Origin of the sequence: Streptomyces sp. NPDC006314 (assembly GCF_040613075.1) — a bacterium.
Taxonomy (GTDB): domain Bacteria; phylum Actinomycetota; class Actinomycetes; order Streptomycetales; family Streptomycetaceae; genus Streptomyces.
Genome location: NZ_JBEXRL010000012.1, coordinates 1 through 227,317, shown reverse-complemented (window position 1 = coordinate 227,317; position 227,317 = coordinate 1). Strand labels below are relative to the sequence as shown.

The 227,317-nt window shown below is 71.5% G+C and carries 195 protein-coding genes, 2 tRNA genes, 1 rRNA gene, 1 other RNA gene, 6 pseudogenes and 1 riboswitch (1 of these 206 cut by a window edge); of the genes and pseudogenes, 90 read left to right on the top strand and 115 right to left on the bottom strand.

Features of this window, described 5'->3' with window-relative positions; translation table 11 throughout:
* From ABZ079_RS23315 to ABZ079_RS23255, 13 genes are all read right to left on the bottom strand, one after another.
* On the bottom strand, positions 1-70 hold the 5' end (the start) of the coding sequence (locus ABZ079_RS23315; protein ID WP_356941359.1) for a hypothetical protein. 476 nt of this gene lie to the left of the window's left edge; 70 of the gene's 546 nt are visible here — the first part of the coding sequence; it begins with the start codon at positions 68-70; the stop codon falls past the left edge of the window.
* 64 nt (positions 71-134) lie between these two features.
* Positions 135-725, bottom strand: coding sequence for a pilus assembly protein TadG-related protein (locus tag ABZ079_RS23310; protein WP_356941358.1), 591 nt, complete (start codon positions 723-725; stop codon positions 135-137).
* A complete protein-coding gene (locus ABZ079_RS23305; RefSeq protein WP_356941357.1) occupies positions 725-910 on the bottom strand; it encodes a hypothetical protein in 186 nt (61 codons plus the stop codon). Before ABZ079_RS23305 ends, ABZ079_RS23310 begins: the two co-directional genes overlap by 1 nt.
* A 125-nt stretch (positions 911-1,035) precedes the next feature.
* The gene (locus ABZ079_RS23300) at positions 1,036-1,794 is read right to left on the bottom strand and encodes a response regulator transcription factor (RefSeq protein WP_356941356.1); all 759 of its coding nucleotides are present in this window, start codon (positions 1,792-1,794) and stop codon (positions 1,036-1,038) included.
* Between the two features lie 12 nt (positions 1,795-1,806).
* Positions 1,807-3,192: a histidine kinase gene (locus ABZ079_RS23295; protein ID WP_356941377.1), complete on the bottom strand. Its 1,386-nt coding sequence runs from the start codon at positions 3,190-3,192 to the stop codon at positions 1,807-1,809.
* A 187-nt stretch (positions 3,193-3,379) separates the two neighbouring features.
* A complete protein-coding gene (locus tag ABZ079_RS23290; protein ID WP_356941355.1) occupies positions 3,380-4,267 on the bottom strand; it encodes a DUF5936 domain-containing protein in 888 nt (295 codons plus the stop codon).
* 16 nt (positions 4,268-4,283) lie between these two features.
* Positions 4,284-5,228, bottom strand: coding sequence for a type II secretion system F family protein (locus ABZ079_RS23285; protein ID WP_356941354.1), 945 nt, complete (start codon positions 5,226-5,228; stop codon positions 4,284-4,286).
* 12 nt (positions 5,229-5,240) lie between these two features.
* A complete protein-coding gene (locus ABZ079_RS23280) occupies positions 5,241-6,578 on the bottom strand; it encodes a CpaF family protein (RefSeq protein WP_356941353.1) in 1,338 nt (445 codons plus the stop codon).
* Positions 6,579-6,601: 23 nt separating this feature from the next.
* Complete coding sequence (locus ABZ079_RS23275) at positions 6,602-6,943, bottom strand: TadE/TadG family type IV pilus assembly protein (RefSeq protein WP_356941352.1); 342 nt, start codon at positions 6,941-6,943, stop codon at positions 6,602-6,604.
* 1 nt (position 6,944) lies between these two features.
* The gene (locus tag ABZ079_RS23270) at positions 6,945-7,328 is read right to left on the bottom strand and encodes a TadE family protein (RefSeq protein ID WP_356941351.1); all 384 of its coding nucleotides are present in this window, start codon (positions 7,326-7,328) and stop codon (positions 6,945-6,947) included.
* 7 nt (positions 7,329-7,335) lie between these two features.
* Positions 7,336-8,586, bottom strand: coding sequence for an AAA family ATPase (locus ABZ079_RS23265; protein ID WP_356941350.1), 1,251 nt, complete (start codon positions 8,584-8,586; stop codon positions 7,336-7,338).
* 12 nt (positions 8,587-8,598) lie between these two features.
* Positions 8,599-9,306: a Flp pilus assembly protein CpaB gene (cpaB, locus tag ABZ079_RS23260; RefSeq protein ID WP_356941349.1), complete on the bottom strand. Its 708-nt coding sequence runs from the start codon at positions 9,304-9,306 to the stop codon at positions 8,599-8,601.
* A gap of 122 nt (positions 9,307-9,428) precedes the next feature.
* Positions 9,429-10,271: a hypothetical protein gene (locus ABZ079_RS23255; RefSeq protein ID WP_356941376.1), complete on the bottom strand. Its 843-nt coding sequence runs from the start codon at positions 10,269-10,271 to the stop codon at positions 9,429-9,431.
* Positions 10,272-10,612: 341 nt separating this feature from the next.
* Between ABZ079_RS23255 and ABZ079_RS23250 the strand changes: the two genes are divergently transcribed.
* From ABZ079_RS23250 to ABZ079_RS23240, 3 genes are all read left to right on the top strand, one after another.
* Positions 10,613-12,319 (top strand): glycoside hydrolase family 18 protein, encoded by a 1,707-nt coding sequence (locus ABZ079_RS23250; RefSeq protein WP_356941348.1) that lies wholly within the window; start codon positions 10,613-10,615, stop codon positions 12,317-12,319.
* Positions 12,320-12,805: 486 nt separating this feature from the next.
* Positions 12,806-13,387 (top strand): DUF2165 family protein, encoded by a 582-nt coding sequence (locus ABZ079_RS23245; RefSeq protein ID WP_356941347.1) that lies wholly within the window; start codon positions 12,806-12,808, stop codon positions 13,385-13,387.
* 124 nt (positions 13,388-13,511) lie between these two features.
* The gene (locus ABZ079_RS23240) at positions 13,512-14,558 is read left to right on the top strand and encodes a UbiA family prenyltransferase (protein WP_356941346.1); all 1,047 of its coding nucleotides are present in this window, start codon (positions 13,512-13,514) and stop codon (positions 14,556-14,558) included.
* Positions 14,559-14,668: 110 nt separating this feature from the next.
* On the opposite strand, the gene ABZ079_RS23235 is transcribed toward ABZ079_RS23240, so the two are convergent.
* From ABZ079_RS23235 to ABZ079_RS23225, 3 genes are all read right to left on the bottom strand, one after another.
* Complete coding sequence (locus ABZ079_RS23235; RefSeq protein WP_356941345.1) at positions 14,669-15,397, bottom strand: response regulator transcription factor; 729 nt, start codon at positions 15,395-15,397, stop codon at positions 14,669-14,671.
* Positions 15,394-16,515: an ATP-binding protein gene (locus tag ABZ079_RS23230; protein WP_356941344.1), complete on the bottom strand. Its 1,122-nt coding sequence runs from the start codon at positions 16,513-16,515 to the stop codon at positions 15,394-15,396. Before ABZ079_RS23230 ends, ABZ079_RS23235 begins: the two co-directional genes overlap by 4 nt.
* Before the next feature lie 317 nt (positions 16,516-16,832).
* A complete protein-coding gene (locus ABZ079_RS23225) occupies positions 16,833-17,144 on the bottom strand; it encodes a hypothetical protein (RefSeq protein ID WP_356941343.1) in 312 nt (103 codons plus the stop codon).
* Between the two features lie 232 nt (positions 17,145-17,376).
* Between ABZ079_RS23225 and ABZ079_RS23220 the strand changes: the two genes are divergently transcribed.
* The 3 genes from ABZ079_RS23220 (at position 17,377) to ABZ079_RS23210 (ending at position 20,035) form a co-directional block, all read left to right on the top strand.
* A complete protein-coding gene (locus ABZ079_RS23220; protein ID WP_356941342.1) occupies positions 17,377-17,982 on the top strand; it encodes a TetR family transcriptional regulator in 606 nt (201 codons plus the stop codon).
* Between the two features lie 536 nt (positions 17,983-18,518).
* Entirely contained in the window at positions 18,519-19,286 is a 768-nt protein-coding gene (locus ABZ079_RS23215) for a response regulator transcription factor (RefSeq protein WP_356941341.1), read from the top strand.
* Positions 19,287-19,291: 5 nt separating this feature from the next.
* Positions 19,292-20,035 carry an HAD-IB family hydrolase gene (locus ABZ079_RS23210; protein ID WP_356941340.1) on the top strand — a complete coding sequence of 248 codons (744 nt, stop codon included), beginning with the start codon at positions 19,292-19,294 and terminating at the stop codon, positions 20,033-20,035.
* Between the two features lie 28 nt (positions 20,036-20,063).
* On the opposite strand, the gene ABZ079_RS23205 is transcribed toward ABZ079_RS23210, so the two are convergent.
* A complete protein-coding gene (locus ABZ079_RS23205; RefSeq protein WP_356941339.1) occupies positions 20,064-20,726 on the bottom strand; it encodes a 4'-phosphopantetheinyl transferase superfamily protein in 663 nt (220 codons plus the stop codon).
* Positions 20,727-21,060: 334 nt separating this feature from the next.
* Between ABZ079_RS23205 and ABZ079_RS23200 the strand changes: the two genes are divergently transcribed.
* From ABZ079_RS23200 to ABZ079_RS23160, 9 genes and pseudogenes are all read left to right on the top strand, one after another.
* Entirely contained in the window at positions 21,061-22,407 is a 1,347-nt protein-coding gene (locus ABZ079_RS23200; protein WP_356941338.1) for a fatty acid--CoA ligase family protein, read from the top strand.
* Positions 22,404-23,165 carry an SDR family oxidoreductase gene (locus tag ABZ079_RS23195; RefSeq protein WP_356941337.1) on the top strand — a complete coding sequence of 254 codons (762 nt, stop codon included), beginning with the start codon at positions 22,404-22,406 and terminating at the stop codon, positions 23,163-23,165. The genes ABZ079_RS23200 and ABZ079_RS23195 overlap by 4 nt, the downstream gene beginning before the upstream one ends.
* The gene (locus tag ABZ079_RS23190; protein ID WP_356941336.1) at positions 23,159-23,437 is read left to right on the top strand and encodes a phosphopantetheine-binding protein; all 279 of its coding nucleotides are present in this window, start codon (positions 23,159-23,161) and stop codon (positions 23,435-23,437) included. The genes ABZ079_RS23195 and ABZ079_RS23190 overlap by 7 nt, the downstream gene beginning before the upstream one ends.
* A gap of 74 nt (positions 23,438-23,511) precedes the next feature.
* Positions 23,512-24,258, top strand: a complete 747-nt coding sequence (locus ABZ079_RS23185; protein WP_356941335.1) for an AfsA-related hotdog domain-containing protein — start codon at positions 23,512-23,514, stop codon at positions 24,256-24,258.
* An 11-nt stretch (positions 24,259-24,269) separates the two neighbouring features.
* Positions 24,270-24,608, top strand: a complete 339-nt coding sequence (locus tag ABZ079_RS23180; RefSeq protein ID WP_356941334.1) for a YciI family protein — start codon at positions 24,270-24,272, stop codon at positions 24,606-24,608.
* A complete protein-coding gene (locus ABZ079_RS23175; protein ID WP_356941333.1) occupies positions 24,605-26,158 on the top strand; it encodes an FAD-binding oxidoreductase in 1,554 nt (517 codons plus the stop codon). Before ABZ079_RS23180 ends, ABZ079_RS23175 begins: the two co-directional genes overlap by 4 nt.
* A 72-nt stretch (positions 26,159-26,230) precedes the next feature.
* Positions 26,231-27,847 (top strand): acyl-CoA carboxylase subunit beta, encoded by a 1,617-nt coding sequence (locus ABZ079_RS23170; RefSeq protein WP_356941332.1) that lies wholly within the window; start codon positions 26,231-26,233, stop codon positions 27,845-27,847.
* On the top strand, positions 27,844-28,029 hold the full coding sequence (locus tag ABZ079_RS23165; RefSeq protein ID WP_356941331.1) for an acyl-CoA carboxylase subunit epsilon: 186 nt from the start codon (positions 27,844-27,846) through the stop codon (positions 28,027-28,029). Before ABZ079_RS23170 ends, ABZ079_RS23165 begins: the two co-directional genes overlap by 4 nt.
* A 114-nt stretch (positions 28,030-28,143) precedes the next feature.
* Positions 28,144-28,272: pseudogene (locus tag ABZ079_RS23160) on the top strand (Tat pathway signal sequence domain protein); the annotation flags it as partial.
* Here the strand turns inward: ABZ079_RS23160 and ABZ079_RS23155 are convergent.
* Complete coding sequence (locus ABZ079_RS23155) at positions 28,262-28,522, bottom strand: hypothetical protein (protein WP_356941378.1); 261 nt, start codon at positions 28,520-28,522, stop codon at positions 28,262-28,264. The pseudogene ABZ079_RS23160 and the gene ABZ079_RS23155 sit on opposite strands and share 11 nt — an antisense overlap.
* Between ABZ079_RS23155 and ABZ079_RS23150 the strand changes: the two are divergent.
* Positions 28,502-28,729, top strand: a pseudogene (locus ABZ079_RS23150) (transposase family protein); the annotation flags it as partial. The gene ABZ079_RS23155 and the pseudogene ABZ079_RS23150 sit on opposite strands and share 21 nt — an antisense overlap.
* Before the next feature lie 277 nt (positions 28,730-29,006).
* Positions 29,007-30,263: a DUF1266 domain-containing protein gene (locus ABZ079_RS23145; RefSeq protein WP_356941330.1), complete on the top strand. Its 1,257-nt coding sequence runs from the start codon at positions 29,007-29,009 to the stop codon at positions 30,261-30,263.
* 197 nt (positions 30,264-30,460) lie between these two features.
* Here the strand turns inward: ABZ079_RS23145 and ABZ079_RS23140 are convergent, their stop codons facing one another.
* Complete coding sequence (locus ABZ079_RS23140) at positions 30,461-30,871, bottom strand: ATP-binding protein (protein WP_356941329.1); 411 nt, start codon at positions 30,869-30,871, stop codon at positions 30,461-30,463.
* Between the two features lie 205 nt (positions 30,872-31,076).
* On the opposite strand from ABZ079_RS23140, the gene ABZ079_RS23135 reads away from it, so the two are divergent.
* Positions 31,077-31,928, top strand: coding sequence for a helix-turn-helix transcriptional regulator (locus ABZ079_RS23135; protein WP_356941328.1), 852 nt, complete (start codon positions 31,077-31,079; stop codon positions 31,926-31,928).
* A gap of 8 nt (positions 31,929-31,936) precedes the next feature.
* Positions 31,937-32,158, top strand: coding sequence for a DUF397 domain-containing protein (locus ABZ079_RS23130; RefSeq protein WP_356941327.1), 222 nt, complete (start codon positions 31,937-31,939; stop codon positions 32,156-32,158).
* A 141-nt stretch (positions 32,159-32,299) separates the two neighbouring features.
* On the opposite strand, the gene ABZ079_RS23125 is transcribed toward ABZ079_RS23130, so the two are convergent.
* Positions 32,300-32,710 (bottom strand): DUF5959 family protein, encoded by a 411-nt coding sequence (locus ABZ079_RS23125; protein ID WP_356941326.1) that lies wholly within the window; start codon positions 32,708-32,710, stop codon positions 32,300-32,302.
* A 279-nt stretch (positions 32,711-32,989) separates the two neighbouring features.
* Between ABZ079_RS23125 and ABZ079_RS23120 the strand changes: the two genes are divergently transcribed.
* Positions 32,990-34,333: a M14 family metallopeptidase gene (locus ABZ079_RS23120; RefSeq protein ID WP_356941325.1), complete on the top strand. Its 1,344-nt coding sequence runs from the start codon at positions 32,990-32,992 to the stop codon at positions 34,331-34,333.
* Between the two features lie 3 nt (positions 34,334-34,336).
* Here the strand turns inward: ABZ079_RS23120 and ABZ079_RS23115 are convergent, their stop codons facing one another.
* The 5 genes from ABZ079_RS23115 to ABZ079_RS23095 all read right to left on the bottom strand — a co-directional run bounded on the left by ABZ079_RS23115 (position 34,337) and on the right by ABZ079_RS23095 (position 38,773).
* Complete coding sequence (locus ABZ079_RS23115) at positions 34,337-34,891, bottom strand: hypothetical protein (protein WP_356941324.1); 555 nt, start codon at positions 34,889-34,891, stop codon at positions 34,337-34,339.
* Between the two features lie 58 nt (positions 34,892-34,949).
* Positions 34,950-36,449, bottom strand: coding sequence for a gluconate:H+ symporter (locus ABZ079_RS23110; protein ID WP_356941323.1), 1,500 nt, complete (start codon positions 36,447-36,449; stop codon positions 34,950-34,952).
* Positions 36,450-36,573: 124 nt separating this feature from the next.
* Positions 36,574-36,984 (bottom strand): RidA family protein, encoded by a 411-nt coding sequence (locus ABZ079_RS23105; protein ID WP_356941322.1) that lies wholly within the window; start codon positions 36,982-36,984, stop codon positions 36,574-36,576.
* A complete protein-coding gene (locus ABZ079_RS23100; protein ID WP_356941321.1) occupies positions 36,981-37,745 on the bottom strand; it encodes an IclR family transcriptional regulator in 765 nt (254 codons plus the stop codon). Before ABZ079_RS23100 ends, ABZ079_RS23105 begins: the two co-directional genes overlap by 4 nt.
* Positions 37,742-38,773 (bottom strand): sugar kinase, encoded by a 1,032-nt coding sequence (locus ABZ079_RS23095; protein ID WP_356941320.1) that lies wholly within the window; start codon positions 38,771-38,773, stop codon positions 37,742-37,744. Before ABZ079_RS23095 ends, ABZ079_RS23100 begins: the two co-directional genes overlap by 4 nt.
* A 172-nt stretch (positions 38,774-38,945) precedes the next feature.
* On the opposite strand from ABZ079_RS23095, the gene ABZ079_RS23090 reads away from it, so the two are divergent.
* Positions 38,946-40,217 (top strand): alanine racemase, encoded by a 1,272-nt coding sequence (locus ABZ079_RS23090; RefSeq protein ID WP_356941319.1) that lies wholly within the window; start codon positions 38,946-38,948, stop codon positions 40,215-40,217.
* Positions 40,218-40,226: 9 nt separating this feature from the next.
* A complete protein-coding gene (locus tag ABZ079_RS23085) occupies positions 40,227-41,837 on the top strand; it encodes a D-aminoacylase (protein ID WP_356941318.1) in 1,611 nt (536 codons plus the stop codon).
* Between the two features lie 17 nt (positions 41,838-41,854).
* On the opposite strand, the gene ABZ079_RS23080 is transcribed toward ABZ079_RS23085, so the two are convergent.
* Both ABZ079_RS23080 and ABZ079_RS23075 read right to left on the bottom strand, forming a co-directional pair.
* The gene (locus ABZ079_RS23080) at positions 41,855-42,688 is read right to left on the bottom strand and encodes a serine protease (RefSeq protein WP_356941317.1); all 834 of its coding nucleotides are present in this window, start codon (positions 42,686-42,688) and stop codon (positions 41,855-41,857) included.
* A 967-nt stretch (positions 42,689-43,655) separates the two neighbouring features.
* The gene (locus ABZ079_RS23075) at positions 43,656-44,351 is read right to left on the bottom strand and encodes a hypothetical protein (RefSeq protein WP_356941316.1); all 696 of its coding nucleotides are present in this window, start codon (positions 44,349-44,351) and stop codon (positions 43,656-43,658) included.
* A gap of 126 nt (positions 44,352-44,477) precedes the next feature.
* On the opposite strand from ABZ079_RS23075, the gene ABZ079_RS23070 reads away from it, so the two are divergent.
* Positions 44,478-45,689, top strand: a complete 1,212-nt coding sequence (locus ABZ079_RS23070; RefSeq protein ID WP_356941315.1) for a pyridoxal phosphate-dependent aminotransferase — start codon at positions 44,478-44,480, stop codon at positions 45,687-45,689.
* A 121-nt stretch (positions 45,690-45,810) separates the two neighbouring features.
* Positions 45,811-46,230 (top strand): hypothetical protein, encoded by a 420-nt coding sequence (locus tag ABZ079_RS23065; RefSeq protein WP_356941314.1) that lies wholly within the window; start codon positions 45,811-45,813, stop codon positions 46,228-46,230.
* Between the two features lie 541 nt (positions 46,231-46,771).
* Here ABZ079_RS23065 and ABZ079_RS23060 read toward each other — a convergent pair.
* Positions 46,772-48,595 (bottom strand): phosphoenolpyruvate carboxykinase (GTP), encoded by a 1,824-nt coding sequence (locus ABZ079_RS23060; protein WP_356941313.1) that lies wholly within the window; start codon positions 48,593-48,595, stop codon positions 46,772-46,774.
* Between the two features lie 280 nt (positions 48,596-48,875).
* Here ABZ079_RS23060 and ABZ079_RS23055 point away from each other — a divergent pair, with 280 nt between their 5' ends.
* From ABZ079_RS23055 to ABZ079_RS23040, 4 genes are all read left to right on the top strand, one after another.
* The gene (locus ABZ079_RS23055) at positions 48,876-49,589 is read left to right on the top strand and encodes a hemolysin III family protein (RefSeq protein ID WP_356941312.1); all 714 of its coding nucleotides are present in this window, start codon (positions 48,876-48,878) and stop codon (positions 49,587-49,589) included.
* Between the two features lie 109 nt (positions 49,590-49,698).
* Positions 49,699-51,264 (top strand): MFS transporter, encoded by a 1,566-nt coding sequence (locus ABZ079_RS23050; RefSeq protein ID WP_356941311.1) that lies wholly within the window; start codon positions 49,699-49,701, stop codon positions 51,262-51,264.
* Positions 51,261-51,902 carry a TetR family transcriptional regulator gene (locus ABZ079_RS23045; RefSeq protein ID WP_356941310.1) on the top strand — a complete coding sequence of 214 codons (642 nt, stop codon included), beginning with the start codon at positions 51,261-51,263 and terminating at the stop codon, positions 51,900-51,902. The genes ABZ079_RS23050 and ABZ079_RS23045 overlap by 4 nt, the downstream gene beginning before the upstream one ends.
* Positions 51,903-51,935: 33 nt before the next feature.
* Positions 51,936-52,691, top strand: a complete 756-nt coding sequence (locus tag ABZ079_RS23040; protein ID WP_356941309.1) for a Mut7-C RNAse domain-containing protein — start codon at positions 51,936-51,938, stop codon at positions 52,689-52,691.
* Between the two features lie 132 nt (positions 52,692-52,823).
* Here ABZ079_RS23040 and ABZ079_RS23035 read toward each other — a convergent pair.
* The 3 genes and pseudogenes from ABZ079_RS23035 to ABZ079_RS23025 form a co-directional block, all read right to left on the bottom strand.
* A pseudogene (locus ABZ079_RS23035) lies at positions 52,824-52,928 on the bottom strand (galactose oxidase-like domain-containing protein); the annotation flags it as partial.
* 445 nt (positions 52,929-53,373) lie between these two features.
* Entirely contained in the window at positions 53,374-55,407 is a 2,034-nt protein-coding gene (locus ABZ079_RS23030; RefSeq protein ID WP_356941308.1) for a thioredoxin domain-containing protein, read from the bottom strand.
* The gene (locus ABZ079_RS23025; RefSeq protein ID WP_356941307.1) at positions 55,388-55,978 is read right to left on the bottom strand and encodes a helix-turn-helix domain-containing protein; all 591 of its coding nucleotides are present in this window, start codon (positions 55,976-55,978) and stop codon (positions 55,388-55,390) included. The genes ABZ079_RS23030 and ABZ079_RS23025 overlap by 20 nt, the downstream gene beginning before the upstream one ends.
* Positions 55,979-56,093: 115 nt before the next feature.
* Between ABZ079_RS23025 and ABZ079_RS23020 the strand changes: the two genes are divergently transcribed.
* A complete protein-coding gene (locus ABZ079_RS23020; protein WP_356941306.1) occupies positions 56,094-56,465 on the top strand; it encodes a hypothetical protein in 372 nt (123 codons plus the stop codon).
* A gap of 125 nt (positions 56,466-56,590) precedes the next feature.
* Positions 56,591-59,794: a tetratricopeptide repeat protein gene (locus ABZ079_RS23015; protein ID WP_356941305.1), complete on the top strand. Its 3,204-nt coding sequence runs from the start codon at positions 56,591-56,593 to the stop codon at positions 59,792-59,794.
* A gap of 157 nt (positions 59,795-59,951) precedes the next feature.
* Here ABZ079_RS23015 and ABZ079_RS23010 read toward each other — a convergent pair whose 3' ends face one another.
* Positions 59,952-60,215, bottom strand: a complete 264-nt coding sequence (locus ABZ079_RS23010; RefSeq protein WP_356941304.1) for a hypothetical protein — start codon at positions 60,213-60,215, stop codon at positions 59,952-59,954.
* Entirely contained in the window at positions 60,208-61,089 is an 882-nt protein-coding gene (gene mca, locus ABZ079_RS23005) for a mycothiol conjugate amidase Mca (RefSeq protein ID WP_356941303.1), read from the bottom strand. The genes ABZ079_RS23010 and mca overlap by 8 nt, the downstream gene beginning before the upstream one ends.
* A 101-nt stretch (positions 61,090-61,190) precedes the next feature.
* On the opposite strand from mca, the gene ABZ079_RS23000 reads away from it, so the two are divergent.
* Both ABZ079_RS23000 and greA read left to right on the top strand, forming a co-directional pair.
* Positions 61,191-61,589: a DUF4307 domain-containing protein gene (locus ABZ079_RS23000; RefSeq protein WP_356941302.1), complete on the top strand. Its 399-nt coding sequence runs from the start codon at positions 61,191-61,193 to the stop codon at positions 61,587-61,589.
* Between the two features lie 203 nt (positions 61,590-61,792).
* Entirely contained in the window at positions 61,793-62,293 is a 501-nt protein-coding gene (gene greA, locus ABZ079_RS22995) for a transcription elongation factor GreA (protein WP_356941301.1), read from the top strand.
* 62 nt (positions 62,294-62,355) lie between these two features.
* On the opposite strand, the gene ABZ079_RS22990 is transcribed toward greA, so the two are convergent.
* The 3 genes from ABZ079_RS22990 to ilvA form a co-directional block, all read right to left on the bottom strand.
* Positions 62,356-63,213, bottom strand: coding sequence for an ABC transporter permease (locus ABZ079_RS22990; RefSeq protein WP_356941300.1), 858 nt, complete (start codon positions 63,211-63,213; stop codon positions 62,356-62,358).
* Entirely contained in the window at positions 63,210-64,211 is a 1,002-nt protein-coding gene (locus ABZ079_RS22985) for an ATP-binding cassette domain-containing protein (protein ID WP_356941299.1), read from the bottom strand. The genes ABZ079_RS22990 and ABZ079_RS22985 overlap by 4 nt, the downstream gene beginning before the upstream one ends.
* A 194-nt stretch (positions 64,212-64,405) precedes the next feature.
* Positions 64,406-65,635 carry a threonine ammonia-lyase gene (gene ilvA, locus ABZ079_RS22980; protein ID WP_356941298.1) on the bottom strand — a complete coding sequence of 410 codons (1,230 nt, stop codon included), beginning with the start codon at positions 65,633-65,635 and terminating at the stop codon, positions 64,406-64,408.
* 162 nt (positions 65,636-65,797) lie between these two features.
* Between ilvA and ABZ079_RS22975 the strand changes: the two genes are divergently transcribed.
* From ABZ079_RS22975 to ABZ079_RS22965, 3 genes are all read left to right on the top strand, one after another.
* Positions 65,798-66,304, top strand: coding sequence for a MarR family transcriptional regulator (locus ABZ079_RS22975; protein WP_356941375.1), 507 nt, complete (start codon positions 65,798-65,800; stop codon positions 66,302-66,304).
* Between the two features lie 142 nt (positions 66,305-66,446).
* Positions 66,447-66,953, top strand: a complete 507-nt coding sequence (locus ABZ079_RS22970; RefSeq protein WP_356941297.1) for a sigma factor-like helix-turn-helix DNA-binding protein — start codon at positions 66,447-66,449, stop codon at positions 66,951-66,953.
* A gap of 157 nt (positions 66,954-67,110) precedes the next feature.
* Entirely contained in the window at positions 67,111-67,359 is a 249-nt protein-coding gene (locus tag ABZ079_RS22965; RefSeq protein WP_356941296.1) for a hypothetical protein, read from the top strand.
* Between the two features lie 13 nt (positions 67,360-67,372).
* Here the strand turns inward: ABZ079_RS22965 and ABZ079_RS22960 are convergent, their stop codons facing one another.
* Entirely contained in the window at positions 67,373-68,527 is a 1,155-nt protein-coding gene (locus ABZ079_RS22960) for a cystathionine gamma-synthase (RefSeq protein WP_356941295.1), read from the bottom strand.
* 362 nt (positions 68,528-68,889) lie between these two features.
* On the opposite strand from ABZ079_RS22960, the gene ABZ079_RS22955 reads away from it, so the two are divergent.
* Both ABZ079_RS22955 and ABZ079_RS22950 read left to right on the top strand, forming a co-directional pair.
* Entirely contained in the window at positions 68,890-70,008 is a 1,119-nt protein-coding gene (locus ABZ079_RS22955) for a hypothetical protein (protein ID WP_356941294.1), read from the top strand.
* A gap of 175 nt (positions 70,009-70,183) precedes the next feature.
* Positions 70,184-71,818, top strand: coding sequence for a M48 family metallopeptidase (locus ABZ079_RS22950; RefSeq protein WP_356941374.1), 1,635 nt, complete (start codon positions 70,184-70,186; stop codon positions 71,816-71,818).
* Between the two features lie 262 nt (positions 71,819-72,080).
* On the opposite strand, the gene ABZ079_RS22945 is transcribed toward ABZ079_RS22950, so the two are convergent.
* On the bottom strand, positions 72,081-72,869 hold the full coding sequence (locus ABZ079_RS22945; protein WP_356941293.1) for a class E sortase: 789 nt from the start codon (positions 72,867-72,869) through the stop codon (positions 72,081-72,083).
* Between the two features lie 443 nt (positions 72,870-73,312).
* Here ABZ079_RS22945 and ABZ079_RS22940 point away from each other — a divergent pair, with 443 nt between their 5' ends.
* Together ABZ079_RS22940 and ABZ079_RS22935 are read left to right on the top strand one after the other, a co-directional pair.
* Positions 73,313-74,344: an SEC-C domain-containing protein gene (locus tag ABZ079_RS22940; protein ID WP_356941292.1), complete on the top strand. Its 1,032-nt coding sequence runs from the start codon at positions 73,313-73,315 to the stop codon at positions 74,342-74,344.
* A gap of 357 nt (positions 74,345-74,701) precedes the next feature.
* Positions 74,702-75,244 carry an MOSC domain-containing protein gene (locus ABZ079_RS22935; RefSeq protein WP_356941291.1) on the top strand — a complete coding sequence of 181 codons (543 nt, stop codon included), beginning with the start codon at positions 74,702-74,704 and terminating at the stop codon, positions 75,242-75,244.
* Positions 75,245-75,495: 251 nt separating this feature from the next.
* Here ABZ079_RS22935 and ABZ079_RS22930 read toward each other — a convergent pair whose 3' ends face one another.
* Both ABZ079_RS22930 and ABZ079_RS22925 read right to left on the bottom strand, forming a co-directional pair.
* Positions 75,496-75,981, bottom strand: a complete 486-nt coding sequence (locus ABZ079_RS22930) for a DUF2267 domain-containing protein (protein WP_356941290.1) — start codon at positions 75,979-75,981, stop codon at positions 75,496-75,498.
* 216 nt (positions 75,982-76,197) lie between these two features.
* On the bottom strand, positions 76,198-76,623 hold the full coding sequence (locus tag ABZ079_RS22925; protein ID WP_356941289.1) for an Hsp20/alpha crystallin family protein: 426 nt from the start codon (positions 76,621-76,623) through the stop codon (positions 76,198-76,200).
* Positions 76,624-76,792: 169 nt separating this feature from the next.
* Between ABZ079_RS22925 and ABZ079_RS22920 the strand changes: the two genes are divergently transcribed.
* Positions 76,793-77,095 carry a hypothetical protein gene (locus ABZ079_RS22920; protein ID WP_356941288.1) on the top strand — a complete coding sequence of 101 codons (303 nt, stop codon included), beginning with the start codon at positions 76,793-76,795 and terminating at the stop codon, positions 77,093-77,095.
* A gap of 108 nt (positions 77,096-77,203) precedes the next feature.
* On the opposite strand, the gene ABZ079_RS22915 is transcribed toward ABZ079_RS22920, so the two are convergent.
* Positions 77,204-78,169 carry a helix-turn-helix domain-containing protein gene (locus ABZ079_RS22915; protein WP_356941287.1) on the bottom strand — a complete coding sequence of 322 codons (966 nt, stop codon included), beginning with the start codon at positions 78,167-78,169 and terminating at the stop codon, positions 77,204-77,206.
* 152 nt (positions 78,170-78,321) lie between these two features.
* Between ABZ079_RS22915 and ABZ079_RS22910 the strand changes: the two genes are divergently transcribed.
* The gene (locus ABZ079_RS22910; protein WP_356941286.1) at positions 78,322-78,771 is read left to right on the top strand and encodes a hypothetical protein; all 450 of its coding nucleotides are present in this window, start codon (positions 78,322-78,324) and stop codon (positions 78,769-78,771) included.
* 33 nt (positions 78,772-78,804) lie between these two features.
* On the opposite strand, the gene ABZ079_RS22905 is transcribed toward ABZ079_RS22910, so the two are convergent.
* Both ABZ079_RS22905 and ABZ079_RS22900 read right to left on the bottom strand, forming a co-directional pair.
* The gene (locus ABZ079_RS22905; protein ID WP_356941285.1) at positions 78,805-80,433 is read right to left on the bottom strand and encodes an MFS transporter; all 1,629 of its coding nucleotides are present in this window, start codon (positions 80,431-80,433) and stop codon (positions 78,805-78,807) included.
* A 228-nt stretch (positions 80,434-80,661) separates the two neighbouring features.
* Positions 80,662-81,924 (bottom strand): DUF445 domain-containing protein, encoded by a 1,263-nt coding sequence (locus ABZ079_RS22900; protein ID WP_356941373.1) that lies wholly within the window; start codon positions 81,922-81,924, stop codon positions 80,662-80,664.
* Positions 81,925-82,232: 308 nt separating this feature from the next.
* On the opposite strand from ABZ079_RS22900, the gene ABZ079_RS22895 reads away from it, so the two are divergent.
* Positions 82,233-83,567: an SGNH/GDSL hydrolase family protein gene (locus ABZ079_RS22895; RefSeq protein WP_356941284.1), complete on the top strand. Its 1,335-nt coding sequence runs from the start codon at positions 82,233-82,235 to the stop codon at positions 83,565-83,567.
* 85 nt (positions 83,568-83,652) lie between these two features.
* Positions 83,653-84,255 carry an RdgB/HAM1 family non-canonical purine NTP pyrophosphatase gene (gene rdgB / locus ABZ079_RS22890; protein WP_356941283.1) on the top strand — a complete coding sequence of 201 codons (603 nt, stop codon included), beginning with the start codon at positions 83,653-83,655 and terminating at the stop codon, positions 84,253-84,255.
* A gap of 55 nt (positions 84,256-84,310) precedes the next feature.
* Here the strand turns inward: rdgB and ABZ079_RS22885 are convergent.
* Both ABZ079_RS22885 and bcp read right to left on the bottom strand, forming a co-directional pair.
* Positions 84,311-84,385: transfer RNA gene (locus tag ABZ079_RS22885), tRNA-Leu, on the bottom strand.
* A 203-nt stretch (positions 84,386-84,588) separates the two neighbouring features.
* Positions 84,589-85,056: a thioredoxin-dependent thiol peroxidase gene (gene bcp / locus ABZ079_RS22880; protein WP_356941282.1), complete on the bottom strand. Its 468-nt coding sequence runs from the start codon at positions 85,054-85,056 to the stop codon at positions 84,589-84,591.
* A gap of 93 nt (positions 85,057-85,149) precedes the next feature.
* Here bcp and ABZ079_RS22875 point away from each other — a divergent pair, with 93 nt between their 5' ends.
* The 3 genes from ABZ079_RS22875 to ABZ079_RS22865 all read left to right on the top strand — a co-directional run bounded on the left by ABZ079_RS22875 (position 85,150) and on the right by ABZ079_RS22865 (position 86,419).
* The gene (locus ABZ079_RS22875; RefSeq protein WP_356941281.1) at positions 85,150-85,479 is read left to right on the top strand and encodes a DUF3618 domain-containing protein; all 330 of its coding nucleotides are present in this window, start codon (positions 85,150-85,152) and stop codon (positions 85,477-85,479) included.
* Positions 85,480-85,535: 56 nt separating this feature from the next.
* Positions 85,536-85,895 (top strand): co-chaperone GroES, encoded by a 360-nt coding sequence (locus ABZ079_RS22870; protein ID WP_356941280.1) that lies wholly within the window; start codon positions 85,536-85,538, stop codon positions 85,893-85,895.
* A 97-nt stretch (positions 85,896-85,992) separates the two neighbouring features.
* Positions 85,993-86,062, top strand: a riboswitch (guanidine-III (ykkC-III) riboswitch).
* A gap of 36 nt (positions 86,063-86,098) precedes the next feature.
* The gene (locus ABZ079_RS22865; protein ID WP_356941279.1) at positions 86,099-86,419 is read left to right on the top strand and encodes a multidrug efflux SMR transporter; all 321 of its coding nucleotides are present in this window, start codon (positions 86,099-86,101) and stop codon (positions 86,417-86,419) included.
* Between the two features lie 24 nt (positions 86,420-86,443).
* Here ABZ079_RS22865 and ABZ079_RS22860 read toward each other — a convergent pair whose 3' ends face one another.
* Complete coding sequence (locus tag ABZ079_RS22860) at positions 86,444-89,485, bottom strand: transglycosylase domain-containing protein (protein WP_356941278.1); 3,042 nt, start codon at positions 89,483-89,485, stop codon at positions 86,444-86,446.
* Positions 89,486-90,300: 815 nt separating this feature from the next.
* Between ABZ079_RS22860 and ABZ079_RS22855 the strand changes: the two genes are divergently transcribed.
* From ABZ079_RS22855 to ABZ079_RS22840, 4 genes are read left to right on the top strand one after another with little or no spacing between them, the layout of a single operon-like run.
* Complete coding sequence (locus ABZ079_RS22855; RefSeq protein ID WP_356941277.1) at positions 90,301-91,101, top strand: ABC-2 family transporter protein; 801 nt, start codon at positions 90,301-90,303, stop codon at positions 91,099-91,101.
* A complete protein-coding gene (locus ABZ079_RS22850; RefSeq protein ID WP_356941276.1) occupies positions 91,094-91,915 on the top strand; it encodes an ABC transporter permease in 822 nt (273 codons plus the stop codon). Before ABZ079_RS22855 ends, ABZ079_RS22850 begins: the two co-directional genes overlap by 8 nt.
* 3 nt (positions 91,916-91,918) lie before the next feature.
* Positions 91,919-92,908: an ABC transporter ATP-binding protein gene (locus ABZ079_RS22845; protein WP_356941275.1), complete on the top strand. Its 990-nt coding sequence runs from the start codon at positions 91,919-91,921 to the stop codon at positions 92,906-92,908.
* 9 nt (positions 92,909-92,917) lie between these two features.
* Positions 92,918-93,658: a DUF1707 domain-containing protein gene (locus ABZ079_RS22840; protein WP_356941274.1), complete on the top strand. Its 741-nt coding sequence runs from the start codon at positions 92,918-92,920 to the stop codon at positions 93,656-93,658.
* A gap of 133 nt (positions 93,659-93,791) precedes the next feature.
* Here ABZ079_RS22840 and ABZ079_RS22835 read toward each other — a convergent pair whose 3' ends face one another.
* The 3 genes from ABZ079_RS22835 to ABZ079_RS22825 all read right to left on the bottom strand — a co-directional run bounded on the left by ABZ079_RS22835 (position 93,792) and on the right by ABZ079_RS22825 (position 95,395).
* The gene (locus ABZ079_RS22835) at positions 93,792-94,196 is read right to left on the bottom strand and encodes a hypothetical protein (RefSeq protein ID WP_356941273.1); all 405 of its coding nucleotides are present in this window, start codon (positions 94,194-94,196) and stop codon (positions 93,792-93,794) included.
* A 125-nt stretch (positions 94,197-94,321) separates the two neighbouring features.
* A complete protein-coding gene (rph, locus tag ABZ079_RS22830) occupies positions 94,322-95,059 on the bottom strand; it encodes a ribonuclease PH (RefSeq protein WP_356941272.1) in 738 nt (245 codons plus the stop codon).
* Between the two features lie 102 nt (positions 95,060-95,161).
* Entirely contained in the window at positions 95,162-95,395 is a 234-nt protein-coding gene (locus tag ABZ079_RS22825; protein ID WP_328427381.1) for a PTS glucose/sucrose transporter subunit IIB, read from the bottom strand.
* 184 nt (positions 95,396-95,579) lie between these two features.
* Between ABZ079_RS22825 and ABZ079_RS22820 the strand changes: the two genes are divergently transcribed.
* Positions 95,580-96,899: a PTS transporter subunit EIIC gene (locus ABZ079_RS22820; protein ID WP_356941271.1), complete on the top strand. Its 1,320-nt coding sequence runs from the start codon at positions 95,580-95,582 to the stop codon at positions 96,897-96,899.
* A gap of 250 nt (positions 96,900-97,149) precedes the next feature.
* A complete protein-coding gene (locus ABZ079_RS22815; RefSeq protein WP_356941270.1) occupies positions 97,150-98,415 on the top strand; it encodes a PTS transporter subunit EIIC in 1,266 nt (421 codons plus the stop codon).
* A 98-nt stretch (positions 98,416-98,513) separates the two neighbouring features.
* Here the strand turns inward: ABZ079_RS22815 and ABZ079_RS22810 are convergent, their stop codons facing one another.
* Entirely contained in the window at positions 98,514-99,266 is a 753-nt protein-coding gene (locus tag ABZ079_RS22810) for an MBL fold metallo-hydrolase (RefSeq protein ID WP_356941269.1), read from the bottom strand.
* A 236-nt stretch (positions 99,267-99,502) separates the two neighbouring features.
* Between ABZ079_RS22810 and ABZ079_RS22805 the strand changes: the two genes are divergently transcribed.
* Positions 99,503-99,961 carry a type II toxin-antitoxin system PemK/MazF family toxin gene (locus ABZ079_RS22805; protein ID WP_356941268.1) on the top strand — a complete coding sequence of 153 codons (459 nt, stop codon included), beginning with the start codon at positions 99,503-99,505 and terminating at the stop codon, positions 99,959-99,961.
* Here the strand turns inward: ABZ079_RS22805 and ABZ079_RS22800 are convergent.
* The 6 genes from ABZ079_RS22800 to ABZ079_RS22775 all read right to left on the bottom strand — a co-directional run bounded on the left by ABZ079_RS22800 (position 99,958) and on the right by ABZ079_RS22775 (position 104,127).
* Positions 99,958-100,419, bottom strand: coding sequence for a hypothetical protein (locus ABZ079_RS22800; protein WP_356941267.1), 462 nt, complete (start codon positions 100,417-100,419; stop codon positions 99,958-99,960). The genes ABZ079_RS22805 and ABZ079_RS22800 overlap by 4 nt on opposite strands.
* Positions 100,420-100,588: 169 nt before the next feature.
* The gene (locus ABZ079_RS22795) at positions 100,589-101,539 is read right to left on the bottom strand and encodes a cysteine synthase (RefSeq protein WP_356941266.1); all 951 of its coding nucleotides are present in this window, start codon (positions 101,537-101,539) and stop codon (positions 100,589-100,591) included.
* A 21-nt stretch (positions 101,540-101,560) separates the two neighbouring features.
* The gene (locus ABZ079_RS22790; protein ID WP_356941265.1) at positions 101,561-101,839 is read right to left on the bottom strand and encodes a MoaD/ThiS family protein; all 279 of its coding nucleotides are present in this window, start codon (positions 101,837-101,839) and stop codon (positions 101,561-101,563) included.
* Between the two features lie 119 nt (positions 101,840-101,958).
* Positions 101,959-102,054 carry a putative leader peptide gene (locus tag ABZ079_RS22785; RefSeq protein WP_356021866.1) on the bottom strand — a complete coding sequence of 32 codons (96 nt, stop codon included), beginning with the start codon at positions 102,052-102,054 and terminating at the stop codon, positions 101,959-101,961.
* A gap of 79 nt (positions 102,055-102,133) precedes the next feature.
* Positions 102,134-102,556: a M67 family metallopeptidase gene (locus ABZ079_RS22780; protein WP_356941264.1), complete on the bottom strand. Its 423-nt coding sequence runs from the start codon at positions 102,554-102,556 to the stop codon at positions 102,134-102,136.
* Between the two features lie 134 nt (positions 102,557-102,690).
* On the bottom strand, positions 102,691-104,127 hold the full coding sequence (locus ABZ079_RS22775) for an amino acid permease (RefSeq protein WP_356941263.1): 1,437 nt from the start codon (positions 104,125-104,127) through the stop codon (positions 102,691-102,693).
* Between the two features lie 174 nt (positions 104,128-104,301).
* On the opposite strand from ABZ079_RS22775, the gene ABZ079_RS22770 reads away from it, so the two are divergent.
* The gene (locus ABZ079_RS22770) at positions 104,302-104,478 is read left to right on the top strand and encodes a hypothetical protein (RefSeq protein ID WP_356941262.1); all 177 of its coding nucleotides are present in this window, start codon (positions 104,302-104,304) and stop codon (positions 104,476-104,478) included.
* Here the strand turns inward: ABZ079_RS22770 and ABZ079_RS22765 are convergent.
* Together ABZ079_RS22765 and clpS are read right to left on the bottom strand one after the other, a co-directional pair.
* The gene (locus ABZ079_RS22765; RefSeq protein WP_356941261.1) at positions 104,468-105,073 is read right to left on the bottom strand and encodes a DUF2017 domain-containing protein; all 606 of its coding nucleotides are present in this window, start codon (positions 105,071-105,073) and stop codon (positions 104,468-104,470) included. The genes ABZ079_RS22770 and ABZ079_RS22765 overlap by 11 nt on opposite strands.
* Positions 105,074-105,086: 13 nt before the next feature.
* Positions 105,087-105,404 (bottom strand): ATP-dependent Clp protease adapter ClpS, encoded by a 318-nt coding sequence (gene clpS, locus ABZ079_RS22760; RefSeq protein ID WP_356941260.1) that lies wholly within the window; start codon positions 105,402-105,404, stop codon positions 105,087-105,089.
* Positions 105,405-105,541: 137 nt separating this feature from the next.
* Here clpS and ABZ079_RS22755 point away from each other — a divergent pair, with 137 nt between their 5' ends.
* Positions 105,542-106,888, top strand: a complete 1,347-nt coding sequence (locus ABZ079_RS22755) for a nicotinate phosphoribosyltransferase (RefSeq protein WP_356941372.1) — start codon at positions 105,542-105,544, stop codon at positions 106,886-106,888.
* Positions 106,889-106,983: 95 nt separating this feature from the next.
* Complete coding sequence (locus tag ABZ079_RS22750; RefSeq protein WP_356941259.1) at positions 106,984-107,577, top strand: isochorismatase family protein; 594 nt, start codon at positions 106,984-106,986, stop codon at positions 107,575-107,577.
* Between the two features lie 120 nt (positions 107,578-107,697).
* On the opposite strand, the gene ABZ079_RS22745 is transcribed toward ABZ079_RS22750, so the two are convergent.
* Positions 107,698-108,030 (bottom strand): hypothetical protein, encoded by a 333-nt coding sequence (locus ABZ079_RS22745; RefSeq protein ID WP_356941258.1) that lies wholly within the window; start codon positions 108,028-108,030, stop codon positions 107,698-107,700.
* A gap of 121 nt (positions 108,031-108,151) precedes the next feature.
* Complete coding sequence (locus ABZ079_RS22740; RefSeq protein ID WP_356941257.1) at positions 108,152-110,506, bottom strand: immune inhibitor A domain-containing protein; 2,355 nt, start codon at positions 110,504-110,506, stop codon at positions 108,152-108,154.
* Positions 110,507-110,891: 385 nt separating this feature from the next.
* Between ABZ079_RS22740 and ABZ079_RS22735 the strand changes: the two genes are divergently transcribed.
* Entirely contained in the window at positions 110,892-111,122 is a 231-nt protein-coding gene (locus ABZ079_RS22735) for a hypothetical protein (protein WP_356941256.1), read from the top strand.
* Between the two features lie 76 nt (positions 111,123-111,198).
* On the opposite strand, the gene ABZ079_RS22730 is transcribed toward ABZ079_RS22735, so the two are convergent.
* Together ABZ079_RS22730 and ABZ079_RS22725 are read right to left on the bottom strand one after the other, a co-directional pair.
* A complete protein-coding gene (locus ABZ079_RS22730) occupies positions 111,199-111,918 on the bottom strand; it encodes an RDD family protein (protein WP_356941255.1) in 720 nt (239 codons plus the stop codon).
* A gap of 72 nt (positions 111,919-111,990) precedes the next feature.
* A complete protein-coding gene (locus ABZ079_RS22725) occupies positions 111,991-113,538 on the bottom strand; it encodes an RDD family protein (RefSeq protein ID WP_356941254.1) in 1,548 nt (515 codons plus the stop codon).
* Between the two features lie 244 nt (positions 113,539-113,782).
* Here ABZ079_RS22725 and ABZ079_RS22720 point away from each other — a divergent pair.
* A pseudogene (locus ABZ079_RS22720) lies at positions 113,783-114,113 on the top strand (SsgA family sporulation/cell division regulator).
* 54 nt (positions 114,114-114,167) lie between these two features.
* Here ABZ079_RS22720 and ABZ079_RS22715 read toward each other — a convergent pair.
* Positions 114,168-115,583: an FAD-linked oxidase C-terminal domain-containing protein gene (locus ABZ079_RS22715; protein ID WP_356941371.1), complete on the bottom strand. Its 1,416-nt coding sequence runs from the start codon at positions 115,581-115,583 to the stop codon at positions 114,168-114,170.
* A 92-nt stretch (positions 115,584-115,675) separates the two neighbouring features.
* Between ABZ079_RS22715 and ABZ079_RS22710 the strand changes: the two genes are divergently transcribed.
* The gene (locus ABZ079_RS22710) at positions 115,676-117,139 is read left to right on the top strand and encodes a tetratricopeptide repeat protein (protein ID WP_356941253.1); all 1,464 of its coding nucleotides are present in this window, start codon (positions 115,676-115,678) and stop codon (positions 117,137-117,139) included.
* Between the two features lie 25 nt (positions 117,140-117,164).
* On the opposite strand, the gene hppD is transcribed toward ABZ079_RS22710, so the two are convergent.
* On the bottom strand, positions 117,165-118,310 hold the full coding sequence (gene hppD, locus ABZ079_RS22705) for a 4-hydroxyphenylpyruvate dioxygenase (protein WP_356941252.1): 1,146 nt from the start codon (positions 118,308-118,310) through the stop codon (positions 117,165-117,167).
* 124 nt (positions 118,311-118,434) lie between these two features.
* Between hppD and ABZ079_RS22700 the strand changes: the two genes are divergently transcribed.
* A complete protein-coding gene (locus ABZ079_RS22700) occupies positions 118,435-118,914 on the top strand; it encodes an Lrp/AsnC family transcriptional regulator (protein WP_356941251.1) in 480 nt (159 codons plus the stop codon).
* Positions 118,915-119,071: 157 nt separating this feature from the next.
* Here the strand turns inward: ABZ079_RS22700 and ABZ079_RS22695 are convergent, their stop codons facing one another.
* The 4 genes from ABZ079_RS22695 to ABZ079_RS22680 form a co-directional block, all read right to left on the bottom strand.
* The gene (locus ABZ079_RS22695; RefSeq protein ID WP_356941250.1) at positions 119,072-119,863 is read right to left on the bottom strand and encodes a S16 family serine protease; all 792 of its coding nucleotides are present in this window, start codon (positions 119,861-119,863) and stop codon (positions 119,072-119,074) included.
* Between the two features lie 123 nt (positions 119,864-119,986).
* The gene (locus ABZ079_RS22690; protein ID WP_356941249.1) at positions 119,987-120,628 is read right to left on the bottom strand and encodes a helix-turn-helix domain-containing protein; all 642 of its coding nucleotides are present in this window, start codon (positions 120,626-120,628) and stop codon (positions 119,987-119,989) included.
* A gap of 635 nt (positions 120,629-121,263) precedes the next feature.
* The gene (locus ABZ079_RS22685) at positions 121,264-123,063 is read right to left on the bottom strand and encodes a DEAD/DEAH box helicase (RefSeq protein ID WP_356941248.1); all 1,800 of its coding nucleotides are present in this window, start codon (positions 123,061-123,063) and stop codon (positions 121,264-121,266) included.
* A gap of 247 nt (positions 123,064-123,310) precedes the next feature.
* Positions 123,311-124,756 carry an MFS transporter gene (locus ABZ079_RS22680; protein ID WP_356941247.1) on the bottom strand — a complete coding sequence of 482 codons (1,446 nt, stop codon included), beginning with the start codon at positions 124,754-124,756 and terminating at the stop codon, positions 123,311-123,313.
* 178 nt (positions 124,757-124,934) lie between these two features.
* Between ABZ079_RS22680 and ABZ079_RS22675 the strand changes: the two genes are divergently transcribed.
* Both ABZ079_RS22675 and ABZ079_RS22670 read left to right on the top strand, forming a co-directional pair.
* Positions 124,935-125,006: transfer RNA gene (locus ABZ079_RS22675), tRNA-Cys, on the top strand.
* Between the two features lie 1,051 nt (positions 125,007-126,057).
* Positions 126,058-126,393: a hypothetical protein gene (locus ABZ079_RS22670; RefSeq protein WP_356941246.1), complete on the top strand. Its 336-nt coding sequence runs from the start codon at positions 126,058-126,060 to the stop codon at positions 126,391-126,393.
* Positions 126,394-126,662: 269 nt separating this feature from the next.
* On the opposite strand, the gene ABZ079_RS22665 is transcribed toward ABZ079_RS22670, so the two are convergent.
* The 9 genes and pseudogenes from ABZ079_RS22665 to ABZ079_RS22625 all read right to left on the bottom strand — a co-directional run bounded on the left by ABZ079_RS22665 (position 126,663) and on the right by ABZ079_RS22625 (position 137,915).
* Positions 126,663-127,823, bottom strand: a complete 1,161-nt coding sequence (locus tag ABZ079_RS22665) for an SUKH-4 family immunity protein (protein ID WP_356941245.1) — start codon at positions 127,821-127,823, stop codon at positions 126,663-126,665.
* 679 nt (positions 127,824-128,502) lie between these two features.
* Positions 128,503-130,812: a molybdopterin cofactor-binding domain-containing protein gene (locus ABZ079_RS22660; protein WP_356941244.1), complete on the bottom strand. Its 2,310-nt coding sequence runs from the start codon at positions 130,810-130,812 to the stop codon at positions 128,503-128,505.
* Positions 130,809-132,929 carry a 2Fe-2S iron-sulfur cluster-binding protein gene (locus ABZ079_RS22655; RefSeq protein ID WP_356941243.1) on the bottom strand — a complete coding sequence of 707 codons (2,121 nt, stop codon included), beginning with the start codon at positions 132,927-132,929 and terminating at the stop codon, positions 130,809-130,811. Before ABZ079_RS22655 ends, ABZ079_RS22660 begins: the two co-directional genes overlap by 4 nt.
* Positions 132,926-133,819 (bottom strand): FAD binding domain-containing protein, encoded by an 894-nt coding sequence (locus tag ABZ079_RS22650; RefSeq protein WP_356941242.1) that lies wholly within the window; start codon positions 133,817-133,819, stop codon positions 132,926-132,928. The genes ABZ079_RS22655 and ABZ079_RS22650 overlap by 4 nt, the downstream gene beginning before the upstream one ends.
* A 224-nt stretch (positions 133,820-134,043) precedes the next feature.
* The gene (locus ABZ079_RS22645) at positions 134,044-135,723 is read right to left on the bottom strand and encodes a beta-N-acetylhexosaminidase (RefSeq protein WP_356941241.1); all 1,680 of its coding nucleotides are present in this window, start codon (positions 135,721-135,723) and stop codon (positions 134,044-134,046) included.
* 2 nt (positions 135,724-135,725) lie between these two features.
* A pseudogene (locus ABZ079_RS22640) lies at positions 135,726-136,418 on the bottom strand (carbohydrate ABC transporter permease); the annotation flags it as partial.
* Positions 136,419-136,420: 2 nt separating this feature from the next.
* Positions 136,421-136,831, bottom strand: a pseudogene (locus tag ABZ079_RS22635) (ABC transporter substrate-binding protein); the annotation flags it as partial.
* A gap of 203 nt (positions 136,832-137,034) precedes the next feature.
* A complete protein-coding gene (locus ABZ079_RS22630; RefSeq protein ID WP_069780555.1) occupies positions 137,035-137,313 on the bottom strand; it encodes a DUF3039 domain-containing protein in 279 nt (92 codons plus the stop codon).
* Between the two features lie 29 nt (positions 137,314-137,342).
* Complete coding sequence (locus ABZ079_RS22625) at positions 137,343-137,915, bottom strand: YqgE/AlgH family protein (RefSeq protein WP_356941240.1); 573 nt, start codon at positions 137,913-137,915, stop codon at positions 137,343-137,345.
* 333 nt (positions 137,916-138,248) lie between these two features.
* Here ABZ079_RS22625 and murA point away from each other — a divergent pair, with 333 nt between their 5' ends.
* On the top strand, positions 138,249-139,589 hold the full coding sequence (gene murA / locus ABZ079_RS22620) for a UDP-N-acetylglucosamine 1-carboxyvinyltransferase (RefSeq protein WP_356941239.1): 1,341 nt from the start codon (positions 138,249-138,251) through the stop codon (positions 139,587-139,589).
* Positions 139,590-139,718: 129 nt separating this feature from the next.
* Here the strand turns inward: murA and ABZ079_RS22615 are convergent, their stop codons facing one another.
* The 6 genes from ABZ079_RS22615 to ABZ079_RS22590 all read right to left on the bottom strand — a co-directional run bounded on the left by ABZ079_RS22615 (position 139,719) and on the right by ABZ079_RS22590 (position 146,865).
* Complete coding sequence (locus tag ABZ079_RS22615) at positions 139,719-140,000, bottom strand: HU family DNA-binding protein (RefSeq protein ID WP_014673024.1); 282 nt, start codon at positions 139,998-140,000, stop codon at positions 139,719-139,721.
* A 319-nt stretch (positions 140,001-140,319) separates the two neighbouring features.
* Positions 140,320-141,735, bottom strand: a complete 1,416-nt coding sequence (locus ABZ079_RS22610) for an NAD-dependent malic enzyme (RefSeq protein ID WP_356941238.1) — start codon at positions 141,733-141,735, stop codon at positions 140,320-140,322.
* A gap of 386 nt (positions 141,736-142,121) precedes the next feature.
* Complete coding sequence (locus ABZ079_RS22605; RefSeq protein WP_356941237.1) at positions 142,122-144,521, bottom strand: UvrD-helicase domain-containing protein; 2,400 nt, start codon at positions 144,519-144,521, stop codon at positions 142,122-142,124.
* Positions 144,522-144,590: 69 nt separating this feature from the next.
* A complete protein-coding gene (locus tag ABZ079_RS22600) occupies positions 144,591-145,358 on the bottom strand; it encodes a zf-HC2 domain-containing protein (protein WP_356941236.1) in 768 nt (255 codons plus the stop codon).
* Positions 145,359-145,417: 59 nt separating this feature from the next.
* A complete protein-coding gene (locus ABZ079_RS22595) occupies positions 145,418-146,002 on the bottom strand; it encodes a sigma-70 family RNA polymerase sigma factor (protein ID WP_356941235.1) in 585 nt (194 codons plus the stop codon).
* A gap of 269 nt (positions 146,003-146,271) precedes the next feature.
* Positions 146,272-146,865: a CGNR zinc finger domain-containing protein gene (locus ABZ079_RS22590; protein ID WP_356941234.1), complete on the bottom strand. Its 594-nt coding sequence runs from the start codon at positions 146,863-146,865 to the stop codon at positions 146,272-146,274.
* A 210-nt stretch (positions 146,866-147,075) separates the two neighbouring features.
* Here ABZ079_RS22590 and ABZ079_RS22585 point away from each other — a divergent pair, with 210 nt between their 5' ends.
* Positions 147,076-147,588 carry an anthrone oxygenase family protein gene (locus ABZ079_RS22585; protein ID WP_356941233.1) on the top strand — a complete coding sequence of 171 codons (513 nt, stop codon included), beginning with the start codon at positions 147,076-147,078 and terminating at the stop codon, positions 147,586-147,588.
* Between the two features lie 74 nt (positions 147,589-147,662).
* Here the strand turns inward: ABZ079_RS22585 and ABZ079_RS22580 are convergent, their stop codons facing one another.
* The 6 genes from ABZ079_RS22580 to ABZ079_RS22555 all read right to left on the bottom strand — a co-directional run bounded on the left by ABZ079_RS22580 (position 147,663) and on the right by ABZ079_RS22555 (position 156,165).
* Positions 147,663-148,814 carry a uroporphyrinogen-III synthase gene (locus tag ABZ079_RS22580; RefSeq protein ID WP_356941232.1) on the bottom strand — a complete coding sequence of 384 codons (1,152 nt, stop codon included), beginning with the start codon at positions 148,812-148,814 and terminating at the stop codon, positions 147,663-147,665.
* Positions 148,815-148,899: 85 nt separating this feature from the next.
* On the bottom strand, positions 148,900-150,270 hold the full coding sequence (locus ABZ079_RS22575; protein ID WP_356941231.1) for a nitrate/nitrite transporter: 1,371 nt from the start codon (positions 150,268-150,270) through the stop codon (positions 148,900-148,902).
* Between the two features lie 162 nt (positions 150,271-150,432).
* Positions 150,433-151,683 carry an acyltransferase gene (locus ABZ079_RS22570; protein WP_356941230.1) on the bottom strand — a complete coding sequence of 417 codons (1,251 nt, stop codon included), beginning with the start codon at positions 151,681-151,683 and terminating at the stop codon, positions 150,433-150,435.
* Positions 151,680-153,881, bottom strand: coding sequence for a glycosyltransferase (locus ABZ079_RS22565; RefSeq protein WP_356941229.1), 2,202 nt, complete (start codon positions 153,879-153,881; stop codon positions 151,680-151,682). The genes ABZ079_RS22570 and ABZ079_RS22565 overlap by 4 nt, the downstream gene beginning before the upstream one ends.
* Complete coding sequence (locus ABZ079_RS22560; protein ID WP_356941228.1) at positions 153,881-154,975, bottom strand: hypothetical protein; 1,095 nt, start codon at positions 154,973-154,975, stop codon at positions 153,881-153,883. Before ABZ079_RS22560 ends, ABZ079_RS22565 begins: the two co-directional genes overlap by 1 nt.
* 170 nt (positions 154,976-155,145) lie before the next feature.
* Entirely contained in the window at positions 155,146-156,165 is a 1,020-nt protein-coding gene (locus ABZ079_RS22555) for a LysR family transcriptional regulator (protein ID WP_356941227.1), read from the bottom strand.
* Between the two features lie 84 nt (positions 156,166-156,249).
* Here ABZ079_RS22555 and ABZ079_RS22550 point away from each other — a divergent pair, with 84 nt between their 5' ends.
* Complete coding sequence (locus ABZ079_RS22550) at positions 156,250-157,485, top strand: MFS transporter (RefSeq protein ID WP_356941226.1); 1,236 nt, start codon at positions 156,250-156,252, stop codon at positions 157,483-157,485.
* A 349-nt stretch (positions 157,486-157,834) separates the two neighbouring features.
* On the opposite strand, the gene ssrA is transcribed toward ABZ079_RS22550, so the two are convergent.
* The 5 genes from ssrA to ftsE form a co-directional block, all read right to left on the bottom strand.
* Positions 157,835-158,203: a transfer-messenger RNA gene (gene ssrA, locus ABZ079_RS22545) on the bottom strand.
* Positions 158,204-158,293: 90 nt separating this feature from the next.
* Positions 158,294-158,773, bottom strand: a complete 480-nt coding sequence (smpB, locus tag ABZ079_RS22540) for an SsrA-binding protein SmpB (protein ID WP_356941225.1) — start codon at positions 158,771-158,773, stop codon at positions 158,294-158,296.
* A 55-nt stretch (positions 158,774-158,828) separates the two neighbouring features.
* Entirely contained in the window at positions 158,829-159,998 is a 1,170-nt protein-coding gene (locus tag ABZ079_RS22535) for a S41 family peptidase (RefSeq protein WP_356941224.1), read from the bottom strand.
* 68 nt (positions 159,999-160,066) lie between these two features.
* Positions 160,067-160,984, bottom strand: coding sequence for a permease-like cell division protein FtsX (gene ftsX / locus ABZ079_RS22530; RefSeq protein ID WP_356941223.1), 918 nt, complete (start codon positions 160,982-160,984; stop codon positions 160,067-160,069).
* A 35-nt stretch (positions 160,985-161,019) separates the two neighbouring features.
* Positions 161,020-161,709, bottom strand: coding sequence for a cell division ATP-binding protein FtsE (gene ftsE / locus ABZ079_RS22525; RefSeq protein ID WP_031159396.1), 690 nt, complete (start codon positions 161,707-161,709; stop codon positions 161,020-161,022).
* Positions 161,710-161,947: 238 nt separating this feature from the next.
* On the opposite strand from ftsE, the gene ABZ079_RS22520 reads away from it, so the two are divergent.
* On the top strand, positions 161,948-162,139 hold the full coding sequence (locus ABZ079_RS22520) for a hypothetical protein (protein ID WP_356941222.1): 192 nt from the start codon (positions 161,948-161,950) through the stop codon (positions 162,137-162,139).
* A gap of 97 nt (positions 162,140-162,236) precedes the next feature.
* On the opposite strand, the gene ABZ079_RS22515 is transcribed toward ABZ079_RS22520, so the two are convergent.
* The 4 genes from ABZ079_RS22515 to ABZ079_RS22500 all read right to left on the bottom strand — a co-directional run bounded on the left by ABZ079_RS22515 (position 162,237) and on the right by ABZ079_RS22500 (position 167,723).
* Entirely contained in the window at positions 162,237-163,154 is a 918-nt protein-coding gene (locus ABZ079_RS22515; RefSeq protein WP_356941221.1) for a hypothetical protein, read from the bottom strand.
* A 297-nt stretch (positions 163,155-163,451) separates the two neighbouring features.
* Positions 163,452-164,558: a peptide chain release factor 2 gene (prfB, locus tag ABZ079_RS22510; protein WP_356941220.1), complete on the bottom strand. Its 1,107-nt coding sequence runs from the start codon at positions 164,556-164,558 to the stop codon at positions 163,452-163,454.
* 120 nt (positions 164,559-164,678) lie between these two features.
* Positions 164,679-165,905: a serine/threonine-protein kinase gene (locus ABZ079_RS22505; RefSeq protein ID WP_356941219.1), complete on the bottom strand. Its 1,227-nt coding sequence runs from the start codon at positions 165,903-165,905 to the stop codon at positions 164,679-164,681.
* Between the two features lie 135 nt (positions 165,906-166,040).
* Positions 166,041-167,723 (bottom strand): serine/threonine-protein kinase, encoded by a 1,683-nt coding sequence (locus ABZ079_RS22500; protein WP_356941218.1) that lies wholly within the window; start codon positions 167,721-167,723, stop codon positions 166,041-166,043.
* A gap of 363 nt (positions 167,724-168,086) precedes the next feature.
* Between ABZ079_RS22500 and ABZ079_RS22495 the strand changes: the two genes are divergently transcribed.
* From ABZ079_RS22495 to ABZ079_RS22465, 7 genes are all read left to right on the top strand, one after another.
* Positions 168,087-171,851 (top strand): FHA domain-containing protein, encoded by a 3,765-nt coding sequence (locus ABZ079_RS22495; protein ID WP_356941217.1) that lies wholly within the window; start codon positions 168,087-168,089, stop codon positions 171,849-171,851.
* A gap of 221 nt (positions 171,852-172,072) precedes the next feature.
* The gene (locus ABZ079_RS22490) at positions 172,073-173,452 is read left to right on the top strand and encodes an ABC transporter substrate-binding protein (protein WP_356941216.1); all 1,380 of its coding nucleotides are present in this window, start codon (positions 172,073-172,075) and stop codon (positions 173,450-173,452) included.
* Between the two features lie 70 nt (positions 173,453-173,522).
* Positions 173,523-174,803 carry a sugar ABC transporter permease gene (locus ABZ079_RS22485; protein WP_356941215.1) on the top strand — a complete coding sequence of 427 codons (1,281 nt, stop codon included), beginning with the start codon at positions 173,523-173,525 and terminating at the stop codon, positions 174,801-174,803.
* Positions 174,800-175,711, top strand: coding sequence for a carbohydrate ABC transporter permease (locus ABZ079_RS22480; protein WP_356941214.1), 912 nt, complete (start codon positions 174,800-174,802; stop codon positions 175,709-175,711). Before ABZ079_RS22485 ends, ABZ079_RS22480 begins: the two co-directional genes overlap by 4 nt.
* Before the next feature lie 178 nt (positions 175,712-175,889).
* Positions 175,890-178,130, top strand: coding sequence for a bifunctional glycosyltransferase family 2 protein/CDP-glycerol:glycerophosphate glycerophosphotransferase (locus tag ABZ079_RS22475; protein WP_356941213.1), 2,241 nt, complete (start codon positions 175,890-175,892; stop codon positions 178,128-178,130).
* Positions 178,131-178,255: 125 nt separating this feature from the next.
* Positions 178,256-180,496, top strand: a complete 2,241-nt coding sequence (locus ABZ079_RS22470; RefSeq protein ID WP_356941212.1) for a CDP-glycerol:glycerophosphate glycerophosphotransferase — start codon at positions 178,256-178,258, stop codon at positions 180,494-180,496.
* A 6-nt stretch (positions 180,497-180,502) separates the two neighbouring features.
* Complete coding sequence (locus tag ABZ079_RS22465) at positions 180,503-182,707, top strand: CDP-glycerol glycerophosphotransferase family protein (RefSeq protein ID WP_356941211.1); 2,205 nt, start codon at positions 180,503-180,505, stop codon at positions 182,705-182,707.
* 114 nt (positions 182,708-182,821) lie between these two features.
* Here the strand turns inward: ABZ079_RS22465 and ABZ079_RS22460 are convergent, their stop codons facing one another.
* Positions 182,822-183,235 (bottom strand): organic hydroperoxide resistance protein, encoded by a 414-nt coding sequence (locus tag ABZ079_RS22460; protein ID WP_356941210.1) that lies wholly within the window; start codon positions 183,233-183,235, stop codon positions 182,822-182,824.
* 123 nt (positions 183,236-183,358) lie between these two features.
* On the opposite strand from ABZ079_RS22460, the gene ABZ079_RS22455 reads away from it, so the two are divergent.
* Entirely contained in the window at positions 183,359-183,856 is a 498-nt protein-coding gene (locus ABZ079_RS22455) for a MarR family transcriptional regulator (RefSeq protein ID WP_356941209.1), read from the top strand.
* On the opposite strand, the gene ABZ079_RS22450 is transcribed toward ABZ079_RS22455, so the two are convergent.
* Entirely contained in the window at positions 183,804-185,348 is a 1,545-nt protein-coding gene (locus ABZ079_RS22450; protein ID WP_356941370.1) for a glycosyltransferase family 39 protein, read from the bottom strand. The genes ABZ079_RS22455 and ABZ079_RS22450 overlap by 53 nt on opposite strands.
* A 328-nt stretch (positions 185,349-185,676) precedes the next feature.
* Between ABZ079_RS22450 and ABZ079_RS22445 the strand changes: the two genes are divergently transcribed.
* The 3 genes from ABZ079_RS22445 to galE are packed head-to-tail and all read left to right on the top strand — an operon-like array spanning position 185,677 to position 189,683.
* Positions 185,677-186,972 carry a glycosyltransferase family 87 protein gene (locus ABZ079_RS22445; protein WP_356941208.1) on the top strand — a complete coding sequence of 432 codons (1,296 nt, stop codon included), beginning with the start codon at positions 185,677-185,679 and terminating at the stop codon, positions 186,970-186,972.
* A 44-nt stretch (positions 186,973-187,016) separates the two neighbouring features.
* Positions 187,017-188,645 (top strand): glycosyltransferase family A protein, encoded by a 1,629-nt coding sequence (locus ABZ079_RS22440; RefSeq protein ID WP_356941207.1) that lies wholly within the window; start codon positions 187,017-187,019, stop codon positions 188,643-188,645.
* A 57-nt stretch (positions 188,646-188,702) separates the two neighbouring features.
* The gene (gene galE, locus ABZ079_RS22435; RefSeq protein WP_356941206.1) at positions 188,703-189,683 is read left to right on the top strand and encodes a UDP-glucose 4-epimerase GalE; all 981 of its coding nucleotides are present in this window, start codon (positions 188,703-188,705) and stop codon (positions 189,681-189,683) included.
* Positions 189,684-189,807: 124 nt separating this feature from the next.
* Here the strand turns inward: galE and ABZ079_RS22430 are convergent, their stop codons facing one another.
* On the bottom strand, positions 189,808-190,446 hold the full coding sequence (locus ABZ079_RS22430; RefSeq protein WP_356941205.1) for a TetR/AcrR family transcriptional regulator: 639 nt from the start codon (positions 190,444-190,446) through the stop codon (positions 189,808-189,810).
* A 200-nt stretch (positions 190,447-190,646) separates the two neighbouring features.
* Between ABZ079_RS22430 and ABZ079_RS22425 the strand changes: the two genes are divergently transcribed.
* The 4 genes from ABZ079_RS22425 (at position 190,647) to ABZ079_RS22410 (ending at position 196,426) form a co-directional block, all read left to right on the top strand.
* Complete coding sequence (locus ABZ079_RS22425; RefSeq protein WP_356941204.1) at positions 190,647-191,561, top strand: ABC transporter permease; 915 nt, start codon at positions 190,647-190,649, stop codon at positions 191,559-191,561.
* Complete coding sequence (locus ABZ079_RS22420) at positions 191,554-192,372, top strand: ABC transporter ATP-binding protein (RefSeq protein WP_356941203.1); 819 nt, start codon at positions 191,554-191,556, stop codon at positions 192,370-192,372. The genes ABZ079_RS22425 and ABZ079_RS22420 overlap by 8 nt, the downstream gene beginning before the upstream one ends.
* Before the next feature lie 188 nt (positions 192,373-192,560).
* Positions 192,561-194,765 (top strand): CDP-glycerol glycerophosphotransferase family protein, encoded by a 2,205-nt coding sequence (locus ABZ079_RS22415; protein ID WP_356941202.1) that lies wholly within the window; start codon positions 192,561-192,563, stop codon positions 194,763-194,765.
* Complete coding sequence (locus ABZ079_RS22410) at positions 194,762-196,426, top strand: glycosyltransferase family 2 protein (protein ID WP_356941201.1); 1,665 nt, start codon at positions 194,762-194,764, stop codon at positions 196,424-196,426. Before ABZ079_RS22415 ends, ABZ079_RS22410 begins: the two co-directional genes overlap by 4 nt.
* Before the next feature lie 96 nt (positions 196,427-196,522).
* On the opposite strand, the gene ABZ079_RS22405 is transcribed toward ABZ079_RS22410, so the two are convergent.
* The 3 genes from ABZ079_RS22405 to ABZ079_RS22395 all read right to left on the bottom strand — a co-directional run bounded on the left by ABZ079_RS22405 (position 196,523) and on the right by ABZ079_RS22395 (position 203,571).
* The gene (locus tag ABZ079_RS22405; RefSeq protein WP_356941200.1) at positions 196,523-198,007 is read right to left on the bottom strand and encodes a hypothetical protein; all 1,485 of its coding nucleotides are present in this window, start codon (positions 198,005-198,007) and stop codon (positions 196,523-196,525) included.
* Positions 198,008-198,017: 10 nt separating this feature from the next.
* Positions 198,018-198,491, bottom strand: a complete 474-nt coding sequence (locus ABZ079_RS22400) for a GtrA family protein (RefSeq protein WP_356941199.1) — start codon at positions 198,489-198,491, stop codon at positions 198,018-198,020.
* A gap of 136 nt (positions 198,492-198,627) precedes the next feature.
* Positions 198,628-203,571: an NAD-glutamate dehydrogenase gene (locus ABZ079_RS22395; protein ID WP_356941198.1), complete on the bottom strand. Its 4,944-nt coding sequence runs from the start codon at positions 203,569-203,571 to the stop codon at positions 198,628-198,630.
* Between the two features lie 543 nt (positions 203,572-204,114).
* On the opposite strand from ABZ079_RS22395, the gene ABZ079_RS22390 reads away from it, so the two are divergent.
* Positions 204,115-204,681, top strand: coding sequence for a DJ-1/PfpI family protein (locus tag ABZ079_RS22390; protein ID WP_356941197.1), 567 nt, complete (start codon positions 204,115-204,117; stop codon positions 204,679-204,681).
* A 186-nt stretch (positions 204,682-204,867) separates the two neighbouring features.
* On the opposite strand, the gene ABZ079_RS22385 is transcribed toward ABZ079_RS22390, so the two are convergent.
* Both ABZ079_RS22385 and ABZ079_RS22380 read right to left on the bottom strand, forming a co-directional pair.
* Entirely contained in the window at positions 204,868-205,536 is a 669-nt protein-coding gene (locus tag ABZ079_RS22385) for an HAD family hydrolase (RefSeq protein ID WP_356941196.1), read from the bottom strand.
* Between the two features lie 48 nt (positions 205,537-205,584).
* Complete coding sequence (locus ABZ079_RS22380) at positions 205,585-206,097, bottom strand: hypothetical protein (RefSeq protein WP_356941195.1); 513 nt, start codon at positions 206,095-206,097, stop codon at positions 205,585-205,587.
* A gap of 329 nt (positions 206,098-206,426) precedes the next feature.
* On the opposite strand from ABZ079_RS22380, the gene ABZ079_RS22375 reads away from it, so the two are divergent.
* On the top strand, positions 206,427-206,999 hold the full coding sequence (locus tag ABZ079_RS22375) for an Rv3235 family protein (protein ID WP_356941194.1): 573 nt from the start codon (positions 206,427-206,429) through the stop codon (positions 206,997-206,999).
* A gap of 168 nt (positions 207,000-207,167) precedes the next feature.
* On the opposite strand, the gene secA is transcribed toward ABZ079_RS22375, so the two are convergent.
* Positions 207,168-209,978: a preprotein translocase subunit SecA gene (secA, locus tag ABZ079_RS22370; protein ID WP_356941193.1), complete on the bottom strand. Its 2,811-nt coding sequence runs from the start codon at positions 209,976-209,978 to the stop codon at positions 207,168-207,170.
* Between the two features lie 252 nt (positions 209,979-210,230).
* Between secA and ABZ079_RS22365 the strand changes: the two genes are divergently transcribed.
* Together ABZ079_RS22365 and ABZ079_RS22360 are read left to right on the top strand one after the other, a co-directional pair.
* Positions 210,231-210,800, top strand: a complete 570-nt coding sequence (locus ABZ079_RS22365) for a GNAT family N-acetyltransferase (RefSeq protein ID WP_356941192.1) — start codon at positions 210,231-210,233, stop codon at positions 210,798-210,800.
* Positions 210,801-210,858: 58 nt separating this feature from the next.
* On the top strand, positions 210,859-212,034 hold the full coding sequence (locus ABZ079_RS22360) for a crosslink repair DNA glycosylase YcaQ family protein (RefSeq protein ID WP_356941191.1): 1,176 nt from the start codon (positions 210,859-210,861) through the stop codon (positions 212,032-212,034).
* Positions 212,035-212,048: 14 nt separating this feature from the next.
* On the opposite strand, the gene ABZ079_RS22355 is transcribed toward ABZ079_RS22360, so the two are convergent.
* The 7 genes from ABZ079_RS22355 to mtnA form a co-directional block, all read right to left on the bottom strand.
* A complete protein-coding gene (locus ABZ079_RS22355) occupies positions 212,049-212,795 on the bottom strand; it encodes a response regulator transcription factor (RefSeq protein WP_356941190.1) in 747 nt (248 codons plus the stop codon).
* Between the two features lie 204 nt (positions 212,796-212,999).
* A complete protein-coding gene (raiA, locus tag ABZ079_RS22350) occupies positions 213,000-213,692 on the bottom strand; it encodes a ribosome-associated translation inhibitor RaiA (protein ID WP_356941189.1) in 693 nt (230 codons plus the stop codon).
* A gap of 311 nt (positions 213,693-214,003) precedes the next feature.
* The gene (locus tag ABZ079_RS22345; RefSeq protein ID WP_356941188.1) at positions 214,004-214,963 is read right to left on the bottom strand and encodes a ComF family protein; all 960 of its coding nucleotides are present in this window, start codon (positions 214,961-214,963) and stop codon (positions 214,004-214,006) included.
* A gap of 191 nt (positions 214,964-215,154) precedes the next feature.
* A complete protein-coding gene (locus ABZ079_RS22340) occupies positions 215,155-216,987 on the bottom strand; it encodes an LpqB family beta-propeller domain-containing protein (protein WP_356941187.1) in 1,833 nt (610 codons plus the stop codon).
* Positions 216,977-219,064 (bottom strand): MtrAB system histidine kinase MtrB, encoded by a 2,088-nt coding sequence (gene mtrB, locus ABZ079_RS22335; protein WP_356941186.1) that lies wholly within the window; start codon positions 219,062-219,064, stop codon positions 216,977-216,979. Before mtrB ends, ABZ079_RS22340 begins: the two co-directional genes overlap by 11 nt.
* Position 219,065: 1 nt before the next feature.
* A complete protein-coding gene (mtrA, locus tag ABZ079_RS22330; protein ID WP_005316841.1) occupies positions 219,066-219,755 on the bottom strand; it encodes a two-component system response regulator MtrA in 690 nt (229 codons plus the stop codon).
* A gap of 461 nt (positions 219,756-220,216) precedes the next feature.
* The gene (mtnA, locus tag ABZ079_RS22325; protein ID WP_356941185.1) at positions 220,217-221,359 is read right to left on the bottom strand and encodes an S-methyl-5-thioribose-1-phosphate isomerase; all 1,143 of its coding nucleotides are present in this window, start codon (positions 221,357-221,359) and stop codon (positions 220,217-220,219) included.
* 140 nt (positions 221,360-221,499) lie between these two features.
* Here mtnA and ABZ079_RS22320 point away from each other — a divergent pair, with 140 nt between their 5' ends.
* The 5 genes from ABZ079_RS22320 to ABZ079_RS22300 all read left to right on the top strand — a co-directional run bounded on the left by ABZ079_RS22320 (position 221,500) and on the right by ABZ079_RS22300 (position 227,131).
* The gene (locus tag ABZ079_RS22320; protein WP_356941184.1) at positions 221,500-222,864 is read left to right on the top strand and encodes a glycerophosphoryl diester phosphodiesterase membrane domain-containing protein; all 1,365 of its coding nucleotides are present in this window, start codon (positions 221,500-221,502) and stop codon (positions 222,862-222,864) included.
* 61 nt (positions 222,865-222,925) lie between these two features.
* Positions 222,926-223,636 carry a DUF4129 domain-containing protein gene (locus tag ABZ079_RS22315; RefSeq protein WP_356941369.1) on the top strand — a complete coding sequence of 237 codons (711 nt, stop codon included), beginning with the start codon at positions 222,926-222,928 and terminating at the stop codon, positions 223,634-223,636.
* Positions 223,633-224,829, top strand: coding sequence for a DUF4350 domain-containing protein (locus tag ABZ079_RS22310; RefSeq protein ID WP_356941183.1), 1,197 nt, complete (start codon positions 223,633-223,635; stop codon positions 224,827-224,829). The genes ABZ079_RS22315 and ABZ079_RS22310 overlap by 4 nt, the downstream gene beginning before the upstream one ends.
* Positions 224,829-225,821, top strand: a complete 993-nt coding sequence (locus ABZ079_RS22305; RefSeq protein WP_356941368.1) for a MoxR family ATPase — start codon at positions 224,829-224,831, stop codon at positions 225,819-225,821. Before ABZ079_RS22310 ends, ABZ079_RS22305 begins: the two co-directional genes overlap by 1 nt.
* Entirely contained in the window at positions 225,821-227,131 is a 1,311-nt protein-coding gene (locus ABZ079_RS22300; protein ID WP_356941182.1) for a DUF58 domain-containing protein, read from the top strand. Before ABZ079_RS22305 ends, ABZ079_RS22300 begins: the two co-directional genes overlap by 1 nt.
* Positions 227,132-227,222: 91 nt before the next feature.
* Here the strand turns inward: ABZ079_RS22300 and rrf are convergent.
* A 5S ribosomal RNA gene (rrf, locus tag ABZ079_RS22295) occupies positions 227,223-227,317 on the bottom strand; the annotation flags it as partial.

Here is a 227,317-nt window from a genome sequence, read left to right as displayed (position 1 = left end):
CGTCGCTGCCCCCACCGCCGCAACCGGCCACGCCGAGAGTCAGGCCACCAGCAATGGCCATCGCGACCATCCCAGTGCGGACTTTCGCAGTGAACCTCATTGCTCCGCTTTCCTTTTCGCTCGTGGTTCGGTTATCAGTCGACCAGGTGGACGTCGAAGAGGTCCTCGGGCTTGGGTAGCTCTGCCCGGTCAGCCGGATCCAGCTTCCAGACCTTGCCGTCACAGTCGAGTGGGGGCAGTGTGTCGTCGTCGGCACCGTCCGTGAGTTGGAAAGTACAGAGCGGCTCGATTTCGGCGATGGCAGAAGCCGTCGACTTGATGTTTTCCGTGTTGGGTACGACCGAGTCGCCGACTGGCTTCTTGGTCGTCACTTTCGCCTTGTACTTGCGAGGTGGGAGCGGACGGCAGTCGTCTAGGTGACCATCGTTCTGTGCGGCAAGCTGGCCGGCGCGCCAGCAGGGATCGGCTATGTCCGGTTTCCCGTCGAAGATGTCTTGCCACGTCGCGGGATCCAGTAGGTCGTCCACCCACATGCTCGCCAATTGCTCCCGGGCATTCTGGGCTGCCGCCAGCGCTGCCGCGTCGGCCGCGGTCTGTGCGCCGCTCCGATTGACCGACGCTTGACCGACCGCCAGGTAGGCGAACGCAAGAAAGAGCAGGCCCGCCACCACCGTGATGTAGATGGGGAAGGCCTGCCCTGCGTCACCGAGGTGGCGCCGACACATCAAGTGACCTCTTGGATCTTCGCCTGAATCTTGTCGAGAATCGACTGGCCGATGTCCGTACCCGTGATCGCCAGCACGATCGCCACAACCACCGCGATGATCCCGAGGTACTCGACGGCGGTCTGCCCCTTGTCGTCGCTGCGACGCTGCATGGCCACCATCAACTTCAGCATCCAGTCGCTCATGGTGCTCCCCTCCGGCTTCGCTTCGGATCCCGTAAACGTAGGACCCCGCCCAGCACCCGCCCAAGGGCCCCAGGGCCCAACTTCGGGCCCATTCCCGGCCGTCAGCGCTCCCCCGGTCTGCCATCTCAGGCCACCCCCAGCCACTTCGCGGCCGCCTGGGATCGAGTCGTGGTGTGGAGCTTGGCGAAGATGCGGTTGATGTGGTTCTTGACCGTTTTCTCGCTGATGAAGCAGGTCGCGGCGATCTGCTGGTTGGTCATGCCGGACGCGATGAGGTCCATGATCTCCGCCTCCCTCGTACTCAGCCGGAACCGCGACCGGAACGACTGTCCCACAGGTCGTTGCAATTGCGAAAGAGGTGGGGGAGGAATTTCACCCAAGGCAACGGGGAGTTGACTGTCCCCGTGTGCAGGTGCACTTCCTCGCAGCTCGGTCAGTAAAGCCTCCGCCGCCCCCGGTGTCACATGCGTCCGTCCCTCCCGTACGTCCCGTACCGCCCGTAGCAACTGCTCCGTCGTGAACTCGCCGTGCACCAGGTATCCCCCCGCCCCCAGCCGCAGCGCCTCGCGCACGGTCTCCGTCTCGTGGCTGTAGGTGAGCATCATGACGGAGGCCAGGCGCACCAGATGCGGCAATGCCGAGATTCCGTCGACCCCGGGCATCCGGACGTCGAGGAGGATGACGTCGGGCCGGTGCCGGAGCGCCGCCTCGTAGGCCTCGCGGCCGTCCGTCGCCTCCGCCACCACCGTGGTGTCCGCGCGGCCCGAGAGCAAAGCGGTCAGGCCCGCGCGCACCACGGGATTGTCGTCGGCGACCAGCAGCCGCAGGGGCGGGCCGGCGGGCGTGGGCGGCGGGAAGTCCGGCCGCGGGTGGGTGTGCTGCATCGCTGCCTCCTCTCATGCTTCCCGGGGGGATGGGCCGGCAGGGCTGACGGAGGGGGTCGGGGGGACGGGGGGCACCGGGGCGGTCCGGTTCGGCGCGGTCGCGGGACCCAGAGGGAGTTCCATCCGCACCTCCGTCCCTCGCGCGTGGCCGCCCCGGCCGATGCGGATGCGGGCGCCCGCCTGTGCGGCTCGTTCGACCATGCCGAGGAGGCCGAAGTGGCCTGAGGCGCGGAGACGTTCGAGCGTGGTGCCGGGCGGGAGGCCGGTGCCGTCGTCATGGATCGTGAGGCGCAGCAGATCGCCGTGGACCGCGGCGCGTACGTCCACGTGGGTCGCGGACGCGTGGCGGTGGGCGTTCTCCAGTGCCTCCGCGGCGATGGCCAGGAGGTGGCGGGTCAGGGGTGCGGGCAGCGCGGGGAGGTCGGCGCGGTCCGGCCAGTGGCAGGTGACCGGAAGGCCGGTCCGGGCAGTGAAGTCGCGTGCGCTGTCGATCAGTTCGTGCCACGGCGTCGTCTTCTCCGCCCTGGCCGGCCGCTGCCGTCGTAGGTCCGTCAGCAGCTCCCGTGACTCCGCCGCCGCTCTGCGTGCCGAACGGGACACCAGTTCCGCCTGTTGTCTGATGCGCGCGGGATCGGGGGCGTCGGCCGAGGCGGTTGCCGCCAGGCCGTCCGCCGCCAGGGCGACGCCGTACAGGGTCTTGGCCACGGAGTCGTGCATCTCGCGGGCCAGCCGGGCGCGTTCCGTGCTCACCGCCTCCGCCGCCGCGAGGCGCGCCTGGACCGTCGTCAGGGCCTGGGTCGCGGCGCCGAAGCGGAGCATCAGGTTGCGCAGGGTCGAGCCCATGGCGCCGGCGACGACGCAGAGGCCGGGCAGGAGCAGGGCCTCGGCGACAGGCGCGTGCCGGTCGGCCTTCAGGGTCGTGTGGACGAGGAGCAGGATCAGGGACTGCAGGGAGGCGAAACAGGCCGCGCCGCGCCAGCTGTAGACCAGGCCGGCCAGGAGCGGGGTGCAGACGCTGACGTAGGCGAGGGTGGTGTCAGGACCCGCCGAGATCAGGAGGAGGGAGCCGAACAGGGTGTCGGCCGCCAGGAGGCTGGGGTGGCGGAGGAGCAGGGGGCCGAAGCGTTCCCAGTCGCGGAAGAGGGCGTAGGACACCATGAAGGTGGCGACCACGGCCGCGCCGACCAGGCGGGCGCCCAGACCGGGGGCGGCGTTGAGCAGGGCGGCGGGGGCGGCCAGGGCGATCATGGCGAGCCGGAAACCGAAGACCTGCCGGCACAACGCCTGCAGCGCACGGACCTGGATCTTCTCGGACGGCTCGGTCGGGGACACCGTACGGTCCCCGTCGGACTCGGCCGGGGCCACCGACCGGCTCGCCCCGGTCTCGGCCGGGGGCATCGCCTGCTGCCCCCCGAACTCGGTCCCGGCCGCCTCGTCCCGCTCGGCCCCCGCCACCCCCTGCGCCGCCTTCTCCACTTTCTCGGTGCGCGCCGACCAGCCGGTGACCCCCCTCAGCCACCCGCCGAAGGACACACCTCCGACGTGCCCCCCGCGCCCCGTCAGCCCTGTCACCGTCACGGCCGCCTCACTCCCCCGTGAGTGAACCGAAGTCCACCCCGGAGCCCAGCAGCAGGCCCGCACCGAGGAGGAGCATCGTCGCCGGGACCATGAACGTGGTGATCATCAGCGTGGCCTTGGGCACCGCGCGGGCGGCCTTGCGGCGGGCGTTCTGGGCGTCGGTGCGGCGCATGTCCTTGGCCAGGGAGACCAGGGTGTCCACGATCGGGGCGCCCAGTTCCTCACCCTGCTGCAGTGCCGTGACGAACATGGCCACCTGCTCGGAGTCGTTGCGCCGGCGCAGTTCCGCGAAGGCCTGGCGGCGGCTCATGCCGAGGTCCATCTGGCGGAGGGTGATGCGGAGTTCGTCGGACCACGGGCCCTCGTACCGGGAGGCGACCCGGTCCAGGGCCTGGCGGAAACCGAGGCCCGCGCTGACCACGACCGCCAGCACGTCCAGGAAGTCGGGCAGCGTGCGCTCGATGACGTCCTTGCGGACGCGGATGGCCGACCAGATGCCCACCTCCGTCCAGAACACGCCGAAGAGCAGCAGGAGCAGGGCCACGAACCACTGACCGCGGAGCAGGAAGACCAGGAAGCCCACGCCGCCCAGTGCGCCGTAGACCGCGCGGCGGGCCGCGTAGCGGTCGATGGTCAGGCCGCCGGGGTTGCCCGCGAGGTCGATCTTGCGGCGGTACTTGGCGACCAGCCGAGGGCCCATGAGGCGCAGTACCGCGGGGGCGTAGCGCATGCCCATCCGGTCGATGACCGAGCCCACCGCACCGGTGCGGGTGGCACCGACCTCCAGGGCCACGGCGAGGTCGCCGGGGAGCTTGGCGTCGGCGCGGTACATGCGGATGCCGGCGAAGACGCCCCAGACGCCCAGGCCCATCAGCAGTGCGAGCAGGAATCCCATGGAGTCCGAGTCCTCCTCACACGTCGATCCGGCTCAGGCGCCGGATGAGGACGAATCCGACGGCGTACATGGCGAACGCGATGATCACGCAGGCCTGGCCGACCGGTGAGCCGGTCATGCGTTCCAGCGCGCCGTCCTTGACGCCGTTCATCAGGAACAGGGCGCCGATGCCGAGGACGGGGACGGCGTACGACGTCATGGTGACCTGGGAGAGCTGGGTGCGGACCTCGCGCCGGGTCTCCTTGCGTTCCTCCAGGGTCTCGGTCAGGTTGCGCAGGGCGGACACCACCTGGCCGCCCGCCCTGTTGGACAGCACCAGGGTGGTGACCAGGACGACCAGTTCGCGGGAGGGAAGGCGGTCGGCGAGTTCGCCGAGCGCGTCGTCCAGGGAGTGACCGATGGCCAGCTGGTCGGCGACCTTGGCCAGTTCCTCGCCGGCCGGGGCCTCCAGCTCCTCCGCCGCCATGCCGATCGCGGTGCGCAGGGCGAGGCCGGCCTGGGTGGCGTTGGCCAGGATGCGGGCCAGTTCGGGGAGTTGGTTGATGAAGCGTTCGATGCGTTTCTGGCGCTGCCAGTTGAGGAACTGCACGGCCGCCCCGATACCGAGGAGTCCCGCGAGGGGGCCGAAGAAGGGCGCGAGCGTGGCCTGGCCGATCAGCCAGAGGGCGGCGACCACGGCGAGCATGTAGACGAAGAACTCGCCCGGTGTGACGTCCAGGCCGGTCGTAGCCAGGCGGAGTTCGAGCCAGCGGCCGAAGCGGGTACGGCGCAGCCGCCGGTCGAGGTCGCGGAAGCGGCGCCCGCGGCCGGTCTCCGGGGGCCGGCCGGTGTGCACGAGACGGTCGACGAGGGCCGCGCGCTGAGCCCGGCCCGATGCGTAGGCGTGCACGCCGGCCACTGCCAGGACGCAGGTCAGCAGCGTCACGCCGGTGGTGAGCTGGACGAGGGTGTGCAGTTCCATGGGGTGGCCTACCTACCTGGCTTCTCGGGTGGCGAGCTGGTCCTCGGAGCGGGCGACGCCGAAGGCCTGCGGGAGGGGCTGGCTCGCCATGTAGAGGCGGTCGGCGGTACGGCGGGGCAGCGGGAAGTACTGGAAGGTGCCGTACACACGGCCGTCCGGGGTCATGGGCCGGGCGTCGAAGCGGGCCGCGGTCGCCAGCCGGTACGGTTCCCCGCCGTGGCTGTCGAGCAGGGCGATCTCGGTGATGCGGCGGGCGCCGTCGGCGAACCGGGTCAGCTGGACGATGACGTCGACCGCGCTGTTGATCTGGTCGTGCAACGCCACGAAGGGAACCTCGACGTCGGACATGGAGGCGAGGGTCTGCAGCCGGGTGAGGGCGTCCTCGGCGCTGTTGGCGTGCACGGTGGCGAGGGAGCCGTCGTGGCCGGTGGACATGGCCTGGAGCATGTCGAGGGACTCGCCGCCGCGGACCTCACCGACCACGATCCGGTCGGGGCGCATCCGCAGGGAGTTGCGGACCAGGTCGCGGATGGTGACCTGCCCCTTGCCCTCCACGTTCGGCGGGCGTGACTCCAGGCGTACCACGTGCGTCTGCTGGAGCTGGAGTTCGGCGGAGTCCTCGATGGTGATGATGCGTTCGTGCGGCGGGATCAGCCCGGAGAGGGCGTTCAGCAGGGTCGTCTTCCCGGTGCCGGTCGCGCCGGAGACGATGATGTTGAACTTGGCCTGCACCAGGCCCGCCAGCAGATAGACCATGTGCTCGTCGAGCGAGCCGAAACCGATCAGCTCCTGGAGCGTGAAGGAGCGCGGGAAGCGGCGGATGGTCAGGATGGGGCCGGTCAGGGACAGCGGCGGGATGATGACGTTGACGCGCTCCCCGGAGGGGAGGCGGGCGTCCACCATGGGATTCGACTCGTCGACTCTGCGGTTCACCGTGGAGACGATCCGCTCGATGGTCTGCATCAGCTGGTCGGCGGAGACGAAACGCAGCGGCAGCTGCTCGACGCGGCCGCCGCGTTCGACGAAGATCGCGTCGGGGCCGTTCACCATGATCTCCGTGATCGACGCGTCTTCCAGGAGCGGTTCCAGGATGCCGAGGCCCAGCGCCTCGTCCACGACCCGGCGGATCAGCTGGGAGCGCTCCACCGTCGACAGCACCGGGCCCTCGCGGCTGATGATGTGCCCGAGCACCCGCTCCAGCCGGGCCCGGCGCTCGGCGGCGGCCAGCGAACTCATCTCCGCGAGGTCGATCTCCTCCAGCAGCTTGGCCCGGTAGGAGGCGACCAGGTGCCCGTCCTCGCCCCGGCTGCCGTGCTCCTCCGGAGTGGTGATACGTGCCCGCAGGCTCATGGTCCGCAGCTCCTCGGTCCTGGTCAGTGGTCGAGCGGCATGGTGGCGGTCTTGGTGGCGTTGCCGAGGTCCCAGACGATCTTCGGGATGTGGACGGTGGCGGTGACCTTGACGGAGTCCCCCTGTTCGACGAGGTCGCAGCCCACCGTGATCCCGGCACTGACGGCCTCCGCGCAGGCCTGCTGCGCGTCCTGTCGTAGCGACGCCGCCCGTGCCCCGGCCCGGGCCGCGGTACCGGCCTGCTCGGCGGCGTAGGCGACCGCCCCGATCTGGAACCCGGCCAGCCCGACGATCAGCAGGATGGGGATGAACCCCAGGTACTCGATGGCGACTTGGCCCTTGTCACCTCTGCCGTGGAACGACATCTCAGCGCTTCACCTCCTCCACGGCGCCGGCGTGACCGTGCACCGTGACCGGGAAGTCGATCGAACCGGGAAAGAGCACCGGGACCTCGAGGTCGACGTCTGCCGTGACATAACCGGTCCCGTCGCAGTGCCGCACGCTGGCACCCCCTCGCCACGCTCCTGACAGATGCCGCAGTGCCGCCTGCTGGCACACGCCGAACCGCTCCCCCCGGGCCGCCGCCGTCCCCGCCCGCACCCCCTCGTCCGCAGCATTCCCCGCGAGGGTGTAGGCGTACCCCACGAGCACGGCCTGCCACATGAGCACCAGTGTCAGGATGATCAGCGGAGCCATGCCCAGGAACTCGATCGTGACCTGCCCCCGGTCCCCATCCGGTCGTCGCCTCACAGCGCCCTCACTCCTTCCGCCGGCGGAAGCTCACCGATCCCCGGTCACCGCGCGCCCGTCCGCTCCCGCGATGCGAGCCCCCCTCCGCCGGCTTCACGAGTCCCAGCTCTCCCGCGAGCGCCCACAGGGCCTGCTTCACCGTGCTCCTGCCGTCGAGTTCATGGACCCGTCCGGCGTCCACGACCCCTTGCAGCTCCTTGAAGTTGGCGGGGACGGCGGTGCGGGCGAGGGCCGTGCCGGTGATGCGCTGCACCAGGGGCGGCTGGATCTCCGTGTGCCGCGTATGCCGGTTGACGACCACCGTCGTCTCCTCGGCCTTGCGGATCTGGAGCCGGTCCCACATCCGTACCGTCCGCTTGGCGGCACGTACGGCGATGACGTCCGGGGTGGTCACCAGCAGGGCCGTGTCGGCCATTTCGACGGCCGCGGCTCCCGCCCCGCCGAGCTGGGAGCCGCAGTCGATGAGGACGACCTCGTAGCGGGAGCGCAGGGCTCTGACGATCTGGCGGGCGGCGCGGTCGGTGACCTCCTCGCCGCGTTCCCCCTCGCCGGGCGCGAGGAGCAGGGCGAGGCCGGTGTCGTGGCGGAAGACGGCGTCGGCGAGCACGCGGGGCGAGATGTCGGTGATGGCGGCCAGGTCGACCACGGACCGGCGGAACTGGATGTCCAGGTAGGAGGCGACGTCGCCGGTCTGGAGGTCGAGGTCGACGAGGGCGGTGGCGCGGCCGGAGGCCTGGGCGGCGAGGGCCAGCTGGATGGCGGCCAGGGTGGCGCCGGTGCCGCCCTTGGCGCCGCTGACGGTGACGACCGTTCCGCCGGCCCCGGCGAACGCTTCGGCGCCGTGGCCCAGGTGCCGTCGTACGCCGGTGGACCACTGGGCGACGGCCTGGACGCGGTTGGCGAGTTCCTCGTAAGACAGCGGGAGGGCGACCAGGCCGCGGGCGCCGGAGTCCATGGCGGCGGCGAACAGGCCGGGGCTCGCGTCGGTGGTCACGAGGATGACGCCGACGGCCGGGAAGCGCAGGGCGACCTCGCGGATCAGCTCCAGGGCCGGGACCGGGCCGATGCGTTCATGGACGACGACCACTTCCGGGAGTTCGTCGACCGACTCGGCGGCGAGCCGGGCGAGGGTGTCGACCAGCTGGGTGGAGTCGGTCGCCGGTGGCTGCGGTTCGGCGTCGGGGAGCTGGCTGAGCAGGGTGGTGAGGGAGCGGACGGCGTCCGGGTCCGCGCCGGCCGGGAGGATCCTGGTGGGCATGCGGGCCGCCTCTCACTTGTCCGTCGCGAGTTCGTAGGTGCGGTCCTTGTCGGGGACGCCGGTCTCGCCGCCGGGGGCCACCAGCGCGAGCCGGACGCGCTGGGCGAAGGACTCGGCATAGGTGATGCGTTGCGCGTCGAGGGTGGAGAGCGCGAAGGTGATGGGAACGGCCTCGGTGGGCTGCTGCCGGCTCTTGCTGTCGTCGGGGTCGAGGGCGGTGATGTGGCCGACGTCGAGGACGCGTGCGTGGGTCACGATGATCTTCGACTGGTCGGGATCGCCTTCCTTCTCTCCCTCGAAGGTGGCATAGACGTTGACGCGCGAGCCGGGCGTGATCTTGCCCGCGACGCCCGTCGCCGCGTCGATCATGATGGCGACCTCCTGCTGTCCGGGCTGGAGGGCGGGCTGGTCGACGATCATGTCGGTCTGGAGGAGGGAGCCGGACCGCAGGGTGGTCACGGCGATCTTGCCCTGAATCTGGCGGAGATCGGTGACGGCGTTGCCGGACAGCCACCGCTCGGGCATCTTGATCTTCTCGAACTGGCCGGTACTCAGCGCGGTGTACGGCTTGACCTCGGACTTGACCCGGTAGGCGGTGACCTCGGGACCGACCTTGGAATTCACGTCGCGGACGACGGAGAGCACACCGGCGAACGCGCCGAGAGCGCACAGGGCCGACAGGATCAGGATTATCACGCCGCGGCGCTGACGGGAGTTCATGAACCGTGCAACCTCATTGGGGGAATCGGTCGAGCGGGATGTGAGTGTCTGTGCCGGGCCGGTCCAGCGGGATCTGCGTGTCTGCGCCGGGCCGGTCGTGTGACGCATGGGTATCGGGCCGGTCAGGCGGGCGTGCGTTGTTGCAGGGCGCGTGGCGCGGGCGGTTCGTGGGCGGCCGGGGTGGCCGAGCAGAAGACGCAGCGGTCGCCGATGACGTCGAGGCCGCACCAGTGGCAGCTGGTCTGCCGTACGGAGGTGACCAGCTGGTAGAGGACCGGCAGGTCGGCGAGGTAGCTGCAGAACTCGATCATCCGGCCGGTGCCCCACCACACGGGGGACTCGGCGGGCAGCGGGGTCTCGCGCAGGCCGTGCGCCTTCCACGCCGCGCCGAGGCCTGCGGCCCAGTCGCTCTGCAACTGTCCCTTGGCGAGGAGCATCCAGGTGTGGAACTCGGGCCCCTTGAGGGTGGCCCCGGGTCCGATCCGCACGAGCTGCGGCTCGGGGTGGGCGAGGACCGCGAACTGGCTGCCCGGTACCCAGGACTTGGCGTGCGCCTTCAGCCCCACCGGGACGCGGTCCAGCTTGGTGACGGAACCGAGGACGGCGCCGGCGTGGATGTAGTGGGTGAGCAGGCGTCCGGCGGAGGCCAGGACGCCCGGGCTCAGGTCGCAGGAGGCGAGTTGCCGCAGCTGCCTGGCCAGAACGGCGATGCCGAGGGGCGGCAGCTCGGGCCGGAAGAAGGCGATGCGGTCGCTCTCCAGCAGCGAGCGCAGGGTGTGCAGCCGACGTAACACGGGCTCCGGGACGGCCGGTGAGCACACGACGACCAGGTACCCGTACTGCTCGGTCAGGGTGTGCAGCTCGGTGAGGGCCTGGTCCAGCGGCCGCTGGTGAAGGTCCTGCAACACGACGGCGGGCATGGTCCGTTCGTCCTGCGCCGGCAGCGCCATGTCGGCACTGGTCACGGCAATGGCAGTTGGCACGCGCAGCTCCCCGCTCTTCACACCCGTCGGCCCACCGGTGTAACTCCAATGCGCCAGAACGACTTCATTGCGTGACTACGTGAGCACTGTATCCACGGCCGTGTGACCGGAGAACAGCGTTTGTGAAGCTCGTGGGGAACTCTCTTGACGCAAGTCCCGCCAAAACAGGACAGGTTGCGTGGACGGGCGGAGACGGTTTCGGTCTGGACCTCTTGACACCGGGATTGGTCTGGACCAACTTGTAGGCCAGCGGTGGCCACCGTTCCTCACCCTCTCCCCGCCGAACTCCCCCACCGGAGGCTCCAGTGGACCGCGCACCAGGCATGCCCAGACCCCGCAGACGGCGGTTCGCGACGTGGTCCGCCGCCACCGCCCTCGCCCTGTCCGTCGCGGGCCTCGCCGCCGCCTCCCCCGCGTCCGCGGCGGACGTCGAGAACGTCAGGAACGCGGGCTTCGAGTCGGGCCTCGCCAACTGGACCTGTACGGCCGGCAGCGGCACGACGGTCTCCTCCCCGGTCCACGGGGGCACGTCGGCCCTGAGGGCGACTCCGGCCGGGCAGGACAACGCCCGGTGCACCCAGTCGGTGGCGGTCAAGCCCAACGCGACGTACACACTGAGCGCGTGGGTCCAGGGCGGCTACTCCTACCTGGGCGTGACGGGCACGGGGACGACGGACGTCTCGACGTGGACCCCGGACACGACGACCTGGAAGCAGCTGTCGACGACGTTCACCACGGGGGCGTCCACGACCTCCGTCACGGTCTACACCCACGGCTGGTACGGCCAGGCCGCCTACTACGCCGACGACGTCTCGGTCCACGGCCCCGACGGCGGCGGAGGCGGCGACCCGGCCCCGACCGTCCCCGCCGCGCCCACCGGTCTGACGGTCTCGGGCACGAGCTCCTCGTCGGTCTCCCTGTCCTGGTCCACGGTGTCGGGCGCGACGGGCTACAACGTGTACCGGAACGGCGCGAAGGTGACGGCGGTGACCGCCACCTCCGCGACGCTGACCGGCCTCGCGGCCTCCACGTCGTACTCCTTCCAGGTGACGGCGACCAACGCGGCGGGCGAGTCGGCGAAGTCGGCGACGGTGACGGGCACGACTTCCGCGAGCGGCGACGGAGGCGGAGGCGGAGGCGGCACGCTCCCCAAGCACGCCGTGACGGGCTACTGGCAGAACTTCGACAACGGCGCGAAGGTCCAGAAACTGTCGGACGTCCCCTCCGCCTACGACATCATCGCCGTCGCCTTCGCGGACGCGACCTCGACGCCGGGCGCGGTGGCCTTCCACCTGGACTCGGCCGGCCTCGGCGGCTACACGGCCGACCAGTTCAAGGCGGACATCAAGGCCAAGCAGGCGGCCGGCAAGAAGGTCATCGTCTCGATCGGCGGCCAGAACGGCACGGTGTCGATCAACGACGCGACGTCGGCGACGAACTTCGCGAACTCCGTGTACGCGTTGATGCAGACGTACGGCTTCGACGGCGTCGACATCGACCTGGAGAACGGTCTCAACGCGACGTACATGACGCAGGCGCTGCGTGCGTTGTCGGCCAAGGCGGGCGCGTCCCTGATCATCACCATGGCCCCGCAGACGATCGACATGCAGTCGACGTCGAACTCCTATTTCCAGACGGCCCTGAACATCAAGGACATCCTCACGGTCGTCAACATGCAGTACTACAACAGCGGTTCCATGCTGGGCTGCGACGGCAAGGTCTACAGCCAGGGCACGGTCGACTTCCTGACCGCCCTCGCCTGCATCCAGCTGGAAGGCGGCCTCTCCCCGTCCCAGGTGGGCCTCGGCCTCCCGGCCTCCACGAGCGCGGCCGGCGGCGGCTACGTCTCCCCCGCGGTGGTGAACAACGCCCTGGACTGCCTGGCCAAGGGCACGGGCTGCGGCACCTTCAAGCCGTCCAAGACCTACCCCGGCCTGCGCGGCGCGATGACCTGGTCCACGAACTGGGACGCGTCCTCGGGCAACGCGTGGTCGAACTCGGTGGGGGCGCATGTGCACGCGCTGCCGTGACCTCACCGCTCCCTGACGCACAGTGCCCGGTGCCTTCGCGGCTCCGGGCACTGTCGTGGCCGGTGGACTCTGCGATCCTCCAGAAGCAGGTCGATCCCACCTACACCATGGGGGATCCCTGCGGACCGGAACAGGTACTCGGGCAGCTTCGAACTGGCCGCCAACACTTCGATCCCGCCCCTCCTCGGCCTCCTCGGCGGGTGGCCCATTTCGGGAACGTCAGGGGAGGTGTCGGCCACGCCGATGCGAACGCCCGATGCAACAGCTGGGCGCTCCAGGCGAGTTGGAGCGGTAGCCGACCGGGCAGGCCGTACGGCGCCACGGACGGGCAGGCCGTCGGGGCTTTCCGTCGGGCAGGCCGAAGAGGGAGCTGTCGGCGCGGTGCGGGGGGCGGCAGGCTGAGGGCGTCGAGAGCGGTTCTCCCCACGAGCCGCTCGATCCCTTACCTCCGCCCCGCACCATCGCCCAACAGTCAAGGAGACTCCCATGGCGCTCACTGCCGACCGGCCGGCCCAGAGCGGTACGGCCGCCGTCCCCGTGGGCCGCGGCGACCTCGCGGTGCGCTCGCGCCTCGCGGCGTTCAACGCCTTCTTGCTCAGCGGGCTCACCCTCTGGCTCGGCCTGGTGACGCTGAACAACCTCAACGACTTCGGCACCAACAAAACGCTGATCACCCGCATGCTGACCATGGTCGACCTGGTCCACGACCCGGTGCGCGGCAACGGCCTGGAGTGGCGGGCGATGCCGGCGTCGATGGCGACCCCCGCCCTGATCGGGGTCATCATCTACGAGATCGTCGCCGTCGCCCTGCTTGCCCGGGCCGCGGTGCTGCAGTGGCGCCGTGCGCGCGGCCTGCACAGCGGCATCGCCACGACCCAGCAGACCAACCTCGCGCTGGGCATCTTCATCGGCCTCTTCCTGATCTTCCTGTGCGGTGGCATGTGGTTCGGCTACTGGATCTACATCGGCGCCGCCCAGCAGGTGCACTTCACCGGCCTGATCATCGGCCTGCTCGCCACGCTCCTGGTGAACCTCCCCTCGGTGACCGGGGCGCAGAAGGAGCAGTGAACCGGCCGGTGCGCCACGCCCCGTCGGCGGCCCATCCGATACTCCCCCTTCCCCAAAAGGGGTATCGGAAGGACCGCCGATGGGGCATGTGTGGGCGGTCCGGGCTTCATTACTGTCCCTGGGCATGGGGGAATACACCGTACAGATCAGCGCTCCGCGAGTACTCACCGCTCCGCACCGACTCACCGCACCGCACAAGGACACCCGTGGCCACGCCGCCCGGAAGAGCCGCGGAAACCTTTCCGCCCCGGCCCGCCCCGCTGTGCCCTCCCTCTCCTTCCGCTCGCTCCTCCGCGCCTTCCCGCTCTTCTTCGAAGAGACGCGGCCGAGTGTGCAGTTCGTCTTCTTCATGCGGCTCCTGGCCGGCGCGGTGATCTCCGCGGGCGGACTCTCCGCGTTCGGCCCGCCGACGGCCGGGGCGGCGGCCGCCTGGGTCCTCGCGACCCTGTTCACCTACGGCATCAACGGCGTCTGCGACGTGCGGGAGGACCAGGTCAACAAGACTGGACGCCCCATCGCCCGGGGCGCGCTGCCGGCCCGTACGGCGGCGGTGTGGACCTGGCTGTGCGCGGCCGCCTCGGTGGCGTTGACGCTGCTCACCGGAAGCACCCTGCTCACCGCGTACGACCTGCTGTTCCTGTTCCTCGGATACGCCTACTCCGCGGCGCCGTTCCAGCTGAAGCGGTCCTCCGCCGGGACGTCCGGCTCGGTGCTGCTGATGGGTCTGCTGACCTACGCGGCGGGCTGGACGGCCGCCGGCCGGACGCTGCCCTCCGCGCCGGGGCTGGCCGTGGCCGTCGCGATGTCGTTGTGGATGGCCGCGGTGGGCGCGATCACCAAGGATTTCTCGCACGTCACCGGAGACGCGGCGGCCGGCCGGCGCACCTCGGTCACCGCCTGGGGCGACGGAGCCGCACGGCTCACCGGCGCGGCCGGTGCCCTGCTGGTGGCGGCGGGCTTCGCGGCGGTGGCTCTTCACTGGCGGGCGCTGCTCGGCCCGGCGGCTGCCGTGCTGGCCGGCGGGGCGGTCACCGTGGCGGTCCTGTGCGCGACGACAAGCGGCGACGCGGCACGCGGGCGCACGCCCTACCGCGCCTTCATGGTGACGCAGTACCTGGTCCACCTGGCCCTGTTCGCCACACTGGCCTGGACCGCCTGGACGGCACGCTGATCCGACCCGACGCCACGCGGCCCGGTGCGGCTGTGTCCCACGAGGACGCGGCCGGACCGGGACGCCGGGTTGGGCAGGGGCCGGGGAGGGCTGGGGGGGGTCTTCCTCGTTCAGAACCCCCGGTGCGGAGCCCGGCCGAAGGGGGTGTCGGGGCGGCGAACCGGGGCGGGGATCAGGCGGCGTTCGACCGCCTTGTTGACGGCGTCGATCCGGGAGACCGCGTCGAGCTTGGCGAAAACGTTGCGCAGATGGCGCTTGATGGTGCCCTCGGCGATGCCCAGCCTGGCGGCGATCTGGCGGTTGCTCATGGCCTGCGCGACCAGTTCCAGGACTTCGGTCTCCCGCTCCGACAGCACCTCGGCGCCGGCGCCCGGGGCGGGCTCGGGGCGCAGACTCGCTGGCGAGACGGACACCGTGACGGTCCGTCCGCCACCGCCGTCGCCGTCGCGCACGGCGGAGACCAGCGTCTCGCGGCCGGTGCTCTTGTGCAGGTAGCCGCTGACGCCGAGGCGCAGCAGCTCCTGCACCAGCTGCTGGCCGTCGTACATGCTGAGCACGATGATGCGCAGCCCCGGGTCGCGTTCCAGCAGGCGGCGGACGGTCATGGGCGGGTCGTTGCGAGGCATTTCGACGTCGAGCAGGACGACGTCGGGGCGGTGCTCGGCGGCCAGCCGTACCGCGTCCTCGCCGTTGCCCGCCTGGGCCACCACCTCGAAGTCCGGCTCGGAGCGCAGTAGGTCGCACAGGGCCTCGCGCAGCAGGGTGTGGTCGTCCGCGACGAGGATGCGGACGGCGTCCCCGCGCCTCGCGCCGGGCGCGGTGGTCAGGTGCTCGCTCACCGGCTCGCCTGGCCTTCCGTGATCGGTATCCAGATGGTGACGTGGGTGCCGCGGCCGCGTGCGGAGGAGATGTGGAGGGTGCCGCCGACCAGTTCGGCGCGTTCCTGGAGTCCGGCCAGGCCGTTGGCGTGGTCGCCGGCGCGGACCTTGTCGACGTCGAAGCCGAGGCCGTCGTCGATGATCTCGGTCTGGATCTCGTGCGGCGCGATGTCGATGTGGACGACGATGTTGCCCGCGTCGGCGTGGCGGAAGGCGTTGCGCAGGCACTCGCGCACCATCAGGAAGAGTTCCTCGGACACGGGCTGCGGAATCCACTCGTCGAGGCCGCGCACCCACACCCGGACGGGCGCCACCGAGTCGCCCATCGAGGCGACGAACTGGTTGATGGCCGCTTCCAGGCAGCCGGAGACCGAGGGCCGGCGCAGCTCGGTGACGAGTTCCCGGGTGCGCGCGAGGGTCTCCAGGATGGCGGCCTGGGCGGACACCACCGCCTTGGGCACCTCGGCCCCGCTCCTCGCCAACTCCACCTCGTGGAGCTCTAGTTGGCGCATGGCGAGGCTGAGCGAGTTGCCGATCTGGTCGTGGATCTCGCGGGCGAGTTTGCGGTGCCCCTGCTCGTGCACCTCGCGGACCCTGCCGAGCATGAACGAGTCGTACGCGATCGAGCCGACCTCCAGCCGGCGGCCGATGCCCTGCTGCAGGGCCCGGACGGCCGGGGCGTAGCCGGCGACCCGCTCGGGCACGCCCTCCCCCGCCTCCTCGACACTTCTGAGCAGATATTCCAGCACCATGTCGAAGAGGATCACCCCGGCGCGCACCGAGTGCGTGAGGTGGATGCTCTGCTGGACCCGGATCCCGCCCAGGTCGACCACCTCGGCGATCTGGCTGTCGGTGACCTGGGTCCGGCCGAGCGCGAGACTCTCGGCACAATCGGCGAAAATCCGCCGGGCCTGCAGCTCGCACTGCTGCCACGCCTCGGCCGAGCCGACGAGCGGGCTGCTGATGAGGCGCAGCCGTTCGGCATAGGCGGCGATGGCCGCATCCTCGTACGACCGGAAGCGCTGCGCCCAGAGACGGTCGGCACCGACACCGGCCGGGCTTCTTGTGGATCCACCCAAGACGCTCTCCTCCCCCCGCGACCCAGGAGCCGCGCCCCCGGTAACCGCCGGGGGCAGGGTAAGCCGATTCGACGGCCAATCGACAAGCAGTGGCCAAAAAACGCGCATGGGGCAGCACGGAAAGCGGCTATTGATTGAAAGCGAAATATTCTGTGTAGCGTGCACGAGGCGTGAACGGGGAGCGCGGGAAGAACGGAAAAAGGGGGACGGAAACAGGCCTGGCGAACGGGGCCGCCAGGCCTGTTCCGGTTACCGCGGGACGGGGGAAGGACCGCGGAACACCTGGGGGGAGCGGGCGGGAGACCCGGATTACCGGTTCACCGGTGCCGCGGGGTGGCGCGGCGGCGGAGCACCCCGCCGCGGACCTTCAGCAGGGCGGGGACGAGGCCGTAGACGACGATCGGCACGACCAGCCCGGTGACGATCAGGTTGCGCAGCGCCAGCGGCAGGTGGACGACGGAGGGGCCGATCACGAGCTGCACGGCGGTGAGGGCCGAGAAGACGGACAGCCAGGTGAACAGGAACCGGGTGTGGATGGACGGCATCCCGGCGGGCACGGCCGGCTGGGCGGTGGCGGCGGTGATGGTGGAGGAGGCGGTCTCGACGGGGCGGTGAGCAACGGTGGTCATGGCGGATTCCATTCCTGTCGGCACGGATGCATCTGGCTTGCCTGCCGGTTTCGCCGGCGGCCGGAGCGGGGGCCCTTCGCCGGGCCGGCCGGCACTCCGGGGTGGTGCTGAGTCCTGGGACCGGGGCGGTGATGTTCCGCCCTCGGCGACATCACCAGTGAACCAACCAACCAGTTGGATGTCAACCACCTAGTTGGTTGGCAAGCGGGGGTCTGGGTCCTACGCTGGAGTCATGACCAGGGATCCGAGCACCACCAAAGAGCGGCTCCTCACCGCCGCGACCGAGGAATTCGCAGCTCACGGCATTGCCGGCGCGCGAGTCGACCGCATCGCGGCGACCGCCGGCGTCAACAAGGAGCGCATCTACGGCTACTTCGGCAACAAGCAGAAGCTCTTCGACGCGGTCGTCGCCCGCGCCCTCGACGAGCTGGCCGAGGCGGTGCCGCTGAAGGGCGGGGACGATCCCGCCGAGTACGTGGGCCGGGTCTACGACTTCCACCGCGACAACCCCGTCCTCGTACGGCTCCTGCTGTGGGAGGGCCTGCACTACCGGGACGAGGTCCTGCCGGGCGAGGAGCGCAGGCGGGCGCACTACGAGGAGAAGATCGCCGCGCTCGGCGAGAGCCTCGGCCTGCGCGACGCCCTGGGCGACGAGGAGACCGCCGGAATCGTCGCCCGCACCCTCCTGAGCCTGATCGGGCTCGCGGTATGGCCGGCCGCGGTCCCCCAGATGTCCCGCCTCATCCTCGGTACGACCACCCCGCAGCCGGACCTCCGTTCCCACGTGGTCGACTTCGCCCGCAGAGCCCTGGAGTCCCGGACACCGGCGACGGTCTGAGACACGGCTGCGCGGGGCTTCTGGGCGGGTGGGGTGCGGCGGTCTCGGGCGGGGTGGCTGCGGTCGCCCAAGGCCGGGTGAGCTGCCGTGGTCCGGCCCGCCCGCGCCAGGGACCAGCCCCGGCCCTCCCCCCGAACCATGCCCAGCGGGAGGAGGACTCCTCGGTCAGGACACGCTTGCGCCGCGCCCATTGATCACTGTCTTGCCCCAGCCCCGCCGCGCACCGCGCCTTCAGATCCCGCGAGGCCAGCGAACCCCGCGAGCGGACCCGCCGCTGACCGGAGCACACGCTCATACGCGCCAGACATGCTCAACTACCCTGGTTCGTCACCCGTTCCCCCTCCCGCCACCGAGGTATCCGCTACCACTTTCGGTCCGTGGGCACCCCGTCTTGGAGGCAGTGGCGGCCCCTTGGTGTCTCTGCGGCTCTAGCGTGCTCGGTGTGGAAGTCCCCGCGGTCAAACCACAGGACACCTGGAGGTACGGGCACCATGTCACCGCGCCGTGCTGCGCTCGCCGCAGTCATATCTGAGCCCTTGAACGTCATCCTGTCCGTCCGCGACGACCTGCAGCGCTACGGCCTGGAGGGCATGTTGCGCCCGCTCCGCGGCGTCGCCACCTGCCGGGCCTTCGCCGACCTCACGTCCGCCGTGGACGCCGTCTCCTACCCGGCGACCGATCTGCTCATCGTGGCTCCGCAGGGCACGGACCTGGACCCCGACTCCGTCCTGCACCGCGTCGTCGCCTACGGCGTACGCGTGCTGCTGCTCCTGCCCGACCTGGACTCGGTGGACCTCGCCCGGGTGGCCGCGCTGCCCGGCGCGTCCCTGCTGTGCTCCGACGGCCTCCAGATCGAGGACCTGCACGAGGTGCTGACCGCGATGAGCGACGGCGGGGTGCACATCCCGGCCTCGCTCACCCGCGACCTGCTCGAGCTCGCCGGCCGCGGGTCGCGTCCGGGCCCGGTGCCGCCCCGGCTGACGCCGCGCGAGCGCGAGGCGCTGACCCATCTCGTGGAGGGCCTGAGCAACAAGCAGATCGCCCGCCGGCTGCACATCTCGGAGCACGGCGTGAAGCGCCTCGTCGCGAACATCCTCGCCAAGCTGAACTGCCCCAACCGCACCCTGGCGACCGTCCGCGCGATCCGCGACGGACTGTGCGCCCCGCCGGCCCCGCAGCACACGCAGCACACCGAGCGGCCGGTTCCGCGCCACGCAGGGCTCCCTGCCCGCGGCGGCGGCCTCCGGCATCTTCCGGCCGCCACCGACCGGGTGGCCTCCCCGACCCTCACGAACGGCTGGTGACCACCATGAAGACGAACGACGGGCACAGCGGTCGCGCCGCGTTCTTGGACGTCGACGAGACGCTGGTCAACGTCAAGAGCATGTTCGACTTCCTGCGGTTCTGGATGGCCCGGCAGGGCGACGACGGCAGCGCTCACGAGGCGGTCATGGCCTGGGTGCGCGAGGCCGCGGCCTCCGGGGTGCCCCGCACGGAGATCAACCGCGCCTACTACCGCCGTTTCGCCGGTGTGCGCCACGACGACCTGATGGCGGCCGGACGCGCGTGGTGGGACGAGTACCGGCGCGGGCCCGCGGCCGTGGTCGTGGCCGCCTGGGCCGCGGCCACCCGGCACCGCACGGCAGGCGACCTGGTGGTGCTGGTCTCGGGTTCGTTCCGGGGCGTGCTGGAGCCGCTGGCCGAGGATCTCGGCGCCCACCGGATCCTGTGCTCCGAGCCGGTGGTCGGCGCGGACGGGCTGCTGACCGGCGAGGTCGTACGGCCGATGATCGGCGCGAACAAGGCCGCAGCGGTACGGGAGAGCGTCGCGGAACTCGGGCTCGACGCCGCCGCATGCTCCTGCTACGGCGACCACTCCAGCGACCTGGACATGCTGCGCGCCGTCGGGAATCCGGTGGTGGTCGGCGCCGACCGGGTGCTGCTCGAACGCGCCCAGGCCCTCGACTGGCCCGTCCTGCCGGCGACCCCCGGCCGCCTGCCGAGCCCGGCCGCCTCGCCCGCCCTGCTGCTCACGGCCGCGGAGGGTCGCTGAGCACGGCCGGATCGCGAACCAACCGGCCTCACCGGCCGCGCCGTACCGCGATCGCCGTCAGGACGATGCCGTCGCGCACCGACCAGTGGCCGGTGAACCAGCCGATCCGTACGCCGTCCACGACCAGCCCCGACACCAGCAGCCGGGCCGTGTACGTGCCGGCGTCCGGGTCGAAGGTCAGCCGGGCGTCCCGGAAGCCGAGCCAGCGCCGCGCCAGCGGATACCAGGCCTTGTAGACGGTCTCCTTGGCGCTGAACAGCACCGTCGCCCAGTGGACAGCGGGGTGTGTGCGGGCCAGTTCGCGCAGATGCGCGCGCTCCTCGGGGACCGTGACGTACTCCACGACCTCCGCGGGCAGCGGCTCGTGGCGCTCGGCGTCGATGCCGACGGAGTGGTAGTCGCGGCTGTGTGAGACGGCCGCGGCCCGGTAGCCGTCGCAGTGGGTCATGCTGCCGGTCACCCCGGCGGGCCACTGCGGTTCGCCCTTGGCCCCGGAACCGACCGGGGCCGGCGGCAGACCCAGCGCGGTCATCGCGCTGCGGGCGCAGCCGCGGGTGGTGACGAACTCTCGCCGGCGGTGTTCCACCGCCTGTTCCAGATACGCCTCCTCCTCCGGGAAAACCGGGGAGTCGAGCAGGTCGGCGGTGGTGTCGGCACTGGCGACGACGGGCGGCAGAATCTGCTGGATCACGACTTCTCCTGGGATGAAAGGCGCCGCGAAAAAGGCGCACCACAGCCCGCCGTGTGCGGCGGGCGGCTGCCATCCCAGGACAAGGTCACGGCAGTGCTTCGCTGCCCCGATGGTGCCTCGTCCGATCCTCTTCCGCTACATGGCCGTACGGCTACCCCCACCCCTGCCCACTCGCACACACCCCTTCGGGCATACCCGGCAGAACACTCCGGACGAGACCCCGAAAAAGGCAGATTGAATCCCAGAACACCCTGGGCCTAGCGTTTTCTCCATCGACATCGCAGACGAATTCAAAAACACGCGAAAAGCACGTGGACACCAACGGGAGACACCAATGCCCCATCCTTTTCTGGAACGGCTGGAATCCTTCGGGAATGCCGAGGCCATCGTGTTCGAGGGCCGTTCCCACGGCTACGACGAGCTGCTGGGCCTGGTCGACGAGTGGCGCGGCTTCCTGAACCGCCACCAGGTCGCGGCCGGCGAGGTCGTCACCCTGGAGGGTGCCTACTCCCCGCAGTCCTGCGCCGGCCTGCTCGCGCTGATCGAGCGCGGCGCGGTGGTCGTACCGCTCAGCGCGATCCCGGCCGCCAAGCGCGCCGAGTTCCTGGAGGTCGCCCAGGTCGAGGTGGTGATCCGGGCCGGCGCGAGCGGCGGCGGTCACCAGGCCGAGCGCACCGGGCGGCGCGCCGAGCACGAGCTGTACGGGCAGCTGCGCGGCACGGGGCACCCGGGGCTGGTGCTGTTCAGCTCCGGCACCACCGGCCGCAGCAAGGCCTCGGTGCTGGACTTCGAGAAGGTGCTCGGGCGGTACGGCGAGGCGAACAAGCCGAGCCGCATCCTGTCCTTCCTCAGCCTGGACCACATCGGCGGCGTCAACACCCTGCTGCACACGCTGAGTCAGGGCGGCACCGTCATCACGGTCGCCGAGCGCACCCCGGACGCGGTGTTCCGGGCGGTTCAGGACCACCGCGTGGAGATCCTGCCGACCACGCCCACGTTCCTGAACATGGTGCTGATCTCCGGTGCCCACGAGCGGTTCGCCACCGACTCCCTGCGCCTGGTGACGTACGGCACCGAGCCGATGCCGCTGCAGACGCTGCACCGGCTGGGCAAGGCGCTGCCGGGGGTCCGGCTGAAGCAGACGTACGGCCTGTCGGAGCTGGGCATCCTGCCGACGCGCTCCCGGGGCGACGACACGCTGTGGGTGAAGCTCGGCAACTCCGGCTTCGACCACAAGATCATTGACAACGTCCTGTGGATCCGCTCCGAGATGGCGATGCTGGGCTACCTCAACGCCCCCGCGCCCTTCGACGAGGACGGCTACTTCAACACCCAGGACGTGGTCGAGGTGGACGGCGACTGGGTGCGGATCCTGGGCCGGAACTCGGAGATCATCAACGTGGGCGGGGAGAAGGTCTACCCGAGCGAGGTGGAGTCCGTCCTGCTCCAGCTGGACAACATCGCCGAGGCCACCGTCAGCGGCAAGCCCAGCCCGGTGACCGGCATGGTCGTCAAGGCGACCGTGCAGCTGGTCGAGGACGAGGACCGGCGCGAAGTCGCCCGCCGGGTGAGGGAGTTCTGCTCCGCACGGCTGGAGCCCTACAAGGTGCCGGCGCTGGTGGAGATCGCGCAGGCGCCGATGCACTCCGACCGCTACAAGAAACTCCGGAGCGCGGCATGACCGAGCCCGCACGCGACTACGGGTCCGCGCACCCCGACCGGGTCGCCCTGATCAGCGGCGGCAGCAAGGGACTTGGCCGGTTGCTGGTGGAGCGGCTGCTGATGGACGGCTGGCGTGTGGCCACGTTCAGCAGGTCGGCCAACGAGTTCGTCAAGGAGCTCCAGGTCACCGCCGAGGACCGGTTCCTGTGGGAGGCCGCGGACCTGACGGACCCGGACTCGCTACGCGAGGTGGTGCGCACGGTGCGGCGCCGCTTCGGCCGGATCGACCTGCTCGTCAACAACGCGGGCGTGCTGCACCAGGAGCTGTTCCTGACCACGTCCGCGAAACAGACCTCGACCCTGATCACCGCCAATCTGCTGGCCCCGATCACGCTGGCGCACGCCTGCGCCCGGGCGATGACCAAGCAGGGCGGCGGCCAGATCCTCAACGTCTCGTCCATCAACGCCATCCGCGGCTACCGCGGGGTGGCCGTGTACTCGGCCGCCAAGGCGGGGCTGGACGGGTTCAGCCGGAGTCTCGCCCGGGAGCTCGGCGCCTTCAACATCCGGGTCAACTCGATCGTCCCCGGCTTCTTCGACAGCGACATGACGGCCGACGTCACGGAGCAGAACAAGGACCGCATCCAGCGGCGTACGCCGCTCGGCCGGCTCGGCACCGTCCACGAGATCGCCGACGCCGTCCTCTACCTCATCTCACCCGGCGCCTCGTTCATCACGGGGCAGACCATCGTCGTCGACGGAGGAATCACATGCTGACCACGACCGACATCACCGCGACCGTCCACGAGAACATCAACGCCCTGCTCAAGGAGGCCGGCCGCCCGGTCACGCTGCTGACCGGGGAGGAGCCGCTGGCCCGGATCGGGCTCAACTCCCTGCTGCTGGCCCGGCTGATCATCCAGCTGGAGATGGAGTTCGGCGCCGACCCGTTCGAGGAGGAGTACGTCATCTCCGACGTGCGCACGGTGCGCGAGCTGACCGACGCCTACGTGGAGACGCTGGCGAACCTCGCCGCGGCCTCCGTCTGAGCCGTCCCGGTCCCGGATCACACGGATCACCGGGACAACCCGCCTCACCCACCTCACGACCGAAGGACCGAGCCATGTCACAGGAAGCAGTCATCGTCGTCGGGGACCGTTTCGAGGAGTTCCTGGCCAACCGCGGAACCGTGCCGGTCTCCGCCCTGCTGGAGCGGCTGCGCTCCGGCGACCTGCCGGAGAGCCTCACCGTCAGCGTCGGCCAGGGGCTGAGCACCGAGCAGCTGGAGGAGCTGCGCGGGCTGGTCGACCGGCACGCACCGACCGTGACGGTCGCCAAACCCGGCATACCCGAGCGGGCCCAGCAGCGGCTGACCCACAAGCACGACCCGGTCAACGTGCTGATCGGGCCGGTCGGCCAGGTCGGCGAGCACGTCTTCGCCGCCGACCTGGTGCTCGACGATCGCGTGGAGGTGCTCGCGGACCACCTCACCGGCCAGCACATCCCGGCCATCACGCTGCTGGAGGCCGCCCGCCAGTTCTGGACGGTGGTGACCGAGCAGTTCTACGTCACCGGGCCCGAGCGCACCCGGTTCGTCATCGGGTCGGTGTCGTCCTCCTTCCACAGCTTCGTCTTCCCGCTGGCGGCCACCCTGCGGTACGAGCTGCTGGAGCTGGCCCGCACCCCGGTCGGCACGGTCTTCCGGTGCCGTATCTCGATCCAGCACGGCGACACCCTCGCCAGCGTGGTGGAGGCCGAGTACCGGGTGATCCCGGAGCCGGTCAGCGTCAAGCAGGAGAAGATCGCGGCCCGCCAGGCCGTGGCGAACGAACTGGCCCAGCTGCGCGAGCCGGCGCTCGCGGGCGTGTGAGGAGTGAACCGATGCTGTGGGTCATCCACTGCCTCGACGCGCCGGACACCGCCGCGCTGCGGGCGGACCAGCGGCCCGCGCACTCGGCCCGGCTGCGCACCGCCCGGGTGGTGCCGGTGCTGTACGGGCCGCTGGTCGCGGCCGACGGCGTCACCGCGGTGGGCAGCCTGATCGTGGTCGGGGCCGAGACCCGCGAGCAGGTCGAGGAGTTCGCGTTCCACGACCCGTTCGCCGTCTCGGGGGTCTGGGAGCGCATCGACATCCAGGCGTTCGCCCCCTCGCAGAACTCCCCGGTGCGGCTCACCGGCACCATGAGCCGCACCGGGGGCGGCCCGGACGGCCGGCCGTGACCCCCGTGGACGGCCGTACCCGGCTCCCGCACGGCGTCGGCGCCCGGGAGTTCGCCGAGGCACTCGCCGCGTTCCGCGCGGTGCTCAGCGACTCCCGGGTGCTGACCTCCGAGGCGGTGGCCCTCACCGGGTACGACGATGCCCAGGCGGTGCTCGGCCCGGGGCACTTCGCCCCGAGCGCCGCCCTGCTCCCCGGCACGGTCGAGGAGGTACGGCAGCTGCTGCGCCTCGCCGGCCGCCACCGGATCCCGCTCGCCCCCGCCCTGCCCGGCCGCAACACCGGGCTGGGCGGGGCGGCACCCCGGCTGCCCGGCGCGGTCGTCCTGGACCTCTCCGGGCTGAACCGGATCGTGGCCGTCGACGCCACCTTCGGGCACGCGGTCGTCGAACCCGGCGTCACCTTCGTCGACCTCGCCGCCCATCTCGCCGCCCACCGGCTGCCCTACCGGCTGGACCCGGTGGACCTCGGCTGGGGCAGCGTCCTCGGCCACGCCCTGCACGCCGGCGGCCTCGCCCCGTACGAGGACGAACCGCCGGTGTGGTGCGGCCTGGAGGTCGTCCTGCCCGACGGCGAGCTGGTGCGCACCGGCACCGGTGCCGTGCCGGGCTCCCGCACCGGCCATCTGTGGCCGTACGGCCACGGCCCGTCCTTCGACACCATGTTCGCCCCCCTCAACCTGGGGGTCGTCACCAAGCTCGGCGTGCGGCTGCGCCCGGCACCGGCCGACCGCCGCCCCTACGTCGTCACCGTGCCCCGCGCGGACGACCTCGGCCCGCTCGTGGACGCCCTGCGGGCGCTGCGCGCCGACGGCACGCTCGGCGAGCCGCCCGTCGTGCGCAGCCCGCTGCTGGACGTGGCGGCGGCCGGGCGGCGGCGCGAGGACTTCCCCGGCGCCCCGGGCCCGGTGCCCGAGGACGCCGTCGCCGCCGTCGTGGCCGAGCTGGGGCTGGGCCACTGGACGGCGTACGGCACGCTGGCCGGTCACCCGGGGGTGGTGGACGCCCAATGGGCCGTCCTGCGGGAGGCGTTGGCGTCGATCCCGGGCACCCGGTGCACGCTCGGCGAGCCCGGGGAGGACCGGACGGCGGCCGGGCTGTGGGGCGACGCGGCCGACGGCTGGCCGAGACACGGCGGGCATCTCGCCGTCACCCCCCTGCTGCCGGCCACCGGCGCGGACGCGCTCGCCCAGTACCGCCGGACCCGGCGGCTGCTGCACGCGGCCGGCCGCGACTACCTGGGCTCCTTCGTGGTGGGCCGACGGGTGCTGCACCACCATGTGCCGGTCGTGTTCGACGTCCACGACCCCGACGACCGGGCCGCCGCCCTCGCCGTGGCGCGTCGCCTGGTGGCCCGGGCGGCGGCCGACGGACTCGGCGTACGGCAGGCGCACCCCGCCCTGACCGACGACGTCGCGGCGGCCTACGGCGCCTGCGACCACGCCCTGCGGCGGCTCGGGGAGCGAGTGAAGGACGCGCTCGACCCGGCGGGCGTCCTGGCCCCCGGCAGCCACGGCCTGTGGCCCCGCCGCTACCGCGGCCTGGGCCTGTAGGGGGCCTGGCGCCTCGGCAAGGACGACCTCGGCAAGGACCACCGGAACACGTCAACGGAAAGGAGACCGACCATGTCCGTGCAGACTGTGAGCAGCCAACTGGCCGAACTGGAAGAGGAGTTCGCCGCCCCGGCCGCCCAGCCGTCGCTGCGGGCCCGCACCGCGGAACTGGAAGGGCTGCGCGCGGGCGTGGTCGCGGGCGACGCGGCCGCCACCGCGCGGCAGCGCGCCAAGGGCAAGCTGACGGCCCGGGAGCGCATCGGCCTCCTCCTGGACCCGGGCACGTTCCAGGAGGTCGAGCCGCTGCGCCGGCACCGGGCGACCGGCTTCGGCATGGAGGACAGGCGCCCGCACACGGACGGGGTGATCGGCGGCTGGGGCACGGTCCACGGCCGTACCGTGTTCGTGTACGCGCACGACTTCCGCATCTTCGGCGGGGCGCTCGGCGAGGCGCACGCCCAGAAGATCCACAAGATCATGGACCTGGCCCTGGCGGCCGGAGCGCCGCTGGTGTCGCTCAACGACGGCGCGGGCGCCCGTATCCAGGAGGGCGTCACCGCGCTCGCCGGGTACGGCGGCATTTTCCAGCGCAACACCAAGGCGTCCGGGGTCATCCCGCAGATCAGCGTGATGCTCGGCCCGTGCGCCGGCGGCGCCGCCTACTCCCCCGCCCTCACCGACTTCGTGTTCATGGTCCGCGAGACCTCACAGATGTTCATCACCGGCCCGGACGTCATCCAGGCGGTGACCGGTGAGAAGGTCACGCAGAACGGGCTCGGAGGCGCCGACGTGCACGCCGAGACCTCCGGCGTCGCGCACTTCGCCCACGACGACGAGGAGACCTGTCTGGAGGAGGTCCGCTATCTGCTGTCGCTGCTCCCGCAGAACAGCACCGAGACCCCGCCCGAGGCGCCCTGCGCGGACCCGCCGGACCGGCTCTGCACCGGCCTGCTGGACCTCGTACCGGCGGATCCGGCGCAGCCGTACGACATGCGCCGGGTGATCGAGGAGGTGCTGGACGACGGCGAGTTCCTGGAGGTGCACGAGCGCTGGGCGGGCAATGTGATCTGCGCGCTGGGCCGGATCGAGGGCGCCTCGGTCGGTGTGGTCGCCAACCAGCCGCTGGTGCTCGCCGGGGTGCTCGACATCCACGCCTCGGAGAAGGCCGCCCGGTTCGTGCAGCTGTGCGACGCGTTCAACATCCCGGTGGTGTCGCTGGTCGACGTGCCCGGCTTCCTGCCCGGTGTCGACCAGGAGCACGGCGGCATCATCCGGCACGGCGCCAAGCTGCTGTACGCGTACTGCAACGCGACCGTGCCGCGGATCCAGGTGATCGTGCGGAAGGCCTACGGCGGCGCCTACATCGTCATGGACTCCCGCTCCATCGGCGCCGACCTGTCGTACGCCTGGCCCGCCAACGAGATCGCGGTGATGGGCGCGGAGGGCGCCGCGAACGTCATCTTCCGGCGCGAGATCGCCGCCGCCGACGACCCGGAGGAGGTCCGGGCCCGGCGCGTGGCCGAGTACCGGGCGGAGCTGACGCATCCGTACTACGCCGCCGAACGCGGCCTCGTCGACGACGTGATCGCCCCGCAGTCCACGCGGGCCGTGCTCGCCGCGGGCCTGACGATGCTGCGCACCAAGAGCGCGCCGCTGCCGCACCGCAAGCACGGGAACCAGCCGGCATGAACGGCATCCGCATCGAGTCGGGCGAGCCGACCCCCGAGGAGCTCGCCGCCCTCCTGGCCGTCCTGCACACCCTGGCCAACCAGCGCGTGGGAAACCTGCCCGCCGACACCATCCGCCCCGCCCCCTGGGCCCACCAGGGCCACACCCACCGCCCGGCCAGGGTGTGGGGACGCACGGCGTGAGCACGGCCGCCGGGGAACGACCGACCCGGAAACGCGCGGGATCAGCCGGCGAAACAGGCGGGGCCGGCGAGCCGGACGCGCCCGGGCGTGCCCCGGCTCCCCCGGCAGCTCACGTCCTCCTCCGTCGAGGACGACCACGACGCCCTGCTGCGGCGGCTGCGGGAGCTAGGTGAGCTGCACCGCGACGGGGTGCCGGCCGACGAGGAGTTCACGATGGCCAAACAGGCGATCCTCAAGAGGATGGGAGGACCGCCTGCGCCGGCCCGCGGCCGGAGGCCGCCGACGGACGCCTGTCCGGACTCGGTCCCTTGGCCTTGCGGGCCACCGTGAAGTGCTCGCTCCCGTCACCGGTCTCGGCGATGCCCGAGACCTTCGGCTTGGCGTAGTGGCCCTTCGGCGCGGGCTCGACGTCCACGCGCAGGAACGAGTAGTCGAGGTAGCGCACCGGGGACCAGGCCGGTCCACTTCGAGCCTGGGGTATCTGACCCGTCACCTGTACACTCACCGCCCGCGCATCGGCACCCGCTGGCGTCGCCTCACCGCCGGGCACCAGGCCCTGCTCGCCCTTGCGCACCTACGCTGCGGGAACACCCACGCCCCACTCGCGACAGGGTTCGGCATCGGCATAGCCGTGTACCGCTACGTCCGCGAGGCCATCGAGGCCTTGGCCGCGCTGGCACCCACGCTCGCCGACGCCGTGGACGCCTGAGGCCTTTCTTCGCCAAGGGCCTGGAAGTCGGCCCCTCCCCCGTCCTTCTTCGCCCACCTGCTCGGCCAGCGGGTGTCGCCAGAAGTGCTGGATCGCGGCCGACCGGGCAGGAGGCGACGAACCGTACGGGGACAGCGGCATTGGGGAGTCGGTGGTCCGCAGGGCGGCGGCCAGGGATTCCCGTATGGCAGGAGCGTGGGGCCAGGCCCGGCACCATTGCTTCAGTGAGTTCCGAGCACAGCTGAAAGCGAAGAGGATAGGAAGTGTCATGTCGTTCGGTCCCCCGCCTGCCGGTTTCCCGCCTCCCGCGCCGGCTTCCTGGACACCGCCGTCGGAGATCGAGCAGGCGCTGTTCGAGGCCAAGGGGCGTGGAGACTGGGCGGCGTACTTCGGGGCGCTCGCGCGGGGCAGGCTGTTCTTCGAGATACAGAAGGACCAGGCGGATGCCACGCCCAGCGCCACGTACGCCGTCTTCGGACACGATCCGCGTATCCCCGGCGGACGGGTCTGGGTCGTGTACACCGAGGGCATGCTGCCCGCGCCGGAGCCCCATCGGGTGTTCGACTGGAACCACCTTGAGTGGTTCGCCAAGGTCTGGGAGCGAACCGATCCGCCGGTGATCGTCGTCAATCCCGGAAGTCCGTGCGAGGCGTTTCTCCCGTCGGCACCGCCGCACTCGGCGGCTTGGGCGCAGTACGGGGAGCAGGCTCCTGCCCGGAAAAGGTCGCTGCGGCTGCACACTCTCCGCATCGGTGGCCCGCTGCACGGCACCGTCGCCCACGGCCTCGCCTGCGGCGCCCTCCTGTGCGTGAACAACGGCTCCTTCTGGAACGGCATGGCCTGGCACGGCATCGGATATCCGGGTGAGCGGAAACGGCTTCGGGAGTGGTGGGGCATCACCACCCGCGAGCAGTGGCAGGACTACCTCCGCGACCTCCTTGCCTGTGAGCAGCACAGCTCGGTCTGGGACTTCGCCCTGGGTCTGCGCCGGACCATCGCCCGGGACTTCGGCGGGCACGTCGACACGGGGTACTGGCGGCAGGCCGCCGCCAACGTCATCCGCGCGAACTCCGAGGGTTCGGTCGTGGTCAGCGAAGAGGGTGTCACCAGGACCGAGCCCCGACCCGAGTACGAGGTCGAGGCCCGCATCGAGGGTGTGCAGCGGCTCATCGGGCGTATCACCCGCTATGAGGCCCGGATGCGTGCCGACGGTGTGCTCGATGAGAACGGGTACGTCTCGTCCGTCGACGCCTGGGATCTCGGGCGCGCGTCGAAGATGGCCCGCTGGGGTCTCGGGGCCCGGTTCGGCACACTCGCGGAGGCCGAGTCCGCCGTCATCCAGGCGGGGCGGGCCGCCGCCCTGTCCCACAAGTCGTGGCAGGACTTTTCCGCCGGCTACATCCTCGGGCGCTGCCTTCACTTCGACGACGAGGAGTTCGGGGCCTGGTACCAGGACATGGTCGAGGCCCATCGCATCCTGATGACCGAGCCCGGCAGCCCCTGGCTCAACATCCCGTTCCGATGAGCGCCCCGCCGGACGGCGGTCCCCGCAATACCCTCACTCGTCGGCGGACAGCTCCGCCGCGTCCGTGGCGTACGGCTCGCTGGGCCCACAGCTCCAGCTGATGCGGGTCCATGCAGGCCTCGGCGCGCTCGCGCGCAGCGTCGGGCACCGGGATGCCGCGCCATTCCGGTGCAACGCCTCATGCGACGAGCCGGCCATCACGCCGCCGCAAGTTCGCACCACACGTACTTGCCCCGGTCCCCGAACCGCGCCGACGGCTGCCAGCCCCAGTAGTCCGCGCAGGCCCTCACCAGCCCCAGTCCCCGTCCGTCCTCCAGCTCGGCGGCCTGGTCCAGCGGTCGGGGCGGAGGGGGCGGCTCGGGATCCGTGTCCCACGCCCCGATCCACACCACCCCCTGCGGGGTGCGGCGAACCCTCAGCGCGGCCGGCCCCTTGGTGTGCCGTACGGCGTTGGAGACCAGCTCCGCCGCGAGCAGTTCCGCCGTGTCGACCAGACCGATCAGCCCGTGCAGGGTCAGGATCAGACGCAGGGTGCGGCGGCAGACGGTGACGGCTCTGAGGTCGTTCGGGATGTAGAGGGTGTAGTCCCAGGACTCGGTCTCGGGCATGGGTCATCAACTCCGTGAGAGTGAGGGGGCTTTCGCGTGCGGTGGCATTGCCGCAGCCGTCGTGGCAGGACGAAGCGGTGCGCTTCCGCTGCGTGAGCGTCGCATCACTGACGGTAGGTCATAAATTTCATTCACTTCAAGCGGGTCACGTAATCTGACCACGAACGAGGTGCCTCACCATGGCCGTTGAGGAAAGAAGGACGCCGTGCCAGCACGACGGGCCCCCACCGCACGCCAGGTGCGCCTGGGGACGGAACTCCGCAGACTGCGCGAAGCCGCCGGACTCAAGGCAACCGAGGCAGCGAGCCTGCTCGGGGCGAACTCGGTGCAGATGAGTCAGATCGAGTCCGGGATCGCAGGGGTGAGCGAGCAGCGCGTCCGACGGCTTGCCGCCAACTATGCCTGCGCGGATGATGAGTTGATCGATGCCCTAGCCGCTATGGCGATCGACCGTACGCGAGGCTGGTGGGAGGAGTACCGCGGCATCCTCCCCGCCGCCTACCAGGACCTCGCCGAGCTGGACCATCACGCGAGGTTCCGCCATGACGTGGCGGTCATCCACGTGCCCGGGCTCTTCCAGACGGAGGCCTACGCCAGAGCCCTTTTCGCCTACATGAATCCCGAGTTCCCGGAGAGCGAGCTGGCCCTCCGTGTGGAGCACCGGATGAAGCGGAGGGTCGTCATCGACGGCCCTGATCCCATCCCCTACGAGACCGTGATCCACGAAGCGGCGCTCCGTATCAAGGTGGGCGGCCGGGCAGCCTCCCGGGATCAGCTGAACCGCATTCTGGAGATGTCCGACGCGGATCACATCACCGTTCAGGTCATCCCCTTCGCGGTGGACGACTTCGCGGGAGCCGGTAGCACCATGGTGCACCTGGGTGGAGCGGTCCCCCGGCTGGACACCGTCGTGCGCGACGCACCGCACGGCACGGCATTCGTCGACTCCGAAGCTCAACTGGAGCACTTTCGAAAGCTCTTCCGTAGGGTGAAGGACGGAGCGCTGCCCCCGCAGCAGTCGCGAGATCTCATCCACCAGTTGCTCAAGGAGCTGTGAGGACCAGCATGATCACCCACACCGCGTGGAAGAAGTCGTCCTTCTCCGGCGGAGGCGAGGGCAACGACTGCGTCGAGATCGCGGACCTCCGCACCCACATGGCCATCCGCGACTCAAAAGCCCCCGCCAGAGCCACCCTCACCTTCCCGGTCGGCGCCTTCACCCCCTTCATCGAAGCCCTGAAGAAGAGCGCCTCCACGACGGGCCCGTATGTGAATCCCGACCGCTGACCGACACGGTCGTGGGGCGGCACTACGGACGGCAGGCGGCCCTGCCCGACGGGGACTTCGGCATCAGTCACCGCGTCGCGCTCGCCGGCCACCTCGACCGCATCGAGCGGCGCCGGCCGAGCCCCGTTCGGCAGACGCCGTTCAGCAGGCGTCGGGCCAGGTGCGGCGGACCTGTTCGGCGCGCTGATGGTGATCGTCGATCCAGTCCTCCTCCGGCCGCATCCCCAGCGCCGTGGTGAGGCGGTCGGGGTCGTGGACGGTCACGGCCAGGGAGTGGTCCTCGAGCATGTGGAGGATGAGCTCCAGGCCGCGGTCGCGGCCGATCCTCACATCCTTGCCGGGCGCGAGTTCGATCAGACCGCCCTGCCAGGCGTCCAGGTCGCCGGGGAAGAGGTACACGTCCAGGCGGGCGTCGACGAAGCTCGCCGACAGGAGCACATCGGCCCGGAGGATGTCACCGCCGGGTCTCGCGGGGCCCGTCACCCGTACGACGCAGCGGTTGCCGCACTCGTCCTCCAGATGGACGAGGTCCACCTCGTCTGCTTTCGTCACCGTGCCTTACTCTCTCTCGCTGGGCTGACGCCCATGTTGCCGTACGACCGTTCGAGGAGACCACGCGCGGCGATTTTCAGTCGGACCCCCTTGCCGCTTCTTGACCCGACCATGACACCGCTGGACCATGGAGCGCCGACCGGCACAGCGGAATCACAGCAGACCCCGCTCCCCGGTCCGCACCCCCACCCGCACGTCGCACTGAGGCACACCCCCCGACTCCCAGCTCCACTCCCCACATCCGGCGACCCCGGATTCCTGGAGACCCAAGGAGAGTTCATGCGACTTCGCACCCGCGGCTCCGGCGCGCGCGGCAGCAGACGTATCGCCGGGCTCGGCGCACTGCTGGCCCTCGCCCTCGCCGCCCCCGTCTCGGCGACCGTCACGGACGCCAGCGCCCACAGCGTCCGGACGGTCGCGCCCTCCGGCGACGACATCCGGCAGTACGAGATCCATCAGCGCACCACCCCCGTGACCCGTACGGCCATTCAGGCGACCGGCGTCACCGTCGACGAGGCCGATGAGGAGACCGTGGTCGTCTCCGGACGCGCGGACCAGATCCGCAGGCTGCGGCAACTGGGATACACCGTGAGCCCGTTGGGCGCCGCACCCGAGCGGTCCGGGCCGCGGCTGCGCGACTTCCCGAACGCCGACTCCAAATACCACAACTACGCCGAGACGAACGCCGAGATCGACCAGCGGCTCGCCGCCTACCCGGGCATCATGAGCAAGCGGGTGATCGGGAAGTCGTACCAGGGGCGGGACATCGTCGCCGTCAAGGTCAGCGACAACGTGGGGACGGACGAGGGCGAGCCCGAGGTGCTGTTCACCTTCCATCAGCACGCCCGTGAGCATCTGACCGTGGAGATGGCGCTGTATCTGCTGCGCGAGCTGGGCGCGGGGTACGGGACCGACTCCCGGATCACGAACATCGTCAACAGCCGGGAGATCTGGATCGTCCCGGATCTGAATCCGGATGGGGGCGAGTACGACATCGCCACCGGGTCGTACCGGTCCTGGCGGAAGAACCGGCAGCCCAACTCCGGTTCCTCGTACGTCGGTACGGACCTCAACCGGAACTGGAACTACAAGTGGGGCTGCTGTGGCGGTTCGTCCGGGTCGACGTCGTCCGAGACCTACCGTGGCTCCGCCGCGGAGTCCGCGCCCGAGGTGAAGGTCGTCGCCGACTTCGTGCGGAGCCGGGTCGTCGGGGGCAAGCAGCAGATCAAGGCCGGGATCGACTTCCACACCTACAGCGAGCTGGTGCTGTGGCCGTTCGGGTACACCTACTCGGACACCGCCACCGGGATGACCGCGGACGACGCCGCCACTTTCAAGGCCGTGGGGCAGAAGATGGCCGCCAGCAACGGGTACACCGCCGAGCAGGCGAGTGATCTGTACATCACGGACGGGTCGATCGACGACTATCTGTGGGGCACGCAGAAGATCTTCGACTACACCTTCGAGATGTATCCGGCGTCAGGTTTCGGGGGTGGGTTCTACCCGCCCGACGAGGTGATCGAGCGGGAGACCTCCCGGAACAAGGACGCGGTGTTGCAGCTGCTGGAGAACGCCGACTGCATGTACCGGGCGATCGGGAAGGCCGCCCAGTACTGCGGCTAGCGGCTAGGCGTCCTCGAAGTAGGCGTCCAGCACAGCGTCCAGCTGTGACTCCCATTCCGCGAAACGCGCCCTGGCCGCCGCCTCGATCTCGATCGGGTACCAGCGGCGGTCCGGGGTGTGCACGGTGATGGTGAAACGCTTGCCGAAGCGGGGCGACTCCGTCTCGACCGCGGCGATCTCGTCCCAGCGGAACTCGCAGGACTCCTCGTCGAGGCTGAGGCGGACGCCCGTGCGGTCGGCCACTATCCTCGCGCGGCGGTCGGCGGCCTCGAAGACGGGGCCGCCGGCCGCCTTCTCGTCGTCCGCCGGTTCCTCCGGCTGTGCCGAGTCCTCGGGCTCCGGTTCCCCGGCACGCGCCGGCTCCTCCGGCCCCGCCACCGCTTCCGGCTCCGCGTCCCGCGGCTCGGCCTCGGCGTCGGCCTGAGCCGGAACCGGGGCCGCGGCCGGAGCCGTGAGGCCGGGGATGAAGGCCGGGTCGAACCCGGCGCCTGTCACGGGCTCGGCCTTCAACGGCGCGGCCTTCGACGGCTTGCTGTTCGATCCTATGCGCTGCTCCACGGCGGCAGTATGGACGACTTCCCTGTGCCGGAACCAGTCAGCCCGCCCATCCCCTGGTTCACACCGGCCACTCGGACGACGCCTGGACGAACACGCTCACCGCCCCCGCCACCGCGAACCCCGCCACGGACAGCACCGATTCCAGGACCGTCCACGTCTTCAGCGTGTCCCGTTCGCTGATGCCGAAGTACTTCGCCACCATCCAGAAGCCGCCGTCGTTGACGTGCGAGGCGAAGATGGATCCGGCCGAAATTGCCACGATGACGAGGGCGGTGAACGCCTGGGAGTGGTGACCCTCCGTCAACAGGGGCGCCGCGATGCCCGCCGTGGTGACGATCGCCACGGTGGCCGAGCCCTGGGCGATCCGCAGCACCAGTGAGATCAGGTACGACAGCACGATCACCGGCAGGCCGGCGCCGTCGAAGGTGTCGGAGAGCGCCTGGGCGACCCCGCTCGCCTTCAGTACGGCGCCGAAGACCCCGCCCGCGCCGACAACCAGCAGGATGTTGCCGACCGGCTTCAGGGACGAGGTCGACACCGTCTCCAGGGACTTGCGCGACCAGCCCCGCCGGATACCGAGCAGGTGGTAGGCGAGCAGCAGGGCGAGGGTGAGGGCGACGAAGGGGTGGCCGAGGAACTCGAGCACCGAGCGGCCGGTGGAGGGGGCCAGGGCGATCGAGGAGAAGGTCGCGGCCAGGATCAGCAGCAGCGGCGTACCGATGATGGCGAGGACCGTGCCGAGCGGCACCGGCTTCTCCCGCGGTTCCACGCCCTGGGCGCGCTGCTCGGCGGCGACGGCCCGCTTGGCCTCCTGCGCGGCCTCGACCATGTCCTGCGGTACGGAGACGAAGATCCGCCCGCCGATCCAGGCCGAGAACGCCCAGGCGGCGAGGACGGCGGGGATGCCGCAGACGATGCCCATGAGGATGACCCAGCCGAGCTGGACGTGCAGCAGTCCGGCGGCGGCGACCGGGCCGGGGTGCGGCGGCAGGAAGGCGTGGGTCATGGAGAGACCCGCCAGGAGGGGCAGGCAGTAGAGCAGGAGCGACTTGCCACTCCGCCTGGCGGCCGCGTACACGAGCGGCGCGAGGACGAAGATGCCGACGTCGAAGAAGACCGGGATGCCGAAGATCAGGCCGGTCAGGCCCATGGCGAGAGGGGCGCGCCGTTCGCCGAACAGACCCAGCAGCCGGGAGGCCAGCGCCTCCGCGCCACCGCTGACTTCGAGGATCGCGCCGAGCATGGTGCCGAGCCCGATGATGATCGCGACGTGGCCGAGGATGCCGCCCATGCCCGACTCGATGGTGGAGACGGCGTCGGAGCGCTGGACGGTACCGAAGAGTTCGGTCACCGACAGTCCGGCCAGCAGGCCGACGGCTATGGAGGCGGCGAGGAGGGCGACGAAGGGCTGGAGCCTGACCTTGATGATCAGGAAGAGGAGGAGGGCTATGCCGAGGGCGGCGACGGTGAGCAGGCCCGGGGTGCCGTCGAGCAGGAGGAGCAAACCGCCGGTGTGGGGTGGTGCGGCGGGGGTGGTCGCGGCGAGCGGAACGGACATTCGGGGGTCCTCTGCGTAAGTTCATGAAGCTTTCGGGCAGGGGGGATCGCGGCACGGCGCCCCGGAGGGTGCCGTGCCGTGCGGGACGTGCGGGGCGTGCGGGAGGTGGGGGATCGTCAGGGGCTCAGCCGAGTACGGCGAGCGCGTCGATCTCGATGAGGAGGCCGGCCGGCAGACCGACGTAGACCGTCGTGCGGGCGGCGGGCGGCTGGGTGAGGCCCTGCTCCTCGAAGTAGGTGTTGTAGATCTCGTTCATCTCGGCGAAGTGGTCCACGTCGGTGAGATAGACGCGGATCATCATCACGTCGTCCCAGCCGGCGCCGCCCTCTTCCAGGATCGCCTTGACGTTGGCGAGGGCCTGCGGGGTCTGCTCGCGCAGGGTGGGACCGGCCGGTGTCGGGGGCTTGCCCTCCTCGGCGGGCAGGAAGCCGACCTGGCCGGCGACCTGGAGGATGCTGCCCTTCTTCACGCCGTGGGAGAACTTCGCGGGCGGGGTGGTGTGGGTCTTCGGGGTGAGCGCGGTCTTCTCGGTCATACGGTGGTGCCCTTCGCTGGCGTTCTTCCGGAGTACTCGCCGCTGATCGCGTCCGCGGTACGGCGCACCTGCGGCAGCAGGGTGAGGAGTTCGTCGGCGGTGACGACGACGTTGGGCGCCGAGACCGACATCGCCGCGACGACGCGTCCGTCGGCGCCGCGGATCGGTGCGGCCACGCAGTTGATGGACTCCTCGTGACCACCGAGGTCGGTGGCCCAGCCCTGTTCGCGCACCTGCTCCAACTCGCGCAGGAAAGCGGCGGCGTTGGGGGTGGAACGGGCCGTGTAGAGGGGGTAGTCGAGCTTGTCCGCGAGGCTGCGGCGCTCGGGTTCGGGCAGGTCGGCGAGGAGCAGCTTGGCGACCGCGGCGACCGTGATGGCGACGGGCTTGCCGATCCGCGAGTACATCCGCACCGGGTAGCGGCTGTCGACCTTGTCGATGTAGAGCACCTCGTTCTCCTCGTGGACGGCCAGGTGCACGGTGTGGCCGCAGGCCTCGTTGAGGCGGACCAGGTGGGGATGGGCGATCTCGCGGATGTCGAGGTTCTCCATCGCTTCCTGGGCGAGGGCGAAGAGGCGGGCGCCGAGGCGGTAGCGCTGGTCGGACTGGCGGTAGACCAGGCCGTGCTCGTGCAGGGTGCGCAGGAGTCGTAGCGCCGTGGACTTGTGGACGCCGAGGCGGTCGGCGACCTGGCCGAGGTCGGCGGGGCCCTCGGCGAGCAGCGGCAGGATGCTCAGGGCGCGGTCGACGGTCTGACTCATGGGGTGTTCGCCTCCTCCAAGGCCTTGTCGGCTTGCGTCCAGCCGGGGCCGAGTCGAAGTCTCCCCCATGCGTCGTCGTCGAGGGCGGCCAGGCGGTCGGCGTGGTCGCGGGTGGGGGGCGCAGCCAGGTCGCCGGGGGTGGTGAGGGTGGCGGCGGCGAACAGGTGACCGTGGCGGAGGCGGTCGCGTACGGGAAGTCCGCGGAGGGTGGCGGAGAGGAATCCGGCGGCGAAGGCGTCTCCGGCGCCGACATGGGCGACGACGTCGACGTGCGGGGGCCGGACGAGGGTCGCGGTGCCGTCGGCGTCCTCCAGCCCTGCGGTGTTCCTGTCGAACGCCGACGCTCCGCCCTTGCCGTGCTTGACGACCACGGTCTGCGGTTCGGGCAGCGCCTCCAGGATGGCCCGGCCGCCGTGCAGCCCCCACGCCTGGCGGGCTTCGTCGTCGCCCACGAACACGATGTCGGCGCGCCGCGCCAGCTCCAGCAGCACCCGCGGCCCGTCGGAACCCGGCCACAGCGCGAGCCGGTGGTTGACGTCGAAGGAGACCAGCGGGCGGCCCGGCCGGGGTGCCGTCAGTTCGCGCATCAGCTCCAGGCAGTCGCCCGACAGCGCCGCCGTGATCCCCGACAGGTGCAGTACCCGCCCCGCTCGCACCGCCGCCAGGTCCACGTTCCCGGTGCTCATCGCCGAGGCCGCCGACCCCGACCGGTAGTACGCCACCTCGTGCGCGCCGGTTCCGCGGTCGTCGGCGGTGCGGAAGTACACCCCCGTGGGTCGGGCGGGGTCCCGGCACACGGCGGAGACGTCGACCCCGTACCCGGCGACCCGCTCCACCAGATGATCGCCGAAGCCGTCCGCGCCGACCCTGCCGACCCAGCGGGCCGTATGCCCGAACGCGGCCAGGGCGCAGGCCACGTTGGACTCGGCGCCACCGATGGCCCGGTCGAAGGAGGGCACGTCGGCGAGGCGGCCGGGGCGGCTGGGCAGGAAGGCGACCATGGACTCGCCGAGCGTCACCGCGTCCACGACATTCCGCGGGTGCGCAACGGCCGAGTCGTAAGCAGCGTCGTTGATGATGACTCCTGTCGATAACCGGGTGACGGCTCCGTTGACCCGGCGTTCGGCGAGATGCTAGACACCAGTAAGCGCAACATGCAATGGCCGTTGCATATAGCGCAACGACCGAGAGAGGGGCTCCGTGATCAGGGAAGCGCTCGCCCGCCTGGCCGAGGACCATGTCGACCACCGCTTCAAGGGCCTCCCGCCGGACGCCGACGGCCTCACCGTCGGCGAGCTGGCCGCCCAGCGCCGCAACCTCTTCCGTGAGGCCGACGGTTTCACCACCCCGATTCTGGCGCTGTCCGCCGAGCGCCTGGAGCACAACCTGGCACTCATGGAGACGTACACCGCCCGGCACGGTCTCGCCTTCGCCCCGCACGGCAAGACCTCCATGGCCCCGCAGCTCTTCCACCGCCAGATCGAGCACGGCGCCTGGGGCATCACGCTGGCCATGCCCCATCAGGTGCGCGTCGCCCGGGCGTTCGGCATCCAGCGGATCTTCCTCGCGAACGAGCTGGTGGACGCCCCCGCCCTGCGCTGGATCGCCGCCGAACTGGCCGCCGACCCGGACTTCCGCTTCATCTGCTACGTCGACTCCGAGCGCGGGGTCGAGCTGATGGACGCGGCCCTGCGGGGCGCCGCCCGACCGGTGGACGTGGTCGTGGAGCTGGGCGCGGGCGAGGGGGCCCGGACCGGTGTGCGCACGGCGGCCGCGGCCCTGGCCGTCGCCGACGCGGTGGCCGGCGTCGAGACGCTGCGGCTCGTCGGCGTGGCCGGGTACGAGGCACAGGTGCCCGGTGCCACGCCGGAGCGAGTGCGGGAGTGGTTGGAGCGGCTGGTCGCGCTCGCGGTCGAGTTGGACGAGGCCGGGCGGTTCGCCGGCGCCGGGGAGATCGTGGTGAGTGCCGGCGGCAGCGAGTGGTTCGACGCGGTCGCCGATGTCCTCGCCGCCGTCCCCGAGCTGTCCCTCCCCGCTCTGAGGCTGCTGCGCTCGGGCGCCTACGTCTCGCACGACGACGTGCATTACAGCCGGCTGACACCGTTCAACCGGGTGCCCGAGGAGGGCGCGCTGGAGCCCGCGTTCCGGCTGTGGGCCCAGGTGGTGTCCCGGCCTTCCCCGGCGGAGGCCTTCGTCAACGGGGGCAAGCGGGACGCCGCCTACGACCTCGACCTTCCCGTGGCCCACGTGGTACGCCGGAACGGCACGGAGCACCCCGCGGCCGGCATCGAGGTGAGCGCCCTGTCCGACCAGCACCTGTGGCTGCGCACCGGCCCGGACGCGGACGTCGAGGTCGGCGACTGGATCGGCCTCGGCCTGTCCCACCCGTGCACGTCCTTCGACAAGTGGCAGCTGATCCCGGTCGTCGAGACGGACGGCACGGTCGTCGACTTCATCCGTACGTTCTTCTAGGAGGCCCGTGTGGAGGAGCTGGTCATCCGTGACGCCGACGTCGTCGACGGCAGCGGTGCGGATTCCTACCGCGCCGATGTCGTGATCGACCGCGGCCGGATCGTCTCGATCGTCAAGGAGGCCGCCGCGGCGGGCTGCCAGCGTCCGCGCGCCATGCGCGAGGTGGACGCGGAGGGCCTGGTCCTCTCCCCGGGCTTCATCGACATGCACGCCCACTCCGACCTCGCCCTGCTGCGCGACCCCGACCACAGCGCGAAGGCCGCGCAGGGGGTCACGCTGGAGGTGCTCGGCCAGGACGGGTTGTCGTACGCCCCGGCCGACGACCGCACGCTGGAGGAGGTGCGGCGGGCGATCACCGGCTGGAACGGGTACGGCGACGACATCGACATCGACTGGCGCACGGTCGGCGAGTACCTGGACCGGCTCGACCGCGGGATCGCCGTGAACGCCGCCTACCTCGTCCCGCAGGGCACGGTCCGCGCGCTCGCCGTCGGCTGGGAGGACCGCGCGGCCACCCCCGCAGAGCTGGACCGGATGCGGCGGCTGGTGGCGGAGGGACTGGAGCAGGGCGCGGTCGGCCTGTCCTCCGGGCTCACCTACGCGCCCGGCATGTACGCCGCGGACGCCGAACTGACCGGACTGTGCCGGGTGGTGGCGGAGTACGGCGGCTACTACTGCCCGCACCACCGCTCCTACGGTGCCGGCGCCCTGGAGGCCTACGCCGAGATGGTCGCCCTGGCCCGGGAGGCGGGCTGCCCGCTGCACCTGGCCCACGCGACGATGAACTTCGGCGTGAACGAGGGCCGGGCGCCGGAGCTGCTCGCCCTGCTCGACCGGGCCCTGGAGGCGGGCGCGGACATCACGCTGGACACCTATCCCTACACCCCCGGCTCCACCACCCTGGCCGCGCTGCTGCCGAGCTGGGCGAGCGAGGGCGGCCCGGAGGAGATCCTGGCCCGGCTCACCGATCCGGCGACGGCCGAGCGCATCCGGCACGACCTGGAGGTGACCGGCTCCGACGGCTGCCACGGCGTGCCCGTGGAGTGGGAGACGATCGAGATCGCCGGGGTGACCGATGCGGCGCTCGGCGGCTTCGTGGGCCGAACGGTCCGCGAGTCGGCGGACCTGCGCGGCGAGCCCCCCTGGCGCACGGCCCACCGCCTGCTGGTCGAGGACCGGCTCGGTACGACGATCCTGCAGCACGTCGGCCACGAGGAGAACGTCCGCACGATCATGCGGCACCGGACGCACACCGGCGGCTCCGACGGCATCCTCCAGGGCGCCAAGCCGCACCCGCGCGCGTACGGCACCTTTCCGCGCTACCTGGGCCGCTACGTAAGGGAGTTGGGTGTGCTGACACTGGAGGAGTGCGTCGCCCACCTCACCGGCCGGCCCGCGGCCCGGCTGCGACTGCCGGACCGCGGGCTGGTGCGCGAGGGGTACCGGGCCGACCTGGTGCTCTTCGACCCGGAGACGGTCGCGCCCGGCGCCACCTTCGCGGAGCCCCGTCGCCTGCCGGCCGGCATCCCGCACGTCCTGGTCGACGGCCGGTTCGTCATCGAGGACGGGAAGCGGACGGACGTACTGGCGGGGCGGGCGGTCCGTCGTACCCCGGTGTGACCGCCCGGCCCCGGCGGCTACGGCTTGGGCAGGGTGCAGCCGGCGGCGCTCAGGTTGAGCTTGTTGCCGGTGGTGAAGCAGGCCGGGATGTTGTAGGTCTCCTGGGCGTAGTTGATGCCCTGGCGGACCGTCACGTTGCCGCTGGCGTCGACCTCGCACGGGTTGTTGTCGGTGCAGCGCTCGCCGTCCTCGTTGCCCGTGTTGTTGACGGCGACGACCTTGCCGGTGGCGGTGTCGATCACGGGCGAGCCCGAGGTGCCGCCGATGGTGTTGCAGGAGGAGGTGTAGCGGACCGAGTCCTTCCAGGTCCAGTTGCCCTCCTTCAGCCGGTACACGAAGCCGTCGATGTTGCAGCTGTAGATCCGCTTCCAGTAGCCGGAGACCACCTTGATGGCGGTGCCGGCGGTCGGGTGCGTGTCCTGCATGGTGAGCGGGCTGATGCCGTACGAGTTCCTGATCGCCGCGTACGTGGTGGTGGTGCGGTAGATCGTGACGTCCGTGTCCGTCATGGTCGAGTAGACGACCTGGTTGGCGCGGAGCGTGGCGACTCTGGCGCCGGAGGAGTTCAGCAGGCCGAAGCTGCGGCTGGAGGACCGGCCGGTGATGACCTCGCCCGGGCTGGGGAAGCCCGTCTCCAGGCAGTGGCCGTTGGTCATCACGAGCGCCGGGTCGGTGTCCGCGGAGTTGGGGAAGCGGATGACCGAGCCGGAGCAGTTGCTGAGCGAGACGGTCCCGGCGAAGTTCACGGTCACCGCGGCGGCCTTGGCGGTGTGCGGCGCGGCGACCGCGGGGGCCGCGCCCACCCCGGCTATGGCCAGGGAGGAGAGCGCGGCAAGGAGAGGCTTGTTCATGTGGGGGTCCCCTCTTATGACGTGGGCGACCGGAGATATCTCCGGTCGCCCTTACGTTTGTCATGCGCATTCTTAACGCAGAGAGGGGCGCGAACAAGAAGGCGGGTCAGGTCATAGGGGTTTCCCTGTACTGCCGGCCGAGTCGACCAGCTCCGTCACGGCTTCACTTCCCGTCCGCCGCCGGCCGGGTGACGACCGCGCAGAACAGGGCGGGACCCTTGGTGCGCAGCACGGAAGCCCTGACCTCGACGCCGCCAGGCGGTGATCCGCGGTGGGACGACCCAGGGACGCTCACCCGCGAAGCCGCCGAACAGACCCGCGCGCGGCCGGAGGTGGGCGCGCGATCCGCGACGGGTTCGTCCCGGGGCCCCGGTTCGGGCGGCACCCGGTTCGCGGCGGCCGGCTCGCCCAGCTTCCGGACGTGGTGGACCCGGTGAGCCGGCCCTCCGACTCGGCCGGCCCAGGCGGCCGTCGGCCACCGCCACCCGTACCCGTTCGGCGACGCGATCACGACCCCCGTCGGAGGCGAGCACATCGTGGCCGGGGGCGACGGAGGGGGTCGTCTGCCGCCCGGGAGGAGCGGCTCGGGACCGTTCCGCCATGCGGCGGCTCTCGCACGCCCCGCACCCGCGCGACACGCCTCGGACGGCAACTGGTCCGTCCCGCAACGCCGTTACGGCGAAGGCCGGGCGACATCGACGGCGGGGCGGTGGCGCGTGCGCGGTGGTCGACGGCGGTGGCGCGGTGGCGCGTACGCGAAACATCGACCGCGGGACCGTGGCGCGTGCGCAACGGTCGACGCGGCGTGGCGTCGACCGCAGGACCGTGACGGTTGTCTGACGGCATCGGGCCTCAGGGCCGTGGCGCGTGCGCCACGTGGACGCGGCCTGGCGTCGGCCTCAGGACCGTGGCGAGTACGCGGCGGTGGCGTCGGTCGCAGGGTGGTGTGCGCGCCGCCGGCCGGCGGTCAGCGGGGCTGCTTCGTGGTGCCGTGGCCGTGCCCCCGGCCGGGGATGCCGGCACCGGACGGCGTCGGGCTGGTCGACGTGGCCGTGGGGGTGGGGAGGGCGGACGCCGTGGTGGCCGGGGCCGAGCTGGTGGCTGCCGGGGTGGCGCTCGCCCCGCCGGTCGGGTCGCCCTGGGAGGCGCGGGCGGCCGGGGAGACCGCCGTACGGGACGGCGAGGCCGCGACGGACCGGACGACGGCGGCCGGGGCCCCGGTGGCCGGGACGGCGGTGTCGGCGCGGGTGCCGGAGGTGGCGGATTCCCGGGCGACGCCGCGCCCGCCGTCCGCGGGAGGGGAGCCGTCAGGGGAATCCGGGCCGCCCGACAGGCCGGTGATCACCGCGACGGTCCCGGCCACCCCGAGGGCCCCGGCGACGACCGCCACCCTGCGCCGGCCGCCCCTGCGCCGCTCCTCGCGCCGACGCTCGGCCCGCCCCTCGCCCGGCTGCCGCGGCGCGCGTGGCTCGGACTGCGCGGGCAGCTCGCACGTGGCGTCGTAGGCGTTCTGCCAGCCGTGGGCGGTGGCGGGGTCGGTGTAGGCGTCGTAGGCGGGGGCCTGGGCCGCCTGCGGAAGGTACACGTTCGGCGGGCCCTGGGGCTCGCCGACCGGCCCGTGCACGCCGTACGCCCCCGCCTCGTGGTCGCGTTCGGTGGACATGACAGCGGATTCTAGGGACGCAAGTGACTCCTGAGACAGCCCACGGCGATATCCGGGCAAACCTCCGTGTCTCACGTGTCGGAAAACACGACCCGGGAGGCGTTGGCGGGTCGTAAGCTCACGGACATGCAGGTGATCCAGTCGACCAAGCTCGCCAACGTCTGTTACGAGATCCGGGGCCCGGTTCTCGAGGAGGCCATGCGGCTTGAGGCGGCGGGCCACCGCATCCTCAAGCTGAACACCGGCAACCCGGCCGCCTTCGGCTTCGAGTGCCCCCCGGAGATCCTCGAGGACATCCTCCGCAACGTCTCCACCGCGCACGGCTACGGTGACGCCAAGGGCCTGCTGGCCGCCCGCCGCGCGGTCGTCATGCACAACCAGACCATCGGCATCGAGACGGACGTCGAGCACGTCTTCATCGGCAACGGCGTCTCCGAGCTGATCGTGATGGCCATGCAGGGCCTGCTGGACGACGGCGACGAGGTCCTCGTCCCCGCGCCGGACTACCCGCTGTGGACGGCGGCCGTCTCCCTCTCCGGCGGTACGGCGGTGCACTACCGCTGCGACGAGCAGTCCGACTGGATGCCCGACCTCGCCGACGTCGAGCGCAAGGTCACCGACCGCACCAAGGCCATCGTCATCATCAACCCGAACAACCCCACGGGCGCGGTCTACGACGAGGCCATGCTCAAGGGGCTGACGGACATCGCCCGCCGCCACAACCTGCTGGTCTGCTCCGACGAGATCTACGACAAGATCCTCTACGACGGCGCCACGCACACCCCGACCGCGAAGATCGCCCCGGACCTGCTCACCCTCACCTTCAACGGCATGTCGAAGGCGTACCGGGTGGCCGGGTACCGCGTCGGCTGGATGTCGGTCTCCGGCCCGCGCGCGCACGCCGACTCCTACCTCGAGGGCCTGACGATCCTGGCGAACATGCGGCTGTGCGCCAACATGCCGGGCCAGCACGGAGTGGTCGCCGCACTCAGCGGACGCCAGACGATCAACGACCTGGTACTGCCGGGCGGCCGGCTGAAGGAGCAGGTGGACACGGCCTACGAGCTGCTGACGCGGATTCCCGGCGTGAGCTGCGTACGACCCAAGGGCGCGCTGTATCTCTTCCCGCGCCTGGACCCGCAGGTGTTCAAGATCAAGGACGACCGGCAGATGGTCCTGGACCTGCTGCGCAAGGAGAAGATCATGGTCGTCCAGGGCACGGGCTTCAACTGGCCCGAGCCGGACCACTTCCGCGTGGTGACCCTGCCGTCGGTCGGGGACCTCAGGGACGCGGTGACCCGCATCGGAAACTTCCTGGACGGATACAGCCAGCCCTAGCGGACGAGACAGGCGGTCGTAGCGGACGGAGACCGCCGGACCGCAATCCGTGACCCGACTCAACTTTAGACGAAATCCAAGCTAGGATGGCTTCCTGTACGCGCACAGGAGGCCATCAGCCATGTACGAACCGATCCGCACCAAGTCGGTCCACCGCACGATGGCCGGCACCCCCTCCGACTACCCCCACCGCTCCCGCGAGGAGGAGCTGGACATCCAGCTCGCCGGGCACCTCGCCGCGCTGCTCGCGGTCACCGACGAGCTGCGCGCCCTGACGCCGTCCGCCGGACTGGACACGGCCGCGGATCGGCTGGCCGGCGAGGTGAGCCGGCTCCAGGCGGGACGTGCGCCGGCGCGTGCGGTTCCGGCCGCCGCCGGTGAGCCGGCGCCACTGCACCGGCGGGCCCACGCCCTCGCGGGCCGCGCCCTTGTCGTCGCCGCGTCCCGGGCGGACACCTCCGCGGCGATCCTCGCCGCGGAACGCATGGACGCCCACGCCGCCGCCCTGGCCGACCCGAAAGAGCTCAGCGCGGCCCCGTGACCCCGTTCCGGGGTCCCCCGATCGGCCCCGGTCCGCGTGCACCCACAGCGACGCGCGGACCGGGCGCCACACACCAGTGGGCCACCGGCAGCCGCCTGCCTCGACGCCGTCCGGCGACCAGACCCGGCAGCAGCGCAAGGAAGCGGCGGCCGTCCGGTCCCGCCGCATCCCCGGGCCTTGTCGTCGCCGGCCACACCGTCGGTGGGGGGTGAGCCGGCCGTTGCCGTACGAGCCGGTCACGGTGTCGTTTCCGGGGCCGTCGTTGTGGGTGTCGCTGCTGGTGCCGCCGTCGGCGTCGTCGCCGTGGTCGCCGTGCCGCGGAACGGCGCCGGCCCCGCCGCCCGCACATCGCGGGATCGATGAGGCTCCCGTGGGCGAGCGGAGAGGGCCTGCTCCGCGGTTCCGGCTCTGGCGGACCCCCGCGCGCAGGACGAAGGCCCCGCACGCCGTTGTGCGGGGCCTTCGATGACGTCACCACGGCCGGTCGTGACGATCGCTGGTCAGGGCATCCGGACCGGCCGTGGAGTCTTTGCCGCGGGCCTCAGCCCAGCCGCTCGACCAGGGCGCGGTACTGGTCCCACAGCTCCTTCGGGGTGTGGTCGCCGAAGGTGTTGAGGTGCTCGGGGACGAGGGCCGCCTCCTCGCGCCAGACCTCCTTGTCGACCGTGAGGAGGAAGTCCAGGTCGGACTCGGTCAGTTCGAGACCGTCGGTGTCCAGCGCACCCTTGGCCGGCAGCACGCCGATCGGGGTCTCGACGCCCTCGGCCTTGCCCTCCAGGCGCTCCACGATCCACTTCAGGACGCGGGAGTTCTCACCGAAGCCCGGCCAGACGAACTTGCCCTCGTCGTTCTTGCGGAACCAGTTGACGTAGTAGATCTTCGGCAGCTTGGACTGGTCCTTGTCCTTGGCCACGTCGACCCAGTGGGCCATGTAGTCGCCCATGTTGTAGCCGCAGAACGGCAGCATCGCGAACGGGTCGCGGCGCAGCTCGCCGACCTTGCCCTCGGCGGCGGCGGTCTTCTCGGAGGCCACGTTGGCGCCCAGGAAGACCCCGTGGTTCCAGTCGAAGGACTCGGTCACCAGCGGCACCGCGGTGGCGCGGCGGCCGCCGAAGAGGATCGCCGAGATCGGCACGCCCTTGGGGTCCTCCCACTCCGGCGCGATGATCGGGCACTGCGAGGCCGGCACGGTGAAGCGGGCGTTGGGGTGGGCGGCCGGGGTCTCGGACGCCGGCGTCCAGTCGTTGCCCTTCCAGTCGGTCAGGTGGGCCGGGGGCTCCTCGGTCATGCCCTCCCACCACACGTCACCGTCGTCGGTGAGCGCCACGTTCGTGAAGACGGCGTTGCCCCACAGGGTCTTCATGGCGTTGGCGTTGGTGTGCTCACCGGTGCCGGGCGCGACGCCGAAGAAGCCGGCCTCGGGGTTGATCGCGTACAGGCGGCCGTCCTCGCCGAAGCGCATCCAGGCGATGTCGTCGCCGATGGTCTCCACGGTCCAGCCGGAGATCGTGGGCTCCAGCATGGCGAGGTTGGTCTTGCCGCAGGCGCTCGGGAAAGCGGCGGCGACGTACTTCGACTCGCCCTGCGGCGGGGTGAGCTTGAGGATCAGCATGTGCTCGGCCAGCCAGCCCTCGTCCCGCGCCATGACGGAGGCGATGCGCAGGGCGTAGCACTTCTTGCCGAGCAGGGCGTTGCCGCCGTAACCGGAGCCGTAGGACCAGATCTCGCGGCTCTCCGGGAAGTGCGAGATGTACTTGGTCGAGTTGCAGGGCCACGGCACGTCCTCCTGGCCCGGCTCCAGCGGGGCGCCGAGGGTGTGGACGGCCTTGACGAAGAAGCCGTCGTCGCCCAGCTCGTCCAGGACGGCCTGGCCCATGCGCGTCATCGTGCGCATGGACACGGCGACGTAGGCGGAGTCGGTGATCTCCACGCCGAGCGCGGACAGCGGGGAGCCGAGCGGGCCCATGCAGAAGGGCACGACGTACATGGTGCGGCCACGCATGGAGCCGCGGAACAGGCCCTGCTCACCGGAGAAGATCTCCCGCATCTCGGCGGGGGCCTTCCAGTGGTTGGTGGGGCCCGCGTCCTCCTCCTTCTCGGAGCAGATGAAGGTCCGGTCCTCGACGCGCGCGACGTCGGTCGGGTCGGAGGCCGCGTAGTACGAGTGTGGGCGCTTGATCGGGTCGAGCCTCTTGAAGGTGCCCTTGGCTACCAGTTCCTCGCAGAGCCGCTCGTACTCGGCCTCGGAGCCGTCACACCAGACCACGCTGTCCGGCTGCGTCAGTTCGGCGATCTCGTTGACCCACGAGATCAGTTCCTGATGGTGGGTGGGGACGCCGGTGGGAGCCGCGATGTCGCGCGCCACGGTTGCTCCTAAGGGAGGGATTTTTGTCTTGTTCGCCCCGTGGGGGCCGCGGCCCGGATGCTTCGTAGCCGCTCATCCGGTGCCGACCGCACTCATTTGATCATCCGATTCTAGTGCCCATCTGTCCAGAGGGCATCACAGGTGAGCAGCGTGAGGAATCACACGGTTTCCGGGATTTTTTGCGTTCATGTTGGGTTCAGCTGAAGAAACTTTTGCCGGGCGGCTTTCGATGGCCGTGCGCTGACGGCTGACCTACGGCGGCGTAGGTACCATTCCGCCCATGACTGCGTCCGCCTCCGACGCGCCCACGGACACGCCGGCCGCCGGCCGCGGTCCTGTCGCGCTCTCTTTGCCGCATCCGGTCAAACCCAGGCTCCGGGGCTGGCTGCACCTCGGCATGTTCCCGGCCGTACTCATCGCGGGCCTCGTGCTCACCGCCCTCGCCGACTCCAGCAGAGGCCGTCTCGCCTGCGGTATCTACGCCCTGACCGCCTGCCTGCTCTTCGGCGTCAGCGCGCTGTACCACCGGGGCGACTGGAGCCCTCGCATGGACGGCGTCCTGCGCCGCCTCGATCACGCCAACATCTTCCTGATCATCGCGGGCACCTACACCCCGCTGTCCCTGCTGCTCCTGCCCGCCCCCAAGGGCCGGTGGCTGCTGTGGGGGATCTGGGGCGCCGCGGTGGCCGGCATCGCCTTCCGGGTGTTCTGGGTCGGCGCCCCGCGCTGGCTCTACACCCCGTGCTACATCGCGATGGGCTGGGCCGCGGTCTTCTTCCTGCCGGACTTCATGCGCACCGGTGGCATCGCCGTGCTGGTCCTGGTGATCGTCGGCGGTCTCCTCTACAGCGCGGGCGGCATCATCTACGGCATCAAGCGCCCGAACCCCTCACCGCGCTGGTTCGGCTTCCACGAGGTCTTCCACTCCCTCACGCTCGCCGCGTTCATCGTCCACTACGTCGGGATCTCGCTGGTGGCGTACCAGCACGCGTAACCCTCGCCCTCGTCGAGATGGCCACGGCTCTCCAGCCGTGGCCATTTTTCATGCCCGCCCACCCCTCGTTTATTGACAGTCACTACCTTCTGAGAGTTACTTTCATTTCATGGTTACTGTCACACACAGGGATGACGTGGGCCTCGACCCACGGCGCTGGTGGGCCCTCGGTGCCCTCGTCACGAGCATGCTGGTGCTCGGCTTCGACATGACGATCCTCAACGTCGCGCTGCCGACCATGGCCGAGCAGCTCCATGCCGGCACGGGCGAGCAGCAGTGGATGGCGGACGCGTACGTCGTCGTCTTCGCCGCACTGATGCTCCCGGCCGGGCTGCTCGGCGACCGGTTCGGGCGGCGCCTGATGCTGATCACCGGGCTGGGGATCTTCCTCGCCGGTTCACTGGTCGGCGCGCTGGCCGGGGGTGTGAACGCGGTCGTCGCCGCCCGGGCGGTGATGGGCGTCGGCGGTGCGCTCGTCACCCCGCTCTCCCTGTCCGTGCTGCCCTCGCTCTTCGGCCCGGCCGAGCGCACCAAGGCCGTCGGGGTCATCGCCGCCGCCTCGGCCCTCGGCATGCCGCTCGGCCCGATCCTCGGCGGCTGGCTGCTCAACCACTTCTGGTGGGGCTCGGTCTTCCTCGTCAACGTCCCGATGGCCGCGATCGGCATCGCCGCGTGCGTCTTCCTGCTGCCCGAGACGCGGGACCCGGCCTCGCCGAAGGTGGACGCCGTCTCCAGCGCGCTCACCGCGGCCGGGCTCGGCGCCCTCATCTACGCGATCATCGACGCGCCGGAGCGCGGCTGGGGCGATCCGCTGGTCCTGGGCATGATCGGCGGGGCCGTGGCGCTGATCGCCGCGCTCGCGGTGCGTGAGCGGCGGATGGCGCGGCCCATGCTCGACATGGCGCTGCTCGCCCACCGCGGGTTCCTGTTCAACGCACTCGCGGCGACCCTGGTGATGTTCGTGCTGTCCGGCCTGCTGTTCGTGCTGCCGCCGTATCTCCAGGCCGTCCTGGGTCACGACGCCCTCGGCACCGGCCTGCGTCTCATGCCGATGATGGGGGGACTGGTGGTCGCCGCGCGGGCGGCCCAGCCCCTCGTGGCCCGCTTCGGGGCCCGCGGCGTGGTCGGCGCCGGCCTGGTGGCCCTCGCCTTCGCCGCCCTGCTCGGCAGCCGTACGACGGTCGGCTCCGGCTACGGCTTCACCGCCGTGTGGCTCTCGGTCGTCGGCTTCGGCTTCGGCTTCGCGGTCGTACCGGCGATGGACGGCGCACTCGCCACACTGCCCGCCGACCGGGCCGGCAGCGGCTCCGGACTGCTGATGACACTGCGGCAGGTCGGCGGCGCGATCGGTATCGCCCTGCTCGGCAGTCTCCTCTCGAGCGCCTACCGCGACCGGCTCGACGTCACCGGACTGCCCGCGCGGGCCGCCGACTCCGCAGGGGACTCCGTGGTCGCGGCGCACGTCGTCGCCGACCAGGCGGGCTCGGCCCACCTCGCGGCCTCGGCGAACAGCGCGTACGTCCACGGCATGGGCCTGACCCTGCTCATCTCCGGCGGCGCGGCACTGGTCGCCGCCCTGCTGGCCGGCGCGTTCCTGCCGGGAGCAGCCGCGACCCGGCGCACCGAGAGCGCCGGCCCGGACCTGGTCACCCCGAAGGCCGATGCTCGACAATGATCCCCATGACGGCCGCACACTCCCCCCGCACCCCCGCCGACCGCCCCCAGCCGAGCCTGCGCGAGCGAAAGAAGATCAAGACCCGGGAGACGATCCGCCAGGCCACGTACGACCTGGTGGCGGAGCAGGGGTACGACGCGACGACGATCGAGCAGATCGCCGACCGCGCCGAGGTGTCGCCGTCGACCGTCTTCCGCTACTTCCCGACCAAGGAGGACATCGTCCTCACGGACGAGTACGACCCGATCCTGCTGGAGGAGCTGCGGGCCCGGCCCGCCGACGAGCCCTGGCCCGACTCCATCCGGTACGTGATGCGGGAGGCCATCCGCACGGGCGTCGAGGAGGACGCGGAGGTGGCGCGGCTGCGCACCCGGCTGATGGTCGAGGTGCCGGCGGTGCGGTCCCGGATGATGGAGAGCATGTCGGTCAGCGGCCGCATGCTCTGCACCGCCATCGGCGAGCGCACCGGCCGGGACCCGAACGGCCTGGAGGTACGGGTCTACGCGATGTCCCTCATCGGCGGCTTGATGGAGACCTCGCTGTACTGGGCCGAGAACGGCCACCGGGACGACTTCACCGCCCTGGTCGACCGCGCCCTGGAGGTCATGCAGAACGGCCTCTTCCACGAAAACCCCTGAGGCCACCCCGCCGGCCCGTGCGATCCTGACCGGGTGACCGCACCCGAGATCCACGTCGAAGTCGCCCCCGAACTGCATCTGTTCGTCCCGCCGGCCCGCCGCGCCCGCGCCACCGCCCTGGCCACGGACGGCGTCTCGACCCTCGGCCATGTCGTCGAGTCCCTCGGGGTTCCGCTGACCGAGGTCGGCACGCTGCTCGTGGACGGCCGCGAGGTACCTCCCTCCCATGTCCCGGAGGCGGGCGAGCGGGTCGCGGTCCGGCCGGTGGAACGCCCCCAGCGGGTTCCCGGCGCCCCGCTCCGCTTCCTCCTCGACGTCCACCTCGGCACCCTGGCCCGCCGGCTGCGCCTGCTCGGCGTCGACACGGCGTACGAGTCGACCGACATCGGCGACCCGGCTCTCGCCGCCCGCTCGGCGGCCGAGAAGCGGGTCATGCTCAGCCGCGACCGGGGCCTGCTGCGTCGCCGCGAGCTGTGGGCGGGCGCGTTCGTCTACAGCACCCGCCCCGATGACCAGCTCCACGACATCCTCGACCGCTTCGCCCCCGACCTGCACCCGTGGAGCCGCTGCACCGCCTGCAACGGCCTGCTGACGGAGGCCACCAAGGAGGAGGTCGCCGACCAGCTCAAGGGCGGCACGCAACGCTCGTACGACGTCTTCGCCCAGTGCACCGCGTGTGGCCGCGCCTACTGGAAGGGCGCGCACCACGAACAGCTCGAAGCCATCGTGGAGCGCGCCCTGAAGGGTCGCGGGCCAGCGCCCGCATGCGGCTCCGCCGGCACTGGTTGATCCGGCCGTGGGCGTCGTCGCAGCCGTCGTAGCCCTCGCGGCGCCGGCCTGCATGCCGTCATGCGTGCCGTGGGTGCCCGCCTTCGGTTCGTCGGCGAAGGACTGCACGCGGGCCGCGGCGATCTGGCCCTCCGGGCCGATGCGCACCCACTCGGAGACCGACGGCACACCCTGGGCGTCGACCACCGACAGCAGGTACCAGCCGGGTAGTGCCAGGTTGGGGTTGCCGGTGAGGTGAAACGGGTGCTCGCGAGCGAGGTGATCTGCGGCCGGTCGCCCGTGAACAGGTACGGCGGCTGGTAGTTCGCCGTGGGGCCGGGTCGGTGGCCAGGCCCGCCTGGAAGGTGTTGGTCGCCGGGTCGTGCAGCGAGGCCGTGGCGTGGCATCCGCCGGCGTCGGCTGGCAGTCGGGCAGCACGCTCGGCCCGGCATCCGCCGGCTCGGCGCGAGGCCTGTCCCCGCCGGACCGGCCCCTCAAGTCCGCCACCGGGTGTGACCCACCGGTCTGCCCCGCCGTGCTCCCTCGGTCTGCCCCGTGGCCTGACCCGGTCGCTCTGTCCCCGCCGGTCTCACCGCCACCCCGTCCCCGCCGTTCCGGCCCCGCTGCCGTTTCGGCCCCGTCCCCGTTCGCAGCGGTGGCGAGGGCGGCGGGGGCGGGGGTCAGGGGGTGGTCGGCTTCGTCTTCAGGGCCCGGTCAGCTTCGTCTTCAGGGTCGCCGGGTCCGTCACCGGCAGGTCGCAGACGAAGCCGCGGCAGACGTACGCGGTGGGGTCACCGCCGGTGAGGGCGCGGTCGGCGAGGAGCGGGAACTCGTCGCTGCCCGGGGTGCCGTAGGCGACGACGGCTCCGGGGGCCGTGCCCCGAAGGGCCGTGCGATGCAGGTCGGCTGCCCTCTCGTCGTCCAGGGACGGACCGACGATCGCGACCTCCCTGGGCCCGTCGAGCAGCGCCTCCGCGACGGCCAGCCCCCAGCCGATGAACCGGGGCACGCGCGGTCCGAGCGTCTTGGCGACACCCAGCGCCCGTTCGGCGGCGGTGCGGTGGGGCCCGGAGCCGGTGTGGGCGGCGTAGCCGAGCAGTGCGCCGGCCGCGGCGGTCCAGCCGGAGGGGGTGGCGTTGTCGGTGGGGTCCTGGGGCCGGCGGATGAGCCGTTCGGCGTCGGAGGCGGTGTCGTACAGGGCGCCGGTCTCCGGGTCGGTGAAGCGGGCCAGCACATGGTCGAGGAGCAGTCCGGCGAAGTCCAGCCAGACGCCCTCCCCGGTCACGGAGGCGAGCGCGAGGAAGCCTTCGGCGACGTCGGCGTAGTCCTCCAGGACACCCGCGTTGGGTCCGACTCGGCCGTCCTTGCTGGTCCGGGCGAGGTGGGCGTGTTCGTCCAGATGGACACGGACAAGGAGGTCGGCGGCGGCGAGGGCCGCCTCGATCAGGTCGGGCCGGTCGAAGTAGGCGCCGGTCTCGGCGAGCGCGGCGACCGCGAGGCCGTTCCAGGCGGCGACGACCTTGTCGTCCCGGCCGGGCGCGGGACGTTCGGCCCGCTTCCGCAGCAGCCGGTCCTTGACGGACGCGACCTTCTCGGCGTCGAACACGCCCTCGGTCCGCGGGAGTTGCAGGACGGATTGGCCGTGCTCGAAGGTGCCCTCCGCGGTCACCCCGAAGTACTGGGCGGCGAGCCGGCCGTCGTCCTCGCCGAGGACGCCGATCAGTTGCTCGGGCGTCCAGACGTAGTACGCCCCCTCGACGTGCCGGCCCGAACCGTCGTCGCTGTCGGCGTCGAGCGCCGAGGCGAAGCCGCCCTCGTTCGTTCCCAGTTCGCGCACCAGGAAGTCGGCGGTGTCCAGGGCGACCCGCCGGGCGAGGCCGGAGCCGGTCGCCCGCCACAGGTGCGCGTAGACGCGGCACAACAGGGCGTTGTCGTAGAGCATCTTCTCGAAATGGGGCACGACCCAGTCCCGGTCGACGGAGTAGCGGGCGAAACCGCCGCCGAGCTGGTCGTAGATGCCGCCTCGGGCCATGCGCTCGCAGGTGTCCTGGGCCATCTGCAGGGCGCCCTCGGCGCCGGTGCGGGCATGGTGGCGCAGCAGGAACTCCAGCACCATGGACGGCGGGAACTTGGGCGCGCCGCCGAACCCGCCGCGCTGCGGGTCGTACTCGCGGGTGAGCCCGAGCAGGGCCTGCGCGAGTTCCTGTTCGCCGGGCGGCTGGGCGCCCTGGTGGCTGATCTCGCGCTGGGCGAGGTCGCGCACGATCTTCCCGGCGACCTCGCTGACCTCGTCGTGCCGGGTGCTCCAGGCCTGCTGGACGCCCTCCAGCACCTGCCGGAAGGAGGGCATGCCGTGCCGGGGGGCGGGCGGGAAGTAGGTGCCGAAGTAGAACGGCTCGGCGTCCGGGGTGAGGAACACGGTCATCGGCCAGCCGCCCTGCCCGGTGGCCGCCTGGACGGCCTCCATGTACACGGCGTCGACGTCGGGGCGCTCCTCCCGGTCGACCTTGACGCTGATGAAGTGCGCGTTGAGGTAGTCGGCGGTGGCCTGGTCCTCGAAGGACTCGTGGGCCATGACGTGACACCAGTGGCAACTGCTGTACCCGACGCTCAGCAGCACGGGTTTGTTGGTCCTGCGGGCCTCGTCGAAGGCCTCGGCCGACCAGGGCCACCAGTCGACGGGGTTGTCGGCGTGCTGGAGCAGATACGGGGACGTCTCATGGGCCAGTCGGTTCACCGTTCCACTCTCCCACGGGCTCCGGCACCGCGTAGAAACGCATCAGCACCGGGCGCGCCTCCTGCGGTGCCTCCTCGCGCGGGTGGCCGTAGCGCTCCAGGAGGGCGTGGTAGTCCCGCATGAAGGCGAGCAGTTCCTCCCTGGTCATCCAGGCGCCGTGCCGCTGGACCTGGGCCCAGCCCTCGGGGCCGCGGTACTCCTGGTGGGCGCGGCGGTACAGCGCGGTGTCGAACTCGATCTTGAGATGGGCGAGCCGGGCCGCGGCCGCGTACTCCTCGGGGGCCATCGCGGCCGGGTCGGGTGTGGTGTGCCGGAAGGGCAGCGCCCGCCACCATCGCTCGCGGCCGCCGGACTTCTCCGGGATCTCCTCGATGAGCCGCTGCTCGGCGAGTTTGCGCAGGTGGTAGCTGGTGGTGCCGGAGCTTTCGCCGAGTTCGCGGGCGAGGACGGTGGAGTTCGCCTCGCCGTGCCGGCCGAGGTAGTCGAGGATCCGGCGGCGCAGCGGGTTGCCGAGGGACTTGTAGAGAGCGGTGCGCTCAAGGCTGGTCATCTCGGGCAGGCCGTCGGTCATGCGGCCACGGTAACCCTGAGAACCCTGAGCCGTCCCCGACGTCTGCCGAGATTTCTTTGCAGAATTATCTCTGCGGTCTACTGTGGAGACACGGAGCCAGGGAGAGGGGGCAGGGATGAGGAAGTGGATCCTGCGCGCGCTGGGGGCGGCGGCGGTCCTGTTGGTGCCGTGGATGGTGGTCCTGGCCGTGACGCTGCCGGGCAGCACCCAGGTGGGCAACTGGCGGCTGGCCTGGATCGGCCTGGACGCCCTCATGGCGGCGGGCTGCGCCACCACGGCCCTGCTCGGCCTGCGAGGCGACCCCCGGGCCCGTCTCACGGCCTCCGCGACGGCGTCCGTCGCCGTACTGGACGCCTGGTTCGATATAACGACCGCCCAGGCGGGCGGCGCTCTGGTCCAGGCCCTGGTGTGCGCGGTGGCGGAGGGGGCGCTGGCGGGGGCGTGTGTGGCCCTGGCACTGGCCAAGGGGTGGGCGGCTCGGGGGTAGCCACGCGCGGGCGAAGGAGTCGCCGCCCCACCCTGTTCACCCCTCTCGATCACCACCCCTCGCGCTCCCGGCCTGCCCGAAGGACACTCGTAGGCAGTGGAGTTGGCGCCGGAGGGGGACGGGACATGCGGGACAACCATCGGGCGGAGGCCGAGCGGCTGGTGGCGCGGGCCGTGGAGGAGGAGGTACGGCGCTCGGGCGGGCGGATCGACGGCCAGCTGCTGCTGTCGCGGGCGTGCGCGGCGCTGGACGCGATGGCACGCTCGGCCGACGAGGAGTACGAGGCCTACACACACGCGCTGGACGAGACCGAGGGGGGCCGGCTGACCTTCGGCCAGCGCTACGCCCGCGAGGGCGCCGGAACGGCCATGCTGACGGCGGTTGTTGCCGCGCTCGCCGCCGCCGTGGCCGACCTGTCCCTCGGGACCGGCACCGGCACGGCCGTCGGCGCCGGTGCCGTAGCGGGCGTGGTGGGCGCCGCGGCCACGGTGGTGAAGGTGGCCGGGTCTCATCTGCCGGCCGCTCATCGCCGCGCAGGCCAGGCCGGCCAGCCCGGCGGGCCGGAGCAGCTGCGACTGCAATGGCTGACCGCGCTGGAGGTGCGGGGCATCCGGCCGTTCCTCGACCAGCAGCGAATGCTCAGCGCCTCCACCGGCCCGAAGAAGACGGGCGGCCCGGCACTGCGCGGCGCGGACAAGAGCGCGGCGGCCCGCAGGCGCACGGTGCTGGAACAGTCGTTCGGCCAACTGCCCGAGCCCGCCGGTCCGTTCGCCGGGCGGCGGCAGGAGCTGTTGCGGATCACGCAGTGGGCGCAGGCCGCCCGGGCCGCCACCGAGACCCGGCCGACGGTCGTCGTCCTGCACGGTGAGCCCGGCTCGGGCCGCACGACGCTCGCGGTGCGAGCGGCGCACGATCTGCGGGACCACTTCCGGGGCGCGGTGGTCGTGGATCTGCGCGGCAACAGCCGGGACGAGGCTCCTCTGACCACCCGGGACGCCCTGCTGCACCTGCTCAACCGCCTGGGCGCGCCCCGCGAGCAGCTGCTGTTCCGGGAGCGTTCCTCCCCCGACCAGCAGGTCAAGCGGCTCGGCGAGCTGTATCACCGGCATCTGACGGGTCTGCCGGTGACGATCGTGCTGGACGACGCCTCGGACCCGGAGCAGGTGCGGGCGCTGGTGCCGGAGCGTTCCGACAGCCTGGTCCTGGTCACCGCCCGTGCGGCCCTGGAACTGCCGGCGGACGTCCCGGCCTGGGTGCACCACCTGCCGGTGGAACCGCTGGACGGGGCGGGCGCCGAGGAACTGCTGGCCGCGGCCGCCGATGACGCGTCGGGCCCCTACGACGCCGAATCCGCCGACCAGGTCCGCGCGTTGTGCGGGGGTCTGCCGCTGGCGCTGCGGATCGCGGGCTCCGCGCTCGGCCCGCGCTCACCACGGCAGCTGGCCACCGACCTGGGCGTGTACGGCCCGGTGGAGCCGGTGGAGCGTGCGCTGTGGCTGCGCTACACCGATCAGCCGGAGGCCGCCCGCCGGCTGCTGAGAAGGCTCGCCCTCGCGGGCCGCGCCTCGCTCGGCGCGGCGGCGGCCGCCTCCCTGCTCGCCACGGACGAGGCCGAGGCCACCCGGCACCTGGTGGCGCTCGCCCGGGCCGGACTGATCGACCATGTACGCGGCAACCGGTACCGGTTGCACGACCTGGTGCGGGCCTTCGCCCAGGCCCGGCTGGCGGACGAGGAGGACCCGGCCGAGCGCGCGGCGGCGCAGGAACGGCTGATCGTGAACTACGCGGAGCTGGCCGACTCGGTGCTGCGCCTGGTGGACGGCAACATGTCGACCCGCTCGAACCGGTTCGGCTCGCACGGCTTCACCTCCCTCGACGAGGCACTGCGCTGGCTGGACGACGAGTCCAGCTTCATCACGGCGGCACTGCGCCACGCCGAGGGCGTGAACCAGGCGGCCGTGCTGAACCTGCTCGGCGCGCTGTGCGACTACTGCCTGCTGCGCGGCGACCTGTACCGGCTCGGTGAGATCAGCGACCTGGCGCAGGCCGTGGACGAGGGGCTGCTGGTGCGCTCGGTGCAGTGGCGCACCGGTATCGCGGCCCGGCACCTGGGCGAGCTGGACAAGGCGCGCACCACGCTGGCCTCGGTCGTGGACCTGTACCGGGAGGCACACCATGACGCGGGTGCCGCCCGCGCCCTCACCTCCCTCGGGATCACCCTGCACCACCAGGGCAACCTCACCGAGGCGGCGGCCAGGCTCCAGGAGGCGCTGGATATGCAGGCGGCGCCGGAGCTGGCGACGGACCGTGCGTGGACGATGCACGCGCTGGCCGCGGTCCAGCGCGACCGCGCCCGACTGCCGGAGGCCCTGGATCTGCTCAGCCGCTCCCTGGTACTCCACGACGAGGGCGGCTCGGTGCACGGCGAGGCCTGGGCTCACTTCCAGCTCGGTCAGCTGGCCCTGCGCATGGGTGACGTGCCGCGCGCGGAGACGGAGCTGCGAGCCGCCCTGGAGCGGTACGGCCGTACGCACGACGCCCGCGGGGAGGCCTGGGCGCTGACCCAGCTGGCCCGGGCCCGTCTGGTGGACGGCGACGCCTCAGCCGCCGTGGAGGGCCTCGGGCAGGCCGCCGCCCGGCACCGGGAGAACGAGGACGCGCGCGGCGAGGCGTGGACGCTGTACTACCTGGGGCAGGCGCTGGAGGAGACCGGGGATCTGGATCAGGCGGTGCGCGACCTGGAGCGGTCCCGCACGATGTTCTCCCGGATGCGGGACGTCTACGGCCTGGCCTGCGCCCGTCACCATTCGGCCCGGGTCACCCGGGACCAGCGGGCCGCGCAGACCGGCTCGCTGCGCAACTCCGGTTTCGCCCGTCAGCTGCTCGTGGACGCCCGCGCCGACTTCCAGCGCATCGGCGTCGCCCACGGCGAGGCGTGGACCTGCCTGGAGCTGGCGGTGGTCGACGCGGGCAACGCCCGTACGCAGCAGGCACTGGCCCTGTGCGACGAGGCGCTCGCCCTGTTCACGTCCTACGGCGACCGGCGCGGTGAGGACTGGGCCCGTTTTCTGCGCTGCACCCTGCTGCCGTATGCGGCGCCGGGCGGGGTGGAGGTGGGCACGGCGGTCGCCCAGGAGGATTTGGCCGAGCTGGCCCGCGCCACGCATCCGCTGCGCGACGAGAAACTGGCCGACTACGCCTCCGCGTACGCCCTGCTGCTGGAGCGGGGCGTCCAGCTGGAGGCGGGCTGGCAGGCGTGGCGGCTGCGCATGACTCCGGACCGCCACGCCCGCGAGGTGATGGGAGTGGCGGTGCCGGCGGCGCGGTGAGCGGGAGCGGCGGCACGGCGCGCTCGGCGGCTCAGTGGACGGGAGGGGCGGCGTCCGCTGGGCAGGCCCGCGGGCGCCGCTGATGGCGAACCCGCCGCAACAGCGGGCCACCACGACGTGCCGGCCCGGCGGTGCCGAGCCGGCCGCTCGTGACGCCTCAGCCCTGCCGTGGCTTCGCCCCGCCGACGGCCTCGGTCTTGCCGCCCTTCGCGGCTTCCTCGCCGGAGGCGTCCGCCTCCTTGAAGTCGACCTTCTGCATGTGCTTGCTCATCGACTTCATCAGGCCCCACACCGCCAGGGCCATCACCGCGAACACGATGAAGCCGAGGACGCCGGGGGTGACCTTGTTCTCGTCGACCTCCTTGGCGAGGGGGACGAGGTGCGTCACTGCCAGGCTCACGCTTGCGCTCATGTCAGGCATTGTCCCGGATGCCCGCGAAGAGGTCGTCCTCGGGGAGGGAGGTGTCGACGAGGGACTTCGCCAGCTCGTACTCCTCCGTCGGCCAGACCTCCTTCTGGAGCTCCAGCGGGACCTTGAACCAGCCGCCGTCGGGGTCGATCTGCGTGGCGTGGGCGATCAGCGCCTTGTCGCGGATCTCGAAGAAGTCCGCGCACGGAACGTGCGTGGTCAGGGTCCGCTCCTTGCGCTCGAACTCGCTCCAGCGCTTGAGCCACTCCCCGTACGGCGACTCGAGGCCGCGGTCGAGCATCGCGTGGTGCAGGGCCTCGGTGCGAGGGCGGTTGAAGCCCTGGTTGTAGTAGAGCTTCAGCGGCTGGTAGGCGGGCCCGTACTCGGCCTCGGGGTACTTCTCGGTGTCCGCCGCGCCCTCGAACGCCACCATGGAGATCTTGTGGGTCATGATGTGGTCGGGGTGCGGGTAGCCGCCGTTCTCGTCGTAGGTCGTGATCACCTGCGGGCGGAAGGAGCGGATGCTCCGCACCAGCTCGCCGGCCGCCTTGTCGACGTCCTCGAGGGCGAAGCAGCCCTCGGGCAGCGGCGGCAGCGGGTCGCCCTCGGGCAGACCGGAGTCGACGAAGCCGAGCCACTCCTGCTTGACGCCGAGGATCTCCCGGGCCTCGTCCATCTCCTTCTTGCGCACCTCGTGGATGTGCTCCTCGACGTACTTGTCGCCCTGCAGCTTGGGATTGAGGATGGACCCGCGCTCTCCGCCGGTGCAGGTCACCACCAGCACGTCCACCCCCTCGGACACGTACTTCGCCATGGTGGCCGCGCCCTTGCTCGACTCGTCGTCGGGGTGCGCGTGAACGGCCATCAGTCGCAGCTGGTCAGTCAAGACTCAATCCTCGGTCAGTCGGCGCCCCGTGTCTTCGGCGCGATCGGCGGCTTCTATAGTGACGGAATCGGGGGGCGAATAATTCCGCGGAGAGGACGATCATGAGCACGGCGAGCACGCGGCTGCCCGAGGGCCGCTACGGCCGCTCGTCGGACGAGCGCGCCGACCGCAAGCTCAGGATCGCCGGCGTGGTGCTCGGTGCGGTCCTGGTCGCCCTGATCGGCTACTTCGCCTACCACTACGTCGCACAGAACGAGATCAGCGCTCAGGTGATCACCTTCCGGGCCTCGGAGGACGCGGTCGAGGTGCATCTCGAGGTCCACAAGGACTCCGGCACCGAGGGCTACTGCACCCTGCGTTCGCAGGCGGCGGACGGCGCCGAGGTGGGCCGGGCCGACTTCACCTTCACCGGGTCGGCCACGCGTATCGACAAGGTCGTCACGCTCCGTACGACGGCCAAGGGGACGACGGCCCAGCTGCTCGGCTGTCACGCGGACTGACGTTTTCCCGCCCGTCCCGACGGACACTCCCCGGCTTCACCCGGAATGCGTACGCGCTGACCTGCATTGATGTGATTCTGATGGCTTATGTCCTCCCCCTTGCGCCGTTGAATTGTTAGGCTCGTGGTTTCGCCCATCCATGAGGGAACATTCTTCTGGGTAGGGCGATGCTTTTGTATTCCAGTACCGACGAGGAGCACCCTGTGACCCAGACCAGCGAGAACGTCACCTGGCTGACCCAGGAGGCGTACAACAAGCTCAAGGACGAGCTTGAGTACCTTACTGGTCCTGCGCGCACGGAGATCGCCGCCAAGATCGCCGCCGCGCGCGAGGAGGGCGACCTGCGCGAGAACGGCGGGTACCACGCGGCCAAGGAGGAGCAGGGCAAGCAGGAGCTGCGCGTGCGCCAGCTGACCCAGCTCCTCGAGAACGCCAAGGTCGGCGAGGCCCCGGCTTCCGCGGACGGCGCGGTCGCGCCCGGCATGGTCGTCACGATCGCCTTCGACGGTGACGAGGACGACACCCTGACGTTCCTGCTCGCCTCCCGCGAGTACGCGAGCGCCGACATCGAGACGTACTCCCCGCAGTCCCCGCTCGGCTCGGGCGTGATCGGCCACAAGGTCGGCGAGGACGCGGAGTACGAGCTGCCGAACGGCAAGAAGGCCTCGGTGAGGATCCTGAAGGCCGAGCCGTACTCCGGCTGATCCGGCCCTGGTTGGCATCGAGCCCCTGGCGTCCGCCTGACGCCAGGGGCTCCGTCATGCCGTCACGCGGTGGCCGAGCGGTACTTGCGGACCGCGAGCGTACGGAATATCACGATGATCAGGACGGAGTAGATCAGCGAGGCCCAGACCGGATGCTGCATCGGCCAGGCCTGCGAGGTGGACTGCCCCGGGTTGGCGAAGAGCACGCGGCACGCCTGCGCGGTGGCACTGAACGGGTTCCACTCGGCGATGTGGCGCAGCCACGGGGTCATATGACTGGGGTCCACGAAGGCGTTGGAGATGAAGGTGACCGGGAACAGCCAGATCAGTCCGCTGGACGTGGCCGCCTCGGGGGTGCGGACGGACATGCCGATCAGGGCGCCGATCCAGGTGAACGCGTAGCCGAGCAGGAGCAGCAGCCCGAAGGCCGCGAGGACCATGCCGGCGTTCGTTGCGCCGTCGGACCCGACACGCCAGCCGACCAGCAGAGCGACCACGGCGAGCACGACCAGGGTCACCGTCGTCTGCACGAGGTCGGCGAGCGTGCGCCCGGTCAGCACCGCGCCGCGCGCCATCGGCAGGGAGCGGAAGCGGTCGATGAGCCCCTTGTGCATGTCGTCGGCGATGCCGGCGCCTGAGCTGGCGGTCGCGAACGTGACGGTCTGCGCGAAGATGCCCGCCATGAGGAAGTTCTTGTAGTCGAGGGCGCTGGTGCTGCCGCCGATCTGCATGGAGCCGCCGAAGACGTAGGTGAACAGCACCACGAACATGATCGGCTGGATCAGCCCGTAGACGATCATCTCCGGGATCCTGGACATACGGATCAGGTTGCGCTTCGCGACGACCATCGAGTCGCGGACGGACCGGCTGACGGGATTGCCCGGGGGCGCCACCCGCACGGCGTCGGTGACGGCGCTCACTTCACCACCTCCTGGCGGGTGTCCTTGCGGACCTGCTCGCCGTTCCCCGCGTCCTCGACCTCGGCCACGTGCCCCGTCAGGGACAGGAAGACATCGTCGAGGGTGGGGCGGCGCAGGCCGATGTCGTCTATCTCGATCCCGCGGGTGTCCAGCTCCCGGATGACCTCGGCGAGCAGCTTGGCGCCGCCGGTGACGGGGACCGTGAGCTTGCGGGTGTGCTCCTCGACCGTGGTGTCGGCCTTGCCGAAGCCGCGCAGCACCTCGGCGGCGGTCGCGATGTGGTCCCTCTCGTGCACCACGACCTCGACGCGCTCGCCGCCGGTGCGGGCCTTGAGCTGGTCGGAGGTGCCCTTGGCGATGACCCGGCCCTGGTCGACCACCGCGATGTCGTGTGCGAGGTGGTCGGCCTCTTCCAGATACTGCGTGGTCAGCAGCAGGGTCGTACCGCCGGAGACGAGCTGCTTGATGACCTCCCACAGCTGCTGGCGGTTGCGTGGGTCGAGACCGGTCGTCGGCTCGTCCATGAACATCACCGGCGGTGAGACGACGAGGGCCGCGGCGAGGTCGAGACGGCGGCGCATACCGCCGGAGTAGGTCTTGGCGGGACGGTCGGCGGCGTCGGCGAGGTGGAACTGCTCCAGCAGCTCCGCCGCGCGCGCCTTCGCCGCCTTCGCCCTCATCTGGTACAGCTGCCCGACCATCTGCAGGTTCTCCCGGCCGGTCAGGTATTCGTCGACCGCCGCGAACTGGCCGGACAGGCCGATGGAGCGGCGTACCGCGTCGGGATGCTTCAGCACGTCCACACCCGCGACGACGGCCCTGCCACTGTCGGGGCGCAGCAGTGTCGTCAGGCAGCGGACGGCGGTCGTCTTGCCGGCGCCGTTCGGCCCGAGCAGGCCGAGGACCGTGCTCTCGGGCACGTCGAGGTCGACGCCGTCCAGTGCCCTTACGTCGCCGAAGGTCTTCACCAGGCCTTCGGCATAGATGGCGCCTGGCATGTGTGTCTCCACGTCTTCGGGGATTCTCCGGAAAAGGCTAGATTTGCGCGCGCGATTCCGCCTGCGCTGCTCGGATGCGGGCGATCCGGCGGCCACAGGAGAGACCGTAACGCGTTATATCGCGTCCGGGAAGAGGGTCCGGCCCGGATGGACCCGAACGGGTGATGCCCCAGCGCGCCGGACCGGGACCGGCCTCAGTCGATGACCGTGTAACCGGCGTGCCGCAGGGCCTGGCCGACCTCGACGCAGTGGGCCGGGCCCTTCGTCTCGAGGTGCAGCTCCACCTCCGCCTCGGTCAGCCCGAGCCGGGGGTCGGTTCGTACGTGGCTCACGTCGAGCACGTTGGCGTCCACCCCTGACAACACGCCGAGGAGCGTGGCGAGGGCACCCGGCCGGTCCGTCAACCGCAGCCGAACCGCCAGATAGCGGCCCTGAGCGGCCATGCCGTGCCGCAGCACGCGCTGCATCAGCACCGGGTCGACGTTGCCGCCGGAAAGCACCGCGACGACCGGGCCCTCGAATGCGTCCGGCGCCGACAGCAGCGCCGCGACGGGGCTCGCCCCGGCCGGCTCCACGACCAGCTTGGCCCGCTCCAGGCACAGCAGCAGCGCGGCCGACAGCTGGTCCTCGCTGACCGTGCGCACCTCGTCGACCAGCTCGTCGATGATCCCGAACGGCACCACGCCCGGCCGCCCCACCTTGATGCCGTCGGCCATCGTCGCCGGGTTCTCCAGCGACACCGGGCGGCCGGCGGCGAGCGAGGGCGGGTAACAGGCGGCCCCCTCCGCCTGGACCCCGACGATCCTGACGTCCGGCCGGAGCGCCCTCACGGCCACCGCGATGCCGGCCGCGAGCCCGCCGCCGCCGATGCCGACGACGATCGTGCGCACCTGCGGGCACTGCTCCAGGATCTCCAGGCCGACCGTGCCCTGCCCGGAGATGACGTCCGGGTGGTCGAAGGGGTGGATGAACACCGCGCCCGTCTGGGCCGCGTACTCCTCGGCGGCCGCCAGCGTCTCGTCGACCACCTGGCCGTGCAGGCGCACCTCGGCGCCGTAGTCGTGGGTCGCGCTGATCTTCGGGAGCGGGGCGCCCTTCGGCATGAACACCGTGGAGTGCACACCCAGCAGCGAGGAGGCCAGCGCCACGCCCTGCGCGTGGTTCCCGGCGCTCGCCGCCACCACACCGGCCGCCCGCTCCTCGGGCAGCAGCCCGGCGATGCGCACATAGGCGCCGCGCAGCTTGAACGAGCCGGTCCGCTGGAGGTTCTCGCACTTGAGGTGGACCGGCGCGCCGGCCAGCTGGGACAGGTGCCGGCTGCTTTCCATCGCGGTCACCCGTGCAACGCCCGAGAGCATCTTCTGCGCTCCGCGCACATCGTCGAGGGTGACGCAACGCAAGGAGTCAGCCGTGCCATAGCTCATGACTCCAGCATCGCAGTTCACAGTCGCGCACGACGGGTGTGACCAAGCTCCGAGACCGGTTCGGGCAGCGCCGGTACGGCCCGGCGCCGGGCCGCGTACCCTGTCCCCCAACCCAGCAGCCCTTCATGAAGCGAGCCTCCGGCCATGCCCACAACACCTGAAATGTCGATGGACATGACGACCGTCGGTGACACCGGTCTCCTCGACACCCTCCAGCACGAGGTGGCGGTGTTCGCCCGCCGTGCCGAACAGACCCGGCTCGGCGGCGTCGGGCAGGTGCGCAACTCCATGGACCGTGCCGCGTATCTGCTGCTCAACCGCCTCGACAGGGAAGGGCCGATGGGCGTCAAGGCGCTCGCCGCGAGCATGGGCATCGACTCCTCCACGGTCACCCGGCAGGTGGCTCCCCTGGTCGACACCGGGCTCGTCAAGCGCACCTCGCACCCGGAGGACGGGCGTGCGGTGGTGCTCCAGCTGTCCCCGCGCGGGGCCGCCCGGCTGGAGGAGGTGCGCTCGTCCAGGCGCCAGCTCATGGCCGAGCTGACGCACGACTGGGCGCCGGAGGAACGCGAGGAGTTCTGCACGCTCCTGACGCGCTTCAACCACGCGCTGTCCGCGCGGATGGCGGTGCAGGGAGTCCCGTCGGCGGAGCAGCCGCCGGTCTCCTGAGGCCGCCCGCCGCCCCGGCCGGTACCGGCGCGGTCCGGACTCTTGACCCCGGGCCGCCGCTGGCCTCATATGAGACCGGGTCCTGCGTCGTACGCGGTTCGCCTGTCCCGTACCGGACAGGGCCCCTTCACGGGGAGGCGCGGTGCGTGATCGGCAGGTGTCCCGCGGTGCGCGCCGTGCCCGCGAGTTCGAGGCGTTCGTCGCGGGCGCGGCAGGGCGCCTGCTGCACACCGCCACGCTGCTCACCGCAGAGGCGCCGGCTGCCAACCCGCGCGCGCGGCGCCTGCTGACACTGACACTCGCCCACACCTACGCCGGCTGGGACCGGCTACTCGGCGAGGACCCGTACGACTGCGCCCGCCAGTACCTCGCCACGCGCTTCGCGCGCGCGACGTGGCATCCGTACGGCGCCCTCGGCCACGCCCGGCGGCCGGATCCGCAGAACCCGCTCGCCGCCCTCGCGCCGCGGGAGCGGCTGATCCTGGTGCTGCGGCTCTACGAGGGTGTCGCCGAGGAACAGGCGGCGGCCCTGCTCGGCCTGCCCACGGAACGCGTGCGGGCCATCTGCGACCGCGCGACGGCCACCCTGCTGCATCCGGCACGTCCGCCCGCGCCGCGCGCGATGGGCAGGAAGGCGGTGTCGCCATGAGGCAGTGGGCCGCCATCTGGCCGCTGGTCGTCCTCAGGGGGCGGCTCTCCCTCAGGGGGCTGGTCTCCCTCAGGGAGCGGGTCGCCTCCCGGCAGCAGCACGCTGCCGGCGGTCCGCGGCACACGGAGAGGCGGCCCCGGCGGGCGGGTGGGCCGCGGTGAACCGGGCCGAGCGGGAGGCCGCCGCGCGGCGGATCATGGAGCGGGTTCCGGCGCCGGTGCCGCCGGACGTGCACACCGAGGCGGTGCGCCGCGGTGAGCGCCTGCTGCGGCGCAGGCGGCTCGCCCGCCGTGTGCTGTGGCTGCTGGCGTGCGCCGCGGCCGTCGCGTTCGCCGTGTGGGCGGCGCACGCGCGCCCGTGGGTGGAGCCGCCCTCGCAGACGACTCCACCGATCACCGGCTGGTGACGCGGGCCGTCTGCTAGCCGAGGGCCTGCTGCAGGTCCTCGAGCAGGTCGTCGACGTTCTCGATGCCCACGGACAGGCGCACCAGATCGGCGGGGACCTCGAGGAGGGAACCGGCCGCGGAGGCGTGCGTCATCCGGCCGGGGTGCTCGATCAGGGACTCCACACCACCGAGCGACTCGCCGAGGGTGAAGACCTTGGCGCGGTTGCACACCTCCACGGCGGCCTCCTCGCCGCCCTCGACCCGGAAGGACACCATGCCGCCGAACGCCTTCATCTGCTTGGCGGCGACCTCGTGGCCCGGGTGCTCGGGCAGGCCCGGGTACAGCACGCTCGTCACGCGCGCGTGGCGGGTCAGCATGTCGGCGATCTTCGTGGCGTTCTCGCTGTGCCGGTCCATGCGCACGGCGAGAGTCTTGGTGCCGCGCAGCACCAGCCAGGAGTCGAAGGGGCCGGCGACCGCTCCCATCGCGTTCTGGTGGTAGGCCAGCTCCTCGCCCAGCGACTGGTCGGAGACGATCAGCGCACCGCCGACCACGTCGGAGTGGCCGCCCATGTACTTGGTCAGGGAGTGCACGACGACGTCCGCCCCGAGCGACAGCGGCTGCTGGAGGTAGGGGGTGGCGAAGGTGTTGTCGACGACGAGCTTCGCGCCCGCGGCGTGGGCGACCTGAGCGACGGCGGCGATGTCGGTGATGCCGAGCAGCGGGTTGGAGGGGGTCTCCACCCAGACGGCCTTGGTCTTCGGGGTGATCGCGGACCGGACGGCGGCCGGGTCGCTGGTGTCGGCGACCGACCACTCCACGCCCCAGCGGGTGGCGACCTTGGCGAAGAGGCGGAAGGTGCCGCCGTAGGCGTCGTTCGGGATCACCACGTGGTCGCCGGGGGTGAGCAGCGTGCGCAGCAGGGTGTCCTCGGCCGCCAGGCCGGAGGCGAAGGCGAGGCCGCGGCGGCCGCCTTCCAGCGCGGCGAGGTTCTCCTCCAGGGCGGTCCGGGTCGGGTTGGCGCTGCGGCTGTACTCGTAGCCGCCCCGCAGCCCGCCTACGCCGTCCTGCTTGTAGGTCGAGACCTGGTAGATCGGCGGGACGACCGCGCCGGTGAGGGGATCCGCGGTGTTGCCCGCGTGGATCGCGAGGGTCTCGAAGTGCTGACTGATGTGCCTGTCGCTCATGTGCACCGAGCGTAGTGCGCTCGGCCGGATGGTGAGGCCCGCCGAGCGCGGGGAGCACCGGTCGAAGGGTTTTCCCTCGGCGTGCGCCGGCGGCCGGCCGCACCGCTGCACTCATCCGGCACCAAGCGCAGCACCGGCACCAGCACCAGCGCGCCACCGGCACCGGCATCGGCACCGGCACCAGCACCGGCACCGGCACCGGCACCGGCACCGGCACCGACACACGATCGCCCACGGCGACGGCAGCGGGTGTCCGACGGCGACGGCCTCCGGCCGCGCGCCTGTCATCACCCAGCCCGGAGTTTTCCACAGGTCCGTGACGTGGTTGGCCAATTGTCGGCGGCGTCTGGTTCGCTTGGGGCATGGCGACTCTCTGGCTGCTGATGGCACTGCTGCTGATGAGCTTCGCCCTGCTCGCGGTCATGCGGCGCAGGCGCGGGCTGATCGAGCGGGTTCCCCCGGGTCACCCGGACGCCGCCGACCCGGCGGACTACGGCTTCGTGCGTCAGGAGGAGCTGGACGTGCGCATGCCCGGCTCTGACCAGGACCTGCTGGACGTCCTGGAGCTGGTGCAGCGCACCCAGGACTACCGGGCCGCCGCCCAGCTGCTGGCCGGCACCGAGGCCGGGGGTGAGCGGCGCTGGCAACGGGTGCAGGCCTTCGCGGGCGCCGCCGCGCTGGAGCTGCGGCAGCGGCCCGGCGGTGTGCACGAGACGCCGGGCGGTCAGTGGCTCCGGGTGTGGCGGGCCGAACAGCCCAAGGACGCGGGCGGCGCAGCCGTCCACGCGGAGTTCCTGGTGCAGCAGGCCTGGCGTACGGCGACTCCGGGCACGGACGACTTCCGGATCATCATGGAGGAGGCGCGGGACGCCTGCGCACAGGCGGCCCTGCTGGCCCCCGGCGACCCGGTGCCGTACATCATCGAGCTGTCCATCGCCCGTGGACTCGCCTATTCGCAGGCCGAGTTCGAGCAGCTGTGGCTGAAGATCCTCGACCGCGCCCCGCACCACATGGGCGCGCATCTGGCCGCGCTGCACTACTGGTGCGAGAAGTGGCACGGCTCGCGCGAGCAGGCGTACTCCTTCGCCGAGGCCGCGGCGGCCCGCGCCCCGCAGGGCTCGCTGCTCGCCGCGCTGCCGCTCTTCGCGGTCTTCGAGCATCTCCCGGAGGTGAACCTGGTCTCGGGCTTCTACCGGAGCGAGGTGGTCACCAGGGCGATGCACGGCGCGCTGCACGCGGTGCACGCGGCCCGGCCCGACGACCCGACACTCGCGCACGTCCGCCACCTGCTGATCTTCTTCCTGGTCCGCGCGGAGCGCTGGGCGGAGGCCATGCACCAGCTGATACACGTCGACGGTCACGTAGGCGCGCTGCCCTGGACGCTGTCCGCCGACCCGGCCGCCGAGTTCGCCGTCTACCGCGCACTGGCCGTGGCCGGCTACGAGGCCAACGGCGGCAACCCGGCAAGCCTCCCCGGCTGACCGGGCCGCCCCGATTGCCCGGCTGACCTGGGGTAGGGCATACTCCCCAAGCTCTGACCGTGCTCGCGCCTTGCGCTGCGTCTGCTCCGAGTCCCCCCACACTCACCGGCAGCACCGCCCAGCGGTGTCCGTCGTCATGTTCTCGTTTCTCCGGGTCCTGTGGGGGGATCTGCCGATGGGCACAACTCTGCGCGCGCTGCGCGCCCTCGTCCTGCTGAGCGGCTTCTATCTGCTGAGCCTGCTGCTGCTCGCCGCCCTCGCCGGTATCGACGTGGCCGTGTTCACCTGGGTGCACGGCGCCGCCGTCATCAAGATCGTTATCGTCACGGTGTTGCTCGCCATCCCCGTCGTACGCGGCTTGTTCATGCTGCGCACGCCGAAGGGCGAGGACCCGCCCGGCCTCGCGATCACGGAGGCCGACGAGCCCCGGCTGTGGGCCCTGGTCCGGGAACTCGCGACGGCGACCGGCACCTACGCCCCCGACCGGATCCTGCTCACCGCCGATGTCAACGCGGCCGGCAGCGAGGAGCCGCGCCTGCTCGGCCTGCTTCCCGGACCGCGCCGCCTCCACCTCGGCGTACCGCTGCTGATCGGCCTGACCGAGGCGCAGCTGCGCGCTGTGCTCGCCCACGAGTACGGCCACTTCACAGGTGGCGGTACCCGGCTGTCCCCGCTCGTGGTGCGCGGCCGGACCCAGATCGCCCGGGTCATCGGGCAGTTCCGCACCAGTGCCGACGACAGCGTGGCCGCCGAGCGCGCCCGCCAGGAGAAGGCCGTCGCCAAGCGGGTCGCCAAGGGCAAGAAGGCCAAGAAGGTCGACACCGGCGGGGCCGGGGCCCTGTACCGGATGATGGCGGCGATCTACAGCGCGTACGGCAAGTTCTACATGCGCGCCTCCCTCTCCACGGCCCGCGCCGGGGAGTACGCCGCCGACCTGGCCGCCGCCCGGATCGCCGGACGGGACGCGACCGCGTCAGCACTGCGCGAGATCCCGGCACTGGCCGCTTCCCACGACCTCTACCTCGACTGCTACGCCACCCTGGGCCTGTCCGCCCGGCTGCTGCCGCCCCGCGGCGAGTTCTTCGGTGGCTTCGGCAGACTGCTGACGGCCCGTGAACCCGAGCTGATGAAGCTCCGCTCGGAGCTGCCGGAGGAGCCGGCCTCGCCGTACGACTCCCACCCGCCGATGGCCGAGCGCGTGCGCCGGATCGAGGCGCTGCCCGCCGACGGCCGCGCCGAGGAGGCCAGGGGCGCGGCGCTGGCCCTGCTCACCGACCCGGAGCGGACGCTGGCCGCGCTGGAGGACGCCGTCCTCGCCGACGAGGTACTCGCCTTTCCTCGCGCTGCCGGGTGGGCGGAGCTGTTGGACGCCTCGATGGCCAGGGGCCTGTCCGCCGCACACACCCCGCTGCACCGCGCGCTGGCCGCCTACACCGGGCAGCCGCCGACGCTGCCCGCGCTGCTGGAGGTCATCGACGACGGCCGGTTGTGGCGGCTGGCGGAGCAGCTGCCCCTGTCGGAGGAGGCGGCGGCCGCGAAGGGCCGGGCCTTCCGCGAGTTCGTACGGCCCGTGCTGCGCGGGTCACTGCGGACCATGGTGCTGGCCGAGTTCAGCGCCCATTCGCTGCTGGGATGGGAGCTCTCCTGGTCCCGCCCGGCCGCCGTGCGGCTGCCCGGCTGGGGCTCGGAGACCACGCGGGACGAGGGCCCCGAGGCCGCACTGGACGCGGCGATGGACGCGGCGCTCGCCGACCACCCCGACACCGCACCCCTACGGGCCCAGTTGCCTCCGGCGCTCCAGAACACCTGACCGGCGCCCCTCCCCGCGTCCGACGATCGCCCACGCACCCGCCCTGATCCCGCTCACCTCGCCGACTCCCCACCCCGCCCTGGCCGTCCCTGACCCCGCTCATCCCCTCCCCCTCCCTTCTCATGCCCAGGCCTCCTCCCCAGGCCTCCTCCCCAGGCCCCTTCGCCGGCCCTCTCCCCCAACGAACGGACCGACCTCCATGACCGTCCTCCTAACCACGCCCCCTACGGACCGCCCGCACCCCACCCGACCCGCACGCACGTCACCTCGGCCGCACGGAAACGAGCTTCCCCCACACCACCATCCGGTACCGCGAGGAGAATTCAGGGGTGCAGGTGGTCAGGGTGATGTAGTGGCCCGGCTCGTCGTACCCGTAACGGGGCCGGACGAGGGAGCGCGGCACGGGCCGGACGACGCCCGAGTCCGTCGCCGAGGTCTGTGGCAGCACCTTGTCGACGTCGTACGTGTACGTCGCCGACCGCGTCTCCACTTCGATGTCGTCCCCCGGCCGCAGCCGGGGCAGGTACCGGAAGGGCTCGCCGTGCGTGTTCCGGTGCCCCGCGAGCGCGAAGTTACCGGCCTCCCACGGTTGTCGGGTGCCGGGGTAATGCCCCACATACCCCTTGTCGAGGACGTTCGCCTTGCTCACGCCCTCGGCGACGGGAACGCGGAGGTGTAACCGGGGGATGGTGAGCACGGCGTACGCCTGGGACCGCCGGGGCAGCACCACAGGGGTGTACGACCGCTGCCGCCCGGATGCCTGGGAATCGGCGGCAGGAGCAGGGGCCGTACCGGAGGCGGAGCCGCGACCGGTGTCCGTACCGCGACCGTCCCCTGCCCTCCCCCACTCCCGTTCCAGCGCCTCCACCTTCCGCTCGGCCCCGCGCCGCGCCTCCCGGTTGGTCCACCACAGCTGGTGCACGACCAGCAGCATCAGCAGCACCCCCACGGTGACGAGCACCTCGCCCCCGTTCCACAGCGCCCGCCGTCGCCGTGCGCGCCTGCGCCGATCGCTGTGCCCCACGACCCGCACACCCGACGAAGCCCGCATCCGCACCCACCTCCACCGGAGCGGAACGCAAGATAGGCGCACAGCCCCCAACTGGCCAGAGCCGCAAGGCAACAGAGGTCTCACCCCTGCCTCCTCACAATAGGTTTGAGCAAGGGCTGTCGCGCTCCTCGACAACCCCACCCGCCGCCCCCGATGCTTCCTGCTCTCCCGCTTCGCTTCCGTGACCGGCGGCCCGGGTGGCCTGCGTCCTCCGCTGGACCACGGTCACGTCAGGCGGCTCCAACCGCTACACCCCCCACACGGACACGTACCTCTCCGGGGCATCCCTGTCGGTCCCCTTCACGGCGAAGTCGGTTCAGACGCAGCGGGTGGACGGCGTGACGCTGTAAGTGGACGGCGTGACCGGGTAGGTGATCTCGGCCGAGGGCGTTCGACCAGCCCTTACTCCCCCTCTGTCAGCACTCGGCAGTACGGTGTCCCCCATGCGCCCCGACACGCCTGCCGAGAACGTCGACCACACCGCCGAGGCGGCACGCCTGGAGCGGATCGCCGGACTGTATCCCGAGGACGCCGAGGCCCTGCTCCTGCGCGCAGCGGCCCACCTGGAACTGTCCGGCGACCGCCCCGCGGCCACCGCGCTCTACGACCGCCTGCTGTCGTCCGCCGAGGGACTGGAGAACCCTCCCCTGATCCGCGCCCTGAAGGCGTCGAACCTGTGGGAGTACGGCCACGAGGCGGAAGCAAGGGCGATCATCGACGGCATCCGCGCGGCCGCCCCCCGCGACCCGGCACCCTGGGTGATCGTGGCCGAGGCCCTGGAGTCCCACGACGAGCTGGAGGCGGCGGCGGAGACGTTCACGCAGGGAGCGCGTCTGCTGCTGACGGACGAGTCGGAGCCCCCTTCCGCCACCCACCCCCTCCTCTACGGCCGCCACCGTGTCCGCCGCATGCAGGGCATGCCGCACGACGACTGGGACACCCTGGCGGACACCCTCCACGCGACCGCGACCGCGTCCGTGTCCCCGGTCTCCCTGGACGAACTCCACGACCCGAATCGCGTGTGGTCCCTGGGCTCGGAGAACCCCGCAGAACTCAAAGCCGAGATCACCCGCCTCCGCGCCGAACTCGGCGCCCACCGAGAGGCCCTCTCCCGCCCGTTCCCCGTGGCAGTCCTGCACTGGCCGGCACCCGAACTGACAGAACTCCTGTCGGCCTACCCCGCCCTGTCCTCGGAGTACCCGACCCACGAGGAACACCTGACGACCATAGAGTCCTCGTTGCGCGAACTGGCCTCTTCGGGCACCCCGAACCTGGGCATCGTCACGGGAACGGTCCCGTCCTACGAGGCGTTCGCGGCCTCGGAGGGTTCGTCCCCTGCGGACGCGACCCTGCTGCCCCAGTACGCGACGACATTGGCGGCCCGCGGGCGGGCCGTGGCTTGGCCTCCGCAGCGGGGGGCGGGGTGCTGGTGTGGTGCTGGGCGGGTTTATGCAGAGTGCCATGGGGCCGAGTAAACAACTCGACCCCGCCACCGGTTCAACAATCTGAGGTCCTGGCCTTACGACTGGCCGGGACCTCCCCTTTGCCACCACCAGTTCCGGTGATACCGCACGTGGCGCAGGATGATCACTCGTGTCACACCGTTTGCGTGTGTTGCGCGAGCGGCGATCAGAACTTGCGAGCCGGGACGGGAAGCTGATGACGCCCTCACCTGCTCGGAGATCCCTGTCGTGCTTCCGCGAGAGGGAGAAGCGTGCGCACGGCTGGAAGGAAGCAGGGGCCGGGGCCAGGTCAGCGGGCCTTACGTCGACTGTGTGGTGCGCGTAGGGTCGGGGGTGATCTCAGGTGGGATGAGTGGAGTGGGGGCACGCATGGGTGCGGCGGTCACGGCGGTCAGTAGTAACGGGGAGTACTCCTTCACCAAGCCCAACCGGGAGAGCATCACCTTGCTCGCCGGGCTTGGAGTGGAGGGGGATGCGCATGCCGGGGTGACCGTCAAGCATCAGGTTCGGGTCAAGCAGGATCCGACTCAGCCGAATCTCCGGCAGGTGCACCTCATTCATGAGGAGTTGTTCGAAGAGCTCGCGGGCGCCGGGTTCCGGGTGGGGCCCGGGGAGCTTGGCGAGAACATCACCACCCGCGGGATCGATCTGCACGGGCTGCCCACGGGGGCGCGGCTGCGGATCGGGGACGAGGCCGTCGTCGAGGTGACCGGACGGCGGAATCCCTGCGCGCAGATCGACGACTTTCAGCAGGGGCTGCTGAAGCAGGTTGTCGGGCGCGCGGAGGACGGGCAGGTCACCTACAAGAGCGGGATCATGAGTGTGGTTCTGGTGGGAGGTGTCGTGCGGCCCGGTGATGCGATCCAGGTCGAGCTTCCCGAGGGGCCTCATCGGGCGCTTGAGCGGGTTTGACCTCGAGGGTGCGTGGGGGTGGCCGCGCTTGTCTGCTTCGAGAAGGAGTCCGGACTGCTGGGAGGCGTTCGCTGCTCCTTCGGTTCGGCAGCCGGCCCGAGCGGGGAATGAGCGCCGGCTGACCGCGTGCCGGGATGCGGTGTCGCTGGAGCAGGTGGAGTGGTGTCCGGCGCGTTGACGCGCAGTCACGGTCCGTCAGCATGGGCGGGCGCCGCGAAGGGTTGGGCGGCGCCCGGTGCCATGGATTCGGGCTAGGCCGTCGCCGCCAGGTCCGCCCGCCCGAACAGGAGGGCATAGCCCGGGGGGAGTTGGGCCAGGACGCGGGTCGTCAGGGGCTCGCCCAGCTGTTCCGACAGCACGCTCAGGACCGAGCTGACGTCCCAGCGGGCCGTCGCGGGGGTCGAGCCCTCGATGCGGGTCGCCACCGACTCGACGAACTCGCGAGCCGTCAGGGGGTGGGGTGCCGGGATCTGGGACGCGATGGCCCGGCCCGCCTCCCGGGGGAGGGCCTGAACGAGGGCGACCCGTTCGTCGCCGGTCACATGACCACCCAGGGCCGAGAGGACGATGCGCGTGACGCGCTCCGCCTCCGCCCTCGTCGTGTACTGGCCCGCCTCGCGCACCGCATCCGTCAGCTCCAGCCAGCCGGCGTCCTCGGCCATGTCTGGGGCAGCGGGGCGCAGAGACGGGGACGGGGCAGGGATGGTCATTCTCGGCTGCGGGGTCGTCACGGTCATCGTGCTGGCTCCTCCTCCGGACACGTCGGGACACCGAAAGCCCGGTACCCCGTAATGCAGCGGGCATGAGCGGGAGTTCGGCCAATGTGCGGCATGTGGTGCCATGCGGCCTGAGTGGCGGAGCCCGTCGCAGTGCGGCGGGCAGGCGGCCGCGTCCCGGGCCCCGCTCGGGCCACGGGACGCATGGCTGGAATCAGCGGTCGGCGGGGCGTCCGGTCAGCCGCTGATCTGCTTGCGGTCGCCGCTCCCGCCGCTGATCTGGATACGGCGGGGCTTGGCCTGTTCGGCCACCGGGATGCGCAGGGTCAGGACGCCGGCCTCGTACGAGGCGTCGATGCGGTCCGTGTCGAGGGTGTCGCCGAGGAAGAGCTGGCGGGTGAAGGTGCCCGTGGTCCGCTCGGCGACGAGCATCTCCGCGTCCTCCGGTGCGGGACTGCGGCGTTCGGCGCGGACGCTGAGGACATTGCGCTCGACGTCCAGCTCGATCGTCTCCGGGTCGATGCCCGGAAGGTCGAAGTGGACGAGGAAATCGTCCCCGGATCGGTAGGCGTCCATCGGCATGGCGGACGGACGGGCGTTGGCGCCGAGGACCTGCTGCGCGAGTCGGTCGAATTCGCGGAACGGGTCGGTACGCATGAGCATCACGGGTCACTCCTCTCGTCAGGGGCTTGGGTGCGATGCCCTACGGCTTCTTATATAACTCTCCGCCGAAAAGTTGACAAGCGTCGACTCAGGGTGAGTTGGCGTGCTCACCTGCGCGTTAGCCTCGGGGCAGACCTCGGGGCCGGTACGGGACACACAGGAGGCACTCATGGCCAGGGTTCCCAGCGCGGTCGTCGCCGCGAGCGGACTCGTCGGCGGTTACGGCGTCGCCCGCTGGACGAAGAAGCGGCAGCTCGGCGGGGCCGTTCTGGCCGTCGCGGGCGCCGCCGCGGCCCAGCAGTGGCGCGAGCAGGCGGGCGGGAAGGCCGCGGGCGCGCTGACCGCCGCATACGTCGCCGCGTTCGCCGGATCGCACCCGCTGGCGAAGAAGGTCGGCGCCTGGCCGTCCGTCCTCGGCGTCGCCGGCGCCGTCGCCCTGGCCTCCTGGGCCGTCGCCGACCGGCAGGGCTAACCACACGGCGGACAGGGCACACACCGAGGGCGCCCAGCCCACCGCCGCCGGCCCACGGGGCTGAGCCAGCCGGCGGACGGGACTCACACGCTCAACGGCCGCCGGTACTCAGCCGGCCGCCGCCGGCTCCCCCGTCGCCCGGAACGACCGCCGGTACGCCTGCGGACTCGTTCCGACCACCCGGCGGAAGCGTTCCCGGAACGCCGTCGGGGAGCCGAAGCCCGCCTGTGCGGCGATCCGCTCCACGGGGTACGGCGTCGTTTCCAGCAGGTACTGGGCCCGCCGTACCCGCGCCCGGTGCAGCCACTGCAGCGGTGTCGTGCCGGTCTGCTCGCGGAAGCGGCGGTTGAGGGTGCGGGTGCTCATACCCGCCTGCGCCGCGATCCCGTCCAGCGTCAGATCGCGGTCGCAGTGGTCCTCCAGCCAGATCAGCAGGGGCTCCAGGGTCGCGCCGGCCGGGGCCGGGGGCAAGTCGTGGACGATGAACTGGGCCTGCCCGCCCTCCCGTTCCAGCGGCATCACCGACATCCGGGCCGCGTGCGCGGCGACCGCCGAGCCGAAGTCCTTGCGGATCATGTGCAGGCACATGTCCATCGCCGCGGCCGCGCCCGCCGAGGTGAGGAACTGGCCGTTGTCGACGTACAGGACGTTGGGGTCGACGGTCACCTCCGGGTGGCGCTCGGCCAGGTCCGGGGCCGCGATCCAGTGGGTCGTCGCGCGCAGGCCGTCCAGCAGGCCCGTCGCGGCGAAGAGGAACGCGCCGACGCAGATCGAGGCGATGCGCGTGCCGTTCGCCGCCGCCGCACAGAGGGCTTCCGCGACGCCGGGCGGCAGCACCTCCGGCGGTTCCGCGACTCCCGGCAGGATGATCGTGTCGGCCTCGGCGAGCGCGTCGAGGCCGTAGGGCGCCCGCACCGTGAAGGCGCCCGCGCTCACCTCCTCCCGCACCGAACACACCCGCACCCGGTACGGCACCCGGCCGTCGGGCAACCGCGCCCAGCCGAAGGTGTCGATGGGGGCGGACAGATCGAACGGGATGACCCCGTCCAGCGCCAGTACGGCCACGGTGTGCATGGCGGGATCGTAGGCCCACGACGGGTCGCCGCCATCGGCGCTCTCAGGGAAGCAGCAGCTCGCACCGCCCGAGGGGCACCTGGCGAGAATCCGTTGGCCCCTGGCAGTCACGCCACTTCTGCGCGATCCCGCCGGCCCCTAGCGTCACCGCCGTGACCATGTTGCTCCTCGCCGTCCATGTCCTCGCCGCGATCGTCACCGTCGGGCCCGTCACCGTCGCCGCGAGCATGTTCCCGCCCGCCGCGCGCCGTACCCTCGCCGCACCCGGCGATCCCGGCGCCACCGGGACACTCCAGCTGCTGCACCGGATCTGCCGGGTGTACGCCGTCGTCGGCGTCGTCGTCCCGGTCTTCGGCTTCGCCACCGCGAGCCGGATGGACGTGCTCGGCAGTGCCTGGCTGACCGTGTCCATCGCGCTGACGGCCCTCGCCGCGCTCGTCCTCACCGCGCTGGTGCTGCCGGCCCAGACCGCCTTCGTCGAGGGCGGCGGTACGGTCCGGCAGACCGCGCGGCTCGCGATGTTCACCGGGCTGTTCAACCTGCTGTGGGCCACGGTGACGGTCCTGATGATCGTCCGGCCGGGCTCCACGACAGGCCTGTGACGGTCAGGCGCCTGACGGTCAGGCGTGTGACGGTCACGGCGTGCTGGCCGCCGGCGGTACCGGCGGCCCCTGCGTGCCCGTGGCCGCTCCTGTGCCCGTTCCTGCGCCCGTGCCCGTGGCCGCTCCTGTGCCCGTTCCTGCGCCCGTGCCCGGGGTCCGGCTGGACGGCCGGGCGCCCTTCGCCGACGCCTTGGCTAGGCTCGCCGCCGCCGTCAGCGGGCGGGCGATGTCCTCCAGGGAACGGCGCTCGGCCGGTACCGCCAGGGCCGCCGCGACCAGGCCCGCCGCACACATCAGAGCGGCGCCGATCGAGAAGGCGAGGACCGTGTCACCGACCTTGCCCGTACCCGTGAGGTCGGCGAACAGCAGCGGGCCGCTGATGCCGCCGGCCGCGGTGCCGAGGGCGTAGAAGAAGGCGATGGACATCGCCCGCGTCTCCATCGGGAAGATCTCCGACACCGTCAGATAGGCGCTGGAGGCACCCGCCGACGCGAAGAACAGCACCGCGCACCAGCAGGCGGTCAGTGTGCCCGCGCTCAGCGAACCACGGTCGAACAGCCAGGCCGTGCCGAACAGCAACAGGCCGGAGAGCAGGTACGTCGAGGAGATCATCACCCGGCGGCCGACCGTGTCGAACAGCTTGCCCAGCAGCAGCGGACCGCAGAAGTTACCGACGGCGATCACCGCGAAGTAGTAGCCGGTGTGGTCGGCCGGCACGTCGAAGAACTTGGTCAGGATCGCGCCGAAGCCGAAGGTGATCGCGTTGTACAGGAACGCCTGGCCGATGAAGAGGGAGAAGCCGAGCACCGCGCGCTTGCGGTACTGGCCGAAGATTGTGCCGGCGATCTCGATGAAGGTCACGTTCTCGCGTTGGTGGATCTCCAGCTCGCCCTGCGGATCGGGAAGCGGCTCGCCCTTCTCCGCCTCGATCCGGCGCTCGATGCCGGAGACGATCTCCTCCGCCTCCCGGTCCCGGCCGTGGATCAGCAGCCAGCGCGGGCTCTCCGGGACGTGCCGTCGTACGAGCAGGATGACCAGGGCCAGGACGGTGCCCAGGGCGAAGGTCAGCCGCCAGCCGACGTTCGCGGCCAGCAGGTCGGTGTCGAGTGCGACGATCGACAGCAGCGACCCGCCGACCGCGCCCAGCCAGAAGCTGCCGTTGATGATCAGGTCCACCCGGCCGCGGTAGTCCGCGGGGATCAGCTCGTCGATCGCGGAGTTGATCGCCGCGTACTCACCGCCGATGCCGAAACCGGTCAGAAAGCGGAACAGGAAGAACCACCAGGCTTCCCAGGACACGGCCGTCAGGGCGGTCGCCGCCAGATACACCGCCAGGGTGATCATGAAGAGGTTCTTACGGCCGAAACGGTCCGTGAGGCGGCCCCAGAACAGGGCGCCCACGCACGCACCCGCCACATACAGCGCGGCCGCGATACCGGTGATCTGCCCGGAGGTGATCGACAGACCGCTGCCCGGCTCGGCGAGCCGGCTCGCGATGTTGCCGACGACCGTGACCTCCAGGCCGTCGAGGATCCACACGGTGCCCAGGCCGATCACGATCGTCCAGTGCCAGCGGGACCAGGGCAGGCGGTCGAGCCGGGCGGGGATACTCGTGGTGATGGTCCGGCCGGTCTCCGGAGCTGGTGCCTCGGCTGCGGTCATGGGCTCCCTCCTCGTCGAAGGACGTCCCCTCATGGGCGAGGGACGGCAAGACGGGTGCCCCTGTCCTGCGGATTCAGGCCCACCGGGCAACGCATCCGGAGCCGCCCCGGCGCCGCGACCGGGCTCAGCGGCCCAACTGGAGCACACCGCGGCCTGCACGGCACCGGCGGCACACATGGCACGGGCTGCACACCCGGCACAGGCGGGGCACGCGGTACCGCCCGGCGCTCACGCTCCCACCATCCGCGACACCGCGTAGATCAGCAGCCCCGCCAGGGATCCCACCACCGTGCCGTTGATCCGGATGAACTGCAGGTCACGGCCAATGTGCGCCTCGATCTTGCGTGTCGTGTGCTCGGCGTCCCAGCCCGCCACCGTGTCGGTGATCAGGGAGGTGATCTCGTTGCGGTAGGTCGTCACGACGTGCACCGCCGCGCCCTCCACCCAGCTGTCGACCTTCTCCTGCACCTTCGGCTCGGTCGCCATCCGCGCGCCCAAGGACAGCAGCGCGGCCCGCACCCGCTGGCGCAGCTCGCTGTGCTCGTCCTCCGCAGCCGTCACGATCATGGACCGTACGGCCGTCCACGCGGACGCGATCAGGTCCTGCACCTCCCCCCGGCCCAGCACCTCGCCCTTGAGCCGCTCCACCCGCGCCCGCGTGTCCGTGTCCGACTGCAGGTCGGAGGCGAAGTCCGTGAGGAACCGGTCCAGTGCCCCGCGCGCCGGATGGGAGGGCATGTCCCGCATCTCGGTGACGAACCGCAGCAGTTCCTTGTAGACCCGCTCGCCGACCTTCTTGTCGACGAACCGCGGAGTCCAGCCGGGCGCGCCACCCTCCACGGCGACCATCACGTCACCCCGGTGCAGCACCAGCCAGTCGTGCGCGCGGGCCACCACCAGGTCCACCACCCGCTTGTGCCCGCCGTCGGCGACGACCTTCTCCAGCATCTTGCCGATGCCCGGTGCGATCTCCTGCGCGTCCGCACGCCGTGTGATCGCCTCGCCGACGACCGCCTGGACATCGGAGTCCCGCAGCACCGTCAGCGCGCCCCGCAGCGCGGTCGCCAGCTCCGCCGTCACCCGGTCCGCGTGCTCCGGCTCCGCCAGCCAGGCGCCGAGCCGGCTGCCGATGCCGACCGCGCGCAGCCGCTGCCGCACGACGTCCTGGGACAGGAAGTTCTCCCCGACGAACTCGCCCAGCGAGACACCCAGCTGGTCCTTCTTGGTGGGGATGATCGCGGTGTGCGGGATGGGCAGTCCCAGCGGGTGCCGGAAGAGCGCCGTGACCGCGAACCAGTCCGCCAGCGCGCCCACCATGCCCGCCTCGGCGGCCGCGGCCACATAGCCCGCCCACGCCCCGGCGCCCTCGTGGGCGGCCAGCTGGGCCAGGACGTAGACCACCGCCACGAACAGCAGCATCCCGGTCGCCGTGAGCTTCATGCGCCGCACGCCGGCCTGGCGCTCCTCGTCCGCCGGGGTGAACGCCGTCATGGTCCGGTACGACGTCACCCGCGCCGGTGCTCCCCTCCCCGGTGCTGCCGTCCCCGGTACTCCCGTCTCCGGTGTTCCCGTCCCCGGTGTTCCCGTCTCGGTAGGTTCCATCAGCTCCACCCGTTCGGTGATCCCGCACACAATTGTCCCTTCCTGACCGACTCCTGGAACAGAACGCGAGTTCCCGGCGTCTGTCTGGAAGGGGGTTTTTGGGCAGGGCCCTGTCAGGCCCCCCAAGCCCATGACGCATCATGGGCTCATCGGATCGGAGCCTCGGGCTCCCATCTCCCGAGGAGAACACAACCAGCGTGACCAAGCGTCATGGTTATGCGGTGCTGGGCACGCTCGCCGCACTCGTCATCGCACTGTCCGTCGCCCTCTACGCCACCGTGGCGGCCGACGACGGCACCCCCCGCGGCAACCTCGCCGACAACCGCCCCCACCGCGAGTCCTCCGCCGCACCCGCCTCCACCGGCACCTGGGTCGGCTCCTGGTCCACCGCCCCCGTCGGCGGCGAGCCCGGCACCGAGGCCGACGGCATGGCGGGCCGCTCGGTCCGCAACGTCGTCCACGCCGGCACCGGCGGTACGAGTGCCCGCATCACACTGTCCAATCTCTACGGCCAGTCACCGCTGACCATCACACACGCCTCCCTCGCCCTCTCGGCGGGCGACGGCACCGCCGCCGCCGACGCGAGAACGATGCGGCGCCTCACCTTCGACGGCAGCACCGGCGTCGTCATCCCCGCCGGCGGACAGGCCGTCAGTGACGCCGTACGCGTGGCCGTTCCGCGCGACAGCGACGTACTGGTCACCACCTACTCCCCCACCCCGTCCGGCCCGGTCACCTACCACCCGCGCGCACGGCAGGTCTCCTACGTCGCCGCCGGTGACCGCACCGAGGACTCCACCGGCGCCCCGTACACCCAACACACCCTGTACTGGCGCTATCTGACGGCCCTGGACGTCCTCAGCAACGAGGCCGACGGCACCGTCGTCGCCTTCGGCGACTCCCTCACCGACGGCGTCACCTCCACCATCGGTGCCAACCGCCGCTGGCCGGACATCCTCACCGGCCGGCTGCGCGGCGCCCTCGAAAGCGGGCAGCGGCTGCCGCGCTACAGCGTCGTGAACGAGGGCATCAGCGGCAACCAGGTCCTCGCCGACGGCCTCGGCCGGCCCGCCGAGAACCAGAGCGGCCTCGGCCGCTTCGGCCGCGACGCGCTCTCCCGCACCAACGCCAAGGTCGTCATCATCGACCTCGGCATCAACGACATCCTGCGCAACCCCAGGCTCGCCGACCCGAATCGCATCACCGGCGGCCTGCGCACCCTCGTCCGCCAGGCCCACGCCCGCGGCCTGAGGGCCGTCGGCGCCACCCTGATGCCCTTCGAGGGCCACCGCGGCTGGACCCCGGCCCGCGAGGCGGTACGGCAGCAGGTCAACGCGCAGATCCGGGCCGGCCGCGTGTACGACGCGGTCGCCGACTTCGACAAGGCGCTCCGCGACCCCCACGACCCTCGCCGTCTGCGCCCCGAGTACGACTCCGGCGACCATCTGCACCCCAGCGACCTGGGCTACGCCAAGATGGCCGCGATCTTCGACCTGAGCACGCTCGAGGGCGCGGGTCAGGCTCGGCTGTAGCCCACGCGGGCTCCGGGCCCGCCAGGAACCGCCGGGACGGGCGGCCGGAAACCCCCGGCCCCCGGCGGCCAGGAATACTGGCCGCATGACCCGCTTGATCCTCGCCACCCGCAACGCCGGAAAGATCACCGAACTGAGGGCGATCCTCGCCGAGGCAGGCCTGCCGCACGAGCTGATCGGTGCCGACGCCTACCCCGACGTCCCCGACGTCAGGGAGACCGGCGTCACCTTCGCCGAGAACGCCCTCCTGAAGGCCCACGCACTCGCCCGGGCGACGGGCCTCCCGGCGGTCGCCGACGACTCCGGTCTCTGCGTCGACGTCCTGAACGGCGCCCCCGGCATCTTCTCCGCCCGCTGGGCCGGCCGGCACGGCGACGACAAGGCCAATCTCGACCTGCTCCTCGCCCAGCTCTCCGACATCGCGGAGGAACACCGCGGCGCCCACTTCGCGTGCGCGGCCGCCCTGGCCCTGCCTGACGGCACGGAACGGGTGGTGGAGGGCCGGCTCCAAGGGGTCCTGCGCCACGAGCCCGCCGGCACGAACGGCTTCGGCTACGACCCGATCCTCCAGCCGGAGGGCGGGACCCGCACGTGCGCCGAACTGACCCCGGAGGAGAAGAACGCGATCAGCCACCGGGGGAAGGCGTTCCGGGCGCTGGTACCGGTGGTGCGGGAACTGCTCGGCTGAGCGTTACGGGACGGCCCCGCACCCTTGGATCCGAGATGCGGGGCCACTTTCCGGGTGGGCCCGGTGGGACTCGAACCCACGACACACCGGACCTAAACCGGCGCCCTCTTGCCAGCTGGGGTACGGGCCCTCAGCCGTGCATACTCTACTGGTCCATACGCGGCGCTCGTCGACCTCCTCTGCACCATGTACTGATGAGCGCGGGGCAGTTCGGGCACAGCGATCGCCCCCTTGAGCCATCGAGCCCCCGCACGGAATTCCGGAACGGGGAACGGCCCGCATCGGGGTCGTCCCGGTGCGGGCCGCCAGGCGGCGGAGAGTCCCCTCGGGGACTCAGATGCCCAGATCCTTGATGATCTTGGCCACATGGCCGGTGGCCTTGACGTTGTAGAGGGCGCGTTCGACCTTGCCGTCCTCGTCCACGATCACCGTCGAGCGGATGACGCCGACGACCGTCTTGCCGTAGAGCTTCTTCTCACCGAAGGCGCCGTACGCCTCCAGGACCTTCTTGTCGGGGTCGGCGAGCAGGGTGACCTTCAGGGACTCCTTCTCGCGGAACTTCGCGAGCTTCTCCGGCTTGTCCGGGGAGATGCCGATGACCTCGTAGCCGGCGCCGGCCAGCAGGGAGAGGCTGTCCGTGAAGTCGCAGGCCTGCTTGGTGCAGCCTGGAGTGAGGGCGGCGGGGTAGAAGTAGACGATGACCTTGCGGCCCTTGTGGTCCGACAGGGAGACCTCGTTGCCGTCGGCGTCGGGGAGGGTGAAGGCGGGGGCCATATCCCCCGGCTGGAGTCGCTCGCTCATCGGGCCAGCGTAACCGGGGGGCCTTGCGGTGCGGTGCGGCCATGAGCTGACAGACTGTCCGGAACAGCATCAGGAGACTTCGGAGGCCGTACGGTGGCGGACACGTCGGACACCAGAACCCCGGCGCAGATCGAGGCGGACATCAGGCGCCGCCGTGAAGTGCTGGCCGAGACGCTCGACGAGATCGGGGTGCGGGTGCACCCCAAGACGATCGTCGGGGACACGAAGGCCAAGGTGGTCGCGAACATCGATCACACCGTGGGGCGAGCGTATGTGCAGGTCAATCGAGCCGTGACCGAGGTGCGGGCGCGGTTCGTGGACGAGGAGGGCGCGCCCCGGCTGGAGCGGGTCGTTCCGGTCGCGCTGGTCGTCGTGGGGGTCGTGGGGCTGCTCGCCCTGGGGTCCCGGCGGCGCAAGGACTGAGCCGGGCGGCGACCCGGGCACGTACAGGCGGGACGAAGGCAGGTAGGTTCAAGGGTGTGAGCGCCAACAGAAACGAGAACAGCACCTCCCATCACGACAAGCTGCCCATCCGGATGCTGCACGACCGCGTTCTGGTCAAGCAGGAGACCGGTGAGGGTGAGCGGCGGTCGGGTGGGGGCATCCTGATTCCCGCCACCGCGGCGGTCGGGCGGCGGCTGGCGTGGGCCGAGGTCGTCGCGGTCGGCCAGAACGTCCGGACCGTGGAGCCGGGCGATCGCGTCCTGTTCGACCCGGAGGACCGGGCCGAGGTCGAGGTGCGGGGCGTGGCGTACGTGCTCATGCGTGAGCGTGATCTGCACGCGGTCGCCGCGGACCGTTTCGAGGGGTCGCAGGACTCCACGGGGCTGTATCTCTGATTTCTGTCCGAGGGCCTCTCGTTCCCCGGCCTCTCTCCGATCCACCTCTGATTCGATGCCGAAGAGGGCCGGTGACCACCGTCACCGGTCCTCTTCGGCGTTCTTTTGCTATGTTCGAAAGCCCGACGAGACGCGCCGTACCGGGTCGAAGGCAAAGACGACGCACCGAGAAGAGTCGCCGTTCCGTCCCGGAGGTGCCTGTCATGGCCTGGGTTCTGCTCGTCGTCGCCGGTCTGCTGGAAGTCGGCTGGTCGATCGGGATGAAGTACAGCGAGGGTTTCACCCGGCTGGTCCCGAGTCTGTTCACCGGTGCCGGCATCGTCGCGAGCATGGTGCTGCTGTCCTCCGCCGCGAAGTCTCTGCCCATCGGTACCGCCTACGGCGTCTGGGTGGGCATCGGGGCGGCCGGTGCGGCGGTGCTCGGCATGGTCGCGCTGGGTGAGCCGGTCACCGCCGCCCGGGTGTTCTTCGTGTGTCTGCTGCTGGTCGCCGTGGTGGGGCTGAAGGCGACCAGCGGTCACTGACGTCTCACTGCCGTCTGCTGCCGGCTACTGCGGGCCGCCGGTGCCTTCGACGGTGCCGGTACTGGTGCCGCCGTCGTCGGTGCCTCCGCCTGGCGTGCCGCCACCGGTCGTCGTGCCCCCGCCGGTCGTGCCGCCCTCGGTGGTATCGCCTCCGGTGTCCGTGTCTCCGCCGGTCGTGGTTCCGCCGTCGGTCGTCGGGCCGCCGTCGGTGGTGGTACCGCCGTCGGTGGTGGTCCCACCGTCGGAGGTGGTTCCGCCGTCGGTCGTCGGGCCGCCGTCGGTCGTGGTACCGCCGTCCGTCGTGGTACCGCCGGCGGTGGGGGTGGCGGTCGCCCCGCCGTCGTCCTGACCGCCGGAGGTGGTGCCGCCGTTGTCCTGACCGCCCGTGCCGGGCTGGGCCGTGCCGGTGGAGGGGGGCTCCTGGATCCGGTCGGCGCCCTGCTGGAGCTGGAGGTCGAAGGCGGCGGCCGGCTTGCCCTCCAGCGCCGCGCGCGTGTACTGGGCCCAGATCTGGGTGGGCGGGCCACCGCCGTTCATGCGGGGCTGGCCGAGGGTGTAGTACAGCGGCTTCTGTGCCGCGGTGACCGGGTCCTGGCCCATGACGGCGACCACCGTGGCCAGGTCGGGGGTGTAGCCCGCGAACCAGGCGGCCTTGTCGCTCTCGGCGGTACCGGTCTTGCCGGCCGCCGGGCGCCCCGCGGCCTGCGCGGCCGTGGCGGTGCCGTTGTCGACGACGCTCCGCAGCACGGAGGTGGTGGTGTCGGCGGCCTCACGGCTGACGGCCTGCTTGACCGGCTCGTGGGGGAGCTTGATTCCCTCCGTGCCGCCCTTGGTGATCTTCTCGATCATCGTGTAGGTGCCGTGCCTGCCGTGGTTGGCGAGCGTCGCGTACGCCTCGGTCATGTCGAGGACGCTGGCGTTGGCGGTGCCGAGCGCGATCGACGGGGACGGGTAGAGGTCCCGGGTGCCGGAGGGGATGCCCAGGTCGACCGCGGTCTGCTTGACCTTGGAGGGACCGACGTCGACGGCCATCTGCGCGTAGACGGAGTTCACCGACAGGTCGGTGGCCTTGCGGACGGTGATCGGCCCGTACGACTTCTGGTCCTCGTTCTCCGGGGCGTAGGCGCCGCCGGTCCAGCCCTGGACGGGCCGCTGGTTGGTGCCGTCGTAGACGGTGTTCGGCGTGATGGTCCGGCCGTCCTGGGTGGCCGAGCCGTTCTGCACCGCGGAGGTGAACACGAACGGCTTGAACGTGGAGCCGACCTGGTAGTCACCGCGGGTCGCGCCGTTGGTGTACTGCTTCACGTAGTCGATGCCGCCGTACATCGCGACGACCTCGCCGGTCTTGGGGTCGATGGAGGCGCCGCCGGCCCGGACGTAGTTGTCGGCCTTGCGGTTCTTCTTGTCCAGCTTGGAGATCAGCTGGTCGTTCACCGCCTTGACGAAGGCGTCCTGCTTGTCCTTCTGGATGGTGGTGGTGATGCGGTAGCCGCCGGCTTCGAGCTGGTCGGAGTCGAGGATGTGGTTCGCGACCAGGTAGTGCTTGACGGCGTCCACGAGGTAACCGCGCTGGCCGGACATGCCGGTGGAGAGCGTCTGCTCCTTTGGCATCGGGAACTTCATGCCGGCGCGCCTGGACTCGCTGAGCCAGCCCTTCTTCACCATGCCGTCCAGGACGTAGTTCCAGCGGGCGACGGCCACGGCCTTGTTCTCGGGGTGGGCGACGACGTCGTACTCGCTGGGCGCGTTGACGAGCGCGGCGAGGTAGGCGGCGCGGGCCGGGTCGAGGTCCTGGGCGTCCCTGCTGTAGTAGGCCTGGGCAGCGGCCTGGATGCCGTAGGCGTTGCGGCCGAAGTAGCTGGTGTTGAGGTAGCCCTCAAAGATCTCGTCCTTGGACTTCTGGCGGTCCAGCTTGATCGAGATGAAGAACTCCCTGGCCTTGCGGGTGACCGTCTGTTCCTGGGCGAGGTAATAGTTCTTCACGTACTGCTGGGTGATCGTGGAGCCGGACTGCTTGCCCTTGCCGGTAACCGTGTTCCAGGCGGCGCGTAGCATGGCCTTCGGGTCGACGGCGGATTCGGTGTAGAAGTCGCGGTCTTCGGCGGCCAGGATGGCGTGCTGAGCGTCCTTGGAGACATCGGCGAGGCTGACGTTCTCCCGGTTGATCTGGCTGTCGCGGGTGTCGCGGGCGAGCTGGGAGCCGTCGGCGTAGAGGTAGACGTTGCTCTGCTTGGTCGCGAGGGCGTTGGCCGGCGGGATCTTGACCATCGAGTAGCCGATGAAGAACAGGCCGATGATCAGGAGTATCCCGATCACGAAGGTGCCGAGCACCATGCGCCAGGTGGGGATGATCCGCCGCCAGCCGGTGCGCTTGGGCCGCTTGGCCTTCTTGCCCTTCCCTCCTCCTCCGGGGTTCGAGCCGTCCGAGGCGGAGGCGAGTGCGGTGGTGTCCTGCCGGGTGGCCGGCTCGGAGCTCCGCTGGGCCGCCTTGGCCCCGGACCCGGTACGGCCGCTCGCGCCGACCGCGCCTACGGCCCCGGCAGAGGCGGCCTGAGCAGCGGCGGAACCAACACCGGCCGCCCCGCCGGCAGCAGTGGCTCCTGCGGCGCCCGCCACACGGGCAGCACCGGCGGCTCCGGCGGCCTTCGCGGCACGGTTCGGGCCGCCCGGCCGGGGAACGGTCGTCCGGGGCTTGCGGCCGGTGGTGCCCGACCCCGCCGCCGGGGAGGCCGCGGCCGCCTCGCCGGGACCGCCCGGCTCGCCCGCGCGCGGCGCGCTGACGCGCCGGAGGACCTGCGTGCTCTCGGGCGCGCCCGTCTCACCGGCGCCCTGGGCCGGCCCGCCCGCCTTGCCCGGCTGGGCCTGACGACCGGGCGCGCCGGGCCGCGCGGACGCCTGGCTGTCCCCGCCTCCCCGCGGCGGCGTGACGCGCCGAAGCACCTGGGTGCTCTCGGCCGACTGAGGCTTCTCGGAGTCGACCGACGCCCCCGGGACCTGCGGTTTGTCCGCGCCGGGACGCTTGGCGGCACCGTCGGCGCCCTGGGCGCCCGTGGCCCCGCCGGACACCGAGGCTCCACGAGAAGCCGAAGCACCATCGGAGCCCGCGCCGGACGCCGGACGCCCGCCGGCCACGGAAGCCCTACCGGAAGCCGAAGCACCTCGGGAAGCCGCACCTCCGCCGGCCGTCGAAGACCCGCCGGCCTTGGAACCCCTACCGGAAGCCGAAGCCCTGCCCGAAGCACCACCGGGGACCGCGCCCGTACCCGAGACCTTGCCCGAAGCCCCGCCGGGAGCCGTGCCCCCGCCCGAGGTCTTGCCCGGAGCCGTCGCCCCGTCGGAAGCCGCGCCCCCGTCCCGGGCCGGCCCGGAGGCCATCGTTCCGTTGCGGTCCGTGCGGGCGTCGCGGGCTGCCTGGCGTGCTCGGGCGATGGCAGTCGTCCGGTCCCGGGCCGGGCGGCCATCCGGTCGGGTGGCCCGGGTGTCACCCCCGCGGGCGTCCGCGCCGTCGGCGCTCTGGGCCCCTGCCCGCGGCTCGGCCCCCTCGGCTCTCCTCGCCCCCTCGCCCCTCTCGGCGGCCGTCTCCTCGCGGCGCCCAGGGTTCCCGGGCCCTTCAGCCGGCAGCGGCTTTTCCGGCGCCACGCCCTCGTTCGGCTGCTGCGGCTGCGGCTCGTCGCTCATGTCGTGCACGGACTCCTGATTCGCGTCGTACGTTCCCGTACGCCTCGTACGCCTTCTGCGCCCCCTGATTGAAGACTCTCGCACCTGGCGTTCCGTTCCCGGATTCCGGCACGCTTCCGGCACGGAAAACACGTGGCCGGCCGCCGGACCTCCGGACTAGGCTCCTGCGCTTCGGTGTCGAGCGTCCGAGGAGGTCGACTGGCGTGGGCGCGGGACGGTTGTACGCGGCCGTCGCGGTAGGGGGCTTCAGACGGTACGCGACGTATCGGGCCGCCACTGCGGCAGGGGTGTTCACGAACACGGTCTTCGGGCTGATCCTCGTCTACACGTATCGCGCGCTGTGGGACGAGAAGCCGCACCTGGGCGGGTGGGACCAGGCGCAGGTCGTGACCTATGTGTGGCTGGGGCAGGCGTTTTTGTCGACACTCGCGATCGGCGGTGGGGGCGTCGAGGGCGAGTTGATGGAACGCATCCGTACGGGGGACGTGGCGATCGACCTGTACCGGCCCGCCGACCTGCAGTTGTGGTGGCTGGCGGCGGACCTGGGGCGGGCGTTCTTCCAGCTGCTGGGGCGGGGACTGGTGCCGTTCGTGTTCGGCGCCCTGTGCTTTCCGGTGTACCTGCCCACCGACGTCGGTACCTGGGCCGCCTTCTTCGTCGCCGTGCTGCTGGCGATGCTCGTCGGGTTCGGGATCCGGTTCCTGCTGGCGCTCAGCGCGTTCTGGTTGCTGGACGGTACGGGCGTGACGCAGATCTCGTGGCTCGCCGGGTACTTCTGCTCGGGCATGCTGCTGCCCCTGAACGTCTTCCCGGGGGCGCTCGGCGAGGTCGTGCGGGCCCTGCCGTGGTCCTCGCTGCTCCAGGCGCCGGCGGAGATCCTGCTGGGGCACGCCGATCCGCTCGGTACGTATCTCTTCCAGGCGATGTGGGCGGTCGTGCTGCTGGGCGCCGGGCGGCTGCTGCAGTCGGCGGCGACGCGGCGGGTGGTGGTCCAGGGTGGGTGAGCCCGGCCGGCTGGCGGAGGGCGTGCGCGCGTACCGGATGATCGCCGGGATGTGGATCCGGTCCACGATGGCCTACCGCGCCTCGTTCGTGATGACCACGTTCGGGAACTTCGCGGCGACCTTCTTCGACTTCGTCGCGATCATCCTGATGTTCTCCCGGGTGGACGCCCTCGGCGGCTGGTCGCTGCCCGAGGTGGCCTTCCTGTACGGCCTGTCCGGTACCGCGTTCGGGCTGGCGGACCTGGTGATCGGGTCGATGGAGCGGCTGGGGCGCCGGGTGCGGGACGGGACGCTGGACACGCTGCTGGTGCGTCCGGCGCCGGTGCTGGCGCAGGTGGCGGCCGACCGGTTCGCGCTCCGGCGGCTGGGCCGGGTGACGCAGGGCGCGCTGGTGCTCGGCTGGGCGGTGGCCCGGCTCGACGTCGACTGGACGCCGCTGAAACTGCTGCTGATGCCGGTGATGGTGGTGAGCGGCTGCGGGATCTTCTGCGCGGTCTTCGTGGCGGGGGCGGCCTTCCAGTTCCTGGCGCAGGACGCCTCGGAGGTGCAGAACGCCTTCACCTACGGCGGTACGACGCTGCTGCAGTATCCGCCGTCGGTGTTCGCGGAGGAACTGGTGCGCGGGGTGACGTTCGTGCTGCCGCTGGCCTTCGTCAGCTGGCTGCCCGCGACCTATGTGCTGGAGCGGCCGTATCCGCTGGGGCTGCCGCAGTGGGTGGCGTTCGCGCCCCCGTTGGTGGCGGTGGGGTGCTGTGCGCTGGCGGGGCTGGCCTGGCGGGCGGGACTTCGTTCGTATCGGAGCACAGGGAGCTAGCAGGTGACGGACGGTGAACTCATCGGGTCCGGCAGCGACTTCATCGCGCTGGAGAACGTCGAGAAGGTCTTCGAGGTACGCAGGAAGACCGGGTTCCTCAAGCGGGAGCGGCGCGAGGTCCGGGCGGTGGACTCGCTCTCGTTCACCGTGGCGCGTGGGGAGATGGTCGGCTACATCGGGCCGAACGGTGCCGGGAAGTCGACGACGATCAAGATGCTCACCGGCATCCTGACGCCGAGTGCCGGCCGGTTGCGGGTGGCGGGGATCGATCCCTCGCGGGAGCGGAGGCGGCTGGCGCACCGGATCGGGGTGGTGTTCGGGCAGCGGACCACGCTGTGGTGGGATCTGCCGCTGATCGACTCGTACCGGCTGGCGCACCGCATGTACCGCATCCCGGACGCCCGTTACCGGGAGAACCTGGACCGGCTGGTGGAACTGCTCGAACTGAGCGCTCTGTTGGATGTGCCGGTGCGGCAGCTGTCGCTGGGGCAGCGGATGCGCGGGGACATCGCGGCGGCGCTGCTGCACGATCCGGAGGTGCTGTACCTGGACGAGCCGACGATCGGTCTGGACGTCGTGTCGAAGGCCAAGGTGCGGGGCTTTCTGCGGGAGGTGAACGCCGAGCGTGCCACGACCGTGCTGCTGACCACGCACGATCTGCAGGACATCGAGCAGGTGTGCTCACGGGTGATGGTCATCGACCACGGGCGGCTGATGTACGACGGTCCGCTCGTGGGGCTGCACGAGGCCGGGGAGAGCGAACGGACGCTGGTGGTGGACCTGGAGCGGGAGCTGCCACCGGTGGAGGTGCCGTCGGCGCGGGTGGTGAGGGTGGAAGGGCCGCGGCAGTGGGTGGCGTTCCCGGCGGGGCAGTCGGCGGCGCCGCTGGTCGCCCATCTGGCGGCCCGCTACCCGCTGGTGGACCTGTCGGTGCGGGAGCCGGACATCGAGGCCGTCATCGCCAAGATGTACGCGGAGAAGGCCGTCTCGTAGGCTGCTGTCATGACCGACGACGCAGTCCCGGACCTCCGGGCGTCCGACGCCGACCGTGAACGGGTGGCCGAGGTCCTGCGGGACGCCCTGGCCGAGGGCCGGCTGGACATGGAGGAGTTCGAGGAGCGGCTGGAGGCGGCGTACAAGGCGCGTACGTACGGCGAGCTGGCGCCGCTCACCCGCGATCTGCCGACGGCCGGTGCCGCGGCCCCGGCCCCTCCCGTCTCCTTCGCCAAGAACCCGGCGACGCGCGGTGGTTGGGCGGGCCGGATCGTCTGGGGTGAGGGGTCCTCGACCGGTGGGATCGCGATCCTGTCGGGGTTCGAGCGCAAGGGCCGCTGGACGATGCCGAAGCGGTTCAACTGCTTCGCCTTCATGGGCGGCGGCGAGATCGACCTGCGGGAGGCGGACTTCGCGGACCGCGAGGTCGAGATCAACTGTGTCGCGATCATGGGCGGGGTGCAGGTCATCGTGCCGCCGGGAGTCGAGGTCGTCGTACGCGGCATCGGTGTGATGGGCGCCTTCGAGCACCCCGGGGACGACGGCCCGCCCGAGCCGGGCGCCCCGCGGGTGGTCATCGGCGGGTTCGCGTTCTGGGGCGGGGTCGGGGTGGAGCGCAGGGTCACCCGGGCCGAGCGGCAGCGGCTGAAGGAGCAGCGCCGCCAGGAGAGGCTGGAGCGCGGGGAGTCCCGGCACGGGCTGCACCGGGCGCGCCGGGATGAGCGGGAGCGGCGGAGCGGGGAGTACTGAGCGCTCCGCCGAGCGCCGTGGGCGACTGCGGGCCGACCGGGGCTGGTCGCGCCCGCGCGGCGGGGCCGCACAGGGATACGGCCCGCGCCCCTTTCGGGGCGCTTCCGCCGCCGGCGCGGATGACGGGGTGCCCCTACGCCGTGCAGACCTTGGTGAGTTCGCCGGCCGCGTCGGTGACGGGGCCGACGTCCGGGGTCTCGTCGCCGTTCCTGATCGCCGTACGGACGTTGTCGACGGCCTGGCCCAGGTCGTCGACGGCCTTGTTGACGTCGGTGTCGTCGGTCTTGTCGGCGATCTTCCTGAGGTTCTTCTCGATGGCGTCGAGGGAGGCGTCGGTCTGCGTCGGGTCGTTCGCGGCGTTCTCCACGGCCTGCTGGAGGTCGGTGACGCTGTCGGCGATGGAGTCGGCGGTCTGGACGCAGTCCAGGGCCTTGTTCACGGCGTCGCAGCCGGTGGTGAGGCCGGCGGTGAGTGCCACGGCGGCCACTGCGGCGGCGATGGTGGTGACGCCGCGGCGTCGGCGTCGGCTGGCGGCCATGATGGTGGGTCCCTCCCCTGGTACGGCTGGCAGGGCGCACGGTGACAAGCCGTGCGCCCGTATCCCTAGGACGTCGGGGAGGGTTCGCGGGTTGCCCGCGCGTACGGGGTGTCTTGGCCGCCCCTTTACTTCCCGAGGGTGACTTCCAGGGCCGCGCGCTGGAAGGCGGCCAGCTCGGTGCAGCCGGTGACGGCGAGGTCGAGCAGGGCGTCGAGTTCCTCGCGGGCGAAGGGCTCGGCCTCGGCGGTGCCCTGGACCTCGACGAAGCGGCCGTCGCCGGTGCAGACGACGTTCATGTCGGTCTCGGCGCGCACGTCCTCCTCGTAGCACAGGTCGAGCAGGGGCACTCCGCCGACGATGCCGACCGAGACGGCGCTCACGGTCCCGGTCAGCGGCTGCCGGCCGGCCTTGATCAGCTTCCTGCCCTGAGCCCAGGCGACGGCGTCGGCGAGGGCGACGTAGGCGCCGGTGATCGCCGCGGTGCGGGTGCCGCCGTCGGCCTGGAGGACGTCGCAGTCGAGGACGATGGTGTTCTCGCCGAGCGCCTTGTAGTCGATGACGGCGCGCAGGGAGCGGCCGATGAGCCGGGAGATCTCGTGGGTACGGCCGCCGATCTTGCCCTTGACGGACTCGCGGTCGCCACGGGTGTTGGTGGCGCGGGGCAGCATGGCGTACTCGGCGGTGACCCAGCCCTCGCCGCTGCCCTTGCGCCAGCGCGGGACGCCTTCGGTGACGGAGGCGGTGCAGAAGACCTTGGTGTCGCCGAAGGAGACGAGGACGGAGCCCTCGGCGTGCTTGCTCCATCCGCGTTCGATGGTGACCGGGCGGAGCTGTTCGGGGGTACGGCCGTCGATGCGAGACATGACGACGAGCCTATCCGGAGTGGCGGAAGGGGCTCCTCCCGCGGCGGGAGGAACCCCTTACAGGTGAACCACGGCGGCCACGGGGGCGGTGGCTCGGTGGGTTCACATCATGTCTTCGATCTCCGCGGCGATCGGGTCCGCGTCGGTGCCGATGACCACCTGGATGGCGGTTCCCATCTTGACGACGCCGTGGGCGCCGGCGGCCTTCAGGGCGGTCTCGTTGACCAGCGAGGGGTCGGAAACCTCGGTGCGCAGCCGGGTGATGCAGCCCTCGATCTCCTCGATGTTGTCGATGCCGCCGAGCCCGGCGACGATCTTCTCAGCCTTGCTGGCCATGTTGCTTCTCCCTGATCCGAACCGCTTTGTCGCAGTAACCCACAGTTGGCCCATCTTCGCGAGCGGTCATGCCGTCCGAGCCGGATGATGGCGATCACGACAGCGGAACCGTCCGCCGACTGGTCTACACCACCCTGCCGACGGTCGCCAAACCGCGTCCGAGTCGAGTGGCCGGAGGACGCCCATGAGCGCCGAGAGGGCAGGCAGCGCCGAGCACGCGGCCGGGCCGGCCCGGGAACGCTGGAACCGGTTGTTCCAAAGCCTGCAGAAGATGGGCCGCAGCCTCCAGCTGCCGATCGCGGTGCTGCCGGCCGCGGGCATCCTGAACCGGCTCGGGCAGCCGGACGTGTTCGGCGCCGAGGGCCTGGGCTGGACCGACGTCTCGAAGGTGATGAAGGGCGCGGGCGGCGCGCTGCTCGACGGCTCGCTCGGCCTGCCCCTGCTGTTCTGCGTGGGCGTCGCGATCGGGATGGCGAGGAAGGCGGACGGCTCGACGGCACTCGCCGCGGTGGTCGGCTTCCTCGTCTACTACAACGTCCTGCACCAGTTCCCCGAGCGGTGCCCGGGCGGCTCGAAGGCGGTCCCGGACATCGGCTGCCAGGTCGGCGTCGGCACGGGCGTCGGCGCGGTGACACCGTTCACCTTCCAGAACCCCGGGGTCTTCGGCGGCATCGTCATGGGTCTGCTGTCGGCCTTCTTCTGGGCCCGCTTCCACCGCACGAGACTGGTGGACTGGCTGGGCTTCTTCAACGGCCGCCGCCTCGTCCCCATCATCATGGCGTTCGTCGCCATCGCCGTGGCGGCCGTGTGTCTGTGGATCTGGCCGCCGATCGGCGACGCCCTGGAGAGCTTCAGCCACTGGCTGCGGGACGCGGACTCCTGGGGTGCCGGCATCTTCGGCGTCGCCAACCGGGCGCTGCTCGTCATCGGCCTGCACCAGTTCCTGAACGTGCCCATCTGGTTCCAGTTCGGCACCTACACTCCACCGGGCGGCAAGCCAGTGCACGGTGACATCAACATGTTCCTCGCGGGCGACCCGAACGCCGGTCAGTTCACCTCGGGTTTCTTCCCGATCATGATGTTCGCGCTGCCGGCGGCCGCGCTGGCGATCACGCACTGCGCGCGGCCGGAGCGCCGCAAGGAGGTCGGCGGCCTGATGCTCTCGGTCGCGCTGACCTCGTTCGTGACCGGCATCACCGAGCCGATCGAGTACTCGTTCCTGTTCATCGCGCCGGCGCTGTACGCCGTCCACGCGGTGCTCACCGGTGTGTCGATGGCGGTGACCTGGGCGCTCGGCGTGCACGACAGCTTCAGCTTCTCGGCCGGCCTGATCGACTACGTCATCAACTGGAACCTGGCGACGAGACCATGGGCGATCATCCCCATCGGCCTGTGCTTCGCGGCCGTGTATTACGTTGTCTTCCGGTTCGCGATCACGAGGTTCGACCTGACGACACCCGGCCGGGAGCCGGTGGGCGAGGTCGAGGACGTCACCAAGGTCTGACACGCCGAGAACCTGAGGCTTCAGGACAGTCGGGGCCCCTTGGACCACCCGGTCCGAGGGGCCCTCGTCATGCGCCCGCAGGGGGCCCTTCGGGCAGGTACCGCGCGTAGCGCCGCGGTAGCGGATTTCGTGGTTCCTTGTACGCCGTCATCGTGCTACAACAGGTCTACACCACTGAGTGGTGTAGACCAGAGACGCTGCCGTCCCCTGCCATGGTTCCCGGGCGGCGCCTTGCCCACTGGAGGAACTTGTGACCACGGCCAGCGCCGCTCCTGCGGCCGAGAAGAAGAAGGGCGCCGGTGCGATGGCGGTGCTGCAGCGCATCGGCCGCAGCCTGATGCTGCCGGTGGCGGTGCTGCCGGCCGCTGCCCTCCTGGTGCGCCTCGGCAACACCGACATGCTGGGACGTCCCTCGTTCCCGACGTTCCTCACGAAGATCGCGTCGTTCATGGCGGCCGGCGGCAACGCGATCCTGGACAACATGGCCCTGCTGTTCGCCGTGGGTATCGCCATCGGCTTCGCCAAGAAGGCGGACGGCTCCACCGCGCTGGCCGCGGTCGTCGGTTACCTGGTCTTCAAGAACGTACTCGCCACGTTCACCGACAAGAACCTGCCCAAGGTGGCGACGGTCGTCGACGGCAAGATCGTGATGGTGAACGCCCCGGTGGACGCCAAGGTCCTCGGCGGTGTGGTGATGGGCATAGTCGTGGCCCTGCTGTACCAGCGCTTCTACCGCACCAAGCTGCCCGACTGGGCGGGCTTCTTCGGCGGCCGCCGCCTCGTACCGATCCTGTCCGCCTTCGCCGGGCTGGTCATCGGCATCGTCTTCGGCTACATCTGGCCGGTACTCGGCACCGGCCTGCACACCTTCGGCGAGTGGCTGGTCGGGTCGGGCGCGGTGGGCGCGGGCATCTTCGGCGTCGCCAACCGTGCGCTGATCCCGATCGGGATGCACCACCTGCTGAACTCGTTCCCGTGGTTGCAGGCGGGCGAGTACCACGGCAAGAGCGGTGACATCGCGCGCTTCCTGGCCGGCGACCCGCACGCGGGCCAGTTCATGACCGGCTTCTTCCCGATCATGATGTTCGCCCTGCCGGCCGCGTGCCTGGCCATCGTCCACTGCGCCCGGCCCGAGCGCCGCAAGGTCGTCGGCGGCATGATGTTCTCCCTGGCTCTGACGTCCTTCGTCACCGGCGTCACCGAGCCCATCGAGTTCACCTTCATGTTCATCGCACCGGTGCTGTACGCCATCCACGCCGTCCTCACGGGCGTGTCGATGGCACTGACCTGGGCGCTGGGCATGAAGGACGGCTTCGGGTTCTCGGCGGGTGCGGTCGACTTCGGGCTGAACCTGGGCATCGCCACCAACCCCTGGGGCCTGGTCCTGGTGGGCCTTTGCTTCGCGGTCGCCTACTACGTGATCTTCCGCTTCGCGATCGTCAGGTTCAATCTGCCCACGCCGGGCCGCGAGTCCGACGAGGAGCTCGCGGAACTACGGAAGGCCGAGGCGAAGTAGTCCGGCCCCGGACACGTCGAAGGGCCCCGGAACCGAGGAGGACGAGGGGGTTCCGGGGCCCTTCGCGTGCGCAGGCCCTCAGGTCGTGTGTCAGGGCATCAGATCTCGTACGTCAGTCCCGGCGCCGCCAGTTCCACCGGCCCGGTGAACACCTCGCGGGCGTCGCGGAGGTTGGCCTGCGGGTCGGTCCACGGCGGGATGTGGGTGAGGACCAGGCGGCGGGCGCCCGCGCGGGCCGCCGTCTCGCCCGCCTCACGACCGTTGAGGTGCAGGTCGGGGATGCTCTCCTTGCCGTGCGTGAACGCGGCCTCGCACAGGAACAGATCGGCGTCCCGGGCCAGCTCGTCCAGGGCCTGGGTGACGCCCGTGTCGCCGGAGTAGGTGAGGGACTTCCCGCCGTGCTCGATCCGGATGCCGTACGCCTCCACGGGGTGGCGGACCCGCTCGGTGTGCACCGCGAACGGGCCGATCTCGAACGTGGACGGCTTGACCGTGTGGAAGTCGAAGACCTCGCTCATGGAGGAGGCCGAGGGGGTGTCCGCGTAGGCGGTGGTCAGCCGGTGTTCCGTGCCCTCGGGGCCGTAGACGGGGATCGGATCGCAGCGGCCGCCGTCGTGGCGGTAGTAGCGCGCGACGAAGTACGCGCACATGTCGATGCAGTGATCGGCGTGCAGATGGCTGAGGAAGATCGCGTCGAGGTCGTAGAGACCGCAGTGGCGCTGCAGCTCGCCGAGGGCGCCGTTGCCCATGTCGAGAAGCAGCCGAAAGCCGTCGGCCTCGACGAGGTAGCTCGAGCAGGCCGATTCCGCGGAGGGGAACGACCCCGAGCAGCCGACGACGGTGAGCTTCATGAAGCAGAAACCTCCGTTGGCGGGAAGCCGGTGGGCGGGACGAGGAGCCTGGAGAATGGGGGCTGACGGGGGTCGTGCGGTGCGTCGAGCGTAAGGCGCGAAAGCACGGGTCGCTCCTCCGCCAGGGGCCGTTGTGGGCGAACTCACCTGTGCTGTCACCGGTTCGGCTGGACCCGGGGCGCATAGAGAGTGGCAGAGGGCGCGCGGTGTGCGGCGCGCGCCGGTAACGTCGTCGTATGGACACGTCCTGGTGGCTCGCGCTCGCGGCGGTGGTACTGCTCGCGCTGGTCGCCACGCTCGTCGACGGCTGGGGACGCGGCCGCCGGCCCGGCGGGCGGCGCCTGCGGCCACCGGGCCGCGCGGGCGCGCGGGCCGCGCACGCGGCGCGGCCGGCCCCGGGGGACATCTGGTGGGCGACCGTCCCTTACGAGGACCGGCCCGACGTGAAGGACCGGCCCTGTCTGGTGCTGGCGGTACGCGGCGACCGGGCCACGGTCGCGAAGATCACCGGCAAGTACCACGACGAACGCGCCGGGGTCATCCCGCTGCCGCCCGGCGCGGTCGGCGACGCCGGCGGCCGCCCCAGCTTCCTGCAGACGGACGAGCTGCGCCAGGTCCCGGTGGGCGACTTCCGGCGCCGGGTGGGCGTGGTCGACCCGGTCCTGTGGGACCAGGTGCGGCACCTTGCCGGTTAGCGCACCCGCACGGTGACCGTCCACTCCTGGATGCCCTTGCAGGAGACCTGGCCGGGGGCGGTGGGCTCGGCGCACAGGGGGCGGGAGGACGAGAGCTTCACGGTTCCGGCGGCCGCCGCCTGATAGGCGGCCGTGGCGTCGCCCGGCTGGATGACGAAGCCCGCGTTGATGCCCTTCAGCCCGGTGCCGCTCGCGGTGACCGGCTTCCACGGGCGGGCCCTGGTGCCGTCCAGGGTGAGCCGGACCTCCCCGCCCCTGGTCACGCAGACGGTACGGCCGTTGTCGGTGGCCTTCAGCTCCACCTGGGGGCCGCATGCCCCGGCGGTCGGGCTCGGGGAGCGCGTGGAGGGGGCCGGTGACACCTTGCCGTCGCTGCCGGTGTCCCCGCCGCCTTCCGAGCCGCAGCCCGCGAGGAGCAGTGTCGTGGCCGCGAGGGCGGTGAGGGTCGTACGGCGCATGGGGGTCCGCCTTTCTGCCGTCCTTCTGGCGTGGCCGGCCGGCCGGCCGCCTGGTGCAGATGTGACGTACCACCGGCGCGAACGGATCCACCCCCACGCCCGGGTCCACGGCCCGCACCCACTGGATCGGCCCCCTCACAGGAGGGGGCCGGCGCGTGCTCGACCCGGGCTACGCCCAGAGCTGGCCCTGCAGCGTCTGGATGGCCTCCTCGGTGGTGGCCGCCGTGTAGACGCCGATGGACAGGTACTTCCAGCCGCCGTCGGCCACGATGAAGACGATGTCGGCGCTCTCGCCCGCCTTGACCGCCTTCTTGCCGACGCCGATCGCCGCGTGCAGGGCGGCGCCGGTGGAGACGCCCGCGAAGATGCCCTCCAGCTGGAGGAGTTCACGGGTGCGGGTGACCGCGTCGGCGGAGCCGACCGAGAAGCGGGTGGTGAGGACGGAGGCGTCGTACAGCTCGGGGACGAAGCCCTCGTCCAGGTTGCGCAGGCCGTAGACCAGGTCGTCGTAGCGCGGTTCGGCGGCGACGATCTTGACGTCCGGCTTGTGCTCGCGCAGGAAGCGCCCGACGCCCATGAGCGTGCCGGTGGTGCCGAGGCCCGCGACGAAGTGGGTGATGGAGGGCAGGTCGGCGAGGATCTCCGGGCCGGTGGTGGCGTAGTGGGCGCCCGCGTTGTCCGGGTTGCCGTACTGGTAGAGCATCACCCAGTCGGGGTGCTCGGCGGCCAGCTCCTTGGCCACGCGTACGGCGGTGTTGGAGCCGCCCGCGGCCGGGGAGGAGATGATCTCGGCGCCCCACATGCCGAGCAGGTCCCGGCGCTCCTGCGAGGTGTTCTCCGGCATCACGCACACCATGCGGTAGCCCTTGAGCTTGGCCGCCATGGCGAGGGAGATGCCGGTGTTGCCGGAGGTGGGCTCCAGGATCGTGCAGCCAGGGGTCAGCCGGCCGTCCTTCTCCGCCTGCTCGATCATGTGCAGGGCGGGACGGTCCTTGACCGAGCCGGTCGGGTTGCGGTCCTCCAGCTTCGCCCAGATACGGACGTCGGCGGAGGGCGACAGCCGCGGCAGGCGCACCAGAGGGGTGTTGCCCACCGCGGCCAGCGGGGAGTCGTAGCGCATCGGTGATCAGCGACCGTCGGCTCAGGCCATGCCGCCGGCCACCGCCGGCAGGATCGTCACGTTGTCGCCGTCGGACAGCTTGGTGTTGATGCCGTCCAGGAAGCGGACGTCCTCGTCGTTCAGGTAGACGTTGACGAAGCGGCGCAGCTGGTCGCCGTCCACGATGCGGGCCTGGATGCCCGCGTGCCGGGTCTCGAGGTCGGCGAACAGCTCGGCGAGGGTGTCCCCGGCGCCTTCGACCGCCTTCTGACCGTCGGTGTACTGGCGGAGGATGGTGGGGATGCGGACCTCGATGGCCATGGTTGCGGGCTCCTGTCGGAAGGGTTCGTCGATTCGGTGTGCGTGCCTGCGGTTCCCCCTGGCTCTCGGCACGGGGGAGCGCCGCGGCAGCGGCCGTACGGCGGCGGCGGCGGGGAACGTCAACAGATGGCGCTGTTCAGCCTGCACAGGTCGACGTGCAGCCGCGCCACGAGCAGGATGCCGGGCGCCTTCTCGCTCACGTCGTTGAGAACCATGGGCTCATCGTATCGATTCCCGGTCCGGGTCCTGGAATGTGATCCCACATGACGGACGAATTTCAACCAAGGCTTGAGATCAGTACGTCTCCACGAGCTTGACCTCCTCCTCCGTGACCTCGCCGTCCAGGATCCGGAAGGAGCGGAACTGGAACTCGCCGAGGCCGTCGGCGTCCGCGGTGGAGACCAGGACGTAGTGGGCGCCGGGCTCGTTGGCGTAGCCGATGTCGGTCCGGGAGGGGTATGCCTCGGTCGCGGTGTGGGAGTGGTAGATGATCACCGGCTCCTCGTCGCGGTCGTCCATCTCGCGGTAGAGCTTGAGCAGATCCTGCGAGTCGAACTCGTAGAAGGTGGGCGAGCGGGCCGCGTTGAGCATCGGGATGAAGCGCTCGGGCCGGCCGGCGCCCACCGGGCCGGCGACCACGCCGCACGCCTCGTCGGGGTGGTCCTCGCGCGCGTGGGCGACGATCTGGTCGTACAGGGCCTGGGTGATGGTCAGCATGGGGGTCAGGATAAGCAGAGGGGCCGTCCCGTACCGAGGTGTGGTACGGGACGGCCCACATGATGGACGCCCTGAGCGGCGGCCGACGGGAGAACCACGAGTGCTCCCGGCGGCCGGACGTCCTTTTCCGGGGGTCAGCGCTTGCGGAAGGCCGCGGCCTCCGGGTTGCGGCGCTTGAGCGCCCAGTAGGCGACGCCGAGGATCACGCCCCACAGCGGCGCGCAGTACAGCGAGACACGGGCGTCCTTGTCGATGCCCATCATCACGATCACCATGAGGATGAACAGGAGCGCGAACACGCTGGTGTACGGGGCGCCCGGCGCGGGGAACTCGCTGCGCGGCAGCTCGCCCCGGTCGGCCTTCATCCGGTAGCGGATCTGGCAGATCAGGATGACGATCCAGGCCCACATGCCGGAGATGGTCGCGAAGGACACCACGTAGTCGAACGCCTTGCCCGGCCACTGGTAGTTGATCCAGACGCCCACCAGCATCAGCGCGGCGGAGAACGTCGTGCCGACGAGCGGGGTACCGCTGCGCGTCAGCTTGGTGAAGAACTTCGGTCCCTGGCTGTTGAGCGCGAGGTCGCGCAGCATGCGGCCGGTGGAGTACATGCCGGAGTTGCAGGAGGACAGCGCGGCCGTGAGGACGACGAAGTTGACGATGCCGGCGCCCGCGGCCAGGCCCATCTTCTGGAACGCGGCCACGAAGGGGCTCACGCCCGGGTGGAAGTTCGTCCACGGCACGACCGAGAGGATCATGATCAGCGCGCCGACGTAGAAGACGGCGATGCGCCACGGCACGGTGTTGATCGCCTTGGGCAGCACGGTCTTGGGGTCCTTGGACTCGCCCGCGGTCACACCGACCAGCTCGACGGCGAGGAAGGCGAACATGACCATCTGCAGGGTCATCAGCGTGTTGCCGACGCCGTGCGGGAAGAAGCCGCCGTCGCTCCACAGGTGGCTGACGGAGGCGGTGTCACCGGCGTCGGAGAAGCCGATCGTGAGGATGCCGGCGCAGATCAGGATCATGCCGATGATGGCGGTGACCTTGACCATGGAGAACCAGAACTCCAGCTCACCGAAGAGCTTCACGGAGATCAGGTTGGCGCCGTACAGGATGATCGTGAAGATCAGGGCCGACACCCACTGCGGAATGTCGAACCAGTACGTCATGTAGGCGGCCGCGGCGGTGACCTCGGTGATGCCCGTGACCACCCAGAACAGCCAGTACGTCCATCCGGTCACGAAGCCCGCGAACGGGCCGATGAACTCGCGCGCGTACTCCGAGAACGAACCCGACACCGGGCGGTACATCAGCAGCTCGCCGAGCGCCCGCATGATGAAGAAGATGACGATGCCCGCGATGGCGTACGCCAGGATCAGACTGGGGCCGGCCTTGGAAATGCCCTTGCCCGCGCCGAGGAAGAGGCCGGTGCCGATGGCCCCGCCGATGGCGATCATCTGGATCTGCCGGGCTCCGAGCCCGCGCTGATACCCCTCGCCGCCCTCGCCGTCCTCGGCCCGCACGGCCTCATTGCCGTCGCGATGCTGGTCGACCTGCGCTGAGGTCATGTGTGGTGCGCCTTTCTCCATGCCGACCCGGGCCTTTCGTCGGCCTCGGATCGGGTTTCGATCCCCCCGGATTGATGGAGCTGGGCGGCTTCCGCAAGCCCGCCCGTGCCTGGCCGGCGGTCGCCGGCTCGGTGGCGCACCCGGCCGAACATGGGTGGTGTTGGCCGGGCGGTCGTGAAGATTTATCACGGCCGCAATATTGATCACAGAGGCGCGCTGTGGCGCATCACACAGGTAAAAGCGGACAAAGAGCGCCCGAATGCGGCAAACCCGGCCGCAACGGTGACGGGATCGTTATCCGGATTTGAGCGTCCGCTGAGCGAACACGAAATCATCACCTTCAGGACATAAGTGTGGTGACGAGGGTTTCCTGGAGACCACCGAGCCACAGATACGCCATCACCATGGGCTTGCGCGGATCCTCGTCCGGGAGCCGGTAGAGCAGATCGGTGTCGTCCTCGTCGGCGATCTCCAGCCGGGCCCCTATCGCCAGCCGCAGGTCGTTGAGGGCGCCGAGCCACTTCCGCGACTCCTCCGGGGACAGTTCGAGCACGGCCCCGCCCTCGCCCGCCGGCACGAGCGCGTCCAGGGTGCGGATCACCGTGAGCGCGTTCTCCCGCTTGCCCGCCCTGAGATCGTTCTCGGTGTAGCGGCGGAACTCGGCGGAGTGCGCCCGCCGCTCCTCGGCCTCGGCCGGCGAGTCCGGTGCCTTCTCCGGATCGCTGTAGGCGTCCGGGAAGAGCCGGCGCAGGACGGGATCGGCGGGCGGCTCGCTCGGGCCGTCGGCGAACAGCTCGGCGAGCGGGTCGGCGGAGGTGTCGGCGCCGGGGCCGGGACCGATGAGCTCCATGAGCTGCACGGCCAGCGACCGGATGATCGAGATCTCGACGTCGTCGAGCGCGACGGCCGCGCCGCCGCCGGGGAGCGGTTCGAAATGTCCGGGCATCTGAGTGGGTTCGCTACTTCCGGTCCTGCTGGAGGGTGGCCCACAGACCGTAGCCGTGCATGGCCTGCACGTCGCGCTCCATCTCCTCGCGCGTGCCGCTGGAGACGACCGCCCGGCCCTTGTGGTGGACGTCGAGCATGAGCTTGGTGGCCTTGTCCTTGGTGTAGCCGAAGTACGACTGGAAGACGTACGTCACATAGCTCATGAGGTTGACCGGGTCGTTGTGGACGATGGTGACCCAGGGGACGTCGGGCTCGGGTACGGCGAAGACCTCCTCCGCCGACTCGGTGCGTTCGATCTCTACGGGCGCGGGTGACGTCACACAGCCCATGCTGCCATGGCGCCCACAAATCGTCACACTGACGAAATGGGGGTACGATGCACTGCCATGCTGCATACACCGGGGGACAACCCCCGGACCCCCGGCCGCGCCTGGGGGACCGGACGATGATGGGTCAGGTGGGTTTTGTGGGCGTGGCGGACCTTGGGCTGCCGGTGGACGTTCCCTCGACGGCGCTCTTCACGGACCAGTACGAGCTGACGATGCTGCAGGCCGCTCTGAAGGCCGGTACGGCCGAACGGCGGAGCGTGTTCGAGGTCTTCACCCGGCGGCTGCCGGACGGGCGCCGCTACGGCGTGGTGGCCGGCACCGGACGCGTCCTGGACGCGGTGGAGAACTTCCGCTTCGACGCGGGCGTCCTCGGCTTCCTGGGCGAACGGAAGATCGTCGACGAGGAGACACTGAAGTGGCTCGCCGACTACCGCTTCGGCGGGGACGTCTGGGGCTACCCCGAGGGCGAGGTGTACTTCCCCGGCTCGCCGATCATGCGCGTCGAGGGCACCTTCGCCGAGTGCGTGCTGCTGGAGACCGTGGTCCTGTCCATCCTCAACCACGACTCCGCGATCGCGGCCGCCGCCTCCCGCATGGCCTCCGCCGCCGGTGACCGCCCGCTGATCGAGATGGGCGCCCGCCGCACCCACGAGCTGGCCGCCGTGGCCGCCGCCCGTGCCGCCTACGTCGGCGGCTTCACCACCACCTCCGACCTCGCGGCCGGCTTCCGTTACGGCATCCCGACCGTCGGCACCTCCGCCCACGCCTTCACCCTGCTCCACGACCGCGAGCGGGACGCCTTCCAGGCCCAGGTGGACACCCTCGGCCGGGGCACGACCCTCCTCGTCGACACCTATGACGTCACCGAGGCCGTCCGTACGGCGGTGGAGGTGGCCGGCCCCGAGCTGGGCGCGGTCCGCATCGACTCCGGCGACCTGCTGCTGGTGGCCCACCGCGTCCGCCAGCAGCTGGACGAGCTGGGCGCGACGAACACGAAGATCGTCGTGACCTCGGACCTGGACGAGTACGCCATCGCCTCCCTGGCCGCCGCGCCCGTGGACGCGTACGGCGTCGGCACCCAGCTGGTGACCGGCTCCGGGCACCCCACCGCCTCCATGGTCTACAAGCTGGTCGCCCGCGCCGAGACCGCCGACCCCAGGGCGCCGCTGGTGCCGGTCGCGAAGAAGTCCAGCGGCGGCAAGACGTCCATCGGGGGCCGCAAGTGGGCGGCTCGCCGGCTGGACGAGGAGGGGATCGCGGAGGCCGAGGTCGTCGGCACCGGGCCGGTCCCGGCCGAGCTGGCCGACCGGCAGCTGCTGGTGCAGCTGGTCAAGGGCGGCGAGGTGGTCGCCCGCGAGCCGCTGGACGTGCCACGGGACCGCCACATCGCCGCCCGCGGGAACCTGCCCCTGTCCGCGACCCAGCTGTCCCGAGGGGAACCCGTCATTCCGACGGAGTACGTCCACGGGCGCTCGGGTAGCTAAAACGGGACCGCCGTCCGCCCCCGAGCTCCCCCTCCCGCACGGGCCCGGAAGTCTCTAGGCTCGGTTACGCAACTCTCAGCCGAAGGACACCCGCCATGCGCCGCGCCTTGATCGTCGTAGACGTGCAGAACGACTTCTGCGAGGGGGGCAGCCTCGCGGTGGCCGGTGGTGCGGACGTGGCCGCCGCCATCACCGAGCTGATCGGCCAGGCGGCGGGCACCGGATACCGCCATGTGGTGGCCACCCGCGACCACCACATCGCGCCCGGCGGCCACTTCGCGGACAACCCCGACTACGTCCGCTCCTGGCCCGCGCACTGTGTCGCGGGCACGGAGGGCGTGGGCTTCCACCCGAACTTCGCCCCGGCCGTCGCCTCCGGCGCGGTGGACGCGGTGTTCGACAAGGGGGCCTACTCGGCCGCCTACAGCGGCTTCGAGGGCACGGACGAGAACGGTGTCCCGCTGGCCGACTGGCTCCGGGACCGCCACATCGACGAGGTCGACGTGGTGGGCGTCGCCACGGACCACTGCGTGCGCGCCACGGCGCTGGACGCGGCGAGGGAGGGCTTCCGTACGCAGGTGTTGCTGGACCTGACGGCGGGGGTCGCTCCCGAGACCACGGAGCGCGCCCTGGAGGAGCTACGGCAGGCGGGCGTGGAACTCGCCGGCAAGCCGGTCGTCAGCGGCTAGGAACCGGATGACGCCGGGCAGGGCGGCCGGCCCAGGGTCCCGGGGACCGCGCGACCGGCCGACGGCGCACTCGCGGCCGACGACGCACCGCCACCCCTGCCGCACCGCCGCCGCACGCCCCTACCGCACCACCGCCGAGCGCCGCAGCAGCGCCCGGATGGGATGCCACAGCTCCATGGCGGTGACACCGTTGTCGGGCGCCGTGCGCCATATCAGGCCGTCGGGGTGGTGCAGTACCGCCGTGATCTCGTCCGGGCTCGGCGGGGCCGCGTTGCCGCGGAGGTAGATCGCGCGCAGGCCCAGGTTGCGCAGCCTGGTCAGGGCTCGGGCGCGGTTCTGGGCGTGCACCAGAACCCGCACCCCGCCGGGGCCCCCGGCCGGCCCGGGGCTGGGCAGGTTGAGCGCCACCACCACCCTGCCGTTCGGTAGTTTGCAGAAACCTCCTGCGGCCATGCGGTCACATCCCCGTTTCGGTCGGTGTCAATAAGCGGTCCACAGGACGCACCTAAACACGATCGGCGGCAACCCGCCAGGGGGTCACCGCCGATACGCTTCTGACCTGCGGAAATATCCGCTACTTCACCGCAGGGCCGACTTCCAGCTCGATCGTCGAGCCACCGTTGGCCTGCTTGATGATCTTGATCTTGGTGTTGGTGTCAGTGATCTTGACACCACCGCTCGGGTTGGCCGGGTCCCAGTAGGTGCTGGCGTGGTCGTTGAAGACCGGCACACCCTTCTGCGACTTGATCTTGGTGGCCTTGTCCGCCTTGTGCAGCGTGAAGCCGTCCGTGCGGTCCAGGCTGAACGGCGAGTCGTAGGCCTGGATGCGGTTGCGCAGCAGCGTGCCGTCGGAGTACTTCAGCGCCTTCCAGTGGGCGTCGACCGGAAGGATCAGACCGGTGCCCGGGTGGTCCTTGGCGTTGGTGTTGTCGTCCGCCTGGGAGGTGTCCCACTTCCAGATGAGCAGACCGTTCTGGTACGGGTAGTGCTCGACCCAGTCGGGGCGCTTGGCCGAACCGAAGTTGTACGGGCCGACCTTGAGGGTCTTGTCGTACGAAACGTACTGGCGGTTCTCGGCGATGTAGTACTGCTTGTAGTCCTTGGTGAAGGACGCGCCGATCCGGGAGAAGCCCGAGGCGGTCCAACCGGCGTCCGCCGTCTCGGCGTTGTCGGAGAACAGCGCCGTACCGTCAGCGGTCAGCGTGATCTCGTCGGCCGCGAAGCCCTTCTGCGCCACACCGCCGTCGGTCTGGTAGCGGAAGCGGACGTCGACCTTCTTGCCCGCGTAGGCGTCCAGCGAGTACGACAGCTTCTTGTAGCCGTCGACCGTACCGGTCAGGGCGGGCTTGCCGGAGCCGTCGCGCGGGATGGCCTGGCCGTCCACCGTGCCGTCGAGGGCGGTCCAGTTGGCACCGCCGTCGGCCGACACCTCGGTGTAGAGGTAGTCGTAGCCGTTCTCGATGTCGTACCAGCCGTCGAGCGTGAGAGCGGCCGACGTCTTCCCGGTCAGGTCCACCGAACGGGTCAGCGTGTTCTTGAGGTTGTCACCGCTGCCGCTCCACCACTGGGTCGAGCCCTGCGCCGGGGTGACGATCTCGGTCTTGACCGCCTTGTTCGGCAGCGAGACGACCAGGGCCTGGCGGTACTTGGTGTTGTACTCGGCGAGACCCAGCTTGTGCCAGGAGGAGACGCCCGCCTTGGCGGCGTCGTAGTTCAGCCAGCCCAGCTGCAGCTTGTCCCAGGCGTTCATGTCGCCGGGCAGGTCGCCGATGGAGTCCTTGCCGGTGCCGAGCCAGGAACCGGAGGACATCAGCGTCCAGAAGCCCGTGGAGTTGTCGCCACCGTTGGTGTCGTACTCGTCCGGCAGGCCCAGGTCGTGGCCGTACTCGTGGGCGAAGACGCCGAGGCCGCCGTTCTCCGGCTGGATGGTGTAGTCGCCGACCCAGACACCGGTGTTGCCGACCTGCGCACCACCGAGCTTGTTGCTGTCGGGGCCGGTGGCACCGGCATCGGTCCCGAAGGCGTACCAGCGGTGCGCCCAGATCGCGTCCTTGCCCTGCGCACCGCCGCCGGCGGACTCGTCCTCACCGGCGTGCACGATCTGGAAGTGGTCGACGTAGCCGTCGGGCTCGTTGAAGTTGCCGTCGCCGTCGAAGTCGTAGCGGTCCCACTGGTCGTACTTGGCCAGGTCCGCCTTGATGGCGGCGTCGGACTTGCCGGCCGCCTTCTGCTGGGCGACCCAGGCGTTCAGACCGTCACTGACGACGTTCCACACGCTCGTGCAGTTGGTCTGACCGCAGGCGTTGTTGCCGTAACGGGCCTCGTTGTAGGGGACCTTGACCCAGTCCGAGACCTCGCCCGCGACCGAGTAGCGGCCCGAGGACTGCTTCTCGTAGTACTTCTTCAGCGACTCGGTCTTCTTGCCGGTGCCGAAGTAGAGGTTCTGGTAGTGCTTCTGGTTGTAGTCCTTCTGCCAGGCCGTCGAGTTGTCCTTCTTGCGGTCCGGCGCGGCGATCTTGTTGTGCAGCGGACCGGCGGTACCGCCGTACTTGGGGTCCGTCTGGTCGCCGAACTCCACCAGGATGGTGAAGATCTTGTCGGTCTTCTCCCGGCTCAGCTCGACGTACTTGCTGTCGCCCTTCTTGCTCTTGAGCTGGACGACCTTCGAGCCGTTGCGCTCCTTGGCCTTGACCTTGCCCGCTATGAGCTGGTTCAGGGCCTCCTGCCGCTGGGCTTCCTGCGTCTTGCTCAGTGGACCGTCGAGGTCGTGCTTCCGCTGCCCCACCGGGGCCGGGTCATGCCGGTTGGCGGCAGCCGACCGGTCGGTGGTGCTCGCCTCCGCGACGGCGAAGGTGGCGAACGTGGCGGAGGCCGCCGCGAGCGTCACACCGATCGCGGCCGCTCTGAACGTCCAGGATCTGCTGGTCACTTGAGTTCCTCCCCCGCGCCGCGCACACGGACAGGGGGTCCCGGGTCATGGAGGAATCCGTGCGCGCACGATCAACGCGTGTAATCAAGTGACGACATTTGACTAGAGGTTTAGAAGAAAAGACAGACCTTGACTTGAGCAGGACAAGTGCACTATGCGGAGTGGAGGTTCGCTTTGCGAACACCCCGTGGCCCGTCCATGAACGGTGCACGTCTGCTCAACGGGCGCGGGAGCCCGCCCGCTTGGCGAGCCCATGACTCCGTGCGCCCCCCATGCACCAGTACCGTGGGTTAGGCCACGCTTACCGGGCGTTCGACTCGGGCATGCACGCGAAGAGAGTCGAATGGCCCCCAGACCCCCGCAGACCTCCGAGGACACGATTGCCATGCCTCGTCCGACCGCCGCACAGCTCGCCTACGGTTCCTGCACCGTGATCCTCTCGACGCTCGCCATGCTGCTGCTGTCGCAGACGAGTTCGGGCCTCGGAATCACCGTCATCGCCCTGGCGGCGCTCGCGCTGGGGCTCCTGGTCGCCAGGACGGCTCCCGCACCCCGCACCGTCGAGGCATCCACCGAGGCCGCAGCGGCCGAGGAGCGCGTTCCCACGACCCTGTGAGGGGTGCATACGGCTGCGGTGGGCCCGTGCAGCCACGGACCCACCGCTGTCGTATGCCTACCCATAACTCTTCGGCTCAACGGGTACTGACCACCACCGTCTTGGCCGCTTTGTCATGCAGGCCCTGTTTGTACGGCTTGTCGAAGAAGCTCCAACCGCCGCAGATCGCCGTCCAGATACAGGCGCAGCAGAAGGCGAACGGCACCCACAGCACCAGGGCACGGATCAGCGAGGTCTGCATGGAGGGGGTGGCGCCGTCGTCCAGCTGGGCCACCCGCAGGTTGAGCCACTTCTTACCGAGGGTCTGCCCGGACTTCCTGATCATGAAGGTGTCGTAGGCGACATAGAGGACGGCCGCGATGAAGGACTGCGCGACCGACCTGCCGACCTCGATGCGGTCGCCGTCGACGTTGTACTCGCGCACGCCGAACGCCCAGGTGAGCAGCCAGACGACGATACCGACGAGGATCATGTCGATGATCCTCGCGAGCGTCCGCTTGCCGCTGTCGGCGAGCGGGGGCATACCGGCCAGGGGATCGGCCGGGTAACCGCCGGCACCGGCTCCGTGGGGGCCGCCGCCGTAGGGGCCGCCGCCGTAAGGGCCGCCGCCGTAGGGAGGCGGTTGCTGACCGCCGTACGGGGGTGGCTGGCCACCGCCGGGCGGCGGGGGCTGCTGGGCGCCGCCGTACGGGGTGTCGTACGGCGAGCCCGGCCCCTGGTCCGACGGGGGCCGCTTCCTGAACGGGTCGTCCTCGGGGGGGTGCTCTCCGGAGCCGGGGGGCGGTTCGCTGCTCATGGCCCGAGTGGAACCCGAACACCCCGGCTCCGCATCCGGCAGGCGGCCGTACGGAGTAGGCGGGCGCCGCCGTCAGCCCGCGACGAACGTGTGGGCCGCCTTGTCGTGCCAGCACTGGCGCCAGGGCCGGTCGAACAGGCACCACAGCACGCCCACGATCCCGATCCCGAGCAGCCCGGGCACGCTGTAGACCAGCCAGCGGCGCAGTGCCGGGCCGAACGTCGGGGGCTCGTGGGCCTCGATGTCCCGCACCTCGATCCCGCACAGTTTCTTGCCGAGGGTGCGGCCCCACTTGGCGGTGGGCAGCGCCTCGTAGAGCACGCCGAAGACGAGCAGGACGGCGAGGACAACGCCGAGGCTGGTGCCGGTCGTGCCGTCGAGCAGCCAGACGGTGACGGTACGGCCGGACAGCCGGGCCTCGTCGATCTTCTGCTGGATGTGGTCGGCGGCCTGGACACCGAGGGGGACTGCGGCGGCGGCCGTCACCGCGCCCACGACCAGGCTGTCGATCAACCGGGCGGTGAGCCGCCTGCCGAGTCCGGCGGGCCGGGCCGCGGCCTGGCGGCGCGCGGCCGCCTGGAACGGGTCCTCCACCGGCGGCTTCCACGGCGCCAGGGGCTGCTCGTCCGCGCCCCCGGCCAGCTGGTGCACCTGCTGCGCCCACGAGGCCTGCCCGCCACCGGGACCGGCGGTCAGGGGGGTGGCGGCACCCGCCTGCTGCGGCACCGGGGGTGCCACGGCGGCGGGGGCGGCCGGCGACCGCTGGGCACCCCCGGGTGCCAAAAAGCCCTGGGGCGGCTGTGCGTACTGGGCGTGGGATGACGGTGGTGCCTGCCCGGGCTGGGACGCCTGCGGTGCTTGCGCGGCGGCGCGGGCCGCGGCGGCCTTTCCGGCGCCGAAACCGGGGCCGGCGGCCGGGTCGGACGGCGCTCCGGGGGAAGAGCCGGCGGAAGCGGGCGGTGCCGGTGTGGGCGCGCCGACCGGCCCCTGCGTACCGAAGCCGGGCATACCGATCGCACCGGCACCGGAACCACCGGTCGCGCCCGCGCCGGACCCTCCGGGCGCCCCTCCCTGCGCGGGTACCGGGCGGAAGGTCATCGTGCCGTCGTCCGGGACGGCCGCGGGCCCCGGCACCGGGCGGCGGAAGATGAAGGTACCGCCGGGATCGGGGGCGTGGTCGTCCGCCGGCGGGAGTGGGGCCGTGCCGTCGGTGCCGGCGTGACCGGCCGGCCGGGCCGGGGCGTCCGCCGGGATCCTCGGGTCGGCACGCCGGCCGGCGTCACCCGGCCCGGGGTGTCCCGCGTGCCGGTCGCCGTCGGCGCCCCAGGCGGTGGGGCCGGGGGCGGAGTGCCCCGCGCCGGAGGGTTCCGCACCGGTGGCGGCCGAGTGCGGCTGCGGATCCTCGTCGAAGAAGTGGGGGCCCGTCTCCTCCACGGCCGGGTCGGCCGGGCGGACGCCGGGCGGCGGGGTGAGCGGCTCGCCGTCCTTCGGCGCCGGCCGGCTGGTGCCGGGCACCCAGGAGGCGCCGTTCCAGTACCGGACGTAGCCGGGGATGGACGGGTCCGGGTAGTAGCCCTCGCGGGGCCTGTCGTCACCTGGGGCCGGGGTTGGGGCGCTCATGTCCGTCGTCCCGTATCTGCTCGGGGGTGGTATGGGAGCCTCCACATCTATCAGACGCGGGCATCCCCCACCGCCAGTCCCGCCGGACCCACTCCTTTCCGGGCAACGCCGTCCCCGGCTCTCACCGGCCCGCGCAAGAACTTCTCCGAACCCGCGTGATGGGCCGCCCGTGCCCCCTCTCCCCCTGGTGCCGGGCCCCAGCGGGCGGCCCCGGCACCACCCGACGAGGAAAGGAGCGCAGGTCATGCAGCACACCGTGGTGGAGCGGGAGCTGGAGCTCAGGCCCATGATGTCGCCCGAGCGCGGCCTCCCGGTCCCGGCCCGGCTACCGCTCCGATCACGGTGGGGGTGTTCCGGCCGTAGTGTGCACGGAGACGTGCGGGTGTGGCCGGCGAAGGTCGACGGGGCGGTGTCATGCTGACGGCGCTCAGCCCGCCCGGCGGGGACGCCCTGCTGGAGGCACCGGACCCGCGGGTGCCGGCCTTGCTGGAGCGGACGCCGCGACTGATGCCCCGGGGACCGGGGGCGGCCAGCCGGGCATCGATGACGCGCCCGGCCGGCTGCTCGCCCGGTGAGCGGCCCCGGGCCCGGGCCGCGCCTGCCGCGCCCGGAGCGAGCCCTCGACCGGGTCAGAACAGCTTGCCCGGGTTGAGGATGCCCAGCGGGTCGAAGACGTGTTTCACGGCCCGCTGCATCTCCACCCCGACCGGGCCGATCTCCCGGGCCAGCCACTCCTTCTTCAGGACGCCGACACCGTGTTCGCCGGTGATCGTGCCGCCCAGCTCCAGGCCGAGGGCCATGATCTCGTCGAAGGACTCCCGGGCCCGCCGGGACTCGTCGGGGTCCTGCGCGTCGAAGCAGACGGTGGGGTGTGTGTTGCCGTCCCCGGCGTGGGCGCAGACACCGATGGTCAGGTCGTACTTGCCGGCGATCCGCTCGATCCCGTCGAGCATCGCGCCGAGCCGGGAACGGGGTACGCACACGTCGTCGATCATCGTCGTGCCCTTGACCGCCTCCAGCGCGGTCAGCGAGAGCCGCCGTGCCTGCAGCAGCATCTCGGACTCGGTGGCGTCCTCGGCGGGCACGACCTGGGTGGCGCCGGCCGCCTCGCACAGGGCGCCGACGGCGGCGAGGTCGGCGGCCGGGTCCGGGGTGTCGAAAGCGGCCAGCAGCAGCGCCTCGGTGGTCTCCGGGAGCCCCATGTGGGCGAGGTCGTTGACGGCCTTGACGGTCGTACGGTCCATCAGTTCGAGGAGGGACGGGACGTGACCGCCTTCCATGATCCGGCACACGGCGTCGCAGGCAGCGGTGGCTGAGCCGAACTCGGCGGCCAGCACCAGCCGCCGGGGCGGCTTGGGCTTCAGGGCCAGCACCGCCCGGACGACGATGCCGAGCGAGCCCTCGGAGCCGACGAACAGACGCGTGAGGTCGTAGCCCGCGACGCCCTTCGCCGTACGGCGGCCGGTGGACATCAGACGGCCGTCGGCGAGGACGACGTCCAGGCCGAGGACGTACTCGGCGGTCACGCCGTACTTGACGCAGCACAGGCCCCCCGAGGCCGTGCCGATGTTGCCGCCGATCGTGCACATCTCCCAGCTGGAGGGGTCCGGCGGGTAGTACAGGCCGTGTTCCTCGACCGCGCGGGAGAGGGCCGCGTTGATCACGCCCGGTTCGACCACGGCGATCCGGTCGACGGGGCTGATCTCCAGGATGCGGTCCATCTTGGTGAGGGACAGCGCGATGCAGCCCTCGGTGGCGTTGGCACCGCCGGACAGGCCGGTGCGCGCGCCCTGCGGGACGACCGGCACACCCAGCTCGGTGGCGGTGCGCATGACGTGCTGCACCTCTTCCACCGTGCGCGGCAGCACGACCACGGCCGGGGCGGCGGCGGGGCAGAAGCTCGCCATGTCGTTGGCGTAGGAGGCGGTGACGTCGGGGTCCGTCAGGACGGCCTCGGGCGGCAGGCCGACCAGGAGCCGGTCGGTGAGGTTGCCGGTTGCCGCGCTGTCTTCATCACGACGCGCTTCGATACGGCTCATGATCACAGGGTCGCACTCGCGGCCATCGGTGTGAACCCCGACCGCGCCGTCCTTGGTCCACCCGGATGTGTTCGTCATATTGACGCACAGTGAGCGCCATGGACAACCGACTGAGCGTGCCGGGTACGTCCCTGATCGCGGAGCCGCCGACGCCGCGCCGCCGCCTGAGGTGGCTGCGCCGGGTACTGGTCGCCGCGCTGGTGGGCGGTGCCGTCGCGGGGGCGGTGCTGCTGCCGCTGCCGCAGGAGCGGCAGCACAGGGCGGCCGGACCGCCCGCCGCGGGACCGCAGGCCCAGGCGCTGACGGCGGTGACCTTCGGGGTGCCGGCCGCGCTGCCCCAGCTGACGGCGCTCATCGGGCAGCAGGAGCAGCGGGTGCGGGCACAGCCCCGCGACGCCCGGGCGTGGGCGGTGCTGGGGTCCGCGTACGTCGAGCGGGGTCTCAGGACGGCCGACCCGGCGAACTACCCGAAGGCGGAACAGGCGCTGCAGACCTCGCTGCAGGTGCGCGGCGCGCGGAACACCGAGGCGCTGGACGGGCTGGCGGCGCTGGCGCTCGCGCGGCGGGACTTCCCGGCGGCGAAACGGTACGCCGAGCAGGCGCTGAAGCCGGCGCCCAAACGGTGGACGGCGTATCCGCCGCTGATCGACGCCTACAACGGGCTCGGCGACTACAAGGCGGCCCGGGAGACCCTGGACAAGCTGCTGGGGCTGCGCACCGGCTCGGCCGAGCGGCCCGCCGTGATGGCGCGGGCCTCGGCGGTGTACCGGGACCGGGGATGGCGCGAGGACGCGGTGGCACAGCTGACCGACGCGGCGGCCGCCGCCCGCACACCCGCCGAACAGGCCGCCTATCTGACCGGGCTCGGGCAGCTGGCCTGGGAGCGCGGCGACCTTCCGGACGCGCTGCGGCACTTCGAGGCGGCCGCACGCCTTGAACCCGGCCAGCGGGCGGCACTGGCCGGACGGGGCCGGACACTGGCCGCGCTGGGCCGCCCGGCGGAGGCGGTGGCCGCGTACCAGGCGGCCCTGGCCCGGCAGCCGAGCCCGCAGGACACCCTGGAGCTGGGCGAGCTGTACGAGTCGCTGGGGCAGAGCGAGTCCGCCGCCGCGCAGTACGAGCAGTTGAAGGAGCGGGTGCGGCAGGCGGTGGCGGGCGGGGTCGACGAGGGACTGCTGATCGGGCAGTACGAGGCGGACCACGGGGACCCGTGGGACGCCGTGGAGCGGTTGGAGGCCGAGTGGCAGCGCCAGCCGGGGATCGAGGTGGCCGACGCGCTCGGCTGGGCGCTGCACCGGGCCGGTGACGACGAGGAGGCGCTGACCTATGCCTCCATCGCCACGGACAAGGCGAAGGGGGGCGGGGTGCGCAGTGCCCTCTACGCCTTCCACCGGGGCATGATCGAGCGGGAGCTGGAGCTGTACGCTCCTGCGCGGCGGCATCTCCAGGAGGCGCTGCGGATCAATCCGCACTTCTCTCCGCTCGGGGTTCCCGAAGCGCGCCGGGCCCTGGCCGAGCTGGGGGACGTACCGGATGAGCCGCTCCCCGCCGAGACCCCTTAGCGGGGCCCGGCGGGGGATGCGTCGGCTACAGGTTGCCCCGCTTGGCCTGCTCGCGTTCGATCGCCTCGAACAGCGCCTTGAAGTTGCCCTTGCCGAAGCCCATCGAACCGTGCCGCTCGATGAGTTCGAAGAACACGGTCGGCCGGTCCTGGACGGGCTTGGTGAAGATCTGCAGCAGGTAGCCGTCCTCGTCGCGGTCGGCGAGGATCTTCAGCTCGCGCAGGGTCTCCACGGGGACACGGGTGTCGCCCACCCACTCGCCGAGGGTGTCGTAGTACGAGTCGGGGGTGTCGAGGAACTCGACGCCGGCCGCGCGCATGGTGCGGACGGTCCGCACGATGTCGTTCGTGTTCAGCGCGATGTGCTGGACGCCTGCGCCGCCGTAGAACTCCAGGTACTCGTCGATCTGGGACTTCTTCTTGGCGATCGCCGGCTCGTTGATCGGGAACTTGACCTTGAGAGTGCCGTCCGCGACGACCTTCGACATCAGCGCGCTGTACTCGGTGGCGATGTCGTCGCCCACGAACTCCTTCATGTTCGTGAAGCCCATGACCTTGTTGTAGAACCCGACCCACTCGTTCATCCGGCCGAGTTCCACGTTGCCGACGCAGTGGTCGACGGCCTGGAAGGTGCGGTGGGCGGGCGGTTCGACGATCGGCTTCGCCGCCGCGTAACCGGGCAGGTAGGGACCGTCGTAGCCGGTGCGCTCGACCAGGGTGTGGCGGGTCTCGCCGTAGGTGGCGATCGCGGCGAGGACGACGGTGCCGTGCTCGTCCTTCACCTCGTACGGCTCGGCGACCGAGCGGGCGCCGTGCTCGATGGCGTACGCGTACGCGGCACGGGCGTCCGGGACCTCGATGGCCAGGTCGATGACGCCGTCGCCGTGCTCGGCCACGTGCTGGGCGAGGAAGTGGCCCCAGGTGCTGCTCGGCTTGACCACCGAGGTGAGGACGAAACGGGCGGAACCGTTCTCCAGTACGTAACTGGCGGTCTCGCGGCTGCCGTTCTCCGGACCGGAGTAGGCGACCAGCTTCATGCCGAAGGCGGTGGAGTAGTAGTGCGCCGCCTGCTTGGCGTTGCCCACGGCGAAGACGACCGCGTCCATTCCCTTGACCGGGAAGGGGTCGGCCTGCCGGGCGGTGTCGGGAGTGTGGTGTGTGGTCTGCGTCATAGCGGAAGGGTGACCCCGCACTGCAAGCTGCGCAATAGTTGGCGCATCTGCTGGGCAATCTGATCAGCGATATGGCCGCCTCGGCGGCCTTTCTGTACAGGATGACCACCCTGGGAGGGCTGCGATGGCGATCGATCGGCTGGACGGGCGGATCATCGTGCTGCTGGCCCAGGAGCCGCGCATCGGCGTGCTGGAGATGTCCCGGCGGCTCGGGGTGGCGCGCGGGACCGTGCAGGCGCGCCTGGACCGGCTTCAGTCGAATGGAGTCATCCGCGGATTCGGCCCCCAGGTGGATCCGGCCGCCCTCGGCTATCCGGTCACCGCGTTCGCCACGCTCCAGATCCGGCAGGGCCAAGGGGCCGACGTCCGGGCCTACTTGGCGACCGTGCCCGAAGTGCTGGAGCTGTTGACCACGACCGGCAGCGGGGACATGCTGTGCCGTCTGGTGGCCCGTTCGAACGCCGATCTCCAGCGGGTGATCGACCGGGTCGTCGGTTTCGATGGCATCGTGCGGGCCTCCACGACGATCGTCATGGAGAACCCCGTTCCGCTGCGGATCATCCCGCTGGTGGAACAGGCGTCCGCGGACAGTGAGGGGACGTAACCGGCCTGGGGACGAGCGCGGGTGACCTTCCGGGCGTATCCGGACGGCCGCCATGGGCAGCCGCTGACGGACGAGAGCCGGTCCTCGGCGCGATCACGCTGCCGGCCCCCACGGCTGAGCAACACCTGCGCCCTCGCGACAAGGGCCCGGAGGGCGGCTAGCAGCTCGGGACCGGTCCCTTGCCCTTCTCCAGCGCCACCAGGGAGTCGACCGCGCCTTCGAGTGTGGTCACCGGGACCAGCCGCAGTCCCTTCGGCAGCTCCGCGCGGGCCTCGGCGCACTCCGCCTTCGGCACCAGGAAGACACTGGCGCCGTCCCGCCGGGCGGCCTGCGTCTTCAGGGCCACCCCGCCGACCGCGCCGACCTTGCCGTCGGCGTCGATCGTGCCCGTACCGGCGATGGTGCGGCCTCCCGTGAGGTCGCCACCGCCGCCGTCGCCGTCCAGCTTGTCGATGATCCCCAGGGTGAACAGCAGCCCCGCGCTGGGCCCGCCCACGTCGGCGAGCTTGAGCGTGACCTTGACCTTGCCCGCGCTGAGACCGAGGTACTTCAGCGCCGCCTGGGTCGCCGCGTCCTGGGACTGCTGCATCTGCGCCGCGTTGTGCTTCTCGATCTCCTTGACGTTGTCGCCGCTCGGGTAGACCGAGTCGCGCGGCATGACGGCCCGGTCGGTGCGGAACCAGTTGCCGAACACGTCACCGAGGGACACCCGGGTGTCCGGCGCGGTCGCCACGATCGTGGTCATCCGCAGCTGACCGCTGGTCTTCCGGGTCGTCGCGCCGGAGACGGTGATCACCGGGGTGCCCTTGTTCTCCCCGAGCACGTTGGCCGTCATGCCGGGCTGCGCCACCGAGAACGGCAGCGGCGCGAACGCCGCCGTGGCGATCAGGGCCACGGCGGGCAGGGCGCAGACGGCTACGGCCTGGGGGCGTGTGAGACGTGAGAGCACGGGGTCAATCTAACCCGGCGCCTCTCTCGGCCACCGGCCCGGTCGCAGCGCCGCCGGCGCCAGGTCCGGCGCCGAGCAGCAGAGCGGGCACTCGAGGCGGCCGAGCGACCCCCTGCGACCGCGTCAGCGCAACGCTTCCGCGACCTCCCGCGCCGCCTCCACCACCCGTGGACCCACCCGCTCCGGCACGGCGTCCGCCAGCATCACCACACCCACGCTGCCCTCGACCCCCGTCACACCGATCAACGGCGCCGCGGCCCCGCTCGCCCCCGCCTCCAGCTCCCCATGCGTGAGCGTGCACCCGGGATCGACGGACGGCGACTGCCGCGCGGCGAGAATCGCCTTGCCGGCCGCCCCCCGGTCCAGGGGATGGCGGAACCCGGCCCGGTACGCCACGTGATAGTCCGTCCACGTCGGCTCGACCACGGCGACGGCCAGCGCCTCGGCCCCGTCCACCAGCGTCAGATGCGCCGTCGCTCCTATGTCCTCGGCCAGCGACCGCAGCGCGGGCAACGCGGCCTCCCGTACCAGGGGATGCACCTGGCGGCCGAGCCGCAGCACCCCGAGCCCGACCCGGGCCCGCCCGCCCAGATCACGCCGTACGAGCGCGTGCTGCTCCAGCGTGGCGAGCAACCGGTACACCACGGTACGGTTCACGCCCAGTTTGGTGGACAGCTCCGTGACGGTCAGCCCGTGGTCCGTGTCGGCCAGCAACTTGAGGACGCGCAGTCCCCGGTCGAGCGTCTGAGATGTCTCCGCGGTCACGACGCCCACTCCTTTGGTGGTGAGGTCGGCAACCCCTGAGCGGCGAATGCGTCACCGAGTCCCGTCGGCGACGCGCTTCAGAGGCCGCCGATCGGCAGAAGGTCCCGGCGGCTCCGGGCCGAGTCGCTTTCACGGCTGCGCTCCGCGGCGGCGCTGCCACGGGGCGTGTGCGTAGCGGGACAGTAGCGAAGCCGGTTCGCTGAGCGGAAGCCTTAGTCCAGAATCCGGGCAAGACCAGATCCGGCCTGCCTGCATTCGTCCGGATTCGCCCACTCCGAGCGCCCCCGCGCCGCCCCACCCCGCCGGCGGAGACACCGCTCACTCACCGGGATCCCGGGCAAGCCCCACCACGTACGACCTCCCACCCGGCCGAGACACCCCATCCCCGGGTTCCGGGACGGAGCCCCGTGGCGGCAACCTCCCACCCGACAAAACACCCGCCGCCCCAGAGGCCCGGAACGAAACCCCACGGCGGCAACCTCCCACCCCGGCCGGAACAGCCGCCCACCCCCGGCATCCCAGGGCGGAGCCCCGTAGCGGCAACCCGGGGTCCGGGGCGGAGCCCCGTAGCGGCAACCTTTCGGCCGACCGGGTCTGGTGGGCGGGGTGGGCAAACCCCCCCAACCAGCGGAGCGTCACCGCATGCGCGTAGCCCACTCCTGCACCTTGGCGATCCGCTGCCGCAGCTGCCCCGCCGTAGCCTCCGCACTCGGCGGCCCCCCGCACACCCGCCGCAGCTCGGTGTGGATGACCCCGTGCGGTTTGCCGCTCTGATGCACATACGCACTGACCATGGTGTTGAGCTGCTTCCGCAGCTCCATCAGCTCCTTGTGCGAGACCACCGGCCGCCGCTCGGCCGGCAGCTCCAGCAGATCCGCCTCGGTGTCCGGCTTCTTCCGGCTGTGCGCGATCTGCCGGGCCTGCCGCTTCTGCAGCAGCAGCTGCACCTGCTCCGGCTCCAGCAGGCCCGGAATCCCCAGGTAGTCCTGCTCCTCTTCGCTCCCCGGGTGAGCCTGCATGCCGAACTCGGCCCCGTCGTACAGCACCCGGTCGAAGACGGCGTCGGACTCCAGCGCCTCGAAGGGCAGCATGTCCTGTTCGCCGGTGTCCTCGTCCTCCTGCTTGTTCGCCTCCTCCATCTCCTTCTCGGATTCGGCGTACGGGTCCTCCTCGCCCTCCTTCTTCGGCTTGTCGAGGGCGTGGTCCCGCTCCTTCTCCATCTCGTTGGCGAAGGTCAGCAGGTCGGGCACGGTCGGCAGGAACACGGACGCGGTCTCGCCGCGCCGCCGGGACCGTACGAAACGCCCGACGGCCTGAGCGAAGAACAGCGGAGTCGAAATGGTCGTCGCGTACACCCCCACCGCGAGCCGCGGCACGTCGACACCCTCGGACACCATCCGCACGGCGACCATCCACCGGTCGCGGCTGTCGCTGAACTCGTCGATCTTCTTCGAGGCACCGGCGTCGTCGGACAGCACGAGGGTGGCCTTCGTGCCCGTGATCTCGCGGATCAGCTTGGCGTAGGCACGGGCGGAGTCCTGGTCGGAGGCGATGACGAGGGCACCGGCGTCCGGGATGGCCTTCCTGACCTCGGTGAGCCGCTGGTCGGCGGCGCGCAGCACGCTCGGCATCCAGTCGCCGCGCGGGTCGAGCGCGGTACGCCAGGCCTGGCTGACCGCGTCCTTGGTCATCGGCTCGCCGAGCCGGGCGGCGACCTCGTCACCGGCCTTCGTACGCCAGCGCATGTTGCCGCTGTAGGAGAGGAAGATGACGGGCCGCACGACGCCGTCCGACAGGGCGGACCCGTAGCCGTACGTGTAGTCGGCGGCGGACCGCCGGATCCCGTCCGTCCCCTCCTCGTAGGCCACGAAGGGGATGGGATTGGTGTCGGACCGGAACGGCGTACCGGTGAGCGCGAGCCGTCGCGTGGCGGGCTCGAACGCCTCCAGGCACGCCTCGCCCCAGGACTTGGAGTCACCGGCGTGATGGATCTCGTCCAGGATCACGAGGGTCTTGCGCTGCTCGACCCGGTTCCGGTGCAGCATCGGGCGCACTCCGACACCGGCGTACGTGACCGCGACGCCGTCGTACTCCTTGCTGAGCGGCCCCGCGCTGTACTCGGGGTCGAGCTTGATCCCTATCCGCGCGGCCGCCTCCGCCCACTGCTTCTTCAGGTGCTCGGTCGGCGCGACCACCGTCACCTGTTGCACGACGTGGTGGTGCAGCAGCCAGGAGGCGAGTGTCAGCGCGAAGGTCGTCTTACCGGCGCCGGGGGTGGCGACGGCGAGGAAGTCACGTGGCTGCTCCTGGATGTACTTCTCCATCGCCCCCTGCTGCCAGGCACGCAGCTTGCTGGCGGTACCCCAGGGGGCCCGGCCCGGAAAGGCGGGCGAGAGGTGGTGGGAGGGAGCGGAGGAAGCGGCGGTGGTAGTCACGGTCTCCGTGGTCAGGGTCGGGCGGCTACGTATGACAACCGGGCCACCCTACCGGCGCCGCTCTGCCGTCAACGCCCGGACGAGGCCGGGCCGCCCGTGGGTGGGACCCACGTCACAACCACCGCGGGCCCTCCCCCGCAGCCCGTGAGCCTCACCGCGCCGGCAGGCCCGACACCGCGCCGCGCCCGCGACCTGCGCGGTTCACCGCTCCGGCGCTCCTCACCCCTCTTACGCCTCTTGGCCCTCGTCACGCCTCCCGCTCCCGCAGCCGCCGCGTCACCCACGCGCCCACCAGTGCCACCCCCGCCATCGGCAGGAAGACGGCCGCGAAGGCGGCGGGGTGGGTGCCGTCGGCTGTCGTGGCCGTGGTGGTGGTCGTCGTGCTGCCGCCGCCCAGGGCCGCGAAGGCCGCCCCGGTCACCGCCAGGAGGACGACGTTGGAGAGGGCGTCGGAGATCTGGAGCGCGGCGGAGTTGGTGCCGGCGTCCTCCGGGGCGGACAGCCGCAGCAGGAGCACGCTGGTGGAGGAGATCACCAGGCCCATGCCGAAGCAGCCGAAGCCCCAGGCGACGGCGACGATCCAGACGGGCACGGAGTGCAGCAGCACGCTCGGCGCGGCCACGATCGCGGCGGCGACCAGCACCATCCCGACGGTCATCAGCCGCTCCCGGTACGGCGTCACGCCCGGCCGGGACTGCACCCAGGAGCCCAGCGCCCAGGTGCCGCCGCCCGCCGCCAGCGAGAACCCGGCGAGCGTCGGCGACAGACCGCGCTGGGTGACCAGCATCAGCGGGACGAAGGACTCGGCGGCGAGGAAGGACCCGGCGGACAGCCCGCGCAGCAGCACGACGGAGGGCAGTCCGCGGGCCGCGCGGTAGGTGCCGCGTGGGAGGAGCCCGAGGACGGCGGGCACCAGCAGGGCGGTGCCGGCCAGACCGGGGAGCAGGGAGAGGGGCCGCAGGTCCTGGGCGGCGTACTGGAGGAGTCCGGCGCCCAGGGAGATGCCGAGGGCGAGCCGGATGCGCCGGTGGTCGAAGGAGGCGGCGCCCGCGTCCGCGTCGACCGGTCCGGACGCCCGCCGGCGTATCTGCGGCAGGGCGAGGGCGAGCGGGAACACGACGAGGACCGGGATGCCGAGGAAGACCCAGCGCCAGCCGAGGTGTTCGGTGACGGCGCCGGAGGCCAGGGGGCCGACGATGGAGGGCACGACCCAGCCGGCCGCGAAGGCCGCCATGATCGCGGGCCGCAGCCGTTCGGGGTAGGCGCGGCCGACGACGACGTACAGGGCGACGATGACCAGTCCGCCGCCGAGGCCCTGCACGGCCCGACCGAGGATGAACACCCACATCGTCCGCGCGGTCCCGGCGACGACCAGTCCCGCGGCGAAGGCGCCGATCCCCGTGGTCAGCGCACCGAGGGCGCCGCGCCGGTCGGACCACTGTCCGGCGAGGACCATCCCGAAGAGGCTGGTCGTGAAATATCCGGAGAACGCGAAGGCGTACAGGGCGACGCCGTCCAGTTCCCGGGCCGCGACCGGCATGGCGGTTCCGACGGCGGTCGCCTCGAAGGCGATCAGCACCACGACGGACACGAGCCCGACGCTGAGCGCCCGGTACGACCGGCTCAGCACACCGTCGTCCTGCTCGACGGTGTGGTCCACGGCAGCGGCGTCACGGGATTCGAGGGCACTCATGGCCGCCAGCGTAAGGTCCGCAACCGACTTTGACCCCTGTTCGGAGGCCCGATGCCCCTGCGACCTCGGTCGTACTCCCCCGCCTCTTTCATGAACGCCGTATGGCAGTCGCATTGCAGCCCCGAAGGCTCTCTTGAACGCCCCGTTCCCCGGCCCCTACGGTCGTTTCCAGGGACACGGCCGTGTGCCCGAGTGGTTCAGGGACTCGCCTGCAAAGCGAGTTACGCGGGTTCGATTCCCGCCACGGCCTCTAGCACTCTGACCAGGCGAAAGGAACAGGCGGCACACCTCCCGGAGTGCCGCCTGTCTGATCGTCCGTCTCAGCACCCGTCTCAGTTGACGCCCGGGTGCCCACCGTGACCGCTCGTGCGCCGGGGCATCGGGGGCGCCTGGAAGAAGTCCCTGCCACCACCCTCAGCTGGCCCTGCGGGCTCCGGACCCACGTCGCAGCCCGCGGAAGCAGACGCTAAGCAGAGCGATGTCAGCGCGCAGATGACCGTCTGAAGCGAGCACGGGGGAAAGTACTCGACTCTCTCAACGGTGATTTGACACCCAGTCAGAGCAAAGACGAAACGGGTTCATCGTGCTCTGGCGGGACATGTCGAGGCTGTCGCAATGCACCAGGGCATGTCTGGAAGCGACGGGCGCTGAATGCCATTGCTCGTGTCTCGGCGCGCACCATGGGCAGCGACGCGGACGCCATGGTGTACGACGGCAAAGCGCTACCGCGTGGTTCGCGCCGGCCGACGGAACCGGCCGGCCGCTGCCCAGTCCATGTGCGCGAGCTGCATGCGCCGATGGTTAGGTAGCGCAGGGATGCCATGGCACGTGGAGCGGTGCCGGTGCCCACGCGGGAGGCGGACCAGGGAAAGGTGACGTCCCTGATCAGCGACAGACCCCCTTCATTCGTACCCGGGTGGGGGCGGACGAACGCTGAGATCTACGCAGACGACGCCAGTTGCGTAGCTTGGGAACCGGGCATCTACTGGTTGTAGGAGCATTCGGGTGGGGTTGTGAGCAGCCCCGCTTGTAGGCGAGTTTCGACACCGGTTGTCCGCGTTACCGGCTCGGAATGCCCGTGAGCGCCAGACCCCACCGGCCGTCGCTGCGCAGCCGGATGCCACCGAATTTGCAGTTCAGGGTGCATTCGACGCTGCGCCGTGTCGTTGCCGACAGATGGTGCCAGGACTCGTGTCGCAGACGGCATGGTGCCGTCCGTCATCGGCATCTGCTGTTGAGTCCCACGCGCAAAGCCATTGTGGGCTCACTGCAGGAGACCTGAGTGGAGAAAGGTGAGAACAATGACCTCTGTGTTGAGGATCGAAAGGCTGCGCTGCGAAGACCCGCAAGACTCACTGACGGACGAAGTGATGATCCAGGCCAACGGCAGGCAGGTCTGGCCGCCCAGCGGATCCTTCTCCCTGAGCACGGGAACGGAGGTTCCAATGCGCGTCGACGTCCCCTTCGATGGCGAGGTCAACGTGCAACTCTTCGACGAGGAAGACCTGGGCTCGGATGACCGACTCAATGGGGTCGTCATCTCTGAAGGTGACACGAACGGTCCGGAGTCGTTTGACATCACTGGACCCGGCTGGCACTACATCCTCACGTACCGTGTGAGGAGTCTCGACTTCTGACATCCGGCCATCGGGGGCGGTCAGTGCGGCGTCGGTGAGTTGAGCCTAGGTTCGGCAGGACAAACCTGCGAAGCGAGTTACACGGGTTCGATTCCCGCCACGGCCTCCAGGGCCTTGAACAGGTCGACAGGGCGGCATCCCAGAGGGGGTGCCGCCCTCCCGCCTGCCCGCAGGTACCGGCGGACGAGGGTCTGCGCGACCGGCGGCAGTACCTGTGACGACTTCCCGGCGCCCGAGTACGTCGAGGACGCCGCCGTGCCCGGTCGGGCCTAGAGCACCCCGCCCGCCTCGTCCTGGAAGAGTTCCGTCCAGTAGTGGGAGGTCGTGCCGGGCAGGGTGGCCGTCGGGTCGAGGGTGGTCAGGGTGTGGAGCATGGCCGCGGCCAGCTGGTCATAGGCGGCCGTCGTGAGTTCGTGGCCCAGGTGCTCGTCGATGGTGCGCTCGTGGTGCAGGAGCCAGAGCGTGAAGGCGAGGGTGGAGACGTCGGTGTTGAGGGGGTAGAGCGTTGCCTCGGGCTCACTGAAGGTCAGGATCGCGCCCGTTCTGCCGTCGACCACCAGGCTGTTGTCCTCGACCATGCCGCCGAGACGGATCAAGTGGTCGCAGTGGGCCGGGAGTTCGTCCAGAAGGTAGTCACCGCCGCGTTCGTCGGTGAAGTACTCGCGCAGGGTCGGCAGGGGCACGTCCGTGTCGGCGTGGAAGAGGACCGCCTCCTCCGGCAGCCCCGTCTCGCGCAGGAAGCGGCGGGTCGGCTCGTGGGTGAGCGTGGCGGGGAAGTCGACCTCCTCGAAGCGGGCCACCCGGCCGTGACCGAACTCCTGGTCCAGGACGCGCGCGGGAACGTCCAGAGTGAGGCCGGACGCCGGGCCGGGACCCGCGACGAGGGCGAGCGGGCGGATCAGCGCGGCCGCCTTCCAGTACGGCGGGACCCTGCCGTCCGTGCCCTCCTCGAAGAGCCCGAGGAGGAGGCGCGAGGCCTCGGCCACCGTCTTGGGTCCGTACTGGCCGGCCAGGGAGGCGAAGAGGCCGCGCAGGCCCGCGAGTTCCTCGGTGACCGCGGCGAACCGCAGCAGCGTGTCCAGGGAGGGCGCGAAGGGGCGCGGGTCGGACGGCTCGAAGAGGTAGGCCGTGGTGACCTCACCCGTGGCGCCGTCCAGCAGGATCGACTCGGGTGCCATACCCGCCGGGTTGAGGAGTTCGCCTATCACCAGGCGGCTGCGCAGTTCCTCCGCCATGTGGAAGGGGCCGCCCGCGGCGTCGGCGAGCGTGCGCAGCCCGTGCGTGCGCAGCGGAGAGAAGGTGAGCACGTCGGTGCGGGCGGGCAGTCCGGGGCCGGTGAGCAGGCCGCGCGTCGGCGCGTGCGTGACATAGCGGTCCAGTTCCGCCTCGGTCAGCGTGATCGCCGGGATCCCGGCGTCGGTCGTGCTCATCGCTCCCCCGCGATCTTCCCCGTCGGTGCCTGTGTGAGGTCGGTGCCTGTGTGAGGTCGGTGCCTTGTGAGGTCGGTGCCTGTGTGAGGTCGGTGCCTTGTGAGGTCGGTGCCTGTGTGAGTACGTCGTCGTGCGCAGTCCCCGGGTGGCTGCCCCCACTGCTCCGCAGGCTACGCCGCCCCACTGACAACGGCCCTCCCCAGGAAGGACGACAGGAGACCCGGGCCCGTTGCCCGCCCGCGAACACCGCCTCCACCGTCTCCTCCGGGATATGACCGGAGGTCTCCGGCCAGAGGCGCCACGCGGGGTGCGCCGGCGGAGTCCTTCGAACAGGGCGGCCTCGGGCCGTCCCGCGCCGTGTCCCGTCTTCGTGCGGCCGGCTTCCCGGGCCGCGACCTCCTCCGCGGCGGGCGCCAGGACCACGACGTACAGGGGGCGGGCGCGGATCAGGCCGACGTACGTGCGCAGGTGCCGGCCCAGATGCCTGCCCGACACGATCATCCGGCGGAACGCGTCACCCGGACGTGCGCCGCGCGGGGCGGTGGCCGTCCGGGCACTGGGCCACCGTCGACCTGCCGGAGGCGTCGCCCTTCGGTGATGACGACGCGGTTCCACCCCCTGCGTCAGGCGAAGCAGATGCCGCCCGAGCCGGCGTAGCGAGGTTCCTCGGGCGGAGTGCTCACTGGGGTGTCACCACCGCCGCCTGCGGTCGGATCGGGAGGCGGTTGACCGGGCGGCCGGTGGCCGCGCGGACGGCGGAGGCGATCGCCGCCGGTGCCGTGACCACCGGGACCGCGCTGACCGACTTGGCGCCGAAGGGGGCCACCACGTCCTGTTCCTCGACCAGTTTGACGATCCGGATGTCCGGCGCGTCCAGGGCGGTCGGGAGGGCGTATCCGGTCAGGTCGGGGTGGCGGATCAGGCCGCGCGGGGCGCGCAGGTTCTCGGTGAGGGCGATGCCGACGCCTTGCGTCACGCCCGCCTCGATCCGGGCCGTCAGCTGTGCCGGGTTGAGGATCCGGCCCACGTCCTGGGCGACCGCCAGTTCCACCACCCGGACCGCGCCCAGTTCGATGTCGACGTCCACCACCGCGCGGATCGCGCAGAAGGCGAGGCCCACGAAGGCGTCGCCCTGGCCGGCGGCGTCCAGGGGCTCGGTGGGGTGCGGGCGGCACTGGGCCGTGGCCCACAACTCCTTGCCGTCCAACGCCTCGCTGACGGTCGTCGACAGCACACCGTCATAGGAGGTGATCTTGCCGTCGGTGATCTGGAGGAGTTCGGTGGACATGCCGAACTTGTGGGCGAGGGGCTGCAGGAGCTGCGTGCGGACCATCTTCGCCGCCCGCTCCACCGCGCCTCCCGAGACCCAGGTGTGGCGGCCGCGGCAGCCGCCGCCGGCCGGGGGCTGGTCGGTGTCGACCGGGGCCACGTGGACTTCCTCGACGCCGAGGGTCTCCTGGACGATCTGCCGGGCCAGGGTGGTGAAGCCCTGGCCGGTCTCCACGGCCGCGCACAGCACGGTCGCGACGCCGTCGTGGACCTTGACGGTCGCCGTGGACACCTCGTCGGCGCCCTCCGCGCCGAGCATGTGCACCATGCCCAGGCCGTAGCCGACACCCCGGCGCACCGCGCCCGGTTCGCCCGCGCCCTCGGGGCCGCCGGGCAGCAGCCACTCCTCCTCGGGCGTGTCCTTGGGCAACGCGGGCAGCGGGAAGTCCCGGACCGCCTGGAGGAGTTCGGCGACCGGCGCCGGGCAGGTCACGGTCTGGCCGATCGGCAGGACGTCACCGGTCGCGAGGACGTTGCGCTGGCGCAGCTCGGCCGGCTCCAGGCCGACCTTCTTCGCCAGCTTGTCCATCTGGGCCTCGTAGGCGGCGCACACCTGCATGGCGCCCTCGCCCCGTACATGGCCGGAGGGCGGGTTGTTGGTACGGACGGCCCAGCCCTCGATGAAGGCGTTCGGGACGACGTACGGGCCGCACGCGAAGGAGACGGCGGCGGCCAGGGCGTCGGCGGAGGTGTCGGCGTACGCGCCCGCGTCGAGCAGGATCTGCGCCTCGACCTTGACCAGCTTGCCCTCGGCGTCGGCGTGATGGCGGTACCTGAGCAGCGTCGGGTGGCGGTGGGCGTGACCGAGGAAGGACTCCTCGCGGGTGGCCGTCAGCTTCACCGGGCAGCCGGTCTTGAGGGCGAGCAGGCCGAGCGGGAGCTGGAAACCCTGGTCTTCGCGGTCGGCCGTGGCGCCCGGCACCCCGGTGACGACGATCTTCACCCGATCGGGGGGCAGGCCGTAGCAGGCGGCGGCCGTGTTGCGGTCGGTGTGCGGGTCGGTGGAGGCCAGGTACAGCTCCACGCCGCCGTCGGGGCGGGGCACGGCGAGACCGGCCTCGGCGCCGATGGGAGCCGGGTCCTGGCGGCCGATGCGGTACAGGCCCTCGACGACGACCTCGCCGACCGCGTCCGGGTCGCCGTGGCGCAGCGGGATGTGCCGGATCAGGTTGCCGTCGGGGTGCAGCGGCTCGGCCTCGAAGGCCTGTTCGGGATCGGTGACCGGGTCGAGTACCTCGTACTCGACGATGACGGCCGCGGCGGCCATCCGCGCGGTGTCCGGGTGGTCGGCGGCGACGGCCGCGATGGGCTCGCCGTGGTGGCGTACGACCTCGGAGGCGAACACCGGGCGGTCGGGGACGCCCCGGCCGTGGCGGGGCGTGCCGGGGACGTCCTCGTGGGTGACGACGGCCCGTACGCCGGGCATCTCGCGCGCGTGGCTGGTGTCGATGGACACGATGCGCGCGTGCGCGTGCGGGGAGCGCAGCACGGCCGCCCACAGCAGGCCCTCGGCCCACAGGTCGGCCGCGTACGGGAAGGTGCCCTCGGTCTTGGCGCGGGCGTCGGCGTGCGGCAGGGAGGCGCCGATGCCGTGCGGCAACGGCTCGGCCTCGGGGGCGGGTTCCGCGGCGGTGGTCGCGGTGCCGGCTTCGTTGCTCACGCCTGGCCTCCGTCCTGGCCGTAGTGGTGATCGTGCGGTCCCGGGGTGCCGTACGGGTCCGGAGTGTCACCGTAGGCGCCCGGAGCGTCACCGTAGGTGCCCGGGGCGTCGCCGTACGGGTCCTGCGGCTCGCCGTAGGCGGTCCTCGGGTTCCCGTAGCCACCTGGGGCGGCCGGGGGGGAACCGAACACGCCCGGGGCCTCGAACGCCGACGGGTTGACGCCGCCGGAGCCGGGGCCCGCCTGGTGCGGGACGCGTGTCCCGTCCGCGTCCGTCTCGGGGCCGGCGTGCGAGGCCTCGCGTTCCGCGACGACCTCCTGGACGGCCTCCAGGACGCCCCGGTAGCCGGAGCAACGGCAGAGGTTGCCGCACAGGGCCTGGCGGGTCTCCAGCTCGCTCGGCGCCGGGTTGCCCTCCAGCAGGTCGTGCACGGTCATCGCCATGCCCGGCACGCAGAAACCGCACTGCACGGCACCGCACCGTGCGAGCGCGCGCTGGACGTCGGAAGGCTGCCCGTCGACGGCCAGGCCCTCCACCGTCCGCACCTCACTGCCGGCCGCGGTGACCGCCGGGACCAGGCAGGAGGCCACCAGACGCCCGTCGACCTGCACGTTGCAGGCGCCGCACTCGCCCTGCGAGCAGCCGTCCTTGGCGCCCGCGAGGCCGAGCCGTTCACGCAGGACGTAGAGCAGGGACTCGCCGATCCAGGCCTCGGTGACGGGGCGGTCGGCACCGTTCACGCGCAGGACATAGGAGGCGAGGGGGTGGTCGTCGTGCTGCGGAGGCGGCACGGCGGCCGGGTCCTCGGCGGCATGCTCGGGCCCGCCCCCGGCGGCACCCTCGGGCGCGTCGCCCGCCGCGCTCGGCGTGGCGGCGTCGGCGGTGTCTTCCGGTACGGCGGCCTCGTGGGCGTGTTCGGGTGCGGCGCCCTCGTGGGCGTCCGCCGGAGCGGCCGGGTCGGCAGTGGTCACCGTGTCGTCGGCGGGTGCCGGCGTGGCCGCCGCGTCGGCGGGTGCCGGCGTGGCCGCCGCGTCGGCGGGTGAGGCCGTGTCCGCCGCTGTGGCGGCTTGCGACGCCTCCGCCCAGCCCAACGCCGCGTCGCGGTCTGCCGGGCCGTCAGCGGGGCGCTCAAGGGGCTCCGTGGGGCCATGGGCGTCCGTTTCCGGGGCCGCGCCGGACCCGGTCCGCTGCGGAGCCGGCGTGCCGTGCCCACCGGGCGCCGCCTGGGCGGCGGTTGCGTCGGCCGTGTCGCCGTGGCCGGCCTCGACGTGACCGGTGTCCGGGTGGTGGCCGGTGTCGGTGTGGTCGGCGTCCGGATGGCCGGTGTCCCCGTGGCCGGTCCCGGGGTGACCGATCCCCGGATGCCCGGCGTCCACGTCATCGCGCTCGACGTGACCGTGCTCCGCTTGACCGTGCTCCGCGTGACCGGCCGGGCCGTGTCCGTACCGCTCCTCCGGGACATGAGCCTCGTCCGGCGCGGAGGTCGGTGCCGGGCCGGCCGGGTGGGCGCCGGTGTGGTCGGACAGGGGTGCACCCGGCCGGGCCGGGGCCTGCGGGTCCTCGGGCTGCCCCCAGGAGCGGTCCGTGCCGTCCGTCGCCCAGGGCGCGGGCGCGCCACCGGGCAGGGTGGCAGGCGGGGTGCCGCCCCACTGCTCGACCAGGGAGGACGTGGTGAACTCGCCCGATTCGTCCGGAAGATCGCCGCCGGCGACGGGGATCGACCACTGCCCGGTGACGTCGTGCCCGGGGGCCGTCGGGGCCGCGGGTTCCTCGAAGGTCCAGTGCTGCGTGGCGCCCGGCTGGTAGGTGAACCGGTCGTCGGCGTCCGCGCCCTGCGCCGGGCCCGTGGCGTTCGGGTCGGGCCACTGCGCGCCGCCGGCGGGCGTCGTCCAGGCGCCGGCGGCGGGATCACCGGTCCCGGGGGTGACCGTTATCTGCGGCGGCACATAGCCGTGACCTGGTGCGGCGAGCGGGCTGTCGCCGGACAGCAGGGCGTCGATACCGCCCTCAGGGAGCTTGACGAAGGCGGTGGCGCCGTCGTCGTAGTCGCCCTGGGGCAGCGGGTTCCAGCGTCCGCCGCCCTGGGGCGTGCCCTCTCCGTGCTGGTCGTCGGTCACGACAGCGCCCTCCCCAGTGCTCGTCGGGCCAGCGCGGCGACGGTGCGCCGCAGGTGCAGTACGGCGGGCGGAAGCGGGACCGTGGAGCCGTCGGGCTCGGGGGCCGGATCGGGGATGCAGGCCGCGGCGACGTACTCGCCGAAGGCGTTCAGGGCCTCCGGGACGAGCGCGCGGTCGTTGTCCCAGTCGATGAGCTGCGCGACCCACTGCTCGGCCTCCAGCGGCCGGAGCGGCATCGGCGCTATGGCCCCGACGGCGCAGCGCACGCCGCGCCGGGCCGGGTCGAGGACGAGGGCCACGGAGGCCAGCGCGCGGCCCGGACCGGTGCGTCCGGTCGCCTTCAGGAAGACCTGCGGGGCGTGCAGCAGCGGCACGCGCACGTAGCCGATGAGTTCGCCGCCGTGCAGCATCTCCACGCCGGCCAGCAGATGCGACACCGGGATCTCCCGGCGGGCTCCGCCCGGGCCCGCGATGATCAGTGTCGCCTCCAGGGCGGCCAGCACCGGCAGCGCGTCCCCGGTGGGGGCGGCCGAGGCGATGTTGCCGCCCAGGGTGCCGGCGTTGCGGATGTGCGGCGGGCCCGCCGCACGCGCGGCGGCGGCGAGCGCCGGAATGAGGGCCGCGAAGTCGGGGCGTCCCATACGCGCGTGCGTGAGGCCCGCGCCGAGCAGCGCGTGGCCGTCCTGGTACTGCCAGCCGCGGATCTCGCTGATCCGCCCGAGGCCCACCAGTGCGGCGGGCCTGAGCTGGCCGGAGTTGACGGCGGCCATCAGGTCGGTGCCGCCCGCGACCGGGACGGCGGCGGGCATGGCGGTGAGGGCCGCCACCGCCTCGTCCAGCGTCGTGGGCAGCGTGACGGCCTGCGCCGCCTGCGGTGCGTGCGTGGTCAAACCGGCTGCCCCTTCCCGCTGCCCCACCTGGTCCCACCTGTGTGGCCGTACGGTACGTGCTCACAGGGCGGACGTGGCAACTCTGGCACATTCTCGCGAGGGGCGGACGCGGGGGTCCGCTAGGAGGCATTCGCCCACCTCATCGGGGAGATGGTCCGTTTTCGCACCGCATCGCCGATGCATGGCGATTGCCACTCTTCGGTGACCCTTGAGGTCTTTTTCCATTACTTGTTCGGAGGCGGTCCCTCGATCGGGCGGCCGAGCACGCCGGGGCGCCTCTGCCACGGGCGGGGCCCGGTGGGCGGCCGGTAGGCGACGCCGAGGGCGTCGAGTCGCGCGTAGTGGGCGGCCATACGGCGCTCGAAGTCCGCGAAGTCCCGTTCCGCCGGGGCGGGCAGCGGGCTCCAGGCCACCTCGGCGAAGGCCGCGAGCCGGGGGAAGGCCTGGTAGTCCACGCGCGCGCTGTCCTCCAGCACCTCGGTCCAGACGTTCGCCTGGGTGCCCAGGACGTGCCCGGCCTCCTCCTCGGTGAGGCCGGGTGGTACGGGTTCGAACCGGTAGACGTCCTCCAGGGTGCGCACGAACCCGATCGGCACCGGTTCGTCCTCGCCCGGGGCCTGCCGGTGGTCCAGGTACACGTACTGCTCGGGGCACATGACCACGTCGTGACCGGCCCGCGCGGCGGCGACACCGCCTCCGTAACCGCGCCACGAGGACACCGCCGCGTTCTTCGCTAGGCCGCCCTCGAGGATCTCGTCCCAGCCGATGAGGCGGCGCCCGCGCGCGGAGAGCCACGCGTCGAAGTGCCCGATGAACCAGGACTGGAGTTCCTCCTCGTCGGCCAGCCCGAGTTCCGTGATGCGGGTCTTGGCGGCCACCGACTCGCTCCACTGCTCCTTGCGGCACTCATCGCCGCCGACATGGATGAACTGCGAGGGGAACAGCTCCAGGACCTCCTCGAACACCCCCTCGTAGAAGCGCAGGGTGGTGTCGGTGGGGGCCAGTACGTTGGAGGAGATCCCCCAGGTGTCCCAGACGGAGAGGGCGGTGGTGCCGATGACGTCGGTGTTGCCGAGTTCCGGGTATGCGGCGATGGCCGCCTGCGAGTGGCCCGGCACGTCGATTTCCGGGACGACGGTGATATGCCGCTCCGCGGCGTAGGCGACGATCTCCCGGATGTCGTCCTGGGTGTAGTAACCCCCGTGCGGCTTCTCCTCCCACAGCGGTGAGGCCCGGTGACCGAATTTCGTCCGCGCCCGCCAGGCACCGATCTCGGTCAGCTTCGGGTAGCGCTTGATCTCGATCCGCCAGCCCTGGTCGTCCGTCAGGTGGAAGTGGAAGACGTTGAGTTTGTGCGCGGCCATCAGGTCCAGGTAACGCAGCACGCCTTCCTTGGGCATGAAGTGCCGGGCGACGTCGAGGAGGAGGCCGCGCCAGCGGAATCGGGGGGCGTCGTGGATGGTGACCGCGGGGAACCCCCACTCCTCCTTGACGGCGACCGGTGCCCGGCGGAAGGCGTCGGGGCCCAGCAGTTGCCTGAAGGTCTGGGCGCCCCAGAACAGCCCCGTCTCGCTCGCCCCGTCGATGGCGATCACATGGCCGTCGGCGGACAGGCGGTACGCCTCGGGGCTGCCGAGTTCCGCGGCCAGACCGGGGATGATCCGCAGCAGGATCCGGTTCCAGTTGTCGGTGTGCGGCGGCAACGGGTATCCGGTCGCCGCGCCGACGGTCGTCCGCAGCCACCGCGCGACCCGTTCGGTGCCGGCGGCCGCCTCGATCTCGGTCTCGGCGTCGATGAAGTATCCCTGACCTCCGCCGGGCAGTGCGGCCGCGAAGCCGCTGGGCGCCGGGACCAGTCCCACGTCGAACCCGCTGAACAGCTCGTACGGAATCACATCCACCATGTTCAGTCCTTAACCGCTCCACCCAGTCCGGAGACCAGGCGCCGCTGTACGAGTAGGAAGAAGACCAGCACCGGAATCGTCATCACCGTGGACGCGGCCATGACCCCGCCCCAGTCCGGCTCGTCCGGCGTGTAGAACACCAGCAGGGCCATCGGCAGGGTCGGCTGTGAGGTGTCGCTGATGATGAAGGACTTGGCGAACAGGAAGTCGTTCCAGGCCGAGATGAAGGAAAACACGCTCGTGGCCACCAGGCCGGGCAGAACGAGCGGGAAAAGGATCCGCCAGAGGAATCGCCCGCGGCTCGCCCCGTCGAGGTACGCGGCCTCCTCCAGGGCCTCCGGGACCGCCTTCACGAACCCCCGCAGCATCCAGATCGCGAAGGGCGGCGAGAAGGCGATGTGAGGCAGGATCAGCGAGCCGAGAGTGTTCAGCCGGCCGAAGTCCCGCATGAGGAAGAACAGCGGGATCGTGAGGGCCTCCACGGGCACCATCTGGGCCACCAGGAACATGATCAACAGGGTGGTCCGGAAGCGGAATCGCGTGACGGCGGTCGCCGCGAGAAAGGCGATCAGTGCCGAGGCGATCACCGCACTCCCCGCCACCACCAGGCTGTTGACGAAGTACCGGCCGAAATCCTGCTGCCCGAAGACCCGCCGGAAGGCGTCCAGGGACGGCGACAGCGTCCATGGCCGGGGCCCCGCCGGGCGGTCGGGTCGGTGTCCTTGACCTCGCGCCAGGTGCGGAACTCCCCGGTCATGTCGAGGAGTCCGCCCTCGCGGACGTAGCCGGCGGTGTCGGTGTCGCCGTACTCGATGAGGTCCGGCGCGGACTTCGGGTCGTCGTAGGCGGCCCTGACGCGCTGGGCGCGGGTCTCGACGGGGAGGTACTCGACATCGACCTCGGTGTCCTTGTGGGCCTTCTCGAAGGCGGTGACGACCGTGTCGACGACCTTCTTCTTCGGCTCGTTGCCGACTCCCCGGAAGAGCCACACCCGCAGGGTGCCGCTCCTGAAGTCCTGGTCGGAGGCGGAGTTGGAGGAGGACCGGGGGGCGCAGACGGTGACGACGGCGAGGGTGAGCACTGCCGCGAGCGGGGCGGACAGCTTCATGGAGCGTTCCTCCAGAGACAATGCGTTGCAACATGTGCAATGACTGTTTCGCTCTGCACAACAGGAGGAGGCTAAGGACTACATGAACATGCCGACAAGAGGTCTCCACCACTCTGTGACCGGAAAACACGAAGGCCCCCGGACACGCGTGTCACGCACGCTGGCCGGGGGCCTCTCGAAAACTCAGGCCGACGGAAAGACCGCTACTTGTCGCCGCCCTTGTCCTCGCCGCCGCTGCCCATGGACTCGTAGATCTCCTTGCACATGGGGCACACGGGGTACTTCTTCGGGTCGCGTCCCGGCACCCAGACCTTGCCGCACAGCGCCACGACGGGGGTGCCGTCGAGGGCGCTCGCCATGATCTTGTCCTTCTGGACGTAGTGGGCGAAGCGCTCGTGGTCGCCGTCGCCGTGGGACACCTGCGGCGTCGGCTCTACGAGGGTCCCCGTACCAGTCCCGCGCTCGGGCTCAAGAGTGCTCATACCGCCCAGGGTACTGAAGCGCACACGCATCAGTTGAGCGAAGGGTCGTCCGGGTACGTCGCCACCATCGCCAGCTCATTGCGCTGGCGCCGCAGCACCTCGCGCCAGAGTCTCTCCGGGGTCGGTGAGGAGACGTCGCCCGGTTCGGACTCGACCACGTACCAGGCGCCTTCGACCAGCTCGTCCTCCAGCTGGCCGGGGCCCCAGCCGGCGTAACCGGCGAAGATCCGCAGGCTGCCCAGGGCCGAGGCGAGCAGTTCCGGCGGGGTCTCCAGGTCGACGAGGCCGATCGCGCCGTGCACCCGCCGCCAGCCGAGGGGGGCGTGGTCACCGTCCGCGCCGCCCGGGATGACCGCCACGCCGAGCGCGGAGTCCAGCGAGACGGGGCCGCCCTGGAAGACCACACCCGGCTCGCCGGCGAGATCGGCCCAGCCCTCCAGGATGTCGCCCACGTCCACCGGGGTGGGGCGGTTGAGGACGACACCGAGGGAGCCCTCCTCGTCGTGGTCGAGAAGGAGCACCACCGCACGGTCGAAGTTCGGGTCCGCCAGGGCGGGCGTGGCCACGAGCAGCCGCCCTGTGAGCGAGGACACCTCGGTCATGCCAGACATGATCCCGCATCTTCCCCCGGTGTGGGGAGCCAATCGGGGGCGTGGGGGAGAACGCAGCCGGATCGAAGGGTGTGGCCTGCGGGGGCCTCGCTCGCGGGCGGTGGCCGGAGACGGGCGGGCGCACGGACGCGCGGTGGGGCGCGTGCCGACGCGCCGGTGACCCCATGTGCCCGATAGGGAACGGTTCGTGTTGTGACACAGCTATGACGCGGCTGGGCGGTACTCGGGCTTACGGGCGGGGGGTGATGGACGATTACCCTGTCTTTCCGGCCCTGCGCACAGTGATCGGCCGGCCCCTGCCCAACTCATCGGAACGCGAGATTCATGACCGTCAACGACGATGTCCTGCTTGTCCACGGCGGAACCCCGCTGGAGGGCGAGATCCGTGTCCGCGGTGCGAAGAACCTCGTACCGAAGGCCATGGTCGCCGCCCTGCTGGGCAGCGCGCCGAGCCGGCTGCGCAACGTTCCCGACATCCGTGACGTGCGGGTCGTGCGCGGCCTGCTCCAGCTGCACGGTGTGACGGTCCGTCCGGGCGAGGAGCCCGGCGAGCTGGTGCTCGACCCGACGCACGTCGAGAGCGCCAACGTGGCTGACATCGACGCCCACGCGGGTTCCAGCCGTATCCCGATCCTCTTCTGCGGTCCGCTGCTGCACCGTCTCGGCCACGCGTTCATCCCGGGCCTCGGCGGCTGTGACATCGGCGGCCGGCCCATCGACTTCCACTTCGACGTGCTGCGGCAGTTCGGCGCGACCATCGAGAAGCGCGCGGACGGGCAGTACCTGGAGGCTCCGCAGCGGCTGCGCGGTACGAAGATCCGCCTGCCGTACCCGTCCGTCGGCACGACCGAGCAGGTGCTGCTGACGGCCGTACTCGCCGAGGGCGTCACGGAGTTGTCCAACGCGGCCGTCGAGCCGGAGATCGAGGACCTCATCTGCGTGCTGCAGAAGATGGGCGCGATCATCGCGATGGACACCGACCGCACGATCCGCATCACCGGTGTGGACCAGCTCGGCGGCTACACCCACGCGGCCCTGCCGGACCGCCTGGAGGCCGCGTCCTGGGCGTCGGCGGCGCTGGCGACCAGCGGCAACATCTACGTCCGCGGCGCCCAGCAGCGCTCGATGATGACGTTCCTGAACACCTACCGGAAGGTGGGCGGTGCCTTCGAGATCGACGACGAGGGCATCCGCTTCTGGCACCCCGGCGGCCAGCTGAAGTCCATCGCGCTGGAGACGGACGTGCACCCCGGCTTCCAGACCGACTGGCAGCAGCCGCTGGTGGTGGCCCTGACCCAGGCCACGGGCCTGTCCATCATCCACGAGACGGTGTACGAGTCCCGCCTGGGCTTCACCTCGGCCCTGAACCAGATGGGCGCCCACATCCAGCTCTACCGCGAGTGCCTGGGCGGCTCCGACTGCCGCTTCGGCCAGCGCAACTTCCTGCACTCCGCGGTCGTCTCGGGCCCGACCAAACTCCAGGGCTCCGACCTGGTCATCCCCGACCTGCGCGGCGGCTTCTCGTACCTCATCGCGGCCCTGGCCGCCGAGGGCACCTCGCGTGTCCACGGCATCGACCTCATCAACCGCGGCTACGAGAACTTCATGGAGAAGCTCGTGGAGCTGGGCGCGAAGGTCGAGCTGCCGGGCAAGGCGCTCGGTTAGCGGTCCGCGTAGGCCGTACGACGGCCGTACGACGAAGGGGCGGCCCTCCGGTGATGGAGGGTCGCCCCTTTGGCGTCATCGTGCGTCAGAACGCCTCGTACGCCGTCACGTGGCGTACGAACGGCAAGGTCACTTGCCCTTGGCGGCTTCCTTGAGCTTGCTGCCCGCGGTGACCTTCACGCTGAAGCCGGCGGGGATGTTGATGGGCTCGCCGGTCTGCGGGTTGCGCGCGGTACGAGCGGCACGGTGGGTGCGCTCGAAGGTCAGGAAGCCGGGGATGGTGACCTTCTCGTCGCCCTTGGCGACGATCTCGCCGACGGTCTCGGCGAACGCGGCCAGCACGGCGTCGGCGTCCTTGCGGGTCACCTCGGCGCGGTCGGCCAGCGCGGCCACCAGCTCACTGCGGTTCATGTTGTTACTCCCGTGTCTTTCTTGCCGTTGGGGTGTGCCACGCGGCGGAGCCGCCCGAGGCACTGCGATGCCGATGCGCTCGCGCCCCTGGGGGTGCCCCCTGGACGAAGTCCCTGGGGGAGCATCCTGCCCCTACCTGCGGCGGGAAAGCCAATCCAGCACCCGTAGGAGTCGTGGGAACACCCTGGGGAGTCGCACGAGAAGCGCCTGCTCGGCCGTCACCCTAGAGCGCACCCGGCATCAGGTGGTTCCACGACGCGCCGGGGCCGGGGCCGCCGTGGTGATCCTCACAGCCCCGGCACAGTACGGCACGCCGTCGTCAGGCCGTCGCCCCGGCCGCCTTCGCGGCCTCGCGGACCGCGCCGGCCACCGCGCCCGCGACCTTGTCGTTGAAGACGCTCGGGACGATGTAGTTCGGGTTCAGCTCGTCCTCGGTCACCACGTCGGCGAGGGCCTTCGCGGCGGCGAGCATCATCTCGGTGTTGACGGTGCGGGACTGGGCGTCCAGCAGGCCGCGGAAGACACCCGGGAAGACCAGCACGTTGTTGATCTGGTTCGGGAAGTCGGAGCGGCCGGTGGCCACAACGGCCGCCGTCTGGCGGGCGATTGCGGGGTCGACCTCGGGATCGGGGTTCGCGAGCGCGAACACGATGGCGCCGTCGGCCATGGCGGCCACGTCGTCACCGTCGAGGACGTTCGGCGCGGAGACCCCGATGAAGACGTCGGCGCCGTGCACGGCCTCCTTCAGGGTGCCGGTCAGGCCCTCGGGGTTGGTGTTGTCGGCGATCCAGCGCAGCGGCGAGTCGGCCGGGGCGTCCACCAGGTCCTCGCGGCCCGCGTGGACGACACCGTGGATGTCGGCGACGACGGCGTTCTTCACGCCGGCGGCGAGCAGCAGCTTGAGGATGGCCGTACCGGCCGCGCCGGCGCCTGACATGACGACCCGGATGTTCTCGATGGCCTTGTCCGCGACGCGCAGGGCGTTGGTCAGGGCGGCGAGGACGACGATCGCGGTGCCGTGCTGGTCGTCGTGGAACACGGGGATGTCGAGGGCCTCGCGCAGCCGGGCCTCGATCTCGAAGCAGCGGGGCGCGGAGATGTCCTCGAGGTTGATGCCGGCGAAGCCGGGGGCGATCGCCTTGACGATCTCGACGATCGCGTCGGTGTCCTGGGTGTCCAGGCAGATCGGCCAGGCGTCGATCCCGGCGAAGCGCTTGAAGAGGGCCGCCTTGCCTTCCATGACGGGCAGCGCGGCCTTGGGGCCGATGTTGCCGAGGCCGAGCACCGCGGAGCCGTCCGTCACGACCGCAACGGAGTTGCGCTTGATGGTGAGGCGGCGCGCGTCCTCGGGGTTCTCGGCGATGGCCATGCAGACGCGGGCCACACCCGGCGTGTAGACCATGGACAGGTCGTCACGGTTGCGGATGGGGTGCTTCGACGCCATCTCGATCTTGCCGCCGAGGTGCATGAGGAACGTACGGTCGGAGACCTTGCCCAGCGTGACGCCCTCGATGCCGCGCAGCTTCTCGACGATCTCCTCGGCGTGGGCGGTCGAGGTGGCCGCGATGGTGACGTCGATACGGAGCTTCTCGTGGCCGGACGCGGTGACGTCGAGGCCGGTCACCGAGCCTCCGGAGGACTCCACGGCGGTGGTGAGCTGCGAGACGGCGGTTCCGCTCGCGGGCACCTCCAGCCGGATGGTCATCGAGTAGGAGACGCTGGGCGCCGTTGCCATGGCCGACTTCCTCTGCTTTCACCGTGTCGCGTGTTGTGCCGTCCGATCGTCGCACCTACCGGTCAGTACGTGGTAGTCGCCCTGGGTTACGGACGTTTTGTTCACAGGGGCCGTGCAGCAGGTGCGCGATTTCGGAAAACCACTTCCACCATACGAGATGATCGGGCAGAGAAAGAGGGATCGGGCAGAGAAAGAGGCCCACGCCACCAGGTGACGTGGGCCTCCCACATGTTTCATGACACCGACCCGCCATGCTCGCCTCGCGGCAAGTGGTCCCTCGCAGGGACGAAGGTTGGGCCCGGGGGCTTGGATCGGGCCGGTGCCACGTCCAGGCTAACAAACGGATGCGGTACAGCCATTCCCCCTCCCGGAAGGTTCCCGGGAGGTCAGTCCCTGAGCAGGTCCGGGACCCCGGCCGCGTCCGGTGCGTCCCGCTCACCGGAGACCACCGTCAGCTGCTGGGTGGCCCGGGTCAGCGCCACGTACAGCACGCGCAGGCCGGCCGGGGACTCGTCCGCGATCTCCGCGGGTGAGACGACGACCGTGGCGTCGTACTCCAGGCCCTTGGCCTCCAGGCTGCCGAGCGCGACGGCCCGGTCGCCGAGCCCGGCCAGCCAGCGGCGGGCCTCCTCGCGCCGGTTCATCGCGACGACCACGCCGACCGTGCCGTCCACCGTCCCGAGGAGCCGCTCGGCCTCGGCCCGCACGGTCGTGCCCAGCGAGTCCCCCGGAGCAGTGCTGTGGTCCCTGTTCGTGCGCACGAAACGCGGCTCGACCCCGGTGGACCGTACGGCGGACGGCGCCTCGGAACCGGGCATGGCGAGCGCGAGGACCTTGGCGGCCAGTTCGGCGATCTCGGCCGGGTTGCGGTAGTTCACGGTGAGCTGGAAGCGGCGCCGGGGGCGGGTGCCGAGGGCCTCGTCGCGGGCCTCGGCCGCCTCGTCCGGGTCGGACCAGGAGGACTGCGCCGGGTCGCCGACGACCGTCCAGGTGGCGTGCCGGCCGCGGCGGCCGACCATGCGCCACTGCATCGGGGTGAGGTCCTGGGCCTCGTCCACGATGACGTGCGCGTACTCGGTGCGCTCCTGCGCGAGGCGCTCGGCCCGCTCCCGCTGGGTCTCCTCACGCACCGGCATCAGCTCCTCCAGGCCGGTGAGCTGGTCCAGCGGGTCGAGTTCGCGTCTCTTCCTGGGGCGGGCCGGGGCGCCGAGGATCGCCTGCAGCTCGTCGAGCATGGCGATGTCGTGCACGGAGTGGCCGTCCCGCCTGAGGGAGCGGGCGACCTTTCGGACCTCGCCGGGGTTGAGGATCCGGCGGGCCCAGCGGCCGAGCCGTTTCTCGTCGGCCATGGCTGCGAGCACCGCCTTCGGGGTCAGCTCGGGCCACCAGGCGTCGAGGAACGCGATGAAGGCGTCCTCGCCGGCGATGTCCTCGTCGAAGGAGGAGCGCAGTTCGGCGGCCAGTTCCGGGTCGGTGTGCCGGGCGCCGGCGCCGGACTTGGCCCAGAGGGCGTCCAGGAGCAGCCTGCGGGCGCGCGGGCGGAGCAGGTTGACCGGCGCGGTGCCGCCGAGGGCGGTATGGCGGATCCGTTCCAGCTCGTGGGCCTCCAGTTCGAGGCGGCGCCCCAAGGCGACCACGCGGAGCCGGGCGGGCGGGCCGGAGAAGGCCTGCGGCCGGGCGTCGGTGTCGTCGTCCAGCGCGAGCCGACCGCCCGGTGCACCGCCGCCCGGCCCCAGCTCCAGGGCGCCCCGGGCCGCCTTGCGCAGCACTTTGAGCATCCGGTACGAGCCCTTGGCGCGGGCCACGGACGGGGAGTCGTACAGGGTGGCCTCGGCGCCGTCGACGAGCGAGCCGATCGCGCGGATCGCGACCTGGCCCTCCTCGCCGAGCGACGGCAGCACGCCCTCGGTGTAGGCGACCAGCAGCGGGGTCGGGGAGACGATCAGGATGCCGCCCGCGTACCGTCTGCGGTCCTGGTAGAGCAGGTAGGCCGCGCGGTGCAGGGCGACCGCGGTCTTGCCCGTGCCCGGACCGCCCTCCACGTACGTGACGGAGGCGGCGGGAGCGCGGATGACCAGGTCCTGCTCGGCCTGGATGGAGGAGACGATGTCCCGCATGGTGTGGCTGCGGGCCTGGCCGAGGGCGGCCATGAGGGCGCCGTCGCCGATCACGGCCAGCTCGCGGCCGTCGAGGCGGGCGGTCAGCTCCGGGCGCATCAGGTCGTCCTCGACGCCGAGGACCCGGCGGCCCTTGGAGCGGATGACCCGGCGCCGTACGACCCGCCCGGGGTCGACGGGCGTGGCCCGGTAGAAGGGCGCGGCGGCGGGCGCGCGCCAGTCGATGACCAGCGGGGAGTAGTCCTGGTCGAGGACGCCGATGCGGCCGATGTGCAGGGTCTCGGCGATGTCGGCGGTGTTGTCCTCCCGTACCGCTCCCTCGGCCGGCTCCACCGCTGTGTACGCGCCGTCGGGGCCCTTCTTGCCGTCCCTGCCGAGCAGCAGGTCGACGCGGCCGAAGAGGAAGTCCTCGAACTCGTTGTTGAGCCGGTTCAGGTGGATACCGGCCCGGAATACCTGCGCGTCGCGTTCGGCCAGCGCGCCCGGGGTGCCCACCTGGCCGCGCTTGGCCGCGTCGTGCATCAGGAACTCGGCCTCGTGGATCTTCTCCTCCAGCCGCCGGTACACCCGGTCCAGGTGTTCCTGTTCGACACTGATCTCTCGGTCACGGACGGAATCGTGTGCGTCGTGTACCGAGCCGACCGCGGACTGCTGAACCTGAGCGGCCACCGGGCCCCCTTCTGACGTGCTGGGCAGCCGTCAACCGTACGCGAAGGGGACCCGGCAAAGCTACGGCGACTACGCGTCCACCTGGACCAGCTTCTTTCCCTCGAAGGTCACGACCTCGAAGTGGTCGATCTCGTTCGGCTGGAAGGCCGCGGCCCCGCCGATGTACAGCGGCTGCTTGGACTCCGGTGTCTTCCCGTCCGGGAGGCCGTAGCCCCAGTTCGGGACGGACCACGACGACATCGTCACGCGCTGGCCGTTCTTGGCGACCAGGACCAGGGAGCACTTGAGCGGGCCCTTGACGTTCTTCAGCTCCAGAACGGCCTGGGTGCCCCAGGCCTTCTGCGCCATGCCGACGGTCGCGCTGACGTGGGTCGACGGGTCCGTGGCCGACGCCTTGTCGGACATGGTCCGGAAGGTGCTCTGGGCCGGGGATGCGGTGACCTGCTTGCCGTCGTCCGAGCCGCTGTTCACCGCCACAGCGGCCAGCGGGCCGGCGATGATCAGCGCGGCCGCCGCCGCGATCATGTAGAAGCTGCGCCGGCGCTTCTGGGCGCGGTGCTCGGCGACCTCGTCGACCAGCTTCTCCACCAGCCGCGGGCTGGGCCTGGCCGAGAGCGACTCACCGATCGCTGGGGTGCTTCCGGAGCCCGGCAGGTCCGCGAGCGCGGCGAGCATCGGCTCCATCCCGGCCAGTTCGTCGAGTTGCTGGGCGCACCACTCGCAGCCGGCGAGGTGGGCCTCGAAAGCGGTTGCCTCGGCGTCGTCGAGAATCCCGAGGGCGTAGGCGCCGACGGTCTCGTGCTCGCTCGGCACCGAAGATCCCTGACTTGGGCTCATGGGTCCAGACATACCCGGACCACCCGTGCCGAACCCTTGCATTCCCCCGTACCCGCTCATCACGCCGTCACCCCCCGCTCCTCCAGTGCCAGCTTCATCGATCGCAGGGCGTAGAACACCCGGGAGCGGACGGTGCCGCTGGGAATGCCCAGCGTCTCGGCCGCCTCGTTGACCGTACGCCCCTTGAAGTACGTCTCGACGAGCACCTCCCGGTGGGCCGGGGTCAGGTCGTCGAGCGCGTCCGACAGCGTCATCAGCCACAGCGCCTTGTCGATCTCGTCCTCCGCGGGGATGACCTCCAGCGGCGACGGATCGACCTCCTGCGGCCGGGCCTGCCGGCTGCGGTGGCCGTCGATGACGATGCGGCGCGCGACCGTCACCAGCCAGGGGCGTACCGATCCGGTCGCCCGGTTGAGCTGACCGGCGTTCTTCCAGGCACGGATAAGCGTTTCCTGCACGACGTCCTCGGCGCGCTGCCGATCACCGGCGACCAGTCGCAGGACATACGCAAGCAGAGGCCCGGCGTGCTCGCGGTACAGGGCACGCATCAGCTCCTCATCAGGTTCCGAGGGCTGTGTAGACATGCGATGTCGGGCCCTCGATCCACGTTCATTGGCCACGGCCGCATCCTTGCGCACGCCCACCTCCGGTGTCCGGGGGTTCCCCCAGTCGGTCGCTCGCCCACCCGTACGGAAGGAAGGCGCGTGGTGTTCAAACGGAGGTGACAGTTTTCTTGTGGGTGACGTGACGAGCGGGACATGCACGCACATTCCCACCAGGTGATCTTTACATTTCCGGCACACCGCCGGGAGCGGCCGGGTTGCCCGGACGGTGACACCGGCAAACCCGGTGTTGCGGAAATCACTCCGCCCGCCACATGGGCGCAATCCGGCAGAACGTCCGTACCGGACACTCAGGCCCGCGCGAGCGCCGCCCGGCGCCGGTGCCGGGCGACCCGCTCGCGGTTGCCGCAGACCTCGCTGGAGCACCAGCGCCGGCGCCGGCCCCGGGACGTGTCCAGGTACACCAGCGGGCAGTTGTCCCCCTCGCACTCCCGCACGGCCGCCCGTGCCACGGGGTCGGTGAGCAGTTCCACGGCGTCCCGGGCGAGGACGGCGAGCAGCGCCGCGCACTCCGGCGGCCCGGCCAACTCCCGCACCAGCGTGCCGCCCTCGCCGCGCACGGCGCGCGGGGCGGGCGGCGCGGCACGGGCGGTCTCGTTGACCCGGGCGAGCGCGCGCTCGTACGGCCGCACGTCGGCGGGCAGCGGGGAGCGCACCAACTGACCGATGTGTCCCCTCAGTTCCCGGAAATCCGCGAGCCAGGAGGCGTCTGCCTGGGCCAGCGGCGTGCCGGGCGGCACGAGTCCCGCGCCGACGATCCAGGCGCGCAACGGCTCGACGGCGTCCAGCCGTTCGGCCGGGTGTGTGGTGGCGAGGAGATCCAGACAGATCCGCCCGGCGTCGAACCGCGGCTCGTACGGGGGCGTGGCCGTACCCAGTGCCATGTGCCTGTCACCGCCTAGGCAGGAGACGTGCGGGAGACGTGCGGGAGACCGTGGAGGGGAACCGTCGCGTCGCTCCTCCTCACAGTGCCTGCCCGCGGCGGCGGCCGGAACCCCCCGTACACACGTGCCGTTCCGCGCCCTGGACGCACGCGTATGCGGGGGCGCGTCTCGGCCATGTCCGGGACGGGGCGGTACCGCTTCGCTGGAGGCATGACGGAAACACGGAACAGCGGTCTCGTGCTGTGCGCGGCCACGATCACCATGGGCCTGAGCGCCGGGGTCTTCTACATCTTCGCGTGTGCCGTGATGCCCGCCCTGGCGCGCAGCGACGACCGGACGTACGTCGAGGTCATGCGGAACATCAACACGGTCATCCAGAACCCGGTGTTCTTCCTGGGCTTCCTGGGTGCGCCGGCGCTGACGGGGCTGGCGGCGTGGCAGTCGCGGCGAACGCCGTCCCGCCGATGGGTCTGGGCGGCCCTGGCCGCGTACGTCCTCGTCCTCTTCGTCACGGTGGCGTTCAGCATCCCCCTGAACAACGCCCTTGCGGCGAAGGGCGACCCGTCGGCTCTGCGGGAGCGCTTCGAGGGGCCCTGGGTGGCGTGGAACGCCGTACGGGCGGTGGCCGCGACGGTGGGCGTGGGGTGCCTGACGCGGGCGCTGACCCGGGTACGGGCGACGGCCCGGCCACGGACGGATCCCGGCCCGGCCGGCCGAGGGTGATCCGCCGCTCCCCTGCACGGGCTCGCGTCATGCGGCCACCCGCCGTTCCCGCCCGGAGGATCCGGCCACCCGGATCACACCTCCGAGTACTTCGCGTCCGCCGCCGGGTCCAACGCCAGCCGGTACCCCCGCTTCACCACCGTCTGGATCAGCTTCGGCGCCCCGAGAGCCGTACGCAGGCGGGCCATCGCCGTCTCCACCGCGTGTTCGTCGCGGCCGGCCCCCGGCAGGGCCCGCAGCAGTTCGGCCCGGGCCACCACCCACCCCGGCCGCCGTGCCAGCGCCCGCAGCAGCGACATCCCCGCCGGGGGCACCGGCTTCAGCTCGCCGTCCACCAGCACGGCGTGCCCCCGGATCTCCACTCGGTACCCGGCGACCGGCAACGCCCTGGCCCGGCCCGGCAGTTCCCGGCAGAGCAGTTGCACGAGCGGTCCGAGCCGATACCGCTCCGGCTGTACGGTGTCCACCCCGCGTACCTGCAGCGGCAGCGCGGTGGCGGGTCCGACGCACGCGGGCAGCACGTCATGGCCGAGGGCCGTCAGCAGCTCGCCGAGCAGCCCCCGCTCCTCCGCCCGGCTGAGCAGGGAGGCCGCGGCGGGCGCGCTGGTGAAGGTGATGGCGTCGAGACCCCGCGAGACGGCCGCGTCCAGCAGCCGGTCGAGCGGGTTGATGTCCTCCGGCGGCATCCACCGGTACACCGGCACCGGCACGACCTCCGCTCCCCCGGCCCGGAGCGCCTCCACGAAGCCCGGCAGCGGCTCCCCGTGCAGCTGTACGGCGATCCGGCGCCCGTCGACACCCTCCGCCAGCAGCCGGTCGAGCACCTCGGCCATGGACTCGCTGGACGGCGACCACTCCTCGGTCAGCCCGGCGGCCCGGACCGCCCCCTTGACCTTGGGTCCGCGCGCCAGCAACTCGACGTCCCCCAGCCGCCCGAGCAGCTGCTCACCGAGCCCCCACCCCTCCGCGGCCTCCACCCAGCCCCGGAAGCCGATGGCGGTGGTGGCCACGACGACATCCGGCGCCTGATCGATGATCTCCTTGGTCGCGGCGAGCAGTTCGCCGTCGTCGGCGAGCGGCACGATCCGCAGGGCGGGCGCGTGCAGCACGACGGCACCGCGCCGCTGGAGCAGCGCGCCCAGCTCGTCGGCGCGGCGGGCGGCGGTGACGCCCACGGTGAACCCGGCAAGGGGTCCGCTTTCGGTGTGCTGCAGTTCGTCGTACATGGCTCTCCTAGCTGGCCCGCATACCGACGGAGCCTGTCAACGTCGCGTGACAGGCTCGGTTCGGCTTCGTGTCGCCAGTGTTACGTCACACTTCGGCGTAGCTGAGCTGCGACTTCGTGTCGGCCGCGGTTTCGGCCTGGGCCTGCCGGGCCGGGCGGCGAAGGTATACGGCCCAGGTCACGGCGAAACAGGCGCCGTAGAAGGCGAGGAAGGCGACGAACGCGCCGGTGCCGGAACCGTAGGACAGGAAGGACTGCCGGAAGGCGAGGTTGATGCCGACGCCGCCGAGCGCGCCGACGGCTCCGATGAGGCCCATGGAGGCGCCGGACAGCCGCCGGCCGTAGCGGACGGCCTCTTCGCCCTCCAACCCCCTGGCCAAGGCCTTCGCCTGGAAGATGCCGGGGATCATCTTGTACGTCGAGCCGTTGCCGAGCCCGCTCAGGACGAACAGCACCACGAAGACGGGCACGAACAGCGGCAGCGACTTCTGCATGCTGGCGACGACGAGGACGGCGGTGGCGGCGGCCATGCCGACGTAGTTCCACAGGGTGATGCGGGCACCGCCGTACCGGTCGGCGAGCCATCCGCCCACGGGCCGGATGAGGGAGCCGAGCAGCGGCCCGACGAAGGTGAGGTACGCGGCCTGCAGCGGGGTCCGCCCGAACTGGTTCGTCAGCACCTGCCCGAAGGCGAAGCTGTAGCCGATGAACGACCCGAACGTGCCGATGTAGAGGAAGGCCATGATCCAGGTGTGGGCGTCCTTCGCGGCGTCCTTCGCCGCCCCGGTGTCGTTCTTCACGGCGGCCAGGTTGTCCATGAACAGCGCGGCGAGCGCGGCGGCGACGACGATCAGCGGGATGTAGATGCCGAGCAGTACGCGCGGCCCGCCGCCCGCCCCGATGATCGCGAGGGCGATCAGCTGGATGACCGGCACGCCGATGTTCCCGCCGCCGGCGTTGAGCCCGAGCGCCCACCCCTTCCTCCGCAGCGGGAAGAAGGCGTTGATGTTGGTCATGGAGGAGGCGAAGTTGCCGCCGCCGATGCCGGCCAGCAGGCCGATGAGCAGGAAGGTGGAGTAGGACGTGCCCGGCTTCATCACGAGGAACGCCGCGGTGGTGGGGATGAGGAGGAGGCCGGCCGAGATGACGGTCCAGTTCCGGCCACCGAAGATCGCCACGGCGAACGTGTACGGGACCCGGACGACGGCGCCGACCAGCGTGACGACCGACGTCAGCAGGAACTTGTCGGCCGGAGTCAGGCCGTACTCCGGGCCCATGAAGAGCACCAGCACGGACCACATGGTCCAGATCGAGAACCCGATGTGCTCGGAGAGGACGGAGAAGAACAGGTTCCGCCGGGCGATCTTCTCCCCCGTAGCCTTCCAGAATCCCTCGTCCTCCGGATCCCAGTGCTCGATCCAGCGGCCGCTACGACGGGTTGGGACTGGGGCTGTCATGACGCGCCTCCACGGTGCTCCGGGTGCTCGGTCTTCTCAAAGAGGGACTGAACCCGAAGGTAGGGAAGGCGCGTTTCCTGCCTGTGGCTGGGAGTGACCGGAAGGGAACGTTGCTCTCACTCACGGCCCGGGCGGCCGGTGAGGGAAGCGCGGAAGGCGCTCCTACGCCGTCCTGCGCCGGCCCCCCTCCCGCTTCGCCCCGTTCGGCCACAGCCTCGGGCTCCGCTTGGCCGCGATGTCCTCGATCCAGCCGAAGCCCAGGATGGTCACCCCGATCAGGGGCCAGACCAGGAAGAACATCCACAGCATGTAGCTGGAGTCGAGCGCGGCGACCGCGCGGTCGCTCTGCATGAAGGGAAGGTTGTACGCCTGGTCGATCAGCGGGACCGTGGCCATGATCAGCATGTTGTGCCACAGGTAGATCGTGACGGCACGGTTGTTGGAGAGCGTGACCAGCCTGTCCCAGCGGGCCAGCCGCCCGGGCAGTTCCCGCCAGGACGGGGAGTACTGGAGCAGGATGACGACGAAGCCGAACGACCAGCAGGCCTGGGCGAGCGGGATGTCGTTGAGGTCCCAGCCGTCGGGGCCCAGGTGGCCCGAGGCCCACCACAGGCCGAAGGCCATCAGCAGGGTCGAGACGGAGACCGCGACATAACGGGGGATCTTCGCCAGCAGGCCCTCGTGGTGGGCGAAACCCAGGACCCAGCAGCCGCCGTAGACCGCGAAGTCCGTGACCGCGTTGCCCGTCTCGCCGGGGATCGTGACGATGCCCGTGCCGACGACCGCGGTGAGGCCGAGGGGGGCCAGCAGCGTCGGCCAGGGGAAGCGGCGGAAGGCCCACAGCAGCAACGGGGAGGCGACCACGAACCACAGGTACGCGCGCAGGTACCACAGCGGGCCCACCGCCTGAACGGCCCAGGTGTCCTCCAGCAGGCCCGACTGGGAGCCGATGTGCCAGGGGAAGGGCGGGGCGCCGACCGGGATGACGTAGTCGATCAGCTTGATCAGGCCCCAGGTGCCGCCGTTGTCCGGGTCTTCCACCGGGTTCCAGCCACCCGCCAGCATCAGCGTCAGCGCCACCGCGCTGAATGCCCAGAGAGGGGGCAGCAGCCTACGCACCCTGCTCTTGATGACGCTGAGCGAGGGGCGGTTCAGGGAGCGTGCCATCAACGAGCCCGCCAGCGCGAACATCACGCCCATGGACGGGAACAGCACCGTCAGCCAGGCCCAGCCGAACAGGTGGTACACCACCACGCGGACCAGGGCGATCGAGCGCAGGAGGTCCAGGTAGCGGTCGCGGCCCGGCTTCTTCGGGGCCGGTGCGGGCGCCGGGGCCGGCTCCGCGACCCGCTGCTGCGGGATGCCGTACGACGGCGTCGACTCCGGGGTCCCGGTCGTGTATCCGTGGGTCATGCCACGGGCCTCCGATCACTGCTGGTCCGGCGACTGCGCTGGGTCGGCACCGGGCCTCCGGGTGCCTCCACGACACCCGTGCGCCGGAGCTTCTGCCAGCGCAGTCGGCCGCCGGTGAGTGCCGTGATCCAGGACTGGAGCAGCACGACGTACATGAGTTGGCGGTAGAGGATCTGCTGCAGGGGCAGCGAGACGAGATGGGTCATGCGCTCCTTGTCCAGGCGGAAGGCGTAGGCCGCGCAGACCGCCTGGACGGCGAGGACGCCGAGCCAGGCGACGATCGTCTTCTGCGTCGGGCCGAACACGACGCCGTAGAGCAGGAACACGTCGATCAGCGGGGCCAGCAGCGGGGCCAGCACCATGAACAGGGAGACGAGCGGCAGGCCCACGCGGCCGAAGCGGCCCGAGGGGCCCCGCTCCACCACGGCACGCCGGTGCTTCCAGATCGCCTGCATGGTGCCGTACGACCACCGGTAGCGCTGGGACCACAGCTGCTGGACCGACTCGGGCGCCTCGGTCCAGGCCCGTGCCTTCTCGGCGTACACCACACGCCAGCCGTCCCGGTGCATCGCCATCGTGATGTCGGTGTCCTCGGCGAGGGTGTCCTCGCTCATACCGCCGACCCGTTCGAGGGCGGACCTCCTAAACGCCCCGACCGCACCCGGGATCGTGGGCATGCAGCGCAGGATGTCGTACATCCGGCGGTCGAGGTTGAAGCCCATCACGTACTCGATGTGCTGCCAGGCACCGATGAGGGAATCCCGGTTGCCGACCTTCGCGTTGCCGGCGACGGCTCCGACGCGCGGGTCACCGAAGGGTTGGACGAGTTCACGGACGGTGGCCGGTTCGAAGACCGTGTCACCGTCCATCATCACGATGATGTCGTAACGGGCGTTCGCCATACCTCGGTTGAGCGCGGCCGGCTTGCCCGCGTTCAGCTGCCGCACGACCCGGACGTTGGGCAGGCCCATCGCCTCCACGATCCGCGCCGTGCCGTCACTCGAGCCGTCGTCGATGACGATCACCTCGATGGGGTGCTCGCTCGCCATCAACGAGCGGACCGTGTTCTCGATGCACTTGCCCTCGTTGTACGCCGGGACCAGCACCGACACCGGTTCGGTCACCGGAGGGCCCCAGCTGAAGCCCTTGCGGCGCACCCGGCGGGCATGGGCGCCGGAGAGCAGGAGCATGAGGACGAAACGGGAGATGACGAGTGCGCCGATCACCGCGAGGCCGACGACCATCACGCTCGTGATGCCGTCCGAGGCCGAGACCAGGAAGATCCAGACCTTGCCCTTCCACAGATTCAGCCCGGTCACCTCGGTGTGCGCGCTGGGCGCGTCCAGGGCCTCGGTGAGGTTGTCGAAGGTGTAGCCCTGCTGCTGGAGCGTCGGCAGGAACTCGTCGAGGGCCTGCACGGTCTGGTGCCGGTCGCCGCCCGAGTCGTGCATCAGGACGATGGCGCCCTTGCCGCCGTGCGGGGTGGCACGGCGGATGATCTCGTCGACGCCCGGCTTCTTCCAGTCCTCGCTGTCGGTGTTGTTGACGACCGTGAGGTAGCCCCGGGTGCCCATGTACTCGGTCACCGGCCAGGACTTGTCGTCCATGGCGTCGGCGAAGGAGGAGTACGGCGGCCGGAAGAGAGAGGTGCGGATGCCGGCGGCGCCGGTGATGGCGAGCTGGTTGGTGGACAGCTCCCAGTCGATGCGCTTCTTGCTCTGGTAGGAGAGGTCGGGGTGGTTGAAGGTGTGCAGGCCGACCTCATGGCCCTCGTCCACCATGCGCTTGACCAGCTCCGGGTAGCGGGAGGACATCGTGCCGGTGACGAAGAAGACGGCGTGCGCGTGGTGCTTCTTCAGCACGTCGAGCACCTTCGGGGTCCAGGTGGGGTCGGGACCGTCGTCGAAGGTGAGGACCAGGCGGTGGTCCGGGATGCGCATGCTGGTGGTGCGGCCGCTGCGGGTGTCGATGACCGGGCCGCCGTCCAGGATCTTCTCCGGCACCTTGTCGGAGGAGGCTTCCGGCTGGATGCGGTGGTCGGCGAGGATCTCGCTGTGGACATAGCCGCGCAGCATCAGCATCGCCACGAGGGCGACGAGGACGAGCAGCGGCAGCAGCAGGCGCATGGGCAGGCGTCGGCGCCGGGAGCCGCCACGGGCTCGGGGTTCGGCAGCGTGACGGCGGGTGCGGGATGCCATCAGAGGTTGTGCTCCGGGGACGGGATGCGGGAGGAGGTGCGGGGGGCCGGCTCCTCGGCGACGGGCGGCGGGGTCTGTTGGCCGTCGGCCACGGGGCGGTTGCTGATACCGGCTTCGCCCGGGGCAGGGGGCCCGGACGGGGCGGTGGGGCCGTCGTCCGGCTTGTCCGGGGTGGTCTCGGCGGTGCTCGCCGGGGCGGAGGGACTGGTGTCCGGGAACGAGCTGCCGCTGCCGCCCTCGCCGGACGTGGGCGCGGCGGCCGTCGGCCGCGCCTCGGCCGGGCCGACCGGGTCGGTGTCGGTGGCGGAGCCTGAGCCGGTGCCCGGCGCCTGAGCGGTGGCGCCGGGCACCGGGGCCGTACCGCCGCTCGCGGACGGCGAGGCGCCCGGCGAGACGCTGCCGGTGGCGGACGGCTCGGCGGAGACCGCGGGCACCGGCGAGGTGTCCACCTGGCTGGCCGGCTTCTCCTCGTTCTGCGGTACGGGAAGCCAGGGTGCGTCCGAGCTGCCGGAGAGCAGGGTGGCGACGATGACCACGGCGTAGACGGCGCAGGCCAGGCCGACGAGCATGCCGAGGCGGCGGAAGGTGCGGCTGCGACGGCCGGACTCGTCGACGAAGACCGGCCCGTCGTCGCGGCCGGTGCCGCGAGGGGCGCCTGCGGCCGGGCTCAGCTGGACGTCGCCGAGCTGGACGGCGTCGAGCTGGATGGTGACCTCGTGCGGGTCGTGGGTGGGGTCACCGGTGACGGCGTCGACGGAGGCCGTCACGGAGGGGGAGGCCGGGGCGGGCTGGTCCCAGGGGTCGCCCAGGGCACCGATGGAGCCCGGGAAGGCCATGGTGGCGGGCGGGGTAAGCCCGCCGGCCGCCGTGGCGGGCAGTACGGCGGTCTGCTCACCGTACGGCGCGGACACCTGGCGGGCGTCCGGTGCCCGGCGGAAGTCCGCGGGCCTGGACCGCGGGAGTACGGCCGTCTCGTCGGCCTCGGGCAGGGCGGCGCGGCCGCCCCGGAGTATCCCGGCCTCCGGGAAGGCCCGGGTGTCCGGATGGGCTCCGGTCTCCGGAAACACCTGGGTGTCGCCTCCGGTAACCCACATGTTCCGAGCCGCGGATGCGATGTCGGTCCATTCCGGTTGGGCGTCTTCTCGCCACTCTTTCACGCGCGCATCCCCCCACGGGACAGTTCTGGGTGCGCATACGACTCCGAGCACCCGTCGATCGAACCAAGCCCCCACCCAGCCCGAGCGCCCCCTTTACCACACCGTGCTCAGGCCATGAATGTAGCGCATGCGGAGGTTCCGTGTTCGCCACGCACCGGCGAGGCGACGCTCATCACATCATCATCGATGGCTGGAATCCATCGGTCGGCCGGCCGGCGTAGCCACTCTTCGGCCCTCGCGATCTCGGCCGCCGCCCTTCGCAGCGCGTCCAACCCGGAGTGGACCAGCCCCTTCCGCCAGACGAGCGACACGGGCGACAGCGGAACGGGATCGACGAGAGGCCGCCTCACCGTCCGGGGCATGGCCGGAAAGTCCACCACGGCCAGCACCGGAGTGCGGGACTTGGCCATGATCCGCTCGAACTCCTCGTCTCCGACCGCCAGCGGAAAGGGCGGGGCGAGCCGGATGCCGTGTCCCTCGAAGAGGTGATGTGCCAGGTCGGTCCACTCCCGGGTGCGCGGATTACCGGCACCGGCGTACACCTCCTCCCCGGCCAGCGCGGCCAGCGGCACCTCCGGCAGGGCGGCCAGGGGGTGGTCCTGGGGCAGGATGACGGCCATCGGCTCGAGGCGCACCGGTTGCTGCTCCAGGCCGGACCGCAGCGCCGGGTCCAGACCGGCGAAACGGCCGAAGGAGACGTCCAGCCGGCCGGCCAGCAGTTCGGCGGCGGCTCCGGTCAGACCGCTCTCGTAACGGGCCATCAGCTCGCAGTCGGGGGCGAGTTCCCGGGCCCGGTGCAGCACCCGGCGACCGGTGACCAGGCCCGGCGTGTTGAGGTCCACGAGCAGCGGGCGGGCCTGCCCGAACGCGGCGAGCAGATCGTCCTGGGCGGCCAGGACCCGCCGGGCGTGCGGCAGCAGGCGCTCGCCGTCGGCGGTCGGCGTCACCTGCCGGGTGGTCCGCACGAACAGCTCCACGCCCAGCTCCCGTTCCAGCCGCCGTACGTCCCGGCTGAGCGACTGCTGGGCGACGTACAGGCGGGCGGCGGCCCGGGTGAAGTGGAGTTCCTCGGCGACGGCGACGAAGGCGCGCAGCAGGCGCGGGTCTATGTGGCTGGGCGCGGACATGACGGCGAACTTACAACACAGGTGCGTCAATCGGCCCCGAGAAGGTGTTGGACCCCGTGATCCACTCCGCGCGACCGTGGAGCCATGCCGCACCAGACCACCGAAGAGCGACGCATACCGGCCTCAGCACCGCGAGGGGCCGGGTACCGCCGCCTGTTCCGCCTCCCCGGCGCCCGTGCCTTCACCACCGGCAACCTCCTCGCCCGTCTCCCCATGGGCATGTTCAGCGTGAGCGCCGTGGTGATGATCGCCGGTTCCCGGGGCTCGTACGCCCTGGCCGGTGCCGTCACCGCGGTCGGTCTCGCCGCGACCGCGCTGGCCGGGCCGTGGATCGCCCGGCTCGTCGACCGGCACGGACAGGCCCGGGTCGCCGTACCGGCCACGCTCGCCTCCGTGCTCGGCAGCCTCGCCCTGCTGCTGTGCGTTCGCTGTGACGCCCCCGACTGGACCCTGTTCGCCGCCTACGCGGCCACCGCGACGACCCCCAACATCGGCGGTCTCTCCCGCGCCCGCTGGGCCCATCTGCTGCGCGAGGACCCGGCCGCGCTGCATGCCGCGAACTCCTTCGAGCAGGCCGCCGACGAGCTGTGCTTCATGCTCGGGCCGGTGCTCGCGTCCTTCCTGACCGGCACCTTCTTCCCGGAGGCGGGCACCCTTGTGGGTGCGGTGCTGCTGCTGTCGGGCATGCTGCTGTTCACCGCGCAGCGGGCGACCGAGCCGCCGGCCCAGGCCCGATCGAAAGCGCCGTCGCCCCTGCGCAGCTCCGGCATCCCGCCGCTGCTGGCCTGCTTCACCGCCACCGGCGCGGTGTTCGGCTCGATGGAGGTCGTCACGATCGCCTACGCCGACGCGCAGGGGCATCGGGCAGCGGCCGGTGTGGTGCTCGCGCTCCAGGCGGCGGGCTCGTGCGCGGCGGGGCTGGTGTACGGGGCGCTGAAGCCGGCCGGCCTCGGCCTGACCCGGTGCCTGGCGGCGATGGCCGCGCTGACGACCCTGCCCTGGCTGTCCGCGCTGCTCACCGGTTCCCTTCCGGCGCTGGCGGGGGCGCTGCTGGTGGCGGGCATGGCGACCGCGCCGACCATGGTGACGGCGATGACCCTGGTGCAGCGGCGCACCCCGGCCGACCGGCTCAACGAGGGCATGAGTCTGGTGGTGACCGGGCTGCTCACCGGCATCGCCTGCGGCTCGGCGGCGGGCGGCTGGGCGGCCGAACACCTCTCCCCCACCGCCGCGTTCACGGTCCCGGCCGCCGCGGCCTGCCTCGCCCTGCTCATCGACGTGACGGCGAGCGGGGTACGCCGGCGCCGGCCGGCCGGCTGACCCCGCCCCGGGCCACCGCCACCGCCGTCACGAGCCGTCGTACGAGAAGAGAAGAGGGTGGGATCGGACCGGCACCGCGGCGGTCCGTGCGACGGCCCTGCGCGAAGTCGGCAGGCGACGGATGCTGCGGATCCGCCAGGAGGGCGTTGCGGGCGGCCGGGCCGTCGACGCGGGCGGCCACGGTGGCGTTGGCGGGTCGTCGAAGACGCCGTCGATCGCGACGCTGCGGATGCACCGGGAGAAGGACCGAGCTTCTTCATGCACGTCTGGGCGCATGGCGAAGGCCCCGCCGCCCGGAAGCGACGGGGCCTTCGCCCACATGGGTTGAGGAGGCTCTGGAGCCTCCCGATCGTGGAGATGGCGGGAATCGAACCCGCGTCCAACGGTGTGGAATCAGGGCTTCTCCGTGTGCAGTTCGCTGTGCTTTTCTCGGCCCCGGCGATCACGCGAACAAGTCGCCGACGGGCTCAGTCACTGTTTGGTTTCCCTCTTCACCCCGTGACCGGGATCGAGGTTTAGTTCCCTAGCTGATGCCAGGATCCGGGTCGGGAACAGCCCCGGGCTGACACTTCGCAAGTCGCTACTTAGGCAGCGAGGGCGAAGGAATCGCGCTTGGTGTTGGCGATTATTTTTTTCGGCCTGTGGTTTACGAGATCATGGCCGCTTCCTCGACACGCTTCCCCTGCTTCGACAGCCGCTGTCGAAACCGATCATCCCCATGTTGATTTCTCAAGGTGCGCACCCGCTGTGAGGTGCAGGTGCCATCGTACGTGACCAACGCAGGTCGGTGCCAGCGTATTCCCCTGAGCTAGGCACGCTGCTTGCGGCGCACCGCGGAGATCGCGCGCTCCGCCTCCCGGCGGTCCTGCTTCTCGCGCAGGGTCTGGCGCTTGTCATACTCCTTCTTGCCCTTGGCGAGCGCGATCTCGATCTTGGCGCGGCCGTCCTTGAAGTACAGGGCGAGGGGCACGATCGTGTGCCCCGTCTCCTGGGACTTGGACTCCAGCTTGTCGATCTCCTCGCGGTGCAGGAGCAGCTTCCGCTTGCGGCGGGCGCTGTGGTTGGTCCAGGTGCCCTGGCTGTACTCGGGGACGTGCACGTTGTGCAGCCACGCCTCGTGACCGTCCAGCTGCACGAAGCCGTCGACCAGCGACGCCCGCCCCTGGCGCAACGACTTCACCTCGGTCCCCATGAGCACCAGACCGGCCTCGTAGGTGTCGATGATGAGGTAGTCGTGCCGCGCCTTCTTGTTCTGCGCGATCAGCTTGCGCCCTTTTTCCTTAGCCATAGTGCCGACCATTTTCGCACCATGGAGGGGGTGCGAGGGAAGCGTATTAAGCGGGCTACGACGGGTCACCGAGGCCGGCGAGCACCGTCTCGGCCCGTCGCGGGGCCCCCGCCCCCGCCTCCAGGTCGGGGGTGATGCCCCGGCCGTCGACCGCGTGTCCGGAAGGCGTGCGGTAGTGGCCGACGGTCAGCTCGGCCACCGAGCCGTCGGGCAGTTCCGTCGGCATCTGGATGGAGCCCTTGCCGAAGGTGCGGGAGCCGATCACCACCGCGCGGCCCCGGTCCTGCAGGGCGCCGGTGAGCAGCTCGGCCGCGCTCATCGTGCCGCCGTCGACCAGGATGACCAGGGGCCGGGTGGTGTCACCGCCGGAGTCGGCGTGCAGGGCGCGCTGGGCGCCCTCGACGTCGTAGGTGGCGACGAGGCCGCCGTCGAGGAAGGTGGAGGCGGCGTCCACGGCCTCGGTGACCAGGCCGCCGGAGTTGCCCCGGAGGTCGAGGACGATCCCGGTATCGGCCGGCGTCTCGCGCAGGACCGCGCGGACGGCGTCGGCGGAGCCCTTGGTGAACGCGGCGACCCTGATGACGGTGGCCCCGCCGGGCAGCCTGCGGACGGTCACGGAGTCGGTGGACAGCCGGGCGCGGTGCAGCTTCTCGGTCCACGCGCGCGTGCCGCGCTCCAGGCCGAGGGTGACCGTCGTACCGGCCGGGGCGGACTTGGCGTCGCCGCGCAGTAAGGAGACCACCTCGGTGACCGGCCGGCCGTCGACCCTGCTGCCGTCGACACTGCGCAGCCGGTCGCCCCTGCGGATCCCGGCGGTGGCCGCGGGCGAGCCGGACTGCACCTTCGTCACCTCGATCCGGCCGTCCCGCTCGCGCCGCGCCCACAGGCCGACGCCGGTGTAACGGCCGTCGAGGGCCTCCTGGAACTCCTCGTACTCGCCCTGGGAGTAGACGGCGCCCCACCGGTCCCCGCTGCGGCTGACCGCACGCTCGGCGGCCTTCACCGGGGACTTGCCGTCGGCCATCGCCTCGGCGGCGGCCCGCTGCACGGTCTCGGGCCGGGTCGCCATGCCCACCGGGCCGGACGCGGTCCTCCGCGCGGGGCGCTCGGACTCGGGGAAGGACCCGGTGGCGGCGCCGGCGACCAGGACGCCGGCGAAGACCAATGTCAGGGTGGCCCCGCGGCGGATGCGACGGGGCTGACAGAACAGGTCACGACCTGACATGGCGGTGAGTCTAGGACAACGCGAAGGGCCGTACGGCCGGTTGCCCGTACGGCCCTCCTTGGTATGCGTCACACCTTCAGGTACTTGCGCAGCGCGAAGAACGCCGCCAGAGAAGGCATCAGCACGCTGGTCGCAAGGATCAGCGGCAGCTTGGTCAACACCGCGTCCCAGCCGACGAAGTTGATCAGCGTGAGCTTGTGGGACAGGGCCATGCCGTGGTCGATCGTGAAGTACCGGCCGATCACGAGGAACACGCAGGCGAGGCTGCCGCCGATGAGACCGGCGACGGCCGCCTCGGCGATGAACGGCGCCTGGATGTAGAAGCCCGAAGCGCCGACCAGGCGCATGATCCCGGTCTCACGCCGACGGCTGAACGCCGAGACGCGCACGGTGTTGACGATCAGCAGCAGTGCGACGAGCAGCATCAGCGCCATCACGCCGAGCGCCGCCCGGTTCATCAGACCGAGCAACTGGAAAAGGTTGTCCAGGATGCCCTTCTGGTCCTGCACCGACTGCACGCCGTCCCGCCCGTTGACCGCGGACGCGATCACCTGGTACTTCTGCGGGTCCTTGAGCTTGATCCGGTACGACTCCTGCATCTGGTCCGGCGTCAGCGAACCGGCCAGCGGGGAGTTGCCGAACTGCTCCTTGTAGTGCTTGTACGCCTGGTCCTGGGACTCGTAGCTGACCTTGTCGACGACCGGCATCTTCCTCAGGTCGGCGAGGATCTGCTTCTTCTGGTCCTCGGTGACCGCGCCCTTGGCGCAGTTGACGTCCGACTCGGCATCGTGCTTGTTGCACAGGAAGATCGAGACGTTGACCTTGTCGTACCAGTAACCCTTCATGGTGCTGACCTGATCGCTCATCAGCAGTGAACCGCCGAAGAGCGCCAGCGACAGGGCTACGGAGACGATGACGGCGAAGGTCATCGTCAGGTTGCGGCGGAGACCGACACCGATCTCCGACAGGACGAACTGGGCGCGCATGGCGTCTGGTCAAGCCTTTCCGTCGTGAACTTGCTTCAGTGCTGGTAGCCGTAGACGCCGCGGGCCTGGTCGCGGACGAGACGGCCCTTCTCCAGCTCGATGACGCGCTTGCGCATCTGGTCCACGATGTTCTGGTCGTGTGTCGCCATGATGACCGTGGTGCCCGTCCGGTTGATGCGGTCGAGCAGCTTCATGATGCCGACGGAGGTCTGCGGGTCGAGGTTGCCGGTGGGTTCGTCGGCGATCAGCAGCTTGGGCCGGTTGACGAAGGCCCGCGCGATGGCCACGCGCTGCTGCTCACCACCGGACAGCTCGCCCGGCATCCGGTCCTCCTTGCCGCCGAGCCCGACGAGATCGAGCACCTGCGGCACGGACTTGCGGATCTCGCCCCGGGACTTGCCGATGACCTCCTGTGCGAAGGCCACGTTCTCCGCGACCGTCTTGTTCGGCAGGAGCCGGAAGTCCTGGAAGACCGTCCCCAGCTGGCGGCGCATCTGCGGCACCTTCCAGTTGGAGAGGCGCGCGAGGTCCTTGCCCAGCACGTGCACCTGGCCGTGGCTGCACCGCTCCTCGCGGAGGACGAGCCGCAGGAAGGTGGACTTCCCGGAGCCGGAGGACCCCACGAGGAAGACGAACTCGCCCTTTTCCACCTCCAAGGAGACATCCCTCAGAGCTGGGCGGGTCTGCTTGGGGTAGACCTTGGAGACGTTGTCGAATCGGATCACGGATGCACCACGGGTCGCCGGGGGTAGATGAGCGTGACCATACGCGAACCGGGTGTGCAAGTGCAGTCGCAGGCTGAGGTTCGACAAGAGTTGTACGTTTTTGTACCGGACTCTGTTCCCGCCCCGCTCTTCCGGGGCCCCGCGCACGGTCCGCGGGAACCTGGCACAGTGGAGGGGGGAACGTTCCCGTTCCCGTGCGCGTTGTATGTGTGATGGCCGGTGCAAGGAGGGCGAGCGCATGACGTACGACCGGTTGGTGTGCGCGAACTGCGCGGCGCCCGTGAGCGAGGGCCGGTGCCCGGTGTGCCGTGCCAACCGCGAGCGGCTGCAGCAGGAGGGCTTCTTCGGGGGCCTGAACCCGATGGCGCTGATCGCGCTGCTGGCTGTGCTGATCGCCGCGGTGGCGCTGCTGGCGCACCAGACCGCATAGACGGACTGCGAGCCCGGAAACGGCGAAAGGGCCCGGAGCCAAGCTCCGGGCCCTTTCGTCTATGGCGTGCGCGCGGCGCGTGACCGTACGGCTACGTTCAGGCGGCCGCGCCGCCCCGGCCGCCGGCCAGACGCGGCAGGACGCGGAAGCCGATACCGCCGGCGATCATCGTCGCGGCACCGATGAGCAGGAACGCGGTCTGACCGGCACCGGTCTCGGCGAGCTCCTTGTCACCGCCCTGGACCGTGGTGTCGGAACCGGTGTCGGTGAGGGCCGAGGTGCCCTCCTCCTGGGAAGAGTTGTTGTTGCCACCGTCGGGCGTGGTGTGGTTGCCACCGGTGCTGCTGGAGCCACCGTCGCTGGAGCCACCGTCGCTGGAGCCACCCGAGGTGCTGGAACCGCCGGCGTTGCCGCCGTTACCGGAGCCGCCGCCCGTGTTGCCACCGTTGCCGGAGCCGCCGTTGCCGGAGCCGCCGCCCGTGTTGCCACCGTTGCCGGAGCCGCCGTTGCCGGAGCCCCCGTTGCCGGAGCCCCCGTTACCGCCCTCGGTGCTGCCCTGGGTCGAGCCCTGGGTGCTGCCCTGGGTGGTGCCCTCGGTCGAGCCCTGGGTGGTGCCCTCGGTCGAGCCCTCGGTGCTGCCCTGGACCGAACCCTCGGTGCCGCCCTCGGTCGAACCCTGGGTGGAACCCTCGGTCGAGCCCTCGGTGCCGCCCTCGGTCGAGCCCTCGGTGCTGCCCTGGACCGAACCCTCGGTGCCGCCCTCGGTCGAACCCTGGGTGGAACCCTCCGTGGTCCCCAGAGAGGTGCCCTCGGTCACACCGACGGTGGCACCCTCGGTGCCACCGGTGGTGCCCTCGGTGTCGCCACCGTCCGTGGTCACGCCGATGCTGATCGGACCCGCCTGGACATCGAGGTCCAGGGCAGAGGCCGCACCAGCGGCGGTCAGCGACGCACCGGCCGCGATCACGGCGCCGGCGGCTATCCGCGCGACCCGGATCCGCGTCTTCTTCGTCATATGGTTGCTACCCCCAGTAGCTGTTCGTCAATGAGGCGGCGCTCGGGGCTTGCCGTGATCGACGGAGGCAGCTGGGTGACGAAATCCGCGTCAACTCGATCCCCCGGTTCACATGCGCCCCTTGAGTACGCATGCCGCGCCTCACCTTTCCGATTTTTCAAAGCAACGTCAAGGCCATTGCGGGCGCAATGTCCACTGAGAGGGCGTTTGCGACGAGTTGAAGCCTGTGAGTGTGATGTAAAACCCAGACAAACGACAACTGCCGCCTCTCGGGCGGCAGTTGTCATGTCGACAAAGTTACTTCTCCTGCTGCTTGCGCCAGCGAATACCGGCCTCGAGGAACCCGTCGATCTCACCGTTGAACACGGCCTCCGGGTTGCCCACCTCGTGCTCGGTGCGCAGGTCCTTGACCATCTGGTACGGATGCAGCACGTACGAACGCATCTGGTTGCCCCAGGAGTTGCCGCCGTCGCCCTTCAGGGCGTCCATCTTGGCCTGCTCCTCCTGCCGGCGCCGCTCCAGCAGCTTGGCCTGCAGCACGTTCATCGCGGTGGCCTTGTTCTGGATCTGCGACCGCTCGTTCTGGCAGGAGACCACGATGCCGGTGGGGAGGTGGGTGATGCGGACCGCGGAGTCGGTCGTGTTGACGCCCTGGCCACCCGGACCGGAGGACCGGTAGACGTCGATGCGCAGCTCGCTCTCGTCGATCTCGACGTGGTCGGACTGCTCGACGACGGGCAGCACCTCGACACCGGCGAAGGAGGTCTGGCGGCGCCCCTGGTTGTCGTAGGGGGAGATGCGCACGAGGCGGTGGGTGCCCTGCTCGACGGAGAGGGTGCCGTAGGCGTACGGCGCCTGGACGGCGAAGGTGGTCGACTTGATGCCGGCCTCTTCCGCGTACGACGTCTCGTAGACCTCGGTCTTGTAGCCGCGCTGCTCGGCCCAGCGCAGGTACATGCGCTGGAGCTTCTCGGCGAAGTCGGCGGCGTCGACACCACCGGCCTCGGCACGGATGTTGACGAGCGCCTCACGGGCGTCGTACTCACCGCTGAGCAGCGTCCGGACCTCCATCTCGTCCAGCGCCTTGCGCACCGCGGTCAGCTCGGACTCGGCCTCGGCACGGGTGTCCGGGTCGTTCTCCTCCTCGGCCATCTCGAAGAGGACCGCGAGATCGTCGATCCGGCCGCGCAGCGCCTCCGCCTTCCTGACCTCGGCCTGGAGGTGGGAGAGCTTGCTGGTGATCTTCTGCGCCTCGTCCGGGTTGTCCCACAGGGACGGCGCGGCCGCCTGCTCCTCGAGCACGGCGACGTCTGCCCTCATCTTGTCGAGGTCCAGGACGGCCTCGATCGACTCCATGGTCGAGGAGAGGGACTTCAGCTCTTCGGATACATCGACGACTGCCACGCATCCAGCGTAACGGCTCCGCCGGGCGGGCAGGGCAGGGTGCGGGGATGCGGGCCGCGGCGGTACCGGGCGGCCGCCGTCCGGCGGACCGGGACGGGTGGGTCGGTGGGTAACCCCGGCTCAGGGGGCGGACGTGCTGTGGGTGTCCTGCGGCGCCTCCGCGTCCCCGTCGGTGGAGGCCAGCCACGCGCCGACGCCCACGACCGCCGCGACGACCACCCCGGCCACGCCCAGCGTGATCCGGCGCCGCCGCACTGCCATCCGGTGCCGGGCCGAGCCCGGCCGGGGCGCACCGGCCGCCCGCGGCACGCGCGCCGTCCCGTGGGCGCCACCCGCCAGCTCGTCCGGCCCCGGCACCCGCATGGAGGTGTGCGTGTCCCGGTTGGAGTCCGGTTTGGCCCCCGGGACCAGGGAGACCGCCCCCCGCCGTCGTACCGGCTCCCCACCGGGCGGAGCCGGCGGCACCGGCTCGTCCGCGGCCTCCTCGGGGAGGTCCGGCTCGTCCACGTCCAGCGGCGGCATCCCGGCCAGCGTCGGCAGCTGCTCGCGCAGCCGCGCCGCCAGCTCCGAGGCACGCAGCCGGGAGGCGGGTGCCTTGGCCAGGCACTGCACGAGCAGCTGCCACAGCTCCTCGGGGATGCCGGGCAGCGGTACGACGGTCTCGGTGACGTGCCGGCGCAGGACCGCACCCGGGTGTCCGCCACCGAAGGGGGTGAAGCCGGCCAGCAGCTCGTACAGGACCGTCGCCAGCGCGTAGATGTCCACGGCGGCCCGCGGGGGCAGGCCCTCGACGATCTCCGGGGCCAGGTAGTCCGGCGTACCGATGATCTTCGTGGCCCGCGTCCGCTTCGGCGAGTCGATCAGCTTGGCGACGCCGAAGTCGGTGAGCAGGGCCGGGTGTGCTCCGCCGGGGCCGAGCGGGCCCTGCATGTCCAGCAGGACGTTCTCGGGCTTGACGTCCCGGTGGACGATCCCGGCGGCGTGGGCCGCCGCCAGCGCGTCGGCGACGTCGGCGACGATCGCCACGGCCGCCTCGGGGGCGAGCCGCCGCTCACGCTCCAGGCGGGTGCGCAGGTCGGTGCCCCGGACCAGGTCCATGACCAGGGCCAGGTCGTTGCCGTCGACGACCAGGTCGCGTACGGAGACGATGCGCGGGTGCTCCAGGCCGAGCAGCGCGGTGCGCTCCTGGACGAAGCGTCCGACGAGCTCCTGGTCGGAGGCGAGGTCCTCGCGCAGCAGCTTGATGGCGATCGGGCCCTCCGGCCCCTCGCCCAGCCACACCGTGCCGGCGCTGCCCCGCCCCAGGATCTGGTTCGCGGTGTACCGGCTGCCGATCTTCCGTGCCAAGACTGCTCCTACAGACGCGTGTTGTCGTTAAAACTACGCGTCCGAGGAGCCAACCTTCACCGCGGAGACGGAAATCACCCGTCAGATGTCGACAAATCCCTAAACCAGCGATCGGGTTTCCGCCGCTTCGCCCGCTCAGTTCCCGTTGCCGGAGGAGCCGCCCAGGTCCTTGACCCAGTGGCCCACCGTGCCGACCCAGTCGGTCAGCTGGTGCCAGTAGCCCTTGCCCTGGCCGACCCAGGTGTGCAGCGGCGTCAGCTCCCAGATCAGCCAGCCGGCCACGACGAGGATGACGATCGTGAACAGGCAGCCCTTGAGGCAGCCGAGCCCGGGGATCTTCATCGGGTTGGCGCTGCGCTGCCGGGGCGCCCGCGGCTCGCGTGCGGGCCGCTGCGGCTGCGGGGCCGGCGGCGCGTACCGCTGCGGCTGCGGGGGCGGGTTGTACTGCTGGGGCTGCTGCTGCGGGTAGCCGTACCCGGCCGGCGGCTGCTGCCGGCCGCGCGGCTGCGGCTGCTGCGGGCGGCCCTGCGGGGCCTGGCGCGGCTGCTGCTGGGGCCGGGCCACCTGCCGCTGGGGCCGGCGGCGCAGCGGGTCCTCGTCCGGGTCGAGGTACTGGATCTGCGTCTGCTCGTTGCGGTCGCGGGCGGCGCGCAGCTGGGTCTGCCAGGGGTGCGGCTGCTCGGGCTGCTGCCCCTGCTGGCCCTGGGGCACCGGCGGCAGGACGGCCGTCGGGTCCGCCGCGCCGGTGTTCGGCAGTACGGCGGTGGGGTCGGCGGCGCCGGCCGGGCCGCCGGTGTGCGGCAGGACGCTGGTCGCGGCGTTCGGGTCGTACGCCCCCGGCGGCGCGTTCGTCGGCAGCACCTGGGTGGGGTCGGCGGCACCGGGCACGCCCGGGACGGCGGTCGGGGCCGGGTCGGGGGCGAGCAGGGCGCCGACGCCCTCGGCGGCGGCGATCTGGGCGGCGTTCGCGTGCACGCCGATGCCCTCGGCGACGACCCGCAGGCCGCGCGCGAGGTTCTCGGCGCTCGGGCGCTCGTCCGGGTTCTTGCGCAGGCAGCGCTCTATGACCGTCCACAGCGGGTCCGGGACGGTGGAGGGGCGGCGCGGCTCGGCGCTCAGGTGCTGGTGCAGGACCTCCAGGGCGGTGCCGCCGGCGAACGGGGGGCGGCCGGTGACCAGCTCGTACAGCAGGATGCCGGCGCCGTAGATGTCGACCGCGGAGGTCTGCGGCCGGCCCTCGGCGGACTCCGGCGCGACGTACGCGGGCGTGCCGACGAACTCGTGGGTACGGGTCAGGCCCGGGGAGTCGGCGAGGCGGGCGATGCCGAAGTCGGTCAGCATCGGGTGCATCTGGCCGTCGTACTGCTGGAGCAGCACGTTGGCCGGCTTCAGGTCGCGGTGGACCACGCCGTCGGCGTGGCTGGCGGCGAGCGCGTCGGCGATCTGGGCCGTCATCAGCGCGGCCGCGACCGGGGTGAAGGGGCCGTTCTCACGCAGGTAGCGGTGCAGGTCGGGGCCGTCGACGAGGTCCATGACCAGTGCCAGCAGATCGCCCTCGACGACCAGGTCACGGACTCGGACGACGTTCGGGTGGGTGAGGCGGAGCAGGACGGAGCGCTCGCGCAGGAAGCGCATCACGATGTCCGGGTCGCTCGCCAGCTCTTCCTTGAGGACCTTGATCGCGACCGTCTCCCCGGGCTGGCCGGGCACGGCCGCCTCGGCGCCCGCGGTCTCGCGCTGGCGGGCACGCCAGACGGTGCCTGTGGCGCCGCGTCCGAGCGGCTCCTCAAGCAGGTACTTGCTGCCGACTGGCCGCACGTCACGCGCTCCCTGCTGCTTGCTGAGGCTTTCTTGCCTGCATTCCGGTGTTCCGACCCACTGTAGTGCCGCGCTTCAGGGCGCTACGCAGGCGTTACCGAGCATGTTCGAAGGAAAGACGCTCCGTCCGGTCTTCTGGTTGCCGGGGGCCGGACGTGACCGATCTCAACTGATCACGGGTACGCCACTGGTCAGGCATTTTTGGGGGCAGAGCCGACCAATCAAGATCACTTGTCACCGGGTGCCGGGCGCATTGTCGGTGGCAGGTGCGAGGATGCCTCCCAGTACTGGCCGACGTGCTCGTGTGGGGTGGGGGGAAGTCCGCGCCCGCGCAGACCCGCGCAGAAGGGACCGCTGACGCCGATGCAGATCCGGCTGACCGTCGTAGACCCGCTGGGCCCGTCCCCGCAGCGGGGCCGCGCCGCGAGCCGCGACGTACTGGTCACGGCGCCCACGGGCACGGATCTGGCCGCGGTCGCGTCGGCACTGGCCGGTGCGGTCACCGGTGAGGCCGGCACCGGCCGCGATGCCGGCAGCTCCTCCCCCGTGGTCCTGTACGCCGGCACCGAGCGCCTGGACCCCCGCCGCTGCACCCTCGGCGAGCCCCCGCTGACCGACGGCGCCGTACTGTCGCTCGGCGGCCCCGCGGCCCCCGAGCCGCACCCCGAGCTGGACGACGCGCCGACCCAGCTGCACGTGGTCGCGGGTCCGGACGCGGGCGGGGTCCATCTGCTGCACGGCGGCCGCATCACCGTGGGCCGCTCCGCCGAGGCCGACGTCCCGCTGGACGACCCCGACGTCTCCCGGCTGCACTGCTCGGTCACGGTCGCCGCCGACGGCCGTGTCTCGGTGGCCGACCTGAACTCCACGAACGGAACGGCCCTCGACGGCACGCGCGTGACCGACCGGCCGGTGCGGTTCCCTGCGGGGGCGCTGCTGAGGATCGGGGAGTCCGCGCTGCGGGTGACTCCGTCCGGAGGGCCGGGGGCGCGGGTCCGGACGGTGGCCGACGGGGAGGGGTGCGTACGGGTTGCCGTCGAGGGCGGGGGTGGGCCTGGTGGTGCGGGTCCGAGTGCGGCTGCCGGTGCGTCGGGGGGCGCGTCGGGGGGCGCCCGGCCTTCGGCCGGGTCCGTGTTCCCACCCGCGCCACCCCTGCGGGAAGCGTCGTCCGCCGGAGCTGCGGCCGGGGGGCCTGGCGTGCCTCGTGCCGGTTCCGGCGCGGGGGCCGGGGCGGCCGGAGACGCACGCGTGGAGTCCGGGCCGGCCGTAGGCGCCGCGGGTTCCTCCAGCTCGTCACCTCCTGCCCACGACCCCGCCGGCTGGGACGCCTACGGCCGCGGCACGGGCGCTCAGTCGCACCGGCCCGGCGAGCCGCCGGCGATACCGGGGCAGGCCGCGGCACCGGGCATCGGGCACCACGGCGGGGACCGGGGGGCGAGCGGTCCGGCCGCCGGCAACCGGAGCAGGGACCGGGAGGCGACCGGTGCGGCCCCCGACGACTGGACCAGGCAGCCAGGGGTGACCGATGCGGCTTCCGGGAACCGCGGCGGGCGGCAGGAGGTGAGCGGTCCGGACTCCGGGAACCGGAGCAGGGAGCCGGGGCCGACCAGTGCGGCCTTCGGCGACTGGAGCTTCGGTGGGGAGACGCATGCGGGGCGTTTCGGGGTCGGTGGGGCGGGCGGGGCGTCCGGAGACCCGTACGCCGGTGAGGCGGACGGCGGCACGCACCGCGGCGAGGACGCTCGCGCGGGCGGCCGTGAAGGCATCCCCCTCAGGCGCACCGACATCCCGCAGAGCGCGCGGCGGCGCGGGCTCGGCGCGTGGGCGCGACGGCTGGCAGGCGGGCGCGCGGAGCAGCCGGCCGGCCGGGGGACGTACGACGGTACGGCGGCGCCCGCCGCCGAGGTACCGGCGCCCGGTTCCCCGCAGCAGCCGGAGACCTGGCCGGACCCGGCCGCGCTGCTGCTGACCGCCCTGGGTCCAGGGCCCCGGCTGTGGGAGCGGGGCCCCGGCCACCCGGAGGCGCTGACCGTACGGCTCGGCACGGCCGACCGGAGCGCGCCGGACGGCTCGGGCCTGCTGCCCGCCGTACCGGTGACGGCGGCGCTGCGCGAGGCGGGGGCCCTCGGCCTGGCCGGTCCGCGTCCCCGGCTGTCCGGGCTGGCCCGCGCGGTGCTGGCCCAGCTCGCCGCGCTGCACTCCCCTGATCTGCTGGAGATCGTGCTGATCAGCGCGGACCACTCCCGTCCGGTGGAAGAGCGCACGGCGGAGTGGTCCTGGCTGGGCTGGCTCCCGCATGTCCGGCCGGGGCACGGCCAGAACTGCCGCCTGCTGCTCGCCTACGACCGCGAACAGGCGGCGGCCCGTACGGAGGAGCTGCTGCGCCGGGTCGATGACCACGCGGCGACGGGCAGAAGCGCGGCCCATCCCGCCTCGGACCGCATAGCGACGCCGTCACCGGTAACCGAGACCACCGGCGCCCCCGCACCGGATCTGCTCCCGGGTGCGGTCACCGCCCCGCAGCCCGCCGCGGCCGGCCGCCGGCCCTCCTGGGCCAGAGACGATGCGGAGATCGGCGTCGGCGGTGGCGGGTTCCCGGGGCCGTACTCCGTCGTCGTCGTGGACGGGGATCCCGGTGGGACCGCTCTGCGGGACGCCGTCGCGCGGCTGGCCGTGGCCGGGCCGCGGGCCGGGATCCATGTGGTGTGTCTCGCCGAGACCGAGCCGGCCTCGCCCGCGTTCCCCGTGGCGCGGGCGTACGAGGCCGCGTGCGCGGTGACGCCGACCTTCCGGCACTGCGGCGCCGTGGCGCTGCTCAGCGGGGATGTCGCCACCGCACTGCATCTGATGCGCGTGGCCCCGAGCGGGCCCGTCGGCGCCGGCACGGTGGCCGCCGTGGACGCCGTCTCCGCCGCCTGGGCGGAGCGGTTCGGGCGGGCGCTGGCGCCCCTGCGTCCGGACGGCCCCGTCGGCGAGCGGCACGCGCGCGTGGCGACGCCGCTGCCGCGGTCGGCGCGGCTGCTGGACGAGTTGGGGCTGGCCCGGGCCACCCCGGCGTCGCTGATGGCACGCTGGGCGGACGCCGCGGACGACACCGAGGCGCTGGGCGGCCGGGCCCGGGCGGTGCTCGGTGCCGGTCCGCGCGGACCGCTCACCGCCGATCTCGTGGCCGACGGTCCGCATCTGCTGATCGAGGGCCCGGCCGGCAGCGGTCGTACCGAGCTGCTGCGGGCCGTGGTCGCCTCGCTGGCCGCCGCCGAGCGGCCGGACCGGCTGGGCGTGGTGCTGATCGACGGCCGGGACGGGGCCGGCACGGGCGCCGGACGCGATGAGGGCCTGCGGGTCTGTACCGACATACCGCATGTCACCACTCACCTCGCCGCCAACGACCCGGTGCGGATGCGGGAGTTCGCGCAGTCGCTGAGCGCCGAGCTGAAGCGGCGGGCCGAGCTGCTGGGCCGGACGGACTTCAACGAGTGGCATACGGGGCGCGCGGTGTCGGGCCGGATCGTCGCCCAGCGCACGCCTCCCACCGGTGACATAGACACGCCGCCCAGCTCCACCCTGCGGCTGCGCCCGGGCGCGGCGGCGCGGCAGCGCACCGAGGCCGCACCGCCGCTGCCCCGGCTCGTGGTCGTCGTCGACGATCTGGACACGCTGGTCTCTCCGCCGCTCGGCTCGCCGGGCCGGCCCGCCGCCGGGTCGGTGATGCGTGCGCTGGAGGCGGTCGCCCGGGACGGCGAGCGGCTCGGTGTGCACCTGGTGGCGGCGGCCGGCACCGGCGGCCGTACGGCGGAGACGGAACCGGCGCGCCGGGCCACCTTGCGGGTCACCCTGGACGCCCCCGAGCCGGGGCCGGACGAGCCGGCGCCGGGGCGTGGACGGCTGGCGTGCGCGGACGGGAGGATCACCGACTTCCAGGGCGGCCGGGTGACGGGCCGCATCCCGCGTACCGCGACCCAGCGGCCCACGGTCGTCCCGCTGGAGTGGCAGCGCATGGGTGACCCGCCGGCCCGCCGGCCCGTGCGGGAACTGGGCAACGGCCCCACCGACCTGGCCCTGCTGGCGAGCGCGGTGGAGCGCGCGGCCCGGCAGGTCTCGGCGGCGGAAGTGCCCTCCCTTCTCTGATCTCCCGCTTTCTCGCCGCTCCGGTGGACGATCTCTGGCTTCCTACCGCTCCGATCGGAACCTGGACGCATACACTCCCGGTCACGAGCCGGTCACGATGAGCGGGTTGACACCGCAGGCGCTCTTGCCCGCGCTGAGCGGCCCGGCGTACACCGGACGGCACGGGACAGAGTTTCTGACCTTCGACGACGTTCAAAAGAAGAACGACGAACGGGGAAGTGATGCACAGCAGGAGCAGCACGATCCGGACACACAGGGCCGTCACCACACTCGCCGCACTGCTCACGGGAGCGCTCGCGCTCAGCGCCTGCTCCAGCGGCGACAAGGACAAGAAGGACAACGGGGACCACAGCGGTGGAGTCACCGGCTCCACCGTCACCCTGCCGAAGCTCAACGGCGCGCATCTGGAGATCGCCGCCGTCTGGACCGGTCAGGAGCAGAAGAACTTCAAGCAGGTCCTCGCGGAGTTCGAGAAGCGCACCGGCGCGAAGGTCACCTTCGTGCCCGCCCAGGACCCGATCATCAACTTCCTCGGTTCGAAGATCGCGGGCGGCCAGCCGCCGGACGTGGCGCTGCTTCCGCAGCCGGGCGCCATCAGGCAGGCCGTGCAGAAGAAGTGGGCCAAGCCCCTCGGGCCGGAGGCCCTGAAGGAACTGCAGAAGAACTACTCACAGGGCTGGCAGGACATCGGCAAGGTCGACGGCAAGCAGTACGGCGTCTACTACAAGGCCGCCAACAAGTCGCTGATCTGGTACAACGCCGAGGTCTTCGAGAACGCGGGCGCCAAGGAGCCCAAGACCTGGCAGGACCTGCTGACCGCGTCGCAGGCGGTGTACGACTCCGGTGTCACCCCGTTCTCGGTGGCCGGCGCGGACGGCTGGCCGCTGACCGACTGGTTCGAGAACGTCTATCTGTCCCAGGCGGGCCCGGAGAAGTACGACCAGCTCGCCCAGCACAAGATCAAGTGGACCGATCCGTCGGTGAAGCAGGCGCTGACCACGCTGGCCCAGCTGTGGGGCAAGAAGGAGTACCTGGCCGGTGGCCAGAACGGCGCGCTGCAGACGGAGTTCACCAACTCGGTCACCCAGACCTTCACCGGTGGCGCCCAGCCGAAGTCCGCGATGGTCTACGAGGGCGACTTCGTGCAGGTCAACATCGCTGAGACCAAGGCGAAGGTGGGCACGGACGCGAAGGTGTTCCCGTTCCCGGCGGTCGGCTCGGCCGCGCCCGTGGTGTCCGGCGGTGACGCGGCGGTGATCCTGAAGGACTCCAAGGCGGCGCAGGCCCTGGTCACCTTCCTCGCCTCCCCGGACGCGGCGACGATCCAGGCGAAGCTCGGCGGCTACCTCTCGCCGAACAGGAGCGTGCCGGTCTCGGTGTACCCGAACGCGGTCCAGCAGAAGATCGCCAAGGCGCTGATCGCGTCCGGTGACGACTTCCGCTTCGACATGTCCGACCAGGCCCCGCAGGCCTTCGGTGGCACCCCGGGCAAGGGCGAGTGGAAGGATCTGCAGGACTTCCTGAGGAACCCCAAGGACGTCGCGGGTGCCCAGGCGCGGCTGGAGAAGGACGCGGCGGCCGCGTACGGAAGCGGGAGCTGATCCGGCCATGGCGTCGGCAGCGGCGGCCGGGGCCCCACCGGGCCCCGCCGCGCCTCGCAGTCGCAAGAGCGTGACCGGCACCCGCAAGGCCGTGGCAGCCCTGTTCCTGCTGCCGGCCCTGGTGCTGCTCGGCGCGCTCGTGGTCTACCCGATCGGGTACTCCGTCGTCCGCAGCTTCTACAACACCTCGGGCGACGGCTTCGCCGGGGTCGACAACTACAAGACCCTCTTCACCGACGACAGCATCCGCACCGCGCTGAAGAACAACGTCATCTGGGTGGTGTTCGCGCCCACGGTCTCCACCGCGCTCGGTCTGATCTTCGCGGTGCTGACCGAACGCGTGCGCTGGGGAACGGCGTTCAAGCTGGTCGTCTTTATGCCGATGGCGATCTCGATGCTGGCGGCCGGGATCATCTTCCGGCTGGTGTACGACCAGGACCCGGACAAGGGTGTCGCGAACGCCGTGTGGGTGGGTGTCCACGACACCTTCGCCGAGTCGTCGGCGTTCCCGAAGGCCCACCCGGGACGCGAGTCGCCGCTCGTGGCGCAGGACGGCGGCTTCGTCACCAGGGCCGCCGTGCATGCCGGGCAGCCGGTCAACCTGCCCCTCGTCGGCGTCGCCCCGGACCAGATGCCGGACGGTGCGGAAAAGGCCGCGGCGGCCACGCCCGAGCCGGGGAAGATCACCGGCACCGCCTGGCAGGACTTCACGCGCGGCAGGGGCGTCGGGAGGCTCGGCGCGCCCGACCCGTCCGAGCTGGGTTATGCCGGGATGCGGATCGAGGCGGTGAAGGACGGCAAGGTGGTCGCCGCCGCGAAGGCGGCCGGCGACGGCACCTTCACCCTGCCCGCGTCGGCCGACGGGGCCCGGCTGCGGCTGCCCGCGGGCAATTTCAGGGAGCCGTACAACGGTGTGGACTGGCTCGGCCCGGCGCTGGTCACCCCGGCGGTCATCGGGGCGTACGTGTGGATGTGGGCGGGCTTCGCGATGGTGCTGATCGCGGCCGGGCTCGCGGGCGTGCCCCGGGAGCTGCTGGAGGCCGCGCGGGTGGACGGGGCCAACGAGTGGCAGGTGTTCCGCAGGGTCACCGTGCCGCTGCTCGCACCGGTCCTCGCGGTGGTCACCGTCACGCTGATGATCAACGTGCTGAAGGTGTTCGACCTCGTCTACATCATCGCCCCCGGTTCCTCCCAGGACGACGCGAACGTGCTCGCCCTGGAGCTGTACCGCAAGGGCTTCGCGGAGAGCCAGCCGGGCATCGCGAGCGCGATCGCGGTGTTCCTGCTGCTGCTGGTGATCCCGGTGATGCTGTTCAACATCCGCAGGCTGCGGCGGGAGGTGCGGCGATGACGGCGACCGCCGGAGACATCGGGAAGGTGTCCCCCGCCGACACGGCGGTGAAGGGCAGGCAGTCGCTCGGTTCGAAGGTCGCCGGGAGGCTGAGCGGCGGGCTGGTCCGCGTGCTCCTGACCGTCGTGGGCCTGTTCTGGCTGGTGCCGACCATCGGTCTGCTCATCTCCTCGCTGCGGGCTCCGCAGGACATGAGCGCGAGCGGCTGGTGGACGGTGTTCTCCAAGCCGTCCCAACTCACCGTCGACAGTTACCAGAGGCTGCTGGAGAACGGCGACATCACCGACTCCCTGGTGAACACCGTGCTGATCACCGTCCCGGCGACCGTCCTGGTCGTCGTGATCGGTTCCCTCGCGGGCTACGCGTTCGCGTGGATGGAGTTCCCGGGCCGGGACTGGTGGTTCCTGGGCGTGGTGAGCCTGCTGGTGGTGCCCGTGCAGGTGGCGCTGATCCCGATCGCCGAACTGTTCGGCAAGCTCGGACTGTTCGGGACGATCCTCGGCGTGATCCTGTTCCACACGGGCTTCGGTCTGCCGTTCGCGGTGTTCCTGCTGCGGAACTTCTTCGCCGAGATCCCCCGGGAGCTGCTGGAGGCGGCCCGGCTGGACGGCGCCGGCGAACTGCGGTTGTTCGCCCGGGTGGTGATGCCGCTCGGCGGGCCGGCGATCGCGAGCCTCGGCATCTTCCAGTTCCTGTGGGTATGGAACGACATGCTGGTGGCGCTGGTGTTCACCAAGTCGGGCACGCAGCCGATCACGGTCGCCCTGCAGACGCAGGTACGGCAGTTCGGCAACAACATCGACGTGCTGGCGCCCGGCGCGTTCATCTCCATGGTGATCCCGCTGGCCGTCTTCTTCGCGTTCCAGCGGCAGTTCGTGTCGGGCGTGATGGCGGGCGCGGTCAAGTAGCCACGCTCGGGCGCTCAACCGGCCGCGTGCAGGCTGTGTTTCGCGGGGCGGGTCCTGAGAGGCCCGCCCCTTCGCGTGCCTCTGATGTAGCCCACACGCCGTACGGGCCGTAACCAAGTCACTCCATCGGCCGTTCCCCGGGCAGAAGGCCCGCGCCGACCGACCCATGGATGTCACCTTGCCCAGGTTCAGTGTCATCGTCCCCGCGTACAAGGTCCAGGCGTACCTCTCCGAGTGCCTGGAGTCGGTGCTCTCGCAGTCGTATCCCGACCTCGAACTGATCGCCGTGGACGACTGCTCACCGGACGCCTGCGGCGCGATCATCGACGAGTTCGCGGCCCGGGACGCGCGCGTGAAGCCCGTGCACCTGGCCGAGAACCAGGGGCTCGGCCGCGCCCGGAACGCGGGCATGGCCGAGGCGAGCGGCGACTACCTGGTCTTCCTGGACAGTGACGACACGCTCACCCCGGACGCGCTGCGGTCGGTCGCCGACCGGCTCAAGGAGACCGGCGAGCCGGACGTCCTGGTCTACGACTACGCGCGCACGTACTGGGACGGCCGGGCGGTCCGCAACCAGCTCGCCGCCCAGCTCACCGAGCGGGGCCCGGCGCCGTTCCGGCTGGAGGACCGGCCGGGGCTGCTCAGGGTGCTGATGGTGGCCTGGAACAAGGCCTACCGGCGGGAGTTCGTCGAGGAACACGGCTTCGCGTTCCCCCCGGGCTACTACGAGGACACGCCCTGGACCTTCCCGGTGCTGATGACGGCGGAGTCGATCGCCACCCTGGACCGGGTGTGCGTGCACTACCGGCAGCGCCGGCAGGGCAACATCCTCGGCACCACCAGTGTCAAGCACTTCGACCTCTTCGATCAGTACGACCGGGTGTTCGCGTACGTCGAGGAACGGCCCGAACTCGCGCGGTGGCGTCCGGAGTTGTTCCGCCGCATGGTCGACCACTACGCCGTGGTGTTCGCCAGGCGGGGAAGGCTGCCGCGCGGCAGCCACCGCGACTTCCTGCACCGGGCCCGCGCCCACTGCCGCCGCTACCGGGTCCCGGGGGCCAGGGTCCGGCTGCGGCACACCCTGGTCCGCCACGCTCTGCACCGCACGTTCCGGGGGCTCCGGCTGGCCTCGGCCGTCCGCCGGCGCGCGCTGAAGTCGGCCGTGAAGCTGGCCCGCGGTCTGAGGTCCGGCGCGCTCCGGCTGCACTACCGCATCCAGCTGCGGCTGCCGCTGCGCGGCGACCGGGCCGTGTTCGCCGCCTCCTGGGGGCGTTGCGATCCGGGCGCACTGGAGGAGGCGTTCCGGACGCACGTCCCGCACATCAGCACCGCGTGGATCGCCCGCCCCGAGCAGCAGCACACCGTCCCGCCAGGCCCGCGCCGGCTGCGCCCCGGCACGGCCGCCTACTGGACGGCGCTGGCCCGCTCCAGGTACCTGGTGAACGACGCCGGCTTCGACCCCCGGCTGAGGAAGCGCCCCGGCCAGGTCTTCGTCCAGACCCAGCAGGGCACCCCCCTCAAGCAGATGGGCCTCGATCTCCAGGAGCACCCGGCCGCCGCCCGGGACACCGACTTCGAGGAGGTGCTGCGAGGCGTCGACCAGTGGGACTACGTCCTGTCCGGCAACCGGCACTCCACCCTCACCTGGGAGCGGGTCTTCCCGGGCCGCTACACCACCCTGGAGTACGGCTCTCCGCGCAACGACGTCCTCCAGCGGGCGACGCCGGCGGACGTGGCCCGGCTGCGCGAGTCGCTCGGCATCCCCGAGGGGGCGGTCGCGATCCTGTACGCGCCGACGTACCGCGACCACCGCCGGACCCAGCGCCCGCTGCTGGACCTGGAGCGGATCGTGCGCCGCCTCGGCCCGCGCTTCGTGATCCTGGCCCGCCCCCACCCCGCGCACGGCGGCTCCCTCGGCGAGGGCACCCGGATCATCGACGTCGCCGACCACCCGAACGCGGCATCCCTGTGCCTCGCCTCGGACGCGCTGCTCACCGACTACTCGTCGATCATGTTCGACTACGCCAACCTGGACCGGCCGATCGTCGTGCACACCGCGGACTGGGAGACATACCGGGCCGCCCGTGGCACCTACTTCGACCTGCGTGCCTTCCCGCCGGGCGCGGTGGCGCGCAGCGAGGACGAGCTGATCGACGTCTTCGCCACCGGTCACTGGTGCGGTTCGCGCTCCGCGCAGCTGCGGGCGGCGTTCCGGGAACGGTTCTGCCCGTACGACGACGGACGCGCCGCGGAGCGGGTCGTACGGCGTGTGGTGCTGGGCGAGACGGAGGGGCTGCCGGAGATCGTGCCGCTCGCCGAGCGCAGGCCGGTGCCGTCGGCCGCGTCGACGCTCGCGCACCCCCCGCTGACCACCGTGCCGCAACCTTCCGGTCCGCTCCCCGTCACCGAGTGCCGCTGAACACCGTTGGTCCCTTTGGGAGTTCCCATGCCCCTCGGCTCGACGCGGCCCACCCCGAGCCGGCCGTCCACCTGGCGTCCGGCGGGACGGCCCGGCCGTGCCCGCAAGACGACAGAAAGAACAGAATGCCCCGCTTCAGTATCATCGTCCCGTCCCACGGCGTCGCCGGCCGGCTGTCCCAGGCGCTGGACTCGGTCCTCGGCCAGTCCTTCGGCGACCTGCAGCTGATCCCGGTCTGCGACGCCCCCGACGCGCCGGCCGATGGGGGTCCCCCCTGTTCGAGCGCAGCCGATAACTCGGGGGAGGTCGCCACCGGGTACGCGGAGCGGGACTCCCGGGTGACCCCGGTCCACTCGCCGCCGTCCGCCGGTCTGAGCGGGGCGCGCAACGCCGGGATGCGCGCGGCGACCGGCACCTATCTGCTGTTCCTGGACGGCGACGACCTGCTGTTGCCGGGCGCGCTCGCGGCGCTGGACGCCCGCCTGGCCGAGACCGCCGGCGTGGACGTGCTGTACGCGGAGCACGAGCGCGCCCCCTGGTGGGAGGGCGAACCGACGAACCCGGCCGCGCCCCTGCTCGCCAAGGCCCCCAAGGGTCCTTTCGCCCCCGCCGACCTGCCCGCGCTGACCGGTGTGCCGCTCCCGGCGTGGAGCGCCGTCTACCGCCGCGGTTTCCTCGCCGAGCACGAACTGGCCTTCCCGGAGGGCCTCTTCACCGATCTCGGCTGGGGCGGCCTGACCACGATCGCCGCCGAGCGGATCGCGGTGCTGCGCCGGGTCGTCGTACGGCACCGGCTGCGCCGGCAGGGCAGCCGGCTCAATCTCCCCGGCCCGGGTCAGCACACCCTGCTCGACCAGGTGGACCTGGTGCTGACGCGTGCCGCCGAGCGTGCCCTGCCGGCCGAGCGGACCGGACCGTTGTTCGAGCAGCTGTTCGCCGTGGTGCTCAAGACGGCGTCCCGGCCGGAGCGGCTGCCCTCCGGACACCGGTCGTTCTTCCGCCGGGCCGGCCGCCTCTACCGACGCCACCGGCCGAGCGGCTACCGGGCGCCGGGCGGCAGCCTGGGCGTGCAGCACCGGCTGCTGGCGACGGGCGCGTACACCGCCTTCCGCGCCCTGCGCGGCGCCAACCAGGTGGCCGCACGCTCGGCCGAGCGCCTGCCCCGCCCGCGCATGCTGCGCACCCGGCTGCGCTACGCCCGCGACCTGCGCCGCCCGCTCGACCCGCACCTCGCGGTGTACTGCGCCTACTGGGGCCGCGGCTACGCCTGCAACCCGGCCGCGATCCACGCCAAGGCCCGGGAACTCGCCCCGCACATCCGCTCGGTGTTCCTGGTCGAGGCCGGCCAGGCCCAGGCGATGCCGAAGGACGTCGAGTACGCGGTGATCGGCTCCCGCCGCTACTGGGAGGTGCTGGCCCGCGCCACGTACCTGATCAACAACGCCAACTTCGCCGAGGGGGTCGTCAAGCGGCCCGGCAGCGTTCATCTGCAGACCCAGCACGGCACCCCGCTGAAGACGATGGGCGTGGACCAGTCGACGTATCCGGTGGTGGCCGCGCGGTCCGGCAGTTTCACCAGGCTGCTGGGCCGCGTCGACCGCTGGGACTTCAACCTCTCCTCCAACCGCCACTCCACCCAGATGTGGGAGCGGGCCTTCCCCGGCTCGTACGAGCATCTGGAGTACGGCTATCCACGCAACGACGTCTACTACACGGCGACCGCCGAGGACGTCGCCCGCATCCGCCGGGAGCTGGGGGTCCCGGAGGGCAGGACGGCCGTGCTGTACGCGCCGACCCACCGCGACCACCACACCGGCTTCGAGCCCGGCCTGGACCTGGAGGCGTTCTGCGAGGCGGCCGGCGAGGACGTCGTCGTGCTGCTGCGCGCCCACTACTTCTACGACCGGGGTCGCTCCGGGGGCTCCGGCCGGATCATCGACGTGACCGGGCACCGCTCCACCGAGGATGTGTGCCTGGCCGCGGACGCGCTGGTCACGGACTACTCGTCGATCATGTTCGACTACGCCAACCTGGACCGGCCGATCGTCGTGTACGCCGACGACTGGGACGTCTACCGGGAGACCCGGGGGGTCTACTTCGACCTGCCGGCCGAGCCGCCCGGCCCCGTCGCCCGCACCCCCGGGGAGCTGGCCGGGATCTTCCGCGACGGCTCGTACGCGGGCCCGGAGGCCAGGGCGCTCAGGGCCGCGTTCCGGGAGCGGTTCTGCGAGTTCGACGACGGGCGGGCCGCCGAGCGCGTCGTACGGCGGGTGCTGCTCGGCGAGCCGCCGGAAGCGGTCCCGCCCGTGATCCCGCTCGCGGAACGCATCCCCGCCCCCGCCGCCGCGACCCTCGTGAGGAGCTGACCCGCCGTGCCCCGCTTCAGTCTGATCGTGCCCTGCTTCAAGGTGCAGGGCTTCCTGCGCGAGTGCCTGGACTCGGTGCTGGAACAGTCCTTCGACGACTTCGAGCTGATCGCCGTGGACGACTGCTCCCCGGACGGCTGCGGCGCGATCCTCGACGAGTACGCGGGGCGGGATCCGCGCGTGAAGGTGCTGCACCTGCCGGAGAACGTGGGCCTCGGCCGGGCCCGCAACGCGGGGCTCCCCCACGCCACCGGCGACTACCTCTTCTTCCTCGACAGCGACGACACGCTCACCCCGGGCGCGCTGCGGGCCGTCGCCGACCGGCTGGAGGAGGCCGCCGACCCGGACGTGCTCGTCTTCGACTACGCGCGCACCTACTGGTGGGGGGGCACCCGGCGCAATGTGCTGGCCGACGTGCTCGCCGAGGCCGGCCCGGGCACCTTCACGGTCGCCGGGTACCCGCGGATCCTGGACCTGCTGATGGTGGTCTGGAACAAGGTCTACCGCAGGGAGTTCGTCACGGAGAACGGCTTCGAGTTCCCGCCCGGCTACTACGAGGACACCCCCTGGACCTTCCCGGTCATGCTCAGCGCCGGGCGGATCGCCGCCCTGGACCGGATCTGCCTGAACTACCGGCAGCGGCGGCAGGGCAACATCCTGTCCACCACCAGCCGCAAGCACTTCGACATCCACGACCAGTACGAGCGGGTCTTCGCCTTCGTCGAGCAGCGGCCGGAGCTGGCGAACTGGCGGCCGTACCTGCACCGCAAGATGGGCGAGCACTGCCTGGACATCCTGGCCAAGCCGGACCGGCTGCCGCCCGCCGACAAGGCGGAGTTCTTCCGGCGTACGGCGCGGATGTTCCGCGAGCACAGGCCCGAAGGCGCCCTGGTGGACGGTGAGGTGGCCGTGCTGGAGGGTTCCTGGGCGGGGTACCGGCTGAGGCGGCAGGCGACGCGGGCCGGACGGGAGGCGGCTCGGCGGGCGGGCCTGGCACGCCGGGCGGCGGCCGCGCGGGCCCGCACCGGCTGGGCGTCCCTGCACGCCCGCCGCCCGCTGGACGAGAACCTCGTGGTGTACTCGGCGTCCTCGCACCGGGGCGTGCTCGGCGACCCGGCGGCCGTCTACCGCAAGGCGCGGGAGATCGCCCCGCAGTTGCGCGGGGTGTGGGTGGTGCGGGACGCGGAGGCCGCCGGGCAGCTGCCGCCGGACGTGGAACACGTGATCGTGGGCTCCCGGCGCTATCTGGAGGTCACCGCGCGGGCGAAGTTCTTCGTCAACGACGTCAACTGGCCCGGCACCCTGGCCAAGCGGCCCGGCAGCGTGCACATCCACACCCACCAGGGAACCCCGCTCAAGTACATGGGCGCCGACCTGCTGGACAAGCCCGGCGCCCGGCTCGGCTTCGACGTGCCGCAGATGCTGCGCCGGGCCGACCGCTGGGACTACAGCCTGGTCGCCAACCGCCACTCCGAGCTGGTCTGGGAGCGGGCCTACCCATGCCACTTCGCCTCGGTGCGCACCGGCAGCCCGCGCAACGACGTGCTGGTGAACGCCGGCGCCGGCGACTTCCGGCAGCGGCACGGCATCCCCGAGGACCACACGGTCGTGCTGTACGCGCCGACCCGCCGGGACTACCGCCGGGGCGGGCACGTGGACCGGATCGACCCGGCCCGGTTCGCGGCCGACCTCGGCGAGGGGCACACCCTGGTGGTCCGGCTGCATCCCTCGCTGGCGAACGGCCACGCGCGGGGCATGGCCCTCACCGAGCTGGCGCGGCGCGGGATCGTGGTCGACGCGACCGGCGAGCCGCGCCTCGAGGACGTCCTGCTCGCGGCGGACGTGCTGGTCACCGACTACTCGGCCGTGATGTTCGACTACGCCAACCTGGACCGGCCGATCGTGGTGCACGCCGACGACTGGCCCGCGTACACCGCGAGCCGGGGCACCTACTTCGACCTCACCGCCGAGCCGCCGGGCCATGTCGCCCACTCCTACCGGGAGCTGGCTGGGCTGTTCGACTCGGGTTCGTGGCGGGACGCGGAGTCGGCGCGGCTGCGGGCGCACTTCCGGGCCCGGTTCTGCGAGTTCGACGACGGGCGCGCCGCCGAACGGGTCGTACGGACCCTGCTGCTGGGCGAGGCCATGCCCGGAACGCGGATCCGGCTGCCCGGTCAGGCCACGGGCCACGACGTGCTGACCTCTGCGTGACAACGACCGGACGCCCGGGCGCCCGGCCGGTCGTGACCGCCCGGGTGACCGGGCGTCCGGACGTCAGGGGTCCGGACGCCCGGGCGCTCAGGGGTCCGGGTGGGCGCCCGGCTGTTACTCGATGACGATGTCGACGTCGATGTTGCCGCGGGTGGCGTTGGAGTACGGGCAGACCTGGTGGGCGGTCTCGACCAGCTTGCGGCCGGTCGCCTCGTCCACGGTGCCGGGCAGCTCGACGCGGAGCGTCACCTTCAGCCCGAAGCCCTCGCCCTGCTTGCCTATGCCGACCTCGGCGGTCACCGCCGCGTCGCTGACGTCCACCTTCGCCTGGCGCCCGACCAGGCCGAGGGCACTGCCGAAACAGGCGGCGTAACCGGCGGCGAAGAGCTGCTCCGGGTTGGTGCCCTGGCCGTTGCCGCCCAGCTCCACCGGCATGGCCAGGGCGAGGTCGATCTTGCCGTCCGAGGAGACGGCACGGCCCTCACGGCCGTGGGTGGCGGTGGCGACAGCGGTGTAGAGCGCGTCCATGGAAGACCATCCCTCTCGATGTGGGGTGCGTGACGGGATCCTTTGCGGTCCGTCGCTATCCCGAGTAGAGCACACAATTAAATTGTGCGCAACCTAATGGCTCGCAAGAGCTACCCTGGACCCATGACCGCCTCGCCTACCCCGCAGACCACCGCCGCGTCCGACACCGACTGGCTGCGGCTGGACCGCCAGATCTGCTTCTCCCTGCACGCCGCGTCCCGCGCTTTCAACGGCGTCTACCGCGTGATCCTCAAGGACCTCGGGCTCACCTACCCGCAGTACCTGGTGATGCTGGTGCTGTGGGAACAGGGCGACCTGCCCGTCAAGAAGCTCGGCGAACATCTGCGGCTCGACTCCGGCACGCTGTCCCCGCTGGTGAAGCGGCTGGAGGGGGCCGGTCTCGTGCGGCGCGAGCGCAACGCGCAGGACGAGCGCTCGGTGCGGGTGCGGCTCACCGAGGAGGGCGCGGCGCTGCGCGAGCGGGCCCTGGAGGTGCCGCGGCGGATCGTGGCGGCGACCGGTTTCGACCTGGCGGAGATCGGCGAGCTGCGGGAACGGCTCGACCAGCTCACCACCGCGCTGGACGCGGCGGCGTCGGCGGAAGCGGGGAGCGCCCGCTAGGTTCTGTCGCCGGACTCCCGCCGTCCGCCCGAAGGGCGGGAGCCGGATGACGGGGCCTGGCCCGGCGGACGTAGAGCCGTACGGTCACCCCGTCTCGTACGACCTCCTCGCACCCCGCGAAGTCCGCGGCCAGCACGGCGAGTTTGGCCCGCTCGGTGGGGTTGCGCGGGATCCAGCGACCGGCGAGCAGGGCCTGGTCAGCGACGACCCACACCCGGTCCAGCCGGGCCAGCCTCCGGCGCAGCTCACCGGGCCCGGCCTCGCGCCCGTACAGCGTCCCGGACTCGGCGGCCCCTTCCACCAGCGCCACGTCCCGCGCCCCCCGGAACGCGCCCGGGTAGGTGATCGCCACGTTCCGCGTCTGCACCGGCAGGAAGAGCACCGGATCCCCGGGCCCCGACTTCCGCGCGGCGAGCCGGGAGACGGCGGCGAGGTCATCGGGCCGGGTGTCCGGGCTGCGGTCGGCGCGGAGGAGGGGGAGATGGTGGAGGAGGGCGAGGGCGACGGCCAGTACACCGGCGAGGGTGACCAGCCGGGACCGCGACGCCAAGCGGGGCCGCAACGGAGGGTTCGTTATCGCAAGGGTGGGCACACGACGGCCGCCGAGCCGCAGCCGCCCCGCCATCCCCGCCACCCAGTCGGCTCCGCCGGCCACCAACAACGGCGCCCCGCCCAGCGCGTACAGCACGTACCGATCGACGTAGAGCGGCGAGAACTGCGAGGCCAGCATCAAGGTGACCGGCGGCACCACCGTCAACGGCAGCGCCACCCCCGCACAGGTGACCTCACCCCGCCGTCCCACCAGTCCCGCAAGACCGAGCAGGGCCAGCGCGAGACACACCCAGTACACCCCCGGCGTCGAGCCCAGAAAACCCCGCCACAGCCCGTCCGCCGTGGCCGCCGTAGGCCTCCGCAGCCAGGCGACCTGCGCCGCCTGTGCCCGTGACACCAGCACCATCGGCAGCAGCGAGAGGACGACCCCGCCGGACACCCGCCCCCAGCCCCGCCACACCCCGCTCCCGGCCCGGGCCAGCGCCAGCGACACCGCGTGGGCGAGCAGCAGCAGGACCGCGAACTCGTGCAGCCAGCAGGTGAGGCCGAGGACGGTGCCGTACGCCCACCAGGAGTCCCCCTGCACGGCTCGCACGAACAGCAGCGTCGCACCGGTGGCCCCGGCCGCCACCAGGGCGTAGGAGCGGCCTTCCTGGGCGTAGTGGCCGGCCATCGGCGTGACGGCGTAGAGCAGCCCGGCCCACAGGCCGACGCGCGGCCGGACCAGGCGGGCGCCCAGCGCGGCCACCAGACCGGCCGTCACCGCCGCCGCGCACACCGACGGGAGCCGCAGGACGACCTCTCCGGGACGGACGGCGAGGACGGCGTGCATGAGGAGGTAGTACAGGCCGTGCACCGCGTCCACGCCGTGCAGCAGCCGCCAGATCTGCGGCACCGTGCGGCGTGCGACCTGGAAGGTGACGGCCTCGTCGCGCCACATCCCGCCCCGGTCGAGCCGCCACAGCCCGATCGCGAGTATGGCCAGGGCGGGTGCGCACACGGTGGCGGCCCGGCGGACCCGCGCCGGGAGGCTCCACGGCGCACGGCTCGGCACGGGGTCCGCCCCACGGTTCGGTGCACCATTCGGCGGCCGCGTCGTTGCACCGGTGGATGCGGCAGCTTTCGCTCCAGCCGCCCGGCGCGACTGCGGTTTCACAGGAAGCCCGACGTTCACCACGGCCCGATCTTTTGCGATTAGCCAATATTTGCACCGCATTGACGGCGTATCGGCATGAATACACCATCCGTACCGCTTAGGCTCCCATGTGATGAACCGTCTCCGTGTCACCCCCGGCCCGGTCCTCGCCCTCACCGCCCTCTGGCCCGCCACCCGTGCCCTGATGCTGTGGCTGCTCCTGCACGGCACCACCCCGCTGCTGGGCGGGCGCTCGGTGGCGCGTGAGGTGTGGCGGCTGTACTTCCACTGGTACGGCGTCCTCGCGCACGGCTCCTTCCCGGCGCACGACGCGCTGTGGCAGTACCCGCCGGGCGCGGGTGCGGTGCTGCTGGCGCCGGGCCTGGTGCCGGGGCTGACGTATTTTCAGGCGTTCGTGGTGCTGACGCTGGCCGTGGACGCGCTGATCGCGTCGGCGCTGGTCCGCGCGGGCACGCGGCCGGGGCGGAGCCTGCTCGGCGCGGCCCTGTGGACGGGTGGCCTGCCACTGCTGCTGCACATCCCGCTCGCCCGGTACGACGTGACGGTCACCGCCCTGGCCGTCCTCTCCCTGCTGACGGTGTCGCGCTCCCCGCGCGCGGGCGGCGTGTTCGGGGCGCTGGGCGCGCTGGTGAAGGGGTGGCCGGCGCTGGTGCTGCTGGGCACGCCCCCGGGTCGGGCGACCCGCACGGCGTGGGCGTGGGCGGCGGCCGCCGGGAGCGCCTCCCTCGGGCTTCTCGCCGTCTTCTTCACCGGCCCGCTGTCCTTCCTGCGGGAGCAGGGCGGCCGTGGGGTGCAGATCGAGTCGCTCGGCGGTACGGCGCTCAGCCTCGCGCGGCACGCCGGCTGGAGCGGCCGGGTGCGCTACCAGTACGGGGCGATGGAACTGGTCGGCCCGCACGTGCACGCCGTCGCGAACGCCTCCCTCGCGCTCACGGCGGTGGCCTTCGGGCTGCTGGTGCTGTGGCGGGTGCGGGCGCGCCACTGGAGCGAGGCCACGCCGTACGACGCGGCGCTGAGCGCGGTGCTGCTGTTCACGGTCACCAGCCGGGTCATCAGCCCGCAGTACATGATCTGGCTGATCGGGCTCGCCGCCGTGTGCCTGACCTCGCGGCGCACCAGCCAGCGGCCGGTGGCGGTGCTGATCCTGGCGGCGTCCGCGCTGAGCACGGTGGCGTACCCGATGTGCTACCGCGAGGTGGTCGACGGCAGCTGGGCCGGCTGCCTGCTGATGCTGGCCCGCAACACGCTGCTGGCGGCCGCCGCCGTGGTGTCCTTCGCGCGGGTGTGGCGTGCCGCGCGGCCACCGGCCGGAAAGAACGCGCGGCCACCGGTCGGAAAGAACGCGCCGACGAGGCAACCCCGGCCCGGTCCCGACCGTCTTCCGGATCGAGCGCCGAGCATCTCTTAACGGGGTATTACCGAATTTTCCCACCCTGCCGTCCCGTGGACCCCATGCACCCAGACACGCCAGATCCGACCGACCCGTCAGACCAGTACCCGGCGCCGCAGGTCGCCGTCGTCGTCATCGGCTACGACGACCGCGCCCATGTGGGCGACGCGGTGCGTTCGGCGCTGGCGCAGGGACCCGCGGTCGCCGAGGTGATCGCCGTGGACGACTGCTCCACCGACGGCAGCGCCGAGCTGCTCGACCGGCTGGCCGCCGGGGAGCCCCGGCTGCGGGTGGTGCGCCGGGGAGTGAACAGCGGCGGCTGCGGCAGCCCCCGCAACGCCGGGATCGACGCGGCGACGGCGCCGTATGTGATGTTCCTGGACAGCGACGACATCCTGCCGCCGGGTGCGGTGGACGCGCTGCTGGCGGCGGCCACGAGGGCGCGCGCCGAGGTCGCGAGCGGACTGTGCGTGCGGCGGGAGCTGCCGTCGGGACGCGAACAGCCGTGGCAGGAGCCGCTCTACACGGCGCACACCGTCCTCGCGCGCCCCTCACAGCGTCCGCGCCTGGTCCACGACACGCTGTGCGTCAACAAGCTGTACCGCACCGGCTTCCTGCGCGAGCACGGTATCCGCTTCCCCGAGGGCCGCTTCCTCTACGAGGACTTCGTCTTCACCGCCCGTGTGCTGGCCGCCGGCCCGCGCATCGCACTCGTACCGGACCGTGTGTACGTGTGGCACGTGCGCCGGTCCGCCGAGCAGTTGTCGCTCTCCCTGGACCGGGAGCGCATCGCCAACTGGAAGGCGCGCGTCGAGGCGTGCGCGCTGGCGTACGACATCCTGCTGGGCGCCGGACAGAAGGAGCTGGCGCGGGCGGCGCGGGCCAAGTTCCTCGACCACGAGGTCCGCATGTACGCGCGTGAGCTGGGGTTGCGCGACACGCACTACCGGCGCGCGTGGTGGACGCACACCCGGGAGTACCTCGCGCGCTACGACGCCGCCGACTGGGAGCTGAATCCCACCGCCCCCGGACGCCTGCTCGGGCGGGTCGTCCTGGAGTCCCCCGAACCGCGCGACCTGCCCCGTCTGCGGGAACTCGCCGCCCGCCCGGCGCGCCTGCTCCCGCCCTGTGCCCGCACCCCCGACGGGGTCCCCGTCTGGTCCACCGACCTTCCCCAGGTCACCCTGGCCGCTCTGCTCACCCGCCCCGTCGGCGCCCTCCCGCTCGCGGTGGACGCGGAACTGCGCCCGGGCGCGCGTGCGTCGCTGCTGCGCCTGCGGCTGCACGAGCTGTACGGAAGGGTGGCCGAGGCGGGCCCGAGGGAGCTGGACGTGTACTGGCACTCCCGGGTGGACGATCGGGCGGCCGCGTGCACGACGACCGCTCTCACGCCCTCCGGCGCGGACACCTGGTCAGCCGAGGTGCCCGTCGACCTGGCCGGGCTGGGTGAAGGCACCTGGGACCTGCGGCTGACCCTCCGTTTCGCCGACGGCGCGCACCGGGACGTCACGGCGCACGCCCTGGCGGGTGCCGGCCGGCTGCGCCGGCACGTCGTCCCGAGCATGCGGTACGGCGTGCTCCTGGTGCAGCCGTACGCGACCCACTCCGGTGCGCTGGCCCTGCGTGTGGCGACCGGAGTGCGCGGTGTCGCCAGGGTGGCCCGCGGCCGGCTCCGCCGCCTGCTTCACTGACAGACACCGGCTGCCTCACCGAGACACCCGGGACACCTGACGAGGGGACGGCCGCACATGACCTGGCTGATCACCGGCGGTGCCGGATACATCGGGGCGCATGTCGTACGGGCGATGGCCGAGGCGGGCGAGCGCACGGTCGTCTACGACGACCTGTCCACGGGCGTCGCCGGGCGTCTGCCGGCGAGGGTCCCCCTGGTGCGGGGCTCGACCCTGGACGGGGACCGGCTGGCCCGTACGCTCGCCGAGCACGAGATCACCGGGGTGGTCCACCTGGCGGCGAAGAAGCAGGTGGGCGAGTCGGTGGGCCGTCCGCTGCACTACTACCGCGAGAACGTGGAGGGCCTGCGCGTCCTCCTGGAGGCGGTCACGGCGGCGGACGTCCCGTCCTTCCTGTTCTCGTCCTCGGCGGCGGTCTACGGCATGCCGGACGTGGACCTGGTGACGGAGGAGACGCCCTGCCACCCCCTGTCCCCCTACGGCGAGACGAAACTGGCCGGCGAGTGGCTGGTCCGCGCCACGGGCCGGGCGGCGGGTCTCGCCACCGCGTCCCTGCGTTACTTCAACGTGGCGGGCGCGGCCACCCCCGAACTCGCCGACACCGGCCTGTCCAACGTGGTCCCGATGGTCTTCGAGAAGCTGACGGAGGGAGCGCCGCCGCGCATCTTCGGCGACGACTATCCGACCCCCGACGGCACCTGTGTCCGCGACTACATCCACGTGGTGGACCTGGCCGAGGCCCACGTGACCGTCGCCCGCGCGCTGGGCTCCTCCCCCGGCACCGAACTGACCCTGAACATCGGCCGCGGTGAGGGCGTCTCCGTCCGCGAGATGATCGACCGCATCAACGCGGTCACCGGCTACGACCGGCCTCCGGCCGTCACCCCGCGCCGCCCCGGCGACCCCGCCCGCGTCGTCGCCTCCGCCGACCGCATCGCCACGGAACTGGGCTGGCGGGCCAGGTACGACGTCCAGGACATGATCACGTCGGCCTGGGAGGGCTGGGTACGACACCATCCGGAGGCGGCGCGGTCGTAGGAGACCGCCGTTGTCCTGAGGCCCGTCCCCGGCCTGCCCCTGCATGTGCCTCTGCCGGGGTATGGCGAGCGGGTGCCGCGAGCAACCGGACCGACCGCCCCGACCCGGCGATCGGCCGGCGCGGTCACAGCGCCTTCAGTGCCCCCGCGGTAGCCCGGGCCAGTTCTTCCAGGTAGCCCTTCGGGGGTTTCGGGGAGCGGATCACCACCGCACGCCAGTAGAGCGGGCCGGAGATCAGGTCCAGGGCCAGGTCGGGGTCGACGCCGGCGCGGATCTCACCCCGTCGCTCCGCCGCCGCCACGATCTTGCTGGCCACACTCTCCTGGCCGTCCCGCAGGGCCTTCTGGAAGGCCTCGGCGATGTCGGGATTGCGGGCCGCCTCGGCCTGCAGGTCGGGGATGATCTGCGAGGCTATCGGGTGGCGGAGGGCGCGGGACGTGACCTCGTAGAGCAGGCGCAGGTCGCCCTCCAGGGAACCCGTGTCGGGGACAGGGAAGCCCAGGACCGCCATCGCCGAGACGACGTCCAGCACCAGGTGCAGCTTCGAACGCCAGCGCCGGTACACCGCCGTCTTCCCGACGCCGGCCCGGCGGGCGATCCCCTCGATGGACATGCGCGCGTAGCCGACGGCCGCGAGTTCCTCGAAGACGGCCGCCCGGATGGCCTCGGTCACGTCCTCCCGGAGCACGGCGGCCCCGGCGGGGGCCCGGCGGCGCGGACGCGCCGGCGGCTCGTCGGCGGACTCGTCGGCGTTCGTCGTCATGCCGACAGCATAGGCCGTGACGACGAAACGGTTGCGTTCCGACGCCGATTGGGCCTACGCTCACGTTGCGACGATACGGTCCCGTCCCGACGTAGGGAACGTGAGGGGAAGCGCAGGAAAACTCCGCACGACGGGACACGGACGCGGCAACCCCGGCGACGGCCGGCAGCACCCCCCTCCCCCGAGCGAAAGCAGCGGATGTGAGCCAGGTCCTCCACACACCGCCCCCGACCCAGGCCCCGGCCGACGAAGACCTCGCGGCGCTGGCCGCCCGGCACGGCCTGTCGGTCAGTGGCGCCCGCCCCTCCCTGCCGGAATACGTCCGCCGGCTGTGGGACCGGCGCCACTTCATCACCGCCTTCGCCACCGCCAAGCTGACGGCGCAGTACAGCCAGGCGAAGCTCGGCCAGGTCTGGCAGGTCATGACCCCGCTGCTGAACGCGGCGGTCTACTACTTCATCTTCGGTGTCCTGATCGGCACCAAGCACAACGTGCCCGACTACGTGCCGTTCCTGGTCACGGGCGTGTTCATCTGGACGTTCACGCAGAGTTCGATCATGGCGGGCACCCGGGCGATCTCCGGCAACCTCGGCCTGGTCCGCGCCCTGCACTTCCCGCGCGCCGCCCTGCCGATCTCCTTCGCCCTCCAGCAACTCCAGCAGCTGCTGTTCTCGATGGCCGCGCTGGTCGTCATCCTGCTCTGCTTCGGCGTGCCGGTCGCCGCCTCCTGGCTGCTGGCGATCCCGGCACTCGCCCTGCAGTTCACGTTCAACGCCGGGGTGTCGATGATCCTGGCGCGGATGGGCGCCAAGACCCCGGACATCGCCCAGCTGATGCCCTTCGTGCTGCGCACCTGGATGTACGTGTCCGGGGTGATGTGGAGCATCGACAAGATCACCGAGCGCGACCACCTGCCGCACCTCGTCACCGTCCTGCTGCACATCAACCCGGCCGCCGTCTACATCGACCTGATGCGGTTCGCGCTGATCGACAGCTTCCACGCCGACGCCCTGCCCCCGCACGTGTGGGCGGCGGCCACCGGCTGGGCCCTGCTCGCCGGAATCGGCGGATTCATCTACTTCTGGAAGGCTGAAGAGAGGTACGGCCGTGGCTGAGCAGACCGGCGAGAAGATCCCCACCGTCGTCGCCGACGGCGTCGACATCGTCTACCGGGTCAACGGCACCGGCGCGGGCCGCGGCTCCGCCACCGCCGCCCTCAACCGCATCCTGCGCCGCAGGCAGACCGAGAAGGCCTCGGGCGTGCGCCGCGTGCACGCGGTGAGGAAGGTGTCCTTCGCCGCCTACAAGGGCGAGGCCATCGGGCTCATCGGCACCAACGGCTCCGGCAAGTCCACCCTGCTCAAGGCGATCGCCGGGCTGCTCCCGGTGGAGAACGGGCACATCTACACCGACGGCCAGCCCTCCCTGCTCGGCGTCAACGCCGCCCTGATGAACGACCTGACGGGCGAGCGCAACGTCTTCCTCGGCGGCCTCGCCATGGGCATGCCCCGGGAGCAGATCAAGGAGCGCTACCAGGACATCGTCGACTTCTCCGGGATCAACGAGAAGGGCGACTTCATCACCCTGCCGATGCGCACGTACTCCTCCGGCATGGCCGCCCGGCTGCGCTTCTCCATCGCCGCCGCCAAGGACCACGACGTCCTGCTCATCGACGAGGCCCTGGCCACCGGCGACCGCTCCTTCCAGAAGCGTTCCGAGCAGCGGATCCGCGAACTTCGTCAGCACGCGGGCACGGTCTTCCTGGTCAGCCACAACAACAAGTCGATCCGCGACACGTGCGAGCGGGTCCTGTGGCTGGAGCGCGGCGAGCTGCGCATGGACGGGCCGACGGAGGAGGTCATGAAGGAGTACGAGGCCTTCACCGGCGACAAGAAGCCGGCTCCCGGGAAGCCGGCCGCGAAGTAGCCCGCGCCGGCGGCGGGCGTCGCGAAATCAGCGCCACGAAAGCGGACACACCGCAACCGAACGCGCCGAAAGTCCCTCTTCACTCCTGAGTCCGGCTCCTACCTCAAGCGTGGTTATCCGTTTCATCCACTTAATGACGCTATGTTGTGAAGGGTGCCCGGAGCCGACGAGCCGAAGGAGTCTCTGCGATGCCCCAGCTCAGCGTGATCGTCTACGGACCGAACACACAGGGGCATCTGACCGAACTTCTGGACTCCCTGGAGGCCCACCCGCTCCCCGACGCCGAGGTGATCGTCGCCGCGGTCGGCGACTGGGCACGGGAGACGGCCGAGGGCCACGCCCCGGAGACGATCGTGGTGCCGCTGCCGGACGGCACCGGGGACGCGGCGGCGCGGGCGGCCGGCGCCGCCCGCGCCTCCGGCCGCTGGCTGCACTTCGTACGCGCCGAGGACGGTCTGCCGGCCGGCGCGCTCCGCCTGATCGCCGAGCGGACCGCCGAACTGGACGGCGCGGGCACCCCGGTTGACGTACTCCTTTCCGACCACGTCACCACCACCTGGCAGACCGCCGCCTCCCCCTCCCGCGACGGCCGTTTCCTCGCCGCCGTCGGCCGTGAAAGCCTCACCCTGGACCAGGCCGCCGACCTGCTGCGCCTCACCCCGCTGCTCGGCAACCGGGCCCTGCGCGCCGACTTCTGGCGAGCGCACGAGGAACGGCTCACCACCGACGACGAGCCGCACGCCGCCTACGCGGCCCTGCTGCACGCCGGCCGCGTCGCCTGCCTGAACCAGGTGGCGTACCAGAAGCGCGTACTGCGCCCCGAGAGCCTGCCGCCGCTCGCCCCCGAGGAGCGGCTCGCACTGATCGACCGCTACGAGTCCCTGCTCTCGCTCGCCAGGGACCGCCGCGCCGCCCGCCGGGTGCTGTACGTCCTGATGGTGCGCGACCTGCTGCGCACCTTCGCCCGCGAGGACCTGCCCGATCCCGTCGCCCGCGAGTTCTTCCGCCGCGCCTCCCTCGCGGCGGTCCGCTGGCGCCCCGAGGGACACCAGCGCCCGGCGGGCCTCGAGGGTGTACGCCACGCCCTGCTGGAGGAGGGCGCCTACACTAAATACCGCGCGTTCCAGGCCGCCAACCGCGCCCGCCGCGCCGCCCGCAAGGCCGTACGGTCCCGCAGGCGCCAGGTGAGCACGAGGGTCCGCGACCACCAGTACCGCCGCGCCCTGAGCCGCCCGGTCGACCCCGACCTGGCCGTGTTCGCGGCGTACTGGGACCGCGGGGTCGCCTGCAACCCGGCCGCGATCGCCGCCAAGCTCGGCGAACTCGCCCCGCACATCCGCCAGGTGTGGGTGGTGAACAAGGAGAACACGGCCCTGCTGCCGCCCGGCACGGACCACGTCGTCCCCGGCACCCGCCGCTACTGGGAGACCCTGGCCACCGCCACATACCTGACGAACAACGTCAACTTCCCCAACGCGGTGGTCAAACGCCCCGACGCGATCCACCTGCAGACCCACCACGGCACCCCGCTCAAGCGCATGGGCCTGGACCAGATGGACCACCCGGCCGCCGCCAAGGGCCTGGACTTCGCCGCCCTGCTCGCCCGCATCGACAAGTGGGACTACAGCGTCAGCGCCAACAGCCACTCCACGCGCATGTGGGAGCGCGCCTACCCGGCCCGCTACACCTCCCTGGACTACGGCTATCCGCGCAACGACGTCTTCTACACGGCCACGGCTGCCGACGTCCGCGCGGCCCGTGAACGCCTCGGCATCGCCCCGGGCAGGACGGCCGTCCTGTACGCCCCCACCCACCGCGACTACGAGGCCGGCTTCACCCCCCGCCTCGACCTCGCCGCCCTCGCCGACCGCCTCGGCGAGAACACGGTCCTCCTCGTCCGCGCCCACTACTTCTACGGCGGCGCGGCCTCCCCGCTGTCCGGCCTGCGCCGCTCCGGCCGGATCATCGACGTCTCCTCCTACGACCCCGTCGAGGAACTGTGCCTGGCCGCCGACGCGCTGGTCACGGACTACTCGTCGATCATGTTCGACTACGCCAACCTGGACCGCCCGATCGTCGTCTACGCCGACGACTGGGAGACGTACCGGACCACCCGGGGCGTCTACTTCGACCTGATGGCGGACCACCCCGGCCAGGTGGCCCGCACCCAGGAGGAACTGGCGGAGGTCTTCGTCTCCGGCGCCTGGCGCGACGACAACGCGGCGAAGGCACGGGCCACCTTCCGGCGCCGGTTCTGCGAGTACGACGACGGCCGCGCCGCCGAGCGGGTCGTACGACGGGTGTTCCTCGGCGAGCCCGAGGAAACACTGCCCCCGGTACTCCCGCTGGAGGAACGCACCCCCGCCCCGACCCCCGAGGAGGCCACGGCATGACGACGCCCGACGTCACCGTCACGGTCATCGTCTACAACGACGCGGCCCGCCTCCCGCGCGCGGTCGCGTCCCTGCGCGCGCAGACCCACGCGAACATCGAGATCGTCATCAGCGACGATCACTCCACGGACGACACGCCCGCCGTGGCCCGGGAGCTGGCGGCGCAGGACCACCGCATCCGGTATGTGCGCCTGCCGGAGAACAGCGGCGGCTGCAGCGCCCCGCGCAACCGGGCCATCGAGATCGCCCGGGCGCCGTACCTGATGTTCCTCGACAGCGACGACGAACTCCCGCCACGCGCGGTGGAGTCGCTGCTCGCCGCCCACCGGGAGCGCGACGTGGACTTCACGATGGGCGCGGTGCGGCGGGTACGGGTGGACAACGGGCGCCGCTCGACCTGGATGCCGCACCTGGTGGCCGAGCGCCGCACGCTGGAGGGCATCGAGGCCGAGCCGCGGCTGCTGTTCGAGCACCTGTCCACGAGCAAGATGTACGCCCGCTCCTTCCTGGACCGGCACCACCTCCGCTTCCCCGAGGGCATCCACTACGAGGACCAGCTGTTCTCGGCGCAGGCGTACTGCCTGGCGGAGGCGTTCACGATCATCCCGGACCCGGTGTACGTCTGGTACATCGAGCCGTTCGCGGCGGCGGCCTCCGCCTCCATCTCCAACCAGCGGCACAAGATCTCCAACGTCCGCGACCGCGTCCACGTCCAGCACCTGATCGACGACTTCCTGGTGAGCAGCGGGCACGCGGCACTCCGGGAGGACAAGGACTACAAGTTCCTCAAGCACGACTTCCGGATGTACGCCGGCGACCTGCCCTACCGGGACGAGGAGTGGCTGCGCTCCTTCGCCGAGATCATGAACCCCTACCTGGACACCCTGGCACCCGGCGCGTACGCCCGATTGCCCCGCCCGGAGCGGGTGGTGCTGCAGCTGCTGCGGGACGGCCGCCCGGCCGACGCCCGGCTGGCGGCGCGCGGCCTCGGGCACGGGGTGGCGCCGCGGCAGGTCACCGCCGACGACTCCGGCGTCCCGTACTGGGGCGACAGCATCCCCGATTCCGAGCAGGCCCGGCGCGAACTGGACCTTTCCGACCTGGAGTTGGACACGCGACCCTTCCCCAGCGCCCAGTTCCGCCACGAGATCACCGAGCTGGCACCGGGTCCGAGCGCCTCTCTCACCCTCGCCGTCCGCACCTACGACCCCGGGCTCCGGCTGCCCGTGGGCCCTCAGCGGGCCGGCCTGCTGCTGGCCCCCGGCGGGCGGCGCATGACGGTGCCCTTCCGTCTGGACCCGGTCCGCCCCGGTGTCTTCGAAGGCACCGTCCACCTGGACCTGGCCTCCGCCCCGCTCCCCCTCCAGGGTTTCGAGGGCGTACGCCACCCGATGGTCCGCCTGCAGCAACAGGGCCTGTCACACTCGGGTCTGCTGCTGGCCCCGCTGGACTTCCCGGCCCGTACGGCCCGCATCGAGTACCACTCGGGGGCGACCCCTCACGAGGTCACCATCGAACCGGAGGGCCGCAACCCCGGCCGCCTGCAGCTCCGCTGGCGTCCGGTGGGCGTGACGGCACGGGTGATCCGGCCTGTGGTACGCAGGATCGCCCGACCGAGGGTACGCAGGGCGGCAAAGCTCGTGTCCAGCTTGCTGAGGTGAGGGGCGCGGTTCGCAGCGCCGGTGCGCTGAAGGTCTGTGGCCGGCTGATCGCGCGGTTCCCCGCGCCCCTGGGGAGTCGCAGCGCTGCCGGCCGGCTCAGGGCACCACTCGGTACAGGACCTGTCCACCCGGACCGTCGGTCACCTTCCGCAGCCCCGGCCCGGCAGCAGAGCGGCCCCCCACGACCCACCGCACCCCGTACTCCCGCACAATCCCCCGCCGCTCCTCCGACGACGTGCCCGCGTCGAAGTACCGCGTCACCGCCGCCTCCCGCCGCACGGCGTCCCGCAGGAACACATCCGGATACCCAGGCGCCACGGTGTACGGCCCGTACGCCGGAATCTGCCGGGCGGGAAACGTACGCGCCATCACCACGTCCCCGTACTTCACCCCCGCCTTCATGATCCACTGATAACCCACCCACGGCGTCCGGTACTTCGCCGCCACCACCCCGGGCAACGCATCCCGCCCAGTGACATACCCGAGCGTCCCGGCCTGCGTCCACGCCCCCACCGCCAGCGCAGCGCCCAGCACACACGCCCACCCCGCCCGCACCGCCCGCCGCCCGGCCGACACGGTCTCCAGCGCGGCCGCGAGCTGGGCCGGGATCAGCGCGGCGGGCAGGGCCCGGCCCCACGAATAGTGGCCGGTCAGCCAGCCCGCGGCGAACACCAGTACGCCGAGCAGGAAGAAGAGGACCAAGGGGTCCCAGCGGTCCCGGCGCAGGCGCAGCACCAAGGCCGTCACCCCCAGCAGCACCAGCCCGAACCGCTCGGCCAGGTGCTCGTACAGCGACCGGTGGATGGCCTCCAGATCCGCCCCCGCGGAGAACAGCGCGAAGAAGTCGTAGTACGGCCACAGCCACAGCACCGCCACCCCAGGGGCCAGGGCGGCGCCGAGCCGCAGCAGCACCGCCCGGCCCGGTCGCGCCGCGACCACCATGGCCAGTGCGCCCAGGGACGCCACGACCCCCGTGAACTGGTGGGACAGCAGGATCAGCGCCCCCAGCACACCGAGCCCCGGCCAGGTCCCCCACGCGGCCGCCCCGCGCACCGCGCCCGTCAGCCACGCCCAGAAGTGGAAGGTGAGCCCGAGCGCGAACACACTCGGATACGACACCGTCAGCGCGAGGGAGTTCAGGCCAAGGAAGCCGCTCCAGTTGAAGAGCAGCGGCCCCCAGAGGAAGACCAGGCTCAGCAGGGCCAGGGCGGGGGCCGCGCGGTGCGTGCTGAGGGTGCGGACGTACCGCCACACCCCCGTGGTCAGCAGCCCCAGTCCGACGAGGGCGGCCATGCGCAGCACCACGAACACCGACAGACCGGTCAGCTTGGCGACGCAGCCGAGCACGAGCATCCACGGCGAGTAGTACGGGCTCGGTGTGTCGGCGTCGACCAGCGGGTTGCCGGGGTGCGGCAGGCTGTGACGCAGCCGCTGCACGGTGGCCGCGTGCATGCCGAGGTCGCCCGCCCACGGCAGGCGGACGACGACCAGGAGCAGCAGCACCAGGACGAGCGCGGCGGCGGCCTGCGGCAGTGACCGGCCGGCCCGTGCGGTGCGGTGCGCCGGCGCCGTGCGGCTCACCGGCTCGAGGTCAGAGGGCGCGGCGCGCATTCCGCCGGAACACCCAGGTGCGGTGGGCCAGGAGCGGGAAGGCCGAGGCGAGGACGATCGACAGTGCCTTCGCCGCATTCGATTCCACCACGCTGTGCAGGGCTAGACCGTGGTAACCGGCCCGGAACAGGCCGATTTCCATCAGGACACCGATGCCACTGAAGACGAAGAACAGGGCGATCCGGTTGCGGGTGAGCGAGGCCCGGTCGAGGCAGGCGAAACGACGGAGGCCCGGGTAAGGGGTCGCCACTGCGACACAGCTCGGCAGGACCGCCGCGGTCATCGCCTGCCCACCGAGCCCCTGCAGCAGCGGGTTGAAGACCAGGAGAACGACGAGGACACCGCTGCCGCCGGCGATCGCGAATCCCACGGCCTCCGGCACGCCGGGCGTGACCGGCCGGGCCGCAGCCGGCACGGGGAGCACCGGGCGGGTCTCGGTGAGGTTCACTGTCACATCGCAGACCCTATCCGAAACACACCGATCAGCAGGAAAGGGTAAATTCGCCGCCGGTTTTCCGCTGAGGGCCGGCGAGAACGGCGACGCCCCGGGCCGCAGTGTGCGGACCCGGGGCGCCTTCGGTGCCGTACGGCTACGAGTGCGTGCGCAGCAGCGTCCGCATCGTGCGCATCGCCACCGACAGGTTGGCGAGGTCGAACGAGTCCGAACCGCGGATCTCGTCCAGGGTGGTGCGCGCCCGGCTCAGGATCGCGCTGTTCTTCTGCTCCCACGCCGTGAAGCGCTGCTCGGGCGTCGAGGTGCCGTTGCCGGCCGCGAAGACGTCCGCCGTGAGCGCCGCGTGCGCCGCGTACAGGTCCTCACGGATGGAGGCACGGGCCATGGACTGCCAGCGGTCGGTGCGGGGCAGCTCGATGATGCGGTCCATCAGCTGGGTGATGTGGAGCCGGTCGGCGAGGTCGTAGTAGATCTCGGCGACGTCCAGCGGCTCCCTGCCCATGCGGTCGGCCACCGAGACGATGTCCAGCGCCGGGAAGGCGGAGGAGAACCCGGCCACGCGGGTGCCGAGCTCGTCCGGGACACCGGCCGCGACAAGCTCGTCGTACACGTGCTGGTACCACTCCAGGTCCGCACCCCGCAGCAGCTTCGGCAGCTGCTGCCAGACCTGCTCGACCCGGTCGGCGAAGAACTCGACCGTCTCGGCGAGCTGCAGCGGCTGCGGCCGGTTGTTGAGCAGCCAGCGGGTGCCGCGCTCGACCAGGCGCCGCGAGTGCAGCCGGATGCGGGTCTGGACGGCGGCGTCGACCCTGTTGTCGAGGGCCTCCACCGCGTCCCACACCGGCGCCGAGCAGAAGATCGCGCGGGCCGCGGTCTGGGCGCGGACGATCTCCTCCAGCGAGGCACCGGTCTCCTCGCGCAGACGGTGCAGATACGTCGTACCGCCCGTGTTGACCGTGTCGTTGACCAGCACGGTCGTGGTGATCTCACGGCGCAGCGGGTGGTTGTCGATGGCGTCCGCGAACCGCTCGCGCAGCGCCGTCGGGAAGTAGGCGTGCAGCAGGCCGCGCAGGTACGGGTCGTCCGGCAGCGAGGTGTGCAGCAGCTCCTCGGCGACCGTGATCTTCGTGTACGCCAGCACGACGGCCGTCTCCGGACCGGTCAGGCCCTGGCCCTGGGCGAGGCGCTCGCGGATCTGGCGGTCGGCCGGCAGGAACTCCAGTGCCCGGTCAAGGTGGCCCTCGCGCACCAGGTGGCGGATGAACCGCTGCTGGGCGTGGAGCATGTCCTTGGCCTGGAACAGGGCGTTGGCGAGTGCCGTGTTCTGCGCGTAGTTGTTGCGCAGGACCAGGGCGCCGACCTCGTCGGTCATCTCCGCGAGCAGCTTGTTGCGCTGCTTGACGGTCATGTCGCCCTCGGTGACCAGGCTGTTCAGCAGGATCTTGATGTTCACCTCGTGGTCGGAGGTGTCCACGCCGGCGCTGTTGTCGATCGCGTCGGTGTTGATCTTGCCGCCGTGCATCGCGAACTCGATGCGGCCGAGCTGGGTCAGGCCCAGGTTGCCGCCCTCGCCGACGACCTTGACGCGCAGGTCGGCGCCGTCGACGCGGATGGCGTCGTTGGCCTTGTCGCCGACGTCCGCGTTCGACTCCGCCGACGACTTCACGTACGTGCCGATGCCGCCGTTCCACAGCAGGTCCACCGGCGCCTTGAGGATCGCCTTCATCAGGTCGGCCGGGGTCATCTTGGAGACCTTCTCCTCGATGCCCAGGGCCTCACGGATGTGCGCGTTCAGCGTGATCGACTTGGCGCTGCGCGGGAAGACGCCGCCGCCCGCCGACAGCAGCTCGGTGTCGTAGTCGGCCCAGCTGGAACGGGGCAGCTCGAACAGACGGCGGCGCTCGGCGTAGGAGGTGGCCGCGTCCGGGTTCGGGTCGATGAAGATGTGCCGGTGGTCGAAGGCGGCGACCAGGCGGATGTGCTCGGAGAGCAGCATGCCGTTGCCGAACACGTCACCGGACATGTCACCGATGCCGACGACCGTGAAGTCCTCGCTCTGCGTGTCCACGGCCAGCTCACGGAAGTGCCGCTTCACGGACTCCCAGGCGCCGCGCGCGGTGATGCCCATGCCCTTGTGGTCGTAGCCGGCCGACCCGCCGGAGGCGAAGGCGTCGCCGAGCCAGAAGTTGTACTTGTTCGCGACCTCGTTGGCGATGTCGGAGAACGTCGCGGTGCCCTTGTCGGCCGCCACCACGAGGTAGGTGTCGTCGCCGTCGTGCCGGACGACGTCCAGCGGCGGCACGACCTCGCCGGCGACCATGTTGTCGGTGATGTCGAGCAGCGCCGAGATGAACGTCTTGTAGCTGGCGATGCCCTCGGCCAGCCAGGCGTCGCGGTCCACGCTCGGGTCCGGCAGCTGCTTGGCGACGAAGCCGCCCTTGGCGCCCACCGGCACGATGACCGTGTTCTTCACCATCTGCGCCTTGACCAGGCCCAGGATCTCCGTGCGGAAGTCCTCACGCCGGTCGGACCAGCGCAGACCGCCTCGGGCGACCTTGCCGAAGCGCAGGTGGACGCCCTCGACGCGCGGCGAGTACACCCAGATCTCGTAGGCCGGGCGGGGCGCGGGCAGGTCCGGGATGGCCCGCGGGTCGAACTTCATGGAGACGTAGTCGTGCGGCGTGCCGCCGAGCGTCTCCTGGAAGAAGTTCGTGCGCAGGGTCGCCTTGATGACGGTCAGGAAGGAGCGCAGGATGCGGTCCTCGTCCAGGCTCGCCACCTGGTCCAGAGCCGCCTCCAGCTCCTCCAGGAGGGCGTCGATCAGCTCGAGCCCGGCCTTCTGCCGGTCCGGGGACATCCGCGCCTCGAACAGGGAGACGAGGAGACGGGTGGTGTGGACGTTGTTGCGGAGGGTGTCCTCCATGTAGTCCTGTGAGAAGGTCGAGCCGGCCTGCCGCAGGTACTTGGCGTAGGCGCGCAGCACCATCGCCTGCCGCCAGGTCAGCCCGGCGCTCAGCACCAGGGCGTTGAACCCGTCGTTCTCCGCCTGGCCGGTCCAGGTCGCGGCGAACGCCTCCTGGAACCGCTCACGGCCGTCGTCGCCCAGGTAGTCGCCGTTGCCGCCACCCAGCGACTTCGGCATGCGCAGACCGAAGTCGTAGATCCAGGCGGTGGTGCGGTCCGCGCAGCGCAGCTCGTACGGCCGCTCGTCGGTGACCTCGACACCCAGGCGGCTGAGCACCGGCAGCACCTTGGAGAGGGAGACCGTGCCGCCCTTCTGGTAGATCTTGAAGCGGCGCTCCTCGGGGGCGGCGCCCACCGGCTCGTACAGGCTCAGTGAGAAGGTCTTGTCCTCACTGAGCTGCTCCAGGTGGACGAGGTCGGAGACCGCGGCGCGCGGGGAGTGGTCGGCCTTGTAGCCCTCGGGGAAGGCGTGGTTGTAGCGGCGCAGCACCTCGGCCGCGCGCTCCTCGCCGCACTCGGCGGTCAGCGCCTCCGCGAACGCGTCCGCCCAGGAACGGGCCGCCTCCACCAGGCGGGCCTCGATGCGCTCCTTGTCGGCGTCCGACAGCTCGGGCAGCTCGGTGCCCGGCGGGACGCGGACGACGAAGTGCAGCCGGGAGAGGATCGACTCGGTGTTCCAGGCGGTGAAGTCGACGCTGATACCGCCGAGTTCCTCCTTCAGGATGTCGATGATCCGGAGCCGGACGCCGGTGGTGTAGCGGTCGCGCGGGAGGTAGACGAGGGCCGAGTAGTAGCGGCCGTACTCGTCCTGGCGCAGGTACAGCCGCAGCCGACGGCGCTCCTGCAGGTAGAGAACGCTCGTGGCGATGGACTGCAGTTCGGCGGCGGGCGTCTGGAACAGCTCGTCGCGCGGGTAGGTCTCCAGGATCTGGAGCAGGTCGCGGCCGTCATGGCTGTTGGGCGAGAACCCGGCCAGCTCCAGGACCTCGTCGACCTTGCGGCGGATGACCGGGACGCGGCGGACGGACTCGGTGTAGGCGGCGGAGGAGAACAGGCCCAGGAAGCGGCGCTCACCGACGACGTTGCCGTCCGCGTCGAACTTCTTGACGCCGATGTAGTCCAGGTACGACGGCCGGTGCACGGTGGCCCGGCTGTTGGCCTTGGTCAGCACGAGCAGCTTGTGCTCGCGGGCCTTGGCCCGGGCGTCGGCCGGAAGCCGCTCGAAGGAGGGGCTGACCGGGTGCTGGTCGTCCTCGGCGTGGTGCGGGTCGGAGCGCAGTATGCCGAGGCCGGTGCCGGGCACGGCGGCGAGCGTGTCGTCCTCGCGCAGCTGGTACTCGCGGTAGCCGAGGAAGGTGAAGTGATCGGTGGCCAGCCAGCGCAGCAGCTCGCGGGCCTCCTCGACCTCGGGCTCCGCCATGTCGCCGGGGGCGGGCTCGCTCCGCAGATCGTCGGCGATCCGGAGCGCCGTGTCCCGCATCTTCTCCCAGTCCTCGACGGCCTCGCGGACGTCGGACAGGACGCGCAGCAGGTCGACGGTGATCTGCTTCAGGTCGGCGCGGTCGGTCTCCCGGTCGATCTCGACGTGGATCCAGGACTCGATGTGCGCGTCGTGCGGGAGGTCGCCGGTGGGCGCGGTCGGCAGCACCTCGATCAGCTTGCCGGTGAGATCGCGCCGGACGACGAACTGCGGGTGGATGACGACGTGGATGCCGCGGCCCTGGCGCGTCAGCTCATTGGTGACCGAGTCCACGAGGAAGGGCATGTCGTCGGTGACGACCTCCACGACGGTGTGGCTGCAGGTCCACCCGTTCTCCTCGACGGTCGGGGTGTGCACCCGGACGTTCGCGGTGCCCTGGGGGCGGGTCTCGGCGAGACGGTGGTGCGAGACCGCGGCGCCGAAGACGTCGACCGGGTCGCGGTCGGCGAGGTCTTCCGGGGCGGTGTGCAGGTAGTAGCGCTGGAGGAACGCGAGCACGGATTCGCCGTCCGGGGTGCCGGGAGTGCCCTCGCTCGTCGTCCCGGTCGGTAGGTGCCCCCCGACCGGGCTGTTCTCAGCTACCCGGGCGGCCCTCTCGAGCAGCTCGGCCTTGGCTTCGTCCAGCTTGGTCTGCATTGTCCTCTGGCTCCTGTCGCGCGCCGTTGCGTGACGTAGAAGGAAGTACGGGCTCTCCCCCTCCGACGTAACGCCAAGGCCCGGGGTGTCCGGTCCGTTCAGACGCTATGCCGCGAGGTGAGATGAGCGGGGGGAATTCGGCCATTCTCGACATGCCCGTCGGGTGTGAGACTGCTCTCGACGCAGCCGTGTCCCAGGGTGTCCTCGGCGTCCAGGAGGCGTCCATGCCCCCGTCCCGCCCGCGAAGACCAGCGACCGCCGCCCGGTCACGGAGGTGTTCCGTGCAACCCGGGCGCAGGGCAGGGGCACAAGCGCCCCCGCGAGATATCGCGCTGATCACGCCACAAGGCTATCGCTCCTCACCCCGGGCCCGTCATGAGCCGTATGTGTACAAAACCGGGGGGCGAACTTTGACGTTCTGCACAGCGCCGGAGCGGGCACGGTTGACGTATCCGGTCCCCTCCGAACGGCACCGGCCCACTTGGCAAGCACGCCCCGGGGAGGCACGGTGCCCATAACAGAGCTTGCCCCGGAGGAGCCGACATGCCCGCGAAGATCCTCATCGTCACCGGAGACGCAGCGGAGTCCCTGGAAGTCCTCTACCCCTACCAGCGCCTGCGCGAGGAGGGCTACGAGGTCCACATCGCGGCCCCCACCCGCAAGACCCTCCGCTTCGTCGTGCACGACTTCGAACCCGGCTACGACACCTACACCGAGAAACCCGGCTACACCTGGCCCGCCGACCTCGCCTTCGCCGAGGTCGACCCCGGCGAGTACGCGGCCGTCGTCATCCCCGGCGGCCGAGCCCCCGAGTATCTGCGCAACGACCCCGAACTCCGCAAGATCCTCAAGGCCTTCTTCGACTCCGACAAGCCGGTCGCCCAGATCTGCCACGGCCCCCTGCTCACCGCCGCGATCGACAGTCTGCGCGGGCGCCGGGTCACGGCTTACCCCGCCCTGGAACTCGACATGCAGGCGGCCGGAGCGGGCTTCCAGGACGCCGAGGCGGTCGTCGACGGCACCCTGGTCTCATCCCGCGCCTGGCCGGACCACCCGGCCTGGATGCGAGAGTTCCTCAGGGTGCTGCGGTCGAAGGCACCGGTGAACTGAGCGCCGCGGAGCGCCGTAGCCGCGGGCGGCGCCACGATGACCACCGTGCCTGGGGCCGTCGTGCCGCCAGGGGCGGCGCCCGTCCCAGTCACGGCGGCACCCCGCCGGCCCGGGCGAGCGACCCCGCCCCGCCCGGCCGCAGCGCAGGGCGCCGCACAAGCCGGGCCCGCGGCTACTCCGCTCCCCCTACGCCGCGATCCGCAGCGCCTCCGCCACCGCCTCCTCCAACGTGTCCACCACCGGCACCCCGGCCTGCTCAAGGCTGGCCCGACTGTGCGACCCGCCGGTGTACAGGACAGCCCGCGCGCCCACATGCCCCGCCGCGACCGCGTCGTCCGCCGCGTCCCCGATCACCACCGTGCGCGCGGGCTCCGCCACCCCGGCCAGCGCCCGCAGATGCCGCACCATGTGCTCGGCCTTGCTCCCACCGGACGGTCCCGTGCGCCCCTCGACACGTATGAAGTGCGTCTCTATGCCGAAGCCGCGCACCAGCGGCACCAGCTCGTCGTGCACGTACATGCTCAGCAACGACTGGCTGCGCCCCGCCGACCGCCACCCGGCGAGCAGCTCGGCCGCCCCCGCCGTGAGCCCGCACCGCACCCGCTGCTCGGCGTAGTGCCGATGGAAGACGTCGTCCATCAGCTCCCACTCGGCATCGGTCGGCAGCCGGCCCAGCAGCCGCTCGTAGAACTTCGGCACCGGAACGCAGTACAGCGACCGGTACTGCTCCAGCGTGATCGGCGCGAGCCCCAGCTCGGCGAAGGCCGCGTTCGTCGCCCCGATGATCGCGTCATTGTCGTGGAACAGGGTCCCGTTCCAGTCCCAGACGATGTGCGCGCTTGCCTGCGTCCCCATGTCCAAGACCGTACCCGCCCCCACCGACAGTCAGGGCGGCCGCCCAGGTCAGGCCCGTCCGACCAGGTTGGGAATCTCCTGCGTGGCGTACCAGAGCAGTTCGTGGTCGTCCGCCCCGTCGACGACGAACTGCGCGTCGTCGTCCCCGCCGTCGGCCGCCTGCAGGGCGCCCGCCGCCGCGGCCACGTCCGCCTCCGCGTCGTCGGCGTCGACGTGCACCGCGGCCGCCTTCCCGAGCGGCACCGTCGCCGTCACGGTCACCTCGCCGACCGCGGCCGGGTCCAGCCCGCGGTCCGGGTCGGCGGTGGCGGCGCCGTCGGGCACGTCCACGGCGACCACGACCCGGCGCCGCGCGGCACCCGGATCGGCGGCGAGCAGCCGCAGCGAGGCCTGGGCGGCCCGGCCGAGCGCCGCGTACTCCAGCTCCTCGATGTCGTCGGAGAGGTACCACTCGCGCAGCGCGGGCGTGACGGCATACGCGACGAAGGGGCCGCTCCCCAGCTCACCCGTCTTGTGCGCCTCGGCGAGACCGGGGAGGGTCAGGGGGACGTAGACGCGCATGGCTGGCCGCTCTTTCCTGGTCAAAGGCTCCGCTGAGGCCCCGGGAGCCCGGCTGGCGCGCCTCCCGGAGGGCCTTCAGGATACGTGCGCCCGTCCCCTTTCGGGCCCCTGCCCACACCCCGGAAGGCGTCCACCCGACGCCTCGGACTCACCCGGTGCGGTCGCTTGCCCACGGGGCTTCCACCCCTGTCCGCCCCCCGGATAGGTGAATTCTCCCGCGCCCAGCCGCCCTCTCCGCCTTCCTTGCCACCGCGTCCCCCGTCCCCGTACAAGATCCTCGACAGCGAGTTACCGCCCGGTATCACCCGGGCCGCCGAACGGGGACCTCCATGAACAAGGTCATGAGCCGCACCGCCCAGCCCCGCCCGCGCCACCGCCCGCCGACCCGCCACGACACCCGCCGCCCGGCCGGCGCGCCACCCCGCACACCGGCCAGGGGTACGGGGCACCGCCCCACCGCTCAGAAACCCACCACGACGGCGCAGCCGCCCACGGTGACGACGCCCCGGCGGCCCGCCGGTACGGCAACCCGTACGACCACGGACCCGCAGGCGGCCCGTACGCTGCCCGAACGGCCCGTACGGCAGCCCCGCCCCACCGACCTCTTCGCGGACCGCCTGCTGGCCGTCCTGAGCGGCCAGCGCCCCGTCCACTGGATGCTCCGCCACACCGCGGGCCGCGCCTACGACGACCTGGCCCGCCTGGCCGAACGCAGTCCCCTGCGTGCCCTCGGCCCCCGTCCGGTCGTCCACGACATCGGCTACTACGTCCCCACCGACGGCGCGCTGGAGGTCTTCGCCCGCGTCGCCGCCGGGGACCGGCTACGGGCGGTGGCGTTCCGCCTGGAACTGGGCGAGGACCTCCGCTGGCGCTGCACAGCGGTCGAAGCCGGCAGCCCCTAGCCGCGGGCGGCCGGACCGCCGTGGCTGCGGGCAGTCGTGCCGCTGGGGCGGCACCCGTCCCCAAGCGAGGCGGGCGGCACCCTGGACGGCCCACCCCAGACAACGCCGAAGGGCCGGGCCCCGAAGGAACCCGGCCCTTGTCGACGGCTGCAGCGCGTCAGGCGTGCGTTACTTCTTACGACGCCGCCCGCCCTTGGCCTGCCGGCGCCGCTCCGCCCGCGTGAGCCCGTCCGACTCGGACCGCACCGGCTCGTCGTCCTCCAGGTCGCGTTCGACGATGCCACCCTCACCGTCCACCGTCGGCGCGGAGAAGTGCAGCTCACGCCGCTGCGGCACGTCCAGGCCCTTCGCGCGGATCTCGGGACGCGCCCCCGCCTGCGCCGGCACCGTGTCCTGAACGCCCTGGCCCACCGGCTGGGCCTCCTCGACCGGGACCTCCTCGACCTGCTGCTCGACTTGGACCTCCAGGTTGAACAGGTAGCCGACGGACTCCTCCTTGATGCCCTCCATCATCGCGGTGAACATGTCGAAGCCCTCGCGCTGGTACTCGACCAGCGGGTCCTTCTGCGCCATCGCGCGCAGGCCGATGCCCTCCTGGAGGTAGTCCATCTCGTAGAGGTGCTCGCGCCACTTGCGGTCGAGGACCGACAGCACGACCCGGCGCTCCAGCTCACGCATGATCTCCGAGCCGAGCTGCGCCTCACGGGCCTCGTACTGCTCGTGGATGTCTTCCTTGATGGACTCGGAGATGAACTCGGCGGTCAGACCGGCCCGGTCCCCTGCGGCCTCCTCCAGCTCCTCGATGACGATCTTCACCGGGTACAGCTGCCGGAAGGCGCCCCACAGCCGGTCCAGGTCCCAGTCCTCGGGGAAGCCATCGGCGGTCTCCGCCGCGACGTACGCGTCGATCGTGTCGTCCATGAAGTGATGGATCTGCTCCTGCAGGTCCTCGCCCTCCAGGACGCGCCGGCGCTCGCCGTAGATGACCTCGCGCTGCCGGTTGAGCACCTCGTCGTACTTCAGGACGTTCTTACGGGTCTCGAAGTTCTGCTGCTCGACCTGCGACTGGGCGGACGCGATCGCGCGCGTGACCATCTTGTTCTCGATCGGCACGTCGTCCGGCACGTTCGCCATGGACATCACGCGCTCGACCATCTGCGCCTTGAACAGGCGCATCAGGTCGTCGCCGAGGGACAGGTAGAAGCGGGACTCGCCGGGGTCGCCCTGCCGGCCGGAACGACCACGCAGCTGGTTGTCGATACGCCGCGACTCGTGCCTCTCGGTGCCGAGCACATACAGCCCGCCGAGCGACTCGACCTCTTCCTTCTCGGCCTTGACCGCCTGCTCGGCCTTCTCCAGGGCGGCGGGCAGAGCGTGCGCCCACTCCTCGATGTGCTCCTCGGGGTCGAGGCCGCGCTGCCGCAACTCCGCCTCGGCGAGGTCCTCGGGGTTGCCGCCGAGCTTGATGTCCGTACCACGGCCGGCCATGTTGGTGGCCACGGTCACGGCGCCCCTGCGGCCGGCCTGGGCGACGATCGAGGCCTCACGCTCGTGGTGCTTGGCGTTCAGCACCTCGTGCTGGATGCCGCGCTTGCTGAGCTGCTGGGACAGGTACTCCGACTTCTCGACGGACGTCGTGCCGACGAGGATCGGCTGGCCCTTCTCGTGCTTCTCGGCGATGTCGTCGACGACCGCCTCGAACTTGGCCACCTCGGTGCGGTAGATCAGGTCCGACTGGTCGTTGCGGATCATCGGCTTGTTCGTCGGGATCGGGACCACGCCGAGCTTGTAGATCTGGTGGAACTCGGCGGCCTCGGTCATCGCCGTACCGGTCATGCCGGACAGCTTCTTGTAGAGGCGGAAGAAGTTCTGCAGGGTGATCGTGGCGAGCGTCTGGTTCTCGTCCTTGATGTCCACCCCTTCCTTCGCCTCGATCGCCTGGTGCATGCCCTCGTTGTAGCGGCGGCCGGCGAGGATACGGCCGGTGTGCTCGTCGACGATCATGACCTCGCCGTCGATGACGACGTAGTCCTTGTCCTTCTTGAAGAGTTCCTTGGCCTTGATGGCGTTGTTCAGGTAGCCCACGAGCGGGGTGTTCACCGACTCGTAGAGGTTGTCGATGCCCAGCCAGTCCTCGACCTTGCTGACACCGGACTCGTGGATGGCGACCGTGCGCTTCTTCTCGTCGACGTCGTAGTCGCCGGTCTCCTCGACGCCCTTGAGCGGGTTGCCCGCCTCGCCGCGCTTGAGGCGCGTGACCAGCTTGGCGAAGTCGCCGTACCACTTGGTGGCCTGGTCGGCCGGACCGGAGATGATCAGCGGCGTACGGGCCTCGTCGATGAGGATGGAGTCGACCTCGTCGACGATGGCGAAGTTGTGGCCGCGCTGCACCAGCTCGTCCTTCGCCCACGCCATGTTGTCGCGCAGGTAGTCGAAGCCGAACTCGTTGTTCGTGCCGTAGGTGATGTCGCACGCGTACTGCTCGCGGCGCTGAGCCGGCGTCATGTTGGCGAGGATGCAGCCGACGTCCAGGCCCAGGAACTTGTGGACGCGGCCCATCATCTCGGAGTCGCGCTCGGCCAGGTAGTCGTTGACCGTGATGAGGTGGACGCCGTCTCCGGACAGGGCGTTCAGGTACGCGGGCAGCGTGCCGACGAGCGTCTTGCCCTCACCGGTCTTCATCTCGGCGACGTAGCCGAGGTGGAGCGCGGCGCCGCCCATCAGCTGCACGTCGTAGTGGCGCTGGCCGAGGACGCGCTTGGCGGCCTCACGGACGGTGGCGAACGCCTCGGGGAGCAGGTCGTCCAGGGTCTCACCGTCGGCGTACCGCTGCTTGTACTCCTCGGTGAGGGCGCGCAGCTCGGCGTCGGAGAGGTCGACGAAGTCCTCTTCGATGGAGTTGACCTGGTCCGCGATGCGGTGCAGCTTGCGCAGGATCTTGCCTTCGCCTGCACGCATGATCTTCGAGAGGACGGACACGGGGGCTTGTCTCCTTGCCGGTCGGGCCTGGGACGGTCGGTTTACCTTCTGACGTACTGAGCAACCGCCATCGTATGCGAGGACCCGGCTGCGTCGGGAGGCCTGGCGACCGGGCGGCTGCTTCACCAGGACAACGGACGCGGCACACGGATGGTGCCGCACCGGTGCGAGGAATTGCACGAAATGTGATCACGCACTCACGGATCGCGAAAATCGATGGTCCGCCCGCGGGCACCCGAGCAGAATCGGCCGATGGAACCCGTCACGCTCACCACCGACCGTCTTGTGCTGCGCGCCGTCGGACCGGCCGACACCGAGGCGGTGCACGCGGCCGTCCAGGACCCCGACATCCAGCGCTGGACCACGGTCCCCTCGCCCTATCTGCCCGACCACGCCCGGAGCTTCACCGAGCAGATGGTCCCCGGCGGCTGGGCGCAGGGCTCGATGTTCACCTTCGGTGTCTTCCTGACCGGCGGGGAACTGACCGGCATGCTCGGCCTCACGATGCGCTCACTGGGCACGGCCGAGGTCGGGTTCTGGGCGGCCGAGGAACACCGCGGACACGGCTACATCACCGAGGCCACCCTCGCCGCCTGCCGCTGGATCTTCACCGAGATCGGTGTCGACCGGGTCGAATGGCGAGCCGAGGTCGGCAACCACCCCTCCCGCGCGACGGCCGAGCGGGCCGGCTTCACCATCGAGGGCACCCTGCGCTCCGGCCTCAACAACAAAGGCGTACGACGCGACTGCTGGGTCGGCTCCCTGCTCCCCTCGGACCTGGGCCTGCCGTCCACGGCGCCGTACCTGCCCGCGCGCGCCTAGGGGCAAGCGAAACCGCAGCTCACCGCGGCTGTCAGTGGCACCCTCTATCGTCCGACGCATGACGACCCTTCCGCGCCCCGGCCTCACCCTCACCGCGGACGACGCCCGCCGTATCGCCCTGCGCGCCCAGGGCTTCCTCGGCGCGCCCGACCGGCGGGCCGGTGTCCGCGGGGTGCTGCGCCACCTCGGCGCGGTCCAGCTCGACACGATCTCGGTGCTCGCCCGCTCCCATGAACTCGTGCCCTACGCCCGGCTGGGCGCGGTCGGCCGCACGACGGTCGAGGCCGCGTACTGGAGGGACGCGCATGCCTTCGAGTACTGGTCGCACGCGGCGTGCCTCCTCCCGGTCGAGGAGTGGCCGCACTTCGCCTTCCGCCGCCGCGCCTACCGCAGTCGCCCGCACTGGAACCACGAACTCCCCGACGGCGCCTACGACCAGGTCGTCAAGCAGCTGCGCGCGGAAGGCTCACTGACCGCCACGGAGCTGGGCGGCGCGAAGAAGACGAACGACTGGTGGGACTGGTCGGGCACCAAGGTCGCCGTGGAGCGGGCGCTGATGTACGGCGAGGTGGTGTGCGTCGAGCGGCGCGGCTGGAAGCGGGTGTACGACCTCGCCGAGCGCGCGATCCCGCAGTCGCTGCTGCACGACGAGCTGGACGACACCGAGTGCCTGCGCCGTCTGGTCCGGCTGGCCGGCGAGTCCCTCGGCGTCGGCACGCGCGCGGACATCGCCGACTACCACCGCCTCAAGGGCGAGCAGGTCGACGCGGTGATCGCCGACTCGGGTCTGGTGCCGGTCGAGGTCGAGGGCTGGGGCAAGCCCGCCTGGGCCGACCCGGCGGCGTTGGCGGCACCGCCGCGCGGCCGCCACCGCACCACGCTGCTGTCGCCGTTCGACTCGCTGATCTGGGAGCGGGCGCGTACGGAGCGGATCTTCGGCTTCACCCACCGCCTGGAGGCCTACGTCCCCAAGCCCAAGCGGGTCTACGGCTATTTCGCGATGCCGGTGCTCGCCGGCGGCCGGCTGGTCGGACGTGTCGACCCCGCCCGCGAGGGCCGCACACTGGTGGCCAGGCAGGTCACCCTGGACGGCCCGAAGGCGGTACCGGCGGTCGCCCAGGCCCTGCTCGAGGCGGCGACCTGGGTGAACTGCACGGACGTTCGCGTGGAGCGCGTGGAGGCGCCCGGCCTGCGCGAGTCCCTGACGCGGGAACTCGCCCGCGTCCTCGCCTAGCTCCGCCGGATCCGCTACCGGATCTCCAGGATCTTCTCCCGCATCGCGTAGACCACGGCCTCCATCCTGGAGTGCAGTTGCAGCTTCTCCAGGATGTTGCGGACGTGGTTCTTGACGGTGTTCTCGGAGATGAACAACTCCTTGGCGATGTCCCGGTTGTTCATCCCCGTGGCGACGAGTTTGAGGACTTCCAGCTCCCGGTCGGTCAGCCTTGGCGCGGGCACCAGCCGGCGCTCGTCGGTGCGCTGGATCATCGACTTGAACTCGGTGAGGAGTTTCGACGCCATCGACGGGCTGATCTGCGACTGTCCGTCGGCCACCGCGCGAATGGCGGTGGCCACCTCGTCCGTGGAGATCTCCTTGAGGAGGTATCCGGTCGCGCCCGCTTTGATGGCGTCGTAGAGGTCGGCCTCCTCGTCGCTGATCGTCAGCATGATGATCTTGGCGCTGGGGGCGACCTCCTTGATGGAGGTGCAGGCCTCGATACCGCCGCGCTTGGGCATGCGGACGTCCATCAGCACGATGTCGGGCAGCAGGTCGGCGGCCTTGTCGACGGCCTCGGCACCGTCGCCGGCCTCGCCGACGACCTGGATGTCCTCCTCGGCCGCGAGGACGATCTCCAGGCCGCGCCGGAAGAGGGCATGGTCGTCCACGACCAGGACTCTGATCGGCTCCGCGCGTGCGGAGCCCGCGTCCGGGCCCCTGCCGATGACACCGTCGTCGGCGCCCTCGTCCCGCATCGGTCCGAAGGTGTCCGCCATCGTTCCTCCCCCTGAAGGCTGTGGCCTGTGGTCCTGTGCCATCGCCAACCCAAGGCAGCGGCCCACCGGTTGGGCCGGTGCGGTCATGATTTCATGCCCGGACGACACAGAGGTGACGTGCGGGGCGCGAAGTGGTCGCACACCGGTGCCCCTGGGGGCGCACACGCGCTCCAGGGGCACCGGATGGGCTTCGGTCGGGCGGGGTCAGCCGCCCAGTGTGCCCCCGGCCGCGGGGGGCTCCGACTCGGCGACCATCGGGTCCGTGTTGAGGTGGATCACGCCGTAGTCGTAGGCGTGGCGCCGGTAGACGACGCTCGGTTCCTTCGTCTCGGAGTCGACGAACAAGTAGAAGTCGTGGCCGACCAGTTCCATCTCGTAGAGGGCCTGGTCGAGGCTCATGGGGGAGGCGACGTGGGTCTTCTCGCGGACGACGAGGGGTCCTTCACCCTTGACCTCCAGCGAGCCGATCTTCTTGGTCGGCACTCCGTCCGTCTCCTCCTCGTGGACGGGGAGGCCGTTGCTGTTCAGCGTCGCCGCGCCCGGGACGTGGTCGGCGACCTCTGCCGCCGAGATCCGTCGTGCGCCTCGGCGCGAGAAACGCTTGTCGTGCTGCTTGCGCAGCCGGGCATCCAGCTTCTCCGCCGCCAGGTCGAGTGCCGCGTACGGATCGCTGGCCGCTGCCTCCGCCCGGATCACCGGACCGCGGGAGCGGAGCGTGATCTCCACTCGGTCACAGCGGTCGGCCTGTCGTGGGTTGGGCTCCTTGGACACCTCGACGTCGAGGCTGATCACCTTGGCATCGAGCCTCTGGATCTTCTCCAGCTTCAGCTTCTCGGCCACGTGCTTGCGGAACCGCTCGGGCACCTCGGTCTTGCGGCCCTTGACGACGATGTCCACGCAGAACTCCGTTCCCGGATCGCTCCGCCAGGGGGCGGAGCATCTCCCTTTCACACCAGGTCCGGTGCTCACCGGACCTCGGACTCGGTGACTTCCACCTCCTCCTCCCCCATGGACGAGATCTCCACCCCACCGGCGCGGGTGATTGCCGAAAACCCGCGGCACGGCATTCGGATATGGGAGGTGTGGCCTGCGCCTTTCCTCACAACCGAACATATCTCGCCCGGACGGATGACGTCACCCTCTACTACCGCGTACCTCCGTTCAGATGAATTACCCCTCTCACTAGCTGCAACGATGCAGGCTGGCGGTCAGTTCCTGTCCATTTCGAAAGAATCCCGAGGGGCGGCGATCACAGCTGCGTGGAGCGCCGGGCGAAGGGCGTTCACCGCCGCCTCTTCCGATGCACCGTGCACCCACTTCCCTCTCTCCCGCCGTGCTCCGATCCGTCGTTCTCCCCTACCTTCCCGGCTCACGGCCCCGTACACGACTCCTCTCGTCCCGCGTCCCTCTCCTTCCCGCCTCCCGTGACGCCATCCGGCCGCCTCCCGCAGGGCACGCGCCGCCTCCGCGAGACTCGCGCCCGTCGTGATCAGATCGTCGACGAGCACGACCCGGCCCGCGTCGAGCAGCCGGCCACCGCCCGCTGTCACCTCCAGCGCGCCCGCGAGGTTCTCCAGGCGCTGCCGCGCGTCGAGCCCGGCCTGGTCCGCCATGGCCCGCCGCTGCCGCAGTACGGCCGCCACCCGGGCCGGTGTCCCGGTGCGCCGCAGCTCACCGGCCGCCGCGAGCGCCATCCGCCGCACTGGATCGTGTCCACGCGCCCGCACGGCCCACCGGGCGGAGGGCACGGGCACGAGCACCACCAGCCCACGCCCCTGCGACCCGCCCGGATCCACCGAGCCGCGCGGACCCACCGTCCCGCCCGACGCGACCGGCCTGTCGCACTCGCCGACGACGACACCGCCGGGGCTGCTCCAGTCGAGTCCCGCCCGTACGGCCCCCGCCAGAGCCGTGCCCAGGGCTCCCGCCAGCGCCAGCGCACCCCGCTCTTTGTGGGCGAGAAGCAGCGCCCGCACCTCCTCCGCGTACGGAGCCGCCGCGTGCACCACCGGCAGCCCGGTCGGCTCCGGCACCGGCCGCACCCGCCGCGGCTCGCCCCTGTCCAGCGCGGCCCGGCACCGCGGGCAGAGCACCGTACGAGGTGCCCCGCAGCCCGCGCACTCGGCCGGCAGCACCAGGTCGGTGAGGTCCTGCCACCACCCCCGCATGGCCACCACTGTGCCAACGCGGGTGACGGTCGGCCACCCCTGTGGACAACGCCCTGTGGACAACCGGCCGCGGCCCGTGCCACCCCTCACTCACACGAGGGGCGGTCGGCCGCACCGGGGGGCAGGCATGGCACCCCGGAAAGGGGCGGGCCCGCAGTCCGCCTGCCGAAGAACGGCCCGGTGCCCGCCGCTCACCCGGGATAGACCGGCGCCGTCCCGTCCTTGTCGACCTTCTGCCATTGCGCCCCGGACGGCAGCCGGACGATCCCGTCGTCGGAGTAGGCCACCAGCGGGACCCGCTCGTCCTCGGACGCGGCGATCGCCCTCACTCCCGGCAGCGCCCCGGGAGCCGGTCGGTCCAGCGTGGACCCGTCGACCTGGACGAACCGCATCTGCTGCACGCCGCCCTGCTCCCGGCCGACGGCGAGCAGCGTGCTGTCCCCGGCCCAGGAGATGGCGCTGACCTGCTCCAAGCCGGGTGCCGCGGACCGCAGTCCGTCCACCGAGATGCCCTGCCCGGTCCCGTCGTCACGCTGGATCCGGCCGATGAGCAGGGACTGCTTGCCGTCCTTCTCCACTACCAGCGCGATGCGCACCCCGTCGGCGGCCACCCGCGCGTCCTTGATGCGGCCGGACAGATCCGGGACGGCGACGTCCTCGGGCTTCGCGACGCCTTGCTCGAGGACCTTCAGCCGCGGATGGTGCGGGTCGCGGTCGGCCACCCACAGGTCGCCTCGGGCGTCCCAGCTCGGTGTGGTCAGTCGGTCGGCGGGGGCCGCGCCGGTGCTGGTGACCAGCGCGTCTCCGAGCGAGCCCCCCGACGCCAGCGACGTCACGTACAGAGACCTGCCGCCGTCGCCGACCCCGGCCGCGGTGTGCTCGTCCCGCGACACCGCCACCGACCGCAGCCCCTTGTCGCCCTCGCCCAGCGGACCGGGCACCGGAACGGCGCCGGTACCGGTGCTCCCGGTCGGCATCCGCACCACCTGGTGCTTGCCGTCGAGGAAGTACAGGTACTCGGGACGCTTGGCCGACCCGTGCCAGGCGGCGGACTCGGCGCGCTCCTGGGTGAGATCGCACAGCCGCTCGCCACCGCGCCCCTGCAACTCGACGGACTCGAGCGTCGGCGTCAGGTTCCGCAGGGTGAACAGCACCTGGGCCGCCATCTCGGTGCACTTGGTCGCCGCGACCTGGGACGCCTTGAGGTTCAGCGGCACCGTCAGCTTGTTCTGGTCGTCCGGCGTCAGCCCCGACACGTCCTTCTGCAGGGCCGTACCGGTGGGGAAGCTGGATCTGACCACCGGCCCGAGCCAGGTGGTGGGCCCTTCGAGCAGCGAGCGGACCATCCGGGTCATCGGGTCCACCCTGCTGCGCACGAACACCGGATCGGCGACCACCACCGGCTGCCCGGTCGGCCCGACCGCTGTGTTGGAGGCGAAGTAGTACTTGTCGACGGAGGTGTAGTTCCGCTGGAAGTCCGACTTGCCCATGACGACCCCGTCGGGCAGGCCGTCGATGCGCCACTGCCCGCTGTCGGGGTTCTTCGTGAGGTGCAGCTTCTTGCGGTACGACCCGTCGGCGGGCCGGTACGCCTGCTGCGCGTCGACCGTGGCGACCCGGCTGCCGGCCAGGACGCAGATGACGCTGTCGGCCTCTTCCCGGACGCCCGCCTGGCAGTCGGTCTCGATGCTCGGCCCGTTCGCGAGAACCGTGGTCGACCGCTCGGGCCGCCAGGCGCTCGCCGCGTCGTCCGTCAGGTACTTGCGAGCCGTGTCGTACTCCGGATCGTCGCTGGTCAGCGCCTCCAGGAAGCCCTGCATGATCTCGCCCGGACCGGCGCCGTCGGCCGGCGGCACGGCGAACACCCGGACCCCGGTGTCCTGCCGCGGTGTCGACTCCACGTCCCGCAGATCCCCGCTGTCGGGCATCGAGGCACACCCGGCCAGCAGGACGGCCCCCAAGGCGGCGTACGCCACCGCGCGCCCCGGCCGCCGCCGGGCGCCCCCCTCGCGGTCAGCGCCCACGAAATGCCTCCCCTGGCTCGGTCGAGTCCTCCGCTGTGGCCGCTCCCGTGCCGGGTGCCGGGTTCTCGGCGGCCCTGTCGTCCGGCCGCCGTGCACCACCGGTGGGCCGCGGCACGACGCGCGCGCCGTTGCCGTTGCCGGGCAGGGCGGTCGGGTCGGCGGCGGTGACGGTGGCCAGCCGAGGGGCGACCGGACTGCGCGGCGGCAGAGCGGGCGCCTGGGCGCCGCCCTGCTGCACCGGAACGGTCGCCCGCTTCTCCTCGCCCCCGCGGGACAGCCCGGCGTCGTCGAGGCCGCGGTTGCGACGCGAGTCCTTGGGCTCCAGCGGTATCGGCGAGCCCCGCAGTGGCTCGTCGGCGGTCCTGGGCAGCGTCAGCCGGAACTGCGAGCCGCCACCCGGCTCGCCCCAGGCCTGCAGCCAGCCGCCGTGCAGCCGCGCGTCCTCCAGCGCGATCGACAGTCCGAGGCCCGTACCGCCGGTGGTACGCGCGCGTGCCGGGTCCGCCCGCCAGAAGCGGCTGAAGACCCGGGTCGCCTCGCCCGGCTTGAGTCCGACGCCGTAGTCGCGCACCGCGATGGCGACCGCGCCGCCGGCGGCGGCGAGCTTGACGATGACGTCCTTGCCCTCGCCGTGCTCGACGGCGTTGACGACGAGGTTGCGCAGTACCCGCTCCACGCGCCGCGCGTCCGCCTCTGCGACGACGGGCTGCTGGTCGCCGACCACGCGTATGTGCGTGCCCTTGCGCTCGGCGAGCGGCTGGGCACCGCTGACCACACGCCGGACGACCTCCCTGAGGTCTATCGGCTCGGCCTCCAGGGCCGCCGCGCCCGCGTCGAAGCGGCTGATCTCCAGCAGGTCCGCGAGCAGCGACTCGAACCGGTCCAGCTGGTCGGCGAGCAGCTCGGCCGACCGCGCGGTCACCGGGTCGAAGTCCTCGCGCGCCTCATGGATGACGTCGGCCGCCATGCGGACGGTCGTCAACGGGGTGCGCAACTCGTGCGAGACGTCGGACACGAACCGGCGCTGCATCCGCGACAGCTCCTCCAGCTGCTGGATCTTCAGCTGAAGGTTCTGCGCCATCTTGTTGAAGGCCTCGCCCAGGCGCGCGATGTCGTCCTCGCCGGTGACCTTCATCCGCTCCTGCAGCCGCCCGGCCGACAGCCGCTCCGCGATCCCGGCCGCCATCCGCACCGGCGTGACGACCTGCCGCACCACCAGCCAGGCGATGGCGCCGAGCAGGACCACGACGAACAGCCCGGCGGTCGCGAGGGTGCCCTTGACCAGGCTCAGGGACTTCTCCTCCTGCGTGAGCGGGAAGAGGTAGTACAGCTCGTAGGGGCGCCCGTTGGGGTCGTTGACCTGCTTCCCGATGACCAGCGCCGGCTGGGACTCCTTGCCGTTGGAGTACACGATCCGCGTGTAGCTCTGGGCGGCCGTGGTGCCTCTGTTGACCCGCTCGCGCAGGTCGGCGGGCACGCTGGAGGTCGGGTTGACGTTCCCGGAGCCGCGCGGGCTGCGTCCGCCGCCGCTGTCGTCGCCCACGGGCAGCGTCGCCACGTCGAAGGCGCCCGCGCCACCACTGGACAGCGACTCCACGAGGTCGCTCATCCACTGGATGACATTCTGCGACTGCCGCCCGTCCTCGGTCGAGGTGCCGTCGGCGGTGCCGGTCCCGGCACCCGTGCCGCCGGCCGCCTCGTCGGCCTTCTGCTTGGCCACCGCGAACCCGCCCGTGGCCTGGCTCTGCGACGCCTTGACCTTGGCGTCCAGCAGGCCGTTGCGTACCTGCCCGATGACGACGAAGCCGAGCAGCAGGACGACACCCAGCGACATCAGCAGAGTCGTGGCGACGACCCGGAGCTGGATGTTGCGCCGCCACAGGCGCATGACCGGCAGCAGCGGCCGGCGCACCCAGCGCAGGAACAGCCGCAGGACCGGGCTGCCCTGAACGCCGCCCTGCACCAGTCCGCCCTCGAAGAGGTGCCTGAAGCGCGTACCCGCTGCCGCCCGGCCGGCAGGCCGCCCCGGACGGGCCCCGGAACCGCCGGGAGCCGAGGCGGCACTGTCCCGGGACATGTCAGCTCGGTCCGGCCTTGTAACCGACACCACGGACGGTCACCACGATCTCCGGCCGCTCCGGGTCCTTCTCGACCTTGGAACGCAACCGCTGGACATGCACGTTGACGAGCCGCGTGTCGGCGGCGTGCCGGTAGCCCCACACCTGCTCGAGCAGCACCTCACGGGTGAACACCTGCCACGGCTTGCGCGCGAGCGCCACCAGCAGGTCGAACTCAAGCGGGGTCAGCGCGATCGACTGCCCGTCCCGCTTCACCGAGTGCCCGGCCACGTCGATCACCAGGTCACCGATGGTCAGCTGCTCCGGCGCCGGCTCCTCCGACCTGCGCAGCCGCGCCCGGATCCGGGCCACCAGTTCCTTCGGCTTGAACGGCTTGACGATGTAGTCGTCGGCGCCCGACTCCAGGCCCACGACCACGTCGACGGTGTCGCTCTTGGCCGTGAGCATCACGATCGGCACCCCGGACTCCGCCCGGATCAGGCGGCACACCTCGATGCCGTCCCGCCCGGGCAGCATCAGGTCAAGCAGCACCAGATCGGGCTTGGCCTCACGGAAAGCGGCCAGCGCCTTGTCGCCGTCGGCTACGAAAGACGGCTCAAAACCTTCACCACGCAACACGATGCCGAGCATCTCGGCCAGTGCGGTGTCGTCGTCGACGACAAGGACTCGTCCCTTCATAAACGACATCATCCCATTCTCGTAACAGTGACAGAGGCGCTGGTGAGCGAGGTCACTGGCCCGTGACGATAGTCGCAGTGAGCCGTCACTGTCTGCCCTCGTCCGCCGACGTCGATGTCAGTGACGGATGCCGGCTCGACCGGGCCGCCCCCGCCCGGCACCCTCACGCGCACGCGAACGGCGGCCCTGCCATCCCGCGCCGGCCGATACCCCGCCGGCTTCGCCGTGACCGGCGCCGCAGTGTGCGGTGCTCGGCTCAGGGCCACCGGTACCGACCACTCGGGCGCGCGTGGGCGCAGCGCGGGCGGCGCGGCGGCGACAGGTGCCCGCGGCCCGCGGCGGCACCGCGAGCGCGCCCGGCGGAGCGGAGCGCGGCGGGACGTTGATGCCGGCGCCAGATGCCACGGCCCGGTCCTCTGTGAATCACCAACGGGTGAAGGGGCCGTTCCGCCGGTCGAGCCGACCTCATCCCCTCAGTCGATGGTCACCTGGCGTGCCCTGGCGCACAGCTCTGCCAGAGCGTCGGCCGTCACGGGGGAAACGGCTCCTTCCTCGGTGACGATGGCCGTCACCAGCTCGGGCGGCGTCACGTCGAACGCCGGGTTGTACGCCTGGGTGCCCAGGGGTGCCACCGGAATCCCGCCTCCCGCTCCCGTCACCGGCATCTGGGGTGCTACGACCTCGGTCACCTCGAAGCCGGGCCGCTGCTCGACCTCGATGGACGCCCCGTCGGGGGTGTCCGGATCGACCGTCGTCAGCGGCGCCACCACGATGAACGGCACGTGGTGGTAGCGCGCCAGCACGGCGAGCGGATAGCTCCCCACCTTGTTCGCCACCGAACCGTCGGCCGTGATCCGGTCCGCTCCGATCAGTACCGCGTCCACCTCGCCCGCCGCGAACAGGGATCCCGCCGCGTTGTCGGTGAGCAGGGTGTATGCCATGCCGTTGCGGGCCGCTTCGTACGCCGTCAGGCGCGCGCCCTGCAGCAACGGACGCGTCTCGTCCACCCAGAGCCTCCGCAGCCGCCCTTCACGGTGTGCCGCGAGGGCCACCGCGAAGGCGGTGCCGTCGCCGCCCGACACCAGCGATCCGGTGTTGCAGTGGGTGAGGACCCGGTGCCCGCCGCCGGGCAGCAACTCGTCCAGCAACGCCAGACCGTGCGCCGCCATCCGCGCGCTGGCCTCGGCGTCCTCCCGGTGCAGCGCCTGCGCCGCGGCCAACGCGGCCGCGGCCGCCGCGGTGGGGTCGCCGGTCCCGGCCATCGCCGCCTGGTACGCGGCCTCGGCCCGGCGCACGCCGACGGACAGATTCACCGCGGTGGGCCGGGCACCCTCGAGCGCCTGTGCCGCCTCAGCCACGTCGAAGCCGCGCGCGGCGGCGAGCGCGACGCCGTACGCCCCCGCGATCCCGAGCAGCGGCGCCCCGCGCACGGCGAGCGAACAGACCGCCTCCACCAGCGCCGATGCGTCCGTGCACACCAGCTCGACCTCTTCGGCCGGGAGTCTCGTCTGATCGAGAAGGACCAGTACGGGACCTTCGGGTGGTTCCTCCCATCGGATCACCGGTATCTCGCTCGGCCGCTTGTCCCCGCCGGTTCGCGCCTGCTGATCAGCCATGCGGTCAGTCTGCCCCGGATCCGGCGGACAATTGAAGGTGTCCAGCGCCTACCGCGGCCGGTCCGCCGGTGACCACCCCATGGCACGATGGCTGCCAACCTGCCGCCGCGACCGCGGACGGGCACCGAGAAGGAGTTTCGATGACAGACACTCCGGGCTGGGCCTCGCCCGGATCCGCCCCGTCGTCCGAGGGGCGGGAACCCGGTGCGTCCGGCCCCACCGAGCCCGCACCACAGCCGGGCACGGACGCGCAGACCCCAGGCGTGAAGTGGTCCAAGGAGCAGCCGCCACCCGGCCAGTGGCCCGCGCCCACCGGTGCCCCCAGCCCGGATCAGGCTCCCCCGCCCCCGCCCCCGCCGCCCGGCCCGGGCTGGGGCGGCCCGCAGCCCGGCGGCCCGGCCCCCGGTGGCTACGGCGGCGGCTACGGAGCCCCTCCCGCAGGCCACGGCGGTCCTGGCGCCCCCGGCGGCTACGGGGCCTGGGGCGGCGGCTGGGGCGGCCCCCCGCCCGCGGCCAAGCCCGGTGTCATCCCGCTGCGCCCGCTCGGCGTCGGCGAGATCCTCGACGGCGCCGTCTCCACGATGCGCACCTACTGGCGCACGGTGCTCGGCATCTCGCTGGCGGTCGCTCTGCTCGTCGACACCACGCTGGTCCTCGTGCAGGGCTTCCTCATGAACGACACCATCGCCCAGACGTCGTTCGACGACCGGAGTGCCACCCCCGGTGACGTCCTGCGGGCCCTGCGGGCAACCATGATCGGCACCGGCATCGTCACCGTGATCTCCACGGTCGCCATCATCGTCGCGACCGCCCTGCTGACGACCATCACCAGCCGTGCCGTCCTCGGCAAGCCGGTCAGCACCGGCGAGGCCTGGCGCGAAGCCCGCCCGCAGATCCCCAAGCTGTTCGGCCTGCTCCTCCTGCTCGGCCTGATCATTCTCGGTGTCGGCCTCGCCGGGACGCTGCCCGGCCTCCTCGTCCTGCTCGCCGGCGGCAGCGACGGCGCCGGGGCGGCGCTGCTGGCCCTCGGCATCCTCGCGGCGGTCATCGTCGCCGGATGGCTGATGATCCGCTTCTACCTGGCTGCACCGGTGCTGATGCTCGAACGCCAGGGCGTCACGAAGGCCCTGAGCCGCTCCACGAAGCTGGTGCGCGGCTCCTGGTGGCGCGTCTTCGGCATCGTGCTGCTCACCGGGCTCATCACCAACATCGTCTCCTCGCTCGTCGCCATCCCCTTCGCCGTCATCGGGGCCGCCGTGAGCGGCGACGGCATGAGCAACCTGTTCGGCACCGGCGGCGAACACGTCAGCTGGACGTTCCTGATCATCCGCGGGATCGGCTCGTTGGTCGGTACCACGCTCACCCTGCCGATCAGCGCGGGCGTCACCGTGCTCCTCTACATCGACCAGCGCATCCGCCGAGAGGCCCTCGACCTGGAACTGGCCCGCGCCGCAGGTGTCCAGGGCTACGGCGCCGGCGCCACCGGTCCAGTCCCGGGGAGCTGATGCGGTGAGCCTGCCGGGGGGACTTCTCACCGCGGCCGAGTCCGGCGTCGGCAGCACGGTCGTGCGAGGCCTGCTGTGCGCGGCGGACACGGCTGTCCTGGCAGCCGGCGGCTCGGGAGACGAGCCGCCGGTGACCATCCCTCGCGATCCCGCGCGGGAGGCGGCCCGGCGTGAGCTGTCCAAGCGGATGTACCACGAGAACGACCCCAGCCTTCTCCAGCGTGCCCTGAACGCCTTCTGGGACTGGCTCGACAAGCTGTTCGGCACGGCCGCCTCGGCGACACCCGGCGGCGCGGTCGGCCTGTTCGTCGTGATCCTGTTCGCCGCCGCCGTGCTGGCCGCCTTGTGGTGGCGCCTGGGCACCCCGCGCCGCCCACCCGCCTCCGCCCCCCTCCTGTTCGACGACCGCCCCCGCAGCGCCGCCGAACACCGGGCGGCCGGCGAGGCACACGCGGCCCAGGGCCACTGGAACCAAGCCGTCCAGGAACGCATGCGGGCCATCGTCCGCTCGCTGGAGGAGCGGGCCCTGCTCGACGTGCGCCCCGGCCGCACCGCGGACGAAGCCGCCGCGGAGGCCGGCCGCACCCTGCCCGCGCACAGGGACCGACTGCGCGCCGCGGCCCGGGAGTTCGACGACGTCACGTACGGCGGACGCGGGGCGAGCGAGCAGTCGTACCACCGCCTCGCCGAACTCGACCGCGACCTGGAACGCACCAGGCCCACTCTCGCCGCCGGCGCCGCCTCCAGTACCCGCCAGGGGGCCGCCGAGTGACCACCGAGGCCACCCTGCCGACCACCTCCACCGCGCCGACCGCCCGCCAGGTGTGGACCCGCGCACGAGGCATCACTCTCGCAGTCGTGCTGATCCTCGCCGCGGCCGTCGCCATGGCAGCCGTACGCTCCACCGCCCGGCACGGCGCCCTGGACCCACGCTCCGCCGACCCCTACGGCAGCCGCGCCGTCGCCCGACTCCTCGCCGACCGGGGCGTGTCCACGCGCGTGGTCACCACGCTCGACGCGGCACGCGCCGCCGCCGGCCCCGACGCCACCCTCCTGATCGCCGTCCCCGACCTGCTGACCAGCCGCCAACAGACCCAGCTGCACACGGCGACCGCAGCGTCCGGCGGACGCACCCTCCTCGTCGCGGCCGGCAGCTCGTCCGTCGAGCGCCTCGCCCCCGGGGTCACCGCGGACCCGGCCCACAGCGTCCACTCCACTCTCGCCCCCGGCTGCACCCTGCCCGAGGCGCGGCGCGCGGGCAGCGCTGACACCGGCGGCATCCGCTACACCACCACCCACCTCGGCGCCGACACCTGCTACCCCAGCGAGCGCCTCGCCACCCTCCTGCGCATCCCCGCGGCATCCGGCGACGGCGACACCGTCGTCCTCGGCGCGCCCGACATCCTCTACAACGACCGGCTCGACGAGCAGGGCAACGCCTCGCTCGCCCTGCAACTGCTCGGCTCCCGCCCCCATCTGGTCTGGTACCTGCCCTCGTTGTCCGACTCCTCGACCACTGACAGCGGCGAACAGAAGAACTTCCTCGACCTGCTCCCCTCGGGATGGCTCTGGGGCACCCTGCAGCTCTTCATCGCAGCGGCTCTCGCCGCCTTCTGGCGGGCACGCCGGTTCGGCCCCCTCGTGCCCGAAAGACTCCCCGTCGCGATCCGCGCCTCAGAGACCGCCGAAGGCCGCGCCCGCCTCTACCGCAAGGCCCACGCCCGCGACCGCGCGGCCGCCGCTCTTCGCTCCACCACCCGCACGCGCCTCGCCCCCCTCGTCGGCGTCCCCGGCACCCAGGCACACACGCCCGAGGCCCTGCTCCCCGCCCTGTCCGCCCACCTCGCCGGCGACGGACAGGCCCTGCACTCCCTCCTCTTCGGACCGCCGCCCGGCGACGACGCGGCCCTCATCGCACTCACCGACCAACTCGACGCCCTCGAAAGAGAGGTACGCCGTTCATGATGGACCCGACCACTGACAACGCCGGGCGGACCGGGGATGCGGGCGGCAACGCCCGTGCCTCCCTCGAAGCCCTGCGCGCCGAGATCGCCAAAGCCGTGGTCGGCCAGGACCCCGCCGTGACCGGTCTCGTCGTCGCCCTGCTCTGCCGCGGACACGTACTACTCGAAGGAGTCCCCGGAGTCGCCAAGACGTTGCTTGTCCGGGCACTCGCATCCGCGCTCGAGCTCGACACCAAGCGGGTCCAGTTCACCCCTGACCTGATGCCGAGCGACGTCACCGGTTCCCTCGTCTACGACGCCCGCACCGCCGAGTTCTCCTTCCAGCCCGGCCCGGTCTTCACCAACCTCCTCCTCGCGGACGAGATCAACCGCACCCCTCCCAAGACCCAGTCCTCCCTCCTGGAGGCCATGGAGGAACGGCAGGTCACCGTCGACGGCACCCCGCGCCCTCTTCCCGAGCCGTTCCTGGTCGCCGCGACCCAGAACCCCGTCGAGTACGAGGGCACCTACCCCCTCCCCGAGGCCCAACTGGACCGCTTTCTCCTGAAACTGACGATCCCTCTGCCGTCCCGGCAGGACGAGATCGACGTCCTCACCCGCCACGCCTCGGGCTTCAATCCGCGCGACCTGCGCGCCGCGGGCGTACGCCCCGTCGCCGGCCCCGCCGACCTGGAAGCCGCCCGCGCCGCGGTCGCCAAGACGACCGTGTCCCCCGAGATCACCGCCTACGTCGTGGATATCTGCCGCGCCACCCGGGAGTCGCCTTCCCTCAATCTGGGTGTCTCTCCGCGCGGCGCCACCGCCCTCCTGGCCGCCTCGCGTGCCTGGGCATGGCTGACGGGCCGCGACTATGTCATCCCCGACGACGTGAAGGCCCTCGCCCTGCCCACGCTGCGGCATCGTGTACAGCTGCGTCCCGAGGCCGAGATGGAGGGAGTGACGGCCGACGCCGTCATCAACGCCGTCCTCGCCCACGTCCCGGTTCCCCGCTGATGGCGCTCACCGGACGCGCCGCCCTCCTCGCGGCCCTCGGCTCGATCCCCGTCGGCATTCTGGAACCCGGCTGGACGGGCATCCTCGCGGTCAATGGCCCGCTGGCGCTGGCCTGCGCCTGCGACTACGTGCTCGCCGCGCCCGTGCGACGGCTGGTCCTGGCCCGCTCCGGCGACACCTCCGCGCGTCTCGGCGAAGCCGCCGGCGTCACCCTCACGATCAGCAACCCGTCCCGCCGCCCCCTGCGCGCCCGCCTGCGGGATGCGTGGCCGCCCAGCAGCTGGCAGCCCGGCACCGAGGTCGACGCTTCGCGTCACCGCCTGACCGTCCCCCCGGGCGAACGTCGGCGTGTGACGACCCGGCTGCGTCCCGTCCGCCGGGGAGACCGCCAGGCCGACCGTGTGACGATCCGCTCCTACGGCCCCCTGGGCCTCTTCTCCCGCCAGGGCTCCCACAAGGTGCCCTGGACGGTACGAGTCCTGCCCCCGTTCACCAGCCGGAAGCATCTACCGTCGAAACTCGCCAGACTGCGGGAACTCGACGGCCGCACCAGCATGCTGACCCGCGGTGAGGGAACGGAGTTCGACAGCCTGCGCGAGTACGTGCCGGGAGACGACAGCCGCTCGATCGACTGGCGAGCCACCGCCCGGCAGTCCGCCGTCGCCGTCCGCACCTGGCGCCCCGAACGCGACCGCCACATTCTCCTGGTCCTGGACACCGGCCGCACTTCGGCCGGGCGCGTGGGCGACGCCCCACGCCTGGATGCCTCCATGGACGCAGCCCTGCTCCTCGCAGCGCTTGCCTCCCGCGCCGGCGACCGCGTGGATCTGCTCGCCTACGACCGCCGGGTACGCGCCCTGGTCCAGGGCCGCTCGGCAGGTGATGTGCTCCCCTCCGTGGTCAACGCGATGGCCACGCTCGAACCGGAACTGGTCGAGACCGACGCTCGCGGCCTCACCGCCACTGCCCTGCGGGTGGCATCCCGGCGTTCCCTCGTCGTGCTGCTCACGACGCTCGACGCGGCACCGGTGGAGCAGGGGCTGCTCCCCGTACTTCCCCAGCTCACTCAGCGCCACACCGTCCTGGTCGCCTCGGTTGCGGACCCGCACATCGCAAGCATGGCGAAGGCGCGCGGCAACGCTGAGGCGGTCTACGAGGCTGCGGCGGCGGCCCAGGCACAGAGCGAACGTCAGCGCACAGCGGAACAGCTCCGTCGACACGGTGTGACGGTGGTCGACGCGACTCCGGACGATCTGGCGTCGGCATTGGCGGACGCGTATCTGTCCCTCAAGGCGGCGGGACGGCTCTGAGCCACTCTGTCCCGCGGCCTTTTCGGGCCGGCCTTTACCCCGAACGCAGAAAACCCCCGCATCTTTCGATGCGGGGGTTTTCTCAAGATTTGTTCGGCGGTGTCCTACTCTCCCACAGGGTCCCCCCTGCAGTACCATCGGCGCTGTGAGGCTTAGCTTCCGGGTTCGGAATGTAACCGGGCGTTT

Excerpts from the sequence above, each read along its gene's own strand:
- ABZ079_RS22345 (WP_356941188.1), bottom strand. The coding sequence starts at position 214,963 with ATGCGGGGGTGGTGGCAGGACCTCACCGACCTGGTGCTGCCGGCCGAG.
- ABZ079_RS22725 (WP_356941254.1), bottom strand. The coding sequence starts at position 113,538 with ATGAGCGCCCCAACCCCGGCCCCAGGTGACGACAGGCCCCGCGAGGGC.
- ABZ079_RS22925 (WP_356941289.1), bottom strand. The coding sequence starts at position 76,623 with ATGCTCATGCGTACCGACCCGTTCCGCGAATTCGACCGACTCGCGCAG.
- ABZ079_RS23120 (WP_356941325.1), top strand. The coding sequence starts at position 32,990 with ATGCGACTTCGCACCCGCGGCTCCGGCGCGCGCGGCAGCAGACGTATC.
- ABZ079_RS22360 (WP_356941191.1), top strand. The coding sequence starts at position 210,859 with ATGACGACCCTTCCGCGCCCCGGCCTCACCCTCACCGCGGACGACGCC.
- ABZ079_RS22840 (WP_356941274.1), top strand. The coding sequence starts at position 92,918 with ATGACCGACGACGCAGTCCCGGACCTCCGGGCGTCCGACGCCGACCGT.
- ABZ079_RS23220 (WP_356941342.1), top strand. The coding sequence starts at position 17,377 with ATGACCAGGGATCCGAGCACCACCAAAGAGCGGCTCCTCACCGCCGCG.
- ABZ079_RS22750 (WP_356941259.1), top strand. The coding sequence starts at position 106,984 with ATGCGCCGCGCCTTGATCGTCGTAGACGTGCAGAACGACTTCTGCGAG.
- ABZ079_RS22580 (WP_356941232.1), bottom strand. The coding sequence starts at position 148,814 with ATGTACGACGAACTGCAGCACACCGAAAGCGGACCCCTTGCCGGGTTC.
- ABZ079_RS22805 (WP_356941268.1), top strand. The coding sequence starts at position 99,503 with ATGGACACGTCCTGGTGGCTCGCGCTCGCGGCGGTGGTACTGCTCGCG.
- ABZ079_RS23190 (WP_356941336.1), top strand. The coding sequence starts at position 23,159 with ATGCTGACCACGACCGACATCACCGCGACCGTCCACGAGAACATCAAC.
- ABZ079_RS22550 (WP_356941226.1), top strand. The coding sequence starts at position 156,250 with ATGCCGCACCAGACCACCGAAGAGCGACGCATACCGGCCTCAGCACCG.
- ABZ079_RS22355 (WP_356941190.1), bottom strand. The coding sequence starts at position 212,795 with ATGGCGGACACCTTCGGACCGATGCGGGACGAGGGCGCCGACGACGGT.
- ABZ079_RS22600 (WP_356941236.1), bottom strand. The coding sequence starts at position 145,358 with ATGAGCCCAAGTCAGGGATCTTCGGTGCCGAGCGAGCACGAGACCGTC.
- mtrA (WP_005316841.1), bottom strand. The coding sequence starts at position 219,755 with ATGATGTCGTTTATGAAGGGACGAGTCCTTGTCGTCGACGACGACACC.
- ABZ079_RS23280 (WP_356941353.1), bottom strand. The coding sequence starts at position 6,578 with ATGAGCCTGCGGGCACGTATCACCACTCCGGAGGAGCACGGCAGCCGG.
- ABZ079_RS22365 (WP_356941192.1), top strand. The coding sequence starts at position 210,231 with ATGGAACCCGTCACGCTCACCACCGACCGTCTTGTGCTGCGCGCCGTC.
- ABZ079_RS23180 (WP_356941334.1), top strand. The coding sequence starts at position 24,270 with ATGCTGTGGGTCATCCACTGCCTCGACGCGCCGGACACCGCCGCGCTG.
- ABZ079_RS22450 (WP_356941370.1), bottom strand. The coding sequence starts at position 185,348 with ATGTGGCGCGACGAGGCCGTCACCTTCCAGGTCGCACGCCGCACGGTG.
- ABZ079_RS23020 (WP_356941306.1), top strand. The coding sequence starts at position 56,094 with ATGAGGAAGTGGATCCTGCGCGCGCTGGGGGCGGCGGCGGTCCTGTTG.
- ABZ079_RS22590 (WP_356941234.1), bottom strand. The coding sequence starts at position 146,865 with ATGGCACTGGGTACGGCCACGCCCCCGTACGAGCCGCGGTTCGACGCC.
- ABZ079_RS23025 (WP_356941307.1), bottom strand. The coding sequence starts at position 55,978 with ATGACCGACGGCCTGCCCGAGATGACCAGCCTTGAGCGCACCGCTCTC.
- mtnA (WP_356941185.1), bottom strand. The coding sequence starts at position 221,359 with ATGGCTGATCAGCAGGCGCGAACCGGCGGGGACAAGCGGCCGAGCGAG.
- ABZ079_RS22905 (WP_356941285.1), bottom strand. The coding sequence starts at position 80,433 with ATGACCGCAGCCGAGGCACCAGCTCCGGAGACCGGCCGGACCATCACC.
- ABZ079_RS23065 (WP_356941314.1), top strand. The coding sequence starts at position 45,811 with ATGTACGAACCGATCCGCACCAAGTCGGTCCACCGCACGATGGCCGGC.
- ABZ079_RS22915 (WP_356941287.1), bottom strand. The coding sequence starts at position 78,169 with ATGCACACCGTGGCCGTACTGGCGCTGGACGGGGTCATCCCGTTCGAT.
- ABZ079_RS22375 (WP_356941194.1), top strand. The coding sequence starts at position 206,427 with ATGAACAAGGTCATGAGCCGCACCGCCCAGCCCCGCCCGCGCCACCGC.
- ABZ079_RS23305 (WP_356941357.1), bottom strand. The coding sequence starts at position 910 with ATGAGCGACTGGATGCTGAAGTTGATGGTGGCCATGCAGCGTCGCAGC.
- ABZ079_RS23070 (WP_356941315.1), top strand. The coding sequence starts at position 44,478 with ATGCAGGTGATCCAGTCGACCAAGCTCGCCAACGTCTGTTACGAGATC.
- ABZ079_RS22680 (WP_356941247.1), bottom strand. The coding sequence starts at position 124,756 with ATGAGTGCCCTCGAATCCCGTGACGCCGCTGCCGTGGACCACACCGTC.
- smpB (WP_356941225.1), bottom strand. The coding sequence starts at position 158,773 with ATGGCTAAGGAAAAAGGGCGCAAGCTGATCGCGCAGAACAAGAAGGCG.
- ABZ079_RS22630 (WP_069780555.1), bottom strand. The coding sequence starts at position 137,313 with ATGAGCACTCTTGAGCCCGAGCGCGGGACTGGTACGGGGACCCTCGTA.
- rph (WP_356941272.1), bottom strand. The coding sequence starts at position 95,059 with ATGTCTCGCATCGACGGCCGTACCCCCGAACAGCTCCGCCCGGTCACC.
- ABZ079_RS23055 (WP_356941312.1), top strand. The coding sequence starts at position 48,876 with ATGACTGCGTCCGCCTCCGACGCGCCCACGGACACGCCGGCCGCCGGC.
- ABZ079_RS22935 (WP_356941291.1), top strand. The coding sequence starts at position 74,702 with ATGGGTGCGGCGGTCACGGCGGTCAGTAGTAACGGGGAGTACTCCTTC.
- ABZ079_RS23295 (WP_356941377.1), bottom strand. The coding sequence starts at position 3,192 with ATGCCCCCGGCCGAGACCGGGGCGAGCCGGTCGGTGGCCCCGGCCGAG.
- ABZ079_RS22975 (WP_356941375.1), top strand. The coding sequence starts at position 65,798 with ATGTCGATGGACATGACGACCGTCGGTGACACCGGTCTCCTCGACACC.
- ABZ079_RS22470 (WP_356941212.1), top strand. The coding sequence starts at position 178,256 with ATGCCCCGCTTCAGTATCATCGTCCCGTCCCACGGCGTCGCCGGCCGG.
- ABZ079_RS22810 (WP_356941269.1), bottom strand. The coding sequence starts at position 99,266 with ATGAAGCTCACCGTCGTCGGCTGCTCGGGGTCGTTCCCCTCCGCGGAA.
- ABZ079_RS22745 (WP_356941258.1), bottom strand. The coding sequence starts at position 108,030 with ATGGCCGCAGGAGGTTTCTGCAAACTACCGAACGGCAGGGTGGTGGTG.
- ABZ079_RS23105 (WP_356941322.1), bottom strand. The coding sequence starts at position 36,984 with ATGACCGAGAAGACCGCGCTCACCCCGAAGACCCACACCACCCCGCCC.
- ABZ079_RS22610 (WP_356941238.1), bottom strand. The coding sequence starts at position 141,735 with ATGGCAACGGCGCCCAGCGTCTCCTACTCGATGACCATCCGGCTGGAG.
- ABZ079_RS22480 (WP_356941214.1), top strand. The coding sequence starts at position 174,800 with ATGACGGCGACCGCCGGAGACATCGGGAAGGTGTCCCCCGCCGACACG.
- ABZ079_RS22455 (WP_356941209.1), top strand. The coding sequence starts at position 183,359 with ATGACCGCCTCGCCTACCCCGCAGACCACCGCCGCGTCCGACACCGAC.
- ABZ079_RS22670 (WP_356941246.1), top strand. The coding sequence starts at position 126,058 with ATGACCTCTGTGTTGAGGATCGAAAGGCTGCGCTGCGAAGACCCGCAA.
- ABZ079_RS22700 (WP_356941251.1), top strand. The coding sequence starts at position 118,435 with ATGGCGATCGATCGGCTGGACGGGCGGATCATCGTGCTGCTGGCCCAG.
- ABZ079_RS23300 (WP_356941356.1), bottom strand. The coding sequence starts at position 1,794 with ATGCAGCACACCCACCCGCGGCCGGACTTCCCGCCGCCCACGCCCGCC.
- ABZ079_RS23075 (WP_356941316.1), bottom strand. The coding sequence starts at position 44,351 with ATGTCCACCGAACGCGACCACGAGGCGGGGGCGTACGGCGTGCACGGG.
- ABZ079_RS22835 (WP_356941273.1), bottom strand. The coding sequence starts at position 94,196 with ATGGCCGCCAGCCGACGCCGACGCCGCGGCGTCACCACCATCGCCGCC.
- ABZ079_RS22645 (WP_356941241.1), bottom strand. The coding sequence starts at position 135,723 with ATGGTGGATGTGATTCCGTACGAGCTGTTCAGCGGGTTCGACGTGGGA.
- ABZ079_RS23310 (WP_356941358.1), bottom strand. The coding sequence starts at position 725 with ATGTGTCGGCGCCACCTCGGTGACGCAGGGCAGGCCTTCCCCATCTAC.
- ABZ079_RS22900 (WP_356941373.1), bottom strand. The coding sequence starts at position 81,924 with ATGACGGCGTTCACCCCGGCGGACGAGGAGCGCCAGGCCGGCGTGCGG.
- ABZ079_RS22300 (WP_356941182.1), top strand. The coding sequence starts at position 225,821 with ATGGCGCTCACCGGACGCGCCGCCCTCCTCGCGGCCCTCGGCTCGATC.
- cpaB (WP_356941349.1), bottom strand. The coding sequence starts at position 9,306 with ATGAACTCCCGTCAGCGCCGCGGCGTGATAATCCTGATCCTGTCGGCC.
- ABZ079_RS22945 (WP_356941293.1), bottom strand. The coding sequence starts at position 72,869 with ATGCGGGCTTCGTCGGGTGTGCGGGTCGTGGGGCACAGCGATCGGCGC.
- ABZ079_RS22445 (WP_356941208.1), top strand. The coding sequence starts at position 185,677 with ATGAACCGTCTCCGTGTCACCCCCGGCCCGGTCCTCGCCCTCACCGCC.
- ABZ079_RS22385 (WP_356941196.1), bottom strand. The coding sequence starts at position 205,536 with ATGGGGACGCAGGCAAGCGCGCACATCGTCTGGGACTGGAACGGGACC.
- ABZ079_RS22920 (WP_356941288.1), top strand. The coding sequence starts at position 76,793 with ATGGCCAGGGTTCCCAGCGCGGTCGTCGCCGCGAGCGGACTCGTCGGC.
- ABZ079_RS22615 (WP_014673024.1), bottom strand. The coding sequence starts at position 140,000 with ATGAACCGCAGTGAGCTGGTGGCCGCGCTGGCCGACCGCGCCGAGGTG.
- hppD (WP_356941252.1), bottom strand. The coding sequence starts at position 118,310 with ATGACGCAGACCACACACCACACTCCCGACACCGCCCGGCAGGCCGAC.
- ABZ079_RS23245 (WP_356941347.1), top strand. The coding sequence starts at position 12,806 with ATGGCGCTCACTGCCGACCGGCCGGCCCAGAGCGGTACGGCCGCCGTC.
- ABZ079_RS22930 (WP_356941290.1), bottom strand. The coding sequence starts at position 75,981 with ATGACCGTGACGACCCCGCAGCCGAGAATGACCATCCCTGCCCCGTCC.
- ABZ079_RS22955 (WP_356941294.1), top strand. The coding sequence starts at position 68,890 with ATGGCGACTCTCTGGCTGCTGATGGCACTGCTGCTGATGAGCTTCGCC.
- ABZ079_RS22960 (WP_356941295.1), bottom strand. The coding sequence starts at position 68,527 with ATGAGCGACAGGCACATCAGTCAGCACTTCGAGACCCTCGCGATCCAC.
- ABZ079_RS22985 (WP_356941299.1), bottom strand. The coding sequence starts at position 64,211 with ATGCCAGGCGCCATCTATGCCGAAGGCCTGGTGAAGACCTTCGGCGAC.
- mtrB (WP_356941186.1), bottom strand. The coding sequence starts at position 219,064 with ATGTCCCGGGACAGTGCCGCCTCGGCTCCCGGCGGTTCCGGGGCCCGT.
- ABZ079_RS23165 (WP_356941331.1), top strand. The coding sequence starts at position 27,844 with ATGAACGGCATCCGCATCGAGTCGGGCGAGCCGACCCCCGAGGAGCTC.
- ABZ079_RS22765 (WP_356941261.1), bottom strand. The coding sequence starts at position 105,073 with ATGCCCGGACATTTCGAACCGCTCCCCGGCGGCGGCGCGGCCGTCGCG.
- ABZ079_RS23285 (WP_356941354.1), bottom strand. The coding sequence starts at position 5,228 with ATGGAACTGCACACCCTCGTCCAGCTCACCACCGGCGTGACGCTGCTG.
- rdgB (WP_356941283.1), top strand. The coding sequence starts at position 83,653 with ATGACCCGCTTGATCCTCGCCACCCGCAACGCCGGAAAGATCACCGAA.
- bcp (WP_356941282.1), bottom strand. The coding sequence starts at position 85,056 with ATGAGCGAGCGACTCCAGCCGGGGGATATGGCCCCCGCCTTCACCCTC.
- ABZ079_RS22515 (WP_356941221.1), bottom strand. The coding sequence starts at position 163,154 with ATGACGAAGAAGACGCGGATCCGGGTCGCGCGGATAGCCGCCGGCGCC.
- ABZ079_RS22795 (WP_356941266.1), bottom strand. The coding sequence starts at position 101,539 with ATGCGCTACGACTCCCCGCTGGCCGCGGTGGGCAACACCCCTCTGGTG.
- ABZ079_RS22735 (WP_356941256.1), top strand. The coding sequence starts at position 110,892 with ATGCCTCGTCCGACCGCCGCACAGCTCGCCTACGGTTCCTGCACCGTG.
- ABZ079_RS22565 (WP_356941229.1), bottom strand. The coding sequence starts at position 153,881 with ATGGCATCCCGCACCCGCCGTCACGCTGCCGAACCCCGAGCCCGTGGC.
- clpS (WP_356941260.1), bottom strand. The coding sequence starts at position 105,404 with ATGGGCTGTGTGACGTCACCCGCGCCCGTAGAGATCGAACGCACCGAG.
- ABZ079_RS22585 (WP_356941233.1), top strand. The coding sequence starts at position 147,076 with ATGACGGAAACACGGAACAGCGGTCTCGTGCTGTGCGCGGCCACGATC.
- ABZ079_RS22710 (WP_356941253.1), top strand. The coding sequence starts at position 115,676 with ATGGACAACCGACTGAGCGTGCCGGGTACGTCCCTGATCGCGGAGCCG.
- ABZ079_RS22440 (WP_356941207.1), top strand. The coding sequence starts at position 187,017 with ATGCACCCAGACACGCCAGATCCGACCGACCCGTCAGACCAGTACCCG.
- ftsX (WP_356941223.1), bottom strand. The coding sequence starts at position 160,984 with ATGCGCGCCCAGTTCGTCCTGTCGGAGATCGGTGTCGGTCTCCGCCGC.
- ABZ079_RS23050 (WP_356941311.1), top strand. The coding sequence starts at position 49,699 with ATGGTTACTGTCACACACAGGGATGACGTGGGCCTCGACCCACGGCGC.
- ABZ079_RS23145 (WP_356941330.1), top strand. The coding sequence starts at position 29,007 with ATGTCGTTCGGTCCCCCGCCTGCCGGTTTCCCGCCTCCCGCGCCGGCT.
- ABZ079_RS22575 (WP_356941231.1), bottom strand. The coding sequence starts at position 150,270 with ATGACAGCCCCAGTCCCAACCCGTCGTAGCGGCCGCTGGATCGAGCAC.
- ABZ079_RS22560 (WP_356941228.1), bottom strand. The coding sequence starts at position 154,975 with ATGTGGGTTACCGGAGGCGACACCCAGGTGTTTCCGGAGACCGGAGCC.
- ABZ079_RS23110 (WP_356941323.1), bottom strand. The coding sequence starts at position 36,449 with ATGTCCGTTCCGCTCGCCGCGACCACCCCCGCCGCACCACCCCACACC.
- ABZ079_RS23240 (WP_356941346.1), top strand. The coding sequence starts at position 13,512 with ATGGGGGAATACACCGTACAGATCAGCGCTCCGCGAGTACTCACCGCT.
- ABZ079_RS22460 (WP_356941210.1), bottom strand. The coding sequence starts at position 183,235 with ATGGACGCGCTCTACACCGCTGTCGCCACCGCCACCCACGGCCGTGAG.
- ABZ079_RS23100 (WP_356941321.1), bottom strand. The coding sequence starts at position 37,745 with ATGAGTCAGACCGTCGACCGCGCCCTGAGCATCCTGCCGCTGCTCGCC.
- ABZ079_RS23265 (WP_356941350.1), bottom strand. The coding sequence starts at position 8,586 with ATGCCCACCAGGATCCTCCCGGCCGGCGCGGACCCGGACGCCGTCCGC.
- ABZ079_RS23290 (WP_356941355.1), bottom strand. The coding sequence starts at position 4,267 with ATGGGATTCCTGCTCGCACTGCTGATGGGCCTGGGCGTCTGGGGCGTC.
- ABZ079_RS23170 (WP_356941332.1), top strand. The coding sequence starts at position 26,231 with ATGTCCGTGCAGACTGTGAGCAGCCAACTGGCCGAACTGGAAGAGGAG.
- ABZ079_RS23010 (WP_356941304.1), bottom strand. The coding sequence starts at position 60,215 with ATGCCTGACATGAGCGCAAGCGTGAGCCTGGCAGTGACGCACCTCGTC.
- ABZ079_RS23200 (WP_356941338.1), top strand. The coding sequence starts at position 21,061 with ATGCCCCATCCTTTTCTGGAACGGCTGGAATCCTTCGGGAATGCCGAG.
- ABZ079_RS23210 (WP_356941340.1), top strand. The coding sequence starts at position 19,292 with ATGAAGACGAACGACGGGCACAGCGGTCGCGCCGCGTTCTTGGACGTC.
- ABZ079_RS22555 (WP_356941227.1), bottom strand. The coding sequence starts at position 156,165 with ATGTCCGCGCCCAGCCACATAGACCCGCGCCTGCTGCGCGCCTTCGTC.
- ABZ079_RS22490 (WP_356941216.1), top strand. The coding sequence starts at position 172,073 with ATGCACAGCAGGAGCAGCACGATCCGGACACACAGGGCCGTCACCACA.
- ilvA (WP_356941298.1), bottom strand. The coding sequence starts at position 65,635 with ATGAGCTATGGCACGGCTGACTCCTTGCGTTGCGTCACCCTCGACGAT.
- ABZ079_RS23275 (WP_356941352.1), bottom strand. The coding sequence starts at position 6,943 with ATGTCGTTCCACGGCAGAGGTGACAAGGGCCAAGTCGCCATCGAGTAC.
- ABZ079_RS22430 (WP_356941205.1), bottom strand. The coding sequence starts at position 190,446 with ATGACGACGAACGCCGACGAGTCCGCCGACGAGCCGCCGGCGCGTCCG.
- ABZ079_RS22415 (WP_356941202.1), top strand. The coding sequence starts at position 192,561 with ATGCCCCAGCTCAGCGTGATCGTCTACGGACCGAACACACAGGGGCAT.
- ABZ079_RS22305 (WP_356941368.1), top strand. The coding sequence starts at position 224,829 with ATGGACCCGACCACTGACAACGCCGGGCGGACCGGGGATGCGGGCGGC.
- ABZ079_RS23130 (WP_356941327.1), top strand. The coding sequence starts at position 31,937 with ATGATCACCCACACCGCGTGGAAGAAGTCGTCCTTCTCCGGCGGAGGC.
- ABZ079_RS22865 (WP_356941279.1), top strand. The coding sequence starts at position 86,099 with ATGGCCTGGGTTCTGCTCGTCGTCGCCGGTCTGCTGGAAGTCGGCTGG.
- galE (WP_356941206.1), top strand. The coding sequence starts at position 188,703 with ATGACCTGGCTGATCACCGGCGGTGCCGGATACATCGGGGCGCATGTC.
- ABZ079_RS22940 (WP_356941292.1), top strand. The coding sequence starts at position 73,313 with ATGCGCCCCGACACGCCTGCCGAGAACGTCGACCACACCGCCGAGGCG.
- ABZ079_RS23225 (WP_356941343.1), bottom strand. The coding sequence starts at position 17,144 with ATGACCACCGTTGCTCACCGCCCCGTCGAGACCGCCTCCTCCACCATC.
- murA (WP_356941239.1), top strand. The coding sequence starts at position 138,249 with ATGACCGTCAACGACGATGTCCTGCTTGTCCACGGCGGAACCCCGCTG.
- ABZ079_RS23015 (WP_356941305.1), top strand. The coding sequence starts at position 56,591 with ATGCGGGACAACCATCGGGCGGAGGCCGAGCGGCTGGTGGCGCGGGCC.
- ABZ079_RS22820 (WP_356941271.1), top strand. The coding sequence starts at position 95,580 with ATGAGCGCCGAGAGGGCAGGCAGCGCCGAGCACGCGGCCGGGCCGGCC.
- ABZ079_RS22800 (WP_356941267.1), bottom strand. The coding sequence starts at position 100,419 with ATGCGCCGTACGACCCTCACCGCCCTCGCGGCCACGACACTGCTCCTC.
- ABZ079_RS22495 (WP_356941217.1), top strand. The coding sequence starts at position 168,087 with ATGCAGATCCGGCTGACCGTCGTAGACCCGCTGGGCCCGTCCCCGCAG.
- ABZ079_RS22950 (WP_356941374.1), top strand. The coding sequence starts at position 70,184 with ATGGGCACAACTCTGCGCGCGCTGCGCGCCCTCGTCCTGCTGAGCGGC.
- ABZ079_RS22825 (WP_328427381.1), bottom strand. The coding sequence starts at position 95,395 with ATGGCCAGCAAGGCTGAGAAGATCGTCGCCGGGCTCGGCGGCATCGAC.
- ABZ079_RS22520 (WP_356941222.1), top strand. The coding sequence starts at position 161,948 with ATGACGTACGACCGGTTGGTGTGCGCGAACTGCGCGGCGCCCGTGAGC.
- ABZ079_RS22380 (WP_356941195.1), bottom strand. The coding sequence starts at position 206,097 with ATGCGCGTCTACGTCCCCCTGACCCTCCCCGGTCTCGCCGAGGCGCAC.
- ABZ079_RS23250 (WP_356941348.1), top strand. The coding sequence starts at position 10,613 with ATGCCCAGACCCCGCAGACGGCGGTTCGCGACGTGGTCCGCCGCCACC.
- ABZ079_RS22570 (WP_356941230.1), bottom strand. The coding sequence starts at position 151,683 with ATGACCCACGGATACACGACCGGGACCCCGGAGTCGACGCCGTCGTAC.
- ABZ079_RS22535 (WP_356941224.1), bottom strand. The coding sequence starts at position 159,998 with ATGTCAGGTCGTGACCTGTTCTGTCAGCCCCGTCGCATCCGCCGCGGG.
- ABZ079_RS22785 (WP_356021866.1), bottom strand. The coding sequence starts at position 102,054 with ATGGTTCTCAACGACGTGAGCGAGAAGGCGCCCGGCATCCTGCTCGTG.
- ABZ079_RS22730 (WP_356941255.1), bottom strand. The coding sequence starts at position 111,918 with ATGAGCAGCGAACCGCCCCCCGGCTCCGGAGAGCACCCCCCCGAGGAC.
- ABZ079_RS23080 (WP_356941317.1), bottom strand. The coding sequence starts at position 42,688 with ATGAACAAGCCTCTCCTTGCCGCGCTCTCCTCCCTGGCCATAGCCGGG.
- ABZ079_RS22395 (WP_356941198.1), bottom strand. The coding sequence starts at position 203,571 with ATGCAGACCAAGCTGGACGAAGCCAAGGCCGAGCTGCTCGAGAGGGCC.
- ABZ079_RS22410 (WP_356941201.1), top strand. The coding sequence starts at position 194,762 with ATGACGACGCCCGACGTCACCGTCACGGTCATCGTCTACAACGACGCG.
- ABZ079_RS23000 (WP_356941302.1), top strand. The coding sequence starts at position 61,191 with ATGAGCACGGCGAGCACGCGGCTGCCCGAGGGCCGCTACGGCCGCTCG.
- ABZ079_RS23195 (WP_356941337.1), top strand. The coding sequence starts at position 22,404 with ATGACCGAGCCCGCACGCGACTACGGGTCCGCGCACCCCGACCGGGTC.
- ABZ079_RS22625 (WP_356941240.1), bottom strand. The coding sequence starts at position 137,915 with ATGACCGAGGTGTCCTCGCTCACAGGGCGGCTGCTCGTGGCCACGCCC.
- ABZ079_RS22775 (WP_356941263.1), bottom strand. The coding sequence starts at position 104,127 with ATGACCTCAGCGCAGGTCGACCAGCATCGCGACGGCAATGAGGCCGTG.
- ABZ079_RS22320 (WP_356941184.1), top strand. The coding sequence starts at position 221,500 with ATGACAGACACTCCGGGCTGGGCCTCGCCCGGATCCGCCCCGTCGTCC.
- ABZ079_RS23185 (WP_356941335.1), top strand. The coding sequence starts at position 23,512 with ATGTCACAGGAAGCAGTCATCGTCGTCGGGGACCGTTTCGAGGAGTTC.
- ABZ079_RS22780 (WP_356941264.1), bottom strand. The coding sequence starts at position 102,556 with ATGCTGACCATCACCCAGGCCCTGTACGACCAGATCGTCGCCCACGCG.
- ABZ079_RS23140 (WP_356941329.1), bottom strand. The coding sequence starts at position 30,871 with ATGCCCGAGACCGAGTCCTGGGACTACACCCTCTACATCCCGAACGAC.
- ABZ079_RS23045 (WP_356941310.1), top strand. The coding sequence starts at position 51,261 with ATGATCCCCATGACGGCCGCACACTCCCCCCGCACCCCCGCCGACCGC.
- ABZ079_RS22790 (WP_356941265.1), bottom strand. The coding sequence starts at position 101,839 with ATGGCCATCGAGGTCCGCATCCCCACCATCCTCCGCCAGTACACCGAC.
- ABZ079_RS22390 (WP_356941197.1), top strand. The coding sequence starts at position 204,115 with ATGCCCGCGAAGATCCTCATCGTCACCGGAGACGCAGCGGAGTCCCTG.
- ABZ079_RS22665 (WP_356941245.1), bottom strand. The coding sequence starts at position 127,823 with ATGAGCACGACCGACGCCGGGATCCCGGCGATCACGCTGACCGAGGCG.